General features: G+C 72.4%; 201 protein-coding genes, 2 tRNA genes and 1 pseudogene (1 of these 204 running past the window's edge). 117 read left to right on the top strand and 87 right to left on the bottom strand.

Annotated features, from left to right (window positions below; translation table 11 throughout):
- From ACF07S_RS23210 to ACF07S_RS23175, 8 genes are all read left to right on the top strand, one after another.
- Positions 1-49 carry the final stretch of a cupin domain-containing protein gene (locus tag ACF07S_RS23210; protein ID WP_391962855.1) on the top strand. Its footprint begins 326 nt before the window's first position, so the window shows 49 of its 375 coding nt (coding positions 327-375); its start codon lies beyond the left edge, outside the window; its stop codon occupies positions 47-49.
- Positions 50-371: 322 nt separating this feature from the next.
- Positions 372-1232, top strand: a complete 861-nt coding sequence (locus ACF07S_RS23205) for a LysR family transcriptional regulator (RefSeq protein ID WP_391974994.1) — start codon at positions 372-374, stop codon at positions 1230-1232.
- A gap of 210 nt (positions 1233-1442) precedes the next feature.
- Positions 1443-2273 carry a tryptophan 2,3-dioxygenase family protein gene (locus ACF07S_RS23200; RefSeq protein WP_391962857.1) on the top strand — a complete coding sequence of 277 codons (831 nt, stop codon included), beginning with the start codon at positions 1443-1445 and terminating at the stop codon, positions 2271-2273.
- Entirely contained in the window at positions 2266-3462 is a 1197-nt protein-coding gene (gene kynU / locus ACF07S_RS23195) for a kynureninase (RefSeq protein ID WP_391962858.1), read from the top strand. The genes ACF07S_RS23200 and kynU overlap by 8 nt, the downstream gene beginning before the upstream one ends.
- Positions 3463-3641: 179 nt before the next feature.
- Positions 3642-4520, top strand: coding sequence for an alpha/beta hydrolase (locus tag ACF07S_RS23190; protein ID WP_391974993.1), 879 nt, complete (start codon positions 3642-3644; stop codon positions 4518-4520).
- A gap of 382 nt (positions 4521-4902) precedes the next feature.
- On the top strand, positions 4903-6264 hold the full coding sequence (locus tag ACF07S_RS23185) for a sensor histidine kinase (RefSeq protein WP_391962860.1): 1362 nt from the start codon (positions 4903-4905) through the stop codon (positions 6262-6264).
- On the top strand, positions 6261-6926 hold the full coding sequence (locus tag ACF07S_RS23180; protein WP_391962861.1) for a response regulator: 666 nt from the start codon (positions 6261-6263) through the stop codon (positions 6924-6926). Before ACF07S_RS23185 ends, ACF07S_RS23180 begins: the two co-directional genes overlap by 4 nt.
- Positions 6927-6965: 39 nt before the next feature.
- Positions 6966-8186 (top strand): cytochrome P450, encoded by a 1221-nt coding sequence (locus tag ACF07S_RS23175; protein ID WP_391974992.1) that lies wholly within the window; start codon positions 6966-6968, stop codon positions 8184-8186.
- A 78-nt stretch (positions 8187-8264) separates the two neighbouring features.
- Here the strand turns inward: ACF07S_RS23175 and ACF07S_RS23170 are convergent, their stop codons facing one another.
- Both ACF07S_RS23170 and ACF07S_RS23165 read right to left on the bottom strand, forming a co-directional pair.
- Positions 8265-9869 (bottom strand): ABC transporter permease, encoded by a 1605-nt coding sequence (locus ACF07S_RS23170; protein ID WP_391974991.1) that lies wholly within the window; start codon positions 9867-9869, stop codon positions 8265-8267.
- On the bottom strand, positions 9866-10828 hold the full coding sequence (locus ACF07S_RS23165) for an ATP-binding cassette domain-containing protein (protein ID WP_391974990.1): 963 nt from the start codon (positions 10826-10828) through the stop codon (positions 9866-9868). Before ACF07S_RS23165 ends, ACF07S_RS23170 begins: the two co-directional genes overlap by 4 nt.
- A gap of 115 nt (positions 10829-10943) precedes the next feature.
- Between ACF07S_RS23165 and ACF07S_RS23160 the strand changes: the two genes are divergently transcribed.
- Positions 10944-11447, top strand: coding sequence for a GbsR/MarR family transcriptional regulator (locus tag ACF07S_RS23160; protein WP_391974989.1), 504 nt, complete (start codon positions 10944-10946; stop codon positions 11445-11447).
- A gap of 26 nt (positions 11448-11473) precedes the next feature.
- Here ACF07S_RS23160 and ACF07S_RS23155 read toward each other — a convergent pair whose 3' ends face one another.
- Positions 11474-12340 carry a diacylglycerol kinase gene (locus ACF07S_RS23155; protein WP_391974988.1) on the bottom strand — a complete coding sequence of 289 codons (867 nt, stop codon included), beginning with the start codon at positions 12338-12340 and terminating at the stop codon, positions 11474-11476.
- A 194-nt stretch (positions 12341-12534) separates the two neighbouring features.
- Between ACF07S_RS23155 and ACF07S_RS23150 the strand changes: the two genes are divergently transcribed.
- On the top strand, positions 12535-13818 hold the full coding sequence (locus ACF07S_RS23150; protein ID WP_391974987.1) for an adenylosuccinate synthase: 1284 nt from the start codon (positions 12535-12537) through the stop codon (positions 13816-13818).
- A gap of 1185 nt (positions 13819-15003) precedes the next feature.
- On the top strand, positions 15004-15294 hold the full coding sequence (locus ACF07S_RS23145) for a hypothetical protein (protein WP_391974986.1): 291 nt from the start codon (positions 15004-15006) through the stop codon (positions 15292-15294).
- 9 nt (positions 15295-15303) lie between these two features.
- Here ACF07S_RS23145 and ACF07S_RS23140 read toward each other — a convergent pair whose 3' ends face one another.
- The 3 genes from ACF07S_RS23140 to ACF07S_RS23130 all read right to left on the bottom strand — a co-directional run bounded on the left by ACF07S_RS23140 (position 15304) and on the right by ACF07S_RS23130 (position 18271).
- Entirely contained in the window at positions 15304-15954 is a 651-nt protein-coding gene (locus tag ACF07S_RS23140; protein WP_391962871.1) for a hypothetical protein, read from the bottom strand.
- A gap of 44 nt (positions 15955-15998) precedes the next feature.
- Entirely contained in the window at positions 15999-16754 is a 756-nt protein-coding gene (locus tag ACF07S_RS23135; protein WP_391962872.1) for a GntR family transcriptional regulator, read from the bottom strand.
- A 161-nt stretch (positions 16755-16915) separates the two neighbouring features.
- On the bottom strand, positions 16916-18271 hold the full coding sequence (locus ACF07S_RS23130) for an aspartate aminotransferase family protein (RefSeq protein ID WP_391962873.1): 1356 nt from the start codon (positions 18269-18271) through the stop codon (positions 16916-16918).
- Positions 18272-18694: 423 nt separating this feature from the next.
- Here ACF07S_RS23130 and ACF07S_RS23125 point away from each other — a divergent pair, with 423 nt between their 5' ends.
- Positions 18695-20629, top strand: a complete 1935-nt coding sequence (locus tag ACF07S_RS23125; protein ID WP_391962874.1) for a serine/threonine-protein kinase — start codon at positions 18695-18697, stop codon at positions 20627-20629.
- Positions 20630-21098: 469 nt separating this feature from the next.
- On the opposite strand, the gene ACF07S_RS23120 is transcribed toward ACF07S_RS23125, so the two are convergent.
- Positions 21099-21845 carry an SLATT domain-containing protein gene (locus tag ACF07S_RS23120; protein ID WP_391962875.1) on the bottom strand — a complete coding sequence of 249 codons (747 nt, stop codon included), beginning with the start codon at positions 21843-21845 and terminating at the stop codon, positions 21099-21101.
- Positions 21846-22108: 263 nt separating this feature from the next.
- On the opposite strand from ACF07S_RS23120, the gene ACF07S_RS23115 reads away from it, so the two are divergent.
- Genes ACF07S_RS23115 through ACF07S_RS23105 form a run of 3 tightly spaced genes read left to right on the top strand, consistent with a single transcriptional unit; the run spans position 22109 to position 23761 of the window.
- On the top strand, positions 22109-22450 hold the full coding sequence (locus ACF07S_RS23115) for a YbaB/EbfC family nucleoid-associated protein (protein WP_391962876.1): 342 nt from the start codon (positions 22109-22111) through the stop codon (positions 22448-22450).
- 59 nt (positions 22451-22509) lie between these two features.
- Entirely contained in the window at positions 22510-23109 is a 600-nt protein-coding gene (recR, locus tag ACF07S_RS23110) for a recombination mediator RecR (RefSeq protein ID WP_391962877.1), read from the top strand.
- Positions 23102-23761, top strand: a complete 660-nt coding sequence (locus ACF07S_RS23105) for a DUF5063 domain-containing protein (RefSeq protein ID WP_391962878.1) — start codon at positions 23102-23104, stop codon at positions 23759-23761. Before recR ends, ACF07S_RS23105 begins: the two co-directional genes overlap by 8 nt.
- A gap of 78 nt (positions 23762-23839) precedes the next feature.
- On the opposite strand, the gene ACF07S_RS23100 is transcribed toward ACF07S_RS23105, so the two are convergent.
- Entirely contained in the window at positions 23840-24394 is a 555-nt protein-coding gene (locus ACF07S_RS23100; RefSeq protein ID WP_391974985.1) for a M23 family metallopeptidase, read from the bottom strand.
- A gap of 319 nt (positions 24395-24713) precedes the next feature.
- On the opposite strand from ACF07S_RS23100, the gene ACF07S_RS23095 reads away from it, so the two are divergent.
- The 4 genes from ACF07S_RS23095 (at position 24714) to ACF07S_RS23080 (ending at position 29378) form a co-directional block, all read left to right on the top strand.
- Positions 24714-25991, top strand: a complete 1278-nt coding sequence (locus tag ACF07S_RS23095; protein WP_391962879.1) for an aspartate kinase — start codon at positions 24714-24716, stop codon at positions 25989-25991.
- Positions 25991-27115 carry an aspartate-semialdehyde dehydrogenase gene (locus tag ACF07S_RS23090; RefSeq protein ID WP_391974984.1) on the top strand — a complete coding sequence of 375 codons (1125 nt, stop codon included), beginning with the start codon at positions 25991-25993 and terminating at the stop codon, positions 27113-27115. Before ACF07S_RS23095 ends, ACF07S_RS23090 begins: the two co-directional genes overlap by 1 nt.
- Before the next feature lie 452 nt (positions 27116-27567).
- Positions 27568-28143, top strand: a complete 576-nt coding sequence (locus ACF07S_RS23085; protein ID WP_391962881.1) for a SigE family RNA polymerase sigma factor — start codon at positions 27568-27570, stop codon at positions 28141-28143.
- Positions 28140-29378 carry a hypothetical protein gene (locus tag ACF07S_RS23080; RefSeq protein ID WP_391974983.1) on the top strand — a complete coding sequence of 413 codons (1239 nt, stop codon included), beginning with the start codon at positions 28140-28142 and terminating at the stop codon, positions 29376-29378. Before ACF07S_RS23085 ends, ACF07S_RS23080 begins: the two co-directional genes overlap by 4 nt.
- Positions 29379-29397: 19 nt before the next feature.
- On the opposite strand, the gene ACF07S_RS23075 is transcribed toward ACF07S_RS23080, so the two are convergent.
- A complete protein-coding gene (locus ACF07S_RS23075) occupies positions 29398-30255 on the bottom strand; it encodes an SURF1 family protein (RefSeq protein WP_391974982.1) in 858 nt (285 codons plus the stop codon).
- A 157-nt stretch (positions 30256-30412) separates the two neighbouring features.
- On the opposite strand from ACF07S_RS23075, the gene ACF07S_RS23070 reads away from it, so the two are divergent.
- Positions 30413-32239 carry a prolyl oligopeptidase family serine peptidase gene (locus ACF07S_RS23070; protein WP_391962884.1) on the top strand — a complete coding sequence of 609 codons (1827 nt, stop codon included), beginning with the start codon at positions 30413-30415 and terminating at the stop codon, positions 32237-32239.
- Positions 32240-32357: 118 nt separating this feature from the next.
- Here the strand turns inward: ACF07S_RS23070 and ACF07S_RS23065 are convergent, their stop codons facing one another.
- Positions 32358-34238: an NAD-binding protein gene (locus ACF07S_RS23065; protein WP_391963061.1), complete on the bottom strand. Its 1881-nt coding sequence runs from the start codon at positions 34236-34238 to the stop codon at positions 32358-32360.
- A 290-nt stretch (positions 34239-34528) separates the two neighbouring features.
- On the opposite strand from ACF07S_RS23065, the gene ACF07S_RS23060 reads away from it, so the two are divergent.
- Positions 34529-35548 carry a permease gene (locus ACF07S_RS23060; protein ID WP_391975013.1) on the top strand — a complete coding sequence of 340 codons (1020 nt, stop codon included), beginning with the start codon at positions 34529-34531 and terminating at the stop codon, positions 35546-35548.
- On the top strand, positions 35545-36315 hold the full coding sequence (locus ACF07S_RS23055; protein WP_391974981.1) for a TIGR03943 family putative permease subunit: 771 nt from the start codon (positions 35545-35547) through the stop codon (positions 36313-36315). Before ACF07S_RS23060 ends, ACF07S_RS23055 begins: the two co-directional genes overlap by 4 nt.
- Positions 36316-36348: 33 nt before the next feature.
- On the opposite strand, the gene ACF07S_RS23050 is transcribed toward ACF07S_RS23055, so the two are convergent.
- Positions 36349-36639: a zinc-ribbon domain-containing protein gene (locus tag ACF07S_RS23050; RefSeq protein ID WP_391974980.1), complete on the bottom strand. Its 291-nt coding sequence runs from the start codon at positions 36637-36639 to the stop codon at positions 36349-36351.
- Positions 36640-37061: 422 nt separating this feature from the next.
- Between ACF07S_RS23050 and ACF07S_RS23045 the strand changes: the two genes are divergently transcribed.
- Genes ACF07S_RS23045 through ACF07S_RS23030 form a run of 4 tightly spaced genes read left to right on the top strand, consistent with a single transcriptional unit; the run spans position 37062 to position 41000 of the window.
- Positions 37062-37634 (top strand): hypothetical protein, encoded by a 573-nt coding sequence (locus tag ACF07S_RS23045; RefSeq protein ID WP_391974979.1) that lies wholly within the window; start codon positions 37062-37064, stop codon positions 37632-37634.
- A 2-nt stretch (positions 37635-37636) separates the two neighbouring features.
- Positions 37637-38974: a peptidoglycan-binding protein gene (locus tag ACF07S_RS23040; RefSeq protein WP_391974978.1), complete on the top strand. Its 1338-nt coding sequence runs from the start codon at positions 37637-37639 to the stop codon at positions 38972-38974.
- Complete coding sequence (locus ACF07S_RS23035) at positions 38971-39705, top strand: ABC transporter ATP-binding protein (protein WP_391962890.1); 735 nt, start codon at positions 38971-38973, stop codon at positions 39703-39705. The genes ACF07S_RS23040 and ACF07S_RS23035 overlap by 4 nt, the downstream gene beginning before the upstream one ends.
- Positions 39702-41000 carry an ABC transporter permease gene (locus ACF07S_RS23030; protein ID WP_391962891.1) on the top strand — a complete coding sequence of 433 codons (1299 nt, stop codon included), beginning with the start codon at positions 39702-39704 and terminating at the stop codon, positions 40998-41000. Before ACF07S_RS23035 ends, ACF07S_RS23030 begins: the two co-directional genes overlap by 4 nt.
- 113 nt (positions 41001-41113) lie before the next feature.
- Here ACF07S_RS23030 and ACF07S_RS23025 read toward each other — a convergent pair whose 3' ends face one another.
- Positions 41114-41467 carry an SH3 domain-containing protein gene (locus ACF07S_RS23025; protein ID WP_391962892.1) on the bottom strand — a complete coding sequence of 118 codons (354 nt, stop codon included), beginning with the start codon at positions 41465-41467 and terminating at the stop codon, positions 41114-41116.
- A gap of 269 nt (positions 41468-41736) precedes the next feature.
- On the opposite strand from ACF07S_RS23025, the gene ACF07S_RS23020 reads away from it, so the two are divergent.
- Positions 41737-43419 (top strand): ATP-binding protein, encoded by a 1683-nt coding sequence (locus ACF07S_RS23020; RefSeq protein WP_391974977.1) that lies wholly within the window; start codon positions 41737-41739, stop codon positions 43417-43419.
- Positions 43420-43428: 9 nt separating this feature from the next.
- Here the strand turns inward: ACF07S_RS23020 and ACF07S_RS23015 are convergent, their stop codons facing one another.
- Positions 43429-44136: a response regulator transcription factor gene (locus ACF07S_RS23015; protein WP_391962894.1), complete on the bottom strand. Its 708-nt coding sequence runs from the start codon at positions 44134-44136 to the stop codon at positions 43429-43431.
- A gap of 115 nt (positions 44137-44251) precedes the next feature.
- Positions 44252-44482: a hypothetical protein gene (locus ACF07S_RS23010; RefSeq protein WP_391974976.1), complete on the bottom strand. Its 231-nt coding sequence runs from the start codon at positions 44480-44482 to the stop codon at positions 44252-44254.
- A 762-nt stretch (positions 44483-45244) separates the two neighbouring features.
- Here ACF07S_RS23010 and ACF07S_RS23005 point away from each other — a divergent pair.
- The 4 genes from ACF07S_RS23005 (at position 45245) to ACF07S_RS22990 (ending at position 50564) form a co-directional block, all read left to right on the top strand.
- Positions 45245-47329, top strand: coding sequence for a hypothetical protein (locus tag ACF07S_RS23005; RefSeq protein ID WP_391974975.1), 2085 nt, complete (start codon positions 45245-45247; stop codon positions 47327-47329).
- A 271-nt stretch (positions 47330-47600) separates the two neighbouring features.
- Positions 47601-48059, top strand: coding sequence for a helix-turn-helix domain-containing protein (locus ACF07S_RS23000; RefSeq protein ID WP_391974974.1), 459 nt, complete (start codon positions 47601-47603; stop codon positions 48057-48059).
- A gap of 545 nt (positions 48060-48604) precedes the next feature.
- On the top strand, positions 48605-49408 hold the full coding sequence (locus ACF07S_RS22995; protein WP_391974973.1) for a hypothetical protein: 804 nt from the start codon (positions 48605-48607) through the stop codon (positions 49406-49408).
- On the top strand, positions 49404-50564 hold the full coding sequence (locus ACF07S_RS22990; RefSeq protein ID WP_391975012.1) for a helix-turn-helix domain-containing protein: 1161 nt from the start codon (positions 49404-49406) through the stop codon (positions 50562-50564). The genes ACF07S_RS22995 and ACF07S_RS22990 overlap by 5 nt, the downstream gene beginning before the upstream one ends.
- Before the next feature lie 133 nt (positions 50565-50697).
- On the opposite strand, the gene ACF07S_RS22985 is transcribed toward ACF07S_RS22990, so the two are convergent.
- From ACF07S_RS22985 to ACF07S_RS22945, 9 genes are all read right to left on the bottom strand, one after another.
- A complete protein-coding gene (locus ACF07S_RS22985) occupies positions 50698-51195 on the bottom strand; it encodes a hypothetical protein (protein WP_391974972.1) in 498 nt (165 codons plus the stop codon).
- 164 nt (positions 51196-51359) lie between these two features.
- The gene (locus ACF07S_RS22980) at positions 51360-51977 is read right to left on the bottom strand and encodes a hypothetical protein (protein ID WP_391974971.1); all 618 of its coding nucleotides are present in this window, start codon (positions 51975-51977) and stop codon (positions 51360-51362) included.
- Between the two features lie 291 nt (positions 51978-52268).
- Entirely contained in the window at positions 52269-53300 is a 1032-nt protein-coding gene (locus ACF07S_RS22975; RefSeq protein WP_391974970.1) for a serine hydrolase domain-containing protein, read from the bottom strand.
- Positions 53301-53354: 54 nt separating this feature from the next.
- Positions 53355-54458 carry a glycosyltransferase family 4 protein gene (locus ACF07S_RS22970; RefSeq protein WP_391974969.1) on the bottom strand — a complete coding sequence of 368 codons (1104 nt, stop codon included), beginning with the start codon at positions 54456-54458 and terminating at the stop codon, positions 53355-53357.
- On the bottom strand, positions 54455-54991 hold the full coding sequence (locus tag ACF07S_RS22965; protein WP_391974968.1) for a deoxycytidine triphosphate deaminase: 537 nt from the start codon (positions 54989-54991) through the stop codon (positions 54455-54457). The genes ACF07S_RS22970 and ACF07S_RS22965 overlap by 4 nt, the downstream gene beginning before the upstream one ends.
- Positions 54988-55527, bottom strand: coding sequence for a dCTP deaminase (dcd, locus tag ACF07S_RS22960; protein ID WP_391974967.1), 540 nt, complete (start codon positions 55525-55527; stop codon positions 54988-54990). The genes ACF07S_RS22965 and dcd overlap by 4 nt, the downstream gene beginning before the upstream one ends.
- The gene (locus tag ACF07S_RS22955) at positions 55524-56738 is read right to left on the bottom strand and encodes a metallophosphoesterase (RefSeq protein ID WP_391974966.1); all 1215 of its coding nucleotides are present in this window, start codon (positions 56736-56738) and stop codon (positions 55524-55526) included. Before ACF07S_RS22955 ends, dcd begins: the two co-directional genes overlap by 4 nt.
- Positions 56735-58057: a UDP-N-acetylglucosamine 1-carboxyvinyltransferase gene (locus ACF07S_RS22950; protein WP_391974965.1), complete on the bottom strand. Its 1323-nt coding sequence runs from the start codon at positions 58055-58057 to the stop codon at positions 56735-56737. Before ACF07S_RS22950 ends, ACF07S_RS22955 begins: the two co-directional genes overlap by 4 nt.
- Positions 58054-58503 carry an ATP-binding protein gene (locus tag ACF07S_RS22945; protein WP_391974964.1) on the bottom strand — a complete coding sequence of 150 codons (450 nt, stop codon included), beginning with the start codon at positions 58501-58503 and terminating at the stop codon, positions 58054-58056. Before ACF07S_RS22945 ends, ACF07S_RS22950 begins: the two co-directional genes overlap by 4 nt.
- A 170-nt stretch (positions 58504-58673) precedes the next feature.
- Between ACF07S_RS22945 and ACF07S_RS22940 the strand changes: the two genes are divergently transcribed.
- Positions 58674-59972 carry a helix-turn-helix domain-containing protein gene (locus ACF07S_RS22940; RefSeq protein ID WP_391974963.1) on the top strand — a complete coding sequence of 433 codons (1299 nt, stop codon included), beginning with the start codon at positions 58674-58676 and terminating at the stop codon, positions 59970-59972.
- A complete protein-coding gene (locus tag ACF07S_RS22935; protein WP_391974962.1) occupies positions 59969-60514 on the top strand; it encodes a flavoprotein in 546 nt (181 codons plus the stop codon). The genes ACF07S_RS22940 and ACF07S_RS22935 overlap by 4 nt, the downstream gene beginning before the upstream one ends.
- A 93-nt stretch (positions 60515-60607) precedes the next feature.
- Here the strand turns inward: ACF07S_RS22935 and ACF07S_RS22930 are convergent, their stop codons facing one another.
- From ACF07S_RS22930 to ACF07S_RS22915, 4 genes are all read right to left on the bottom strand, one after another.
- A complete protein-coding gene (locus ACF07S_RS22930; RefSeq protein ID WP_391974961.1) occupies positions 60608-62257 on the bottom strand; it encodes a relaxase/mobilization nuclease domain-containing protein in 1650 nt (549 codons plus the stop codon).
- Entirely contained in the window at positions 62258-62716 is a 459-nt protein-coding gene (locus ACF07S_RS22925; protein WP_391974960.1) for a MobC family plasmid mobilization relaxosome protein, read from the bottom strand. It lies immediately after the preceding gene.
- 649 nt (positions 62717-63365) lie between these two features.
- Complete coding sequence (locus tag ACF07S_RS22920; protein ID WP_391975011.1) at positions 63366-64061, bottom strand: ATP-binding protein; 696 nt, start codon at positions 64059-64061, stop codon at positions 63366-63368.
- Entirely contained in the window at positions 64058-64987 is a 930-nt protein-coding gene (locus tag ACF07S_RS22915; protein WP_391974959.1) for a hypothetical protein, read from the bottom strand. The genes ACF07S_RS22920 and ACF07S_RS22915 overlap by 4 nt, the downstream gene beginning before the upstream one ends.
- An 809-nt stretch (positions 64988-65796) precedes the next feature.
- Here ACF07S_RS22915 and ACF07S_RS22910 point away from each other — a divergent pair.
- Entirely contained in the window at positions 65797-66177 is a 381-nt protein-coding gene (locus ACF07S_RS22910; RefSeq protein ID WP_391974958.1) for a helix-turn-helix domain-containing protein, read from the top strand.
- A 50-nt stretch (positions 66178-66227) separates the two neighbouring features.
- Entirely contained in the window at positions 66228-67733 is a 1506-nt protein-coding gene (locus ACF07S_RS22905; RefSeq protein WP_391974957.1) for a LacI family DNA-binding transcriptional regulator, read from the top strand.
- A gap of 51 nt (positions 67734-67784) precedes the next feature.
- Here ACF07S_RS22905 and ACF07S_RS22900 read toward each other — a convergent pair whose 3' ends face one another.
- Positions 67785-68660 carry a hypothetical protein gene (locus ACF07S_RS22900; RefSeq protein WP_391974956.1) on the bottom strand — a complete coding sequence of 292 codons (876 nt, stop codon included), beginning with the start codon at positions 68658-68660 and terminating at the stop codon, positions 67785-67787.
- 382 nt (positions 68661-69042) lie between these two features.
- Between ACF07S_RS22900 and ACF07S_RS22895 the strand changes: the two genes are divergently transcribed.
- A complete protein-coding gene (locus ACF07S_RS22895) occupies positions 69043-69276 on the top strand; it encodes a hypothetical protein (RefSeq protein WP_391974955.1) in 234 nt (77 codons plus the stop codon).
- 39 nt (positions 69277-69315) lie between these two features.
- On the opposite strand, the gene ACF07S_RS22890 is transcribed toward ACF07S_RS22895, so the two are convergent.
- From ACF07S_RS22890 to ACF07S_RS22870, 5 genes are all read right to left on the bottom strand, one after another.
- A complete protein-coding gene (locus ACF07S_RS22890) occupies positions 69316-70155 on the bottom strand; it encodes a hypothetical protein (RefSeq protein WP_391974954.1) in 840 nt (279 codons plus the stop codon).
- On the bottom strand, positions 70152-74801 hold the full coding sequence (locus tag ACF07S_RS22885) for an AAA domain-containing protein (protein ID WP_391974953.1): 4650 nt from the start codon (positions 74799-74801) through the stop codon (positions 70152-70154). Before ACF07S_RS22885 ends, ACF07S_RS22890 begins: the two co-directional genes overlap by 4 nt.
- A 772-nt stretch (positions 74802-75573) precedes the next feature.
- Positions 75574-75647, bottom strand: a tRNA-Pro gene (locus tag ACF07S_RS22880).
- Between the two features lie 33 nt (positions 75648-75680).
- On the bottom strand, positions 75681-76466 hold the full coding sequence (locus tag ACF07S_RS22875; protein WP_391962896.1) for a Pr6Pr family membrane protein: 786 nt from the start codon (positions 76464-76466) through the stop codon (positions 75681-75683).
- 94 nt (positions 76467-76560) lie between these two features.
- Positions 76561-77487 carry a metallophosphoesterase gene (locus tag ACF07S_RS22870; protein ID WP_391962897.1) on the bottom strand — a complete coding sequence of 309 codons (927 nt, stop codon included), beginning with the start codon at positions 77485-77487 and terminating at the stop codon, positions 76561-76563.
- 131 nt (positions 77488-77618) lie between these two features.
- Between ACF07S_RS22870 and ACF07S_RS22865 the strand changes: the two genes are divergently transcribed.
- A complete protein-coding gene (locus ACF07S_RS22865; protein ID WP_391962898.1) occupies positions 77619-78083 on the top strand; it encodes a GatB/YqeY domain-containing protein in 465 nt (154 codons plus the stop codon).
- 340 nt (positions 78084-78423) lie between these two features.
- On the opposite strand, the gene ACF07S_RS22860 is transcribed toward ACF07S_RS22865, so the two are convergent.
- A complete protein-coding gene (locus ACF07S_RS22860) occupies positions 78424-80739 on the bottom strand; it encodes a transglycosylase domain-containing protein (RefSeq protein WP_391974952.1) in 2316 nt (771 codons plus the stop codon).
- A gap of 440 nt (positions 80740-81179) precedes the next feature.
- Here ACF07S_RS22860 and wblA point away from each other — a divergent pair, with 440 nt between their 5' ends.
- Complete coding sequence (wblA, locus tag ACF07S_RS22855; protein WP_181007751.1) at positions 81180-81518, top strand: transcriptional regulator WblA; 339 nt, start codon at positions 81180-81182, stop codon at positions 81516-81518.
- A 99-nt stretch (positions 81519-81617) separates the two neighbouring features.
- Here the strand turns inward: wblA and ACF07S_RS22850 are convergent, their stop codons facing one another.
- Both ACF07S_RS22850 and ACF07S_RS22845 read right to left on the bottom strand, forming a co-directional pair.
- Positions 81618-83066: an ArsA family ATPase gene (locus ACF07S_RS22850; RefSeq protein ID WP_391974951.1), complete on the bottom strand. Its 1449-nt coding sequence runs from the start codon at positions 83064-83066 to the stop codon at positions 81618-81620.
- Positions 83067-83151: 85 nt separating this feature from the next.
- Complete coding sequence (locus ACF07S_RS22845) at positions 83152-84129, bottom strand: ArsA family ATPase (protein WP_391962909.1); 978 nt, start codon at positions 84127-84129, stop codon at positions 83152-83154.
- Positions 84130-84269: 140 nt separating this feature from the next.
- Here ACF07S_RS22845 and ACF07S_RS22840 point away from each other — a divergent pair, with 140 nt between their 5' ends.
- The 4 genes from ACF07S_RS22840 to ACF07S_RS22825 all read left to right on the top strand — a co-directional run bounded on the left by ACF07S_RS22840 (position 84270) and on the right by ACF07S_RS22825 (position 87068).
- Positions 84270-84431 (top strand): DUF4177 domain-containing protein, encoded by a 162-nt coding sequence (locus ACF07S_RS22840; protein ID WP_106979478.1) that lies wholly within the window; start codon positions 84270-84272, stop codon positions 84429-84431.
- Positions 84428-84895, top strand: coding sequence for a RidA family protein (locus tag ACF07S_RS22835; RefSeq protein ID WP_391962910.1), 468 nt, complete (start codon positions 84428-84430; stop codon positions 84893-84895). The genes ACF07S_RS22840 and ACF07S_RS22835 overlap by 4 nt, the downstream gene beginning before the upstream one ends.
- A gap of 464 nt (positions 84896-85359) precedes the next feature.
- On the top strand, positions 85360-86241 hold the full coding sequence (locus ACF07S_RS22830; RefSeq protein WP_391962911.1) for an NUDIX hydrolase: 882 nt from the start codon (positions 85360-85362) through the stop codon (positions 86239-86241).
- Complete coding sequence (locus tag ACF07S_RS22825; RefSeq protein WP_391974950.1) at positions 86238-87068, top strand: MBL fold metallo-hydrolase; 831 nt, start codon at positions 86238-86240, stop codon at positions 87066-87068. The genes ACF07S_RS22830 and ACF07S_RS22825 overlap by 4 nt, the downstream gene beginning before the upstream one ends.
- A 55-nt stretch (positions 87069-87123) precedes the next feature.
- On the opposite strand, the gene ACF07S_RS22820 is transcribed toward ACF07S_RS22825, so the two are convergent.
- Positions 87124-87798, bottom strand: a complete 675-nt coding sequence (locus ACF07S_RS22820) for a Crp/Fnr family transcriptional regulator (protein ID WP_030235771.1) — start codon at positions 87796-87798, stop codon at positions 87124-87126.
- Between the two features lie 335 nt (positions 87799-88133).
- Here ACF07S_RS22820 and nth point away from each other — a divergent pair, with 335 nt between their 5' ends.
- The 3 genes from nth (at position 88134) to ACF07S_RS22805 (ending at position 91032) form a co-directional block, all read left to right on the top strand.
- Positions 88134-89006 (top strand): endonuclease III, encoded by an 873-nt coding sequence (nth, locus tag ACF07S_RS22815; protein WP_391962913.1) that lies wholly within the window; start codon positions 88134-88136, stop codon positions 89004-89006.
- A gap of 85 nt (positions 89007-89091) precedes the next feature.
- Entirely contained in the window at positions 89092-89787 is a 696-nt protein-coding gene (locus ACF07S_RS22810; protein ID WP_391962914.1) for an NUDIX hydrolase, read from the top strand.
- 45 nt (positions 89788-89832) lie between these two features.
- Positions 89833-91032, top strand: a complete 1200-nt coding sequence (locus ACF07S_RS22805; RefSeq protein WP_391974949.1) for a MarP family serine protease — start codon at positions 89833-89835, stop codon at positions 91030-91032.
- 51 nt (positions 91033-91083) lie between these two features.
- On the opposite strand, the gene ACF07S_RS22800 is transcribed toward ACF07S_RS22805, so the two are convergent.
- From ACF07S_RS22800 to acs, 5 genes are all read right to left on the bottom strand, one after another.
- Positions 91084-91266, bottom strand: coding sequence for a hypothetical protein (locus ACF07S_RS22800; protein WP_391962916.1), 183 nt, complete (start codon positions 91264-91266; stop codon positions 91084-91086).
- 138 nt (positions 91267-91404) lie between these two features.
- Positions 91405-92400 carry an alpha/beta fold hydrolase gene (locus tag ACF07S_RS22795; protein ID WP_391974948.1) on the bottom strand — a complete coding sequence of 332 codons (996 nt, stop codon included), beginning with the start codon at positions 92398-92400 and terminating at the stop codon, positions 91405-91407.
- Positions 92397-92885 carry a phage holin family protein gene (locus tag ACF07S_RS22790; protein ID WP_391962918.1) on the bottom strand — a complete coding sequence of 163 codons (489 nt, stop codon included), beginning with the start codon at positions 92883-92885 and terminating at the stop codon, positions 92397-92399. Before ACF07S_RS22790 ends, ACF07S_RS22795 begins: the two co-directional genes overlap by 4 nt.
- A 152-nt stretch (positions 92886-93037) precedes the next feature.
- On the bottom strand, positions 93038-94474 hold the full coding sequence (gene nhaA, locus ACF07S_RS22785) for a Na+/H+ antiporter NhaA (protein WP_391962919.1): 1437 nt from the start codon (positions 94472-94474) through the stop codon (positions 93038-93040).
- Between the two features lie 266 nt (positions 94475-94740).
- Positions 94741-96696 carry an acetate--CoA ligase gene (acs, locus tag ACF07S_RS22780; RefSeq protein ID WP_391974947.1) on the bottom strand — a complete coding sequence of 652 codons (1956 nt, stop codon included), beginning with the start codon at positions 96694-96696 and terminating at the stop codon, positions 94741-94743.
- Between the two features lie 405 nt (positions 96697-97101).
- Here acs and ACF07S_RS22775 point away from each other — a divergent pair, with 405 nt between their 5' ends.
- On the top strand, positions 97102-98373 hold the full coding sequence (locus tag ACF07S_RS22775; protein WP_391974946.1) for a hypothetical protein: 1272 nt from the start codon (positions 97102-97104) through the stop codon (positions 98371-98373).
- A 152-nt stretch (positions 98374-98525) separates the two neighbouring features.
- Positions 98526-99386 carry an oxidoreductase gene (locus ACF07S_RS22770; RefSeq protein ID WP_391974945.1) on the top strand — a complete coding sequence of 287 codons (861 nt, stop codon included), beginning with the start codon at positions 98526-98528 and terminating at the stop codon, positions 99384-99386.
- A gap of 591 nt (positions 99387-99977) precedes the next feature.
- Here the strand turns inward: ACF07S_RS22770 and ACF07S_RS22765 are convergent.
- Complete coding sequence (locus tag ACF07S_RS22765) at positions 99978-100811, bottom strand: HAD family hydrolase (protein WP_391962923.1); 834 nt, start codon at positions 100809-100811, stop codon at positions 99978-99980.
- Between the two features lie 574 nt (positions 100812-101385).
- Here ACF07S_RS22765 and ssd point away from each other — a divergent pair.
- The 7 genes and pseudogenes from ssd to ACF07S_RS22730 all read left to right on the top strand — a co-directional run.
- Positions 101386-102492, top strand: a complete 1107-nt coding sequence (ssd, locus tag ACF07S_RS22760) for a septum site-determining protein Ssd (RefSeq protein WP_391974944.1) — start codon at positions 101386-101388, stop codon at positions 102490-102492.
- Complete coding sequence (locus ACF07S_RS22755) at positions 102489-103721, top strand: TadA family conjugal transfer-associated ATPase (protein WP_391974943.1); 1233 nt, start codon at positions 102489-102491, stop codon at positions 103719-103721. Before ssd ends, ACF07S_RS22755 begins: the two co-directional genes overlap by 4 nt.
- Positions 103718-104593: a type II secretion system F family protein gene (locus ACF07S_RS22750; RefSeq protein WP_391974942.1), complete on the top strand. Its 876-nt coding sequence runs from the start codon at positions 103718-103720 to the stop codon at positions 104591-104593. The genes ACF07S_RS22755 and ACF07S_RS22750 overlap by 4 nt, the downstream gene beginning before the upstream one ends.
- Positions 104590-105381, top strand: a complete 792-nt coding sequence (locus ACF07S_RS22745; protein WP_391974941.1) for a type II secretion system F family protein — start codon at positions 104590-104592, stop codon at positions 105379-105381. Before ACF07S_RS22750 ends, ACF07S_RS22745 begins: the two co-directional genes overlap by 4 nt.
- A 122-nt stretch (positions 105382-105503) precedes the next feature.
- On the top strand, positions 105504-105713 hold the full coding sequence (locus ACF07S_RS22740) for a DUF4244 domain-containing protein (RefSeq protein WP_391962934.1): 210 nt from the start codon (positions 105504-105506) through the stop codon (positions 105711-105713).
- Positions 105700-106065 (top strand): TadE family type IV pilus minor pilin, encoded by a 366-nt coding sequence (locus ACF07S_RS22735; protein ID WP_391962935.1) that lies wholly within the window; start codon positions 105700-105702, stop codon positions 106063-106065. The genes ACF07S_RS22740 and ACF07S_RS22735 overlap by 14 nt, the downstream gene beginning before the upstream one ends.
- 26 nt (positions 106066-106091) lie before the next feature.
- Positions 106092-106505 (top strand): annotated as a pseudogene (locus ACF07S_RS22730) (Rv3654c family TadE-like protein); the annotation flags it as partial.
- Here ACF07S_RS22730 and ACF07S_RS22725 read toward each other — a convergent pair.
- Positions 106456-109041, bottom strand: a complete 2586-nt coding sequence (locus ACF07S_RS22725; RefSeq protein ID WP_391974940.1) for a DEAD/DEAH box helicase — start codon at positions 109039-109041, stop codon at positions 106456-106458. The pseudogene ACF07S_RS22730 and the gene ACF07S_RS22725 sit on opposite strands and share 50 nt — an antisense overlap.
- 79 nt (positions 109042-109120) lie before the next feature.
- Here ACF07S_RS22725 and bldG point away from each other — a divergent pair, with 79 nt between their 5' ends.
- The 11 genes from bldG to ACF07S_RS22670 all read left to right on the top strand — a co-directional run bounded on the left by bldG (position 109121) and on the right by ACF07S_RS22670 (position 125318).
- Complete coding sequence (gene bldG / locus ACF07S_RS22720; RefSeq protein WP_003991900.1) at positions 109121-109462, top strand: anti-sigma factor antagonist BldG; 342 nt, start codon at positions 109121-109123, stop codon at positions 109460-109462.
- Positions 109463-109574: 112 nt separating this feature from the next.
- A complete protein-coding gene (locus ACF07S_RS22715) occupies positions 109575-109997 on the top strand; it encodes an ATP-binding protein (RefSeq protein ID WP_391962937.1) in 423 nt (140 codons plus the stop codon).
- Between the two features lie 319 nt (positions 109998-110316).
- Positions 110317-112722: a sodium-translocating pyrophosphatase gene (locus tag ACF07S_RS22710; protein ID WP_391974939.1), complete on the top strand. Its 2406-nt coding sequence runs from the start codon at positions 110317-110319 to the stop codon at positions 112720-112722.
- Between the two features lie 193 nt (positions 112723-112915).
- Entirely contained in the window at positions 112916-113506 is a 591-nt protein-coding gene (locus tag ACF07S_RS22705; protein WP_391974938.1) for a small secreted protein, read from the top strand.
- 47 nt (positions 113507-113553) lie between these two features.
- A complete protein-coding gene (locus tag ACF07S_RS22700; protein WP_391974937.1) occupies positions 113554-115083 on the top strand; it encodes a methyltransferase in 1530 nt (509 codons plus the stop codon).
- A gap of 316 nt (positions 115084-115399) precedes the next feature.
- The gene (locus tag ACF07S_RS22695) at positions 115400-115597 is read left to right on the top strand and encodes a hypothetical protein (RefSeq protein WP_391962941.1); all 198 of its coding nucleotides are present in this window, start codon (positions 115400-115402) and stop codon (positions 115595-115597) included.
- A gap of 244 nt (positions 115598-115841) precedes the next feature.
- Complete coding sequence (gene topA / locus ACF07S_RS22690; protein WP_391974936.1) at positions 115842-118712, top strand: type I DNA topoisomerase; 2871 nt, start codon at positions 115842-115844, stop codon at positions 118710-118712.
- Positions 118713-118901: 189 nt separating this feature from the next.
- Complete coding sequence (tmk, locus tag ACF07S_RS22685; protein WP_391974935.1) at positions 118902-122096, top strand: dTMP kinase; 3195 nt, start codon at positions 118902-118904, stop codon at positions 122094-122096.
- 94 nt (positions 122097-122190) lie between these two features.
- Positions 122191-123396, top strand: coding sequence for a DNA polymerase III subunit delta' (locus ACF07S_RS22680; protein ID WP_391962944.1), 1206 nt, complete (start codon positions 122191-122193; stop codon positions 123394-123396).
- 105 nt (positions 123397-123501) lie between these two features.
- Entirely contained in the window at positions 123502-125127 is a 1626-nt protein-coding gene (locus ACF07S_RS22675) for an alpha/beta hydrolase (RefSeq protein ID WP_391974934.1), read from the top strand.
- Positions 125128-125244: 117 nt separating this feature from the next.
- Positions 125245-125318, top strand: a tRNA-Thr gene (locus tag ACF07S_RS22670).
- A gap of 42 nt (positions 125319-125360) precedes the next feature.
- Here the strand turns inward: ACF07S_RS22670 and ACF07S_RS22665 are convergent.
- The 11 genes from ACF07S_RS22665 to ACF07S_RS22615 all read right to left on the bottom strand — a co-directional run bounded on the left by ACF07S_RS22665 (position 125361) and on the right by ACF07S_RS22615 (position 138407).
- On the bottom strand, positions 125361-125513 hold the full coding sequence (locus ACF07S_RS22665; protein ID WP_391962946.1) for a hypothetical protein: 153 nt from the start codon (positions 125511-125513) through the stop codon (positions 125361-125363).
- A 788-nt stretch (positions 125514-126301) separates the two neighbouring features.
- Positions 126302-127573, bottom strand: a complete 1272-nt coding sequence (locus ACF07S_RS22660; RefSeq protein WP_391974933.1) for an ATP-grasp domain-containing protein — start codon at positions 127571-127573, stop codon at positions 126302-126304.
- Entirely contained in the window at positions 127573-128607 is a 1035-nt protein-coding gene (locus tag ACF07S_RS22655; protein WP_391974932.1) for a prephenate dehydrogenase dimerization domain-containing protein, read from the bottom strand. Before ACF07S_RS22655 ends, ACF07S_RS22660 begins: the two co-directional genes overlap by 1 nt.
- The gene (pabB, locus tag ACF07S_RS22650) at positions 128604-130754 is read right to left on the bottom strand and encodes an aminodeoxychorismate synthase component I (protein ID WP_391974931.1); all 2151 of its coding nucleotides are present in this window, start codon (positions 130752-130754) and stop codon (positions 128604-128606) included. The genes ACF07S_RS22655 and pabB overlap by 4 nt, the downstream gene beginning before the upstream one ends.
- Positions 130751-131086: a chorismate mutase gene (locus tag ACF07S_RS22645; protein ID WP_391962950.1), complete on the bottom strand. Its 336-nt coding sequence runs from the start codon at positions 131084-131086 to the stop codon at positions 130751-130753. The genes pabB and ACF07S_RS22645 overlap by 4 nt, the downstream gene beginning before the upstream one ends.
- Positions 131073-132344 carry a phenylacetate--CoA ligase family protein gene (locus tag ACF07S_RS22640; RefSeq protein ID WP_391974930.1) on the bottom strand — a complete coding sequence of 424 codons (1272 nt, stop codon included), beginning with the start codon at positions 132342-132344 and terminating at the stop codon, positions 131073-131075. Before ACF07S_RS22640 ends, ACF07S_RS22645 begins: the two co-directional genes overlap by 14 nt.
- A complete protein-coding gene (locus tag ACF07S_RS22635; protein ID WP_391962952.1) occupies positions 132341-133585 on the bottom strand; it encodes an ATP-grasp domain-containing protein in 1245 nt (414 codons plus the stop codon). Before ACF07S_RS22635 ends, ACF07S_RS22640 begins: the two co-directional genes overlap by 4 nt.
- Positions 133582-134871, bottom strand: coding sequence for an MFS transporter (locus ACF07S_RS22630; RefSeq protein WP_391962953.1), 1290 nt, complete (start codon positions 134869-134871; stop codon positions 133582-133584). Before ACF07S_RS22630 ends, ACF07S_RS22635 begins: the two co-directional genes overlap by 4 nt.
- Positions 134864-136129: an aminotransferase class I/II-fold pyridoxal phosphate-dependent enzyme gene (locus ACF07S_RS22625; protein WP_391962954.1), complete on the bottom strand. Its 1266-nt coding sequence runs from the start codon at positions 136127-136129 to the stop codon at positions 134864-134866. The genes ACF07S_RS22630 and ACF07S_RS22625 overlap by 8 nt, the downstream gene beginning before the upstream one ends.
- Positions 136126-136980 carry a N5-glutamine methyltransferase family protein gene (locus ACF07S_RS22620; protein ID WP_391962955.1) on the bottom strand — a complete coding sequence of 285 codons (855 nt, stop codon included), beginning with the start codon at positions 136978-136980 and terminating at the stop codon, positions 136126-136128. Before ACF07S_RS22620 ends, ACF07S_RS22625 begins: the two co-directional genes overlap by 4 nt.
- A complete protein-coding gene (locus ACF07S_RS22615; protein ID WP_391962956.1) occupies positions 136968-138407 on the bottom strand; it encodes an NAD(P)/FAD-dependent oxidoreductase in 1440 nt (479 codons plus the stop codon). Before ACF07S_RS22615 ends, ACF07S_RS22620 begins: the two co-directional genes overlap by 13 nt.
- A gap of 578 nt (positions 138408-138985) precedes the next feature.
- Between ACF07S_RS22615 and ACF07S_RS22610 the strand changes: the two genes are divergently transcribed.
- The 5 genes from ACF07S_RS22610 to ACF07S_RS22590 all read left to right on the top strand — a co-directional run bounded on the left by ACF07S_RS22610 (position 138986) and on the right by ACF07S_RS22590 (position 142673).
- A complete protein-coding gene (locus ACF07S_RS22610; protein WP_391962957.1) occupies positions 138986-139558 on the top strand; it encodes a GNAT family N-acetyltransferase in 573 nt (190 codons plus the stop codon).
- Positions 139559-139995: 437 nt separating this feature from the next.
- Positions 139996-140958 (top strand): DUF5937 family protein, encoded by a 963-nt coding sequence (locus ACF07S_RS22605; RefSeq protein ID WP_391974929.1) that lies wholly within the window; start codon positions 139996-139998, stop codon positions 140956-140958.
- Between the two features lie 532 nt (positions 140959-141490).
- Positions 141491-141838, top strand: coding sequence for a chorismate mutase family protein (locus ACF07S_RS22600; RefSeq protein WP_391962959.1), 348 nt, complete (start codon positions 141491-141493; stop codon positions 141836-141838).
- Complete coding sequence (locus ACF07S_RS22595; RefSeq protein WP_391974928.1) at positions 141835-142341, top strand: hypothetical protein; 507 nt, start codon at positions 141835-141837, stop codon at positions 142339-142341. Before ACF07S_RS22600 ends, ACF07S_RS22595 begins: the two co-directional genes overlap by 4 nt.
- Positions 142338-142673: a hypothetical protein gene (locus ACF07S_RS22590; RefSeq protein WP_391974927.1), complete on the top strand. Its 336-nt coding sequence runs from the start codon at positions 142338-142340 to the stop codon at positions 142671-142673. The genes ACF07S_RS22595 and ACF07S_RS22590 overlap by 4 nt, the downstream gene beginning before the upstream one ends.
- A 221-nt stretch (positions 142674-142894) precedes the next feature.
- On the opposite strand, the gene ACF07S_RS22585 is transcribed toward ACF07S_RS22590, so the two are convergent.
- A complete protein-coding gene (locus tag ACF07S_RS22585; protein WP_391974926.1) occupies positions 142895-146107 on the bottom strand; it encodes an amidohydrolase family protein in 3213 nt (1070 codons plus the stop codon).
- A gap of 588 nt (positions 146108-146695) precedes the next feature.
- Here ACF07S_RS22585 and ACF07S_RS22580 point away from each other — a divergent pair.
- Positions 146696-148609 (top strand): BTAD domain-containing putative transcriptional regulator, encoded by a 1914-nt coding sequence (locus tag ACF07S_RS22580; protein WP_391974925.1) that lies wholly within the window; start codon positions 146696-146698, stop codon positions 148607-148609.
- A gap of 9 nt (positions 148610-148618) precedes the next feature.
- On the opposite strand, the gene ACF07S_RS22575 is transcribed toward ACF07S_RS22580, so the two are convergent.
- Both ACF07S_RS22575 and ACF07S_RS22570 read right to left on the bottom strand, forming a co-directional pair.
- Positions 148619-150310, bottom strand: coding sequence for a bifunctional 3'-5' exonuclease/DNA polymerase (locus tag ACF07S_RS22575; RefSeq protein ID WP_391974924.1), 1692 nt, complete (start codon positions 150308-150310; stop codon positions 148619-148621).
- Positions 150311-150364: 54 nt separating this feature from the next.
- Entirely contained in the window at positions 150365-151144 is a 780-nt protein-coding gene (locus tag ACF07S_RS22570; protein ID WP_391974923.1) for a Clp protease N-terminal domain-containing protein, read from the bottom strand.
- Positions 151145-151230: 86 nt separating this feature from the next.
- Between ACF07S_RS22570 and ACF07S_RS22565 the strand changes: the two genes are divergently transcribed.
- The gene (locus tag ACF07S_RS22565; protein WP_391974922.1) at positions 151231-152367 is read left to right on the top strand and encodes a DUF2786 domain-containing protein; all 1137 of its coding nucleotides are present in this window, start codon (positions 151231-151233) and stop codon (positions 152365-152367) included.
- Here the strand turns inward: ACF07S_RS22565 and ACF07S_RS22560 are convergent.
- From ACF07S_RS22560 to rpmB, 4 genes are all read right to left on the bottom strand, one after another.
- Positions 152364-152885: a DUF4232 domain-containing protein gene (locus tag ACF07S_RS22560; protein WP_391974921.1), complete on the bottom strand. Its 522-nt coding sequence runs from the start codon at positions 152883-152885 to the stop codon at positions 152364-152366. The two genes, ACF07S_RS22565 and ACF07S_RS22560, sit on opposite strands and share 4 nt — an antisense overlap.
- 82 nt (positions 152886-152967) lie before the next feature.
- Positions 152968-153534 carry a hypothetical protein gene (locus tag ACF07S_RS22555; RefSeq protein ID WP_391974920.1) on the bottom strand — a complete coding sequence of 189 codons (567 nt, stop codon included), beginning with the start codon at positions 153532-153534 and terminating at the stop codon, positions 152968-152970.
- Between the two features lie 133 nt (positions 153535-153667).
- Positions 153668-153973 carry a 30S ribosomal protein S14 gene (gene rpsN / locus ACF07S_RS22550; protein WP_391962969.1) on the bottom strand — a complete coding sequence of 102 codons (306 nt, stop codon included), beginning with the start codon at positions 153971-153973 and terminating at the stop codon, positions 153668-153670.
- A gap of 22 nt (positions 153974-153995) precedes the next feature.
- Positions 153996-154232, bottom strand: coding sequence for a 50S ribosomal protein L28 (rpmB, locus tag ACF07S_RS22545; protein WP_280850127.1), 237 nt, complete (start codon positions 154230-154232; stop codon positions 153996-153998).
- A gap of 74 nt (positions 154233-154306) precedes the next feature.
- On the opposite strand from rpmB, the gene rpmG reads away from it, so the two are divergent.
- The 5 genes from rpmG to ACF07S_RS22520 all read left to right on the top strand — a co-directional run bounded on the left by rpmG (position 154307) and on the right by ACF07S_RS22520 (position 156695).
- On the top strand, positions 154307-154471 hold the full coding sequence (rpmG, locus tag ACF07S_RS22540; protein WP_391962970.1) for a 50S ribosomal protein L33: 165 nt from the start codon (positions 154307-154309) through the stop codon (positions 154469-154471).
- Positions 154472-154479: 8 nt separating this feature from the next.
- Positions 154480-154734 (top strand): type B 50S ribosomal protein L31, encoded by a 255-nt coding sequence (locus ACF07S_RS22535; RefSeq protein WP_184765080.1) that lies wholly within the window; start codon positions 154480-154482, stop codon positions 154732-154734.
- Complete coding sequence (locus ACF07S_RS22530) at positions 154731-155879, top strand: CobW family GTP-binding protein (RefSeq protein ID WP_391962971.1); 1149 nt, start codon at positions 154731-154733, stop codon at positions 155877-155879. The genes ACF07S_RS22535 and ACF07S_RS22530 overlap by 4 nt, the downstream gene beginning before the upstream one ends.
- 5 nt (positions 155880-155884) lie before the next feature.
- On the top strand, positions 155885-156118 hold the full coding sequence (rpsR, locus tag ACF07S_RS22525; protein WP_391962972.1) for a 30S ribosomal protein S18: 234 nt from the start codon (positions 155885-155887) through the stop codon (positions 156116-156118).
- Positions 156119-156410: 292 nt separating this feature from the next.
- Entirely contained in the window at positions 156411-156695 is a 285-nt protein-coding gene (locus ACF07S_RS22520) for a DUF397 domain-containing protein (protein ID WP_391962973.1), read from the top strand.
- Positions 156696-156835: 140 nt separating this feature from the next.
- Here the strand turns inward: ACF07S_RS22520 and ACF07S_RS22515 are convergent, their stop codons facing one another.
- Positions 156836-157336 carry an ATP-binding protein gene (locus tag ACF07S_RS22515; protein ID WP_391962974.1) on the bottom strand — a complete coding sequence of 167 codons (501 nt, stop codon included), beginning with the start codon at positions 157334-157336 and terminating at the stop codon, positions 156836-156838.
- Positions 157337-157691: 355 nt separating this feature from the next.
- Here ACF07S_RS22515 and ACF07S_RS22510 point away from each other — a divergent pair, with 355 nt between their 5' ends.
- The 6 genes from ACF07S_RS22510 (at position 157692) to ACF07S_RS22485 (ending at position 163942) form a co-directional block, all read left to right on the top strand.
- Positions 157692-158516 carry a helix-turn-helix domain-containing protein gene (locus ACF07S_RS22510; RefSeq protein ID WP_391963063.1) on the top strand — a complete coding sequence of 275 codons (825 nt, stop codon included), beginning with the start codon at positions 157692-157694 and terminating at the stop codon, positions 158514-158516.
- A 127-nt stretch (positions 158517-158643) separates the two neighbouring features.
- Entirely contained in the window at positions 158644-160104 is a 1461-nt protein-coding gene (locus ACF07S_RS22505; RefSeq protein WP_391962975.1) for an aldehyde dehydrogenase family protein, read from the top strand.
- Positions 160105-160338: 234 nt separating this feature from the next.
- Complete coding sequence (locus tag ACF07S_RS22500) at positions 160339-161415, top strand: serine hydrolase domain-containing protein (protein ID WP_391962976.1); 1077 nt, start codon at positions 160339-160341, stop codon at positions 161413-161415.
- Between the two features lie 351 nt (positions 161416-161766).
- Positions 161767-161955, top strand: a complete 189-nt coding sequence (locus ACF07S_RS22495; protein ID WP_391974919.1) for a DUF397 domain-containing protein — start codon at positions 161767-161769, stop codon at positions 161953-161955.
- A gap of 116 nt (positions 161956-162071) precedes the next feature.
- A complete protein-coding gene (locus ACF07S_RS22490; protein WP_391974918.1) occupies positions 162072-162833 on the top strand; it encodes a MerR family transcriptional regulator in 762 nt (253 codons plus the stop codon).
- A 161-nt stretch (positions 162834-162994) separates the two neighbouring features.
- Positions 162995-163942 (top strand): DedA family protein, encoded by a 948-nt coding sequence (locus ACF07S_RS22485; RefSeq protein WP_391974917.1) that lies wholly within the window; start codon positions 162995-162997, stop codon positions 163940-163942.
- Between the two features lie 44 nt (positions 163943-163986).
- On the opposite strand, the gene ACF07S_RS22480 is transcribed toward ACF07S_RS22485, so the two are convergent.
- Both ACF07S_RS22480 and ACF07S_RS22475 read right to left on the bottom strand, forming a co-directional pair.
- A complete protein-coding gene (locus tag ACF07S_RS22480) occupies positions 163987-165681 on the bottom strand; it encodes a threonine/serine exporter ThrE family protein (RefSeq protein ID WP_391962981.1) in 1695 nt (564 codons plus the stop codon).
- Between the two features lie 121 nt (positions 165682-165802).
- Positions 165803-166294, bottom strand: a complete 492-nt coding sequence (locus ACF07S_RS22475; RefSeq protein ID WP_145871991.1) for an inorganic diphosphatase — start codon at positions 166292-166294, stop codon at positions 165803-165805.
- A gap of 79 nt (positions 166295-166373) precedes the next feature.
- Here ACF07S_RS22475 and dacB point away from each other — a divergent pair, with 79 nt between their 5' ends.
- The 6 genes from dacB (at position 166374) to folE (ending at position 174009) form a co-directional block, all read left to right on the top strand.
- Positions 166374-167999, top strand: coding sequence for a D-alanyl-D-alanine carboxypeptidase/D-alanyl-D-alanine-endopeptidase (gene dacB / locus ACF07S_RS22470; protein WP_391974916.1), 1626 nt, complete (start codon positions 166374-166376; stop codon positions 167997-167999).
- A 61-nt stretch (positions 168000-168060) separates the two neighbouring features.
- Positions 168061-169188: a zinc-dependent metalloprotease gene (locus ACF07S_RS22465; RefSeq protein ID WP_391962983.1), complete on the top strand. Its 1128-nt coding sequence runs from the start codon at positions 168061-168063 to the stop codon at positions 169186-169188.
- Between the two features lie 191 nt (positions 169189-169379).
- A complete protein-coding gene (tilS, locus tag ACF07S_RS22460) occupies positions 169380-170405 on the top strand; it encodes a tRNA lysidine(34) synthetase TilS (protein ID WP_391962984.1) in 1026 nt (341 codons plus the stop codon).
- A gap of 67 nt (positions 170406-170472) precedes the next feature.
- Entirely contained in the window at positions 170473-171033 is a 561-nt protein-coding gene (gene hpt / locus ACF07S_RS22455; RefSeq protein WP_391963064.1) for a hypoxanthine phosphoribosyltransferase, read from the top strand.
- 187 nt (positions 171034-171220) lie between these two features.
- Positions 171221-173260, top strand: a complete 2040-nt coding sequence (gene ftsH / locus ACF07S_RS22450) for an ATP-dependent zinc metalloprotease FtsH (RefSeq protein ID WP_391962985.1) — start codon at positions 171221-171223, stop codon at positions 173258-173260.
- A 140-nt stretch (positions 173261-173400) separates the two neighbouring features.
- Positions 173401-174009, top strand: a complete 609-nt coding sequence (folE, locus tag ACF07S_RS22445; RefSeq protein ID WP_391962986.1) for a GTP cyclohydrolase I FolE — start codon at positions 173401-173403, stop codon at positions 174007-174009.
- Positions 174010-174019: 10 nt separating this feature from the next.
- On the opposite strand, the gene ACF07S_RS22440 is transcribed toward folE, so the two are convergent.
- The 5 genes from ACF07S_RS22440 to folP all read right to left on the bottom strand — a co-directional run bounded on the left by ACF07S_RS22440 (position 174020) and on the right by folP (position 177194).
- The gene (locus ACF07S_RS22440; RefSeq protein ID WP_391962987.1) at positions 174020-174508 is read right to left on the bottom strand and encodes a DUF3180 domain-containing protein; all 489 of its coding nucleotides are present in this window, start codon (positions 174506-174508) and stop codon (positions 174020-174022) included.
- Positions 174509-174569: 61 nt separating this feature from the next.
- Positions 174570-175181, bottom strand: a complete 612-nt coding sequence (gene folK, locus ACF07S_RS22435; RefSeq protein WP_391962988.1) for a 2-amino-4-hydroxy-6-hydroxymethyldihydropteridine diphosphokinase — start codon at positions 175179-175181, stop codon at positions 174570-174572.
- Positions 175178-175537: a dihydroneopterin aldolase gene (gene folB / locus ACF07S_RS22430; protein WP_391962989.1), complete on the bottom strand. Its 360-nt coding sequence runs from the start codon at positions 175535-175537 to the stop codon at positions 175178-175180. Before folB ends, folK begins: the two co-directional genes overlap by 4 nt.
- Positions 175538-175767: 230 nt before the next feature.
- The gene (locus ACF07S_RS22425; protein ID WP_391962990.1) at positions 175768-176283 is read right to left on the bottom strand and encodes a nuclear transport factor 2 family protein; all 516 of its coding nucleotides are present in this window, start codon (positions 176281-176283) and stop codon (positions 175768-175770) included.
- The gene (gene folP, locus ACF07S_RS22420) at positions 176280-177194 is read right to left on the bottom strand and encodes a dihydropteroate synthase (RefSeq protein ID WP_391962991.1); all 915 of its coding nucleotides are present in this window, start codon (positions 177192-177194) and stop codon (positions 176280-176282) included. Before folP ends, ACF07S_RS22425 begins: the two co-directional genes overlap by 4 nt.
- A gap of 340 nt (positions 177195-177534) precedes the next feature.
- On the opposite strand from folP, the gene ACF07S_RS22415 reads away from it, so the two are divergent.
- On the top strand, positions 177535-178875 hold the full coding sequence (locus tag ACF07S_RS22415) for a hypothetical protein (protein ID WP_391974915.1): 1341 nt from the start codon (positions 177535-177537) through the stop codon (positions 178873-178875).
- Between the two features lie 132 nt (positions 178876-179007).
- Here ACF07S_RS22415 and ACF07S_RS22410 read toward each other — a convergent pair whose 3' ends face one another.
- Together ACF07S_RS22410 and ACF07S_RS22405 are read right to left on the bottom strand one after the other, a co-directional pair.
- Positions 179008-180378: a PH domain-containing protein gene (locus ACF07S_RS22410; protein WP_391962993.1), complete on the bottom strand. Its 1371-nt coding sequence runs from the start codon at positions 180376-180378 to the stop codon at positions 179008-179010.
- The gene (locus ACF07S_RS22405; protein ID WP_391974914.1) at positions 180375-180938 is read right to left on the bottom strand and encodes a PH domain-containing protein; all 564 of its coding nucleotides are present in this window, start codon (positions 180936-180938) and stop codon (positions 180375-180377) included. The genes ACF07S_RS22410 and ACF07S_RS22405 overlap by 4 nt, the downstream gene beginning before the upstream one ends.
- A gap of 31 nt (positions 180939-180969) precedes the next feature.
- Here ACF07S_RS22405 and ACF07S_RS22400 point away from each other — a divergent pair, with 31 nt between their 5' ends.
- Positions 180970-182121 (top strand): NADH-quinone oxidoreductase subunit D, encoded by a 1152-nt coding sequence (locus tag ACF07S_RS22400; RefSeq protein WP_391962995.1) that lies wholly within the window; start codon positions 180970-180972, stop codon positions 182119-182121.
- Between the two features lie 12 nt (positions 182122-182133).
- Here ACF07S_RS22400 and ACF07S_RS22395 read toward each other — a convergent pair whose 3' ends face one another.
- Positions 182134-183141, bottom strand: a complete 1008-nt coding sequence (locus tag ACF07S_RS22395; protein WP_391975010.1) for an SAM-dependent methyltransferase — start codon at positions 183139-183141, stop codon at positions 182134-182136.
- 150 nt (positions 183142-183291) lie between these two features.
- Here ACF07S_RS22395 and ACF07S_RS22390 point away from each other — a divergent pair, with 150 nt between their 5' ends.
- Complete coding sequence (locus tag ACF07S_RS22390) at positions 183292-184494, top strand: sensor histidine kinase (RefSeq protein ID WP_391962996.1); 1203 nt, start codon at positions 183292-183294, stop codon at positions 184492-184494.
- A gap of 79 nt (positions 184495-184573) precedes the next feature.
- A complete protein-coding gene (locus tag ACF07S_RS22385; protein ID WP_391962997.1) occupies positions 184574-185245 on the top strand; it encodes a response regulator in 672 nt (223 codons plus the stop codon).
- A gap of 108 nt (positions 185246-185353) precedes the next feature.
- Here the strand turns inward: ACF07S_RS22385 and ACF07S_RS22380 are convergent, their stop codons facing one another.
- The gene (locus ACF07S_RS22380) at positions 185354-186574 is read right to left on the bottom strand and encodes a threonine aldolase family protein (RefSeq protein WP_391974913.1); all 1221 of its coding nucleotides are present in this window, start codon (positions 186572-186574) and stop codon (positions 185354-185356) included.
- Positions 186575-186744: 170 nt separating this feature from the next.
- On the opposite strand from ACF07S_RS22380, the gene ACF07S_RS22375 reads away from it, so the two are divergent.
- The 10 genes from ACF07S_RS22375 (at position 186745) to ACF07S_RS22330 (ending at position 195106) form a co-directional block, all read left to right on the top strand.
- A complete protein-coding gene (locus ACF07S_RS22375) occupies positions 186745-187671 on the top strand; it encodes a Rossmann-like and DUF2520 domain-containing protein (RefSeq protein ID WP_391962999.1) in 927 nt (308 codons plus the stop codon).
- Between the two features lie 67 nt (positions 187672-187738).
- The gene (panC, locus tag ACF07S_RS22370; RefSeq protein ID WP_391963000.1) at positions 187739-188737 is read left to right on the top strand and encodes a pantoate--beta-alanine ligase; all 999 of its coding nucleotides are present in this window, start codon (positions 187739-187741) and stop codon (positions 188735-188737) included.
- Positions 188734-190443 (top strand): L-aspartate oxidase, encoded by a 1710-nt coding sequence (locus ACF07S_RS22365; protein WP_391974912.1) that lies wholly within the window; start codon positions 188734-188736, stop codon positions 190441-190443. The genes panC and ACF07S_RS22365 overlap by 4 nt, the downstream gene beginning before the upstream one ends.
- Positions 190444-190448: 5 nt before the next feature.
- Positions 190449-191426 (top strand): carboxylating nicotinate-nucleotide diphosphorylase, encoded by a 978-nt coding sequence (nadC, locus tag ACF07S_RS22360; protein WP_391963002.1) that lies wholly within the window; start codon positions 190449-190451, stop codon positions 191424-191426.
- Positions 191427-191434: 8 nt separating this feature from the next.
- Positions 191435-192232: a type III pantothenate kinase gene (locus ACF07S_RS22355; protein ID WP_391963003.1), complete on the top strand. Its 798-nt coding sequence runs from the start codon at positions 191435-191437 to the stop codon at positions 192230-192232.
- A 399-nt stretch (positions 192233-192631) separates the two neighbouring features.
- Positions 192632-193318, top strand: a complete 687-nt coding sequence (locus ACF07S_RS22350; RefSeq protein ID WP_391974911.1) for a hypothetical protein — start codon at positions 192632-192634, stop codon at positions 193316-193318.
- Positions 193258-193434, top strand: coding sequence for a hypothetical protein (locus ACF07S_RS22345; RefSeq protein ID WP_391974910.1), 177 nt, complete (start codon positions 193258-193260; stop codon positions 193432-193434). The genes ACF07S_RS22350 and ACF07S_RS22345 overlap by 61 nt, the downstream gene beginning before the upstream one ends.
- A gap of 161 nt (positions 193435-193595) precedes the next feature.
- Positions 193596-193970, top strand: a complete 375-nt coding sequence (locus tag ACF07S_RS22340) for a BlaI/MecI/CopY family transcriptional regulator (protein WP_391963066.1) — start codon at positions 193596-193598, stop codon at positions 193968-193970.
- Between the two features lie 9 nt (positions 193971-193979).
- A complete protein-coding gene (locus ACF07S_RS22335) occupies positions 193980-194513 on the top strand; it encodes an amino-acid N-acetyltransferase (protein WP_391963005.1) in 534 nt (177 codons plus the stop codon).
- Positions 194514-194770: 257 nt separating this feature from the next.
- A complete protein-coding gene (locus ACF07S_RS22330; protein ID WP_391963006.1) occupies positions 194771-195106 on the top strand; it encodes an Lsr2 family protein in 336 nt (111 codons plus the stop codon).
- On the opposite strand, the gene ACF07S_RS22325 is transcribed toward ACF07S_RS22330, so the two are convergent.
- On the bottom strand, positions 195085-195894 hold the full coding sequence (locus tag ACF07S_RS22325) for an SCO3374 family protein (RefSeq protein ID WP_391963007.1): 810 nt from the start codon (positions 195892-195894) through the stop codon (positions 195085-195087). The genes ACF07S_RS22330 and ACF07S_RS22325 overlap by 22 nt on opposite strands.
- Before the next feature lie 432 nt (positions 195895-196326).
- Here ACF07S_RS22325 and ACF07S_RS22320 point away from each other — a divergent pair, with 432 nt between their 5' ends.
- Entirely contained in the window at positions 196327-198852 is a 2526-nt protein-coding gene (locus tag ACF07S_RS22320; RefSeq protein WP_391963008.1) for an ATP-dependent Clp protease ATP-binding subunit, read from the top strand.
- A gap of 86 nt (positions 198853-198938) precedes the next feature.
- On the opposite strand, the gene ACF07S_RS22315 is transcribed toward ACF07S_RS22320, so the two are convergent.
- Positions 198939-199592, bottom strand: a complete 654-nt coding sequence (locus ACF07S_RS22315; protein WP_391974909.1) for an HAD family acid phosphatase — start codon at positions 199590-199592, stop codon at positions 198939-198941.
- 441 nt (positions 199593-200033) lie between these two features.
- Between ACF07S_RS22315 and ACF07S_RS22310 the strand changes: the two genes are divergently transcribed.
- The gene (locus tag ACF07S_RS22310) at positions 200034-200786 is read left to right on the top strand and encodes a M23 family metallopeptidase (RefSeq protein ID WP_391963010.1); all 753 of its coding nucleotides are present in this window, start codon (positions 200034-200036) and stop codon (positions 200784-200786) included.
- Positions 200787-200793: 7 nt separating this feature from the next.
- Here ACF07S_RS22310 and ACF07S_RS22305 read toward each other — a convergent pair whose 3' ends face one another.
- Positions 200794-201381 (bottom strand): TetR/AcrR family transcriptional regulator, encoded by a 588-nt coding sequence (locus tag ACF07S_RS22305; RefSeq protein ID WP_391963011.1) that lies wholly within the window; start codon positions 201379-201381, stop codon positions 200794-200796.
- 151 nt (positions 201382-201532) lie between these two features.
- On the opposite strand from ACF07S_RS22305, the gene ACF07S_RS22300 reads away from it, so the two are divergent.
- The gene (locus ACF07S_RS22300; RefSeq protein ID WP_391974908.1) at positions 201533-203119 is read left to right on the top strand and encodes an MDR family MFS transporter; all 1587 of its coding nucleotides are present in this window, start codon (positions 201533-201535) and stop codon (positions 203117-203119) included.
- A gap of 524 nt (positions 203120-203643) precedes the next feature.
- Here the strand turns inward: ACF07S_RS22300 and cseC are convergent.
- The 5 genes from cseC to ACF07S_RS22275 form a co-directional block, all read right to left on the bottom strand.
- Positions 203644-205107 carry a two-component system sensor histidine kinase CseC gene (cseC, locus tag ACF07S_RS22295; protein ID WP_391963067.1) on the bottom strand — a complete coding sequence of 488 codons (1464 nt, stop codon included), beginning with the start codon at positions 205105-205107 and terminating at the stop codon, positions 203644-203646.
- Entirely contained in the window at positions 204996-205694 is a 699-nt protein-coding gene (cseB, locus tag ACF07S_RS22290; protein WP_391963013.1) for a two-component system response regulator CseB, read from the bottom strand. The genes cseC and cseB overlap by 112 nt, the downstream gene beginning before the upstream one ends.
- A 189-nt stretch (positions 205695-205883) precedes the next feature.
- Positions 205884-206534, bottom strand: coding sequence for a hypothetical protein (locus ACF07S_RS22285; protein WP_391974907.1), 651 nt, complete (start codon positions 206532-206534; stop codon positions 205884-205886).
- On the bottom strand, positions 206522-207061 hold the full coding sequence (locus ACF07S_RS22280; protein ID WP_391963015.1) for a SigE family RNA polymerase sigma factor: 540 nt from the start codon (positions 207059-207061) through the stop codon (positions 206522-206524). The genes ACF07S_RS22285 and ACF07S_RS22280 overlap by 13 nt, the downstream gene beginning before the upstream one ends.
- Before the next feature lie 280 nt (positions 207062-207341).
- On the bottom strand, positions 207342-208277 hold the full coding sequence (locus tag ACF07S_RS22275) for an A/G-specific adenine glycosylase (RefSeq protein ID WP_391963016.1): 936 nt from the start codon (positions 208275-208277) through the stop codon (positions 207342-207344).
- A 599-nt stretch (positions 208278-208876) separates the two neighbouring features.
- Here ACF07S_RS22275 and ACF07S_RS22270 point away from each other — a divergent pair.
- Entirely contained in the window at positions 208877-209722 is an 846-nt protein-coding gene (locus ACF07S_RS22270) for a hypothetical protein (RefSeq protein WP_391963017.1), read from the top strand.
- Positions 209723-209764: 42 nt separating this feature from the next.
- Here the strand turns inward: ACF07S_RS22270 and disA are convergent, their stop codons facing one another.
- Together disA and radA are read right to left on the bottom strand one after the other, a co-directional pair.
- On the bottom strand, positions 209765-210889 hold the full coding sequence (gene disA, locus ACF07S_RS22265) for a DNA integrity scanning diadenylate cyclase DisA (RefSeq protein WP_391963018.1): 1125 nt from the start codon (positions 210887-210889) through the stop codon (positions 209765-209767).
- Between the two features lie 68 nt (positions 210890-210957).
- On the bottom strand, positions 210958-212367 hold the full coding sequence (gene radA, locus ACF07S_RS22260) for a DNA repair protein RadA (RefSeq protein ID WP_391963019.1): 1410 nt from the start codon (positions 212365-212367) through the stop codon (positions 210958-210960).
- A 228-nt stretch (positions 212368-212595) separates the two neighbouring features.
- Here radA and ACF07S_RS22255 point away from each other — a divergent pair, with 228 nt between their 5' ends.
- Positions 212596-214356: a hypothetical protein gene (locus ACF07S_RS22255; protein ID WP_391974906.1), complete on the top strand. Its 1761-nt coding sequence runs from the start codon at positions 212596-212598 to the stop codon at positions 214354-214356.
- A 16-nt stretch (positions 214357-214372) separates the two neighbouring features.
- Here ACF07S_RS22255 and ACF07S_RS22250 read toward each other — a convergent pair whose 3' ends face one another.
- Positions 214373-215245, bottom strand: a complete 873-nt coding sequence (locus tag ACF07S_RS22250; RefSeq protein ID WP_391963021.1) for a hypothetical protein — start codon at positions 215243-215245, stop codon at positions 214373-214375.
- Between the two features lie 109 nt (positions 215246-215354).
- Between ACF07S_RS22250 and ACF07S_RS22245 the strand changes: the two genes are divergently transcribed.
- From ACF07S_RS22245 to ilvD, 4 genes are all read left to right on the top strand, one after another.
- Entirely contained in the window at positions 215355-216287 is a 933-nt protein-coding gene (locus ACF07S_RS22245) for a Ppx/GppA family phosphatase (protein ID WP_391974905.1), read from the top strand.
- 182 nt (positions 216288-216469) lie between these two features.
- Positions 216470-217309, top strand: a complete 840-nt coding sequence (locus tag ACF07S_RS22240) for a sugar phosphate isomerase/epimerase family protein (RefSeq protein WP_391963023.1) — start codon at positions 216470-216472, stop codon at positions 217307-217309.
- Positions 217306-217953, top strand: coding sequence for a TetR family transcriptional regulator (locus tag ACF07S_RS22235; protein WP_391974904.1), 648 nt, complete (start codon positions 217306-217308; stop codon positions 217951-217953). Before ACF07S_RS22240 ends, ACF07S_RS22235 begins: the two co-directional genes overlap by 4 nt.
- Positions 217954-218146: 193 nt before the next feature.
- Positions 218147-220000 (top strand): dihydroxy-acid dehydratase, encoded by a 1854-nt coding sequence (gene ilvD / locus ACF07S_RS22230; protein ID WP_391963025.1) that lies wholly within the window; start codon positions 218147-218149, stop codon positions 219998-220000.
- 79 nt (positions 220001-220079) lie between these two features.
- Here the strand turns inward: ilvD and ACF07S_RS22225 are convergent, their stop codons facing one another.
- A complete protein-coding gene (locus ACF07S_RS22225) occupies positions 220080-222281 on the bottom strand; it encodes a serine/threonine-protein kinase (protein ID WP_391974903.1) in 2202 nt (733 codons plus the stop codon).
- Positions 222282-222462: 181 nt separating this feature from the next.
- On the opposite strand from ACF07S_RS22225, the gene ACF07S_RS22220 reads away from it, so the two are divergent.
- The 5 genes from ACF07S_RS22220 to proC all read left to right on the top strand — a co-directional run bounded on the left by ACF07S_RS22220 (position 222463) and on the right by proC (position 226259).
- A complete protein-coding gene (locus ACF07S_RS22220; RefSeq protein WP_391963027.1) occupies positions 222463-222780 on the top strand; it encodes an SH3 domain-containing protein in 318 nt (105 codons plus the stop codon).
- Positions 222781-222892: 112 nt separating this feature from the next.
- Positions 222893-223411: an EamA/RhaT family transporter gene (locus ACF07S_RS22215; RefSeq protein WP_391974902.1), complete on the top strand. Its 519-nt coding sequence runs from the start codon at positions 222893-222895 to the stop codon at positions 223409-223411.
- Positions 223412-223767: 356 nt separating this feature from the next.
- The gene (locus ACF07S_RS22210) at positions 223768-224559 is read left to right on the top strand and encodes an ABC transporter ATP-binding protein (protein WP_391974901.1); all 792 of its coding nucleotides are present in this window, start codon (positions 223768-223770) and stop codon (positions 224557-224559) included.
- Positions 224556-225341: an ABC transporter permease gene (locus ACF07S_RS22205; protein WP_391963030.1), complete on the top strand. Its 786-nt coding sequence runs from the start codon at positions 224556-224558 to the stop codon at positions 225339-225341. Before ACF07S_RS22210 ends, ACF07S_RS22205 begins: the two co-directional genes overlap by 4 nt.
- A 105-nt stretch (positions 225342-225446) precedes the next feature.
- Entirely contained in the window at positions 225447-226259 is an 813-nt protein-coding gene (gene proC / locus ACF07S_RS22200) for a pyrroline-5-carboxylate reductase (protein WP_391963031.1), read from the top strand.
- Positions 226260-226282: 23 nt separating this feature from the next.
- On the opposite strand, the gene trpS is transcribed toward proC, so the two are convergent.
- On the bottom strand, positions 226283-227317 hold the full coding sequence (gene trpS, locus ACF07S_RS22195; RefSeq protein ID WP_391963032.1) for a tryptophan--tRNA ligase: 1035 nt from the start codon (positions 227315-227317) through the stop codon (positions 226283-226285).
- Between the last annotated feature and the right edge of the window lie 535 nt (positions 227318-227852).

The raw sequence follows: 227852 nt of genomic DNA, 5'->3' as shown, positions 1-227852 counted from the left end.
CCCGACCGAATGGAAGGAACGGGTGACGGACGAGGAGTACGACGGCTGAGACCCCCGACACGGGCCGGTTGTCCGTCCGTCCTCGTGGGCGGCGTCTCGAGCAGTGTCCCGGCCGGGCGCCCCGGGACACTGCGTCCGGACACCGAAGAGGGATGACTGAAAAACGACCCACGTCGTTTCATAAATGTGTGTGAACTTCATTCATCTTGCAGTGGCGGGCGCGGATACCGCCGGGACACGGACTCAAGGGCAATAGGACACTCTGCCCAGGATTCTAGGGAGGTAGTCACTGGATGCACCCAAAATTGCAGGATGCGGAGCCCCCCGGCGATAGAGACAGTGCTTTCGGGGCGCTGTATATTCTGCTGTCCATGAGCATCGAACTGCACCACCTGCGAGGGTTCTTGGCCTTGGCGGACGAGAAGCACTTCACTCGGGCAGCGAAGCGCATGAACGTGTCACAGCCGACATTAAGTCGCAATATTCGCAGGCTGGAAGAACTTTTAGGCCGGCGCCTGCTGGAACGGACCACCCGTCAAGTGGCTCTCACGCCGGCCGGCGACCGCCTCTACGACCAACTCCGCATTCTTTTACCGCGGCTCGAGTCGGCATTGCACCCCGACCCCGAGGGCGACACCTTCCGGGTGGGATTCGCCTGGGGCTTCCCCATGGGCTGGCCGCAGGAGGTCATCGCGGGCTTCGAGGAGGAGACCGGCGTGCCGGTGCGTGTGCACCGGCACGATGCCACGCTCGCGGGAGTGGACCGCGGCGACGCCGACCTGGCGATCCTCCGGGGCCGGGTGGAGGCTCCCGACATGGAGGTCGTCACGCTGCTCCACGATCGGAGGGTCGCGGCCGTATCCACGCGGTCCGAACTCGCCGGAAGGGAAGAGATCCGCTGGCACGAAATCGCCGGCCAGGATCTCGTCGTCAACGAGGTGAGCGGAACCACGAACCTGGCCGAATGGCCCGCGGACCGTCGGCCAGGAGTCTCCGTCGTGTGCCGCAATTTCGACGAGTGGCTGGAGGCCGTCGCCTCGAACAAGGGAATGGGCGTGGTGCCCGAGTTCGTCGGACGGCAGCACATCCACTCCTTCGTGTCTTTCCTCGCGATTCCGGACGCGCCGCGCGTGCCGCTCAATCTGGTCTATCCACGATTCGGGGGACACCCCCTGATACCGCGTTTCGTCGCCATGGCGCAGGCCGCCGTCGGCGGACCGGCGGCTTCCTGAGGGACTCCTCGCCGACGGCGGCCCCGGCCCTCGGCCGGCAGCCGGTCGGGCCCGGCCGAGAGTCGGTCGCGTGTTCGAGGCCCGCCCGTGACCGGGCGGGCCTTGCGGCTGTGGGGCACGATTGCGGAGGATGCACCGTGGGGACCGGGGCCCCCGTGCCGGTAACGGCAGGGGCGGACCGCTACCCGGAGTACACAGCAGGAGACAGCGATGTCCCACGAGGCTCACGAGCCGGAGACCCCGCATCTCGACTTCCAGGGCACGACCCCCTACGAGGACTACGTCAGGGCCGATGTCCTCACCCACCTCCAGCACACCCTCTCCGACGATCCCGGGGAGATGGTCTTCCTGGTCACCACCCAGGTGATGGAGCTGTGGTTCACCGTCGTCGTCCACGAGTGGGAGACCGCGGCGAAGGCGCTGCGCGAGGACGACGTGGCGACCGCCGTCGACGCGCTGAAGCGCTCCGTGCGGGAGCTGGAGGCGCTGAACGCCTCCTGGAAGCCGCTGGGCGGGCTCACCCCGGCGCAGTTCAACTCCTACCGGGGTGCCCTCGGCGAGGGGTCCGGCTTCCAGTCGGCGATGTACCGGCGGATGGAGTTCCTGCTCGGCGACAAGTCGGCGTCCATGCTGGTCCCGCACCGGGGTGCGCCACGGGTGCACGCCGAGCTGGAGAAGGCGCTGCACGAGCCGAGCCTGTACGACGAGGTGCTGCGGCTGCTCGCCCGGCGCGGGCACGCGATCCCGCAGGACGTGCTGCGGCGCGACGTGTCGCGGCGGTACGAGCCGTCGCCGGAGGTGGAGGCGGTCTGGACGGCCGTCTACTCGGGTGACGAGCGCGGTGAGGTCGCCCGTCTGGGCGAGGCGCTGACGGATGTCGCCGAGCTGGTGTGGCGCTGGCGCAACGACCATCTGGTCGCCACCCGCCGGGCGATGGGCGCCAAGACCGGTACGGGAGGCTCCGCCGGGGTGGCCTGGCTGGAGAAGCGGGCGCAGAAGAGCGTCTTCCCCGAGCTGTGGACGGCGCGGTCCTATGTCTGAGCTGGCCACGCGGGCGCGGAAGCTGGACGACGCCGACGCACTGGCCGCGAAGCGCGGCGAGTTCGTGCTGGACGACGTGGTCTATCTCGACGGCAACTCGCTGGGCGCGCTGCCCGCCGCGGTCCCCGGCCGGGTCGGGGACGTGGTGCGCAGGCAGTGGGGCGAGCTGCGCATCCGGTCCTGGACGGAGGGCGGCTGGTGGACGGCGCCGGAGCGGATCGGCGACCGGATCGCACCGCTGGTCGGCGCGGCGGCCGGACAGATCGTGGTCGGCGACTCGACGAGCGTCAACGTGTTCAAGGCGCTGGTGGGCGCGGTACGGCTGGCGCGGGACACCGGTCCGGACCGGGACGAGATCGTGGTCGACGCGACCACGTTCCCCACCGACGGCTACATCGCGGAGTCGGCGGCCCGGATGACGGGCTGCACGCTGCGTCCCGTCACCCCGTCCGAGGTCCCGGGCGTGCTCGGTGACCGTACGGCCGCGGTGCTGCTCAACCACGTCGACTACCGCACGGGCCGGCTGCACGATCTGCCGTCGCTCACGGCCGCGGTGCGCGAGGCGGGGGCGTCGGCCGTCTGGGACCTGTGCCACAGCGCGGGCGCGCTGCCGGTCGGACTGGACGAGCACGGCGTGGACCTGGCGGTCGGCTGCACCTACAAGTACCTGAACGGCGGCCCGGGTTCACCGGCGTTCCTCTACGTCCGCGCGCGGTGGCAGGACCGTTTCGACTCCCCGCTGCCGGGCTGGAACTCCCACGCGGAGCCCTTCGGCATGCGCCCGGAGTACGAACCGGCGGCGGGCGCGGTGCGCGGGCGGGTCGGCACCCCGGACATCCTCTCCATGCTCGCCCTGGAGGCGGCGCTGGAGGTGTGGGACGGCGTCACCGTGGAGGCGGTGCGGGCCAAGTCGCTCGCGCTGACGGACTTCTTCCTGGAGTGCGTCGGGGCGTACGTCGCCGAGGGACGGGTCACGTGCCTGACCCCGCGTGCGCACGCGGAGCGGGGCAGCCAGGTCGCGCTGCGCTGCCCGGACGCCGGTGCCGTCATGGGGCGGCTGATCGAGCGCGGGGTGGTCGGCGACTTCCGCCACCCGGACGTGCTCCGCTTCGGCTTCACCCCGCTGTACGTCGGGTTCGGTGACGTGGAGCGGGCGGCGCGGGTGCTGGCGGACGTGCTGGCGGAGTGACGGGCTTCGTTCCCGGCCCCGTCGGGGGGCGGCGGCGTTCGTCCCGCCGCCTTCCCCCGGGGGGTTCACCGTGCGTGACATCCCCCGGTCCGGGGACGTCACCGTGCTGATACCGTCCCGGCCAACGGCCGCATCCTTCCCTGGTCCGCCACCCACGTTCCACCGCTGAGAGGTTGAGCATGACGGACGACGTCGCAGCCGCCCGGGCCGCCGCCGAGGAGGAGTCGGCCCTGACCCGTGCGCCCGTCGACCCCGACGTCACGGCGGCCTACGGCGACGGCCCGGACCAACTGGTCGACTTCTACGCACCGCGCGGGCAGGGCGGGCCCGGCGGTCCCGCGCCCGTGGTCGTCGTCCTGCACGGCGGCGCCTGGCGCGCCCCCTACGACCGGCGCCACATCAGCCCGTTCGCCGGCTTCCTGGCCGGCCGGGGCTTCGCGGTGGCCAATGTGGAGTACCGGCGCGGTGCGGGGGAGTCCGGCGGGCTCGCCGCGGTCTCCGGGCGGTGGCCGGACACCTTCGACGACGTCGCCGCCGCGCTGGACGCCCTGCCCGGACTGGTCCGCAAGCACCTGCCGCAGGCCGATCCGCGCCGCACGGTCGTCACCGGCCACTCGGCCGGCGGCCACCTCGCGCTGTGGGGTGCCGCCCGCCATCTCCTTCCGGCCGACGCCCCCTGGCGCACGGACGGCCCCGCGCCCCTGCGCGGTGTGGTCGCGCTCGCCCCGGTCGCCGACCTCGCGGTGGCCGACGGACTCGGCACGTGCGGCGGTGCCGTCCGCGAACTCCTGGGCGGGGACGAGTACTTCGCCGAGCGCCGGCCCTACGCCGACCCCGCGCTGCTGCTGCCCACCGGTATCGCGACCACCCTGGTGCAGGGCCGCACGGACGTCGACGTCCCGCAGGCGGTCGCCGAGTCGTACGCGGAGGCGGCGGCGAAGGCGGGCGAGGTGGTGGGGCTGACCCTGCTGGAGGACGTCGGCCACTTCCCGCTGATCGACCCGGCGGCGGACGCGTGCGCGGTCGTGGCGGAGGAGATCGCCCAGCTCGCCTGGTGAACACCCGCCGGGCGGTGGCCCGGTGACACCCCTCATGCCTGAGAGCCAGTCCGCGGGCGAGTCCCCCGGCGGGACGCGGGCCACGCGCGCCGCTCCGTGACTTCGCTCTCCGACGGCCCGGGAACCGGGCGAACGGGGAGGTGAGGCGATCGTGCGGTGACGGTGACGGTGGCGGTGGCGGTGGCAGCAGCGGTGGCGGCGCGGGGCACTGGCGGCCTGCGCGGCCGCGCCCGGGCCGCGGTGTCCGCGTACGAGTCGGGGCCGGTCCGTCCACAGGGGTACGGACGCCGTGGGGACGGCCTCCGTAGTACCTGAGACGGACGCCCCGGAACCCGCCTCAGCGGGGACGACCGCGGCCACCCGGTCGGCCTACCGTGTGAGCGTGACCGAGACGACCCACCCGCAGCAGCCGGCCCCGCCGTCCGGCGCCGGGGCCAAGACCTCCCGCAGCCCGGAGTACCGGCTGGCCCAGGACGCCCTGCGCGGACTGCGCCAGGACCTGTTCCACGATCCCTTCGCCTACCGGCCGCTGCCGACCCGGCACACGGACGGCCCGGTCGTCCGCCGGCTGCCCGCCCGGCTGCGGTCGGCCGCGGCACACCTCCCGCACGCGGTGGTGGGAGCCGTCGCGCTGATCGCCCTGTCGGCCGGCGCGCTGGGCGGTGGCGGCGCCGGCGGGGACGTACCGGCCCTGCTGAGCGGCCTGCTGTGCGCGCTCCCGGTGCTCGCCACGCTGGTCCGGCCGGTCGGCGCGTTCTGGCTGTCGCTGGCGGTGACCCCGGTGGTGGCGGTCCTCAACGGCAGCGGGACGGACTGGCCGTGGATGCCCGGCGCGTTCGTCTGCCACCTGGCGGTGCTGGTCGTCGTGGCGCTGCGCACCCGGCCCCGCACCGCCGCCTGGATGTGGGCCCTGACCGCCGCGTACGCCTTCCTCTCGGACGTCGTCTTCGGCGGGCCCTACTACTACACCAACAGCGCGCCCATGATGGTGGCGTCCGCCTTTGCCCTGCTCGTGGTCTCCCTGTGGGACATCCGCCGCGCCGCCGAACGGGAGGTGACCGCCCAGCAGACCGTCACCGCGCACGAACGCTCCCGGCGCACGCGGCTGGAGGAGCGCACCACCATCGCCCGCGAACTGCACGACGTGGTCGCCCACCACATGTCGGTGGTCGCCATCCAGGCCGAGGCCGCGCCGTACCGGGTGGAGAACACGCCGCCGGAACTGGAGCGCGCCTTCGTCACCATCCGGGAGAACGCGGTGGCCGCCCTCACCGAACTGCGCCGCATCCTCGGCGTGGTCCGCGCCGAGGACTACGAGGCCCCGGACGCCCCGCAGCCCACCCTCGCCGACCTGGACGCCCTGCTCGTCAACGTGCGCGGCGCCGGTCTCGAGGTGGAGAAGGTGGTGACCGGCGCGGTGCGCGAGCTGCCGCAGGGGGTGGAGCTGTCGGCGTACCGGATCGTGCAGGAGGCGCTGAGCAACAGCCTCAGGCACGCGCCGGGCGCGGAGGCACGCGTCGAGATCGGGTACGTCCTGGGCGGGCTCGGCGTGCGCGTGGTCAACGGGCCGGCGCCCCGGCCGGACCTGGTCAAGCCCTCGCCGGGGGCGGGCCACGGCATCACCGGCATGCGCGAGCGGGTCACCATGCTGAACGGGGAGATGACGGCCGGCCCGACCGGGGACGGCGGCTACGAGATCGCGGTGTTCCTGCCGGTCGCCGCGGTGAACGAGGGTGACGCATGACCATTCGGGTCCTGATCGCGGACGACCAGATGATGGTGCGCGAGGGCTTCTCGGTCCTGCTGAACGCGATGCCGGACATCGAGGTCGTCGGCGAGGCCGTCAACGGCCGGGAGGCGGTGGACCGGGTCCGCGAACTCGCCCCCGACGTCGTCCTGATGGACATCCGCATGCCCGAGCTGAACGGCATCGAGGCGACGCGGGAGATCGTCGCCGCCGACGGCGCGACGAAGGTGCTGGTGCTGACCACCTTCGACCTCGACGAGTACGTGTACCAGGCGCTGCGCGCGGGCGCCTCGGGCTTCCTGCTCAAGGACGCCTCGGCCCGCCGGCTCGCCGACGGGGTGCGGATCGTCGCGTCCGGGGAGGCGCTGCTGGCCCCGACGGTGACCCGGCGGCTGATCACCGAGTTCTCCAAGCTGGCCGAGGCACCGCGCCCGATGCCGTCCGCGCAGGCGGCGTACGGCGATCTCACCGAGCGGGAGACGGAGGTCCTGGTGCTGATCGCGCGGGGCCTGTCGAACGCGGAGATCGCCGGACGGCTGGTGGTCGCCGAGTCGACGATCAAGACGCACGTGAGCCGGATCCTGGTCAAGCTGGGCCTGCGGGACCGCACGCAGGCGGCGGTCTTCGCGTACGAGGCGCGGCTGGTGACGCCCGGCTGACCCTGGTCGGCGGGCCGGGTGCCGGGCTACCGTCCGTCCATGGCAGCCCTTTCCGCCCCCGCGTTCGACCCCTGGGACCCGGCGTTCCTCGCCGACCCCTGCCCCGCCTACGCCGAGCTGCGTGAGCGGGGCCGGGCGCTGTGGTTCGAGCCGACGAACCAGTGGCTGGTCCCGCACCACGCCGACGTCTCGGCGCTGCTGCGCGACCGCCGTCTGGGCCGGACGTACCGGCACCGTTTCACCCACGAGGAGTTCGGGCGCACCGCCCCGCCCCCGGAGCACGGGCCGTTCCACGTCCTCAACGACCACGGCATGCTCGACCTGGAGCCGCCGGACCACACCCGCATCCGCCGCCTGGTGTCGAAGGCGTTCACCCCACGCACGGTGGAACGGCTGAAGCCGTACGTCCGCGCTCTCGCGGACGACCTGGTCGGCGCGCTGGTGGAGGCGGGCGGCGGTGACCTGCTGACGGACGTCGCCGAGCCGCTGCCGGTCGCGGTGATCGCCGAGATGCTGGGCATCCCGGAGGCCGACCGGGCCCCGCTGCGCCCCTGGTCGGCGGACATCTGCGGGATGTACGAACTGAACCCGTCGGAGGCGACGGCGGCCAGGGCCGTCAGGGCGTCGGTGGAGTTCTCGGACTACCTGCGCGACCTGATCGCCGAGCGCCGCAAGAACCCGGGCGACGACCTGGTCTCGGGCCTGATCGCCGCCCACGACGAGGACGACCGGCTGACCGAGCAGGAGATGATCTCCACCTGCGTGCTGCTGCTGAACGCGGGCCACGAGGCGACGGTGAACGCCACGGTCAACGGCTGGTGGGCACTGTTCCGCAACCCCGGCCAGCTGGCCGCCCTGCGCGCCGACCACTCCCTGATCCCCACGGCGATCGAGGAGCTGATGCGCTACGACACCCCGCTCCAGCTCTTCGAGCGCTGGGTGCTGGACGAGATCGAGATCGACGGCACGGTGATCCCGAGGGGCGCGGAGATCGCGATGCTGTTCGGCTCCGCCAACCACGATCCGGCGGTCTTCGCCGACCCGGCCCGCCTGGACCTGGCCCGCGCCGACAACCCGCACATCTCCTTCAGCGCCGGCATCCACTACTGCATCGGCGCGCCGCTGGCCCGTATCGAGCTGGCGGCCTCGATGGCGGCGCTGCTGGAGAAGGCGCCGACGCTGCGGCTCGCGGCGGAGCCGAAGAGGAAGCCGAACTTCGTCATCCGGGGGCTGGAGGGGCTGGCCGTGGACGTGGGGTGATCACCGTTCGGCCGATCGTGACCCTCGGCATGGGGCTCGGCACGGGGGAACTCGAGCAGTGCGCCGACCGGCGGGCCGTCAGGTCGTCATGTCCCTGCGCCGCAGCCCGGCCAGCCCCGCCGCGACCAGAGCCGCCGCGAGAGCCGTGAGGAGCAACACCGGGGGCCACTCCATGCCCCCGCCCGGCAGCTTCGGCAGATGCCCGAAGGGCGACAGGTCCAGCACCGCCCGCGGTACGTCCAGCGCCGGACCGACCCAGCCGATCAGCAGCACCGCGCCGGCCACCCCCCACGCCGCCGTCGCCGCCCGGGGCACCAGCCCGTACAGCAGGACCGCCACCCCGCCGGTCACCCACACCGCCGGGACCTGTGCCAGGCACGCCCCCAGGATCGGGCCCGCCTGCTCACCGTGGCCGAGGGCGAGACCCGCCCCCGCGAGCAGCATCAGCAGCACCGCCCCGCCGAACGCCACCGCCAGATGCCCGGCGGCCCACCGCAGCCGTCCGACCGCCCCCGCGAGGACCGGTTCGGCCCGCCCCGAGGTCTCCTCGCCGTGCAGCCGCAGCACCGACGCCACGACGTACAGGGCGGCCACCAGCCCGAGCATGCCGGTCGTCGCCGCGAGGAACGCGTCCGTCAGCCCGGACCGCCCGCCCGTCCGCTGGAGGATCTCCCGGGCGCTCTCGTTGGCCCCGACCAGATCGGCCGCCCCCTCGGCCATCCCGCCGTACACCAGTCCCGCGAGCAGGAATCCGATGCTCCACCCGAGCACACCGCCCCGCTGCAACCGCCAGGCCAGCGCCCCCGCGCCGCCCAGTCGGCCGGCGGCCGGTCCCGGACGGCCCGGCAGGAAGCTCATGCCGAGGTCCCGGCGCCCGGCGAGCGCGTACGCCACCGCCCCCTGCGCCAGCACCGCCCCCGCGAACAGCCCCAGCACCCACCACCGTTCACCGGCGAACGCCCGCAGGTTCTCCAGCCAGCCGATCGGCGACGCCCAGGTCAGCGGAGACGAGCCGTCGTCCGCAGCGGAGTCGCCCGCCGCCCGCAGCACGAACGCCGCCCCGAGCACCGCCGCCGTCAGCCCCCGCGCGAGCCGGGCGCTCTCCGTCAGCTGGGCCACGATCGCCGCCGTCGTCGCGAACACCATGCCCACGCCCGCGATCCCGAGCCCGAACGCGAGCGCGCCCGCCGCGCCCTGCCCGGCCAGTCCGGCCGTCACCAGCAGCGCCGGCACCCCGTTCGCGACGGCCGCCGCGAGCAGTGCCGCCGTCAGAGGGGCCCTGCGCCCGACCGCCCCGGACGCCACCAGTTCCTGACGGCCGCTCTCCTCCTCGTCCCTGGTGTGCCGTACGACGACCAGCAGAGCGGCCACCGCGGCCAGCGCCCCCGCGTACACCCCGACCCGCCAGGCGGTCAGCGCGCCGAGGGAGTCGCCGAAGACCGGGCCGACCATCGCGCGCAGGGAGGAGTTGGTGGCGATCCGGCCGACCAGGTCGGCGCGTTCGGCGGGAGTGCCGTACAGCCCCCTGAGCGTGTTCGGCATGGACAGCACCATCAGCGCGTTCACCGCGGCCCAGACCGGGATCATCACCCGGTCCCGGCGCAGTGCGAAGCGCAACAGGGTGCCGGTGCCCGCGAGCCGGCGTGAGCTCGCGGGCCGTACGGCGAAGGCGGCGGCGCTCATCGGACGGTCACCTCGCTCCCGGCGGCCTCGTCCCGGTAGTGCCGCAGGAAGAGTTCCTCCAGCGTCGGCGGGGTGGACGTCAGTGACCGCACGCCCGTCTCGCTCAGCGAGCGCAGCACGGCGTCCAGCTTGTCGGTGTCGACCTGGAGCCGGACCCTGCGCCCCTGCACGTCGAGGTCGTGCACGCCGGGCAGCCCGGCGAGCCCGTTCGGCGGACCGGCGAGTTCGGCGGTGACGCTGGTCCGGGTCAGGTGCCGCAGCTCGGCGAGCGAACCGCTCTCCACGGTCCGCCCCCTGCGGATGATGCTGACCCTGTCGCACAGCTCCTCCACCTCGCTGAGGATGTGCGAGGACAGCAGCACCGTCCGGCCGCGCTCCCGCTCCTCGGCGACACAGCGCCGGAAGACCTCCTCCATCAGCGGGTCGAGACCGGACGTCGGCTCGTCCAGGATCAGCAGGTCGACGTCGGAGGCGAACGCGGCCACCAGGGCCACCTTCTGCCGGTTGCCCTTGGAGTAGGTGCGGCCCTTCTTCGTCGGGTCCAGCTCGAACCGCTCGATCAGCTCGGCGCGGCGGGCGGGGTCCAGGCCTCCCGTCCGCCTCCCACCACCACCCCGCCCGACGCGCTTCGCGCGGCCCCCCTCCCGGAGCCTCCCGTACAGGTCGATGACCTCGCCGCCGGAGAGGTTGCGCCACAGCGTCACGTCACCGGGGACGTAGGCGATCCGGCGGTGGATCTCCACGGCGTCGGTCCAGGGGTCGCTGCCGAGCACCTGCGCGGCGCCGGAGTCGGCGCGCAGCAGGCCGAGCAGGACGCGGAGGGTGGTGGACTTGCCGGAGCCGTTGGGCCCGAGGAATCCGTGGACCTCGCCGGACCCGACGCTCAGGTCGAGCCCGTCCAGTGCGTGGGTCCGGCCGAACGACTTGTGCAGTCCGGACACGGTGATGGCCTGGGTCATGCTTCGGAACGTACGCTTCTTTCAGAAATTTGTGAAGTTAAGGAAGCGTATAAATCGCGGGCTAGACTTGATCGACGTGCCGCAGCAGTGCCTGAGCAGGGGAGATGAGCGGATCGTGACGGAGCCGAGCGGGAGGGCCCGGGACCCGGAGGCGGTCTCCCGGTTCGTGGAGCACTTCGCGGCCCAGCTGGTGGAGGCCGGGCTGCAGCGGATGCCCGCCCGGGTCTTCGCGGCCCTGCTCGCCTCCGACAAGGGGGTGCTGACCTCCGCCGAGCTGGGTGAACAGCTCAAGATCTCACCGGCCGCGGTCTCCGGCGCGGTGCGCTATCTGGCCCAGGTCCGCATGGTGTCGCGGGAGCGGGAGCCCGGATCGCGCCGGGAGCGGTACCGGGTGCACGGCGACCAGTGGTACGAGGCGCTCACCAATCGCGAGGCCGTCATCAAGCGCTGGGAGGACGCCCTGCGGGAGGGCGTGACCAGTCTGGGCGCCGACACCCCGGCGGGCCGCCGGCTGACGGAGACCCTGGCCTTCTTCGAGTTCGTCGACCGGGAGATCGTGGCGATGATGGAACGCTGGCGGGCGCACCGGGAGGAGCGGTTCGGACGGGGTGAGGGGTGAGGGGTGAGGGGTGATCGACGGGTTCGCTACCCCGCCGGCAGTACGAGCCCCCAGGCCGCCTCCCGCACCACCCACGTCCGGGTCCGCACCGGCCCCGACACGAGGGCGTCCGCCCGGTAGCGGAAGTGCGCGCCCGACACGGTCACCGTGCGGCCCTCGGCCCACAGCGGGGTCGCCTCCGCGCCCACCGACGCCGGCCGTACCTCCACCCGGGCCGTCCCGGCGACACCCGGCACGACCGAGACGCCCTCCACCGGCTGCCCCAGGTCGACGAGCATCTCCCCGTCGACCTCCACCCGCAGCCGTGCCGGACCCGCCTCGGGTACGGAGACGACGCCGGACGGCCGCGCCGGCACCAGGGTCCGCACGAGCGACCGGTACGTCCGCAGCCACGGATGCCCCGCCCCGTCGGCCGTCACCGCCCGCAGCGGCGTCACGCCCCCGACCGGCGGGATCCGCAGGGTGCCGAGCACCACCCCGTCGCTGTCGTCCACCAGCAGGTCCATCCGCCGCTCGGTCCCGTCCACCGCGGCCCGCGCCGCGGCCACCGTCCCCGTCGGCACCCCCAGCGACCGGGCGAGCGACAGCGCCGCACCGACCGGGACCAGCGACAGCGCGCAGCCGGCCAGCTCCCGCCGCCGGTGCAGCAGCCCCACCGCCCGCACCAGGGCCCGGTCGTCACCGATCACCACCGGCCGCCGCGACCCGCGCCGCACCAGTGCCCGGAGGAACTCCTCGGGCCCCTCGGGAAGACACACCTTCGTGCCCGCCGCACCCGCGCTGAGCACGTCCTTCGCGATCCGGACGGACTCGCCGTCCGTCCGGCGGGCGACCGGATCGATGACCACCAGGAGCTGATCGGATGTCGCGGAAGAGGTCCTGGAAGTCGCCACCTCGGCCCTGCCTCGCTTCCTCGGGTAGCATCGGTGTGCAAGAGCCCCTTGCGCTATTGCGCCAGGGGCTTCGTCTATTCCGGGGCACCCGGTCCGACGGTTGGCGGCCAACGGCGGTCGCGGTGCACGCGGCGGAGATCCTCCGTGTGCGCCCTCGACCTTGGACATGCCCCGCCCGGAAGGGGTGTACGCGCGTGCCCGCACTTGTGCTGCTCGGTGCTCAGTGGGGTGACGAAGGCAAGGGAAAGGCGACGGACCTGCTCGGTGGATCCGTCGACTACGTGGTGCGCTACCAGGGCGGCAACAACGCCGGCCACACGGTAGTCGTGGGCGATCAGAAGTACGCCCTCCACCTGCTCCCTTCCGGAATCCTGTCCCCCGGCTGCACGCCGGTCATCGGCAACGGCGTCGTCGTCGACCCGTCGGTCCTGCTCTCCGAGCTGAGTGGGCTGAACGAGCGAGGCGTCGACACGTCCAAGCTCCTGATCAGCGGCAACGCTCACATCATCACGCCGTACAACGTGACGGTGGACAAGGTGACCGAGCGCTTCCTCGGCAAGCGCAAGATCGGGACCACCGGCCGGGGCATCGGCCCGACCTACGCCGACAAGATCAACCGTGTCGGCATCCGCGTCCAGGACCTGTACGACGAGTCGATCCTCACGCAGAAGGTCGAAGCCGCCCTCGACGTCAAGAACCAGATGCTGACCAAGCTCTACAACCGGCGCGCGATCGCCGTGGAGCAGGTGGTCGAGGAACTGCTGGGCTACGCGGACAAGTTGGCCCCGTACGTCGCCGACACGGTGCTCGTCCTGAACCAGGCGCTGGAGCAGGACAAGGTGGTCCTCTTCGAGGGCGGTCAGGGCACGCTGCTGGACATCGACCACGGCACGTACCCCTTCGTCACCTCGTCGAACCCGACCGCGGGCGGCGCCTGCACCGGCGCCGGCGTGGGCCCGACGAAGATCAGCCGGGTGATCGGCATCCTGAAGGCGTACACCACCCGCGTGGGCGCGGGCCCGTTCCCGACGGAGCTGTTCGACGAGGACGGCGAGGCGCTGCGCCGCATCGGCGGCGAGCGCGGCGTGACCACCGGCCGCGACCGTCGCTGCGGCTGGTTCGACGCGGTCATCGCCCGCTACGCCACCCGCGTGAACGGCCTGACCGACTTCTTCCTCACCAAGCTCGACGTCCTGACCGGCTGGGAGCAGATCCCGGTCTGCGTGGCGTACGAGATCGACGGCAGGCGCGTCGAGGAACTGCCGTACTCGCAGTCCGACTTCCACCACGCGAAGCCGGTCTACGAGACGCTGCCGGGCTGGTCCGAGGACATCACCGGGGCGAAGTCCTTCTCCGACCTGCCGAAGAACGCCCAGGACTACGTCAGGGCGCTGGAGGAGATGTCCGGCGCCCCGATCTCCGCGATCGGCGTGGGCCCGGGCCGCGACGAGACGATCGAGATCAACTCGTTCCTCTGAGTTCTCCCTCCCGGGGACCCGGAGATCTGATGGGACGGCCGGTGCGGTGACCCCGGCCGGCCGTCCCACCAGGGAGGCGACCACCGCGTCCGTCATGAGGAAGCGGAATGCGGCCGAGATCCCGGGTGGCCGACGTCCGGTCCCTGCGCGGCGAGAGGAGCCGCTTTCCGGAGCGGGCCTCCGCCGCCCTGCCGGCCGCCGGCGGCTCGGCGGGCCCGTCGTGCTCGAGCGGCGTCAGGCACAGGACCGGCGTCGAGTCGTCGAGCGCCCTGGACCCGTCCTGGGCCATGGCGACCTGTCCGGGGCCGACGTCGTCAACGGCTCATCGGTCGTCATCCTTACGCATGCCGCGAGATGCGCGATTTTGTCGGGAGCCGGCCCAGTAGAAGAGTGGCCACGGCGCGACGATGAAAATGACACAGAGAGCGAATGTGGGACCGTAACCCGTATGGAAGGAAACCCAAGCCACCCATGCGATGAGGGCCGACAGCGCGACTGCGACGAGCCATAATATGACTCTGGATATGAGATGGCCTAAGTGAATGCGGGATCCGGGCATTCTCTCCTCGCCCGGGGTCGCGGATTCCGTCATATCGTCTTCATGGTTTGACACACCGTCAAGCTACCGGCTCCCGTCAGGCCGGACGTCCACCACCTGGGTGATCTCCATCACCTCGATGTGATGCTCGGAAGGCTCGGACGGCGTTCCGAATAAACTCCCGGCCGGGTTTGTGGAATGCGACCTCCTCTACGTCACCGGGCTGAGGAAAAAGACCAAGGGGGCGATATCCTCAGGGGGCGGATGTCGGCGTAAACGCCACCGAAAAGGCTCCGTCACCGGCAGGGGGATCGACTGGCCGCGCTGAACGCGATCCCCCGGCGTGGCCAACTGCCGGATGTTTCCAGGAAGGACACGGTCCCGGCTGCTGGAGACCGCCCGGCCGGGCGCTGACCGGGTGCCGCCGGGTGGAGACGGAGCCGGACGAGCCGGGGAGGCGAGTCCGGACGGGCGATCTCCCCGCGGCTTCGGAACGGTGCAGACGGCCGAGGCGATGACCGATCGGTACACCTCGATGTGCCGGACCACTCGATCATTCCGCAGTGCTGCTTCTCCCTGAACGGCAGGGTGAAACAGGCATATCCTGACATTCGGTGCGTGCATCGACGCGGAAGAGGGTGAGTGCGATGCGCGTGATGCTCAAGGCGACGCTGGACACCGAGAAGGCGAACGAACTGCTCCGCAGCGGGAAGATGTCCGGGCAGGTCAAGGAGATCCTCGACCGGCTGCAGCCGGAAGCGGCCTACTTCGGTCCGCTGGGCGGGCGGCGGACGATGGTGCTGGTCCTCCACATGCAGGACAGCTCGGAGGTGCCCCCGGTGGGCGAACCGTTCTTCACCCACATGAACGCCGAGGTGGAGATGTGCTCCGTCATGAACGCGGAGGACCTCCGGAAGGGCCTCTCGCAGCTGGGCTGACCGCTGCCGTCAGCTGAACACGATCATCGATCCCTGTGCCAGGCTCCGCGTCGCCGCCGCGTGCAGGCCCAGCCACACATGACGCTCGCGGGCGAAGGGGCTCGGGTCGTACGGCGCGGGGACGGCCGGCTCCTCCAGCTCGGTGGGGCCGAGCGGGGGCTCGGGGGCCGCCGGGGGGTTCGCCGGGTCGATGCCGATGGACGGGGCGACGACCTGCAGTTCCCGCAGCAGGGCGTGGGAGGAGCCCAGCGGGCCGCCGCCCGCGAGGAGTGCGTCGCTGGAGAGCGGCCGCGGGAAGTCGACGGGGACGTAGGCGCCCGCGTGGTCGTAGTGCCAGACCAGGTGCGAATGCTGCGCCGTGGTCTCGAACATCTCCAGCAACTGCTCGTAGTCGCCGCCCAGTTCGTCCACCGGTGTGACCGGCAGCCCGCACACCTGGAGCAGGTACACCCGCCGCAGGAAGTGCAGCGCGTCGTAGTCGAAACCCGCGACCGGGGCCACCTCGCCGGACAGTCCCGGCATGTACTGGTACACCGGCACCGGTGGCAGGCCCGCCTCGGCGAGCACCGTGTTGTACTGCGCGAGTTCCTCGGCGAACGGATTGTCGGGTGTGTGGCACAGCACGTCGACGAGCGGCACCAGCCACAGGTCACAGGCCAAAGAGAGCTCCTCACACAGCACGGTCGTCGGGACGGTGGTCGTGGTCAGGGAAGGGTATCGGCGCCCGGCACGGGCGGCTCCCCCCGTGCAGGTCCCTTACCCATCCCGCCGCCCGTCAGCCCCTCGACGAGGGAGAGCGCGTGCGCGTTGTACGACTGGACGATCGCGCGGGCGGAATCGGTGTCACGGCTTGCCAGCGCGTCGACCAGATCGGTGTGTCCGGACCACAGGCGCCCCCGCAGATCGGGCAGCTGCCGCAGATACTGCACCACACACACCCATGTCCGGACGCGGAGCCGGTGCAGGAAATCGGTGAGGTACGGGTTGCCGAAGACGGAGCCGAGTTCGCGCCAGAAGCGCAGGTCGTAGCCGATCAGCACGGTGAGTTCGCCGGCCAGGGCGGCGCGCTGCGCCTCCTCGCCGCGCCGGCGCACCCCGGCGAGGACGGCGGCGACCCGGGGCTCGTCCGGCCGACGGTGGGCCATGGGGCCGTCGGTCACCGCGCGGAACATCCCGTCGGTCACCAGGCAGCGGGCCTCCATCATGCCGCGGAAGTCGTCGACGGAGTACTCGTGCACCCGGAAACCCCGGTGCTGGTCGGCGTCGAGCAGTCCCTGTGCCGACAGGTCGACCAGTGCCTCACGGACGGGGGTCGCGGACACGCCGTACTGGTCGGCGATCTCCTTGACGGTGAACTCCTGCCCCGTCTGGAGCCGCCCGGCCAGCACCTCGTCACGGAGCGCGTCGGCGATCTGCTGCCGGAGGGTGCTGCGGGTCACGGAGCCGCTGATGCCGGGCATGGTCCGGACGTCTCCCTCGTCGCGTTCGAGTGGCGTGCTCGCACATGTCTGCGAGCACGCCACTTTACGCGGTCGGGTGGGGCGCGGGGCGTTCGAATGCGGGCGGGGGAGAGCCCCTCCAGGCGCCCGTTCCGCCCTGGTGACACCGCCCTCCCGGGCGGTTACTCCGTGTAGTCGTCGGCCACCGAGAGGGCCGCGTCCAGCGCCGCGATGCCTTCCTTCAGCTCCGCCTCGCTCGCGTTGCACGGCGGCACCACATGCGTCCGGTTCATGTTCACGAAGGGCCAGATCCCGCCCTCCTTCGCGGCGGCGGCGAAGGCCGCCATCGGGGCGTTCTCCGCACCGGCCGCGTTGTACGGCACCAGCGGCTCCCGGGTCTCCCGGTTCCGCACCAGTTCCAGCGCCCAGAACATGCCGACGCCGCGGACCTCGCCCACGCAGGGGTGCCGCTCCGCCAGCTGCCGCAGCCCGGGGCCGACGACGGAGGCGCCGAGCGCCGCCGCGTTCTCGACGACGCCTTCCCGCGCCATCACGTCGATCGTCGCGACGGCGGCGGCGCAGGCCAGCGGGTGGCCCGAGTAGGTCAGCCCGCCCGGGTAGGGCCGCTTGGCGAACGTCTCGGCGATCGCCCCGGAGATGGCGACACCGCCCAGCGGGACGTACCCGGAGTTGACGCCCTTCGCGAAGGTCATCAGGTCCGGTACGACGTCGTACAGGTCCGCCGCGAACCACTCCCCGGTCCGCCCGAACCCGGCCATGACCTCGTCCAGGACGAAGACGATCCCGTACTCGTCGCACAGCTCCCGCACGCCCGCGAGATAGCCGGGCGGCGGCGGCATGATCCCGGCCGTGCCCGGGATCGTCTCCAGGACGATCGCGGCGACGGTCGAGGGCCCCTCGAAGGCGATCGTCGTCTCCAGGTGCTCCAGCGCCCGCGCGCACTCCTGCTCCTCGGTCTCGGCGTAGAAGCGGGAGCGGTACAGGAACGGCGCCCAGAAGTGCACGACCCCGGCCGTGCCGCTGTCGGAGGCCCAGCGGCGCGGGTCGCCGGTGATGTTCACGGCCTGCTGGGTGCCGCCGTGGTACGAGCGGTAGGCGGAGAGCACCTTGGGCCGCCCGGTGTGCAACCGCGCCATGCGGACGGCGTGCTCCACGGCGTCGGCGCCGCCGTTGGTGAAGAAGATCCTGTCCAGGTCGCCCGGCGTCCGCTCGGCGATCAGCCGCGCCGCCTCGGAGCGCGCCTCGACGGCGAACGCGGGTGCGAACGTCGTCATCCGCGCCGCCTGCTCCTGGATCGCGGCGACGACCCTCGGGTGCTGGTAGCCGATGTTGGTGAAGACGAGTCCGCTGGTGAAGTCGAGGTAGCGCCGGCCCTCGTAGTCCCAGAAGCAGGACCCCTCCGCCCGGGCGACGGCGAGCGGGTCGATGAGTTCCTGCGCGGACCAGGAGTGGAACACGTGAGCGCGGTCGGCGGCCTTGACCGCGGCGCCGGCCTCGGGGTCGGGGTGAGGGGTCATGCCGCCGAGCGTAGGCGCGGGCGGCGGGTCCGCGACACGGGCGGCCTGTCTGCGGACGCCTGCATTCCGCGACACGTTGTCGACCGCCGCCGTCCGGGGGACCGACCTCTCGTGACAGCATGCCGAACGCATGACAGCACACTGTCACGAGAGTCCGGCCCGCTCACCCGGGGGAGCGGTCATGACGCGCGAGCCCGTCCACCTCGCCTCCACCTCGCCTCCACCTCGCCGTGCAGCACACGCCGGCCGACGGGCGGACCGGCGACGCCCGGTGCCGGCTGTCAGGCGCTGGAACATCTGTCCGAGGTGTTTCGACGTGCTCGGCCCGCCTGTTACGGAACCGTAGACAACGCCCAGCTCGCCCGGTCCCCGCCCCGCACTATCCTCGATCCGTTGCTCACTGCGGGGGAAGGCGGCGCAACGATGGACAGGATCGGGGCCGGGGATCCACTGGGGGTTCCCCCGGGCGGTCGGCACGGGGGACGCATCGGGTCCTACCGGCTGCTGGCGAGTCTCGGAGCCGGCGGCATGGGGCAGGTCTACCTCGCCCGCTCCGACCGCGGACGCACCGTGGCCGTGAAACTGGTGCGCGAGGAGCTGGCCCGGCAGGAGGAGTTCCGGGCGCGCTTCCGCCAGGAGGTGCAGGCCGCGCGGCAGGTCGGCGGCGACTGGACGGCGCCGGTGCTGGACGCGGACACCGAGGCCCCCGTGCCCTGGGTGGCCACCGGCTACGTCGCCGGGCCCAGCCTCCAGCAGGTGGTCGGGCACGACCACGGGGCGCTGCCCGAGCGCTCGGTGCGCATCCTCGCCGCCGGTCTCGCGCACGCGCTGAAGGACATCCACGCCGCCGGGATCATCCACCGGGACCTCAAGCCGTCCAACGTGCTCGTCACCATCGACGGGCCGCGCGTCATCGACTTCGGGATCGCGCGGGCGCTGGAGACGGTGACCGACGGCGGGCTCACCCGCACCGGCGCGCTCGTCGGCTCGCCCGGTTTCATGGCGCCCGAGCAGGTGCGCGGCGACCGCATCACGCCCGCCTGCGACGTGTTCTGCCTCGGCTCGGTGCTGGCCTACGCCGCCACCGGCACCCTCCCCTTCGGCACCGCCGACAGCGGGGTGCACGCCCTGATGTTCCGCATCGCCCAGGAGGACCCCGACCTGGACGGTGTGCCCGAGGGCATCGCCGACCTCGTACGCGACTGTCTGCGCAAGGACCCGGCCGCGCGGCCCACGCTCGACCAGGTGCTCCAGCGCACCGGCGCGGAGGACACCGTCGCCGGCGGACGCTCCCGCGACCCCTGGCTGCCGGGCGCCCTGGTGGCCCAACTCGGCCGTCACGCGGTGCGGTTGCTCGACGCGGAGGATCCGGAGACACCGCAGCGGCCCACGCCCACCGCGGCGTCACCGGCCCCCGCGGCCCCGGCACCGGACGCGGCCGGCCGCGTACCCCCCGCCGCGCTGCCCGCCGCCCCTCCCGAACACGCCCGGGCCACCGACGACGCCGCCGTGCCGCCACCGCCCGCGGCACCCCCGGGCGCCGCACCCGTCCCGCCCCCGCCGGGCCGGCCCGGCGTGAACCACCTGCCCACCCTGGTCACCGGCCCGAACACCCCCGCCCCGCCCCCCGCTCCGGCCCCCGGCCCGTACGGACACCCCCAGCAGCCCGCGTACGGCTACCCGTACCACGGCTACCACGCGGGGCGGACGCCGCCGTACGGACCGCCGCCGTACGGGCCGAACCCGCCGTACGCGACGGCGCCCGAACCGCGCAGGGACGGCCGTTCCACCGCCCTGCTCGTGGTGATCGCGCTGGTCGTCGCGCTCGCCGCCGGCGGCACCGTGTACGCCCTGATGAGCGGCGGTGACCGCGGCGACCGCGCCGGGGACGACCCCACCACGTCCCCGTCCTCCAGCGGCGCGCCGCAGAGCACCGGCCCCGTCACGCCCGACGCCGGACAGCCGGACCGGACGGGGCAGCCGGACACCTCCGCGCCCGCGGACGGGACGATCCCGGCGGACTACCTGGGCAGCTGGTCCACCACCATCGACAACGCGAGCGGCGTGCACAGCCGCCGGCTGACCGTCCAGCAGGGCGAGGTCGGCGACACGGTCATGTCCCTCGTCGCCGACGGGCCCGCCGGGAACGGCACCTACCACTGCGTCTTCGAGGCCCGCCTCACCGCCGCCCCGGACGCCGCGGGGCGGCTGGAGATCGGCCCCTCCTCGGTGACGGTCGGACAGCCGCGCAGCGCCTGCACCCCGGGCTCCGCCAGCGAGATCACCCTGCTGCCCGACGGGTCCCTGCAGCGCGTCAACACCGGCAACGGCGAACAGCTCACCTACACGCGGGACTGACCGCCGCCTCGCCGCCAAGTGCCGCTGCGGACGCGGAGGTCGAACGTCCGGCGAACACCGGTGAACTTCCCCGGACGGATCTCGCCGCCGTCTTCGCGCGGCCGTACGGCGGCCACCCGGTCCGGACGTGCGGGCAGGTGCGGGGGCGGGCACACCCCGGACGAGAAGGCCCCGCTGTTCAGCCGGGCGGCACGGCCGATCACCATCGCGCTCACCCTGTGCGTGGTGGCGCTCGCGGTGATCGTCGTGGTCCAGGACGACAGCCCGCCCCCATCGGCTGCGGGGGCGGCAGCCTCACCCTCACCGGATCGACGGCGTTCGCCCCGGTGCTGCGGGAGGTCGCGGAGAAGTACGAGCGGGACTGCGAGGAGGAACGTGATCCGCACCCACGGCCACCTGCCGTGCTGGACCCCCAAAGGGCTGGAGCTGCGCGCGCGGGACAGCCCGTGACGCCCCGGCTCACCCCGGCTCACCTCGGCTCCGGGGGACGCTGCCGCGGCATGTTCGGGCGGGCCTGCCCCGGCGGGGAGGGGAAGCGGCCGTGCGGCACGGAACCCTCCGGACGCCCGCCGCCCGCCACCGCCGTCTGCACGCCCAGCGGCGTGCCCCCGCTGCGGAACTCCACCATCCAGTCGGCGGTCTCGACCCGCACCAGCTCCGCCACGTCCTCCGAGAACCGGCGCAGCACGGCCAGGCACCGCTCGGCCGCCTCGCTCGCCGTGCCCTCCGCCGGGCCCAGCACCTCGCGCACGCACTCCGACGCCCAGTCGAACTGGAACGCCTGGAGCCGCCGCTGCACGGCCTGCGCCGTCGCCATGTCCCGCATCCAGCCGGACGTCATCCCGAAGAACCGGTCGCCGGCCACACAGGCCAACCCGAGGAGCAGCGACAGGTACCCCCAGGGCGCGGCCCCGCCGGCCGCCCCGGTCAGATCGAGCAGCGGGAGCGCCGCCCCCGTCAGCGCGCCCCCGGCCGCCCCGGCGCGCAGCGCCCAGGCGCACCGCCGCTTCCACACCCGGTCCGCGAGGTACCAGGCGGCCGCGTCGAGCGCCCCGCGCTCGACCCACCGGTACAGCTCGTCCAGCCGGACCGCGGGCTCGCCCCAGTCCCCGGTCGGGAACTCCCGCCCGGCCGCATCGCCCGGCCGCAGCCCCGCCGCCCCCTCGCCCCGCCCGTCGTGTGGCCGCCCCTCGGGCTGCTTCTCCGGCTGACCCACCCGGTATCTCCCTACTGAACCGACCCCTGCCGACCCCGCGTACCGTCCGTGCATGCAGTGTGACGCCACGTACTCGTGCGCCCGACCCTTCCTACCGCCCAATGGGTGGCGGCGCCGGGGGTTCGGGTTCTTTTTCGCCCGGATGACGGCCGTGATCAGGTATAGGGACCCCACCGTGACTCACTCGAAAGAGTGCTGGGGCGACGGCCGCCCCGACCACGTAGGCTCGTGCCGAACGGGAAAACCGACCAAGGAGCTGAATCGTGATCCCCGGTGGTGGCCAGCCCAACATGCAGCAGCTGCTCCAGCAGGCCCAGAAGATGCAGCAGGACCTGGCCGAGGCGCAGGAGGAACTGGCGCGCACGGAGGTCGACGGCCAGGCGGGCGGGGGCCTGGTGCGGGCCACCGTCACCGGGGCCGGCGAGCTGCGGGCCCTGACGATCGACCCGAAGGCGGTGGACCCGGAGGACACCGAGACCCTCGCCGACCTGGTCGTCGCGGCGGTCCAGGCGGCCAACGAGAACGCCCGGAACCTCCAGCAGCAGAAGCTCGGCCCGCTCGCCCAGGGCCTGGGCGGCGGCGGCATCCCCGGTCTGCCCTTCTAAGACCGGCCGCGGACCTCTACGGTACGTACTGAAGGAACACCAGGAAGGACGGCAGTCCGTTGTACGAAGGCGTGGTCCAGGACCTCATCGACGAGTTGGGGCGGCTGCCCGGCGTCGGTCCCAAGAGCGCGCAGCGGATCGCCTTCCACATCCTCCAGGCGGAACCGACGGACGTACGCCGCCTCGCGCACGCGCTCATGGAGGTCAAGGCGAAGGTCCGTTTCTGCGCGACCTGCGGCAACGTCGCGCAGGAGGAGCGGTGCAACATCTGCCGCGACGCCCGCCGCGACCTCGCGGTCATCTGTGTCGTGGAGGAGCCCAAGGACGTGGTGGCCATCGAGCGCACCCGGGAGTTTCGGGGCCGTTACCACGTCCTCGGCGGCGCCATCAGCCCCATCGACGGGGTGGGCCCCGACGACCTGCGCATCAGGGAACTCCTGGCCCGGCTGGCCGACGGCACGGTCACGGAACTCATCCTGGCCACGGACCCCAATCTCGAAGGCGAGGCCACGGCGACGTACCTCGCCCGCATGATCAAGCCCATGGGCCTGAAGGTCACCCGCCTGGCCAGCGGCCTCCCAGTGGGTGGCGACCTGGAATACGCGGACGAGGTGACCCTCGGCCGCGCCTTCGAGGGGAGACGACTCCTAGATGTCTGACGCCACGCTGCACGCGACCGAACAGAACCCGGACGACTTCGCGGTCCAGATCGCGGACCAGATCGAGAGCTTCCTGGTCGCCGTGACCGAGGTCGCCAAGGGCGACGAGCCGGACTCGGCGGTCCCCTTCCTCCTCCTGGAGGTCTCCCAGCTGCTGCTGGCCGGCGGCCGGCTGGGCGCCCACGCGGACATCCTCCCCGACGAGCGCTACGAGCCCGACATGGGCCCGGAGGCCGACGTGGACGACCTGCGCGAGAACCTCGCCCGCCTGCTGGACCCGATCGACGTCTACTCCGAGGTCTTCGACCCCTACGAGCCCCGCAAGGCGCCCGTCCCGGCCCGCATCTCCGACGACCTCACCGACGTCATCGCCGACCTCCGGCACGGCATGGCCCACTACCGCGCGGGCCGCACCACGGAGGCTCTGTGGTGGTGGCAGTTCTCCTACTTCTCCAACTGGGGCTCCATCGCGTCCGCGGCCCTGCGGGCGTTGCAGTCGGTGGTCGCCCACGTCCGCCTGAACCAGCCCCTGGCCGAGCTGGACGGCCTCGACACCGACCAGGGCATGGGCGACGACACCCTGGAGTTCGAGGCGGGCCAGGTCATGGCGGTGGAGATCGGCGAACCGCTGGGGATGCGCCCGGTGCAGTAGTGCGCACCGCACCGGCGCGCCCCGGGCGGCGAGCGGTGGACCGGCGGCCGCCCTCGCCGAGGGGCGGCCGCCGGTCGTTCAGGCGTAGTTGTTGACGCTGACCGGCCGTGTCCCGGTGTACGGCGTCCAGCCCTGCAGGGTGGCGGGGATGCCCACCCGCGAGTTGCAGTCGATCACCTGGAAGTGCAGGTGCGGTCCGGTCGACGCGCCCGTGCTGCCCGACCAGCCGACGACCCGGCCCTGCGGGACCCACGTACCGGGGTTGTACAGCGCCCGGTTCAGGTGCGCGTAGTGGGTGCACGTGCCGTTGGAGTGGCGGATGATCACCTCGATGCCGTTCTGCCAGTAGGGGGACCAGCCGGAGACGATGATCGTGCCCCCCTGCGAGGCGGAGACCTCGTAGTCCGCGGGAAGCCCGAAGTCCCAGGCGTACTCGTTGTACGGGCCGGTGTGCGAGTACGTGCCCTCCGGGCCCTGGGTGACCAGGTAGGACTCGCCGGCCGGGTAGGGCAGCTCGTAGTAGTGGTCCGCGGCCGCGGCCGGGGAAGCACCGGACAGCGTGATCGCCGCGGACGCCAGCAAAGCGCCCGTCACCGCGGCGAGCCGACGGCGGGCCCTTCTCGTTCTCGTCACCACACACTCCTTCGGGAGGACGTCTGAGGGCTCCATGTTCATGCGCACGTCAGAAAGTGGAGGGAGTGCTGCCGCAAGAGGCGGGCGGGGATTGGCGGACCGGCCGGTGGGGCAGGTGCCGGCGCACGGCCTGTGACGCGGATCGCTTTTCCGAGTGGGCGGAGTCGGGCCTGGGCATGAGCCCCCTGCGCGAGCGGCCGGGCATCTCATCATGCGGTATTGCGGAGGGGATTTTCGGACGCTCGATAGACTGAGCCGACCGCGGCGCACACATGTGTGTGCGGACTGTGGAAAACGACGGACTGAGCGAGGAGCGCACGTGGGCCTTGTCGTGCAGAAGTACGGAGGCTCCTCCGTAGCCGATGCCGAGGGCATCAAGCGCGTCGCCAAGCGGATCGTGGAAGCCAAGAAGAACGGCCACCAGGTGGTCGCCGTGGTTTCCGCGATGGGCGACACGACGGACGAGCTGATCGATCTCGCCGAGCAGGTTTCCCCGATCCCTGCCGGGCGCGAGCTCGACATGCTGCTGACCGCCGGAGAGCGGATCTCCATGGCCCTGCTGGCCATGGCGATCAAAAACCTGGGGCACAACGCCCAGAGCTTCACCGGCAGCCAGGCGGGTGTCATCACCGACTCGGTCCACAACAAAGCCCGCATCATCGATGTCACGCCGGGCCGGATCAAGGCCTCGGTGGACGGGGGCAACATCGCCATCGTCGCCGGTTTCCAGGGCGTCAGCCAGGACACCAAGGACATCACCACGCTCGGCCGCGGCGGCTCCGACACCACCGCCGTCGCCCTCGCCGCCGCGCTCGACGCCGAGGTGTGCGAGATCTACACGGACGTGGACGGTGTCTTCACCGCCGACCCGCGCGTGGTGAAGAAGGCCCGGAAGATCGACCGGATCGGGTTCGAGGACATGCTCGAACTGGCGGCCTCCGGATCCAAGGTGCTGCTCCACCGCTGCGTGGAGTACGCCCGCCGGTACAACATCCCGATCCACGTCCGCTCGTCCTTCAGCGGACTGCAGGGCACGTGGGTCAGCAGCGAGCCGATCGAGCAAGGGGACAAGCAGGTGGAGCAGGCTCTCATCTCCGGTGTCGCACACGACACCTCCGAGGCCAAGGTCACGGTCGTCGGTGTACCGGACAAGCCCGGCGAGGCCGCCGCGATCTTCCGCACGATCGCCGACGCCGAGATCAACATCGACATGGTCGTGCAGAACGTGTCCGCCGCCTCCACCGGCCTGACGGACATCTCCTTCACCCTGCCGAAGACCGAGGGCCGCAAGGCCATCGACGCGCTGGAGAAGAACAAGGGCGCCATCGGCTTCGACTCCCTGCGCTACGACGACCAGATCGGCAAGATCTCGCTGGTCGGCGCCGGTATGAAGACCAACCCGGGCGTCACCGCCGACTTCTTCACGGCGCTCAGCGACGCCGGTGTGAACATCGAGCTGATCTCGACCTCCGAGATCCGCATCTCGGTCGTCACCCGCAAGGACGACGTGCCGGAGGCCGTGCGCGCCGTGCACTCCGCCTTCGGCCTGGACTCCGACAGCGACGAGGCCGTGGTCTACGGGGGCACCGGCCGCTGATGCCCGAAGCCGAGGGACCCGGGCGCTCCGGGCGGCCGACGCTCGCGGTCGTGGGAGCGACCGGGGCCGTCGGCACGGTCATGCTCCAGATCCTGTCCCAGCGGGCGGACGTCTGGGGCGAGATCCGGCTGATCGCCTCCCCGCGCTCGCACGGCCGCAAGCTGGCCGTGCGCGGCGAGGAGGTGGAGGTCGTCGCGCTCACCGAGGAGGCCTTCCACGGGGTCGACGTCGCGATGTTCGACGTGCCCGACGAGGTCGCCGCGCGGTGGGCGCCCGTCGCCGCCGCGTGCGGCGCGGTGGTGGTCGACAACTCCGGCGCGTTCCGCATGGACCCGGACGTGCCGCTGGTGGTCCCGGAGGTCAACCCGCACGCCGTACGCAGGCGTCCGCGCGGGATCGTCGCCAACCCGAACTGCACCACCTTGTCGATGATCGTCGCGCTGGGCGCGCTGCACGCCGAGTTCGGCCTGCGCGAACTGGTCGTCTCCTCGTACCAGGCGGTCAGCGGCGCCGGGCACGCGGGCGTGCGCACCCTGCGCGAGCAGCTGTCCCTGGTGGCCGGCACGGAGCTGGGGACCACCCCCGGTGACGTGCGGCGGGCCGTGGGGGACAACACCGGGCCGTTCCCGGAGCCGGTCGCGCTGAACGTCGTACCGTGGGCCGGATCGCTGCGGGAGGACGGCTGGTCCTCGGAGGAGATGAAGATCCGCGACGAGTCCCGCAAGATCCTCGGCCTGTCCGCGCTGCCGGTGGCGGTCACCTGCGTACGGGTCCCGGTGGTCACCACCCACTCCCTCACCGTGCACGCCCGCTTCGAGGGCGAGGTCACCGTCGACAAGGCGCGTGAGATCCTCGCCACCGCCCCCGGAGTGGTGCTGTTCGACAATCCGGCCGCCGGGGAGTTCCCCACGCCCGCCGACGTCGTCGGCACCGATCCGACGTGGGTGGGACGGGTACGGCGGGCGCTGGACGATCCGACGGCGCTGGAGCTCTTCGTGTGCGGGGACAACCTGCGCAAGGGGGCGGCGCTCAACACCACGCAGATCGCCGAGCTGGTGGCCGCCGAGTCCTCCCACTGGTCCCGACCAGGAGAAAGTCCTGGATCACAGAGGATTCGTTTGTAGGATCTCGGTAAGTCCGTGGGCCGGATGTCCGGTACGGATCACCGGACCGGCATGTCCGGCAGTCGAGTCGAGGATGTACTCCCCGTCCTCCGCAACCACGCGGAGGGCGGGGAGCGTCTTTGCGGTCACCCTTTCCGGGGCGCGTGGGGACGCGCTTTCCGGGCGTGGGGACGTCTGGAACCGGGCGTGGGGACGCCCGTTCACATGGGACACAGGGGAAGAGCGGGATGTATGAGGGCATTCGAAGTGCTGTCCGGGGCGCCGCCTGACGCGGACGGACGGCCGGCGGCGCGGGCCGCCGTAAAAGTGACACCCGGCACGTACAACCCTTACGGGGGGAAGCGTGTCCAACTGGCGTGGCAGAGGTTCTCGACTTCACAGCGCCCCGTGGCACGGCCCTACGGCCGCCCCGCCAGGCACTCCGACCCCGCAGGGCCGGTGCGTCCGGTGGCATGCCGGTGATCGCGCCCATGCCCGCTGCGCGCCCCGCCCGCATCCCCGGTCAGCGTGACGGCGCCGACGAGGCCGTGGCCGCCGGCACCACCGTCGACCACCTCACCGAGACCTACCGCGCGCACTACCGCTCGCTGCTGGGCCTCGCGGCGCTCCTCCTCGACGACACCGCCTCCTGCGAGGACGTCGTCCAGGAGGCGTTCATCCGCGTCCACTCCGCCCGCAAGCGCGTCCGGGACCCGGAGAAGACCCTGGCGTACCTGCGCCAGACGGTCGTCAACCTCTCCCGCTCCGCACTGCGCCGCCGCATCCTCGGCCTGAAGCTGCTCTCCAAGCCCATGCCGGACATGGCGAGCGCGGAGGAAGGCGCCTACGACCAGCTGGAACGCGACTCCCTGATCAAGGCGATGAAAGGGCTCCAGCGCCGGCAGCGCGAGGTGCTGGTGCTGCGCTACTTCGCGGACATGACCGAGGCCCAGGTCGCCGAGACGCTCGGCATCTCCCTGGGCTCGGTGAAGGCGTACGGCTCGCGCGGTATCGCCGCGCTGCGGCTGGCCATGGAGGCGCCGGCATGAGCGACGGCAAGGACGCGCGGCCCTCGGACGAGGAGCGCGAGCCGGAGGGTTCGCGTCCGTCCGACGCCGCGCGGGAGTCCCGGAACGTGCCCGAGCCGGACTCCGGGCCGGAGGGACCGGCACGGCTGCGCGCGCTCGTGATGCCGCACGAGCAGAAGCCGAAGCACACGCACACGGGGAACGGAACTGTGAACGACGGCCTGGACGAACGGAGCCACGAGGGGCTCGACCCGGACGAGCTGGAACTGCGCACCCTGCTGCACCGAGCGGTGCGGGAGGTGGAGCCGGGCGACGGCACACTGGACTATCTGCGCCGGGCCGTCCCCGCCCGCCGGGCGCGCAGGCGCCAGGCGCTCGTCGGCGCGGCCGCCGCGGCCCTGTTCCTCGGCACGGCGGTGCCCGCCGTGGTCCACGTCTCCCACACCACCGGCTCCGAGGCCAGCCCCTCCGCCGTCGGCCACGCCTCGCAGGCGCAGGGCGGCACCGGCGAGGGCAAGGACGGGGGCGGCGGGGAGAGCGCCACGGGCGGCTCCTCGGACAGGGTCGAGAGCAGCGACAAGGACGACAAGAAGGACGAGGACAAGGACGACGGCGCGAGCACCGGCTCGAGTACGGGTACGGCCGAGGGCGCCGCTCCCTCGGCCGGCACCTCCTCCGGACTGCCCGCCTGCACCGCCGCCCAGCTCGGCCCGGCGTCCGTGACCAGCTCCGCCCCCGACTCCACGGGCGCGGTCTACGGCTCCTTCCGGGTTACCAACGTCTCCACCGCCACCTGCACCGTCGACGGCCCCGGGTTCGTGAACGCGACGGCGCAGGGCGCGGCCGACGCCACCAGGGTGGGCTCGGCGCGGCACGTGGCGGGCGACGCGGCGGCCGGCCTGCCCGACCCCTCCCTGGAGATGGCGCAGCTGGGCCTCAAGCCGGGGACGTCGTACGAGGTGAGGTTCGCCTGGGTGCCCTCCGACACCTGTCCCGCCCCGGGCGGGGAGACGGACGGCGGCACCGGGGAGCCCTCACCCGACCCGACACCCACCGCCCCCCCGACGACGACGAACGGCGCGGACGCCGGCCCCGACAGCGGTACGACGGCCCAGCTGGTCCTGGAGGACGGCGCGGCCGACGGCAGCGTGGCGGTGACGTACACGGCGTCGACGGGGTCGGGCTCGGCCACCGCGACGGTGGGCAACGCCTGTGCGGGCACGGTCTACTGGACGGGCCTGCTGACGGCGATGTGACGCCGGGGCCGCCCCGGGGTCAGACCCCGGACGGACTCGGCCGCTCGCGCTCGCGCGCCCCGTCCCGGTCTCCGTGTTCTTCCCGGTCCTCCCGCTCCTCCCGCTCCTCCCGGTCCTCCCGGGGGAGCAGGCCCAGTTCCGCGTCGCGGGCGAACTCCAGCTCACGGCGGAGCAGGCGGAACCACATGAAGACCACGAAGCCCACGAAGGCGAACCACTCGGCGGTGTAGCCCAGGTTCTGGAACGCCTTCAGATCCAGGCCCGTGCCGCCCGGCGCGGACGCCGGGACCGCCTTCATCCCCGAGTCCCCGCGGTTGAGCGTGACCCAGGCGTCGTACACGTCGTACGGCACGAGGTTCACCAGCGACGCCCCGCTGATCGCGGCCGTCCGGCCGGCCGGCAGGCCGCCGCGGGCGCTGACGCCGTTGCTGCCCGGTGTCTCGGACGCCTGGAGCGCGCCGGTGACGGTGACCTCACCGGTGGGCGCCGCGGGCACCTCGGCCGGATCGGGGGAGCCGGGCAGCCAGCCCCGGACGACGGGCAGCGCGCGGCCGCTGCCGGTGCGCAGCAGGGTCAGCACGTACGAGCCGTCCCTGCCGTCCAGCTTCCGGCCGGGCACGAGCAGCTGGGTGTCGTACCGGCCGGTCGCGGTGGTCTGCTTGCCGGAGGTGGCCTTCGTCACGGGCAGCAGTTCGTCCAGTGGCCGGGCCGCCTCCCGCTTGTCCGAGGCGGCCCGCGCCTCGGCGTCGCGGTGGTCGTCCACCCGGTCCTCGAACCGGCCGAGCTGCCACGACCCCATGAAGACGCAGAAGGGGATGGCGAGCAGCACGAAGACGTTGATCCCCCACCAGCGGGGCGTCAGCAGGAACCGGTACACGCCCTCAACGGTACGGGTGCGCGCGCCGTTCCCGTCCCGCGGGGGTCGGCCCGCGGCGTGCCCCGGCGGGACGGGCCGGTGAAGGATCCGGTCGGAGTTGTCCACAGGCCGGGGACCTCGGCGGCGCGATGCCCTCCCGGGCGGGCAGTATGGGGTCATGACTGAGAGCAACGGGTCCGGCGCGCCGGACCGGCCGGACCACACCGAGGACATGCCCGACTGGGAGAAGCGCTTCCGTGCGCCCCGGGTGTCCCTGCCCGACTGGGCGCAGGACGCCCCCGACCGCTGCCTGTTCGTGTCGAACGCGACGGGGACGTACGAGCTGTACGCCTGGGACCGGGCGACGGGCGGGCAGCGCCAGGTGACGGACCGGCCCAACGGCACGACGGACGGCGTGCTCTCGCCGGACGGCGAGTGGATCTGGTGGTTCGACGACAAGGACGGCGACGAGTTCGGCGTCTGGCGCCGCCAGCGGTTCGCGGGCGGCGAGGACGAGCTCGCCGCACCGGGCCTGGACCCCTCCTACCCGGCGGGTCTCGCGCTGGGCCGGGACGGGCGTACGGCGGTCGTGGGCCGTTCCACGGACGAGGACGGCACGACGATCCACCTGGCCCGCACCGGCGAGGTGCCCGTGGAGCTGTACCGGCACCGCGAGTCGGCCGGTGTCGGCGACCTCTCCCACGACGGTTCGCTGATCGCCGTGGAGCACACCGAGCACGGCGACGCGATGCACTCCGCGCTCAGGGTGCTGCGCCCCGACGGCACGACGGTCGCCGAGCTCGACGACACCGAGGGCGGCACGCGGGAGCTGGGCCTGGAGGTGCTGGGCTTCGCCCCGGTCGAGGGCGACACCCGGCTGCTCGTCGGCCACCAGCGGCGCGGACGCTGGGAGCCGATGGTGTGGGACGTGGCGACGGGGGAGGAGACGGACCTCGCGCTGGAGCTGCCCGGCGACGTGAGCGCCGAGTGGTACCCGGACGGCTCCGGCCTGCTCGTCGCGCACGGCTTCGAGGCGCGCGGCGAGCTGTTCCGCTACGACCTGCGGACGCGGCGGCTGGTGGAGATCCCCACCCCGCGCGGAGCGGTCTCGGGCGCGACGGCCCGGCCCGACGGCAGCGTCGAGTACCTGTGGTCCTCGGCGGCCGAACCGCCGGCGGTGCGTTCCACGGCGGGCGGTGTCGTCCTCGACCCGCCCGGCATGAAGTCGCCAGGCTCGGTGCCGGTGGAGGACGTGTGGGTGGAGGGACCCGGCGGCCGCATCCACGCCCTGGTGCAGAAGCCGGCCGGCGCGAGCGGCCCGCTCCCGACGGTCTTCGACATCCACGGCGGCCCCACCTGGCACGACAGCGACTCCTTCGCGGCGGGCCCGGCGGCCTGGGTCGACCACGGCTACGCGGTGGTCCGCGTCAACTACCGCGGCTCCACGGGGTACGGCCGGGCCTGGACGGACGCCCTGAAGCACCGGGTGGGCCTGATCGAACTCGAGGACATCGCGGCGGTGCGCGACTGGGCGGTCGGCTCCGGCCTCGCCGACCCCGACCGCCTGATCCTCACCGGCGGCTCCTGGGGCGGCTACCTCACGCTGCTCGGCCTGGGCGTCCAGCCCGAGGCGTGGGCGCTGGGCATCGCGGCGGTGCCGGTCGCGGACTACGTCACGGCGTACCACGACGAGATGGAGGCGCTGAAGGCGATGGACCGCACGCTGCTCGGCGGCACCCCGGAGGAGGTCCCCGACCGCTTCGAGGCGTCCTCCCCGATCACCTACGTCGACGAGGTGAGGGCCCCGGTCCACATCTCGGCCGGCGTCAACGACCCGCGCTGCCCGATCCGCCAGATCGAGAACTACGTCAAGCGCCTGGAGTCGCGGGGCGCGGTCCACGAGGTCTACCGCTACGACGCCGGCCACGGCTCCCTGGTGGTCGACGAACGCATCAAGCAGGTCCGCCTGGAACTCGACTTCGCCGACCGCCACCTGCGCGGATAGCACGGCCACGCGCCGGGTGCCGGGAGGCGGAGCCCCGCGGGGGGCCGGGGGCGGTGCCCTGGGGGAGGGGCGCGGGTGAGGGCGGCGGGGACGGCGGCCCTCCGCCGCGGCCCCACCCCTACGCTCCCGCCCGGTCCCGTCCCCGCCGTCCCAGCAGCTCCGCCAGCCCCCGCCGCGTGGCGGCCAGCACCACCCTGTCCTCCCCGCGGAGCACATACGTATCGGGCAGGTCCCACACCAGCCCCGCCCCCGGCGCCCCGGGCCCCGGCTCCGCCGCCCCGTCCCCCCGCCCCGCCGTGTCCAGCGCCAGCACCCGCCACGCGCCCGCCCGGAACGCCTCGCCCACCGTCCGGCCCTCCAGCTGCGCGAGCCCGCGCACGGACACCGCCGCGAACAGCAGCACCCGCCGCTCGACCGGTATCGCACCCAGGATCTGCCGCCCCATCATCGCCCCGGCGAACGCGGGTGCCGCCAGGTGGGACACGCTGCGGCTCCGGGTCAGCGCACCGGGATGCGCGGTCCGCAGGGTCCGGTACACCGCCTGGGCGAAGTCGTCGTCGTACAGCCGCAGCACCGCGCGCAGATCGGGCCGCACGGACCGCGCGTACAGCACCGCCTCCAGGTTCGTCGTGTCCGCGCTGGTCAACGCGAGCAGCGCGTCCGCGCGATGGATCTTCGCGGCCTCCAGGACGCCCTCCTGCGTGACGTCACCGACCACCACCGGCACCCGCAACCGCCGCGCCGTGGCCATCCCCCGCGCCTCCGGGTCGGCCTCCACGCACACCACCGGGATGTGCAGCTCCCGCAGCCGCGTCAGCACCCGCGTCCCGATCTTGCCCAGTCCGAGCAGCACCACGTGCCCGCCCAGCCCGCGCGGCGGCTTCCGCAGCGCCGACGCCGTACGGAACGTCCCCAGCGCCTCCAGTACCGCCGCCAGCAGCACCGGCAGCAGCAACAGCCCCACCAGGCCGGACAGCAGTTGCAGCACCTGTCGTCCCGTGGAGTCGTGGTGCGCGGGATCGTTGATGCCGAACAGGTCGAGCAGCGTGACGTACGTGGCGTGCAGCGGGTGATCCCGTGTCATCAGGGTCAGCGCGATCGCGAGCGCGACCACCGCCGCCACCAGACCCGCCAGCGACCACCGCAGCCGCAGCGAGAACAGCGACCCGAACGGCGGCACGACGCCCCGCCCGGCCGGCAACGGCGGCCCGGAGTACGACACCTGCTCCAGCACGACCGCGCCGCGCCCGGTCGCCGCCGCCACCGTCGCCGCGTCGGGCAGCAGTCGTGGCCCCTGGTCGCCGCTGTCCTCCGAACCCTCGGCTCCCGCCGGGTCGTTGCTCGTCGCGGACAGCAGCGCCAGGGTGCACAGCCCCGGGTCGGCCACCTCGCCCGGCCGGGGCGGACGGCGCTCCACCGCCCGCAGCAGCAGCCCCTCCGCGTCGACGACCTTGCTCGTGCCGACGAGCGCGGTGGCGACCAGCGCGGGCGCGGTCGTGTCGGCGTCGGACAGCACGGTGGTGGCGATGTCGGCGTCCGCGCCCCCGCGTACGGCCTCGGCGCCGACCGCCAGCTCGGCCGCCTGATCGAGGAGTTCCTCGATGTGCTGCCCGAGCCGCCGGTTGTAGAGCCGGAGTACGAGCCGCAGCCGGGGGTTGAGCCGGCGCGCGGTCAGGGCGGCACGGATGTTGGTCTCGTCGTCGTCGTACACCAGCGCCAGCGCGGCGGCCCGCTCCACTCCCACCTCGGCGAGCACGGCTTCCGTCGGCTCGGCGGCCTCCACCACCCGCTCCCCGGCGGCGGCGGTTCCGTTGCCCCGGTTGACGGCGGTCACGACCCGGCCCAGCAGGGCCGCGGAGACCGCACGGGCCCGCCCGGCCATCGGCTGCCGCACGCGACGCCCGGCCGGCGGTACGACGAGGGTCACCTGCTCGCGGTACACGCCGCGCAGTTCGGCGGCGAGCCGGTGCGCCAGCCCGTCGTCACCGCACACCACCATGTGCGTGGACGGGTCGTCGGGAAGGGCCGGTTCGGGAAGAAGGCTCACCACGGGGGGAGAGACTGCCCGATGCCGGCGGGTGGTTCCAGAGGGGACCGGCCGGGCTTGAACGGCCGGCCCCCCTCCCGCGTATCCATGGGCAGGGAGCCCGAGCGGTGGCCCCGCCCGCCCGCGCGCATGTCCGGAGGTGCACCCGGCCCGTGGCCCTCACCGGATCGGCCCCGCGCGGAACCGGCCGCCCCGGACCCGCCGACGCCCCCGGACCCGACGGCCCCGGACCTGACGACCCCGTGGCCGACGTCCCGGGACCCGACGTCCCCGGGCCCGGCGCGTCCGGACCCGGCACGCCCTCCGAGGAGTCCCGCCACCTCGACTCCCCCCTCCTCCTCACCCTCGTCCTGCTCACGGCCGTGATGTTCCAGGAACCCGTCCGCCGGGCCCTGGCCGCCCCGGTGACGCAGAGCTGGATGACGGTGTTCGTGGCGGTGTTCGTCCAGGCCCTCCCCTTCCTGGTGCTCGGCGTCCTGCTGTCGGCGGCGATCGCCGTCTTCGTCCCGCCGTCGTTCTTCGCCCGCGCCCTGCCGGGGCGTCCCGCGCTGGCCGTACCGGTCGCGGGCGCGGCGGGCGCGGTGCTGCCGGGGTGCGAGTGCGCGTCCGTCCCGGTGGCGGGCGCGCTGGTACGCACGGGCGTGGCCCCGGCGGCGGCCCTGGCGTTCCTGCTGTCCGCCCCCGCGATCAACCCGATCGTGCTGACGGCGACGGCGGTGGCCTTCCCGAACGACCCCGGGATGGTCCTCGCCCGTTTCGTCGCGAGCCTGCTGGTGGCGTGCGCGATGGGCTGGCTCTGGCAGCGCCACGGCCGTACCGACTGGCTGCGCCCGCCCGCCCGTTCGTCCTCCGGGGGGCGGAGCAGGGGCGCGGCGTTCTGGGGCTCGGTGCGGCACGACGTGACGCACGCGGGCGGTTTCCTGGTGGCCGGCGCGATGGCGGCGGCGACGCTGAAGGCGGTGGTCCCGGCGGAGTGGCTGCGCGCGGCGGCCGGCCACCCGGTGCTGTCGGTGCTGGTGCTCGCGGTCCTGGCGGTCCTGCTGTCGATCTGCTCGGAGGCGGACGCGTTCGTGGCGGCGTCGCTGACCCAGTTCTCGCCGACGGCCCGGCTCGCCTTCCTGGTCGTGGGCCCCATGATCGACCTGAAGCTGTTCGCCATGCAGGCGGGCACGTTCGGCCGTGCCTTCGCCCTGCGCTTCGCCCCCGCGACGTTCGTCCTGGCGGTGGCGGTCTCGGCCCTGACGGGAGCGGTCCTGCTGTGAAGCCCGAGCCGCGGTCGCGGCCTCGGCCGAAGCGGCGGTCGGCGGCGACGCACCCGAACCGCCAGGCCCAGGCGGCCCTGCTGTTCCTGCTCGGCGTGACGGTGCTGCACACCGGCCTGACCGACCTGCACCTGCGCTACGTCAGGGCGGGCCTGCGCCCGCTGCTCCTGCTCTCGGGCGCGGTGCTGATCGCGACGGCCGTGGCGACGGTCCGGTACGAGTGGCGCCGCCGGCCCCGGGAGGACGGGCACGCCCCTCACCGGGAGCCCCGGATCAGCTGGCTCCTCGCCCTCCCCCTCTTCGCGCTGATCCTGGTGGCCCCGCCACCGCTCGGCTCCTACAGCGCCACCCGCACCGGTACGGCCCTGCGGGAACCCCCCGGCTTCCCCGACCTCCCCGCGCGGGGCCCCCTGCGCCTGGGGGTGGCGGAGTACGCGGCCCGCGCGGTCCACGACAACGGCCGTCACCTGCGCGGCCGCCCCCTGCGCATCACCGGCTTCGTGGCGCTGGACCGCGCCGGAGCCCCGTATCTGGTCCGCATGAGCCTCAACTGCTGCGCCGCGGACGCCCAGCCGGTCAAGATCGCCCTGACCGGCTCCATCCCCCCGGTCCTGCAACCGGACACCTGGCTGGAGATCACCGGAACCTACACCCCGCGCCGGACGAAGGACCCCGTCAACGACGGCCCGGTCCCGTACGTCGAGGTCGTCCGGGCCGAGCCGGTGCCGCCCCCGGCCGATCCGTACGACGGGACGTGGAACGGCTGAGCCGCCGGCGCCCACCGGCCCCCGGTCCCCGGGTCAGGACTGGTACGGCTGCTGCTGGGGCTGCCCGTGCCCCTGCCCGCCCGGCCCGCCGAGGGCCTGCGCCTGGAGCTGCTCGGCCTGCTCCTGGGTCACCTTCTGCTCCGCGCCGCAGAACGTGCACTGCGTCGTGTACTTCGTCGAGACCGGGAACAGCGGCACGAAGAACAGCGTGAACTTCGTGACCCGCTTCCTCAGCGTGTGCGCGGAGGGATTCCCACACTGCGCGCACACGAGCGTCAGTATCGCGAGCTGGTACAAGTACCCTTTGGTACCAAAAATGATCATGATGTGATCCTTCCCGGGCCGCGGCCCACCCAACCACCACACCAGACCGTGGCCGCTGTCGGCAATGTGAGCGGCCCCAAGACTGCCGTACCCGGCACGAGCGCGCATCCGTCCCCGTCGGCGGGCTCGTCGCACGACCGATGTCCGGGAAGCGGCCCGCCGTCCGCGGTGGACGAGTGCCCTGTGGTTCTTGTTCACGCCGCCGATCGCCCGCACACCGGCCCTTCCGGCGTGACGTGAGGGCCGCGTCCTCTTCGGGGGAGGGGTGTGGGCGCGGGCCGCCCCGGCGCCGGTCGTGACGGGGCGGCGTGCGGTCGAACGGGCGGCTGACGGGTTCTTCAAGGGTTCTTCATCGGCTCCGGCCTACGGTCGGTCCGCCCGCCGCGTCCGCGGACGGGCCCGACGGGAGAGCGGGAGAACCGGTGAGGACGAATCGGGTACTGCTGGCCGCGGCGGCCTCGGTCGTGGTGCTGGCGCTGACCGGCTGCGGGGGCGACGGGGGCGAGTCGGACATCCCGACGGCCGCGAGCGGCGGCGCGACCACGCCGTCCGCGGGGTCGGACGGGGCGGGCGGCGGGGACGACGTGGCCGCCTACGTGCGGGCGCAGCGCGAGTACGTGAAGTGCCTGCGGGAGAACGGGGTCGACGCCCCGGACCCGGACGAGAAGGGGAACATCGACTTCGGCGGCGACGCGACCCTGAAGAAGGACGCGAAGTTCCGGGCCGCCACGGAGAAGTGCGCCGACCTCCTGGCGGCCGTGCCCGAGAGTCTCGAGAAGGGCAACCAGAACAAGCTCACCCCCGAGCAGATCGAGGTGAAGCAGCGGTACGCGCGGTGCATGCAGGAGAACGGGGCCGCCGACTTCCCCGACCCGGGCCCCGACGGTCTCGGGCAGGGCGAGTGGGACCAGAGCTCGGCCGGTGCGAAGCGGGCCATCCGGATCTGCGGGCCGATCGTGGGCGTTCCGGAGAACCCGGGACCCGGCAAGGGCTGATCATGGCGGAGACGGTGGCGCAGACCGATGACGAGCCCGGTACGGCCTCCGAGCCGCCGCGCGGCGGGCGGGGACGGCGGGCGGCGCTGACCGCCCTCGCCGTGGCCGTCGTGGCGGCGGTCGCCGTGGTGGGTGCCCTGGGGCTCGGCGGCGGCGGGGACGAGGGGCCGGGCGCGCCGCCCCGGTCCGGTTCGCTGGTCCCGGTGACCCGGGCCACCCTGACCGAACGCACCCAGGTGGACGGCCAGTTGGGGTACGGAACGGAGATACCCCTGCCGGTCAAGGCGACCGGGACGGTGACCTGGCTGCCCGAGGCGGGCGCCCGGGTGGAGCGCGGCGACACGCTGCTGCGTGTCGACGACCGCCCGGTGGTCCTGCTCTACGGGTCGCTGCCCATGTACCGGGATCTGGGGCCGGCCGCCACGGCGGCCGGTGGCGGGAGCACGACCGGCGGCGGCACCGCCACGGGGGGCGACACCCCCGGTACCGGGACTTCCGGGACCGGCACCGCGGCGGGGACCGCGGCCCCCGGATCCGGCGCGGGGCAACCGGACGGCGGGACCGGCAAGGGCGCAGCGGACACTCCCCCCACGGCACCGGAGCCGACGGGCGCCGGGACCACCGCGACGACGGAGATCGAGGGCATGGACGTCCTGCAGTTCGAGACGAACCTGGCCGCGCTCGGCTACACCGGCTTCACGGTGGACGAGTCCTTCACGGCGAGAACGGCAGGCGCGGTGAAACGCTGGCAGAAGTCGCTCGGGGTGCCAGAGACCGGCACGGTCGGCATCGGGGACGTCGTCTACTCCGCCGGCGAGGTGAGGATCGGCCGGCCGGGTGTCCGGCTCGGCGAGGCCGCCGGCGAGAACACCCTCACGTACACCGGTACGGCACGCAAGGTCGTCGTCAACGCCTCGGCCGCGGACGCGTCCTGGGCCGTACGCGGCACGGCGGTACGGGTCCGGCTGCCCGACGGCAGGACCGTGGAGGGCGAGGTGGCGTCCGTGGGCAGGCAGGCCGTGGCGCCCGGGGGCGGTACCGGCGAGGAGGGTTCGGGGCAGGGCGCCGCGACCCTGCCGGTGACCGTCACCATCAGGGACCAGAAGTCCGTGGGGCGGCTGGAGGGCGGCCCCGTCACCGTCGAGTACGTCGGCCGCGAGGTGAAGGACGTGCTGACCGTCCCGGTCGCCGCGCTGGTCGCCCTCGCGGAGGGCGGCCACGGACTGGAGACGGCGGACGGACGCTTCGTCGCCGCCGAGACCGGACTGTTCGCGGACGGCAGGGTGGAAGTGAGCGGGCCCGCGGTGCGCGCGGGACTGAAAGTGAGGATTCCGGAGTGAGCGGCGGGTCCCAGGCCGTCGTCGAGTTCGACGCCGTCTCCAAGACGTATCCCGGTGGAGTGGCCGCGGTCCGTGACGTGAGTCTGCGGATCGGGCGCGGGGAACTGGTCGGGGTGGTCGGTCCGTCCGGCTCCGGCAAGTCCAGCATGCTCCACCTCATGGGCAGCCTCGACCGGCCTTCCGCGGGCCGCGTCCTGGTCGACGGCCACGACGTGGCGAAGCTGTCCGACCGCGAGGTCTCCGCGCTGCGGGCCACCCGGATCGGCTTCGTCTTCCAGCAGTTCCATCTCGCGGTCGGCGTCCCGGTCCTGGACTCGGTGGCGGACGGGCTGCTCTACGCGGGCGTCCCGCTGCGGCGCCGCCGGGCGAAGGCCGGGGCCGCGCTGGAGCGGGTCGGGCTCAGCCACCGCGTCCGGCACCTGCCCCACCAGCTCTCCGGCGGGGAACGGCAGCGGGTCGCGGTGGCCCGTGCCGTGGTCGGTGAGCCCTCGGTGCTGCTCGCGGACGAGCCGACCGGCAACCTCGACTCCGCGTCCGGAGCCGCCGTACTCGCCCTGCTGCGCGAACTGCACGCGGGCGGCACCACCGTCGTGGTCATCACCCACGACCGCGAGATCGCCGCGGGACTCCCGCGACGCGTCGAGATGCGCGACGGCCGCCTGGTCGCCGACACGGCGGCCGGGCCGGCGGCGGGGGAGAGCAGTGGCACGGCGGCCGGAGCGTCGCGATGACGGACGGCACCCCGAACCCGCCCGGCACGGAACCCGCGTCGCCCGGCCGGCGTGCGCCGGCCGCACCGGCCCGCGGCCGGCGGCGCCGGCGGGCGGAGGAGTCCGGCGGCCGGCTGCGGGCCGCGCGGCTCGGCCCCGCGGACGTCGTACGGCTCGGCGGAACGGGACTGCGGACCCGTCCGCTGAGGGTCTTCCTCTCCGCGCTCGGGATCGCCATCGGCGTCGCCGCGATGATCGCGGTGGTCGGCATCTCCGGCTCCGGGCAGGCGGAGGTGGACCGGCGGCTCGACGCCCTCGGCACCAATCTGCTGCGGGTGGCGCCGGGCGAGTCACTGACGGGCGAGCGCGCCCGACTGCCCTACGAGGCGGTCGCGATGGTCCGTCGCATCCCGCCGGTGCGGCAGGTGGCCGCCACCGGCGCGACCGACGCGCACGTCTACCGCAACGACCACATCGCCATCGGCCGGACCGGCTCCCTCACCGTCCTCGCGGCCGGCACCGAACTGCTGCCGGCCGTCGGCGGCCGGGTCCGCACGGGACGCTGGCTGGACTCCGCCACGGACGGGTACCCGGCGGTGGTGCTCGGTGCCACCGCCGCCCAGCGGCTCGACGTGTACACCCCGGGCACCCGGGTCTGGCTCGGCGGCCGCTGGTTCTCGCTGATCGGCGTCCTCGACCCGGTACCGCTGGCACCGGAACTGGACGGCGCCGCCCTGGTCGGATGGCCCGCGGCCCGGACCCATCTAGGCTTCGACGGCCATCCCTCGACGGTGTACGTCCGGGCGGAGGACAGCCGGGTCGGCGCGGTCCGGGCGGTGCTCCCGGCCACGGCACACCCCGAGAATCCGGGCGAGGTGCGCATCTCACGGCCCTCCGACGCGCTCGCCGCCCGCGAGGCCACCGAGTCGGCACTGACCGGGCTGCTGCTCGGCCTCGGCGGGGTCGCCCTGCTGGTCGGTGGTGTGGGCGTGGGCAACACCATGGTCATCTCGGTGCTGGAACGGCGTCCGGAGATCGGTCTGCGGCGCGCCCTCGGGGCGACCAAGGGCCAGATCCGCACGCAGTTCGTGACGGAGTCACTGCTGCTGTCGCTCATCGGGGGTCTGGCCGGAACGGTCCTCGGGACCCTGATCACGGCGGGATACGCCCTCAGCCGCGACTGGCCGACGGTGGTCCCGGCGTGGGCGAGCCTGGCGGGCGTCGCCTCGACCCTGGTCATCGGCATGGTCGCCGGCCTGTATCCCGCGGTCCGCGCGAGCAGGCTCTCCCCGACGGTGGCACTGTCCGGCACATGACCGCAGTCGTCCGGCGGCCGGTCCGGCGGTCCCGCACGGGACAGGGGCGGTCCCGTGCGGGACCGCCCCTGCCGGTGCGTCACTGCGAACTGCCCGATGTGACGGAGGAACCGTCAGAAACCGCAGCTGACGTAGCTGCCGCCGTCGCTCAGCAGGTCGTCACGCACCCAGCCGGTGACACCGGTGGCGTCGTTTCTCAGGTACGTCCAGGTGTAGTCGTCGTTGCCGACGGTGTAGCAGTGGTAGTCCAGCGAGTGGGTGTTGTAGGCAACGCCCTTGGCCACGCAGCCGGTGCTGGAGCCGCTGCGCTGGTTGGCCCCGTCGGCCGTCTTCCCCCACGAGCTGCCGTCCTTGTCCGAGACCGTCGTACCGCACGCGGCGTGCGCGGCGGCCGGCGTGGCCAGGGACAGCGGGACGGCCACGGCGACCGCCGTGAGCAGCGGTACGAGAGCTGCGACTCGCTTCATGATGAACCCCCTTGTGTTGTCCTTCCGTGCCGCGCTCGCGTGCCGGACGAGGCCGGAGCGAAGGCGGCGCCCCCCTGCACCAACCGGGATGCGAGCGGACTTCAGTACGATCGCCCCCGAAATAGGGTGAAGAAAGAATTCCGTCGGCTAGTGACCGTTTTTCATTCATCAGAGACCAGAAAGCGCTCAAGTGATGTAAATGGGCCATTTCTGGCGGCTGTTGACCGACGATGCCCTGTTGACAACCGGAAACGAATGGAGGGGGCGCGGTGAGCTTCCGGCTCCGTGTGCTCGGTCTGCTCATGCTGGTGGCGCTGACCGCCACCGCCGCCACGGCGTGGCTGACGCTGCGTCAGGTGACCCGTCAGGTCCAGGAGACCGTCACGGCCGGCCGCCAGGAGGTCTCCCGCATCACCGGTGAACTGCGCGCGTACGGATTCGCGCACGGCACCTGGGAGGGGCTCTCGCCCACGGTGGGCGAACTCGCCCGGGACACCGGCCAGCGCATCCGGATCGTCACGGAGTCGGACGTCCTGCTCGCCGACTCCGACGCGCTCGCCGGCCGCGACCCCCGCGCGCCCAGCAGCCAGCCGCCGGTCCTGGTCGACCCGCGCCCCGTCCTGCGGTTCCCGGCCGGCCGCACACCGCGGACCCCGGTGAAACTCGCCGCCACGGCGATCGCCGACTACCGCGCGGCGGTGGCGTACGGAGCCTGTCTGACCCGGGCCGGGGCGGAGGTGAGGGCCGCCGCGGACGACGTGGGGGTGCCCCGGATCGGCACCGACCGGCGGCCCGCGCGGTGCGAGGAGCCGAGGCCGGGAGCGAACCCGCCGACCGCGCGGGACCTCGACGCGGTCCGGCGGTGCGAGAGCGAGCGGCGCCTCACCGACTGCCTGCAGCGGGTGTTCGACGAACGGACCGCTTCCGTCGCCCCGCCGCGTCTGGAGATCCGGCTGGGCGTCCGGGACGAGTCCCCGCCCACCCTGGCCGCCGCGCCCACCGTGGCCGTCGCGGTGGGCGTCGCGCTCGCGGCCGTCCTCGGCGCCCTGCTCCTGAGCCGGGCCGTGCTGCGCCCCGTCCGGGCCATGACGCTGGCCGCGAAGGGACTCGGCGAGGGCGATCTGGACCGCAGGGTCCCCGTCTCGGGGCGGGACGAGATCGCCCAGCTCGGCGGCGCCTTCAACCGCATGGCCGATTCCCTCCGGGCCGGCGAGGAGCGCCAGCGCCGCCTCACCGGTGACATCGCGCACGAACTGCGCACCCCGCTGGCCAATCTGCGCGGCTACCTGGAGGCCCTGCGGGACGGTGTGGTCGAGCCGACCCCCGAACTGCTCGACTCCCTGCACGAGGAGGCGATGCTGCAGCAGCGGATCGTGGACGACCTGCAGGACCTCGCGCTGGCGGAGGCCGGCCGGCTCACCTACCACCCCGCCGAGGTCGACCTGAGGGAACTGCTGGAGGCCGGCCGCCGGGCCCACCACGCGCAGGCCGAGGCGGCGGGCGTCACGCTCGCGCTCCAGGCACCGCGGCCGGTCCTCGTGACCGCGGACCCGGACCGGCTGCGCCAGGCCGTCGGCAACCTGCTCGGCAACGCGCTGCGGGCGACCGGGACGGGCGGCAGCGTGACCCTGGCCCTCGTCCCCCGGGGCGAACTGGCCGTCGTGGAAGTGCGGGACACCGGCAGGGGCATAGCGGAGGAGGACCTGCCGCATCTCTTCGACCGCTTCTGGCGGGCGGACGCCTCCCGGGGCCGGGCGACCGGCGGCAGCGGTCTGGGGCTGTCCATCGCCCGCCAGATCGTCACCGACCACCGGGGGACGATCGAGGTGCGCAGCACGCTCGGGGCGGGCACGACGTTCACCATCACCCTGCCCTCGGTCCCGGGAGGGGAACCGGCGGGCGCGGACGGACCGGCGGGCGCGGGCCGGGGCGGACCGGCGGGCCGCGGGTGAGCCGGGGCGTCAGGAAGAGGCCGGGGCGGGTCCTCCGTTGAGGCGGTAGCCCCGGCCGTACACCGTCTCCAGGTGGCGCGGGCGTCCGGGATCCGTCTCCAGTTTCCGGCGCAGGTTCATCACGTGGGCGTCGACGGTCCGCTCCTGCACGTGGTGGTCGAAGCCGAAGACGCGCTCGATGATCTGCGCGCGGGTGAAGACCCGGCCCGGCTCCCGGGCCAGCGCCTCCAGGACGGCGAACTCCTTCGCGGTCAGGGCCACGGGCCGGCCCGCCACCCTGACCTCGAAGCGCGCGGTGTCCAGTTCCACCGCGCCCACCCGCAGCACCGCGGTCTCCGCCGCACCGGCGGTCTTCCGCGAGCGGCGCAGCAACGCCCTTACCCGCGCGGTCAGTTCGCGGGGGCTGTAGGGCTTGGTGAGGTAGTCGTCGGCACCCAGGTCGAGGCCGAGGAGCATGTCCTCCTCGGTGGTGCGGGCGGTGAGAAGCAGAATGGGAACGTCCGATTCGGTGCGCAGGATGCGGCACACGTCCAGCCCGTCGACCAGCGGCAGCATCACGTCGAGGACGATGAGATCGGGTTTCGACGAACGGGCCCGTTCCAGCGCCGCGCGGCCGTCGGCCACGACCTGCACGGCGTTCCCCTCCCGCTCCAGATAGATCCGGATCAGCCGGGACTGTTTCTCGTCGTCCTCGGCCACCAGAATGCGAGCGCTCACCGATCCTCCCCCCGCACAGTCCGCGCGTTCCTGAACGGTAGTACACCGCGACGCGCTCCCGGCCCGTGCCGGCCGGAACCCCCGCACGGGATCGCGCCACCGCCGAAGGACGCGCTCAGCCGCCCTGCGCGGTCCCCGGACAGACCTCCACCGCCATGACCGCCGTCGCGCCGGCGGGGGACACCCTCAGCTCGCCCGCGTCCGTCTTCAGCACGACCACGCCGCGCTCGGTGCGCCGGGGCTCACCGCACTCCGTGCCCGCCGGGGTCCGCACCAGGAGCCGGGGTTTCTCCTTCCCGGGCCCGTCCCGGGTGAAGGCGACGCCAAGGACCAGCTCTGCGGGCACATCAGGAGGACCAAGGACCGCTCCAAGCTCCTGGAGCTCCGCCGCTACGTGCGCTCGCCGCATCCGATGGACGTGCGCATCGCGATTGTCTGACACGCGGGAACCGGTAGTCACGCGGATGGACACGCAGACGAAACATGTGAGGCACCTACTCAATTGAGTAGGTGCCTCATATGGTGTTTCTCTGTCGGGGTGGCGGGATTTGAACCCACGACCTCTTCGTCCCGAACGAGGTCCGGTTGGCGAGCCTGCCAGCCCCGACCGCTATTCCGCAGGTCGGATGGGTGGGCTCAGTTGGTGTCGCGGGGTCTGGAAGTGGCTCGAAGAGCGGGTTGGCTCCCAGATGGCTCCCAGAGAGCCCCGTCACTCGGACGCGTGGTCGCTCTGCTGTCCTATGCGTTGTCCGCGGCCCGGCTCCGAAGGCTGTTGACGTAGCCCGTGCGGAGGATGGGCCGACATCGTGGACGCTTCCCTATGGACATGCGCCAGGAAGCCTGGCTGTTTAGCACAAGATCTCGCCCAAAAAGTGGTCGTTCGACAAAATCTGAGTGTGTGTCACCCCTGCTGCTAGCGTCTTTCAGGCAGTCACATCAGCGGACTCACGCTCCTCACCTTCGCCATGTTGGCGGTGGGCGGCAACGCCGGCAGACGAAGCCGGTACGTCTCGGAAGTGCGGTCGAGTGTGCTGATGCCGTCTCGGACACATCGGGTCTTGCCCGGGCGAGCCGAGGGGGAGAACGGGAAACAGTGTGACCGATCTCCTTGGACGACCACGGCGTCCAGGCGCGTACCTGGATGGACACAGGGACGAAGATCGGAGAACACCTGATGGAGACGTCACCCGGCGCGGGCGAGACCGTGCTGCCCCGCCCCGTCGAAGCGCTACCCCTTCCTGCGTTGGCGTCCGCAACACGGAAGCTCGCCGACAAACTCACCGAGCACTTCACCATGGGCGAGCCTGCCGCTTTGGCCCTTGCGCAGGCTGTCGTCGACCCGTCTGCCGCCCGTCGGGCAGCAGAGTCCCCGGAGCGGCTGCGGGTGCCCGGCGGAGTGATTCTGGCCATTCGGGCTGAGGTATGGGCGCGCCATATCATCCCGGACCCGCGAAATCCCCGAATCGGTCCGTCGCGCCGGCACCCGGCCTCGAACCTGATCGGCACTGGCGAGAGCACGCGCTTCCGCCCGTTGACTGAGCCGATCGCGGCATCAGGGGGTCGCCCGGAACTCGTGCAGAGGCTCGCGAATCAGGAACACCTTGCGTGGGCGGCGCAACTGTCCAAGGAGTACGTGCTCGACCACAACGACTGGCGCGAGTCCCTCCGCCACCAGGGAGTGATGACGGAGGTGTGGCTGGCCGCGACGGCCTTCCAGCACGAGGACAAGACACCCGGTGTAACGGTGCCGGTCACCGTCGAGGGGTCGAGCCGTGTGACGTGCGCCCATGACCTGCTCGCCCTCAGGTCCGCCGACGTTCCCTACATTCAGGACACGGCGAAATTGCGTTCCCATATCCGCAAGCTCAACGAAGCGATTGCGACCGCGGGTGACCCAGCACAGGTTGACCCCGAAGTGGCAGTCACTGTGCGCTGTGAACGGCTTCCTGCGCTGCTGCTCGTCGGTTTCGAGCCGCACGACGGCACCACCGCTGACTTCGGCGTTGCCGTGAAGTCGTTGGTTGCGCTCCGGCACGTTGACTCGCCCAAGCCCTGGGGTGAGGCTGCGGAGAACGAGGCCCTCGCCGACGCTGTGGTGGATGAGATCGAGCGGCGGACACTGATCACTCCCAGCAAGGCCGACTGGCTACGCGGTGCCCTCACCCCTGATCAGGCGAAGGCCGCCGGATTCAACGATGACCCGTCCGTCCGGGCGGCCGCCATCGTCCGGCTCTTCACCGAACGCGATCAGTCGATTCACGCCGCTGTGCGGGTTGCCATCACCGGACAGAGCACCCGCAAAAACATCACCACCAAACTGCTGCTCGACGTGGCTTCCTCTCTGGTCATGCGTTCGGTTTCGGAAGAGGACTCCCGTCGGCGCGAGCGGATGCGGAAGTACCTGAAGTCGGCGTTCCCGGGCGAGTTGGCCAAGGATTGGGAGGCCACGTTCCGCGGTACGGAGGAGCTTGCCCAAGCCGCACTTGCGGAGGTGACAAAGGGAGAACCAGGCGTGGCGACCCGGGAGCTTGCGGCCCGCAGTGCCTATCCCTTGGTGATCAACGGCCAGCTTACGGGTGACCGTGGCACGAAGAACAACGATCAACCCGACCGGCGGCATCCAGGCGAGGTCATCGACCGCATGCGCAGTACCCCGCACGGCGTGCACCAGCTGAAGCAGACGCTCCTCGACTCTGCGGCGGGCCGTAGGACCCGCAAGGTCGACGAGACGGGCCAGGTAACACAGAACGAAGACGGTCGCGACATCCTCGTCACCGACGCAGATCTCCGTCGCACCTTCCCAGCTGCTGGCGAAGGCCCATCGCTGACACCGGCACCCCAAAACGCGGCTGAGGTTCTCGGGAACGCTCTGCACGACCTGGCCACTTCGATTCAGGCTGTTGAGGGTGCGGTCAAGGCTGTAGAGGCGGTCAGGGCCGACGACGGGACCCGTGCTATCGATTCGCTGGGCGCCGACCGGGCCGACTGTGAGGCGTGGCGGAACATCCTGCAGGACGTGCTGTTCAAGTTGCCCGTCTGGCAACAGCGAAGCGTACAGCGGCACGGGATCATCGCCGAAGACCCGTACGACCTCGACGCAGACGGTGACGATGAGGAAGGCGAGGAACCGGCCGACGAGTTCGAGGGCCAGCCGACTGACGAAGACACCCCGTCTCAGGACGAGGTTGCTTGAATCTCTCGTGGCTCCCGGGTTCTTAGACAGGTATAGAACCCAGAAGCGCGTAGGGAAATGCGACGCGGACAGACGATGAGGCCCACCCGCCCGGCTAGGGCGAGGGCGGCAACGCCGGCTACCCGAGGTTGGTCCTCGGGAAGCCGGTACGCCTCGGGGCCGAACTGCGATCCGCTGCCGCTTGCCGTCACACCGGGCGTGACCCGGAAGACATCAAGTGGGTGCGCCGGACAATTCCCAGCTCACCCTGGCTATTCACTGTGGACCGGACATGGCCACGGGCTGGGAGCCCTCGATGGACAGCCTGCATTTCCTCGTCGGCCGCGAACAGGAGCTTCGCAATCTGATCCAATCGCCTCAGCACTGGGACCCAGTCCCTGTGGCATGCAGGGACGTGGACGTAAATCTTTACCATCCGGAAGACGGGGAGCGGCCCGCTGAGGACCTCTTGGCCGCATGCGTCGCCTGCGGGGACCGCTTGCAATGCCTTGCCCTCGCGTTGCGCGCGGAGGACGCGGAAACCCGTCATGGGTGGTACGGCGGGCTCGGCCCGGCAGACCGCGACCGCATCGCGGCTATGCTCCGGCTCTCCGTTGAGACCACTCCCTTGCCGGACCGGGCTCTCACAGCGATTCGTCTGGGCCGAGACGGATGGCGAGTCAACGACATCGCGCACGTGCTTGGCTGCTCGAGACGAACGGTGCAGCGTTACCTCCGTTCAGTGCGCTGACACCAAGCTCGCAACCGAGGTGCCCTGGGTTCGCTACGTCCGATGTCCAGGAGCTTGTCTGTTCCTCGGCGCATGGCCTGCCGGGTTTGGGTCCACCGGTGGACAACCGCCCCATGACGAGATGTCTCCTAGTCGAGAGCAAGACGAAAGCCCAGGTAGGACCTGGATGGGATGCAGTCGGCGGTCAGGGTGTCGAACGCTTCGGGACTGTTGCCGTCGCTGTGGGCCCCATCTCCAGGGCGGCATCGCGGCAGCAACCTTCCCCAGGAGCTCCACGCGGAGTTGTGCCCACACGACATGAGGCCGGGCGGTGGGTCTGCTACTGCGGGCCCCCTGCGCTATGAGTTCGGCGCGATTGGTGCGCCAGCTCACTTCCACGCTGTACGGCGAGGACGCACGACTTGCGTGGTCGCAGAGGCTGGAGTGGCAACTTGCCGCCGTGAGGGCGAGGAGGAGTAGCAGAGTTGCAAAGACATGGAGATCAACTAAAGCTCATGCGGTAGCATCTTCGGAGCAACGCAAGCTGTCGTGAATCGGAGTGATGCGTGGACGCGAACGTCGACGGGCCGATGCCGGCCTGGGCCAGTGCTCGCTTTGGGGAGGATGTCGCCGGACTTAGACTGGCGATCCAGATGGGGCTTCTCGACACTGAGTCGGCGATGCTCGAGTCACATGTGGCCGGTCGGTCCAAGCACAAGTTCGCCGCGGGAGCGGCTCGCATGACCAATCAGTACGACCGGATTGCCGAGCATGTGCTTGACCTCGGCATCCCGGGCACTGAGCTGATCAAGCCGGGCACCTTCTATGAACTCGTGCTGGTGCACAACACCCTCCTCTGTCCCTACCGCGTGGAGTCGGTCGACGGCTTCGAGCCGGGTGACAAGTGGCCGAAGAAGCTGTCGAGGGTGATGCGGGAACTGTTCGCAGTCACTGACGCCCCGACGCCACGCTGGGTCGCCGATCCGTTGCTGCAGGTGGAAGGCGAGGAGCTGGTCCTACGACGATCCCTGGCTGATCTGGCTGAGCGGGACCCGCGCCCCGGTCTGGTCCTCATCCCGTACGAGATGAACATGAGTGGCCTGCAACGAGCCTGGTGGGGACAGGCTAACCTCCTGGACGAGGCCGGAAACCTTCAGTGGGTGACCGAGAAGTCTCTCCTCACGACCGGAGCCGAGAGCCGCCTCTACGCCGTGCCGGATCAGCGTGCAGGGGATAACTTCGCTTCTGGTGATCTTCCCGAGGTCCCGCTATCCACGCGCAGTGAGGCGGCCCGTGCCACGGGGACTCCGCCGCAGAGTGAGACCGAGTACGAGGCGTTCGTAAACGCTGTTGAGGGCAATGAAGATTGAGCAACCACTACTCCCGGGAACGAGCCTGGGTGGTACGTCGCCGAGAGCTGTCTGGGACGGCTTCCACGCGCCCCGGCTGACACAGGCGCGACGTCTTGCCGGGCTCACGAAGCGTGAGGTCGCAGACGGCATTGGTGTGTCGGCAGCTGCTGTAGGTCAGTATGAGGCGGGTACCAGCCGCCCTCGTCCTGAACTGATCCCTCGCCTTGCTGAAGTGTTGGATGTGCCGATGCAGTTCTTCGTCGCAGGCCGGCCGATGGGCAAGGTCGATACCTCAATGGCGCATTTCCGGGCCTTGCGTTCCACCTCCGGGGCCCAGCGCGAGCGAGCTCTCGGCTTCATCGAACAGGTATGGGAACTGACTCATGCCCTCGAGAAGCGGGTACAGCTGCCACCTGTGGACCTTCCGGGCTTCACGGGTGGCGAGGTGTATCCCGGGACGGACCTACCTGGCGATCCCGTGGGCGCTGCGCGAGCGCTCCGGCGTCACTGGGGATTGGGCGACGGGCCGGTTCGCCACCTAGCACGCCGAATGGAGTCACACGGTCTTATCGTGGTGGCGCCTACGGAGGCCGACGAGGCAGCATCCAAGGTTGACGCTTTCTCCAGCTCAGGACTGCTGCGCCCTGTCGTCGTACTCACACCCAATCGCGCTGATGATGTCTACCGATATCGCTTCAGCGCGGCCCACGAGCTTGGGCACTTGGTCCTCCACGCGGGTGCCACCGGCGACAGTCGTTTGGAGCGGGAGGCGGATGCTTTCGCCGCCGAGTTCCTCACTCCCCAGAAGTCGATCCTTCCTCTGCTGCCGCGCCGGGTCGACCTGGCACAGTTGGCTGGCATGTCCCAGACCTGGGGCGTGTCGGTAAGTTCGCTCATCTACCGGTATAGGGAACTCGGACTGGTCTCGGACGCGACGATCAGCCGCGCTTACCAGCGACTTCGGGGCCTAAACGGCCAGCCGGGCTTTGCTCCGGAATCAGTTCGTGGATACCCCGGGGAACAGCCGGTGATGCTTCGCAAGGCGTTCGAGCTGGCGGAACAGGACACTGGACTAACGATCCCCGCACTTGCCGCGGAACTTGCTTGGAAGCCGGCGAGGGTGCGTGAGCTGCTGGGAATGCCGGACAGCCGTCCTGTGCTGCGACTTGTCTGACGCAGCGCTGGCGAAGGGACTGGCGCCGCTCACCCAGCGGCTGCCAGCTGGTTTGCCAGTTCCAATGTCGCCCTGCGCTTTCGCTCTTACGACCTGGGAAGTCAGGCCAGGACACCGTTTACCGTCCTGGCCTTCAGCGCAGCCCGTACGCGTGGTTATAGGGCGCTTGGGCGTCGGTGGCCCGGAGGAAGTGAGGCTCCTTCTTGGGCCTTCCGCCCCTCGTACGGCACGCGACCCCAACCGGGGCGCCGCAGTCGCGGCACTCCCAGTCGAGGGCCTCCGCTACCCCTCTTGCCTTGATCTCGTCGAGTACCGCCCTGCGCTGGTTCCACCAGGCTTCCCTTTCGGGCCCTGACGTCGGTGCCCCCGACTCTTGTAGCTGACGGAAGGCTCGCTGGCGCTCGGGATCGGCGAGTGGGCCGGACAGGGGCTTGGTGACGACGGCCGCCTCGGCTGCTTCCTCGCCTGCCTCCAGTTCCGCTTCCATGGCGTCCACTCGCTGACGCAAGTGGCGCTCGAAGTCGGCCAGTGTCGCCCCAGGATGTGTTCCGGAGAAGTTCAAGGTCTCCAGGTAGATGGCGTGCAGAACGCCGAGCCTCTGCTGTGCCTTGTAGTTGGTGAACTCGCGCATCGCGGTACCGGTGCGTCCTCTCGCGTGTTGATCGGGTGGGCTCAGAGGTAGCGGCCGAAGGCCGTCTCCAGGCGCTTGACGGCATCGTCGTGAGCACTCATATGGGGCTGCATCACCCACAGGTCCTCGCAGAAGGGTTCGAACCCCAAGGACTGCCAGGTGTGTTAGGCGACTGCCTTCTCCCGAGTCATCGTCGCCCTGTCGTCCCGTTCGATGACAGGGATGTCGATTGGGTAGGGATGTGTCGCCACGAGCGCCGCCTGGCTGGCCACCCACCGGAGCATGCGGCCTATCAATAGCCGGCCGACGCCGCCCAGGCCGCGCCACGCCGGCGCGATCAGTACCCGGTTGATGATGACGACGTGCGTGCCGCTTACCAGGCCCTCCTCCAAGTCGCTGTGGAGGCCGAGATCGCCGGACTCGTCGAAGAGCGGGGCGAAGTGCTCGTAGTTGCTGCTGCGTGAGTCCAGGGACGCGTAGATGTGGCCGATGCGCCACAGGTTCAGCGTGAGGCCGGACATGGAGAGGATTGTCAACTCTTGGCGCTGTCCCTGGAACGTCTGGGCCAGCGAGACGTCCGGACCCAGGAGGCGGGCGTTGTCGGCCATGGCATCCTCGTCGTCCGGCTCCCACAGAGGCAGGACAGCACGGCAGCCCCACTCCAGCGTCGCCGGATCGTCGTGGGCGTCCGATGCGACAAGAGACGCAGCGGAGTCGAAACGTAACTCCAGACGGTGCAGGGACGTCAGAAGCTCCACCCGCGCGGGTGCGGCAGCAGTCATAAGGTCAAACGCTAGCCACTGGTCCCGCGTCCTACGGGGCGTTTCCTGATACCGGGCGCTCCTTTGCGCAATGGCAGGAGTGTTGTCCTTTCCTGCGGTAAGGAGCACCTCGGGAAGTGGGCGAGCGTTCTAGATCAGTCCATGCGTTCCGCCGTCGCCCTGAGGGCCGAGCGAGGTGGTGCGCCGCGCGGATTCTGACGGATCTTGGTGAAGGTGATCGGGCCCGCCCGATGGGATACGGACTCGGTGTCTGTTTGGCCGCAAGCGGGTGCCGGCGTGGTTGTGTGCAGGTTAGGCAAAGGCCGCGGCTCGGAAGGTGTTCCGGACGCGGGTCAAGGGCTCCCGGTCGCGGGTGAAGTAGAGCTTGTTGGTCAGGAGGATCGCCCAGCGCCGTTCCGTGGGGCTGATCCACATGCCCGTGCCGGTGAAGCCGTAGTGGACCCAGACGTCCTCGTGCAGTTCGGTGCCGGGTGCCGGGTGCCAGAAGAGGCCGCGGGCGGGGGTGAGTTCCCCGGTGCGGACACGGAGGGAGTCGGCGATCCACGACGGACCGAAGGCGGTCTGTGCCGGGGCGAGCATGTGGCGGAGGAAGCGGCCAAGGTCGGTGAGGGTGGAGAACGCGCCGGCGATGCCGCAGGTGCCGCGGAGGAGGCGGGCGGAGAAATCGTGGGCGGTTCCCTTGAGGTGGGTGCCGGTTTCCTCATCGAGTTCGGTGGGGGCGCAGCGGGCGACCGCGTCCGGAGGGAGAGGGCCGAAGCCGGTCTCGGTCATGCCGAGAGGTTCCCAGATGCGGCTTGCGGCCAGGCTGTCGAAGGGCTTCCCACCGAGGTGCTCGGCCAGGTAGCCGAGGATCAGGGCGGCCCGATCCGTGTACTCGACGGCTTCGCTGGGCGCGCGGTGGAGGGCTTCGTGGAGGACGCCGTCGCGGATGTCCTGTGGGTCGGTGCCGTAGAGGTTCTTGAGGTTGGCGCGGAGAGGCAGACCGGCAGTGTGGGTCAGGAGCTCGTGGGTGGTGACCTGGGCGAGCGGGTGGCCGGTGACCTCGGGCCAGAAAGTGCCGAGCGGGGTGTGGAGCTGGAGCTTGCCCTCTTCGACGAAGGTGCCGATGACGGCCCATACGGCGACGATCTTGGTGAGACTGGCGATGTCGAAGACGGTGTCGAGCCGCATCGGCTCGTCGGGGGCGGTCGGGTCGAGGAGACCGACTGCCCCGCTCGCCGTCGTACCGGAGGCGTCGCCGACGGCCCAGACGGCTCCAGGATAGACCCGGTCGCGGACGCCGTCCTCAAGGAGCTGCTCAATGCGCGGGATGTCGAGCGTCATGGTGCTCCGATCGTAGTGAGACTGCTGCCCCTGGTGGGGGTGCGCCACGGGTGGTCAGGCGAGACGCCCGCCGAGCTCGGCGAGGGCCGTGGCGGTGGCGCTCAAGGGGAAGCGGGCCGCGTTGGTGACGCCGGCCGCGCGGAGCGCCGACAGGAGGTCGGGGCTGGCGCGGAGGCGGTTGATTGCGCGGGCGACGGCGTGCGGGTTGGCGAAGTCGGTGGCGAGGCCGGTGGCGCCCAGTGCTTCGGTGAGGCCGGGAACCGGCTGGTAGAGAACGGGGAGGCTGCATGCCTGGGCTTCGAGCGCGACGAGGCCCATGGCCTCCAGTGTCGTGGAGGGCATGACCAGCACGTCGTGGTCGGCGAAGGCCCTCCAGAGCTGTGGACGGCGGAGCCAGCCGAGGTAGTGGACGTGTACGCCGTACTGGTGGAGGCGGGGACGAAGGGCCTGGAACTCGGCTCTGGGGGCGGCGACGGACAGCTCGGCCGACTGGGTGAGGGGGAGGGCCGAGAGGAGGGTGTCGAAGCCCTTCTCGGGGGTGAGGCGGCCGGCGTACAGGATCCGCAGGTGACTGGAGGACTGGTGCCGGCGTCGTGGGGGAGGGCTGGCGATGAGGCGGTCCGGGATGCCCCAGGGGATTTTTTCCACCTTGCGACGATGGGTGTCAGGGGCGAGCAGAAGCAGGCGGTCGGCCATCGCGCCGGTCGGCACCACGATCACGTCTGCCGCCCAGGCCGCCTCGCGCAGGGTGGCGAGCTGTTCCGGGTGCGTTTCCGCGAACAGCAGGTCGGTGCCGTGGACGAGGGCGATCCGAGGGCGCTTCGGGAAGGCGCGGAGCAGGGCCGGTGTGGCGCCGAAGGCAAGGTGCTGCAGGTGGAGAACCCCGACCTCGCCTGGGTCGACCGCGTCCACGAGGGCCCGCTGAAGTGTGGTGACGTAACGGCGGAACGCGTATCCGGTCAGGCACTTCCCCGGGGCCTGTACGAGGTCCAGACCCGTTGGCGCGGCCGGCCGCAGGCCCTTGTTCTCCGGAGCGAGCATGAAGGCCCGTGCGGGCAGGAGCGGGCTGCGGCCGGTGTACAGGTCGAGGAAGAGTTCGACGCTTCCGCCGGGGCTCGGGAACGGCAGGTCGAGGGCCGTGACGACGGTGAGGTTCATGCGGGCCCTCCCGGATTCTCCTCGTAAAGGCGGGAGGTCTCGATGCCCTGGCTGGACCGGTACTTCAGGCCGTGGTGCTGGTAGCTGGCCATGGCGCCGAGGGCCTGGAGGAAGACCAGCTTGCCGAACGTCATGCGCGGGTAGACCCGGACCGGTCGGCTGACGCGGATCTCCAGCGTCCAGCGGATGGCGTGGCCTTGGTGACCGAGGGGAGCGGACACGTGGACCCAGATGCCGAGCGCACCGATGGTCCGGTCGCCGTTGAGGAACTGCGCGTACGTCTCCGAGCCGGTCCGCTCGTAGGTCGTCCCCAGGTAGAGGACCTCCGGCCGCAGTACGTAGCCCGCGTCGGGGATCGGCTCCTCCTGGAACTCGGTCGGCTTTGCCGCGTCGAGGGAGCCGTCGTGGAAGCGCAGAGTGTCGCCCAGACGCCAGTCGTAGGCGTTCGGGGAGATCCGCTTCGGCTCGTACGGCTCGATGGTGATCTCGCCGGCGGCCTTGGCGGCGGCGATGGCGGGGCCGGTGAGGATCACGAGGCCACCGCCCCGAGGGCGGCGAGGTCGCGCCAGTACGCGGAGGGCTGGGGGCCGGTGGAGGACTGGTACTTGCCCGTGTAGAGCGCCACCGGACCGACGGACACGAAGAACATGATCTGCCCGATCCGCATGCCCGGGTAGACGCGCAGCGGCCGGATCGGGGAGAGCATGAGCGTCCACTGGCCGTGGAAGCCGATGTCGCCGATGGGCGCGGTGATCTCGACGAATAGGCCGAGGCGGCCGACCGAGGAGCGTCCGAAGAGCAGCGGCACGAACGTGTCGGAGCCGACCTCCTCGATGGTGTGGCCGAGGTAGAGCTGGCCCGGCCGGAGTTCGAAACCGTTCGGCCCGATCTCGATCGGCACGGTGGCGTTCGGCAGGTGAGCGTCCAGCGTGTCGGCGACGTACGTGAGCAGGGTGCCGCCGAGCCGGACGTTGTAGCTGTTCGGGTTGACCTGCGTCGGCTCGAACGGGGAGATGCGGATGCGGCCGTCGGCCGCGGCCTGGGTGATCTCGGGACCGGTGAGGATCATCGGGAGTCTCCATCGGTGAGCGTGTGCTGCACGGCCTGACTGAGACGGACCCCGGCTTGCCGGGTACGGCATCCGAGGTAGGTGTCGGCGAGATAGCCGGTGGTCAGCACGGTCGGCAGACGGTCGGGCAGGGGATCGGGAGCCGACACGATCGGACCGGCTTGCTGGCCGAGGTGAGTGAGGAGGGCCGTCGGGTCTGCGGAGAAGTGCTCGGGTACGTGGGCGTGCACGAGCTGGTTGTCGAAGGGCTCGATGGAGAGGAGATCGCCCTGCGTGAGTACGGCCCCCAACCGGGGAGACCGAAGAGCGGTCTCGTTCAGCAGCACGGCTTCGGCCCCCAGACCACTGTGGAGGCGGTGGGCGACGTCGGAGAGCAGGGCGCGACGGTCGAGAGGACCGTTCCCGTATGGATCCCGGAGCGGGCCGAGCGGCGTGCGTAGCTCCTCGTGAATGGCGTCGATGGCCTTCCCTACGAGAGCGAGTTCACGGGGGAGAACGCCCTCAGGCGGGAAGGAGCCCACCTGGGCGGCCCAGTCCGCGCCCACGGGCTCGGCCAGCGCGTAACCGGCCGCGAGTTCACGCCCCTTCAGAACGAGCGTGTCCCCGACCGGCACCGGGTCCGGGCGTTCACTGTGGCAGTGGCCGGCGAAGACGACGTCCAGGAACGGGCAGGCTGTGGCCAGCTTAAGGTCCTCGTCGAACCCGGAGTGGCTCAGCACCACCCAGGAGTCGGCCTGGTGGTGATGGGCCAACATCAGCTCGCGCAGAGCCCGGGCCGGCTCCATGACACGGTGGCCGACGCGCTGGCCGGCCGGGATGGCGTTGAACGCCTGCGGGCCGATGACGCCCGTGACGGCGACACGGCGGGTGCCGACGTGCACCAGACGGACCGGGCGGAAGAGCAACTCGTCGGTCTCGTCGGCGACGGCGTTCGCGCACACCGTGATGTCGTACAGGCCGGGCTCGAAGTGGTGGCCCCAGCCGTGGTTGCCGGGGACGACGGCGTCGTAGAGACGGATGAGAACGTCTTGCTCGATCCGGCCCTGACCGACCCGGTAGTAGCCCGTGCCCTCGAAGAAGTCCCCGCAGTCGACGACGAAGCTGTCGCGCCTCATCGCGTGCAGGTGCGCGAGCATCGGCACGGCGTCGTCGAAGGACGAGTGGACGTCGGTGGTGGCGATGATCCGCTGGAAGCGTCTGACGGCGGTCATGGGGTGACCTCGCAGATGTCGGCTCCGAGGGCGAGGAGCTTTCCGGGCAGGTCGGCGTGGCCGCGGCGGATCTGGTCGACTCCGCCGAGGGTCGTGACGCCGCGGGCGGTGAGGCCGGCGACCATCAGTGCTGAACCCGTGCGGATGTCTGTCGCCTCCACTCCGGCACCCGTCAGCCGCTGCGGTCCGGTGAACCGGCACTCGGTGGTGGACAGCTCGGTGATGTCGCCGCCCATGCGGACGAGCTGCGGGATGAGGTTGCTGTGGCGGCCGGGGTTGATCGGGTCCGAGAACAGGTGAGTGCCGGGGAAGCCCAGGGCCAGGCCGAGGAGCGGCGGCTCGAAGTCGGCGTCAAGGCCGCCTGGCGCCAGCGTGGCCATGGCCCGCAGGGAGCGGCCGGTCGGCTGGGTCTCCCGTCCGTGGACGACCAGGGTCTTCGATTCGCCGGCCGTGGGAATGCCCATCCTGTGGAGGGCTGCGACGAGCGGCGCGACATCGGGGCCGTGGACGCCCTCGATCCGCGCGTTGCCGCCGGTTGCGGCCACGGCGCAGGCCAGAGTCCCCGCCTCGATCTTGTCTCCCGGCACCTTCCAGACGGGTACGTCCTCTTCCGAGACGGAAGACGGCGGCGCGAGAGTGAGGACGCGCTCGCCGGCACGGCACTCGTACCCCACTGCCATAAGCGCGTTCAGGACGCCGAGAACCTCGGGGGAGAGGTTCGGCTGTCCGAGCCGAAGCGGAGTACCCGCGACCATGGCGCGCAGGAGCGCGGCGATCGTCGCTCCGCGCGAGCGGAAGGGCAGGACCAGCGACACCGTGCCACGGACCGCCTTGCCGACTTCGACGACGTACCCGTGGTCGTCCACGCGGACGCGGTCGCCGAAGGCTTCGTACACCTTGAAGTGCTGCTCCATGCCGCGGTCCCCGATCCGGCATCCGCCCGGCCAGGGAAGCCGGGCCCGGCCGCAGAGGGCGATCAGAGCGGGGACGAGGTAGTACGAGGCGCGGATGCCGGACGCGGCCTCGCCCAGGCCGTCGGGCGTCGGGGCCGCCTCGCGGGGAAGGACGAGGACGGTCTGGTCGTCGCCGACCGGGTGGGCGGTGTTCCAGCCAGCCTGGCGCAGCAGGTCCAGCAGGGTCTGGACGTCGGAGCTGGCGGGGACGTTGTCCAGACGGACCGGGCGAAGGAGGGCTGCCGCAGCGGCTACGAGCGGTAGCGCGGCGTTCTTCGAACCATCGACCGTCACGGTGCCGGAGAGAGGCCGGCCGGGCCGGACAGCGATGACCTGGGACGTGACTGCGGGGACGCGGGTACTCACGTACAACTCCTCTGCGTAGGAAGGGACAAGGCGGCAGCACCAGCCGGGGGTCGGGCAGCCGTGTCGATCTCGGCCCAGCAGCACTTGCCGGAGGCCGTCGCCGCCGCGCCGAAGCGGTCTGCGAGTGCGCCGACGAGGAAGAGGCCGCGTCCGTTCTCGCTGTCCTCGTCCGGCAGCGCCGGTTCCGGCAGAGTGGGGCTCGCGTCGCTGACCTCCACCCGCAGGACCGCTGCGCAGAACTGGATGACGACGTTGATCGGCTGGTGATCGGCGTATCGGACCGCGTTCGTGACGAGCTCGCTGACGACCAGCTCAGCCGTCCGGACGGCTTCCGGCACCGCTGTCACCGCCGGCCAGGCGGCTATGGCCTCTCGCGCCTGGCGTCGTGCCGTGGGCACGGCGACCGGCGTCGGCGGGAGGGTGAAGGTGAGCTGGTGCGCTTCCACGAGCGGCCTCCAGAAGTCGGATCGACCACTCCAAGGAACCGCCCCGGACGCCCCGGTCGCGACACTTCGTGCCCGCACCGCATCGTCCATGCAGAAGCTGCATGACGCTCCCGCACCGCTCGCCTACGCTCGACCGCAGGGGCATGCTCGACGCGGACGGAAGGGCATGGATGGCAGACGTGAAGACCGAAGCCGGGAGGATCGGCGAGGCGATCAAGCACGCCCGCCGGCGCACCGGCCGCTCGCAGGCGGACGTCGCCACCGCGCTGGGCTACCACCAGTCGAAGCTCAGCCGCCTGGAGAGCGGACGAGGCACGGAAGACACCCGGGTCTTACGTGCCGTCGCCGCCGAACTCGGCATTCCCCTCCACATCCTCGGCCTGAGAGACCCGGCCCCGTCAGCAGCACCGACCGACGATCATGAGACGGAAGACATGCGCCGCCGCACCTTCCTCGCCGCGAGCATCGCCTCCCTCACGGCCCCCACCGCCCCTGCCACGGCTGCTCACGACAACCTTGTCCGTGCCCTCCTCCCCAGTCCGCGGACAGTTTCCGGTCAGGCAGGCGCCGCAGAGACTGGCTCCGCAGACACCGGCTCCCTGGAAACCCGCCTTGCTGCCGCCCGGCGCCTGTTCTGCACCTGCGACTACGCGGAGCTGGAGGCCGTCCTGCCCGGCCTTCTCGCCGACTTGCGGGAAGCCGCGGGCGACCACCGCAACGAGGCCGAGATGGCCGGACTCCTGGCCACCGCGTACCAGACCTCGACCAGCCTGCTGCTCAAACAGGGGGACCACGGCAACGCCTGGCTCGCGGTGGGCCGCGCCCTGGCCGAGGCTGAGCGCTCCGGCGACCCCGTCGTCCTCGCCTCCAGCGTCCGCGTGCATGCCCACGTCCTGGCCCGCGAGAAGCACACCACCCAGGCCGTCACCCTCGTCCGCCATACGGCGGGACAGCTCGCCGGTTCCTACGACCGACGCTCCCCTCGCTACCTCGCCGCCGTGGGCCTGCTTCTCCTGCGGGGCGTCACGGCCGCCAGCACCGCCGGCGACCGTGCCGCCACCCGCGAATTCCTCGCCGAGGCCCAGGACGTCGCCCGCTACGTCGCACTTGACCGGCCCGACGCCTGGGCGAACTTCAGCCCCACTAACGTCGCCCTCCACGCGGTGAGCGCGGCGGTTGCGTTCGGCGACGCCGGCATTGCCCTGAACACCGCCGCCCCCCTCATGCGCCGCCACATTCCTGTCCCCGAACGCCGAGCGGCCCTGTGGATCGAGGCCGCCCGCGCCTACAACCAGCAGGGCCGCCTGGCCGAGGGCTACCAGGCCCTGCGGATCGCCGAGACCTGCGCCGCCCAGGACGTACGCCGGCCCGCCGTACGAGACCTGGTTGCCGACATGGCCGCCCGCGACCGGCGACGTACCCTGCCCGAGCTCCACCGCTTCAGCCGCCGACTGGGAGTCCCCGCGTGACCGCAGAGCAGCCGTTCCTGTATGTCGTCGTCTGCGCCGCTGGCATCGCGGGCGACGCCCACAAGCTGATCAGCGCTGCGCAGAAGCGAGGATGGGGCGTCGGCGTCATAGCCACCCCCCAAGGGCTCGGCTTCCTCGACGCCGAGGCGATCGAGGCCCGGACCGGCCACCCGATCCGCTCCGCCTGGCACAGCCCCGGCGACCCACGCCCGCTCCCGCCCGCCGACGCGATCGCCGTCGCGCCGGCCACGTTCAACACGGTCAACAAATGGGCGGCCGGCCTCGCCGACACCCTCGCCCTGGGCATTCTGTGCGAGGCGTACGGGATGGGTGTACCGATCGCTGTCCTGCCGTACGTGAACGCCGCCATGGCCGCCCATCCGGCGTATGGCCGGAGTCTGGACCAGCTGCGGGAGATGGGAGTGCTGGTGGGGACGTACGAGCCGCACCGGCCGAAGACGGGCGGGGGAGCGGACCGCTTCCAATGGGAGGAGGCGCTGGAGCTGCTGGCTCCTGCGCTGGTGGGGAGAGCGGCCGACTGAGGGACTGGCGGTCGTGCCGACCGCCTGACCTCGGGAACACGTCGGCGGTGGGGTGGATCTTCTCGATGTGCTCCTTGTCCGGTGCCGTCAGATTCAGCGTGCGCGGCGCTGCTGGGTGGTGGGATGGACGACCCGGGCCGCGGCCTGCAGGGGCGCCGGGGTGTTTGCGGTGTGCTGGGGCAGGTCGGCGAGGCGGTGGAGGCGCCAGGTGAGGGCCCGGCTGAGGCTGGTGGCTGTGTCGAGTTCTCGCTGGGTGGCGGCTTCGGCGAGGAGGGTGCCGGGGTTGTGTCCCGCTGATCGGGCCTTGGCGAGGGTGGCTGCCAGGGCAGGCCACCCGGGCTCCGCGAGGATCTCGTCCGCCAGCGCCGGGAGCGCTTGGCGCAGGACGGTTGCCTGGTGGCGGCGAAGCGACTCGGCCATCCGGTTTCCACGCTGATGGAGCACGGCCAGCGGTTCCGCTGCTGCGGCCTGGTAGACGGGGCGCAGGCGCTCGGCCGCCTGTCGGGCTGCTTCGGCCTGCTGGTCGTGAGCACGGGTGCGGTGCCAGTGCTGGGCGGCGACGACCGCCAGGAGGACGGCATCGAGAAGGATCGCGAGGAGGGCTCCGTCCTTGGGCGGGGGGACTCGCAGGATGGCCTTCACTGCCCGCCGGGTGGCCTGGGCCTGCTGGTGGCGGGCGCGGACGCGGGAACGGCTGGCCCGTTCGAACGCGGCAGCCGCCTGCAAGAGCGCAGGCCGTAGGTCGGTCGGCGCGATCAGGGGCAGGGCGTCGAGGGTTTCGACGAGGACGGCGATGTGTGCCTGTCCGGCCCCGTCGTTGCTGTGGGCGAGGTGGTCGGGCATCCGGTCGACAGCCTGGGTGAGTCGTCGCCAGGCGTGGGACTCGGTCGGGGCCGCCGGGCCGGGGTCGCTGGCGGTGAGGCGGTCAGCGATCTTGGGGTAGGAGAGGTCGGGGGCGAGGGTGGAGCCGGAAAACCAGACGGGCTCGCCGTCCTTGTTGGTGTCGTCTTCGAGAGCGACCTTGTACCCGCGGACGTCACCGGAGGGGAAGTACTGGATGTCCACCAGCACACCGGTGCCGGTGAGGATCTCGAAGAACTGGTCCATGCCGGTGGCCGCGGTCAGGGCGGTGTGCACGGTGGTCCGCAGCCGCTCGCGAGCCGTGATGGAACGTCCGGTGCGGCGGGCCTTCTCCTGCTCAGCGCGGGTGGGCCGCTTGGCGGCGGTCCGGTCGCCGCGCGGGACTTGGCGCAGGCCGTACTCCTTCTCGATGGCGACGAGTTCGTTGTCCGCACGCAGGAAGTCGTGCCAGTTCCGAGGCGGGCGGAGGTCGCCTCGGACTTTGGTGGCGACGATGTGGATGTGGTCTTCGGCGTGGCGGACGGCGACCCATCGGCAGGCGTCTTGGTCGCCGGCAGGGGCGATGCCGGTGGCGTTGAGGACGCGCTGGGCGATGGCGGCCCACTGATCGTCCGAAAGGATCGGGTCCTCGGGGGCAGCGCGGATCGAGCAGTGCCAGATGTGGTTCTTCGGCGCCTTGTGGCCGGCTTGCTTGACGCGTAGGTCGAGAACGGTGGCGAGCTGGGCGAGGGTGGCCTCGGGGTCGCGGCCGGGGTCGGGCGCGAAGCCGTCCCATGAGGCAACGAGGTGGGGGTCGGTGTGCTCGTTGGCTCGGCCAGGCCCGTACAGGTAGTTGAGGACGCCCCTGGTCTTGTGGCCGGGCTTAACGATGTTCGCGATCAATCAGACCGCCCGGCGCTGTGCGGCGGCCGCATCGGCGGTGGTGTCGGCGGCGGCGTCGATCGCGGTGGCCGCCTGCCTGACCTTGGCCAGGACACGTCCGGCCTCGGCGAGTACAGCGGCGTCCACGGGGTGAGGGTCGCCACCGGAGTTGAGGCGGTGGGCGATCTGGTTCACGTTCGTGCCGATCTTGGAGACCTGTGTGCGGAGGGCGGCCAGTTCGTCGATCAGGTCGTCGGTCGCTGTGCGTCGGTCGGGCAAGATGAGGTCGCCGCTGAGGTGGGCCATGACGACGGCGCCGACGAGGTGTGCACCGGCCAGGCCGAGTCGTTGGGCCTCGGCGAGGATCTCGGCTTTCTCTTCGAGGCTGTAGCGGACGTCGACACGCTCCTTGCGCTGCACGTCCTGGCGGGCGCGGCGGCGGGCGACACGGTGTAGCGCGGCCTCGTCAGCGGCACGCACGACCCCTGTCCCCGGTGCGCCCCCGCGCCGGGGACCTGCCTCCGCCACCCCCGGGGCGGAGGCTTCCGCGTTGGACCGGCCCTTGGACGGTCCAACGCCATACCTTGCTCCGCCGGGGGCCGGGGAGGTGGTCTTCGAGCGGGTGTCGGCGAATTCGTGCTGTGCCTGGTGCATGGATGCTCTCTGGGTGGGTGGTTTGGTCCGTGCCTCGCACTGCGGGCGGTGGGGTTGGCACGGGAGGAAGGGGTGGGGACCGGGACGGTCGGGTCAGTCCTTGCGCCGGGTCAGGCTCAGGGCGGGGACCGGTCCCCGGTCCCCGTGGTTCATCACGCTCGGGGACCGTGTGCTGTCGATCCCGGTTCGGGGCCCTGGAAATGCGGGAGACAGCTGGTCCCGGTCCCCGTATCCGATAAGTCCGTTGGGGACCGGTCCCGGAATCGAAGGGGACCGGCCGCTGTCGGAGTGGGGACCGGTCCCCGCGTCGTTGCTGCGTCGGTCCCGGTTAGTCCCCATGCCGTTGCGGACCGGTCCCCGGTCCCCCCGGTCCCCGGTCCCCTGGTTCGGTCCCCGATGGTGACGAGGCCGGTCCCCCGTTTCCGGAAGGCTGCGCACTCCGGATTTGGGAGTGCGGGGACTGACCTCATGGAGGTCAGGCCGGGTGGTGGCGGCGTCGATCGGGGCCGGTGAGGATGACGCGGTCGGTCATTTCGGCGAGGCGAGAGGCGACGCGGTCACCAAGGGTGGCGCGGAGTTCGGCGGTGGGGAGGTTGGTGGTGATGAGGGTGGGGAGCATGTGCTCGTACCGGTGGTTGATGAGCCGGTAGGTCAGCTCCTCGGTCCATTCGCTGGTCTTGGCCGCGCCGAGGTCGTCCAGGAACAGGAGCGGGCTCCGGGCCAGGGTCCGCAGGTCGCGTTCGGTGTCGTGGCCGGCCCGGGGGCGCAGGCGGGCGTAGAGGTCGGCGGTGGTGGTGGCTTCCCAGCGCAGGCGGACGCCACGGGCGAGGAGGGTGCGGATGGCGCCGTACGCAAGGTGGGTCTTGCCGGTGCCCGTGGGGCCGGCGATCAGCAGCGACGGGCCTTCGGCGATGCCCGGCCCGCCGGGGCCAGGACGTCCGGCGCGGGCGATCTGGTCGGCCCAAGCGGTCGTCTCGGGGCGGTCGGCCAAGGCACGGCGGTAGCGGGCGGGGATGCGGGCGTCGGCCAGTTCCAGGGCGGTGATCCGCTCGGCCGGCGGTTCATCCGCGGTTGCGGTGGTGGGGGCGATGCCGCGGTCGGCAAGGATGCCGTTGAGCCGGTCGGCGAGCGGGCCGACGCGGCCGGGCTCGCGGTTGAGAGTGGCGGTCAGAGGTCACCTCCGTAGGCGGCTTCGGCATCGGCAGGATTCGTCCACGCCCTGTGGGCAATGGGCGCCGTGGGGGAGCCGTTCATGGCTTCGTGCACGAGGCTCGGCAGAGTGCTGGGGTGCAGGCCCTTGGCACGGTGCAGGTCGAGTCCGGCCCGGACGTGACCAGACGCGATGCCTTCCTCGAGCAACTTGCGTGCCTCCCGTCCGAGATGGCCCAGGACGTCCTTGGGCGGACGGTGTGTGCAAGCGGCGGCGTACTCGGCGATGAGCTCGTTGGCTGAGACGGGGCGGGGTGTGCGTGCGCTTGCGCCCCCCGAAGGGGTATCTCCTAGATCCATGATCCTAGGTCCTAGATCCGGACCGTGAGGTGTCACCGCTCCCTCGCCGAACCCTCCCCGCTGCCTCACGGAGGGCTCACTGAAATGGCTCTGACCTGCTATTTCTTCATCGGCGACCGAATTCATCGCAGTCTCGCGTTTTCGCCTGGGGTTGTCACGGAGGGCTCCGTGACACCCTGGTGCGGGCTCCGTGACGCCCACTCCAACAGGCGGCTCGACGCGGGGCACGGTGCGAGCCTGCGTGTCGTGATGCGGACAAGCAGGAAGACGGCTCGCGCTGGGGCGGTTGATCTTCTGATGCTGTCGCCAGGTGACGATGTGCAGGTAGCGCTTGTCGTCCGGACCCTTGTAGCGGCATATCAGCCCGGCGTCGGCGAGCTGGGCGAGGTCCTTCTCGACAGCGGCGGGCGTGTGTTCCGGGCGCAGGACCCACAGTTGCCCGGCGATGATCGCGGCGTGGTCGCGGTGGCGCCCTTGGTCATCGGCCTGGGTGAGCAGTCCGAAGAACGTCCGCTCGGCCGTCAGGGAGACAGAGGCCAGGGACTCGGAGACGAAGGCTTCCGGCTTGATGGTGCGGATTCGTGCCAAGAGGGGCGGTCCTCACTCGGTGGCCGGTGGGCTGGATGCCCACGGTTCACCGTCGGTCGGGGGCGGGGACGGGTGTGAAGGGTGGGGATGTCCGGCCGTTGGCGCGGGGCGTTGATGGCCGCTTGCGCTTTCCGGGCGTCGTCAACATAGCCACACCCGCGGCGCGCAAGTCCAGCCCTTACCGGCGCAATCTCTCACGGCAGAAACTCCGCCGGAAATCGAGACGGAGAGGGCGGTGCGAAAACGGTAGGGCACGATCGCCGGTCGACCAAATAGTTGCCCTGCATCCCGAGCCAGAAGCATCACATCGGCAAGCCGTTGACGTCTTGCGAGCGGCGAAGCTACAACACAACACCCCACGTCAGGGAGGGTCTCTGCTGTGGGGGCTCATTCGGGGATCCTGCCTTACGTAGCACCCCGACCGCCTCGCTCACCGATTGAGCGCGGGGCAACATAGCCGACAATCGCCGGTTAACCAAACCGGCGAATGCGCGCTACAAGTGGAGCCATGACAACACGATCTCTGGAAGTGAGGCCCGCAGGAATGCTGACGGCTCACACCACCGAAATCATTCGCACGGAGCGCGGCCTTGAGCCATGCCCACTCGCCGCGTGATGTACCGCTTTGAGCCGATCTATGTCCAGCACGATGCTGTCCCGCCTCGAATCCGCCAAGCGGCGATGAATGTCGACGGCCGCGTCGCCATCGTCGAATCCCTGCAGGTATCACCCCTTGCCCTCGTTCAGGGCCCGCGCGCCACCTGAGCCGCCCTCGCATCCCTCCCGCCCTCGCGACCAGGAGTTGCCCCTTGCACCGACCCACGCCCGCGTCCGTCCCCCACAGGCCGTCCGACACCCCCGCACCCCGCCTCTACCGCCCCGAGGAGATCGCCGACACCCTCGGCTGCTCGGCCTGGTGGGTCAAGGACCGAGCGCGACGGCGTTTGATCCCGCACACCCGGGTCGGCCGCGCCTACCGCTTCACCGCCGAGCACCTTGCCGAGATGATCCGCCTCCACGAGGAGCGGCCGGCACAGCCTGCGCAGACAGCCTTGGGGGCGACCGATCCGCTCTCTGAGCCCGGTACGCAGATCGGCTCCCCGCGACGTCGCCGCCCTGCCGTGGCACCGGCGACTCGCCTGCGGGCCCGCCCGCCGCGTCGACAGCAGCAGTACAGCGCTGTTGCTTGACTCGATCGCATCTGCCGTAGCCGAGGACGAGGAACAGGGGACAGCAGGACTTGGGTTTCGCGGAGAAGCGCGGAAGCTACTGGCGCGGCCGGTACAAGGTCGCGCCCGGCAAGCACAACACGGTCGTCGACGAGAACGGCAAGGCGATCAGGTTCGCCACCAAGGGCGAGGCCCAACGGGCAGCGGCCGAGGCCGAGAACAGGTACCGCCGCGGCGACTGGCGCGACCCGGCACTCGGCCAGGAGACCTTCGGGGAGTACGCGAACCGCTGGTACGAGGCCCAAGACCTGGCGGCTTCGACCATGCAGAACTACAAGCGCCACATCGAGGAGCACCTGCTCCCCGACTTCGAGGACAAGGCGCTCGCCGGCATCCTGCGCACGGACGTCGACCTGTGGGAGAAGAAGGAGAAGGCCCTCTATGCCACCTCTAGCGTCAAAACCTGGCGCTCAACGCTCCACCTGATCTTCGAGGACGCGATCGACGAGGGCCTCATCACGTCCAACCCAGCCGCCCGCAGGCGCGGACGGGGTAAGCGCGCCGGTCGCTCCCGAGACCGTGGTCCGGAGAAGGTGGTCACCGACGCGCTCGGCATCCTGCTGACCGCCGAGCGCGCCGCCCTGCTCTCCGGCCGCGACGACGAGTTCGTCGCGGTGGTCCTCAAGGCGTACACAGGGATGCGCTGGGGCGAGATCGTCGGCCTGGAGACCGCGTTCGTCCGCCCTGGAGCCGTCCGGGTCGAGTGGCAGCTGTACGAGCTCGACACGGGGGAGCTGGTGCGCTGCCCGCCGAAGGACGACAGCTACCGCACCATCGACTCGATGGACTGGCTGTCCGCGTTGGTCGCCAACCACGTCGCCCGCACGAAGCCCAAGCCTTGCCCCTGCCACGGCAAGACCTATGTCTTCCGAGGGCAGGGTGCAGCCCGTACTGGGGGCCACCAGGGCGCGAAGCTCGTCGACGTCGCCCGTCGTGCCGGCGTCTCGACGGGCACGGTGTCCAACGTCCTCAACCACCCCGAACGCGTCGCCGAAGCCACGCGCGCGAAGGTCGAGCAGGCCATCGCGGATCTCGGGTTCGTGCGAGGCGGTGTTGTGCCGGAGCATGCCGCCCACTGGCGCAGGAACGGTTTCGCGACCTGGTTGTTCACGCCTGCGGTCTCCGGCTGGTACCCGAAGAAGGCACCACAGGAGCCACGGCCGGTGCCCCTACTCGGCGAGCCGTGGCCCGGTGTCCCGGCACGGGGCCGGGGTGCCAGCGACCGGGCCGACGCCTGCTGGCTCCCGATAGCCAAGGGACTCACGCCCCACGGCCTTCGCCACACCCACCGGACGATGATGGAGGACCTCGGAACGGAGAAGGTTCTTATGGACGAACGGATGGGGCACATCGACGGCTCGGTCTCGGCGCGGTACGCCCACGTCACCCCAGGCATGCGCCGCCGCCTCATGGCTGGCCTGACCGAACAGTGGGAGGCGATGCTCGACGCGCGCCTGGCGATGTGTCCGGCATCGCCGGTGCGGGCGCTCAACGATCTTCTGCGCGCACGCCGGTAGACCAAGGGCTGCTCGGGTTCACCCCCGAGCAGCCCTCAGCGCACTATGTGCCTACAGCCAGGAGATCGTCTGTTCTTCCTCGCACGGCGTGCCCGACTCAGTCCATCGGTGCACGATCGTCCCCTGACGAGAGGTCCCCATATCGGAAGCGAGGAGGAAATCAACGAAAGACTTGGACGGGATGCGGTCGGCGGTCAGTTCGTCGAATACGTGCGGGTTGCGGCCCTCGCCGACGGGCTTCATCTCCAGGACGACGTTCTCGGCAGCGACGTCACCCAGATTCTCCACGCGCAGTCGCTCCCTCACACGCCGCATCCTGACCCGACCTTTGCTGTCCTGCTTAGGTTCGGTGTCCCACTGGAAGCTTGAGCGGAGGAGCGCACCCGTCCGTGGGCTTTCTGACGTGTCACTCTTTGGGGCGCCAGCCGCATACGCATCGTGCTCCAGGCATGTCCGCACCTTTGCCTTGAGATCATCCGCCGATGCGTAGGTGCCAGTGAGGCCGTGCTCTTGGAGCTCCTTGCGGAACAAATTGAGAGCAGCGAGCTGCTCCGGATCGTGATCACGCTGGATTGGCGCGTCGGAGAAGAAGACGTGGACGGCCGCACCGCGATCACGGGCTCTGAGGATCTCTTCGGCCGTACCGGAGACCGCACGCTTCGTTGCCTGGCCGAGCCGGCTGTTGAACACCGCGATGACGATGTCCGCCTCGTCGGCGAACTGTGCGTTGATCACCTCCTGCGCGTCGCCCTGCCCGACCAGCGGCACTGCCCCCAGTTCCCATCGAAGAGGAAGGAGGTGGACCTTGCGCCGCATCGTGTGGTCGCTGTTCCAACTGCGGATGGAGTCCTCCACCACATCGCGATCAGGAGCGGTGTCGCCTGGGGAAGCGATGAGGACGCTCAGCGTCAGGGTCTGGATGGCCATGGCAGCAGGCTAACCACAGCTACCGACAGTCCATCCCGGACTGCGAGTCTCCATGGTTTGGGAGCCGGATCACCGAGTCGGCTCCCAAACGGCTGGGAACCAACCCGCTCCCCGAGTCCCTTCAAGACCGCCCGAAACCACGACAGTCCGACGCTCTGACCATCTTGCCGCCCACAGGGTGCTTACAGATGGGGTGGCATCGCAGTCAGCCAGCGGCTCTAGGGGCGTCCGGGGCTCGGTGTCGAAGACTGTCGATGTAGTAGTCCGGACTGAGGACGCGGCGGTCTCGCGGGCGCCTCCCTGGGTTGATCTCCTCCACCGGTTTGGCGAGGCGCTCGGGGGTTCTTTCCTGACCATCCACTTGTGAGCACCCACTCGCTGTATGGCCTCACTGTCCAACCGGGCGTCGACCACGCGGCCCCGCGTATACAGCTTCCGCCTCAGCGGCCAACCAGGCTTCGCGCCCGAGTCCGTGCGCGGGTTTCCGGGTGAGCAGCGCGTGATGCTGCGCAAGGCGTTCGAGCGCGAGCTGGCTGCGGAACTGGCATGGAAGCCAGCCCGCGTGCGGGAACTGCTGGGGATGCCGGACAGCCGCCCCGTGCTGAGTCTCGTCTGACGAGCCCAGCCCGGGGCGGGGATGGTGTGGTTGGCGTTGTCAGGCCGCCTTGGGCTGTGAGTCGGCCAGGTCGTTCAGGACCGCGTTGACCACAGGCCAACACATGTCTAGCGTGTCGCGGTCCGGGGTGTGCGCCTCTCGGATCTCGGCGCGCGGGTGGACGAAGTTGCGGTACTTGCGCAGCTCGTGGCAGAAGCGCTCCACATCGGCGCCGATCCAGCCCGCGTCATGACAGATCTTGATCAGCGTGTCCAGATTCACGTGGTCCGGGGACTTGTTGCCGAGCAGTGACGCGTCCCGTTCCTGGACCACATGGACGAGGACGCCTTCCAAGAGGCTGCCGAGCATGATGATGGCAGCGACGTGGGCGCCGTTGGCGTAGCAGGTGCGTGCTTCGTCTAGGCGGTGCTGGAGGAGCCCGGCCATAGTCTGGTCGCTGATCAGGTCGGTCATGGCTGCTCTGAGCTCGACCGGGCCCTGGCTGCCCGGATGAGCGAGAGAGGGGTCGCAGGCGACCAGGCGGGGCCGGCCCCCGGGGTTCTCCAGGCGGGCGCCCTCGTGGATGAGGAAGGCGTTGACGGCGGAGATGACGGCAGGGAGCTGGTCCGGTTCATCGAGGTACTCGCGTGGGTCGGCGAGCCGAAGCAGGACCTTTTCCAGCTCCGTGGGGTCCTCTCGGCGCTCGGTGAGTCGGGCAAGGGTCCACTCCCTGCGGTACTCGCCGTCGTACTCAGGCACCCGCTGCCAGCCGGCGTGCTCCAGGAAGCGGGCGATCTCGTAACCCTTGCGGTAGTAGAGGTGCTCGTCGCCGCAGATGACGCGGGCCAGTTCCTCCAGGGTGTTGGCGTCCAGGATGCCGAGTGGGGACTGCGGAGTCATGCCGGGCCTTCCGTGCTGGTGCCGTCGGTTTCGTCGTCTTCGGTCATGTCGAGGGCAGCGACCGGATCAGTCGTGTCCGGGGTGTCGGGTGCGTCGGCTGAATCCTCGGCCAGCCCCTCGTCGGAGGAAAGGTCGAGCGGGGTCCACCGAGGAGTGCCAGATGCGGAGGGCGAGCGGGACTGGTCGTCGGCGCCGCCGAACGTGGCCGGATGGATCCCCAGCCGGTTCAGTTCTTCCCAAAGGCCGGACAGCGCTTCGTCGGGGTCGAATCGGAAGTCGCTCTCGCGGATGCGCCAGAACGTCCAGCCCACTCTTTGTAGTTCACGATCGCGCTGCTGGTCGCGCCGGATCTGCTCGGGTGTCGAGTGGTACCGCTCGCCGTCGCACTCCACGGCCAGGCACCCGCGTGCCCCTACGACGACAAGGTCGATGCGTTTGTTGCCCGCGGGGTACTGCGGGATGACGTGATAGCCGCGCTTCTTCAGACGTAGATAGACGTGCTGCTCGAAGAGTGATTCGAATGGTTTCTGCGGGATCTCACTCGACACCTCTCCGATGTCGGCGGAGCTGGCCAGTGCGGCGGGCGGGTTCTCCATATAAGCGAGCAGGTTGAACCGGAGGTCCTCCTTCTTCAAGCGGTCCGGGGGAACCGAGTAGAAGAGCCACATCTGGTCCTGGGCGCGGGATGCGGCGACGTTGTACGCCTGCCGTTCGCTGCGCGCGCCGCCCGCGATGCGCGGCGGGTCGGTCGCGACCATCGACAGCAGGATGACGTGGCGTTCGTCGCCCTGGAACGACGCGGGGTTGCCCACACGGATCTGGTGACGCTCGCGCACCGGCGCCGGGATGCGCTCATTGATCAGCTGTTCCAGGAGATTGACCTGGCCGACCGGACCCTGCAGAGCGATGATGCCCATGGTCTTGTCCCGGTAGGCGGGATCCTGCACGAGTCGGGCCAGGCAGTCGGCGATGGCCTCGGCTTCCTTGGGGTTGCGGAGCCGGCTGTCGCGGCCCTGGGTGACAGCCTCTTCGACGAACTGCGTCACGAGCGGATCAAGGCGCTCACCGCCGAATTGCCGCAGGGGTTGCAGTTTGTTGTTGTAGAAGGTCTGGGAGGACCAGCCGATGATCTCGGGCATGCACCGGAAGTGCTCCTCCAGCCGGATCACCTTCGGGAAGAATGTGGAGAGCAACTGGTAGAGGTTGGTGGCGGGGGTGTAGAGCTGGCGCAGCATGGGTGGCATGTCCGGCAGATGAGAGATGAGCCGGTCCTGGATCGCCTGAAGACGACCCATGCCGCTGACCGGGGGCGCGCACTGCTTGTCGTCCCCGACGACGATCACGCGGGGAGCGAGCCACAGTAGGAACAGCGCGTCCATGCCGGCCTGACTGGCCTCGTCGACGATGACGACGTCGAACGCGTCGCGCTTGGGCAGCGCCATCTCGGCCACCTGAGAGATCGGCATGACCCACGCGGGTACGGCTCCTTGCGCCGTCCTCATGGCGTCGTGCGCCGCGGCACGGTACTTGCCCGCGTTGCGACCCTTGCCCTTGCCGTATGAGGCCATGTGGTTGCGGTACGCCTGGAGCGCTGACCGCTGCTCCTGTGTCATGCGCTGCAAGCAGTGCAGCCGACCCCAGGTGGCAGCGAGTTCACCGGTCAGGTCCTCCAGGTTCCTTTCGCACTGGGCCAGTTCCGCTTCAACCCGACGCTCGCGGCCCGGGGTGCGCTGGCGGCGTACGAACGCGGAAGCCACAGCCCATGCCCACGCCTCGGCCAGCGAGTCCAGCCGCGCCTCCCAGGCAGGATCGTCGGGTGTCTGCGTCAGCTGGTCGGCGAGCAGGGGGTGTGCCCTGCGGACGCTGTCCAGGAGCACGGCGCACCGGCGGCGACGATGCTCCCGCCTATGTGCTTCCCGCAGCGCCTCCAGTTCCTTGGCGTAGCGGTCGATGTCCTGTTCTCGGATGGCCTGGGCGGCGGCCAGTGCTTCGGCGGAGGAGTGAGAACCCTCCACCGGCGTACGAAGCTGCTCCTCCCATGCGGCCAGCTGAGCCATGGCTTCATCGGCCGCCCGCCGACCGGAGAGGGCAGCCAGCGCGCTGGTGAACTCCTGCCAGGCCGCGCGGGAAGTGAGGGCGATGTGCAGGCCGTGGCCTACGAGCAGTTCGTCGATGCGCTCGCGTGCAGCGCCGAAGGCGTCGATGTGCTCCAGGCGTGCGAAAGCCTCTGCCAGAGAGGCCGGACGTAGCTCCACCGGCCCTTCCGGTATGGAGACCCCGGCCTGCGCCCACCGCTCCGCGAGTGTGGCGACAGCGGAGTGAGCGCGCACGCGGACGAGGACGGAGTCGAGATCCTCCAGTGTCTCGGGCGGGCGACCGTTTACGGTGCACGTATCGAGCAGCTCCTGAGCGGCCTTCTGCGCCTTCGACGCACGGAAGCTGCCGCGAGCGCGCAGCTTGCCACCCGAGGCGAGATGCTCGCGCAGCGCAGAGCCGGTCGCGACCATCGCATCGGCTCGCTCGACGGAGAGCTGCTCGGGCATGATGATGCGCTTCATTCCCTGCTCGTCCAACTGCCGGGACATGACGGCGAGGTGTTCTGCCAATCCGGACACTCGACGCCACAGGAGGAGGTTCTCGCGAGAGAGCCGGTCCGAGAGGGCCTTGGTGGTCCACTTGGCTGTATCCCACTGGTCGGCCGATGTCGGCAGACCGAGACGGTGCAGCGCCGTACGGCAGCCACCGGCGAGCGAGGTCAGTTCACCGGTGACGGACATGTCGAGCTGGGCGAGATCGTCGCGAATGCCAGTCGCTTCCGAGGACAGGCCGTCATCGGTGATACGGCCGGCCGCGAGGGCCTGGGCCAGATCTTCGGGTGACGGCAGGCTGTCCGGATCCGGCAGAGTGCCACCCGCGCGTGGCTCAGCCGCTCTGTCACGCAGGAGGCTCAGCAGTTCCGCTGCCTGCGCGGGAGAGAGCGGGGGAATGGAGGGTGTCGGTCCTTCATCCGGAACCAGGCCGATCCAGGAGTGACGCGCGGCGTTGTCCTGGACGCGCTGCACTATTGCGGCAAGGGTGCCGGTGTATCCGGGCGCGATCTCCCGGTGACGGTAGACCTCGTTCTCCCGTAGCGCGATCACCTGCTCGGTGAGCGTGCTGATCCTTCCCCGCACCTCTTCACGGCGCGCGGTCAGTCGACGGATCTCGTCCTGAAGCTGCTCGGGATCACTGGCAGCGACCTGGTCAGTCAGGGCATTGATCGTGCGCTCCAGTTCATCCGCCCCGTCCTGCCGCGCGGAGCTGAGCAGGAGAACGCACAAGTCCCTCACCGCAGGCGGAAGTTTGTCTCGTAGAACCGTCAGAGCCTGATCGCGGGCACTGGTCACGAGAACCCGCTGTCCCTGTGCGAGCAGGGCGGAGACCAGGTTGGCGATCGTGTGTGTCTTGCCGGTCCCCGGCGGACCCTGCACCACTACACCTGTGTCGTGCTCCAGGCGCCTGAGCACACTTCGCTGCCGCTCGTTGGTCTTCCCAGGGAAGAGCGGGTCGTCCCCGAAGAGGGGTGGGATCTCGCGGTCACCCCAGTTCGCGCGCTCCTCCGGATCCAGTGTCATCACCAGCTGAGCGAGCCCCAGGGGAGCGTGCGCCTCGAGGGCCACACTGTCCGCGATTCGGTCGTAGAAGCTCAGCAAGGCGTTTCGGTCCCGCGGACGCAACACCAGGGCTGGAGCGTAGGTCAGTCGCGCGCCTGCCTCCGGCTCGCGTGGAGGCTGCCACTCGGCGCTGAACGCGACCGGACGCTGCAGCACTTGCTCCTGCCATTGGACCAACTGCTCCAGTGCCTCCGTGCCGAGCAGGTGCAGCGACCGGGAAGCTATCTCCTCCGCGAGCGCGGCCGAGCGCTCGGGAGCCCAGCCGTCATCGGTGTCGAGAAACGCCTGATCCTCGAGTCGCACCGCGCCTTCGGCCATGAGCCGCACTGTCAGCCGGGCGGTCTTGCGCTCAACCGACGTCTCAACCCGGTGAGTGAGCAGATGACGATGGACGGCGTCGCCGCGCGGATCACTCCAAGTCAACAGGCCGGTTGCCAGGACGAGTTCGAGTTGGTCGTCCTGCTGGGTCAGCTTCTGGTGCCAGTGGTAGATCTGCTCGTACAACTCCCGAAGGGATCGCTCCGCACGCTCGCGCTCTGCCCACCGGCGCCAGCGGTCGAGCCACGGACCATAGGCCCGCAGCACTTCGGCTGCATCCTCTCGGCGGACGCTGTGGTCCTCCGCCTCCTCCCACCACTGACGGCCGTCCGCGGCTCGCACCAGCTCACGCCCCGGCCCTTCGAGTGCTAGCGGCGGATCACCGCCATCAGCGTCCTGGCACTGTTCCGCGGAAATCCATCCATCCAGCACCTCTGGCAGGGGCGGTGGTGCCGTCTGCGGCACGTGCTCGAGTGTGAGCAGCAAGCCGTCTACTCGAGCTGACGGGCGTCGTACGGATGCGGGCAGGTTAGCCAGCCACATGCGCTCCCGTGAGCGGCGGTCGTCGCGTAGACGGTTATGGCTGCTCTGCACAACTTCTTTGAGGAAGCCCAGCAGACCGGTGGTCTGTCCAATGACGTCAGGGTCGTTCGCGACACGTCGCGGCACGTTCACCTTGCTCCCCTCGGCTGATGGCGAACATTTCAGGATGAGGGTGCCAGGCAGGCAGGACAACGCGTCCCGGGAGAATGGCGTGATATGTGCGCCGCATAGGCCGGATCGGCAACACGCCAAGACGGTTGTGCTGGCAAGGATATGAACACCCGTTCTGCAAAGGCTGGTTCCGAATCCACGGTGGTCGTTCCACCGAAGGGATCACATCGGCCACTGGCCCACAGAGCTGCCGAGACTGCTGCTCAGGAAATGGGGAGGTTTGGGTGGCAGCACGGAAGCGGCGTCGATCCGCAGCGCGGAAGCACCGGGCGCAGCGCCTCAGGGCGGGCTTGATCGGTGCGGCGGACTGCCTCGTCCTGCTGGGCGTGTTCTGGCAGGCGATCTGGCGGTTCCTCGTCGGCGGGCTCGTTTCTCGCTTCGTTGGGGGTGCCCTAGGAGGGTGGGGGCTATGGCGTACGACCCGATTGTTCAAAGGACGTGATCACCAGTGACGGCAGGTGGAGCCCTCAGGTCCGGTCACCGGTTCCTCGTCGAGGTGGACACGATGTCGGGAGGCGAGTCCGAGGACTTCGTCGCGGATCTGTGCCGACGGGACGGATGTGCTCGCCCCTTCCCCGTGATGAGCCGGACGCTGCCTCCGTGTGGACGAAACGGGAGCCGCCGGGAGCTGGATCCCGACCTCGGCTCCCAAGCGGCTCCCAAAACGACCCCAGGAACCACTCAGGGGCCTGACCCGCGATGCGGATCAGGCCCCTGACCTGGTACTTCACTGTCGGGGTGGCGGGATTTGAACCCACGACCTCTTCGTCCCGAACGAAGCGCGCTGCCAAGCTGCGCTACACCCCGATCGTCGCTGCTGTCGCGGCGACGACGTTTACTTTAGCCCACTGGTGGCCGGAGACGAAATCCGGTTCTGGAGCGGCGGCGGACCGGGTTCGGGCGGGCGTGGTCCAGGGCCACGAGGAGGACGGCGAGGGCGTAGAGGGCGAGGCCCAGGAGGAGGGCGTTGGCGAGGACGCTCTTGTAGCCGTGCCGGGCGACGTCGAGGAAGGGGTAGAGGTAGCGGTCCGGAGAGGCGGGGAGGAGTTCGCCCCGGGCCAGGGTGAAGGCCAGGTAGGCCAGGGGGTACAGCAGCCAGGTGGCGGCCTGGCGGAGGTGGGTGCGGGCCGGCGGGGAGAGGAGGAGCCAGTCCAGCACCGCGGCGAGCGGCAGCACCGTGTGCATGGCGTGACCGGCGAGGGTCGCCGGCCACGGGGTGCCGGCGGTCTCGCCCGTCAGGGAGAAGCGCGGGGCGGCGTCGGCCAGGAGGACGTGGTGGACCAGGCCCGCCATGACGACGTACAGCAGGGCCGGTCCCGTGACGGCGCCCGGCAGCGGGTGGCGGGCGTTCCAGGCGCGGCGGGCCGACGCGAGCGTGACCAGTGCCAGCAGGATCGTGCTCTGCACCGCGAAGTTGCCCAGGACCCGGGCCGGGCCGCCGGTCAGGATCGCGATGGCCACCGCGCCCGCCGCCACCAGGGCCAGGGCCAGGCGGTACGCCGCTGTCAGCGGGCGGCGCACCGGCGGGACGACGGCTCTGGCGGGGGCGGAGCAGGGGAACAGCGCGGGCCGCGTCCCCGGAAGGGCGGGGAGGTCCGGGATGTCCCTGGGTATCGGGGCGGTCATGCACCCCAGCGTGGGCGGAGGTGCCGTCCGGGGCGATGCGGGTGGGCCGAACGGGTCACGCGGGCGAGTGGCCCCGTGGCCCCGGAGGGCGTGGTCAGTCCCGGCCCACCAGGGTCATCAGCGTCGCCTCCGGGGGGCAGGCGAAGCGGACCGGGGTGTAGCGGTTCGTGCCGCAGCCGGCCGAGACGTGGAGGTAGGCGGTACGGCCCTGCGACGTGTGCGTGGACAGGCCCTTCACGCGGTCCGTGTCCAGGTCGCAGTTGGTGACCAGGGCGCCGTAGAAGGGGATGCAGAGCTGGCCGCCGTGGGTGTGGCCGGCCAGGATCAGGGGGTAGCCGTCGGCCGTGAAGGAGTCCAGGACGCGCAGGTAGGGGGCGTGGACGACGCCCATGGAGAAGTCCGCGGTGTCCGACGGGCCGCCCGACACCTCGGCGTAGCGGTCCCGCTTGATGTGCGGGTCGTCCAGGCCGGTCAGCTCGATGGACGCGCCCTCGATCTTCAGCGTGCCCCTGGTGTTGGTCAGGTTCAGCCAGCCCGCCGCGTCGAAGCCGTCCCGCAGTTCCTCCCACGGGTTGTGGATCACGCCGACCGCCGGGGCGTTGCCGTTGAGGCCGTGACGGCCCTGCGTCTTCTCGATCAGGTAGCGGGCGGGGTTGCGCAGCTTGGGGCCGTAGTAGTCGTTGGAGCCGAAGACGTAGGCGCCCGGGAACTCCATCAGGGGGCCGAGGGCGTCCAGGGCCTCCGGTACGCCTTCGGGGTCGGACAGGTTGTCACCGGTGTTGATCACGAAGTCGGGGCGCAGCCCCGCCAGGGAGCGCAGCCAGCGCTGCTTCTTGCGCTGGCCGCTCACCAGGTGGATGTCGGAGACCTGCAGCACGCGCAGCGGGCGCATCCCGGAGGGCAGGACGGGGATCGTCACCCGCCGCAGGCGGAAGGAGCGGGCCTCGAAGCCCGCCGCGTACAGCAGTCCGGCGGCGCCGGCCGCCGTGATTCCCAGGGGGATTCCGTATCGCGCGCGCATGCGTCCATCGTGTCAGACCCGGCGGGACCGCAGCGCCTCGAGGGCGGTCGGTGGATCACTCCCGGCGCCCGTTGACGCACCGGGCTTTAATCAGCAGGCGTCCGTGCTCCGGCACCTGCGACAATCACGCCATGACCACGCTCAAGTCGAAGCTGCAGGACGACCTCAACACCGCGATCAAGGAGCGCGACGAGCTCCGCTCCTCGACGCTCCGGCTGACGCTCGCCGCGATCACCAAGGAGGAGGTCGCGGGGAAGGAGAAGCGTGAGCTCTCCGACGACGAGGTGCAGAAGGTGATCACCCGCGAGGCGAAGAAGCGCCGTGAGGCGGCGGATGCCTTCGCGCAGGGCGGTCGCCCCGAGCAGGCCGAGCGGGAGAAGGCGGAGGGCGAGGTGCTGGCGCAGTACCTGCCCCAGCAGCTGTCCGACGAGGAGCTGGACGGGATCGTCGCCCAGGCCGTTCAGGAGGCGAAGGCGGCGGGTGCGGAAGGGCCGCGGGCCATGGGCGCCGTGATGAAGATCGTGAACCCGAAGGTGGCCGGGCGGGCGGAGGGCGGCCGGGTGGCCGCGGCGGTGAAGAAGCTGCTCGCCGGCTGAGTACGACCGGCGGCCGGGGTCGTTCCCGGCCGTCGCCTCCGCGGTCCGGGGTGCCGGCGGGCGCGTTCCGCTCCGGCACGGACCGGGTCCGTGGAACCACGCCGGGGTGTGAACCTGAGTGAGAAGGGAGCTTACGCCAGGACACAGAGGGGGACCGCGGAACGGAGGAGGGGCCCGCCAACAAGGCGGGCCCCTCCTCCGTTCCGCGGTCCCCGGCGTCGCGACGGGCTTGCTGCTCAGCCGGACCCGTCGCCGCCGAACACCCGGGTGGGCCGACGCGGGTGTTCGGCGGGCAGCCCGGAGAAGAGGAGGCGAACGGGTGCCGAGCCCGACGGAGCCGTCACCAGCGTCCTCCGCCGTTCCCATTGCCGCGGATGAAGCCCTCGGGGAAGGTCGGCTCCGTGCCGCCGCCGCCGTTCCCGCCGCCGGTCAGACCGCCGGTCAGACCGCCGAGGAAGCCGTCGCCCCCGCCCCCGCCGCCGTCGCCTCCGCCGCTGGTGCCTCCGCTGCCGTCGCCGTCGCCGTTGCCGTTGTCGTCACGGCCGGGGCCGGGCTCGTCGCGGTCGTCCCCGTTCCCCTCCGCCACCGGGTCGGGGATGTCGACGGGGACGAAGGACTCGGCCTCCTTGCCCTCGAGGGCGCCGGTCATGGCGTCCTTCCAGATCGGGCCCGGGGTGTCGCCGCCGTAGACGAGGTCGTGGTAGACGCCGCCGATGGTGATGTTCTGCATCTTGACCTGCTGGCTGGCGCTGCCGACCCAGACGGCGCCCGAGAGGTTCGGGGTGTAGCCGACGAACCAGGCGTTGCGGCGCTCGTCGGTGGTACCGGTCTTGCCCGCGTTGTCCCGGTCGGCGAGGCCGGCCTGCTGGCCGGTACCGGAGTCGACCACACCCTCGAGCAGGGCGTTGATGGTGTCGGCGGTCTTCTCCGACATCGCCCGCGAGCAGGTGGACTTCGGCACCCCGAGGCTCCTGCTGGTGTCGCCCACCCGCTGCGTGACCGCCTCGATGGCGATGGGCGTGCAGTACATGCCGCGGTTGGCGAAGGCGGCGTACGCGGACGCCATGGTCAGCGGGGAGACGGACTCGGTGCCGAGGGCGATCGACGGGACCTGGGGCATCTTCTTGCCACTGCCCTGTCGGACGTGCAGTTTCTCGGCCATCTTGGTGACCGGGCAGAGGCCGATGTCCGCGACCATCTCGATGAAGTAGGTGTTGACCGAGAGGGCCATCGCCTCCTGCAGCGGGTAGGGGCCCTTCTCCGATTCGTTCTCGTTCGGGATCTTGGCGCCGTCCTCGTTGGTGTAGGGCCTGCCGCACGTCTGGATGGGGCTCGGGACCGTCAGTTCGTACGGCGAGGGGTACTGCTGGGTCGGCGGGCGGCCCTCCTCGAGGGCGGCGGCCGCCACGAACGGCTTGAACGTGGAGCCCGTGGGGAAGCCGTTGCTCGTCCCCATCCTGTGATCCACCGAGTAGTTGATCTCGGTCTCGTGCTGCGTGGCGTCGGAGCCGTACGGCTTCGACTGCCCCATCGCCACGATCTTGCCGGTGCCGGGTTCGACGAGGGTGGCCGCGGCGGCGACCTCGTCGCTCCTGTCGACGTGGTCCTTCAGCGACTGCTGGACGGAGTTCTGGGCCTGCGGCTCGAGGGTGGTGCGGATGGTGAGGCCGCCCTGGTTCCACAGTTTCGCCCGGGTCTTCTGGTCCTTGCCGAAGACCGGGTCGTTGAGGAAGACGTTCTTCACGTAGTTGCAGAAGAACCCGGCGTCCTTGACCGCCGCGGTGCAGCCGTTGTCCGGCCTGCTGACCTTCAGTCCCAGCGGCTGCTGCGCCGCCTCGGCGGCCTGCTCCCGGGAGATGTCGCCGACCTCGGCCATCCGCTGGAGCACCGTGTTGCGCCGCTCCCTCGCCTCCGCCTCGTCGTTGACCGGGTCGTAGCGGCTCGGTGACTGGACGATGCCGGCGAGGAGGGCCGACTCCTGGAGGTCGAGGTCCTTGGCGGCCTTGGAGAAGTAGCGCCGGGAGGCGGCCTCGACGCCGTACGCCTGCTGACCGAAGAAGGTGATGTTCAGGTAGTTCTCGAGGATCTTCTTCTTGCCGAGCTCCTCCTCCACCTGGATCGCGTACTTCAGCTCCTGGATCTTGCGGCCGATGGTCTGCTGGGTGGCCTGCGCGACCTTCGTCGGGTCGTCGCCCGCCTCCTCGACGAAGACGTTCTTCACGTACTGCTGCGTGAGGGTGGAGGCGCCCTCGGAGACCTCGCCGCTGCGCGCGTTCGCGTTGAGCGCGCGCAGGACGCCCTTCAGGTCGATCGCGCCGTGCTCGTAGAACCGGGAGTCCTCGATGGCGACGATCGCCTTCTGCATGTACGGCGAGATGTCCTTGAGCTCGACCACCGTGCGGTCACGCGAGTAGACGGTGGCGAGCCGGCCGCCCTGGGCGTCGAGGATGGTGGTGCGCTGGCTCAGCGGCGGCGTCTTGAGGTTGGCCGGGAGCTCGTCGAAGCTTTCGACGGACCCCTTGGCCGCCAGCCCCAGCGCGCCCACGGCGGGCAACGCGATGCCGGCCATGACGGCTCCTGCGAGGACACTGACACCGAGGAACTTGGCGGCCTGCTGTGTTGACGACAGACCACCGCCCGAGCGCTTCTTTGGCATGGGAGCAGCCTACGTTCTCATTTGCCGGACAAGCGTATATGCCTTGGCCTAAGCTGCTCTCGACTGTCACAGCAGTGAGGCCACGTATCAATACGTCCGGCGACCCCGAATCGTTCCGGATCCCCTCGACCTTCTTCGCGCGAGCTGCGTACGCGTGGGGTCGAGGAGTGTTGAGCCCGTGTCCGGATCCGCCTCGTGTGTCATGCGGTGCCCGTTGTGGCGTGACGGAACTGACCTGGAATGCCGGGATCGTCGCGTATGTCGCCCCCTCACTCCCCCGGGTGATCTGCCGCTTACCCATAGTCCGTTCGGGCCATTCAAGATTGGGCCCGCTGGGGGTGTTGCGCTGTGCCCACCTTCCGTAACGTCCTCAACTGGCGGCGGTGAATATGCCGCTGCCGCCGTGGGGGAGCCTCGATTCGGGAGAGGACGGCGCCGGTATGGGCTGGGTTACCGACTGGAGTGCGCAGGCTGCCTGCCGCACTACCGATCCGGATGAACTGTTCGTTCAAGGAGCAGCGCAGAACAGGGCCAAGGCGGTGTGCACCGGTTGCCCGGTACGCACCGAATGTCTGGCCGACGCGCTCGACAACCGTGTCGAGTTCGGCGTGTGGGGAGGCATGACGGAGCGTGAGCGCCGCGCACTGCTGCGCCGGCGGCCGACCGTGACCTCCTGGCGCCGGCTGCTGGAGACCGCGCGCTCGGAGTACGAGCGCGGTACGGGTGTCGTACCCCTCGACGACGACGAGGTGTACGAGAACTACGCCGCGGTGGGCTGAGGAGCCCAGGGGAGGGCTTCGCCCCCGCCCGCTTCTCCGCCCGGCCACGCGAGCGTGGCCGGCGCGTACTGGACCGTCACCGGACCGCACTGACGCGGGTCAGGGCGTATCGGGCAGCTCCGGCCGATTGGCCGCGAGCCGGTCGCCGATGTCCCGCAGCCCCACGAGGTCGTGCACATCGCCCGGCAGCGCGGCCACCTCGGTCACCGCCACCTCGGGATGGAGCGCGGTGAAGCGGTCACGCGTGCGCTGCTCGCGCGAGAGCACCTGCATCCGCTCGGCGTGGAGCCTCAGCAGACTCGCGGTGAGCAGGTCGACGGACCGCTCCGAATCCGGGTCCGAGTCCGGGGCCGAGTCGTCCGTGTCCGCTGCCGTGCCGTCGGTACCCGCGCCGGCGCCCGTGCCGGGGCCGGTGCCGTTCGCGGTGGCGGGGGAGCCTCCGTCGGGAACGTCCTCAACCGGTTTACCGGAAGCGGGGGATGCAGCGGGTGATTCTGAACTGCCGTACGTGTCGGGAGAGTTACGAAGTCCAGCTTTCCCGTCCTCCTGATCCACAATGCGGGAGTCCTCAAGATTTTCCGCGGCGGCGAGCGCCCGCTCGGCCGACAGCCCGTCCGCGCCGCTGCCGTGGACCCGGTTGAGCACCAGACCGGCCAGGGGCATGTCCTCCGCGGCCAGCCGCTCCACGAAGTACGCCGCCTCGCGCAGCGCGTCCCGCTCCGGGGCCGCCACCACCAGGAACGCCGTCCCGGGCGCCTGGAGCAGCCGGTACGTGGCGTCCGCGCGCGTACGGAACCCGCCGAACATCGAGTCCATCGCGGCCACGAACGTCTGCACGTCCCTCAGCAGCTGCCCGCCGAGCACCTTGCCCAGCACGCCGGTCATCATCGACATCCCGACGTTCAGGAACTTCATCCCCGCGCGGCCGCCGACCTTCGCCGGCGTCAGCAGCACCCGGATGAGCTTGCCGTCGAGGAACGACCCCAGCCGCTTGGGCGCGTCCAGGAAGTCCAGCGCGGAACGGGAGGGCGGGGTGTCGACCACGATGAGGTCCCACTCGTTCCGGGACCGCAGCTGGCCCAGCTTCTCCATCGCCATGTACTCCTGCGTGCCCGCGAAGCCCGCCGAGAGCGACTGGTAGAAGGGGTTGCCCAGGATCGCGGAGGCCCGCCCGGGGTCCGCGTGCGCCTCGACGATCTCGTCGAAGGTGCGCTTCATGTCGAGCATCATCGCGTGCAGTTCGCCGCCCGCGGAGTCGTCGATGCCCTTGACCCGGCGCGGTGTGTTGTCGAGCGAGTCGATCCCCATGGACTGGGCGAGCCTGCGGGCCGGGTCGATGGTGAGGACCACCACCTTGCGTCCCCGCTCGGCCGCGCGCAGGCCGAGCGCCGCGGCGGTGGTCGTCTTGCCGACCCCGCCCGAGCCGCAGCACACCACGATCCGGGTGGCCGGGTCCCCGATCAGCGGGTCGATGTCGAGCGTGCGGGTGGGGGAGAGATGGTGACGGGCCGGTTCGCGGGTCCGCGCCGGCTCCGGACGACGACTCATGACATCCCCTGCTTCCGGTGCTTCCGACTCGTGACGGGGGCGGTGGGGCGGTGTCGGTCCAGGACGGCGGACCGGCCGGGGCCGGTCATGACACGCCCTGTTCGCGCAGCTGCCTGGCCATTCGATACAGCCCGGCCAGGTCCATGCCCTCCGTCAGCAGCGGCAGCTCGTGCAACGGCGCGCCGAGGTCCGCCAGCACGGCCCGCTGCCCGGTCTCCAGCGTGTACCGCTCGGCGTACTCCTCCGCCTGTGCGAGCAGCGGGTCCACCAGCCGCTCGGCGTGTCCACCGCGCCGCGCGCCGCCGAGGCCGGCGGACGACAGTGCCCGCGCGACAGAGGAACGAGGGACCGCCGCCACGAGTTCCAGGGCGTCCGCGTCCAGCACCCGCGGCCGGACCATGTTCACGATGACCCGTCCCGTCGGCAGCCGTGCCGCGCGCAGCTCCGCGATGCCGTCCGCGGTCTCCTGAACCGGCATCTCCTCCAGCAGCGTCACCAGGTGCACGGCCGTCTCCGGCGACTTCAGCACCCGCATCACCGCCTGCGCCTGATTGTGTATCGGGCCGATCCTGGCGAGTCCGGCGACCTCGTCGTTCACGTTGAGGAAGCGGGTGATGCGGCCGGTCGGCGGGGCGTCCATCACGACGTAGTCGTAGACGAACCGTCCGTTCCTGTCCTTGCGCCGTACCGCCTCGCACGCCTTGCCGGTCAGCAGGACGTCCCGCACACCGGGTGCGATGGTGGTGGCGAAGTCGATCGCGCCGAGCTTCTTCAGGGCCCGGCCGGCGCCGCCGAGTTTGTAGAACATCTGGAGGTAGTCCAGAAGCGCCAGTTCGGGGTCGATGGCGAGCGCGTACACCTCGCCGCCCCCCGGTGCGACGGCGATCTTCCGTTCCTCGTACGGCAGCGCCTCCGTCTCGAAGAGCTGCGCGATGCCCTGCCGGCCCTCGACCTCGACGAGAAGCGTCCGCTTCCCCTCCGTGGCCAGGGCCAGCGCGAGGGCCGCGGCCACCGTGGTCTTGCCGGTTCCGCCCTTGCCACTGACGACCTGGAGCCTGCTCACGTCCTCGAGCCTAAATCCTCGCTGCGCGGTCCGGCGGCTCCGGGTGGCGGTTCCCGGCAATCGCGCCCCGCGCGCCGGGCGGACAACGCGGTCGTGGCCGGCCGCCGGGACCGGCGACGGCAGCGGCTAGAGTCGGCCGCATGACCAAATGGGAATACGCCACTGTGCCGCTGCTCGTCCACGCAACGAAGCAGATCCTGGACACCTGGGGCGAGGACGGCTGGGAGCTCGTCCAGGTCGTGCCCGGGCCGAACAACCCCGAACAACTGGTGGCCTACCTGAAGCGGGAGAGGCAGGGATGAGCGCCGTCGAGGCGAAGCTGGCCGAGCTGGGCCTGAGCCTGCCGGAGGTCGTCCCGCCGCTGGCCGCGTACCAGCCGGCCGTGCGGTCGGGCCGGTACGTCTTCACCGCCGGCCAGCTGCCCATGGTCGACGGCAGGCTCCCGCTGACCGGCAAGGTCGGCGCGGAGGTCACTCCGGAGGAGGCGAAGGAGCTGGCGCGCACCTGCGCGCTGAACGCCCTCGCCGCGGTCAAGTCCGTCGCCGGGGACCTGGACCGGGTGGCGCGCGTGGTGAAGGTCGTCGGCTTCGTGGCCTCCGCCGCGGACTTCACCGGCCAGCCGGCCGTCCTCAACGGCGCGAGCGAACTGCTGGGCGAGGTCCTCGGCGACAAGGGCGTCCACGCGCGCAGCGCGGTGGGCGTCGCGGTACTGCCGCTGGACGCGCCGGTGGAGGTCGAGATCCAGGTGGAACTCGTCGAGGCGTAGGCCTCGGGCGGAGGCGGGCCCGCGGAGGCGGGCGTGGCGCACGGCTGCCGGGCCGGGCCGGGCCCGCTGTGTCCGGAGGGCGCCGGCGCAGCGGACGGGCCCGCGCCGGCCGGGCTCCGTTCGCCGGTGCTCCGGACCGGCCGCCGGTGGCTCCCGCGCGTGCGACGCGCGGACACCTCGGCCGGACGGCCTGGACGACCGGGCGGCCGGGCCGCGGTGCCGGTGCGCGCCGCACGCGCGGCTGCGGACGCTCACGGCCGGGGCACCCGTCCGGACGACCGGTGGACGGCGGGACCATCCGGGTGACCCTAGCCGTCCCGTGCCGTCCCGTGCCGTCCCGTGCCGTCCCGTGCCGTCCCGTGCGGTCCCGGTCGCCCCGCCCACGCCCGTCCTCCCGCCGAGTGGTCCGTGGCCGTCACGGGAGGGCACTCGAACATCCGGCCGTCACGGGATAGCCTCCGGCCATGGCGAATGCGCGGGCTGGTGGACAGTGGTACCCGCCGGAGTGGCCGGAGCGGATCCGGGCGCTCGCGGGTGGCAGCCTCACACCGGTCACGCCGAAGCGCGCGGCCACCGTCATGCTGCTCAAGGACACCGGTGACGGGCCCGCCGTGCACATGCTGCGCAGGCGTACGTCCATGGCGTTCGCCGGGGGCGCGTACGCCTACCCCGGCGGCGGTGTCGACCCGCGTGACGACGACCGGCACGTGCGCTGGGCGGGCCCCCCGCGCGCGTGGTGGGCGGACAGGCTCGGCGTGGACGAGACGGGAGCCCAGGCGATCGTCTGCGCGGCCGTCCGGGAGACGTACGAGGAGGCCGGCGTCCTGCTGGCCGGACCGGCCCCGGACTCCGTGGTCGGCGACACCACGGGCGAGGACTGGGAGGCCGACCGTGCCGCACTCGTCGCGCGGGAGACGTCCTTCGCCGAGTTCCTCGACCGCCGCGGGCTGGTGCTGCGCTCGGACCTGCTCGGCGCCTGGACGCGCTGGATCACCCCCCGGTTCGAGCCCCGCCGCTACGACACCTGGTTCTTCGTCGCGGCGCTCCCCGAGGGGCAGCGCACGCGCAACGCCTCCACGGAGGCCGACCGCACGGTGTGGATCGCCCCGCGCGAGGCCGCCGCGGCGTACGACCGGGGCGAGCTGCTGATGATGCCCCCGACGATCGCGACCCTGCGCCAGCTCGCGGCGCACGCCACGGTCGCGGAGGCGCTCGACGCGGCGCCCGCGCGGGACCTCGCGCCGGTGCTGGCCACCGCGCGCCTGGTGGAGGGCGAGATCGTGCTCTCCTGGCCGGGGCACGACGAATTCACCCAGCACATCCCGACCGGTGGAGCCCCCGCATGACGGACGCAAGCACCCTTCCCGGCCGGCCGCGCGCCGGATCCCTCTCCGGCCCGGCCACCGCCCGTGCCGTCAACGTGCTGGCCCCCAACCCGTCCGCGATGACCCTGGACGGCACCAACACCTGGATCCTGTCGGAGCCGGACTCCGGCCTCGCGGTCGTGGTCGACCCGGGCCCGCTGGACGAGGGACACCTGCGGCACGTGATCGGCACGGCCGAGCGGGCCGGAAAGCGCGTCGCCCTCACCCTGCTGACGCACGGTCACCCCGACCACGCCGAGGGCGCCGCCCGCTTCGCCGAGCTGACCGGCACGAACGTACGGGCACTGGACCCGGCGCTGCGGCTCGGCGAGGAGGGGCTGGCCGCCGGGAACGTGATCACCGTCGGCGGCCTGGAGCTGAGGGTCGTCCCGACCCCGGGCCATACCGCGGACTCCCTGTGCTTCCACCTCCCGGCCGACCGGGCGGTCCTCACCGGGGACACCGTCCTGGGCCGCGGTACGACCGTCGTGGCCCACCCCGACGGGCGCCTCGGCGACTACCTGGACACGCTGCGCCGCCTGCGGTCCCTCACGGTCGACGACGGCGTGCACACCGTCCTGCCGGGCCACGGTCCCGTCCTGGAGGACGCGCAGGGCGCCGTCGAGTACTACCTCGCCCACCGCGCCCACCGCCTCGCCCAGGTCGAGACGGCCGTCGAGGACGGCCACCGCACCCCGTCCGAGGTCGTCGCCCACGTCTACGCCGACGTCGACCGCTCCCTGTGGCCCGCCGCCGAACTGTCGGTGCGGGCCCAACTGGATTACCTGCGCGAGCACGGCCTCATCTAGGACCGGATCCCGTCGGACGGGGCGGCCCGGGGCGGGCGGGAGCCGGAGCCGGGGGTCAGCGGGAGCGCTTCGCGAGGCGTTCGACGTCCAGGAGGATCACCGCGCGCGCCTCCAGGCGGAGCCAGCCGCGCTGGGCGAAGTCCGCCAGGGCCTTGTTGACCGTCTCGCGGGACGCGCCGACCAGCTGGGCCAACTCCTCCTGCGTGAGGTCGTGCACGACGTGGATGCCCTCCTCGGACTGCACGCCGAAGCGGCGCGAGAGGTCCAGCAGGGCGCGGGCGACACGGCCCGGGACGTCCGAGAAGACCAGGTCCGACATCGCGTCGTTGGTCTTGCGCAGCCGCCGCGCCACGGCCCGCAGCAGGGCGGTGGCCACCTCGGGGCGGGCGCTCAGCCAGGGCTGCAGGTCGCCGTGGCCCAGGCCGAGCAGCTTGACCTCGGTGAGCGCCGTGGCGGTCGCGGTGCGCGGGCCCGGGTCGAAGAGCGACAGCTCGCCGATCAGCTCGCTCGGACCGACCACGGCGAGCATGTTCTCGCGGCCGTCGGGGGACGTGCGGTGGAGCTTGACCTTGCCCTCGGTGACCACGTAGAGGCGGTCGCCGGGGTCGCCCTCGTGGAACAGGGAGTCCCCTCGTGCCAGGGTCACCTCGCTCATGGAGGCGCGAAGCTCCGCGGCCTGCTCGTCATCGAGCGCCGCGAAAAGCGGGTTCCGCCGCAGAACGTCGTCCACGAGTTCTCTCCTTGTCGACCTGCTCAGGGGATCTTGTTCCCCCGTGTACCAGGGGACCTAGGTGCCCATGCTGCCGGACGGTCCAAACAGTGTGATCTGTCACAAGGATGCCGCACGGCCCGGGCGGGGTAAGCGGCAGGGGTCCAATTGGAGGCCGATCCCCAGGGTCCGGGGCGGATGCCGGTGGCGGGTCGTAGGCTGGCCGGGTGTCCGAATCGCCGGTGGGAGCACAGGCCGAGGGGGGCTGAGCGGTGGCGGTACGCCGCGATTCCGCTGAGGGCGAACAGGTCTCCGATGGCGGTAGGGAAACGGCGAAAACGACGAAGAGGGCAGCGGTGGAGAAGAAACCGACGGCCCGCGCGAGCGGGAAGAGCACCGCCGAGAAGGCGGCCGTCAGGACGACGAGGGCTGCGTCCGCGGTGAAGAAGGCCGAGGGCGAGTCGCGTACCGCGCTGGTCCGGCGGGCGCGCCGGATCAACCGTGAGCTCGCCGAGGTCTTCCCGTACGCCCACCCCGAACTGGACTTCGAGAACCCCTTCCAGCTCCTCGTCGCCACGGTGCTCTCGGCCCAGACCACCGACCTGCGCGTCAACCAGACCACCCCCGCCCTCTTCGCGAGATACCCCACCCCCGAGGACCTGGCCGCCGCCAACCCCGAGGAGGTGGAGGAGATCCTCCGCCCGTGCGGGTTCTTCCGCGCCAAGACCCGCTCGGTGATGGGGCTTTCCAAGGCGCTGACGGAGGACTTCGGCGGTGAGGTGCCGGGGCGGCTCGAGGACCTCGTCAAGCTGCCCGGCGTCGGCCGCAAGACCGCCTTCGTCGTGCTGGGCAACGCCTTCGGGCGCCCCGGCATCACCGTGGACACGCACTTCCAGCGCCTGGTGCGCCGCTGGCGCTGGACCGGGGAGACCGACCCCGGCAAGATCGAGGCGGCCGTCGGCGCGCTCTTCCCCAGGAGCGACTGGACCGACCTCTCGCACCACGTCATCTGGCACGGCCGCCGCATCTGCCACGCCCGCAAGCCCGCCTGCGGCGCCTGCCCCGTGGCACCGCTCTGCCCGGCCTACGGCGAGGGCGAGACGGACCCGGAGAAGGCGAAGAAGCTGCTGAAGTACGAGAAGGGCGGCCTCCCCGGCCAGCGGCTGAACCCGCCGCAGGCCTACCTGGACGCGGGCGGGCGGCCGGCCCCGCCGCTGGGGGCCCGGTGACGGGGCGGCGTACGCGGCCCGCGGAACGATCTCGGGGCCGCCGGGCGTTGTCCGCGCGAGAGGTCGCCGGACGACGGGGGTGGCGATGACACGGACGAGCGGTGCCCGGGGCGGCCCGGTGACGCTCAGCAGCGAGGGACTGCCCGACTGGCTGGACCCGGTGGTCCACGCGGCGCGGACGGTCGCGCCGCGACAGCTGAGCCGCTTCCTGCCCCCGGAGAACGGCACGGGGCGGCAGTCCGCCGTCCTCATCCTCTTCGGCGAGGGCGAGCGCGGGCCGGAGCTGCTGCTCATGGAGCGGGCGAGCTCGCTGCGGTCGCACGCCGGGCAGCCGTCCTTCCCCGGTGGCGCCCTCGACCCCGAGGACGGCGACCCGCACGGCGACGGACCGCTGCGGGCCGCTCTCCGCGAAGCCGAGGAGGAGACCGGGCTCGACCCGTGCGGCGTCCAGCTCTTCGGCGTCCTGCCGAAGCTCTACATCCCGGTCAGCGGCTTCGTCGTCACGCCCGTGCTGGGCTGGTGGCGCGTCCCCAGCCCGGTCGGCGTCGTGGACCCGAACGAGACCGCGCGGGTCTTCACCGTCCCCGTGGCGGATCTCACCCATCCGGACAACCGTGTCACCGCGGTGCACCCCAGGGGTCACCAGGGTCCCGCGTTCCTGGTCGAGTCGGCCCTCGTGTGGGGCTTCACCGCGGGGGTCATCGACCGCTTGCTGCACTTCGCGGGGTGGGAGCGCCCCTGGGATCCGGACAAGCGGGTCCCGTTGGACTGGAGGTCATGACAGGGTGGGCGCCGTGCTGGGTAGGACGAGGCGAGGCGTGAAGCGGTGAACGTGCTGGACATCCTGTTGCTGGTCGCCGCCGTGTGGTTCGCGATCGTCGGCTACCGCCAGGGCTTCGTCGTCGGCATCCTGTCGGTGATCGGTTTCCTGGGCGGTGGACTCGCCGCCGTCTACGCGCTGCCGGTCCTCTGGGACGTCCTGACGGACGGCTCCGAGGTCAGTACGACCGCCGCCGTCGTCGCGGTGGCCGTCGTCATCGTCTGCGCCTCCGTCGGCCAGGCCCTGACCACCCACCTCGGCAGCAGACTGCGCCGCTACATCACCTGGTCCCCGGCCCGGGCGCTGGACGCCACCGGCGGGGCCCTGGTCAACGTCGTCGCGATGCTCCTGGTCGCCTGGCTGATCGGCTCCGCCCTCGCCGGTACGACGCTGCCGACGCTCGGCAAGGAGGTCCGCAGCTCCAAGGTGCTGCTCGGGGTGTCGCGGGCCCTGCCCGGCCAGGCCGACACCTGGTTCGCCGACTTCTCCTCCGTCCTCGCGCAGAACGGATTCCCCCAGGTCTTCAGCCCGTTCTCCAACGAGCCGATCACCGACGTCCGGCCCCCGGACCCGGCCCTGGCGGGCAGCCCCGTCGCCGTCCGCGCGCAGCGCTCCATCGTCAAGGTGATGGGCACCGCGCCGAGTTGCGGCAAGGTCCTGGAGGGCACCGGCTTCGTCTTCGACGACCGCCGCGTCATGACCAACGCCCATGTCGTGGGCGGCGTCGACGAGCCGACCGTGCAGATAGGCGGCGAGGGACGGAAGTACGACGCGACGGTCGTCCTGTACGACTGGCGGCGCGACATCGCCGTCCTCGACGTCCCCGACCTGCGGGCGCCCGCGCTGCGGTTCGCCGGAGAGGACGCGAGCAGCGGTGACGGCGCGATCGTCGCCGGCTTCCCGCAGAACGGGGCGTACGACGTGCGCGCCGCCCGCCTGCGCGGACGCATCACGGCCAACGGCCCCGACATCTACCACCGCGGCACGGTCCGCCGCGACGTGTACTCCCTGTTCGCGACGGTCCGTCAGGGCAATTCCGGTGGCCCGCTGCTCACACCCGACGGCGAGGTCTACGGCGTGATCTTCGCGAAGTCGCTCGACGACGCCGAGACGGGTTACGCGCTCACCGTGGACGAGATCCAGGAGGACATCGCCAAGGGCCGCACCGCGAACCAGCAGGTGGACAGCGACAGCTGCGCGCTGTAGGCCCTCACGGGCAAGCGGCCGGGGTGCGGGAGGAGCGGGCCGTACGGACCGTCAGCCGCGGGGGTGACGCAGCCGTACCGAGACCCAGCGGGCCCGGCGGCGGAGGATGCGCGGAATTCCCACCCGGGGGTCCCTGCCTGCCATCTGTGATGCACCGCCTCGCTGGTGGGTACCCACGCCGCCCGCCGAGCGGCGATTGCGGCTTGCGTCACTGTAGTCGTGCGTCCAGCCCATACCCCGACGTGTGCCCCCGCCTCATGGTCGATAACCGCCTCGGGCGCGTCCAATTGGCCTATGCGCCGGGCAATTGGCGTTCGTCGGACAAGCGTTCAGTCGCGGGGGCCGGAAGCGGGACCCGGAGCGTTCGGTCGGTTACCGATCCGGCTCCGGATCCTTCAGCCAGTTGATCAGTTCTGTGGAGAAAGCGACCGGATCCTCCTCGTGCGGGAAGTGTCCGAGCCCGTCGAACAGCCGCCACCGGTAGGGCGCTTCGACGTACTCCCCGGACCCGGCGGCGCTGCGCGTGCGCACCACGGGGTCCAGTGATCCGTGCAGATGCAGCGTCGGCACCCGCACGGGCCGCTTCATCCTGCGGTTGAACTGGATACCGTCCGGGCGGGCCAGGGAGCGCACCATCCAGCGGTACGGCTCGATCGAGCAGTGCGCCGTGGACGGGACGCACATGGCCCGCCGGTACGTCTCCAGCACCTGTTCCTCCGGCGGACGGGGACCGGACCAGTCCCGGATGAGCTTGCCCACCAGCGCCCCGTCGTCCGCGGTGAGCCGGCGTTCCGGGATCCAGGGCCGCTGGAAGCCCCAGATGTGGGACATGGCGGCGGACTGCCTGGCGTCGGAGAGCATCGCCGACCGCCAGCGCCGCGGATGCGGCATGGAGGCGACCGCCAGCCGCCGTACGAGCTTGGGGCGCATCGCCGCCGCCGTCCACGCCAGGTACCCGCCCAGGTCGTGGCCGACCAGCGCGGCGTCCGGCTCGCCGAGGGAGCGGACCACGCCGGTGATGTCCAGCGCGAGGTTGGCCGGGTCGTAACCGCGCGGTGTGCGGTCGCTTCCGCCGACGCCCCGCAGGTCCATGGCGACGGCCCGGAACCCGGCGTCGGCGAGCGCGGTCAGCTGGTGGCGCCAGGTCCACCAGAACTGCGGGAAACCGTGCAGCAGCAGCACCAGCGGTCCGTCGCCCAGTTCCGCGATGTGGAAGCGGGCACCGTTGGCGGCGACGTCCCGGTGGGTCACCGCGACGTCGCCGGGGATCCCGGGGCGTACGGCCGAAGCGGCTTGCCCGGAAGCGGCTTGCGCCGGTGGGAGTTGCCCCGGTGGGAGTTGCCCCGGAGGGAGGGAGGAGCCCGTCATGAGGATGAGCGTGCCACAGGCTCGACGGACTGGGGGACCCGGTTCTCCGGCAGTTCGGGGCGCGGATGCGGCTTGGCCTTCTGCAGCACGCCCGCCGTCTCCTTCACCGAGGCGGCGACCTTCTGCGGGCCCCGGCCCTTCCTCGCCTTCTTCGCGAAGACGACGCCGATCAGCGCGAGAGCCAGCGCGATCAGCACGTTCGCCGCGAAGGAGAGCAGGAAGCAGATCGCGAGGTTCCACCCGCTCCAGGTGCGGATGCCGTACGCGAGGGCGAAGTTCAGCATCGGCAGGGAGAACAGCAGCAGCAGCCCCGCCGCCATGAACGCGCCCCCGCTGGTGGCGCCCCGCTTGACGTCCTGCTTGAGCTGCGCCTTCGCCAGCGCGATCTCGTCGTGCACCAGCGCCGACAAGTCAGCCGTCGCCGAGGCGAACAACTGGCCGATGCTGCGTTCGGCGCCGACCGGGCTGCCGTCGGGTGCGCTCATCGCGGTCTCCCTCTTTCGCGTACGTCCTGCGTACCGTCTTCGTACCTGCGCGTACGGTTCAGTCTGCCGTCTGACGGTCCGCATCCGACCGCTCGTGTCCGACGGGTCGTGTCCGACCGCCGGTGCCCTGTCCCTCGTACCGTCCCGTCAGATCATGCCGGACCGTCGTGATCCTCGCCTGCCCCGCCCGCCATGTCGGCAAGCGCGTCCCGTTCGGCGGCCTTCTCCCGGGCGAGCCGCCGGTGCTCGGCGGCCTTGCGCTCGTGGATCTCCGCCATGCGCAGGTGGTAGGCCGGGTCGTCCTGCTCGTACACGTCCGGGATCCGGTTGGCGTCCTCGTCGCGCTCCTCCTCCTCCGTCAGCCTGCGGTACTTGGCGTTGCGTATCTTCAGCAGCACCGCCGCGAGGGCCGTGGCGATCAGCGAGCCGGCCAGGACGGCCGCCTTGACGCTGTCCGTCATCGCCGCGTCCCCCTCGAAGGCGAGCTCCCCGATGAGCAGCGAGACGGTGAAGCCGATCCCGGCGAGCGTGGCCACGGCGAACACGTCCGCCCACTCGAGGTCGTCGCTGAGCGAGGCCCGGGTGAAGCGGGCCGTCAGCCAGGTGCCCCCGAAGATGCCGAGGGTCTTGCCGACGACGAGCCCGAGCACCACGCCGAGCGTCTCGGGCTGGGTGAACACGTCCACGAGCGCGCTGCCGGAGACCGTCACGCCGGCGCTGAACAGGGCGAACAGCGGGACGGCGAGGCCCGCCGAGAACGGCCGGACCAGGTGTTCGATGTGCTCGCCGGGAGAGTGCTCCTCGCCCTCGTGGCGGTGGCAGCGCAGCATCAGGCCCATGGCGACACCGGCGATGGTGGCGTGGATGCCGCTGTTGTACATCAGGGCCCACACAACCAGCGCCAGCGGGACGTACACGTACCAGCCGCGCACGCCCGTGCGCAGCAGCAGCCAGAAGACGGCGAGGCCCGCCGCCGCGCCGCCGAGCGCCGCGAAGTCCAGGTCCTCGGTGAAGAAGACCGCGATGATCAGGATTGCGAACAGGTCGTCGACGACGGCGAGGGTGAGCAGGAAGGCGCGCAGCGCGCTCGGCAGGGACGTTCCGATGACGGCGAGCACCGCGAGCGCGAAGGCGATGTCGGTCGCGGTGGGCACGGCCCAGCCGGCCAGGGAACCGCCTCCCGTGCCGCTGGTGAGCGTGTAGACCAGCGCCGGTACGGCCATGCCGCACAGGGCGGCGACGACGGGAAGCGCGGCGGCCCTGGGGTCGCGCAGATCACCGGCGACGAGTTCGCGCTTGAGCTCGACGCCGGCGACGAAGAAGAAGACCGCGAGCAGTCCGTCGGCGGCCCAGTGCGCCACGGACAGGTCCAGTCCGAGGGCCCCGGGGCCGAAGCGGAAGTGGCTGACGCTCTCGTAGCTGTCGTGCAGGGCGGGTACGTTCGCCCAGACCAGGGCGGTGACGGCGGCGAGGAGCAGCAGGACGCCACCGACGGTCTCGGTGCGCAGCGCGTCCGCGACGAAGGTCCGCTCGGGCAGGGACAGGCGGGAGAAGACCTTGCGGGGGCCGGGGGTGCGGGGCGCGGTCACGGGGGGATCCTCTGGTCGACGGGCAGCACGAATCGCGTGCCGACCAGACTTCCCGGCGCTCCATGAGACAACTGTTCTTCAGTTTATCCAACGTGCTCCAGGACACACCAGGAGCCCCGGCACACCGGCCCACGGCACCGTGGGCACATGGGTGCGTGGGTGCGTGGGTGCGTGGGTGCGTGGGTGCGTGGACGTGCGGGCGCGCGAGTGCGCGCACCCGGTGCCCCGGCCGACCGTGATCGGCCGGGGTCCGCCCGATCCGCGGCTCAGTCCTCGCCGGGGGCCTGCGGCAGCTTGGCCTGGATCAGGTCCATCACCGTGGAGTCGGTGAGCGTGGTGACGTCACCGAGCTGGCGGTTCTCCGCGACGTCGCGCAGCAGCCGGCGCATGATCTTGCCGGAGCGGGTCTTCGGCAGCTCGGCCACCGGCAGGATCCGCTGGGGCTTGGCGATGGGGCCGAGCGTGGTGCCGACGTGGCCTCGCAGCTCCGCCACCAGGTCCTCGGTCTCGGCGGCCGTACCGCGCAGGATGACGAAGGCGACGATCGCCTGGCCGGTCGTCTCGTCCGCCGCGCCGACCACGGCGGCCTCGGCGACCGACGGGTGGGAGACCAGCGCGGACTCGACCTCCGTGGTGGAGATGTTGTGCCCGGAGACGAGCATGACGTCGTCGACCCGGCCGAGCAGCCAGATGTCGCCGTCGTCGTCCTTCTTGGCGCCGTCACCGGCGAAGTACATGCCCTCGAACCGCGACCAGTAGGTGTCGATGAACCGCTGGTCGTCGCCCCAGATGGTGCGCAGCATCGACGGCCACGGCTCGGTGAGCACCAGGTAGCCGCCGCCGCCGTCGGGCACCTCGTTGGCCTCGTCGTCGACGACGGTGGCGGAGATACCGGGCAGCGGGGTCTGGGCGGAACCGGGCTTGGCGGCGGTCACGCCCGGCAGCGGGGAGATCATCATCGCGCCGGTCTCGGTCTGCCACCAGGTGTCCACCACCGGGGTGCGGTCCGCGCCGATGTTCTTGCGGTACCAGATCCACGCCTCGGGGTTGATCGGCTCGCCGACGGAGCCCAGCACCCGCAGCGAGGACAGGTCGAACTTCGCGGGGATGTCGTCGCCCCACTTCATGAACGTCCGGATCGCGGTGGGCGCCGTGTAGAGGATCGACACGCCGTACTTCTGCACGATCTCCCAGAAGCGGCCCTGGTGCGGGGTGTCCGGGGTGCCCTCGTACATGACCTGGGTGGCGCCGTTGGCGAGCGGGCCGTAGACGATGTACGAGTGCCCGGTGACCCAGCCGACGTCGGCCGTGCACCAGTACACGTCGGTCTCGGGCTTGAGGTCGAAGACGGCGTGGTGGGTGTACGCCGTCTGGGTCAGGTAGCCGCCGGAGGTGTGCAGGATGCCCTTGGGCTTACCGGTCGTGCCCGAGGTGTAGAGGATGAACAGCGGGTGCTCGGCCTCGAACGCCTCGGGCGTGTGCTCGGCGGACTGCCGGTCGACGACCTCGTGCCACCACACGTCCCGGGAGTCGTCCCAGGCGACGTCCTGGCCGGTACGGCGGACGACGAGGACGTGCTCGACGCCCTCCACGCGGCCGACGGCGTCGTCCACGGCCGGCTTGAGGGCGGACGGCTTGCCGCGCCGGTAACCGCCGTCGGCGGTGATGACGACACGCGCGTCGGCGTCCTGGATACGGGTCGCGAGTGCGTCCGCGGAGAAGCCGCCGAACACGACGGAGTGCGCCGCTCCGATGCGGGCGCAGGCCAGCATCGCCACCGCGGTCTCGGGGATCATCGGCATGTAGACGGCGACCCGGTCGCCCTTGCGGACGCCGAGTTCCAGGAGGGCGTTGGCGGCCCTGGAGACCTCGTCCTTGAGCTGGGCGTAGGTGATGGCGCGGCCGTCACCCGGCTCGCCCTCGAAGTGGATGGCGACCCGGTCGCCGTGTCCGGCCTCCACATGCCGGTCCACGCAGTTGTAGGCGACGTTCAGCTCGCCGTCCTCGAACCACTTGGCGAACGGCGGGTTCGACCAGTCCAGGGTCTCGGTGGGCTCCTTGGCCCAGGTCAGCCGGCGGGCCTGCTCGGCCCAGAAGCCGAGCCTGTCAGCCTTGGCCTGTTCATACGCCTCCGCCGTGACGTTGGCGTTCGCGGCCAGGTCGGCGGGGGGCGTGAAGCGACGCTCCTCCTTCAGGAGGTTGGCCAGGCTTTCATTGCTCACGGCATCTGCCTTTCCGGGGTGTCCGTTGTGTCCCAGGCCACAGCTCATCAGACCCGGGGGTGCGCTGACAAGGGTCGACGGGAAATTGGTTTAGACCTGTCGGGCCCGGGTGGTGCGACGTCGGGGCGGGCCGTGATCCGCGGCCCCGGACCCCTCGGTCACCCCTTCCCACGGGCACCGGAGCGAGCCGGTTCAAGCCGTGTAACGCCTCTCACACCCGGATGCCTCCACTCTTCGGAGTGATCGATCACTCCGAAGAGTGAAGTGGTCATTTCAGCGGCTTGTCGTACTAATTCCTTCCCTGTTCCGTGCGAGCTTGGCGGCGCTGTCGGCGGGGGCGCCTCCGGCACTGCGTCGGCGGCGCCCTCGTCGAGCTCGGCCCGAGAGAAGGAAGAAGGTGGGCGGATGGCCGCCACACACAGTTTCGCCACGGGCAGCGTGATCGTCGCGGTCTGCGTCGCCTCGCTCGCCGGCTGCGGGACCGGTACCGACGGCGCCGGCGAGCGGGCGCGGGACCAGGAGAGGGCCGAGCCGGCCCCCGCCCCGAAGAACGTCGTCCGGCTGATCGGCGACGGCTCCACCGCGTACACCGGGGCGCAGCCGCGCCTGCCCCGTCCGGAGCGGCTGAAGCCGGGCGAGAAGCCCCCGCAGTTCGTGGTCTTCTCCTGGGACGGCGCGGGCGAGGACGGCCAGAAGCTGTTCTCCCACTTCCGCGAGGTCGCCAGGGAGAACAACGCGACCATGACGTACTTCCTGAGCGGCGTGTACCTCCTCCCGGAGGAGAAGCGCGGCCTCTACCACCCGCCGCGGCACCCCCCGGGCCGCTCCGCCATCGGCTTCAACGACCGGCAGGGCATCGCCGACACCGTGAGGCAACTGCGCCTGGCCTGGCTGGAGGGCAACGAGGTCGGCACCCACTTCAACGGGCACTTCTGCGGCAGCGGCGGCGGGGTCGGCGAATGGTCGGTGGCGGACTGGAAGGACGAGATCGCGCAGGCCAAGCGCTTCGTGAAGACCTGGAGGACCAACTCCGGCATCGGGAACGCGGCTCCGCTGCCCTTCGACTACGACAAGGAGCTCATCGGCGCCCGCACCCCCTGCCTGGAGGGGCGGAAGAACTTCACGAAGGCCGCCCGCGACCTGGGCTTCCGCTACGACACCAGCGGGGTCGGCGACCAGGTGTGGCCCAGGCGGGAGAAGGGGCTGTGGGACCTGCCGATGCAGCTCGTGCCCTTCCCCGGGCACTCCTACGAACAGCTGGCCATGGACTACAACTTCATGGTCAGCCAGTCGGGCACCACCACCCAGGGCGACCCCGCCAAGCACGACCTGTGGGGCGACCAGATGCGGGACGGCCTCCTCCAGGGCTTCGAACGCGCCTACGAGGGCAACCGCGCGCCCCTGATCATCGGCAACCACTTCGAGTCCTGGAACGGCGGCACCTACATGCGGGCCGTCGAGGAGGTCGTCGAGACGGTGTGCAACAAGCCCGACGTGCGCTGTGTCTCCTTCCGGCAGCTCGTGGACTGGCTGGACGCCCAGGACCCGGCGACCCTGGCGAAACTGCGCACACTGGGCGTCGGCGAGGCGCCGGGGCAGGGCTGGAAGTCCTTCCTGTCCGGCAGCCCGGCCCCCGCCCCCAAGGGGGTGCCCGGCGCCCCGGCGGGGAAGGGGTGAGCGCCGGACGGACGCGGTGACGGCCGGGCGTGTGTGAGGGGCATGGGCGGGGGAGGGGCGGCCGGGCGTGGGCGTGGGTGGGGAGGGCGGCCGGGCGTGAAGAAGACCACTCCACCGCGGGCGGGGCACGCGGGGTGCGTAGGGTCGTACTCATGAGTACGACAGGCGCGACCGCCGATCCGCCCCCCAACTCCCGGAAGGGCCCGGGTCCGGGGGACCCCCTCGCGGCCCTGGGTTCGCTGCCCGGCGTGGCCGAATCCGTGGAATCCGTGCGCAAGGCCGTGGACCGGGTCTACGGCCACCGGGTCATGCGGCGGCGCAGCAACGAGATCACCTCCGAGGCGGCGTTGCGCGGCGCCCGTGGCTCGGCGGCGCTGTCGGGCGCGGACTGGGCCCTGGAAGAGGTGCGCCGGCGCAGCGACTTCAGCGGCGACGGGGCGCGCACGATGGGCGCGGCCCTGCGGCTGACCGCCGAGGCGGGCCAGCTGCTCTCCATCTGGCGGCAGTCCCCGCTGCGGGTGCTGGCCCGGCTGCACCTGGTCGCCGCGGCCGTCGGCGCCGAGTGGGTCGGGCGTCCCCGGCGGGAGGGCGAGCCGGTCGACGAGCCTTTGATCGGGCTTCCGCTGCCGAGCGCGGCGGAGGCGCACGGCCGGCTGGAGGGGCTGTCCGAGCTGATCATCGCGGGCGGGTCCGCCCCGGCGCTGGTGACGGCCGCCATCGTGCACGGCGAGCTCCTCGCGCTGCGCCCCTTCGCCTCCCACAACGGCCTGGTCGCGCGCACGGCCGAGCGCATCGTCCTGATCGGCAGCGGACTCGACCCGAAGTCGGTCTGTCCCGCCGAGGTCGGACACGCCGAGCTGGGACAGGAGGCCTATCTGAAGGCTCTGGAAGGTTATGTCTCCGGAGCCCCCGAAGGGGTGGCCGCCTGGATCGCCCACTGCGGGCGCGCGGTCGAGCTGGGCGCGCGCGAGTCGACGGCGGTGTGCGAGGCGCTTCAGCGCGGGGCTGCGTGAAAAAGCGCGGAAAGGCCTTGCGCAAAGATGCGGCGGTACGATTACTCGTACCGCCGCTGGCATGTCCACCGCGTTACCAAGCGTCCTCGATATACGCCCATCAGGCCGGGGACTTTGCCCGTCACCTGGTGCGGCTGGCCCGTAATCGACGGGTCGACGTCGCGTGGGTTCACGGTGTTCATGCTCGGTCCGTGGGGCCAAATGCGTGGTTAAGGTGATCCTCTCGGATGCCCTTGGTCTCGCGGGCCGTCAAGTCCTTTGTACTCCGGGTCCGAGACGAGCGGTAGTCCTGGCCGCTCTTCTTTACTTCTCGCTTCAATACTTCCGGCTTCAATGACGGTGAAGAAGTCCTGAACGGGTGCCGGCCGATGGGGCGCGCGGCCGACGGTGTCCCGCACGGCGGCTTTGCGCGGGGCTGGTGGACCGCCGTCGTCCCGCGCGGATCCGGTCGGCCGTCGTCCTCCTGCGCGGGGTCCGGCCGGGCCGCCCCTGCGCGGATCTTCGCCCGCGTGTACGCCCCCGCACGTCCTCCCCGCACGTCCCCCCCCGCCGCGCCTTCGCCCGGTGCCGGCGGACGGTACCAGGGGCCGGTCAGACCGCCGTCGGACGGCGCCGGCTGGCGTACCAGACGAGGCCGGCGGTGGCCGCCGCGGCTCCTACGGCGGCCGCCGCGACCAGGGCGGGACGCGGCGGCACGGAGAACGCGGGGAAACGCTGCTTGAGCCGCACCGGCCGGTGGAAGTCGAGGATCGTCCATCCCCGCGCGAGGGCCTCCCGGCGCAGTGCGCGGTCCGGGTTCACGGCGTGCGGCCGGCCCACGGACTCCAGCATCGGCACGTCGGTCACCGAGTCGCTGTAGGCGTAGCAACGTGCCAGGTCGTACCCCTCGGACTCGGCCAGCTCCCTGATCGCCTCGGCCTTGGTCGGGCCGTACGCGTAGTACTCCACCTCGCCGGTGAAACACCCGTCCCCGCCCACCACCATGCGGGTGGCCACGACCCGGTCCGCGCCGAGCAGTTCGCCGATCGGCTCGACGACCTCGGCGCCCGAGGTGGAGACGATCACGACGTCGCGCCCCGCGGTGTGGTGCTGCTCGATGAGGGTGGCGGCCTCGTCGTAGATGATCGGGTCGATCAGGTCGTGCAGCGTCTCGGCGACGATCTCCTTGACCTGCCGGACGTTCCAGCCGCGGCACAGTGCGGAGAGGTACTTGCGCATCCGCTCCATCTGGTCGTGATCCGCGCCACCGGCCAGGAACACGAACTGGGCGTACGCGGTGCGCAGGACCGCCCTGCGGTTGATCAGGCCGCCTTGGTAGAACGACTTGCTGAACGTGAGTGTGCTCGACTTCGCAATGACCGTCTTGTCCAGGTCGAAGAAGGCGGCGGCGCGGGGCAGCGAGTGGTTTTCCACATCCCAGAGCATAGGGGAGCCCATTCGGCGTAAGGTGGGGCGTGTGGGTTTGCCTGAGATGGCTCTCGGGTACACCATGGAAGTCACGGATCGTTCGCGACCGTGCTAACCCGGTCCGACTCCTCCCCCCCCGAGTCGGCCGTGGGGACGACCCCCGCTCTCCCCCCCGGCGGGGGTCGTCGCATGTCCGGGTGGGTTTTCTCTCCTCTCTCCACGGCTGGGACGGCGTCGCGGCGCCGTCGGGCCGCCGGCCTGTCATGTGCACGTTCAGTTACTCAGGGTAACCGTCGGGCTGCTCCGTGAGGCGCGTACAGGCGATGCGCGCGGCTCACCGGTATGGGTGACCGCGATATTCACAACTGTCGACGTGTCCACGGTTTTCCACCAAGATCCACAAGTTTTTCCGGATCACTGCACCGTGATTCCAGCGCGTCCCGCTCACCGCGAGTTCACGTCCGGTGCGTTTGCCGGGTCGCCTGCGGCCGGTTTCCGCCGGCCGTTTACAGGAAGGCCGCTCGCCGGTTCTTCCGCGTCTGGGAATCGCGGGGCCGCAAGGGCTGCGCGAGAGATACGGCAGGGGACGAACATGGCCGGAACCATCACGCACGATCCGCCGCCCACTTCCCGAGGAGGCCGGCCGGGGTCACCGCTGATCGTCACGGAGGACCCCGCACTCCTCGACGACCTGCTGCGCCTATGCGCGGCGGCGGGCGCCACCCCCGAGGTCCGGCACGGCGTGCCGGAACCGAGGGGCGGCTGGGAGACCGCACCACTCGTCCTGGTCGGCGACGACGCCGCGCGGCGGGTGCGCGGGGCGGCACGCCGGTCCGGGGTGGTGCTCGTGGGGCGCGATCAGGACGATCCGGGGATCTGGCGGCGGGCCGTCGAGATCGGCGCCGACCACGTGCTGATGCTGCCCGACGGCGAGCAGTGGCTGGTCGACCGCATCGCCGACGTGGCCGAGGGCGTCGGACGGCCCGCCCTGACCGTCGGCGTCATCGGCGGCCGGGGCGGCGCCGGAGCGTCCACCCTCGCGTGCGCGCTCGCCGTCACCTCCGCGCGTGAGGGACTGCGCACCCTCCTGGTCGACGCCGATCCGCTGGGCGGCGGACTGGACGTGGCGCTCGGCGGCGAGACGGTCAAGGGACTGCGCTGGCCCGCGTTCGCCGCCTCACGCGGCCGGGTCGGCGGCGGGGCCCTGGAGGAGTCACTGCCGGAGCTGCACTCGCTGCGGGTGCTGAGCTGGGACCGCGGCGACTGCCTCGCGGTACCGCCCCGGGCCGTACGCGCGGTGCTCGCCGCGGCGCGGCGCGGCGGCGGCACCGTCGTGGTCGACCTGCCGCGCCGCGTCGACGACGGAGTCGCGGAGGTCCTGGCCCAGCTCGACCTCGGGCTCCTGGTGGTTCCCGCGGAGCTGCGCGCCGTCGCGGCCGCGGGGCGCGTCGCCTCCGCCGTGAGCATGGTGCTGCGCGATCTGCGAGTGGCGGTGCGCGGCCCGTACGCACCCGGCCTGGACGACCGTGAGGTCGCCCGGCTGCTCGGACTGCCCCTCGTCGGCGACGTGCCCGCCGAGCCCGCTCTGCACCGCCCGTGCGAGACGGGACGGCCACCCGGGGCGTCGGGCCGGGGCCCGCTGGCCCGCTTCTGCCGGGAGTTCTGGGAGCGGGCGCTGGCGGAGACGAGGACCGCATGAGGGCGCCGGCGGTGACCGGGGCGGGAACGCCTCCCGGTCTGCTCGACGGAGTGCGGCGATGGCTGGCCGAGAGCGGGGCCGAACCCACGCCCGCGCGGGTGGCGCAGGCGCTGCGGGACCAGGGGCGGGTGCTCGGGGACGCCGAAGTGCTCGGGGCGGCCGAGCAGTTGCGGTCGGAGCTGGTCGGCAGCGGGCCGTTGGAGAGGCTGCTGGCCGACCCGTCGGTGACCGACGTACTGGTGTCGGCGCCCGACCGGGTCTGGGTGGACCGGGGCGGAGGGCTGGAGCTCACCGAGGTCCACTTCCCGGACGCGACGTCCGTCCGGCGTCTGGCACAGCGCCTCGCCGCCGTGGCCGGCCGGCGCCTGGACGACGCCCGGCCCTGGGTCGACGCGCGGCTGCCCGACGGAACCCGGCTGCACGCGGTGCTGCCCCCGGTGGCCGTGGGCTGCACCTGCCTGTCCCTGCGGGTCGTACGGCCCCGCGCCTTCACCCTCGGCGAACTGGTGGCGGCCGGGACGGTGCCGCCCGGTGGGGACCGGGTGCTGCGGGCACTGCTGGACGCGCGGTTGTCGTTCCTGGTCAGCGGGGGAACGGGCAGCGGCAAGACGACCCTGCTGAGCGCGCTGCTGGGACTCGTCGGGCCGGACGAGCGCATCGTCCTGGCCGAGGACTCGGCGGAACTGCGGCCCGATCACCCGCACGTCGTGCGGCTGGAGACCAGACCAGCCAACCAGGAGGGCGCGGGCCTCGTCACCCTCGAGGACCTGGTGCGGCAGGCGCTGCGGATGCGGCCCGACCGGCTGGTCGTGGGCGAGGTGCGCGGCCCGGAGGTGGTCCACCTCCTGGCCGCCCTCAACACGGGCCACGAAGGCGGCTCGGGCACGGTCCACGCCAACGCCGCGTCCGATGTGCCGGCCCGGCTGGAGGCGCTCGGTACGGCGGCCGGCCTCGACCGCTTCGCACTGCACAGCCAGCTGGCCGCCGCCCTCTCGGTCGTGCTGCACCTCGTACGGGACCGCAACGGCCGGCGGCGGATCGCGGAGGTGCATGTGCTGGAACGGGACCCCTCGGGGCTGGTGCGCACCGTACCGGCGCTGCGGTGGGGGCAGGGGGCCTTCACCGCCGAGCGGGGCTGGCAACGGCTGCGGGAACTGCTCCGGAAGGCGAACGGCGAGGCGAACGGCGAGGCGAACGGTGAAGGGCCGCGGGAGAGGACCGGGGGATGAACGGGACGACCGAGGTCTCGACGGGCGCGGCCGTGGCGTGTCTGGGGACCGCCGCCTGGCTGCTCGGCGGCGGGCGGGGCGGGGCCGGGCGGGCGCGGCTGCTGTGGGCGGGCGGTGCTTCGGCGGGGAGCGGGCCGCCGCGGTGGCCCCGGACGGTGGGCGCGTGGGGGCGTGTCCGCGGGCGGCTGCGGGCCGAGTGGTGGTCGCTGGCCGTCGGCGCGGTACTGGCGGTGCTGGGCGCGTCGGTGCTTCCGGTGGCCGTGGGGGCGGCCGGGGTGCCCCTGTTGCGCAGGGTGCGGTGGGCCGCCGGGGAGCGCCGGGCGCGGGAGGGCCGGGGGGACGCGGTGATCGCGTTGTGCGGGGCGCTCGCCGGGGAGGTGCGTGCCGGGCGGCAGCCGGGTGCGGCGCTGCCGCCGGCCGCGCGGGACTCCGGCGGACTCGGCGCCATGCAGCCGGCGGTGCTGGCGGCGGCGCGGTTCGGCGGGGACGTCCCGGACGCGCTCGTGGCGGCGGCCCGGCAACCGGGGGCCGAAGGCTTGCGGGGACTGGCCGCGTGCTGGCGGGTGGCGGTGGACCAGGGCGCCGGGCTCGCGGCCGGGCTCGACCGGCTGGAAGCGGCGCTGCGTGCCGAGCGGGACCAGCGGGCCGATCTGCGCGCCCAGTTGGCCGGTGCCCGTGCCACGGCGGTGATGCTCGCCGGGCTTCCGGTCGTGGGGCTGGCGCTCGGCGCGGCGCTCGGTGCGGACCCGCTGCACATCCTGCTCCACACGTCGTCGGGACTGGTGTGTCTGGCGGCCGGCGGGGTGCTGGAGGGCCTGGGGCTGTGGTGGGCGCTGCGGATCATGCGGGGCGCCGAGGAGGTGACGGCATGAGCGGGGACGTTGTCCACAGGCTGGGGACGGTCGTGGGGACGGTGGCGGTGCTCCTCTGGCTGACGGGGTGGTGGGACCGGACGCGGAGCGAGCGGAGGGTACGGCGGCGACTGGCCGAGGTGCTGGCCCTGGAACGGACGGCGACCGCCTCACGCCTCACGCGGCTGAGCGCCGTGCGGGGCGGGCTGCCCCACGCGGGCGTGGTGTGCGCCGGGTGGGTGCTGGTGGGCGGCATCGCCGGAGTGGTGGTGGGACTGGTCGCCGCGGCCGGTCTGTGGCGGTGGCGACAGCGTCGGAAGGCCACCGCTCCCGAAGCGCGGGAGCGCGATACCGCCGCGGCGGTACGCCAACTTCCCCTGGCCGCCGATCTGCTGTCCGCCTGCATCGCGGCGGGCGCCGGCCCGGCGCCGGCCGCACAGGCCGTGGGAGAGGCCCTGGGCGGTCCGGTCGGGGACGCGCTGGCGCGCGGGGCGGCGGAGGTACGGCTCGGCGGAGAACCGGCCGCCGCCTGGCGCCGGCTGGCTTCGCTGCCGGGCGCCGCACCCCTGGCCCGGCTGCTGGAGCGGGCCGATGTGTCCGGACTGCCCCTGGCCGCCCCGGTGGCCCGGATCGCCGCCGAGGCCCGCGCGGAGTGGACCCGCGCGGCGACGGCACGGGCCAGGCGGGCGGCCGTCATGGTCAGCGCGCCGGTGGGGCTGTGCTTCCTGCCCGCGTTCGTCGCGGTGGGCGTGCTGCCCGTGGTGATCGGGCTCGCCGGCGGAGTGCTGGGAGGGGGTGGTGGTCCGTGACGGGCCGACGAAGGCGACAGGACTGACAGCACTGACCGGACTGACCGGACTGACCGGACTGACCGGACTGACCGGAACAGGACGGCCGGAGAACAGCGGAACCTTTCCTCACGGGGGTTGAGATGTATCAGGCGGTACGGGCACGCGTGTGTGCCCTGGTGTGCAAGGTGCGTGCGGTACGGCGGGACGCCGGAATGGTGACGTCGGAGTACGCGATGGGCATCGTGGCGGCGGTGGCGTTCGCGGTGGTGCTCTACAAGGTGGTCACCAGCGGGCCGGTCGGCACGGCGCTGCGGAACATCGTGCAGCAGGCACTCGATGGCCGGATGTGAGTGGCGCGCGGACCGCGGGTTCGTGACGGCGGAGTCGGCCGTGGTGCTGCCCGTGCTGGTGATGTTCGCGACGGCACTGGTCTGGGGCCTGCTGGTGGTGGCGGCGCAGATCCAGTGCGTGGACGCGGCCCGCGCGGGTGCCCGCGCGGCGGCCCGGCAGGATCCGCCGGACGCGGTCGCCGAGGTGACCCGCGAGGCGGCCCCGCCCGGCGCGAGGGTCACGGTGACCCGGGAGGCCGAGCGGGTCCGGGTGGTCGTCGTGGCCAGGCCCCCGGTCCTGCACGGGCTGCCCTTCGAGGTGCGGGAGGAGGCCGTCGCGGCGGCGGAGGAGACCGTGGGGGAGGGGGCGTGAGGGGTGATGCGCGCAGCCGGCGGCCGATGTCGGTACTCGTGCCGTCGGGCGGGCGCGGGCCTGGTGGGGGGCCGGACCGTGCGCCCGGGCGATGTGCGGACCGTGGGTCGGCCACCGTCTGGAGCGTGGGGGCGATCGCCGTGTTGTGTGTCGTCTTCGGCGTGGTCGCGGCCCTCGGGCACGCCGTGGTGGTCCGGCACCGGGCGGCCGGGGGCGCGGACCTGGCGGCGCTCGCCGCGGCGGACCACTGGACGCGGGGCGGTACGGCGGCCTGTGCGCGGGCGGACCGGGTGGCCCGCGCCCAGGGCACGCGGCTCGTGCGGTGCGTGATCGTCGGCGAGGTGTCGGACGTGTCGGTGGCGTCGGGCCGGGGGCCGTTCGCCGTGGAGGTCAGGTCACGGGCGGGGCCGGCCGGCCCGGCGGAACCTCCGCTCCCGGGCCGGGAGCGGCCCCGGGACCCGCCTCGGGACCCCGGCCGGGAGCCGCCCCGTCCGCTCCCGCCGACGGTTCCGCCCCCTCCGGCTCCTCCACCGGCGCCCCCTCCAGCAGCACCGTGAGCAGCCGTACCGCGCCCCGCTTGTGCAGAGGCTCGTTGCCGTTGCCGCACTTGGGGGACTGGACGCAGGACGGGCACCCGGCGTCGCACTCGCAGGAGGCGATGGCCCGGCGGGTGGCCGTGAGCCAGGACCGGGCGGTGTGGAAGGCGCGTTCCGCGAAGCCCGCGCCGCCCGGGTGGCCGTCGTAGACGAAGACCGTGGGCAGCAGGGTGTCGGGGTGGAGCGGGACCGAGACGCCGCCGATGTCCCAGCGGTCGCAGGTCGCGAAGAGCGGCAGCATCCCGATCGACGCGTGCTCGGCGGCGTGCAGGGCACCGCCGAGGATCTCCGGATTGATCCGGGCCCGGTCCAGCTGGTCCTCGGTGACCGTCCACCACACGGCGCGGGTGCGCAGCGTACGGGGAGGGAGGTCGAGCTTCGTCTCGCCGAGCACCTCGCCGGTGATGACCCGCCGGCGCAGGAAGGAGACCACTTGGTTGGTGACCTCGACGGAGCCGTAGCACAGGCGGCCGTCGCCCCACGGGATCTCGGTGTCCGTCTCCAGCACGGAGATCGCCGTCGTGTCCCGGGCGACCGTCGTGTACGCCGGGGACGCCTGCTCGACCAGGGCGACGGAGTCCTCCAGGTCGAGGGAGCGGACGAGATAGGTCAGGCCCTGGTGCAGATGGACCGCGCCCTCGTGGACGCCGGTGTGCGCGGCCCCCGCGTCGACGGTGCCGAGCAGCCTGCCGGTACCGGCCTCGACGACCTGCACCGGCCGGCCGCCTTCACCCCGGATGTCGGTCAGGTCCGCGGCCCGTTCCCTGCGGGTCCAGTGCCAGGCCCTGGTCCGCCGGCGCAGCAGTTTCGCGGCCTCCAGCTGTGGGAGCAGTTCCGCGGTCGCCGGGCCGAAGAGGGCCAGGTCCTCCTCCGTCAGGGGCAGTTCCTCGGCAGCCGCGCACAGGTGCGGGGCCAGCACGTAGGGGTTGTCGGGGTCCAGGACGGTGGACTCCACGGGCCGGTCGAAGAGGGCCTCGGGATGGTGGACGAGGAAGGTGTCCAGCGGGTCGTCGCGGGCGACCAGGACGGCGAGGGCGCCCTGCCCGGACCGTCCCGCACGGCCGGCCTGCTGCCACAGGGAGGCCCGGGTGCCCGGATAACCGGCGATCACCACGGCGTCCAGGCCGGAGATGTCGACGCCGAGTTCGAGGGCGTTGGTCGCGGCGAGGCCGAGGAGCTCGCCGGAGTGCAGGGCGCGTTCGAGGGCGCGGCGCTCCTCGGGGAGATAACCGCCCCGGTACGCCGCGACACGCCGGGCCAGCGAACGGTCCACCTCGGCGAGGCGTTCCCGGGCGATCACGGAGATCAGCTCGGCGCCGCGCCGGGAGCGCACGAAGGTGATCGATCGCAGGCCCTGCACGGTGAGGTCGGCCAGCAGATCGGCGGCCTCGGCGGTGGCCGTGCGGCGGACGGGTGCGCCCTTCTCGCCGTGCAGCTCGGTCAGCGGCGGCTCCCAGAGGGCGAACACCAGTTCACCGCGGGGTGAGGCGTCGTCGGTCACCTCCACCACCGGCAGGCCGGTGAGGCGGCGGGCCGCGACCGCGGGCTCGGCGGCGGTCGCGGAGGCCAGCAGGAACACGGGCGAGGCGCCGTAGCGGGCGCACAGCCGGCGCAGCCGGCGCAGCACCTGGGCGACGTGCGAGCCGAACACGCCCCGGTAGGTGTGGCACTCGTCGACGACGACGTACTTCAGCGACTTCAGGAAGGAGGACCAGCGGGGATGGGAGGGCAGGATGCCCCGGTGCAGCATGTCCGGGTTGGTCAGGACGTAGTTGGCGTACTGCCGGATCCACTCGCGCTCCTCGAACGGAGTGTCGCCGTCGTGGACCGCCGCGCGCACCGAATGGCCCAGTGGTTGTGAAAGTTCCTTCACGGACCGGCACTGGTCCGCCGCGAGCGCCTTGGTGGGAGCGAGGTAGAGCGCGGTCGCCCCGCGGCCGTTGGGGGCCTCGGCGCCGTCCAGGAGCGTGGACAGGACCGGTGCGAGGTACGCCAGGGACTTGCCGGACGCGGTGCCGGTGGCGACCACGACCGATTCGCCGTCCAGGGCGTGCCCGGCCGCGCGTGCCTGATGGGCCCAGGGATGCCCGATGCCCGCGGCCCGTACGGCGGCGACGACCTCCGGCCGGATCCGGTCCGGCCAGACGGCATGGCGACCCGCGCGCGGGGGCAAGTGCTCCGTATGAGTGATGCGCGAAGCCCGGCTCGGTCCGGACGCGAGCCGGTCCAGGACCGTGCGCGGCACGGGCCTGGACGGGGTGTCCGCCGGGGGGTGATCGGGTCGGTGGTTCTCGGCCATCGGCACCGAGTGTGTCACTGGCGTGACGGACAATGGGGCCAAGGCGTCGTGCACGCCTGCCGGTAAGTGATTGAATGCCATCGCGGCTGGCGAACCGTCCCGGGGGCTTGGCCGAGATGCCCCAAGGGCGACCGCTCGATAGCTAGGTGCTGGAGGATCCGTGGACCTGTCCCTGTCGACCGAGACCATGGGCGATCGCACGATCGTCAGGGTCGGTGGCGAAATCGACGTATATACCGCGCCCAAGCTGCGCGAGCAGCTGGTCGAGTTGGTGAACGACGGCAGTTTCCACCTTGTCGTCGACATGGAAGGTGTGGACTTCCTCGACTCCACCGGACTCGGCGTGCTGGTCGGCGGCCTGAAGCGGGTTCGAGCCCATGAGGGCTCGCTGCGCCTGGTCTGCAACCAGGAGCGCATTCTCAAGATTTTCCGTATCACCGGCCTCACCAAGGTGTTCCCGATCCACACCTCGGTCGAGGAAGCGGTGGCGGCGACCGACTGACCATCCCGCTCCCGGACCGTTGCGTCCGGGCGGCAGAAGCGAGACAGGAGGAGGGCCGGGCGTTCGGCGGCCCGGCCTCTCCACAGCACGCCCGTAGTTGCGAGGGGGATGCATGGCCACCGTTGAACTCCGTTTCAGCGCGCTGCCCGAGCATGTCAGGACCGCTCGGCTCGTGGCCGCGGCGGTGGCGCGCAGGGCCGGGGTGGACGAGGCCGTCCTCGACGAGGTCAGGCTCGCCGTCGGTGAGGCGTGCACCCGGGCCGTGGGGCTGCACCGGAACGGCGGCATCTCGGCACCCGTGAAGGTGCTGCTGATCGAGGAGGAGAAGCAGTTCTCCATCGAGGTCGGCGACGAGGCGCCCCATGCGGCCCCCGGCGACGGGCCCGGCGACGCCGACGGGGAGACCGAGGAGGACGAGATGGGCCTCGCGGTCATCAGCGGCCTCGTGGACGACGTGGAGGTCAGCGCCGGGGAACACGGCGGATCCATCCTCATGAGGTGGCCCACCATGCCGCCGGCCACTCTCCTCGCCTGACCCGGTTCACCCGGACGGCGACTGTTTTTCCGAAGGGCCCCCTCGTGGGGCCCTTCGTCATGTGCGGGTGCCGGCGACCGCGCTTACAGTGGTCTCGTGCGGTTGATCGCGTGAATTGATTCACGATCGATCGTGCTGCGGAAATGTGATCACGTGAATGCTTCCATGGCATTACCGATATCCGTGGCGCCGATTTTCGGCGATCACCGAGAAGAGTGCGTGCGGGCCATTTACATTTCGTGCGCTCTCTTTAGATTTGGTTCCGGTACCTACGATCCCGTCCGCATCTTGAGCTCAGCCCAAGCGTCAAGGAGGACGAATGGCGGGACTTTTCCTCTCCTCTGAGCCGGTCCGGCCCACATCCCTCGCAGCCGCCGTGCTGACCGACGACAACCGCCTGCTCGTGGTGGTCATCGGCGTCGTCGCGCTGGCGGCGCTGGTGGTCGCGGGCGTCCTGGTGCGCCAGGTGCTCGCGGCCGGCGAGGGCACCGACGGTATGAAGAAGATCGCGGCAGCGGTCCAGGAGGGCGCGAACGCCTATCTGGCCCGGCAGCTGCGCACGCTCGGCGTATTCGCCGTGATCGTGTTCTTCCTGCTCATGCTGCTGCCCGCGGACGACTGGAACCAGCGGGCCGGGCGGTCGGTGTTCTTCTTGATCGGAGCGGCGTTCTCGGCGGCCACCGGCTATACCGGTATGTGGCTCGCCGTGCGCAGCAACGTGCGGGTCGCGGCGGCGGCACGCGAAGCCACTCCGGCCCCGGGAGAGCCGGAGAAGGATCTCACCGCGGTGTCGCACAAAGCGATGAAGATCGCTTTCCGCACGGGCGGTGTCGTCGGCATGTTCACCGTGGGTCTCGGCCTGCTGGGCGCCTCCTGCGTGGTGCTGGTCTACGCGGCGGACGCGCCGAAGGTGCTCGAGGGGTTCGGTCTGGGCGCCGCGCTGATCGCGATGTTCATGCGGGTCGGCGGCGGCATCTTCACCAAGGCCGCCGATGTCGGCGCCGACCTGGTCGGCAAGGTGGAGCAGGGCATCCCGGAAGACGATCCGCGCAATGCCGCGACCATCGCCGACAACGTGGGCGACAACGTCGGCGACTGCGCGGGCATGGCGGCCGACCTCTTCGAGTCGTACGCGGTGACGCTGGTGGCGGCGCTGATCCTCGGCTCGGCGGCGTTCGGCGACGTGGGGCTGGCGTTCCCGCTGCTGGTCCCCGCGATCGGGGTCCTCACCGCGATGATCGGCATCTTCGCGGTGGCCCCCAGGCGGGCCGACCGCAGCGGCATGAGCGCGATCAACCGGGGGTTCTTCGTCTCCGCGGCCATCTCGCTCCTCCTGGTCGCGATCGCCGTGTTCGTCTACCTGCCGTCGTCCTACGCGGGCCTCGACGGCGTCACCGACGCGGCGGTCCGGGGCAAGGACGGCGACCCGCGGATCCTGGCGCTCGTCGCGGTGGCCATCGGCATCGTGCTCGCCGCCCTGATCCAGCAGCTCACCGGCTACTTCACCGAGACCACCCGCCGTCCCGTGCGGGACATCGGCAAGACCTCGCTCACCGGCCCGGCCACCGTCGTCCTCGCCGGCATCTCCCTCGGTCTCGAATCCGCCGTCTACACCGCCCTGTTGATCGGCCTCGGCGTCTACGGGGCGTTCCTGCTCGGCGGTGCGTCGATCATGCTGGCGCTGTTCGCGGTGGCGCTGGCCGGCACCGGACTGCTCACCACGGTCGGTGTGATCGTCGCCATGGACACCTTCGGTCCGGTCTCCGACAACGCGCAGGGCATCGCCGAGATGTCCGGCGACGTCCAGGGGGCGGGCGCGCAGGTGCTCACCGACCTGGACGCGGTCGGCAACACCACCAAGGCCATCACCAAGGGCATCGCGATCGCCACGGCCGTCCTGGCGGCGGCGGCGCTGTTCGGCTCCTACCGGGACGCCATCACCACGGGGGCGCGGGACGTGGGCGAACAGCTCAGCGGCGAGGGCGCGCCGATGAGCCTGATGATGGACATCTCCCAGCCCAACAACCTCGTCGGCCTGATCGCGGGCGCGGCGGTCGTCTTCCTCTTCTCGGGGCTGGCGATCAACGCGGTGTCGCGGTCGGCGGGTTCGGTGGTCTTCGAGGTACGGCGGCAGTTCCGCGAGAAGCCCGGGATCATGGACTACAGCGAGAAACCGGAGTACGGCAAGGTCGTCGACATCTGCACCAGGGACGCCCTGCGGGAGCTCGCCACCCCCGGTCTGCTCGCCGTGCTGGCGCCCGTCCTCATCGGGTTCACCCTCGGAGTCGGCCCCCTGGGCGCCTTCCTCGCGGGTGCCATCGGCGCGGGCACCCTGATGGCGGTCTTCCTCGCCAACTCCGGTGGTGCCTGGGACAACGCGAAGAAACTCGTCGAGGACGGCCACCACGGCGGCAAGGGCAGCGAGGCCCATGCGGCCACCGTCATCGGCGACACCGTCGGCGACCCCTTCAAGGACACCGCGGGACCCGCGATCAACCCCCTGCTGAAGGTGATGAACCTGGTGGCGCTGCTCATCGCGCCCGCGGTCGTCAAGTTCTCCTACGGCGCGGACAGGAACGTGGGGATGCGGGTGCTCATCGCGGTCCTGGCGCTGGTCGTGATCGTCGGCGCGGTGTACGTGTCCAAGCGGCGCGGTATCGCCATGGGGGACGAGGGCAATCCCGAGCCGGAGCCCAAGTCGGCGGATCCGGCGGTGGTTTCCTAGGGCGGGACAGCGGACGGCGCATCACGGTGCGGGCGGGCGGGGCGTTCTGACGCGCCGCCCGCCCGCACCGTGGGCACGTGTCCACGGCCGTGAGTCTTCTCTCTCTTGGTGCAAATGGCTTCAAAAGTTCCTTAACGGACGTCCGGCGGATGGGTGTAGCCCATCCGGCGTGTATGTTCCGGGGCCGAGAGCCATGGAAGGGACCAAACCGGTGAACAAGAAGCTCGCGGCCGCACTGTCCGGCGGTGCGGTACTGGTACTGGCGCTGACGGGATGCGGCGGCGACGACACCAACGAAAAGCTGGACGCCTGGGCGAAGCAGGTCTGCGACGCGGTGCAACCGCAGGCGGCGAAGATCAGATCGGCCAACGCCGCGATCCAGAAGGAGACCTCGGACAACAGCACGCCGGAGGAGGTCCAGCAGGCCGACTCCAAGGCCTTCCAGGACATGTCCGACGCCTACAAGGCGATCGGCGCCGCCGTGACCAAGGCCGGGGCACCGGAAGTCGAGGATGGCCAGAAGAAGCAGACGGACGCGGTCAAGGAGCTCAACGGCATCTCCGCGTCGTACTCCTCGCTGAGGAAGCAGGTGGACGGCCTCGACACCGACGACCAGGGGAAGTTCGCCGACGGCCTCAAGGACATCGCCTCCGAGCTGGACAAGCTGAGCAAGAGCGGCAGCGACGCCCTCGGCGCGCTGGAGGAGGGCGAGGTCGGCGAGGCGATGTCCCGGCAGTCCAGCTGCCGGACGGCCACCGCGCCGGGCCAGGCCACCCGGGGCTGACGCCGGGACGGCGGAGCGGGACGCGCCGGGCGGGGACGGCGGCCACAATGGAGGGCGTGAGTGACGCCAGCCTGCCACCCCTGCCCTCGTCCGACCGTCCCGAAGCCGTCGCCCGGCTGCGGGCCGCCCTGCTCGACGCCTCCTTCACCGCCGACGGACTGCTCGAACTGCTCGGCGCCCCCGCGTACGCGGCACTGGCCCGCAGCGAGACCGTGCCCGCCCTCCGGGCGACCCGCGGCACCACACCGCTGGAGGTGCTCGTACGGCTGTTCCTGTTGCAGCAGCCGGTGCCGCACGCGCGTGTGGCGGAGGTCCTGCCCGTCGACGTCTGCCTGGAGGGCGGGTGGCTGACGCGCGCCGGCGCGGACGAACTCGCCGCGACCGTGGACGTACGGCCGTACGGCGGGCCGGCCGGCGAGGACTGGTTCATCGTGTCCGACCTGGGGTGCGCGGTGGGCGGCGCCGGGGGCATCGGCAGCCGTGACGAAGGCGTCGTGCTCGGCGTCGGCGGCGCGTCCACCACCCTGGCCGGCATCACCGTCCGCACGCCCGTGGCCCGTGCGCTCGACCTCGGCACCGGCTCCGGCATCCAGGCGCTGCACGCCGCCCGGCACGCCACGCGCGTGACGGCCACCGACGTCAACCCGCGCGCGCTGCACATCACCGCGCTCACCCTGGCCCTCTCCGGGGTCCCGGCCGCCGACCTGCGCGAAGGGTCGCTGTTCACGCCCGTCCGGGCCGACGAGACGTACGACCTGATCGTGTCCAACCCGCCGTTCGTGATCTCGCCGGGGGCGCGGCTCACCTACCGCGACGGCGGGATGGGCGGGGACGATCTGTGCCGGGTGCTCGTTCAGGAGGCGGGGGAACGGCTGAACGAGGGCGGGTTCGCGCAGTTCCTCGCCAACTGGCAGCACGTCGAAGGGGAGGACTGGCGGGACAGGCTCAGGTCGTGGGTGCCCCGCGGGTGCGACGCGTGGATCGTGCAGCGCGAGGTGCAGGACATCACCCAGTACGCGGAGCTGTGGCTGCGGGACGCGGGCGACCACCGCGGGGACCCGGCCGCGTACCGGGCGCGCTACGACGCGTGGCTGGACGAGTTCGAGGCGCGCGGAGTGCGGGCGGTCGGCTTCGGCTGGATCACCCTGCGCAAGTCGGGCTCCGCCGCGGAGTCGGTCACGGTGGAGGAGTGGCCGCACCCGGTCGAGCAGCCGCTCGGCGCCACGGTCCGGGCGCACTTCGAGCGGCTGGACTACCTGCGGGCGCACGACGACGCGGCGCTGCTGGAGGCGCACTTCAGGCTGGCCGCCGAGGTGGTGCAGGAACAGGTGGGGCTGCCCGGTGCCGAGGACCCCGAGCACGTCGTGCTGCGCCAGAACCGCGGGATGCGCCGGGCCACCAGGGTGGACACGATCGGCGCGGGCTTCGCGGGCGTGTGCGACGGCACCATGAGCGCGGGCCGGATCCTGGACGCCATCGCCCAGCTCCTGGGCGAGGACCCGGTGCTGCTGCGCGACCGCACGCCGGCCCAGATCCGGCTGCTGGTGGAGCAGGGGTTCCTGGAGCCGGCCGGCTGAGGCGGACCGGCCGGCCGGGGCGGACGGGCGGCTGACGCAGGCCGGGCGCCGGGGCGCACCGGGCGGCTCGGGCCGCGGTGTTCCCCTGCGGCCCGTCACTGTCGTGAGCCACACCTTCCCCACCGGTATCAGCCGCCGTCCGGCCTTTCCGCATCGATCCGGAATTTCCGCCGAAGAGTTTTCGGGCCGGTTTCCGGCCGCGCGCCGCGACCCGCGGTCCGCGCGTTCACCTCCGGTTCGCCCGTGCGCCGCCCGGGGGTGGCAGCGTCATCCCCGGACCGGTACCGGCGAACGGGAAAGAGGGGACCGCGGGACCATGGAAAGCGGACCGGCGATCTTCGCGGGGATGGTGTTCTGCCTGTTCGGAGCCGGGTTGCTGATGTGGACCGCGACCCGCGCGTGGCAGCGCCGGCCCGTCGCCCAGGGTGTGAGCCCCATCGCATCGGTCACCGCCGCCGGCCTCGCCGCGATGATCTCCCTGGCCCTCGGCGCATGGTGCTTCACCCGCCTGTGAGGAGCGCGGGAGCACAGCCGCCGCCGGTCGGCGACGGACCGCGCTCCGCGTCGGGACGGGCGGAGTACGGACACTCCGGGCGGCAGGAACGGCGGTAGTCGGGTTACCGTTCGAGTGGCCGTTGCGGGCTTTTCCCGTTTGACACGGGGGCGGGATGTACCGTCACACTCCGCAGCGTCACCATGACCCGACCCCGGCGAGAGCGCCTGGGGAACCCCAGCGTCGACCGGAGAGAAGAGCGAAGTTGTCCCCGACCAGCGAGACCGCGAAGGGCGGCCGCCGACTCGTCATCGTCGAGTCGCCCGCCAAGGCGAAGACGATCAAGGGTTATCTCGGCCCTGGCTACATCGTCGAGGCGAGCGTCGGGCACATTCGCGACCTTCCCAACGGCGCCGCCGAGGTGCCCGAGCAGTACACCGGCGAAGTCCGTCGCCTCGGTGTGGACGTCGACCACGACTTCCAGCCGATCTATGTGGTCAACGCGGACAAGCGGGCCCAGGTCAAGAAGCTCAAGGACCTGCTGAAGGAGTCCGACGAACTCTTCCTCGCCACCGATGAGGACCGCGAGGGCGAGGCCATCGCCTGGCACCTGCAGGAAGTGCTCAAGCCGAAGATCCCGGTCAAGCGGATGGTCTTCCACGAGATCACCAAGGACGCGATCCGCGCGGCCGTGGCCAACCCGCGCCAGCTCAACCAGAAGCTGGTCGACGCCCAGGAGACCCGCCGCATCCTCGACCGCCTCTACGGCTACGAGGTCTCGCCGGTCCTGTGGAAGAAGGTCATGCCCCGGCTGTCCGCCGGCCGTGTCCAGTCCGTCGCCACACGGCTCGTGGTGGAGCGGGAACGCGAGCGCATGGCGTTCCGTTCCGCCGAGTACTGGGACCTGACGGGCACCTTCTCCACTGCCCCCGGCCCCGCTCGCACGGGGGGAGCGGGGGACGCCTCCGACCCGGCGTCGCTCGTCGCCCGCCTGCAGAGCGTCGACGGCAGGCGCGTCGCGCAGGGCCGCGACTTCGACTCCCTGGGACAGCTCAGGAGCGCGAACACCCTCCACCTCGACGAGGCCGGCGCCCGCGCCCTCGCCGCCGCCCTGGAGAACACGCGGTTCTCCGTGCGGTCCGTCGAGTCCAAGCCGTACCGCCGCTCGCCGTACGCCCCGTTCCGTACGACGACGCTGCAGCAGGAGGCGAGCCGCAAGCTCGGCTACGGCGCGAAGGCCACCATGCAGATCGCGCAGAAGCTGTACGAGAACGGCTACATCACCTACATGCGCACGGACTCGACGACGCTGAGCGAGACGGCGATCACCGCCGCCCGCGCCCAGGTCACGCAGTTGTACGGCGCCGACTACCTCCCGCCGCAGCCGCGCACCTACGCGGGCAAGGTCAAGAACGCCCAGGAGGCGCACGAGGCGATCCGCCCCTCGGGCGACCGCTTCCGCACGCCCGCCGAGACCGGCCTGACCGGCGACCAGTTCAAGCTGTACGAGCTGATCTGGAAGCGGACCGTCGCCTCGCAGATGAAGGACGCCACCGGCAACTCCGTCACCGTGAGGATCGGCGGCGCGGCGTCCGACGGGCGGGACGCCGAGTTCACCGCGTCCGGCAAGACGATCACCTTCCACGGCTTCCTGAAGGCCTACGTCGAGGGCGCCGACGACCCGGACGCCGAGCTCGACGACCGCGAGCGCCGGCTGCCGCAGGTCGGCGAGGGCGACGCCCTCACCGCCGAGGAGATCACGGTCGACGGGCACGCCACCAAGCCCCCGGCCCGCTACACCGAGGCGTCGCTGGTCAAGGAGCTGGAGGAGCGGGAGATCGGCCGCCCGTCGACGTACGCGTCGATCATCGGCACGATCCTCGACCGCGGCTACGTGTTCAAGAAGGGCACGGCCCTGGTGCCGTCCTTCCTCTCCTTCGCCGTGGTGAACCTGCTGGAGAAGCACTTCGGCCGGCTCGTCGACTACGACTTCACGGCCCGGATGGAGGACGACCTCGACCGCATCGCGCGCGGCGAGGCGCGGGCCGTGCCGTGGCTGAAGCGCTTCTACTTCGGCCAGGGCGCCAGCAACGGTGACGCGGCCGACGCCGGCAACGGCGACGGGGACCACCTCGGCGGCCTCAAGGAGCTGGTGACCGACCTGGGCGCGATCGACGCGCGCGAGGTGTCGTCGTTCCCGGTGGGCAACGACATCGTGCTGCGGGTCGGGCGCTACGGCCCGTACATCGAGCGCGGCGAGAAGGACACCGAGCAGCACCAGCGCGCCGACATCCAGGACGACCTGGCGCCCGACGAGCTGACCGTCGAGCTCGCCGAGGAACTGCTCGCCAAGCCGAGCGGCGACTTCGAGCTGGGCACCGACCCGGCGACCGGCCACGCGATCGTCGCCAAGGACGGCCGCTACGGCCCGTACGTCACGGAGATCCTGCCCGAGGGCACCCCGAAGACCGGCAAGAACGCGGTCAAGCCGCGCACCGCCTCGCTCTTCAAGTCGATGTCCCTGGACACGGTCACCCTCGACGAGGCGCTGAAGCTGATGTCGCTGCCGCGGGTGGTCGGCACCGACGCCGAGGGCCAGGAGATCACCGCGCAGAACGGCCGCTACGGGCCGTATCTGAAGAAGGGCACGGACTCGCGGTCGCTGCAGTCCGAGGAGCAGCTCTTCACGATCACGCTGGAGGAGGCGCTGGCGATCTACGCCCAGCCCAAGCAGCGCGGTCGTGCCGCGGCCAAGCCGCCGCTGAAGGAGCTGGGCACCGACCCGGTCAGCGAGAAGCCGGTCGTGGTGAAGGACGGCCGCTTCGGCCCGTACGTCACCGACGGCGAGACCAACGCGACCCTGCGCTCCGGCGACAGCGTCGAGACGATCACGCCGGAGCGCGGGTTCGAGCTGCTCGCGGAGAAGCGGGCGAAGAGCCCCGCCAAGAAGACGGCGAAGAAGACCGCCAAGAAGACGGCGACGGCCAAGAAGGCGCCGGCGAAGAAGACGACGGCCGCCAAGAAGACCGCGGCCAAGAAGACCACGACCGCGAAGAAGGCGACGGCGGCGAAGAAGACCACCGCGACGAAGACCACCGCGACGAAGGTGACCGCTTCGAACGCGGCGGACGACTGAGCAGTCCCCTCGGAACGCCCCGGATGTCCGGGATGCCCTATGCGTCCCGGACATCCGGGGCGTTCCGTGCCTTCTGAACCTTTGCCGGGGGTTCGCCATGCGAACGCTCCGGCAACACTTCGGTGTCGAGGCGTGTGCATGCCAGGCGCGTCGTGCCGGGCCGTGCGCGCGGGCCGATAGGCTGAACGCATGACGCGAGCCGAGCAGCCAACGGCCCCTCGACCGGCCCCCGACGACGCCCTTGTCGCGGACTCACGAGAGCGTGCCGTCCGCGCCCTGCTGCGCCGACCTCAGCTGAGACGGCTGTGGAGCGCGCAGCTCGTGGGCGGGGTCGGTGACGTCCTCGCCCTCCTGGTGCTGGTCCTCCTCGCCCTGCAGGCGACGGTCGCCGAAGGGGCCTTCGGCGGGGGCTACCGGGGAGCGGCGTTCGCAGTGGCGACCGTCTTCGGGGTGCGCATCCTGGCGACGCTGCTGTTCGGCGCCGTACTCCTCGGCCCGCTCACCTCGCTCACCTCCCAGGACGGACCGCTGGACCGTCGCTGGACCATGGTCGGCGCGGACGGGCTGCGCACCGCGCTGCTCATCGTGGCGCCGCTGTGGATCGACTGGACGCCCGCGGACGCTCTGGCCGTTCTCCTGGTCACCGTCTTCGTGACCGGTGTCGCCGAGCGGTTCTGGACGGTGTGCCGCGAGAGCGCCGCGCCCGCGCTGCTGCCCGCCCCGCCCCCGGAGGGCGCGACCGTACGGCCGCTGCCCGACCACATGGACGCGCTGCGCCGGCTGTCGCTGCGCACGGGCTTCGTGGCGATACCGCTCGCGGCCGTCGTCCTCGTCGTCGCGTCCCTGTTCAACAACCTGCTGGGCACGGGCGTCGACTGGTTCGCCGAGCACCAGGCGGCCCTCGCGTCGTACGTCGCGGCCGGACTGTTCGCCGCGTCGCTGTCCGTCCTGACCTTCCTGGAACTGCCCGGTACCCGCACCCCCCGCGCGCGGTCGCCGCTGGAGGGGCTGCGCCGCCCGAAGAGCGCCGGCGGCTCCGACAGGGGCCGCACCGGCGCGATGCCGCTGCTGGTGATCGCCTCCGCGTCCGTCGCCGGCGCGGTGTCCGCCGCGGTCGCCGTCGCGGTGCTGCACGCCAGGGACCTGGGCGGCGGCCCTGTGCTCCACGGCCTGCTGGTGGCCACCCTGACCGGCGGCGTGGTCGTCGGCATCCGGACGGCCCCCGCCCTGCTGCCCGCCCTGTCGCGCCGCCGGCTGCTCGCGCTCGCCCTCGCCTTCACCGGTGTCGCGCTGCTGGCCGCGGGCCTCGTCCCGGACGTCACCAGCGTGCTGCTGATCACGGCGCTGGCCGGCGTCGGCGCGGGCGTGGCCGCCAACACCGGACACACCCTGCTCGACCAGGAGACCGAGGAGCAGCGCCGGGCCCGCACGACCGGGCACCTGCACGCGGTGGTCCGGGTCTTCGTGGCGCTCGGCGCGGTGATCGCCCCGGTCGTGGCCGCGGGCATCGGACCGCACCGGCTGGAGAACGGCCGGTTCGTCTTCGCGCACGGCGGCGCCGCCTTCACGCTGATGCTGGTCGGCGCGCTGCTGCTGCCGGTGGCCGCGCTGGTGCTGGCCAAGGTCGACGACCGCTCCGGGGTGCCGCTGCGGCAGGACCTGCGCGACGCGCTGCTCGGCGGCGACGACCCCGACCAGACACCCGCCGCCTCCGGCTTCTTCATCGCCCTGGAGGGCGGCGACGGCGCCGGGAAGTCCACCCAGGCCGAAGCCCTCGCCGAGTGGATCAGGGCCAAGGGCCACGAGGTCGTCCTCACCCGCGAGCCCGGGGCGACGCCGGTCGGCAAGCGGCTGCGGTCCATCCTGCTGGACGTCTCCAGCGCCGGTCTCTCGCACCGCGCGGAGGCGCTGCTGTACGCGGCGGACCGCGCGGAGCACATCGACACCGTCGTACGGCCCGCCCTCGAGCGCGGCGCGGTCGTCATCACCGACCGGTACATCGACTCCTCGGTGGCGTACCAGGGCGCGGGGCGCGATCTGTCGCCGACCGAGATCGCCCGCATCAACCGCTGGGCGACCAACGGCCTCGTCCCGCAGCTGACGGTGCTCCTCGACGTGGCGCCGGAGACCGCGCGGGAGCGCTTCACCGAGGCGCCGGACCGGCTGGAGTCGGAGCCCGCCGAGTTCCACGCGCGCGTGCGGGCCGGTTTCCTCACCCTGGCCGCGGCCGACCCCGGCCGCTACCTGGTGGTCGACGCCGGCCAGGAGCCGGAGGCGGTCACCGCGGTGATCCGGCACCGGCTCGACCACGTGCTGCCGCTGTCCGAGGCCGAGATCGAGGCCCGCGAGGAAGCGCGCCGCAAGGCCGAGGAGGAGGCCCGCCGCAAGGCGGAGGAGGAGGCGGCCCGCAAGGCCGAGGAGGAGCGCCTGGAGCGCGAGCGCCAGGAGCAGCTGGCGCGGCTGCGCGCCGAGGAGGAGGAGCGCAAGCAGCGCGAGCTGGAGGAGGCGCAGCGGCGCGAGGCCGAACGGCAGGCGGAGGAGGCCCGGCAGCGGGCCGAGGAAGCGCGCCGGCGCGCCGAGGCGGAGCGTCAGCGGCTGCTCGCCGAGGAGAAGGCGCGCGCCGAGGAGGAGGCCCGCCGCAGGGCCGAGGAGGAACGCCGCCGCAAGCAGGCCGAGGAGGAGGAGCGGCTGCGCGCCGAGGCCGAGGCACTGCGCCGGGAGAAGCAGCGCAAGGCCGAGGAGGCGCTGCTGCGCGCGGAGGAGGCCCGGCGGCTGGCCGAACGGGCGGCGGCCGCGGCGGCCGCGGCGGAGGCGGGACCGAAGGCCGACCGTTCCCCCGCGGACCCCCGGTCCTCCGGACCCGGGGCCGTCGACGACGCGTTGACCGTGCCGACGCCGGTGGTGACGCCGACCAACGCGTCCGGCGGACCGGTGGACGAGACGGCGGTGCTGCCCCGGGTGGCGCAGGAGGAGCCCGGGCGGCGGGCCGGTGCCTTCGGGACGGCCGATGCCGAGGTGACGACCGAGCTTCCGAAGCCGCAGGTCGCGCCGGGCGCCGCGGACGAGACGGCGGTGCTGCCTCCGGTGCGCGGGGACGAGCAGGGGCCCGCGGACCGGGTTCCGCCGGGCTACTTCCGGGACGAACGCCCGGCGGGCGGCCACGACGGTCACGAGGGCCACGACGGGCCGGAAGAGGCCCGGGACCGCACGCGCGAGCTGCCGCAGGTCGACGCCGAGGACACGTCCCGCCGGCGCCGGCAGCGCCCCGACTGGGCCGAGGAGACCCCGCTGGACGACCTGCCCACGCTGGCGGACGAGCTGCTGGGCCCGCGCGACGACGAGTACGGCGACGGTGACGACGGTGGCCGGGGCCGTCGGCGCTGAGCGGACCGGGGATCCGGCCGTTGTCGGTGCCCACCCGCACAATGGACGCCGTAGGACGGACGTGGCCGGACGTGACGGAAGGGCGGGCTGACCCATGACCGTGTGGGACGACCTCGTCGGGCAGGAGCGGGTGAGCGAGCAGCTCGCCGCCGCCGCCCGGGACGCCGACGCGCTGGTCACCGCGGCGGCGGCCGACGCGCCCCCGCCCGAGACGTCGAGGATGACGCACGCCTGGCTGTTCACCGGCCCGCCCGGCGCGGGGCGCAACCAGGCGGCGCGTGCCTTCGCCGCCGCGCTGCAGTGCGTCAGTCCCGACCGCGCCCTGGGCGGATCCCCCGGCTGCGGGTTCTGCGACGGCTGCCACACCGCGCTGGTCGGCACCCACGCCGACGTGAGCCCGGTCGCCGCGGTCGGCGCGGAGATCCTCGTCAGGGACATGCGCGACACCGTCCGCAAGTCGTTCACCGCCCCGGCGACCGGCCGCTGGCAGGTGATCCTCGTCGAGGACGCGGAGCGGCTGAACGAGAAGTCCGCCAACGCCGTCCTCAAGGCGGTGGAGGAGCCCGCCCCCCGCACCGTCTGGCTGCTGTGCGCCCCCTCTCTGGAGGACGTCCTGCCGACGATCCGCTCGCGCTGCCGGCACCTCAGCCTGAGCACGCCCTCGGTGGACGCCGTCGCCGACATGCTCGTACGGCGCGAGGGCATCGAGCCGGACGTCGCCGCCGCCGTCGCCCGCGCCACCCAGGGCCACGTGGACCGGGCCCGCCGTCTGGCCACCGACCCCGCCGCCCGCGCCCGCCGCGCCGCGGTGCTCAGACTGCCGCTGCGGGTCGAGGAGATCGGCGGCGCGCTCAAGGCCGCCCAGGAACTCGTCGACGCCGCCGCCGAGGACGCCAGGCAGCTCGCCGAGGAGATGGACGGCAAGGAGACCGAGGAACTGAAGACCGCACTCGGCGCGGCCCAGGGCGGCCGCCTGCCACGCGGCACGGCAGGCGTGGTCAAGGACCTGGAGGAGATGCAGAAGCGCCGCAGGACACGCACCCAGCGCGACAGTCTCGACGTCGCCCTGACCGACCTGACCAGCTTCTACCGCGACGTCCTCGCCCTCCAGCTCGGCACCCGCATCGCCCTCGCCAACACGGACGCCGAGGACGCGCTGGAGCGCCTGGCCCGCGGCAGCTCCCCGGAATCCACCCTCCGCCGCATCGAGGCGGTCGCCGCCTGCGGCAAGGCCCTCGACCGCAATGTGGCCCCGCTCCTCGCGGTGGAGGCGATGGCCATGGCCCTCAGAGCGGGCTGAGGCGCCCACCCGGCGACCGCCATGCCCGCTCGGCGGCATCACTCGTACGAGGCACACCGTGTGCGCAGAGCATCCAGGCTGTCGCTGAGAGTTACGCTCGCGGGCATGTACACAAGGCGTACCCTCCGCAGAACCCGAACCCGAACCGGAACCCGAACCCGCACCGCAGCCCGCGCCGGAGCCTGTCTGCTCGCCGCCGCGCTGCTGGTCTCCGGCTGCTCCTCCGGGAGCACGGCGAGTTCCGCCGGCTCGGCGGCGGCCGCGGAGGAGGCGGTGGCCGCCCTCGCCCCGCTGCCCCGCTCCACACCCGCGGCCCTCGCGCCGTACTACGGGCAGCGCCCTGCCTGGCGCGACTGCGGCGCCCCCGGTTTCCAGTGCACCACGCTGAAGGCACCGCTCGACTACGCCGAACCGTCCGCCGGCGACGTCCGTCTCGCCGTCACCCGCAAGAAGGCCACGGGTCCCGGGAAGCGGCTGGGTTCGCTGCTGGTCAACCCCGGCGGACCGGGCGGCTCCGCGATCGGCTACGTCCAGGCGTACGCCGGTGTCGGCTACCCGGCCGAGGTGCGCGCCCGCTACGACATGGTGGCCGTGGACCCCAGGGGCGTGGCCCGCAGCGAGCCCGTCGAGTGTCTGGACGGGCCCGCGATGGACGCGTACACGCGCACGGACGTCACACCGGACGACGCGGGGGAGACGGACGCGCTGGTCGCGGCGTACAGGAAGTTCGCCGAGGGCTGCGGGGCGGACGCGCCGAAGCTGCTGCGTCATGTGTCCACCGTCGAGGCGGCCCGCGACATGGACATCGTGCGGGCCGTGCTGGGCGACGAGAAGCTGAACTACGTCGGCGCCTCGTACGGCACCTTCCTCGGCGCGACGTACGCCGGTCTGTTCCCGGACCGGGCGGGCCGGCTGGTGCTGGACGGCGCGATGGACCCCTCGCTGCCCGCGCGGCGGCTCAGCCTGGAGCAGACGGCGGGTTTCGGCACGGCGTTCACCGCCTTCGCCGAGGACTGCGTGCGGCGGAGCGGCTGCCCCCTCGGCGGCCGGAAGACCACTCCCGCGCGGGCCGGCAAGAACCTGAAGGCCTTCTTCGGCGACCTCGACACCCGGCCGATCCCCGCCGGCGACGCCGGCGGCCGCCGGCTCACCGAGTCGCTGGCGACGATCGGCGTGATCGCCGCCATGTACGACGAGGGCGCCTGGGAACAACTGCGCGAGGCGCTGAACGGCGCGATGCGGGAGAACGACGGCGCCGCACTGCTCGCCCTCGCCGACAGCTATTACGAACGTGACGCGGACGGCGGCTACAGCAACCTGATGTTCGCCAACGCGGCCGTGAACTGCCTGGACCTCCCCGCCGCCTTCGACTCCCCGGACGAGGTGCGGAAGGCGCTCGGCGATTTCGGGAAGGCGTCCCCGGTCTTCGGCGAGGGCCTCGCGTGGGCCTCGCTGAACTGCGCGTACTGGCCGGTGCGGGCCACGGGCGAGGCCCGGCGCATCGAGGCGAGGGGCGCGGCCCCGATCGTCGTCGTCGGCACCACCCGCGACCCGGCGACCCCGTACCGCTGGGCCGAGGCCCTGGCCGGCCAGCTGTCCTCGGCCCGCCTCCTCACCTACGAGGGCGACGGCCACACCGCCTACGGCCGCGGCAGCTCCTGCATCGACTCCGCGATCAACACCTACCTGCTCCGCGGCACCCCGCCCACGGACGGCAAGCGCTGCTCATAGCCGGTGCGACCACCCGGAGGCGGCCGCTCGGGCCCGCCTCCGGGGCCGGTACGAAGCACCCTCGGAAACTGTGTAGACTTACCGGCGTTGCTGATCGCACCATGGTGCGCACGGCGCGCCGCCTTAGCTCAGATGGCCAGAGCAACGCACTCGTAATGCGTAGGTCTCGGGTTCGAATCCCGAAGGCGGCTCGGAATTACCCCAGGACTCACTCGCCGTGGCCTGGGGTTTTTTCATGCCTGGGGCATGGCGGGCCGTACGGTGGGGATGCCGTGGAAGTGCTTGCGTGAGCGGAGCGGCTCGACGACCTGCTTCTTGGGCTTCACCCGCTTGGCCTTCACGGCGGCCTGGCGCCCGCTCGCTCCGGGCGCAGGCCATTTCCGCATGGGCGCCGCGTGAGCGGGCCGGACGCCAGGCGTACCGGCACCTGCGGCGGTGGCCGTCGCATCTCACCCACTGCTTGCCGTGGTGATCTCTCGTGGCGCGGGGCAGCCGTCGGCCCGAAGCGATTCTCGGCAGGCTGATCGTCGCGTATCGGACGGAAGTCCCGCCCGGACATCCCTCCCCGGACCATCGAGATCCGTCGTCAGGGGGGTCCACTCCGAAGGACATCCTCGACTCCAAGGACGGACCCAGGGCGACAGACGACGCTTGCGGAACTCCACCGCCCGTGCACGGGTTGTGGAGTCCTGCGCGTCGGTGCTGCCGGGGTGCGGTGCGGGACTGCGCATTCGCTTGCCTTCGGCGCCGTGGGCCACAGGTACGGGTCCCGGATGAACGCGCCCGGGATGCCTGGCCGGAAGACCGGTGCGTCCCTGGGCAGTGCCATCAGCATGCGCATCCGCACCGGCGAGCGGAACGTCACCCTCCGGACTGAGCCGACCCACCCAGGCGTGCCCGCCGAGCGGGAGTGCACCTCCACTCGCTGCCCATGGCGTCGCCGGCCCGGCCGGCCCCGTACGCAGCAGGGCTCGCGCCGTCGTGCGTGCGCGGCCGACGGTGATCTTCGTTCCGTTCCTTGGCGCCGTTGTGCCGGCCGGCAAGAACCGATCGGCCGGGTCCGGATCCCGGAGGCGGCTCCGTCGGACCCCGGGTCGGTTGGTCGCCGACCTGGGGTTCCTGCTGTTCGGGGGCGGGCGGCCCCGGTGGCGGGGTGCCGGTCGGGGCCGGGGCGTCAGACGGTGTTCGCGAGGTCGGTCAGGGACAGGTCCAGGGAGAGGGCCGCGCAGGCGGCGGCCGCTGTTTCGCGGGCGAGGGTCAGTGCCTCCTCCGCCGTGGTTCCGGTGGCCCGCACCTTCAGCACGCGGTCGTTCGTCGAGGCGAGCGGCCGGACCGGATCGCCCTCCGAGCGCAGGGCGGTGACGTGCACGTGCTCCCCGCCGGGGAGGTCCCCGGCCGGGAACGTGCCCGCCTCCCGTGCCGCCCCGAACCACACCGCCTGATGGCGTCGCCGGGGCGCGTGGGCCGCGAGGGTGGCGCGCGCCTCGTCCAGCACGCCGCGGCCGAGGGCCTGGTCGGGCTGGAGCACGTCCAGGTCGACGCCGGTCGCGGCGTGCACCATGAGCCAGATGTCGTCGCCGCCGACCCGGGCGTGCGTCTCGATCGGTACCGGCCCGTCCGGGCCGAGGATCACCTCGGTGTGGCTCGGCCCGTACGTCAGGCCCACGGCGTCCAGGACGTCCTCGGCGCACCGGGCCACGGCGGCCCTCTCGTCCTCGGAGAGCGGCGCCGGCATCACATGGCCCAGCTCGACCAGGGTGGCGGGGTCGGAGTACTTGCGGGTGACGGCCAGCACGAGATGGCGGCCGTCCTCCGAGAGCGCCTCCACGCTGAACTGCGGTCCCGTCACGAACCGTTCGACGAGGACGTCCTGGCCGTGCCCGGACGCCTCGCGGTAGGCGGCGTCCAGTTCACGCTCGTCGCGGACCATGACCGCGCCCGCGCTGCCGGTGCCGGTCACCGGCTTGAAGACACAGGGGAGCCCGATCCCGGCGACGGCGGCGCGCGCCTCGTCGAGTCCGGCGGCGCACCGGAACGGCACCGGGTACAGGCCCCGTTCGTCGAGCGTCCGGCGCATCAGGGCCTTGTCGCGCACCCGCTCCATGGTCGCCGGCGTGTGGAAGGGCACGCCGACGGCCGCCATCGCCACGGCCGCCTCGTACGCCAAGTGGTCGACGAGGGCCAGCGCATGGGTCAGCGGCACCGCGGTGTGGACCGCGCGCACCGCGGCGGTCCACGCCGCCGCGTCGGCGTCGTCGGCCAGGGCGACCACCGCGTGGGCGTGCTCGGCGCCGTCGCAGGCGGCCAGCCGCGACCGCGGGACGAACAGGGTGATCCGGACACCGTCCCCGAGCGTCTTGAGGGCCCGGTCGGGGATGTCGAAGAGGTCGCCGAAGACGGCGAGGTGGTGCGAGGTCTTCGCGGGGGGCGGAGTGGGTGCGGACATCATCGGTCTCCCGGCTGGTCGTTGTGGTCGGGGCGGGTGCCGGCCGCCGGGGGGACGGCGCCCGGCGGCGGCCCGGCGCCGTCCTGCCGCGTCCTGCGCCGCTGGATCAGTTCGAACAGTTCACGGCACTCCTGGGCGCCCTCGGCGGCGTACGGGCCCAGGCCCTCCGCCGCCGAGGCGAGGACGGCGCGGAAGTCGGCGGACCGGTCCGCGTCGACGAGCGCGTCGAGCCGCCGCAGGGAGGCCGTCAGGTCCTTGCGGCGGGCGCCGCCCTCCGCGTTGGCCCGCTGGATGTCCCAGTAGATCTCGGGCGGAGCCGCGAGGATGCGACAGGCCAGCGCCACCAGGGTGCGGGCCGGGGGCGGGGCGATCCGCATCAGGGTGGGCACGTCCACCGGCGCGGCCAGCAGGGCGTCGACGAACGACAGGACCGCGGCGTGCGGCAGCGCCTGCAGCACGGACATCGCCGCGTCGTGGCCGGCGGGGTCCATGACCGAGACCGTCATGGACCCGGCCCGCAGCCGTTCCGACATCCGGCGGACCTGGGGGTCCGTGTCATCCGTGCCGGTGGGGCGGTCCCCGGGCGCCGGCTCCCCGGGTACGGCCCCCGGGGCGATCAGCACGACGGACTGTCCCGCCGGGGGCAGGGTGGGCGAGAACATCGGGTTGACGCCGCGCAGCGGGGACCGGAGGCCGTGCTCCGAAGCGGCTTCGAACAGCGGCAGCTGGACCGAGCAGGTGGACACGAGTACCGCTTCCGGGCGGGCGGACCCGGCCAGCCACGGCAGGCACGCCGCGGCGATGTCCTCCGGCAGGGCGAGGACCACTTCGTCGGCCGCCGCGACGGCCGCGCGCAGGTCCGCGGAGGGTGTGCGCACGTCGCCGTCGTGGTCCGTGCCGGGGGACAGGTCGGCGGTGGTCACCGTGTCCCCGGCGTCCGTCAGCCAGGTCCGGTACCAGCGGCCGACCGTGCCGGCGGCGCCCAGCAGCACGATCCTCCGGTGCGCCGCCGCGCCCGCGGCCGGGCCGCTCACGCCTCGTCCCCGTGCTGCCAGCCGCGCAGCCCGAAGTAGGGCACGCTCGCCTTGACCAGGGTCTCCTCGTACTCCTCGTCGGGGTCGGACTTCGCGGTGATCGCGCCGCCGACGCCGAAGCGGGCGGTGCCGTCGCGCACCACCGCGGTACGGATGACGATGTTCAGGTCGAGCGCGCCCGAGAACGACAGCCAGCCCAGGGCGCCGGAGTAGATGCCGCGGGCCGAGCCCTCCAGCTCGTCGATGATCTCCATGGTCCGCTTCTTGGGCGCGCCGGTCATCGAGCCGCCCGGGAAGCAGGCGCGTACCGCCGACAGCGCCGACTCGGTCCGCCGCAGCCGTCCCCGGATGGTGGACACCAGCTGGTGGACGGAGGAGTAGCTCTCGATCGCGAAGGCGCGCGGGACGTGGACACTGCCCGGTACGCACACCGAGTTGAGGTCGTGCCGGACCAGGTCGACGATCATCAGGTTCTCGGCGCGGTCCTTCTGCGAGGACAGCAGGTCCTCCCGCAGCGCCGCGTCCTCCTCGGGGGTGGCGCCGCGCGGGCGGGTGCCCTTGATGGGCCGTGACTCCACGATGCGGCTCTCGTCCACCCGCAGGAAGGTCTCGGGCGAGGAGCACAGCACCTCGACGTCCCCGGCGCGCAGATAGGCGGCGTGGGGCATCGCGCTGACCGTGCGCATCCGCTCGTACGCGGGCAGCCCCGCTCCCACGCCGGTCAGTTCGGCGTGGTTGGTGAGGCAGATCTCGTAGCTCTCGCCGTCGGTGATGAGGCGCTGGCTCTCCTTGATCTTCGCGAGGTACGTCTCACGGTCGTCGCGCAGGTTCAGCAGCCGCTCGGGGACCGGCCCCGGTGCGTACGGGGAGGTGGTCGCGTCCGGGCCGGACGCGCCGTCCGCGGTCGGAGCCGGGGGGACGTCCCGCGCGGTGGGTGAGGCCACCCCGGCCCCGCCGTCGTCCCCGTGCCCGTGTCCGTCCCCGTCCCCGTCGACGGGGACGAGGCGGCAGGCCAGGGCGGTGCCGCCGCGGTGGTCGAAGACGGTGAAGGCGCGGGTGTGCAGGAACCACGACTCGGGTTCCGGTGCGGGATGCCGCTCGTCGCCGGTGGTGAGCGCCTTGAGCTCGTACCCGAACCAGCCCACCAGGCCGCCGCGGAACGGCAGGGGCCAGTCCGCGGGCGCCGTGACCTCCACGGCGTCGACGATGTCCTCGAGGAGGGTGAAGACGTCGCCCGTGACCTCTTCGGTGCGGCCGGGGCCGTGCAGCGCGAGGCGGCGCCCGGCCAGGTCGTAGGCGAGGGCGACGTCCCCCCGCTCGCCCCAGGCGCCCATCAGCGAATAACGGGAACCGGGGTGCTCGCTGCCCTCGGAGTCGAGCCAGAACGCGTACGGGCGCCCGGCGTAGTGCTCCCGGAAGAAGTCCGCGGGCGGGCCGGGGGCGGGTACGGTCTCGGCTTCCAGGCGCATCCGCAGCGAGCCGCCCGCCCTCCGGAACGCCGCGACGGCCGGCACCTCACCCGGCGCGCCGCCCGCCGCCCGCGGGATGAGGGGCGCCGCGCCGTCCCCGGCGTGGTGGCGGGCGGCGAGCGCGACGAAGTTGGCGAGGACGCCGTGGCCGCCGGCCGACTCGATGGACTCCGGGTGGAACTGCACCCCCCACACCGGCCGGCTGCGGTGCGCGACGGCCATCACCAGGCCGTCCCGCGTCCAGGCCGTGCGCTCCAGGGTGTCCGGCAGATCGGTGCTGACCAGCGAGTGGTAGCGCACCACCGGCAGGTCCTGCGGCAGTCCCGCGAACAGGCCGGTGCCCAGGTGGGCGACCGTGTCGACGAGGCCGTGCGCGGGGGCGGGCGCGTAGGCCGTGCGTCCGCCGAAGAACTCGGCTATCCCCTGGTGTCCCAGGCAGACGCCGAGCATCGGCAGCGCGCAGCGCGCGATGACCTCGCGGCAGACACCGAAATCGGCCTCCCGCGAGGGCCGTCCGGGCCCGGGCGAGAGGACGACGGCGCGGCACTCGTCGAGCGGCAGGGCGTCGTAGGCGGTCGTGTTCGGCAGCACGAGCGGCTGCTCGCCGGTCACCTCGTACAGGTACTGCGCGATGTTGAGCGTGAAGGAGTCGAAGTTGTCGATGATGAGGACCTTCACCGGTCGCCGCCTCCCTTCAGTTCCGCCATCAGTACGTCCTCCTGGGTGCACGTCTCGGCCACGATCCGCTCGAAGAGGTCGCCCAGGTACCGCTCGGGCAGGCCGTGGGCGGCGGCGTGGGCGCGGGCCCTGCCGACGACGAGGCCGACGCGCGAGGGCTGCATCATGGGGATGCCGTGTTCGGACTTGAGCCGGGCGATGTCGAGGCAGAGGTCCATCCGCTGGACGATGAGTTCGAGCAGCCGGCGGTCCATGTCGTCGAGCCGGTCACGCAGGGGACCCAGCACCGTCGCCGCCTCGGCCTCGTCGGGTGCCGCACTAGGCCTGGTCATCTCTGTCCTCTTCACTCCAGAAGAACGGGGCCTTGGCCCGGGGGGTGAGGTACGGTGCCGTCCCGGCGTCGACCGTGAGGCCGGCGAACCGCGCCGAGCCGACGACCTTGCGCAGGGTCTGGTGCCGGCCGAGGGCGCTCCGCGCCGCCTCGTCCGTGAGGCCGCGCAGGGCGGCGCCGCGCAGGGTCAGCCGCAGCAGTCCCCGCCGTGAATTGAACGCGACCTGGTACCGGGCGTCCGCCGGAAGGTCCAGCGCGGTGTCGAACATGGAACGGGTGACCAGGGTGCCGTCCAGGTTGGCCGACACGTCGTCGCGGGCCCCGATGCGCAGCACCCGGGCCGTGGAGCCGCAGGGGCAGTCGGAGGGGCGCAGGGTGGCGTGGTCGCCGACGAGGTAGCGCACCAGCGCGGTGCCGGTGTCGGCCAGTACGGTGACCGCGAGCGCGCCCGGGACACCGTCCGGCAGCCGCCGGCCGTCGTCGTCGACGACCTCGGCGATCACCAGGTCCTCGTGGACGTGGTGATCGCTGCCGGTGAGGTGGGCGCACTGGTACCCGATGGGTCCGGTCTCGGTGGTGCTGTACGCGAAGGAGCGGACGGCGCAGCCGGCCGCGGCGAGCGCGTCGGCGGCCGGTCCCGTCATGCGCTCGCCCAGGTAGTACAGCGTGCGCAGGCGCCGCATGGCCGCCGGGATCTCGGCCAGCAGGCGCTCGACGTAGCCCGGCAGGCCGACCATCGCGCCGACCCCGAGGTCGGTGATCAGTTCGGCGAGATGGGGCGCGGGCATGGAGGTGCCGGCCGGGAGCACGGCCGCGCCGCGGCGGGAGAGCACCGCGTCGGCGAAGCCGAAGCCGCCGAACAGGTCGCCCGGGGCGAGCGAGTTGAGGACGAACGGGTTGGTGCCGAGCCCGTCGGTGCACAGGCCGCGCGCGCCGAGGGCCTCGACCCGCTCGTTGAAGGGCCGGTCGTGCAGCAGGGTCCGCACCCGCCCGGAGGAGCCGCTGGAGCGCAGCACCAGGCGGATGTCGCCCTCGGTGACGCGGTTCGGCGTGCGGGGGTCCGCGGACCACTCGGCGAGCCGGTCGCGGGTGGTGAGCGGAACCTTCTCCAGCCCCTCGGGGGTCAGCGAGTCCGCGTACGGGTGCAGCGCCGTACAGGTCCGTGACCGGTGCACGGCCTCGCGCATCAGCGTCAGGTTGTCCGCCTGGACGCTCAGCAGTTCCGGGCGCGGCGGGGTGAGATCGGCGAGGAGCCTCACTGTTCCTCCATCCGTAGGGTGATGGTCCGGCAGGCCCGCTCGGCCGCCGCGGCGGCCGTCCGGGTGTCCGGTCCCACGGCGACGACCTCGCCGAGCCGCTCCCAGCTCGCCGTCGCCGGGCGCACGGTGTCGCCGGGGTTCGTCCAGATCCGTACGCTGTGCACGCCCGGCAGTCCGGCGGCCTCCGCCACGCCGTCGAGCGCGGCGACCCGGCCGGCCCGGTCCGCCAGAAGGTACCGCTTGACGGCCGCCGCGCCGAGCGGCGGCACGGCGGGGGGCAGCGGCAGGCCGCAGGCGTGGGCGAGCATGTCCGTCTCCATGTCCCGCCCGGTGACCAGGGTGAGGAGGGCGGGGATCTCGTCGCCGCCGGTACGGGCGTGCGACTCGACGAGGTGGATGCCCGCCCGGCCGGCGATGACCTCGGTGTGGGCGGGCCCCTCGCGCAGTCCGACATGGTCGAGGAAGGCGGTGACCCGGTCGGTGACGGCCCGGTGCCGTTCGGCGTCCAGACCGGCCGGGACGACGTGTCCGGTCTCGACGAACGCGCCGCCGACGAGCTTGCGGACCACCGCCCGCACCTCGTGGCGCCCGCCGCGGCTGAACGTCTCGACGCTGAACTCCTCACCGTCGGCGAAGGGTTCGACGAGGTAGCCGGTCACGGGCAGCACCTCGTGGTAGCGGTGGCCGTTGCGCAGGGTGTCCCGCACCCGCCGCCAGGCGTCGTCGAGGCCGTCGGGGCCGTCGACCTTGAGCACGCCCAGGCTGGCGGAACCGTCGACGGGCTTGAGGATCAGCGGCCAGCCGGCCTCCCCGGCGACCCGCAGCGCGTCCTCGGGTCCGGTCAGCCGGGCCCAGGGGGTGCGCAGCGAGGGGTGCTCGTCCTGCACCTCGTGGGTCCTGGCCTTGTCGCGCAGCAGCGCGGCGACCCCGGTGCCGGGTGCGGTCAGCCCCAGGTCGAGGGCGGCGGCCTCGGCGGCGGCGCAGGCGGGTTCGTGATTGCTGCACACCCCGGCGAAGCCGAACTCCTCGTGCAGCGAACGGGCGAGGGCCACGACGCCGGGCACATCGAGCAGGTCGACGCGCTCCGAGCGCAGGCACAGCGGGTCCAGCGAGGCGTCGGCCATGGTGGGTGCCTGGAGGTGCACCACGTCGAGGCCGAGACCGAGGGCCTTGTCGAGGACTCTGCGGCTGCCGCTGAGCAGCAGGAGCACGGGGCGGCGGGGGTCCGCGTGGGACGTCACAGGGCGTTCTCCCTCACCAGCGGGGAGCGTCGGGCCAGGGCGACGCAGTACTGCATCGCGAAGGCCGCGACCAGGAAGACGGCGCCGAGCACCAGCCAGCCCCAGGAGCCGTGGGACAACAGCAGCCAGGTGAGGGCGAGCGGGCCGATCGCCTCGGCGATGGTGGAACCCATGCCGAAGAAGCCCTGGTACTCGCCGTACCTGCCGTCCGGTACGAGCCGGAAGCTGATCTCGTTCATGCTGGAGGTCTGCCGCATCTCCCCGAAGGTGAGGACGGAGACCGCCAGCAGGAGCAGCCCGGCCGCCCCCCAGGGCGAGGAGGGCAGCCCGGACAGGGAGTACAGCGCCATCCCCGCGAACAGCAGCAGTCCGCCGATACGCAGGCTGCGCAGGCCGGCGTCGATGCTGGTCACGTTCTGGGAGACCCGGTACTGCAGGGCCACCACCAGGGCGGTGTTGACGACGAAGACGGCGGCGATGCTCCACTCGGGAGCCTGTGTCTCCTGGACGATCCACAGCGGCAGGGCCACGTCGATCAACGGCACGTGGAGCGTCAGGAGCAGATTGACGGCGCTGACGGCGACGTAGCCGCGGTCGCGGAACACCCGCAGCGGTGACCCCTTGACCGCCGGGGCCGGCGCCTCCCCGGCCGGGGAGGCGGTTCTGGCGCGCAGCGTCGGCGGGACCCTGAGCAGCAGCGCGGCGGCGACGAAGAACGTCAGCGCGTCCAGCCCGAACGCCAGCCGGTAGGCGGTGTCGGTGTCCACGGTGATGACGAGGGCGCCGAGCGCCGCGCCCACCGCCAGCCCGGCGTTGGCCGTGGAGATCAGCACCGCCCGCACCCGGGTGACCTGATCGGCGGGGAAGGAGCGGGACACCAGGGCGGAGCGTGCGGACTGGGTGCCCTGGGTGGAGACCGCCAGCAGACAGGCGCCGACGAAGAACAGCGGCACGCTCGAGGTCACCAGGTACAGGCAGACCGACAGGCCGGCCACCCCGAGCAGGGTGGTGGCGACGGTGCGGGACTCGAACCGGTCGGCGAGATGCCCCACGGGCACGCTGAGCACCATGGCCAGCAGCCAGGAGGCGGTGAGCGCCGCCCCGTAGGTGACCGCGTCCAGTCCGACCACCCGGGTGAAGTACAGCGCCGCGCAGACGTAGAACAGGCCGTCGCCGAGGTAGGTGATGAAGTGGGACACGGCGATGGGACGCACCAGCGGCCCGAGCGCCGGGCGCGGCGGACCCGGTTGTTCCGCCGCGGCCGGCGGAGTGGATTGCTCAGTCACGGCCGTGGAGCTCCTGACCGCTGCCGTAGTGCCCGCTCTCCTCGAGCGTGTCCGCGAGGAGGGCCAGGTCCTCCTCGCTGTGCAGGGCGGAGAGCGCGAACCGCAGCAGGGACCGGCCCTGCGCCACCGTGGGGTAGAACGCCGGGAGCATGATCACTCCGCGCTCCTTGAGGCGCCGTACGGTGCGCAGCCCCTCCGCCTCGGAGCCGAACACGGCGCCGCGCACCGGGGTCCGGAGCCCGGCGTTGGACAGCTTGCCGCCGGTCAGTTCGTCGAGCCGGGCGGCGTTCGCCCACAGGTCCGCCTGGAGTCCGGCGATCTCGGGGGAGAGGTGGATGCGGGCCGCCGCGACGTTGGCGGCCATCATCGGCACCATCACCGAGTGCCCGAAGACCAGCGGATTGGCGAGCTTCCTGACGACGGCGACGTCCTCGCCGGACGAGACGAGGAGGAAGCCGCCCGAGCCGCCGAAGCCCTTGGACAGGGACCCGGCCAGGACGACGTTGTGGGGGAGTTTGCCGCCCAGCGCGTCGAAGGCGTAGCCGCAGCCCCAGGCGCCGTCGATGGAGATGCCGTGGGCGTCGTCGACGTAGAGGTACCCGCCGGCGGCCGCCGTCCGCTCCGCCAGGTCCCGCACGTCGATCAGGCCGTTCATCGAGCCGACCCCGTCCACCAGCAGTACGGGGGTGCGTCCCGCCGCGGTCGCGCGGTTCAGCGACTCCGCCACCGAGGCGGGGTCGTCGGAGCGGAACCTCTCGACCGGGCCGAACTGCTCGAAGATCCCGCGCAGTACCTGCATCGAGGCATGGGCGGTGCGGTCCACGAACAGGTGGGGTCCGCCCCGCACCGGGTAGCTGGGCAGCGAGTTCGAAGCCAGCAGCGGCAGTACGCCGAGGTGGACGTTGCTGGTGGAGGTGAACACGCAGGGGGTGGCGCCCGGGTAGATGCGCGCCAGGAGTTCCTCCAGCTCGGGGAGGTAGGAGGGCCGCATCCGGTTGCGTGAGGACGACAGGTGGACGCCGAACCGGCCGACGGCCTCGACGACGGCCTGCGCCAGCGCGGGGTGCGACTCGAGGCCGAGGTAGGAGCAGGAGACGAACTCCGTGACCGTGGTGCCGTCCTGGAGGGTGACGCGCTTGCGGTCGCGGGAGACGACGGTGTGCCCGGTCAGCCCCTCGGCGAAGCACTGGTCCAGGGCGGAGGAGGTGCGGTCCCTGCGGCTGGTCAGCCAGTTCCGTGAAGTCCGGGGCGTGCTCACGTGGTTCCTTCCTGGTCGGTGCGGCGTGCGACGGTGATCCGTGGTTCGCCGGCAGTATCGACGCACGTGGTGATCTCCTCGAAGGCGTGACCGTGCAGGAGTTCGCGCACCTGCTCGGGCTGCGCCCGGTCGTGTTCGAGCGCCAGCCTCCCGCCGGGGCGCAGTGCCGCGGCGGCGAGGACGGCGATCCGGCGTATCAGATCGAGGCCGTCGGCGCCGCTGTAGACGGCGGCCCGGGGCTGGTGCTCGGACCATTCCGGCAGCAGCCGCACATCGGGGGCGACGTACGGCGGGTTCGCCATGACCAGGTCGGTCCGGCCACGGTACGCGTCGAGGCAGCCCGGCGCGGTGAGGTCGGCGGCGAGCACGGTGACCTCGCCCAGCACGGCCTCGTTCCGCGCCACGTTGCGCCGCAGGTACTGCAGGCAGGTGTCGTCCCGCTCCACGCACGTCACCGCCGCGTCGGGACGGCGCCGCGACAGGGCGAGACCGAGCGCGCCGACGCCGGAGCACAGGTCGAGCACGGTGCCCCGGTACGGCAGCGTCGTGTCCTCGGCCACCCGGGCCACCAGCGTGGTGCTCTCCCGCCGGGGCACGAACACCCCGCTGCCGACGACGAGTTCGAGCCCGTCGAACTCGGTGGAACCGGTGATGTGCCCGAGCGGGATGCGCCGGCAGCGCTCGGCCACGGCGGTCTCGAAGCGGGCCAGCGCCGCCGGTGTCTCCACCGCCAGGAAACGCTCCCGCAGCGCGGCGAGGTCGCCCTCGACGTCCCACACGCCCGCCTCGGTCAGGCGGGCCCGGGCGGCGTCGTGGACGGACCGCGTGCGCTGCGCCGTCACCGCGACCACGCCGCGTAGTAGCGCGTGAGGGAGGCGCGGATGCCGTCGGTCATGGCGGCGACCAGCTCGGCCGGGGGAGTGAACGCCGGGTGCAGCTCCTCCACCAGGGAGCCGTAGAACCGGCGCAGGTGGCGCTCGATGCGCGGCGGCCACTCGGGCGTGACGTTCCACTTGTACTCGTAGCCGGTGGCCATCATGTGCTCCACCGCCGTGGTCACGACCTGCTCGCGGGTCCCGCCGGCCAGCGGGGCGCGCACGGGGGAGAAGGACGACAGGAAGTCGTACTCGCTCGTGCCGTTCTCGATGAGCGCGGCGATGTGCTGGGCGAGCAGCGGCGACTGGTGCAGTCCGTCGCGGTAGGTGCCGGTGGCCAGCCACAGCCCCTCCGCGCCGGCGCCGCCGATCAGGGGGAAGCCGTCGGCGGGCACCGGCCGGTTGCCGACCTGCACGGAGAGCAGCGAGGACTCGGCGAGGTTGGTGTGCAGCTGGTCCACGGCGCAGCCGAGCAGGAACTGCAGGTCGCCGACGGCGGCGAAGCGGCGCGGCTGTTCGGAGATGATGTTGGTGGCGCCGAGGTAGAGCACCCCGTCGGCGCGCGGAACGGCGTGCAGACCGCAGGCGAAGGCCCGGTTGGGGGTGCGCACCACGGACGAGGGCAGCGCGCGGTCCTCGGTCTCCACCAGGGCCGAGACGCCGTACCCGCTCACCATGGGCGGCATCCGGTCGCGTGCCTCGGCCACCTCGTCCAGCAGCGTGAGGGACCTGGCGCCGGCGGCCACGACGACGTGGTCGGCGGGCAGGAACTCACCGTTCGCCAGCTCGACACCGGTCGCGCGGGAGCCCGCCACCCGGACGCGCAGCGCCTCGGCGTCGACGATCCTGCCGCCCGCCTTCACCAGCGCCTGGTCCAGCTTGACCAGCAACCGGTGGGAGTCCACCGCGTGTTCCCCGGGGATGAACAGGCCGCGCAGCGAACGCGAGAGGTCGTTCGGCTCCAGCCAGTCGAGGTCCTCGGGGTCGGCGGTCTCGTACGGCTCCTCGTACTCCCGCAGCGTCGCCTCGATGGCGCGGAAGTTGCCGGAGTCGACGGCGGCCGAACCCATCGTGTTGAGCAGGACGAACGTGCCGTCGGCGCTGAAGAGCGTGCGGGAGTCGCCCGAGTCCTGGCTGAGGCGCTCGTCCCACTCGGTCCAGTAGCGGCGGGCCCGGTGGTCCATGTCGAGCTTGGCCCGGCCGTGCTCGCTGGCCAGCAGCGAGGTGGTGACCTCGCCGAAGCAGCCGAGCATCGCGCCGGCGGCGAGCGAGGCGGCGTACGGCCGGTTCTCCCGGCCCACGCGGGTGACCTGGAAGCCGCGGCTGCTCAGCTCGTAGGCGATCGAGGCGCCGACCGCCCCGTTGCCGACGACGACGGCGCTCTGCTGTGGCCCAGCGTGCATGATTCTCCTTATGTCCTCGGGCAGGGCGGCGCCGCTCAGGGCGTGCTCCGGCCGTGAGATAGGGATGTGGTGCGGGATGTCGTGGAGGCTGGGACCGTCACTCGGGTCGTGACGTCCCGGGCGAAGCCGTCGACGGGGTCGAGGGCCTGCGCCGTGTCGGTGTGGGGTTCGCGGGGCGGACGGGGCCCGTCCGGCAGCGGGTCGGCGAGCCGCTCACGCCGGCCGCGGACGTCCGCCGGGGCGGTCGCGTCCGGACCCGGGTCGCCGCGGCTGTCCGCCACCGCGCGCACGCCTGCCACAAGGGCGTGGAACGCGGTACGAAGGGCGGGCCGCTCGCGGCCGGACGACGGTGGGGGTACTGCCCCGCCGCTTATTCGTCCGCTGTGAGCCGGCTGTGGGATGTGGTCGGATTCCGGCTGTGTACGAGTCCTGTGAGTCCTGACGTGTGCCCAGGACCGTGCACGTCACCGCATCGCGTCATGTTTCCCCCGTTGCAAGTGCCACTGGCCAGGCGGCGCCGTGGAGTCTAAGTTGCTGGTGACTTAGTGTCAATCCCCTGACTACGGAGCTGAACGCATATGGACGCGACCGTGATGGCCCGGCCGGTGACGACGGAGCGGCTGGTCCTCCGGCTGTTCACGGCGGACGACCTCGACGACATGCACGCCTACCAGGGGCTCCCCGAAGTGGCCAGGTTCCTCTACCGGCCGCCGCGGGACCGCGGGCGCTGCGCCGAGGTCATCGAACGCATCGGGAAGGGCACGTCCTGGAAGGAGGACGGCGACAACCTCACGCTGGCGGTGTGCCGCCGTGACGTCCCCGGGGTGATCGGCGAGGTGCAGGTCACCCTCTCCAGCGCGTATGCGCGCCAGGCCGAGATCGGGTGGGTCTTCCACCCGGACCACGGGGGCCGGGGCTATGCCACGGAGGCCGCGCTCGCCCTGCGTGACCTGGCCTTCCAGCAGTTGGGCGTGCACCGTCTGTTCGCCCGTATCGACGCGGACAACACGGCCTCCGAGCGGCTCTGCGAGCGGCTGTCGATGCGCCGTGAGGCCCATCTGATCGAGAACGACCGCGACGACCGGGGCTGGGGCAGCGAGTACGTCTACGCGGTCCTCGCCCGGGAGGTCGACTCCGCCGGGACCGAGTAGGACGGTGCCCGTCCCTCGGCGGCGGGGGGCCGGGGAAGGTACCATTTCCAGCCGTGTTCATGGCCGGTTCCGTCTGGGGCGTCCCTGGTTCCGCGACCGGGGAGACGGCCCTCGCGCCCGTTCCCGTCCGGCCCCCCGGCGAGGTAGGCCCGGGCCCCGCCGAGGCCGTGCGCCCGTGCCGGGAACGGCGGGGGCGCACGGTCTTTTCGTCACGGGCGGGACGTGTCCCGTTGCGGCTACGTTGGTGTGGGTGTCCGGATCGCGTTGCGCATGCGTACCTTCTCCGGCCTACCGTGCACGGGCACCTCTCCACCGGGGGCGGAACGAGGCGCGGGGCGGCCGCGAAGCGGTGGGGACGGACCGGTACGCAGAGAAACGGGGGAACGTTGATCAGCTACAGTGCGACCGCCGACGACGTCGCGAGGGTTCGGTTCTCGATGTCTCCGCTGGGGGAGACCGTCTACAGCTTCCGCATGCTGGCCTCGCCGGAGCGCAGAAGGCAGCACCAGCCGTGGGTCGACGACGTCCTGCACCGGCTGAAGGACCTCCGCCTGCACCCGCTGCGGGCCGTGATCCCGCCGACCGGATACGTACCCGACTTCCTGACGCCGGCGCCCACGGGCACGCCCTCGAGCATCGAGGACGAGCTGGAGGCGGTGCGCGCCACCCGTCCCGCGCACTTCGTCGACGAGGTGGCCTGGCTGGTGGGGGACACCGGGACGCCGGCCGCCTGGCGCCGGGAGGCGGCGCCGCTGCACCAGCGGATGCTGGACCAGCCCGAGAAGGCTCTCAGGCAGATCACCCAACTGCTGCGCACCTACTGGAAGGTGGCCCTCGAACCGTACTGGCAGAGGCTGCACGGCGGGCTCGCGTCCGACATACGCTCCCGGATGCGGGTGATGCAGAGCTCAGGGGCGGCCTCCGTCTTCTCCACCCTCAACGAGCGCATCGGGTGGCACGACGACCGCCTCACCGTCCGCAGCAGCTACGCGTTCGAGGAGACCCTCGGCGGCCAGGGCATCGTCCTCGTGCCGAGTGTCTTCTGCGGTCCGGAAGTGCTGACCATGCTGCCGCCGCTGCAGCCGATGGTGGTGTACCCGCGGCCCGGGGTCGTGGACCTCTGGCGCCACCACGGCGAGGAGCGCCCCAGCCCGCTCAAGGCGCTCCTCGGCGGTGTCCGGGCCGAGGTGCTCGAGGCCCTCGTCACCCCCGCGTCCACGGGCGACCTGGCCGTCCGGATCGCCGTCACCCCGGGGGCCATCAGCCAGCACATCTCGGTGCTGCGCAGCTGTGACCTGATCACGAGCCACCGGTCGGGGCAGCGGGTCATCCACTCGCTCACGGAGACGGGCGAGGCGCTCGTCCGCGGTGCCGGGCGCTCCGTCGGCCGCGTCGTCTGACCGTCGTCCGAGGTCCGTGGCTCATTGTCCGAGGTCCGCCGTCCTCGGTCCGGGCCGCCCGTCGGTACCGCCTGTCCGGAGGCGCTTTTAGCCACAGCTAAAACCTTTGGGAGCTCTCCTCGCGGTGTGTTTGGCTCACAGCGCCACGTCGGCAGGGCGCGGGCAAAGGCGCCGCGCGACCTGCCGCACCGAGTCCCCGCACCCGCCCGCCCACCCGCTCGGAGGTACATCCCGCTGCCCGCGATCGCCGGGCGTACGGCCGTACTGGGCCGCGCGCACCGCTCGCGGACGGCACCGTCGTCCCACGCGCCGCCACCCCCCTGCATGCCCCGGACCGACATCCGCACGGAAGGAGCCGCCCGCGCCCGACCGGCACGCCGCAGCACCGCGTCCCCCTCATGGCCAAGACCTTGCGCGACACCCATGGGGCCGGCCACGCCCGGACGACGCCGCCGAGCCGCCCAGCGGCCCGGAGGCCGCCACACCCGGAGGAACCGGCCCGTTCCACCACGACATTCGGAAAGGCACAGGCATGACGACGACCCCGAGTGCTGACGTCGGTCTGGCGGGTCTGCGCGCCGAACTCGACGGTGTCGACGCCGCACTGCTCGACACCCTGAAGGCCCGGATCGACATCTGCGTGCGCATCGCGGAGTACAAGCGGGAGCACGGTGTCCCGATGATGCAGCCGCACCGGATCGGCATCGTGCAGGAGCGCGCCGCCCGCTACGGAGCCGAGCACGGCGTCGACGGAACGTTTCTGCGGCGGCTGTACGACCTGATCATCGAGGAGACCTGCCGCGTGGAGGACCTCGTGATCGACGCGATCGACGGACCGGACACGGGTGACCGGCGGCCGGTCGGGGACATCGCGTCATGAACCGTCCCGTCCGCACGCTGCTCGTGGACAACTACGACTCGTTCACCTACGACCTCCATCAACTCCTCGGCGAGGTGCTCGACAGCGCCTCCCGGGCCGACGGCGACTCCCGCTTCTCCTTCCTCGGCGACGGCAGCGGACCGCTCGCCGAGTACCTCACCTACCGTGTCGCGACCCGCACCGTGCGGATCGAGCGTGCCGGCCGCCCCGACGAGCTCGTGGCCGGCGGTTTCCTCGACTACCTCGACGCCGAGTCACGGCGGCGCGCGCTGCCGGCCGACCCCGGGCTGCCGTTCGGCTTCAACCTGGGCTACGTCGGCTACCTCGGCTGCGAACTCAAGGCCGAGGCCGGGGCGTCCGCCGCGCACACCGCGCCCACCCCGGACGCGGCGCTGCTCTTCGCCGACCGTGCCGTCGTCGTCGACCACGGGACGATGGCCGCGGCCGTCGTCGCCGGTTCGGCCGAGGGGGCGTCCGTGCCGGCCGGGGCGGTGGACGTGTGAGCCCGGCCCTGGAGGTGGCGCTCCCGGTGCCGGGGCCGGAGGCGGTCCCCGGGGCCGCAGGGGAACGGGAGGTCCGCGCGGTCCTCGCCGACCTCGACGGCCAGATCATCTCGTTGGTGCTGCGCCGGGCCGAACTCGCCCGGCACGATCAGGCGCTGCGGCGGCTGTCGGGCCTTCCGGTGTCGGAACTCGCCTGGGAGAACGGGGTACTGGCCCGGTACGCCGGCGAACTCGGCCGCCAGGGGGCCGACATCGGGCGGGCGCTGCTGATGCTGTCGCGGCTCCCGTCGGCGCACCCGCCGGCCGGGGAGGGATCACCGGAAACGGAGTGACCCGGGAACGCGGGGCGGGGTGAGAAACGCGAAGGCACCCGCGGAGGATTCCACCGCCGGGTACGGGGCGGGTCCTTCGGGGTGCTCTCGCATTCCCCGGAATTCCGGTGGGGAATTCCGGTGGAACGTACGGCACCGGCGTGCGCGCCGTCCCCCCGGAATTCCCCCCCGCGCCTGTGCGGGGGGAATTCCGAGGGATTTCCGGTGCGGCGCTCCCGAATTCAGCGGGAGCGGCAGCAGCCCGCGTGCCGCCATTCCGCCCCGTGCCAGTAGTGCGCGGCGTTCCCGCGGGCGCTGGGCGCCGCGGCCCGGACCCTGTTGCCGGGTGCGCCGTCGCCGTCGCCGGCGACCGCGGCCGCCGCGGACGGACGGAACGGTTCGAGGAGTTCCGGCACGTCGTACGCGTGGCCGCCGACCATGACCCGGCGCACCGCCGCCGCGGCGCCGATGTCGGTGAGCGGGTCACCCTCGACGCACACCAGGTCGGCCAGGTGGTCCGGGGCCACCCGGCCCAGTCTGCCGCCGAGGCCGAGCGCCCGGGCGGCGTTCCCGGTCGCCGTGAGCAGTGCCTCGCGCGGGGTGAAGCCGTACTTCACCAGGACCCGCAGGTTCTGGTGCAGGCTGATGCCGATGTCGTCCAGGGCCGCGTCCGTGCCCGCCACGACCAGCCCCCCGGCCCGGTGCACACGCAGCAGCATGTCGCAGTCCCCGACGGTCCAGGCGTGGTTGAGCCGGGCCTCCGCGCTGTCCGACGCCGCGTCCGCCGCCTTCCGGAGCAGCCGGGCGTACTCCCACTCGGGGTAGAGCACCCGGGTCCGCTCGTCCTCGACGAGCGAGCGGTCCTCGACGAACAGCTCGGAGGCGAACAGGGTCGTCGTGGAGATCCACATCCCGCTCGCCACCAGCAGGTCCACCGAGTCCTGGAACGTCCGCCCGGCGGCGAAGCTCAGCGTCCGCGAGTAGCCGAGGCGGTTGCCGCCCCCGGTGTGCTCCATGCCGTCCAGGCCGGTACGGGCGGCCGGGTAGAGGTAGTGCGAGGTCACCGGGACACCGGCGGCGTGCCCGCGCGCCACGAGCTCCCGCTCGTACTCCACCGGCAGCCGGATGTACGACTTCAGCAGGTCGTAGCGGAGGGCCAGCGCGCGCCGCAGGTCCCGGTCCAGCTGGTCGCGCGAGAACACCGGCCGCATGGAGCGGTGGCGCCCGCGGGTTCCCTCGAACCCCTCGCCGGAACCGAAGTAGCGCGGCCCGACCTTGGCCCCGGACGCCAGCGCCTCCCGCGTCTCGACCATCTGGTAGGCGGGGTCGGCGGGGGTACGGCTGGTGGTCACGCCGTACGCGAGCCAGGCGCGGCCCTGCCGGTCGCCCCACTGGGGGCCGCGCCAGTGCCAGTGGTTGTGGGTGTCGATCAGGCCGGGCACGACCGTGAGGTCCGCGGCGTCGACGACCCGGTCGCCCCGCACGCTCCCGCGGCGTACGACCTCCTCGATCCCCTCGCCGCGCAGCACGACGTCCACGTCGTGCCGCAGCGAGCCGGACGTCCCGTCCCACACCGCGCCCGCGCGCACGACGGTGCGCCCGGCGGGGGCCGGACGGCGGGTCCAGGTGAGCCGGGTCGGTACGGTGCGCGGCGTACCGCCGTCGAGGCCGACCGTGCGCAGCCGGCCCAGGGAGAGGTAGAGCAGGGTGCCGGCGCGCGTGGCGACGGAGAGCGAGTCGGCGGTCTCCTCGGTGATCCGCACCGGTTCGCCGGTGATCCGGCCGGCCGTGTCCACCGGCACCTTCCACGCCTGGCTCTCGATCCCGACGACGAGGTACCGGCCGTCGGGCGTCCACAGCGGGCCGTCGCCGCTGCGGGTGGAGACCGAACGCCCGGGGGCCACGGCTTGGTAGCGCACTTCGTGCGTGGTCAGGTCGACGGTGAGGATCTGGTTCACGCCGTTGCCGCTGCGCCTGGAGTACGGGGCGGCCGCGGCGAGGGCGAGCATCCGGCCGTCCGGCGACCAGGCGGGCGGGCCGGGCTGGTACAGCGCCGGGACGACCTGGGTGACCGAGCCGTCCGCGAGGGTCAGCACCCAGGTCGCACCGCTCTCGTCCTGGTACGCGATGCGCGAGCCGTCGGGTGACCAGCGGGGCGAGAGCTGGGCGTTCGGCAGGGCGGTGAGCCGCTCGGAGGCGCCCCGCGCGATGTCGTACCGCCACAGGTTCGCCGTGCCGGCCCGGTCGCTGACGTACACGAGGGAGCGGCCGTCGGGCGCCCAGTCGGGGGAGGAGTTGAAGTAGCCGTCGGCGGCGATCCTCACGGGCCGCCCCGCACCGGTGAGCAGCCACAGCGCGTTCAGCGCCCGGAAGGCGATCTTCCGGCCGTCGGGGGAGAGCGCCGGGTCGGCCAGGCCCAGGACGTCCCGGGGGCCGTCGCCGGTGAGGTCCGGGCCCTTCCGCCCGTCGTGGTCCACCCGCCGCACCTCGACCGTGGCGGTGAACGGGATCTCGGTACGGCCGCCGCCGAGACGGCGGCGGCGGATCCGGCCGTCGGCCGTGTAGAGCAGTTCGCCGGCCGACAGCCAGACCGGGGCGAGCGGGAAGACGTCCTCGTCCTCCGTCAGGGCCCGGTCGTCCACCATGAGTTCGGCGCGCGCGCCGGTGACCCGGACGTAGGCGAGCCGGCGGTCGTCCGGACCGAACGACGGCGCGTACAGGGCGGCGTCCGAGGGGCCGGTCAGGAGCGTGCGCGTCGCGCCCGTGGCGATGTCGACGGACTCGATCGAGCCGTACTCCGCCACGTACGCCACCCGCCGTCCGTCGGCGGACCACGTCGGCATCGACACGTTCCGGTCCCCCCGGGTGATCACCCGCCGGGCACCGGTCGCCGTGTCCAGGACCTCGATCCGGCCGGTGTTGTCCCGGTCCGAGGCGAAGGCGACCAGGCGGCCGTCCGGGGAGAACCTGGGCTCCTGGTCGTATCCGTCGCCGGTGGTCAGCCGGCGCGCCCCGGACCCGTCGACGCCGATGCGCCACAGGTCGTAGGTCCCCTCACGGAAGGACTGGAACACCAGGCTCTTCCCGTCCGGCGCCCAGTGCGGCTGCGTCGCGTCCAGCGCGTCGCCGGTGAGCCGGCGTGCCGTGCCGCCCGCCGCCGGCAGCAGCCAGATCGCGTTGAGCGCGTCGATGGCGAGCGTCCCGCCGTCCGGCGACAGCGCGGCGCACAGGTTGGCGCTCTCCTGGGTGTCGACCCGGACGAGGCCGGTGGCGGCCGCCTCACCGGCCGCGCCCTCGCCGGCGTGCGCGACGCCGCCGAGCGGGCCCTGCTCGCCCGCGAGCCAGAGCGTCCCCAGCCCGACGGCACCCGAACGGTGCAGCAGAGCCCGGCGGGACAGCAGGCCCGGGCCTTCCCCGGTAATTTCCTCGGGTGCTCCGGAACTCTGTGATCCCACAGCGATCCTCCCTCGTGCGGAGGCAGACAACGCACCGTCATTCCCCCGGGTGAACCGGCCCTGTTGTCAGGGCATGCGTTCGTGCAGTGCGTCGAATATAGGGTATCGGTCATTGCGGTGGAGGGGGTCGAGGAGAATTGCCGAATGTCCCTGGGACGGGAATTCCCGTGCCCGGTCCCGGGGGCCGGGAATTCCGCCGCCGGGGATCCGGTCCATTCCGGTACGCGGCGGGCCCCGCGTTCGCCCGGGTGCGGTATCCGCCCCCGGGCGGACGCCCGGAACCGGATGCGGCCGGCCCGTGGGCGCGGGCCTGGTCCGGCGGGTTCCTGGAAGGCCTGCGGGAGCCCGCCGGGCGCCGGTCGTCCGACCCCGCAGGCAAAAAGGCGAGGGGCCCGGTCGATCGCACTGCCGACCGGGGACCCTCGTGGCCGGACCGGGCCGCGGCGGCGTCACTCCCCCGAGCTGCGCGTTTACGCGCGCGCCCCCGGGGCCGGATCCGATGTAGTGATCACATCAGATCTTGCCAACGGATGGCTAACATGTGGCCGTTGGCACTCGGTTCAGGCACCCGGAAGGCAGTGGTGCGGCGTGACACGGCGCGGGCTGCGGTTCGGACTGCTGGGGCCGCCGGTCCTGTACGACGGTGGCTCCGGGAACGGCCCCGGTCTCCCCGCCGAGCCCGCCGAGGGCGGACGCGCGGCGTCCGTACGGGCCGTCGGCAGCCCCAAACTGCGCATCCTGCTCGCCGCGCTGCTGCTCGACGCCGGACGCGTCGTCTCCGCCGAGGCGCTGAAGGACGCGATGTGGGGCGGGGCACCGCCCGCCTCCGCGCAGCCCTCGCTGCACAACCACGTGGCCCGGCTGCGGCGGTTGCTCGACGGCCCGGATCGGCTGGTCACCGTGCCCACCGGGTATCTGCTGCGGGTCGGTGAGGGCGAGGTGGACCTCCACGTCTTCGACGCGCACACCGCCGCGGCGCGTGCCGCGCACGCCGGCCGGGACTGGGAGCGCGTGGTGGGCGAGTGCGGGGCCGCGCTGGCGCTGTGGCGGGGGACCCCACTGGCCGGACTGCCGCCGGAGGTGGGCGGTTACGCCCTGGTGCGGCGGCTGCGGGAGGCGCGGCTGCTGCTCCTGGAGTGGCGGTACGACGCCGAACTCGCCCTCGGCGGCGAGCGTCTGGCGGGGCTCGTGCCCGAGCTGGCGGCGCTGGCCGCCGAGCATCCGCGGCGGGAGGCGTACCACCGTCAGCTGATGCTCGCGTTGCACCGCACCGGCCGTCCGGCGGAGGCGCTGGTGGTCCACCGCGATCTGCGGACCCGTCTGGTGGAGGAACTCGGCGTCGAACCGGGGCCGGGCGTGCGCGAGGCCCATGTGGAGGTGCTGCGGGGGAGCGGCGAGGGGGCCGGCCCCGACGCGGCGGCGGAAGCGGAGGCGCCGTGCCCCGCTCCGGGGCCCGCCGTGCCCCGTCCCGCGCAACTGCCGCCCCCACCCGCCCACTTCACCGGCCGCACGGACGTACGGGAGGAACTGCTCCGCGTGCTCGGCCGGCATCCGGGACCTGCCCTTCCCGCCCCCGTCGTCGTCATCAGCGGTACGGCCGGCATCGGCAAGAGCGCGCTCGCGCTGCAGGTCGCGCATACGCTGAAGGACCGTTTCGGTGACGGTCAGCTGCACCTCGACCTGCACGGCGCGAGCCCCGGCACGGCCCCCCTCACCTCCGCCCGGGCCCTCACCGCACTCCTCCGCGACCTCGGCACCGCACCCCGCGACATTCCCGAACACCCGGATGCCGCTTCGGCGTTGCTGCGCACCCTGCTCGCGCCGACCCGCACCCTCCTGGTGCTGGACGAGGCCGCGAGCGCCGCGCAGATACGGCCGTTGCTGCCCGCGGGTCCCGGCTGCGCGGTGATCGTCACCAGCCGCTCGCCCCTCACCGCCCTCGACGGGGCCGCCCGCTTCCCGCTCGCCCCGCTCTCCGACGAGGACAGCGCCGCCCTGCTGCGCGCGGCCTCCGGGCGGGACGGGCTCGGCGCCGGACACCCCCTCGTCGCGCTCACCGGCCGCCTCCCCCTGGCCCTGCGCGTCGTCGCGGCCCGCCTCGCCGCTCGCCGGGCCCTCACCCCGGACGCACTCGCCGGGCAACTGTCCGCCGCCGGCAGCCGGTTGCCGCACCTGGAGTACGACGACCTCAGCGTGCGCCGTTCGCTGGCCGTCGCACACGACGCGCTCACCGCCTCCGAACGCGAGGCCGACCGCGACGCGGCCCTCGTCCTGCGCCACATCGGCGCCCTGGACCTGCCCGCCTACGGCGCGCCCCTGCTGGCCCGTCTCACCGGCACCGACGAACACCGCGCCGAGGCCGCGCTGAACCGGCTCGTCGACGTGGCCCTCATGGAGGAGACGGCGCACGGCCGCTACGTCCCGCACGACCTGGTCCGCGACTTCGCCCGCGAGCGCGCGGCCGGGGACGCCGGCGACCGCGGGGACGCCCGCCCCCTGTGACGAGGCGGATCACTTGGCGTCCGCGTAGCACTCCACCACCGCCGTCGTGAACGGGAAGCGCACCGGTGTCTCCCCGAACGTGAGGCGGCCCGCCAGGTCCGCGGCCCGCCGGATCGCCTCCGTCACCGTCTCCGCCTCCTCGGCGGGACAGTGCACGATCACCTCGTCGTGCTGGAAGAAGACCAGTTCGGCCGCCATGCCGCTCAGGGCCTGCCGCAGTGCCGCGAGCAGCAGCAGCGCCCAGTCGGCGGCGCTGCCCTGGACCACGAAGTTGCGGGCGAAGCGGCCGCGGGCGCGGGAGCCGGACGAGGCGTGGCCCGGTGTCCACGGACGGGAGCCGGCCGCCTGCTCCTCCTCCGCGGCCGGGATGCCCGCCTCCTCCGCCGGGTCGTCCGCCGTACCGGCGGCCGGCGGGCAGGTGCGGCCCAGCCAGGTGCGTACGAGCCGGCCCTCCTCGCCCGCGCGGGCGGCCTCGTCGACGTACGCCACCGCCTTGGGGAAGCGGCGCCGGAGCGCGGCGAGGTTCTTCAGGCCGTCGCCGGAGGTCTGGCCGTAGACCGCGCCGAGGACGGCGAGTTTGGCCTGGGCGCGGTCGCCGGAAAAGGCGCGGTCGGAGACCGCCTGGTAGAGGTCGGTCTCCCGGCCGGCCACCTCCATCAGCCCGGGGTCGCGGGAGATCGCCGCCAGCACCCGCGGCTCCATCTGGTCGGCGTCGGCGACGACGAGCCGCCAGCCCGGGTCGGCGACGGCCGCACGGCGGATCACCTTGGGGATCTGCAGGGCGCCCCCGCCGTTGGTCACCCAGCGGCCGGTCACGGTCCCGCCCGCGAGGAACTCCGGCCGGAAGCGGCCCTCGCGCACCCAGTCCTGCAGCCAGGACCAGCCGTGGGCGACCCAGATCCGGTACAGCTTCTTGTACTCGAGCAGCGGTTCCACGGCCGGGTGGTCGACGGACCGGATCTCCCAGCGGCGGGTCGAGGAGACCTTGACGCCGGCCTGGGCGAAGGCCTTGACGACGTCGGCGGGAAGATCGGGCCGCACCCGGCGGCCGAAAGCGGCGGACACCTCGTCGGCGAGCTCGGCCAGCCGGCGTGGCTCGCCGCCGCCCGCGTACCGCTCGCCGAGCAGCTCGTGCAGCAGCGCGCGGTGCACGTCCGCCCGCCAGGGCAGCCCCGCGCGGTTCATCTCGGCGGCCACCAGCATGCCCGCCGACTCGGCGGCCACCAGCAGCCGCATCCGGTCGGGGTGCGCGGTCGCGTCGGTCCGCCGCTGCTGCCCGGCGTAGACCGCGAGGAGGTCCGGCAGGGGCACCCGCGCGGCCCGCGGTTCGAAGAGGGGTGACTGCGCACCCGGGGCGGCGGGGCGCTGCGGCGGATCGGGCGGTACGGGACCGCCGCGCAGCCGGGCCAGGGCGGCCGCGGCCGAACGGGGCTGCCCGTAGCGCCCCTCGTGACCGAGGAGGAGCGTCTCGGCGGCCTCGATGTCGTATCCCCGCTCCACCCGCACCCCCGTGGCGAGCAGGCGGGGGTAGACCTCGGCGGTGGACCGCCACACCCACCGGGTGACACCTGGACGGCCGCGCACGGCCTCGGCGAGGTCCGCCTCCCGCAGCACCGGGCCCGCGGGCAGCCCGTCCGGACCGAGGGGGGCGACGTCCACGCCACCGTCCTCGGCCGGAGCGAGCGCCCACCGGCCGGTCATACCGCGAGTGTGGCAGGGGGGTCCGACAACGGCCGCCGACCGGTGTCCCGGTGCTCAGCCCTCCTGCGCGCTCTCGCCCGCGCCCGCGCTCTCGTCCGCGCTCTCGCCCTCCGTCCGGGTCTCGACGTACTGCGCCAGCAGGTCGGCGACGTACCGCTCGGTGGCGGTCTTGTCGACGCCCAGGCCGCTGAGGAGGCCCTCGCCGTTCTCGTGCTCCAGCAGGGCGAGCAGGATGTGCTCGGTGCCGATGTAGTTGTGGCCGAGGCGGAGGGCCTCGCGGAAGGTGAGTTCCAGGACCTTCTTGGCCGCCGGGTCGAACGGCACCAGCTCCGGGGCGTCCTCGACGGCCGGCGCGAGCGCCGCGCGGGCGGCCTCACGGACCGCCTCCACGGTGACGCCCTGCTCGGTGAGCGCCTTCACGGCCAGCCCCTGGGGCTCGGCCAGCAGACCCAGGACCAGGTGCGCGGGCAGGAGCTCAGCGTTGCGCGCGGCCTGCGCCTCGTTGTGCGCGGCCATGACCGTGTTGCGGGCGCGGGGCGTGTAGCGGCCGAAGCCCTGGCTCGGGTCGAGGTCGTTGCCCTCCTTGGGCACGAACCGCTTCTGGGCGGCCTGCCGGGTGACGCCCATGCTCTTGCCGATGTCCGTCCAGGAGGCACCCGAACGCCGGGCCTGGTCCACGAAGTGGCCGATCAGGTGGTCGGCCACGTCGCCGAGGTGCTCACCCGCGAGCACCGCGTCCTGAAGCTGTTCGAGGGGCTCCTCGTGGACGTTCTTGATGGCCGCGATGAGGTCGTCGAGACGCACGGATGACTTGATGGCTGGGTTCGTCGTCATCTGTCAACCGTAGGTTGACAGCGGGAGAGTGTCAACCCGAAGTTGACACCTTCGGGTGAACCCGCGCGGCATGGCACGATCGGCTCGTGAGTACGTCCAGCACCGTCGACCGCGCCCTGCGGGCAGCCCTCTACGACGCCACCGACACCGCCCTCGACACCGGCGCCTCCCTGCTCGCCGCCGATCCGGCGGCCGACGCCGAACTGATCCGGCGCGGTGAGGAGTTCGTGGCGAACGCCTGGCGGCGCGGCTGGCAGCCGGCCGACGTCGTACGGATCGTCCGGCGCGAGCTGGACGACGCGCACGCGGGGATCGTCTCGGCGCTCATCCGCGCCCAGGCACCGCACGACGACCGGCCCCGGGGGCCCCGCTGGAGCGCCCAGCTCGCCGCGCTGGGCGAGGAGCCCGCCCCGCGCGCCGACCGCTTCTCGTACGCCACGGCCGTGCTGGAGCTGTACCGACTGCTGCTGCGCCTGCCCGCCCTCGAACCCCTCGACGAGGCGGCGGCCCCGGGCCCGCGGGACCGGCGGCCTGAGTCGCGCGTGCTGGGCCGCATCCGCGCGCTGCTCGCCAAGGCGGAGGCGACCGGGTTCCCCGAGGAGGCGGAGGCGCTCAGCGCCAAGGCGCAGGAGCTGATGGCGCGGCACAGCGTCGACGAGGCGCTGCTCGCCGCCCGGGCGCCCTCGGCCGAGACGCCGGGCGCGTGCCGGATCGGGGTGGAGCCGCCGTACGAGCAGGCCAAGGCGGTGCTGCTGGACTCGGTCGCCACCGCGAACCACTGCCGGGCGGTGTGGAACGAACCGCTCGGCTTCTCCACCGTGGTCGGCTTCGCCCCGGACCTGGAGGCGGTGGAACTCCTCTACACCTCCCTGCTGGTACAGGCCACGACGGCGATGACCGAGGCGGAGGCCGCGCAGAGGGCGGGCGGGCGGAAACGGACCAAGACCTTCCGGCAGTCCTTCCTCGCCGCGTACGCCCACCGCGTGGGGACGCGTCTCGCGGCCGCCGCCGAGTCGGCCACCTCGCGGGTGAGCGACGACCTGCTGCCGGTCCTCGCCTCCCGGGCGGTCGCGGTCACCGACCGGACGGACCGCCTGTTCCCGGAGACGACGACCACGCGGCTGCGCGGGGTGAGCGACGCGGCGGGCTGGGAGGAGGGGGCGCGGGCGGCGGACGGCGCCCGGGTCGGGGCACGCCCGCGGCTTCCCGGAAGCGGCGGCTAGTCGCCCATCCGCTGGTAGGCGCTCACGGAGACCTTGTACCCGGCCCGCCCGTCGGCGGCGACCGGACCGTAGGACCAGGGGAAGATCCGGGTGCCGCCACCGCCGGTGCCGCAGTCCACGCCGACGTGCAGGTTCTCGGCGTCGAAGCCGCCCTGGCGGCGCGTGCCGCGTTCGTAGGTGAGGGTGAAGGACGCGGACTCGCCCTCGGCCAGGGTCAGCTTCTGGGCCGTGGCGCCCTCGGCCGGCGGCACCTCGGCCGTGGCCGGGTCGCCGGCACCGGCCAGCCGCACCTCGGGGAAGCCGTTCAGAGTGCAGGTGGCGCCCTGGACGGTGAAGCTGACGGGCACCTCACCGATGTCCCCGGCGGCCGGCGCGACGCTCGCCGGGCCGACCTCCATGCTCACCCCGTCGGGCGAGGGGGTCGCGCCGGTCCGCTTCCCGTCGCTCTCCGCGTCGTCGCAGGCGGTCAGCAGGAGGAGGCCGGCGACGGCGGTGGCGGCGATCGGCGTGGCGCGCATGGGTGGTCCTCCGGGTTCGTGGACGGGCTTGTGGATCATCATCACGTACGCACCGCCGGTTCCCCGCCGGCCGGGGCCGAGGTCACGACGCCGGTCCCGCCGTCGGGAGTCCCGTCGGGAGCCTGCCGCCCTCGGCCTTGGTGTAGGTCTCGGTGCCGAGGGCGCTCTCCCAGGTGACCTCGAGGGAGGCCTTCCCGGTGGAGTCGACCGTGCCGTTCGCCCGGTCCTCGGCGCCGTCGGTGCACCTCAGGCGGATGGTGTGGGTTCCGGCGCCCTTCCGCGCGGTGCCGCCGCACACGGTGCCGCCCGTGGCGAAGAGGGCGGCCTCCTCGCCGTCGACCATGAGGGCCACGGCCTTGCCCCCGGCCGTGGTGAGCCGGCTGCCGTCCAGCTCGCCCGCCGGAGCCCCGCCCGCGCCGGAACCGCCCGCGCCGCCACCGCCCGTGCCGCCACCGGAGTCCGCGGTCGCCGCGGCCGACGGGGTGGGGGCGGCCGCGGACCCGCCCGGGTCCTCGGAGCCGCCCCCGCCGCACGCCGTCAGCGCGAGCGCGCCGGCCAGGCCCACGGCCACGGCCCGTGCGCGCCGGGGGCGCGACGCGTACGGCACCGGCGGTGCGGGCGAGTACGTCACCGAAGCCTGCGAGATCACTGCGAGCCCCCTGGCCGTTGGCCGGCCCCGTCGGCCGGACGACGGCAGTCAGCCAACAGGAACCACCCGCCGGTCCACCAGCCCCAGTGACACGCCCCGCGCCCCGCCCCCGCCGGAGCCCCTGCGGAAGCCGCTACCAGGACGCCTTGCGGACCCCCGGCAGATACCCCGCGTGCGCCTGTCCCCGCAGGTTCACGCGGGAGAGGCCGAATGTCCGGAGGTACCCGCGCGGACGGCCGTCCACCTGGTCGCGGTTGCGCACGCGCGTGGCACTCGCGTCGCGCGGCTGCCGGCGCAGCTCACGCTGCGCCGCCGCCCGTTCCTCCGCGGTGGCGGACGGCCGCCGGATGATCTCCTTCAGCTCCGCCCGTCGCGCGGCGTACCGCGCGACGGTCTCCTGCCGCTGCTCGTTCTTCGCGATCTTGCTCTTCTTCGCCATGCCGGTTCCTCCGCCCGCTCCGTCAGACCTTCACGCCGCGCGCGCGGATGCGCGCCACGGCCGCCTCGACCCCGATGGTGTCGACCGTCTTGATCCCCTTGGCGCTCAGCCGCAGCCGTACGTGACGGCCCTCGCTCGGCAGCCAGTAGCGCTTGGACTGGATGTTCGGGTCGAAGCGGCGGGACGTGCGCCGGTGGGAGTGCGAGATCCGGTTGCCGAAGCCCGGCCGGGCCCCGGTGAGCATGCAGTGCGCGGACACGAGTGATGCACCTCTCTCGAAAGCCGTTCCCACATCATTATGTAAATGGGAATCGTTTTCAGTAAGGTATCAGCATGGCACGCAACGAACTCCGTCCGGTCATCAAACTCCGGTCCACCGCCGGCACCGGCTTCACCTACGTGACCCGCAAGAACCGCCGCAACGACCCGGACCGCCTGACGCTGCGCAAGTACGACCCCCGCGTCGGGCGCCACGTCGACTTCCGAGAGGAGCGCTGAACACCGCCATGCGCAAGGGAATCCACCCCGCCTACGGCCCCGTCGTCTTCCGTGACCGCGCCGCCGGCCACGCCTTCCTCACCCGCTCCACCATGACGAGCGAGAAGACGGTCGAGTGGGAGGACGGCCACACCTACCCGGTCGTCGACGTCGAGATCTCCAACGTCAGCCACCCCTTCTACACCGGCACCGCGCGCGTCATGGACACCGCCGGCCGCGTGGAGCGCTTCGAGCGCCGGTACGGCAAGCGGGGTGCGGAGTGACGCTGTCCGTGGCCATCGTCGGCGGGCTGCACGCCGACGCCCGCAGGGCGGCCGTCGCGCGGCTGCTCGCCGGCGTCCCCGGCAGCGTCGTACTCCACCACGACCTGGAGACGGCCACCGCGGGCACGGTCGTACGGACCGTGCGGGACGCCGGCGGGCTGCTGTCCGCCGGCGAGGCGCCCCTGGTCAACGACTGCGCCTGCTGCGCCCTGCGCGAGGACCTGGTGCCCGAGCTCGAACGGCTCGCGGACGCGGGGGACACCCCGCTCGCGATCGTCGAACTGTGGGACTCCGTCGAGCCGAAGGCCATGGCGGAGGTGGTCGCCGCCGGCGGTCTCACCGTCACCGGGGTGATCACCGCAGTCGACCCGGCACTGCTGCTGCCGTACCTGGGCAACGGCGACGACCTCGCCGAGGGCGGGCTCGCCGCCGCGCCGTCCGACCGGCGCACGGTCGCCGACACCTTCGCGCGCCAGCTGGAGTACGCGCCCGTGCTGGCCCTCGCCGACTCCCCGGAGGCCGACGACGAGGACCGCGAGCTGCTCGCCCAGCTGCATCCGACGGCCCACCGGGTCCCGATCGGCGAGGAGGCGCCGGCGGGCGGCCGCTCGCTCCTCGTGGCGGCCGCGCTCGCCGGTTTCGACGTGGAGGCGGCCGCCGCCGCCCAGCACCCGGCGTGCGCGCTGCTGCCCGCCGAGGCCGACGCGCACGGCGTCTCCACCCTCGTCTGGCGCAGGCGCCGGCCCTTCCACCCCGAGCGGCTGTACGCCGCGCTGGAGGACCTGACCTGCGCGGCGGCGCGCAGCCGGGGCCGGTTCTGGCTCGCCGACAAGCCCGACACGCTCTTCCACTGGGACGCGGCGGGCGGCGCCCTGTGCGTGGAGAGCGCCGGCCCCTGGCTGGGCGCGCTGCCGGACGCGGCCTGGGAGATGGTCCCGCCGGTCCGCCGGGCCGCCGCCGCGCTGGACTGGCACCCCGAGCACGCCGACCGCTGCCAGCACCTCGTCTTCACCTCACCCGGCCTCGACCGCGACGGGCTCGAACGGCTCCTGGAGCACTGCCTGCTGACCGACGCCGAGTACGCCGCCGGGCCCGCCGCCTGGCAGCACCTGCCGCACTCCTTCGACACCCTCCTGGAGGTCTGACCACCATGCCCCGCAAGCCCGAGCGCAGGCCCGTCACGTCCCGCCCCAACCCCCTCGACCAGGCCGGCATCACCTACATCGACTACAAGGACACCGATCTGCTGCGCAGGTTCGTCTCCGACCGGGGCAAGATCCGCAGCCGCCGCGTCACCCGGGTGACCTCCCAGCAGCAGCGGCAGCTCGCCAAGGCCGTCAAGAACGCCCGGGAGATGGGGCTGCTGCCGTACTCGACCCGCTGAACCGAAAAGCGCTCCGCGCGCCGGCACGAGGAGAAGAGGAGAAGAGGAGAAGAGGAGAACACGGGAGAACACGAGGGAACACAAAAGGCCCCGCGTGCGTCTCCAAGGACAGCGGGGCCCGGTGAGCGCCGGCCGGACGGACCACCGCGGGACACCGGCGCCGTAACCACGGGACCACCCCGCGTGCACGTGCATCTGCTCATGCATCAGCACATGAACAAAGCTATGATCCGGATCAGTTGACCATTGCATCAATGGCCACGCCAGCCAGTGCACCAGCGGGGAGCGACCTGTGGACCACGACGTGTACGACGGTGACGTGTACGACGGTGCCGACGCGTCCGGCGCGTACAACGGCATGGCCGCCGCCGGGCTGGGCGGGGTCGCCTGGCAGAAGAGCCGGCACAGCAACTCGCAGGGGTCCTGCGTGGAGTTCGCCCGGCTGCCCGGCGGGGAGGTGGCCGTGCGCAACTCCCGCTTCCCCGAGGGCCCCGCGCTCGTCTACACCCGCGCGGAGATCGAGGCCATGCTGCTGGGCGTGAAGGACGGGGAGTTCGACCACCTGGTCGCCGGCTGACGCGGCCGAGCGCGGGACGAACGCGATCCGGGGCACTCCGGGGGCGCCGGCCCGGCCCCGCGGACGACTCGGGAGGGGCGGGGGAGGCCGGGGAGCGGCCACGCGCGGACGATCGCGGCGCCCGGACGCGCCGCGGTTCCTCACACGCCGGGGCGGGGGAGCCGGAACAGCGCCCAGACCACCTTGCCGCCGAGCGTCCCCGCCCTGGGGTGCCAGCCCCAGCCGTCGCTGAGGGAGCCGACCAGGAACAGCCCGCGGCCCGACTCGTCGGAGAAGTCGTCCGCGTCACGGGTGACGGGACCGGCGTCGCTGGGGTCGCGCACCGCGCACACCAGCCGCTCGCTCCACCGCATCAGGTACAGCCGCACCGGCGGTTCCTGCGCCGTCAGCCGCGCGGTGCCGGCCGGCACCGCGTGCCGCAGGGCGTTGGTGACGAGTTCGGAGACCACCAGGCACACGTCGTCGAAGCGGTCGTCCAGGTCCCACTGGCCGAGGGTCCCGCGGGTGAACCGCCGGGCTTCGCGCACCGCTTCGTAGCGGGCGTGGAGGGCGCAGGAGGCGGCGTCGGACGCGGCCGCGAGGTCCAGCGGCGGAAGGCCCTGCCGTAACGGCGCGAGCATGGTCGATCCGTTCGTTCCCATGCGAGGCACTCCCGGTGGTTCGCGGTCGTAGCGCGGCGGCGGTGGTGCGGGGACCATGGTTTCGGATGCCCACAGCAGATGCAAGGGCAGATGCACGTGCAGCTGACCGAAATGAGACCGTCCGTACGGGTTCGTTGGCCAATTTTTCCGTCATCTTCACGTCTCCGCCCCGCTGTCCCCTGCCTCCTCCTTGCTCCGCCCGTGCTCCTTCCTGCGCGGATTCACCGGCTGGATTCCGTTTCCGTAACCGGACGAGTACTGCTCGAAGTGTTTTAGTGGCAGACTGCGGGCCCTGAGGACGTTGGGGAGGCTGGCGAACGTGAGCGCGGGAGAGCCGGGATCGGTGGTGCGGCGCATGCTGCTCGGATCACAACTCAGGCGACTGCGTGAGGCGCGGGGCATCACGCGCGAGGCGGCGGGCTACTCGATCCGCGCCTCCGAATCGAAGATCAGCCGGATGGAGCTGGGCCGGGTGAGCTTCAAGACCAGGGACGTCGAGGACCTGCTGACGCTGTACGGCATCACGGACGAGCAGGAGCGCACCTCGCTGCTCTCCCTCGCCAGGGAGGCCAACGTCGCGGGCTGGTGGCACAGTTACTCGGACGTGCTGCCCAGCTGGTTCCCCACCTATGTGGGCCTGGAGGGCGCGGCCTCGCTGTTGCGCGCCTACGAGGTGCAGTTCGTGCACGGCCTGCTGCAGACCGAGGAGTACGCCCGCGCGGTGGTGCGGCGCGGCATGAAGGGCGCCGACGAGGAGGACGTCGAGCGGCGGGTGGCGCTGCGTCTGGAGCGGCAGAAGTACCTGGTCTCCGAGAACGCCCCCGAGTTCCACGTCGTCCTCGACGAGGCCGCCCTGCGCCGGCCGTACGGCGACCGCGCGGTGATGCGCGGCCAGCTCCAGCACCTGATAGAGGTCTCCGAGCGGCCCAACGTCAGGCTGCAGGTGGTGCCTTTCAGCCTCGGCGGTCACTCCGGGGAGTCGGGCGCGTTCACCATTCTCGGTTTCCCCGAGCCCGATCTGTCGGACGTCGTCTACCTGGAGCAGCTCACCAGCGCGCTGTACCTGGACAAGGCCGAGGACGTGGCCCAGTACGAGAAGGCGCTCAAGGAACTGCAGCACGACAGCCCGGGTCCGGCGGAGAGCCGGGACCTCCTCCGGGGCCTGCTGCAACTTTCCTGAGGAGCCCGGGGATCCCGGGATCCCCGGGGATTCCGTCAACTTCCCACAGACATAAGTACGATGACGTGCCATCAGACCGTGCGGTCGATCAGTGCTCTGCTGACGCGGCAAGGGATCGAGGGATCACATGTCTCCGTACTTCACCGACCTGGCTCAGCAGTACATCGACGGTGAGTGGCGTCCGGGCAGCGGCTCCTGGGACGTCATCGACTTCAACCCCTACGACGGCGAGAAGCTCGCGTCGATCACCACAGCCACCGTCGACGAGGTCGATCAGGCCTACCGGGCGGCCGCCCGCGCGCAGAAGGAGTGGGCGGCGGCCACCCCGTACGCCCGCCGCGCGGTGCTCGAGAAGGCGCTCCGGCTGGTCGAGGAGCGCGAGGCGGAGATCTCCGAGGCGATCGTCGCCGAACTCGGCGGCACGCGCCTGAAGGCGGCCTTCGAGCTGCACCTCGCCAAGGAGTTCCTGCGCGAGTCGGCCCGTCTGGCGCTGCGCCTCGAGGGCCGGATCATCCCCTCGCCGGTGGACGGCAAGGAGAACCGCGTCTACCGGGTGCCCGTCGGCGTCGTCGGCGTGATCAGCCCCTTCAACTTCCCTTTCCTGCTGTCGCTGAAGTCGGTCGCCCCCGCGCTCGCACTCGGCAACGCGGTGGTGCTCAAGCCGCACCAGGACACGCCGGTGGTCGGTGGCTCCCTGATCGCGAAGATCTTCGAGGACGCGGGACTGCCCGGCGGTCTGCTGAACGTCCTCATCACCGACATCGCGGAGATCGGCGACGCCTTCCTGGAGCACCCCGTCCCGAGGGTCGTCTCCTTCACCGGCTCGGACGAGGTGGGCCGCCACGTGGCCACCGTCTGCGCCGCCCACTTCAAGCGCTCGGTCCTCGAACTCGGCGGCAACAGCGCGCTGGTGGTCCTCGACGACGCCGACCTGGACTACGCCGTGGACGCGGCCGTGTTCAGCCGGTACGTCCATCAGGGGCAGGTCTGCATGGCCGCCAACCGTGTGCTGGTGGACCGCTCGGTGGCCGAGGAGTTCACCGGGAAGTTCGTCGCCAGGGTCAGGTCCCTCAAGGCCGGCGACCCGCGCGACCCGGAGACAGTCATCGGACCGGTGATCAACTCCCGGCAGGCGGACGCCCTGTCCGGCGTCGTCGCGCAGGCGCTCGCCGAGGGTGCCACCGCCCTGGTGCACGGCAGCCGCACCGGCAACCTGGTCGAGCCGTCCGTCCTGACCGGCCTGCCCGCCGACTCCGCCCTGCTGCGGCAGGAGGTCTTCGGGCCCGTCGCCTTCCTCGTGCCGTTCGACGGCGAGGAGGAGGCCGTACGCATCGTCAACGACACCCCCTACGGGCTGAGCGGCGCCGTGCACACCGGGGACGTCGAGCGGGGCGTGCACTTCGCCCGGCGGATCGACACCGGCATGTTCCACGTGAACGACGGCACCGTGCACGACGAGCCGATCGTCCCCTTCGGCGGCGAGAAGCACTCGGGCATCGGCCGGCTGAACGGCGACACCATGCTGGACGTCTTCACCACGGTGAAGTGGATCTCGGTGCAGCACGGCAGGAGCGACTTCCCGTTCTAGTGGCGCAACGGTGCTCGTTCCGAGTGATGGGCGGTGCTCAGGGGCTGTGTCCGCGTCGTTCGTAATGGCTGAGGCGGGCCTGGTCGCGGTGGTGTCGTGGGCGGCGCGCTGCGTGGTGGACTCCGGTCCACCGCGTGTGGTCGTGCGTCCGAAGTGACTGTTGATGTGGGTGGCCGAAGCCGGTGCGCGTCCGTACGCGATACGGGGCGGCGCCGGCCGACGAAGGGGTGGACCGTGGATCGACGAAGACTGCTGGGCACCGCGGCGGCCGCGGCCGGTGCGGCGCTGATACCGGGCAGGGCCATGGCGGCCGGGGACGGACTGGCCGCGCGGGTGCGGCCCTACCTCGACCGCGCGCTGGCCACCGGCGCCCCGAGCGCGGTGTTCGGTGTCATCCGCGGTGGCCGGCGGTACGTGGCCGGTGCCGGCCAGGACGGCCCCGCCCCCGACGGCGGAACCGTGTTCCAGCTCGGCTCGATCGGCAAGACGCTCACCGCCACCGCGCTGGCGCGCGCGGTGGGCGCGGGTACGGTGCGCCTGGACACGCCGCTCAGCCTGCCGTCCGGATTCACCGTCCCGCGCGGGGAAACCCGGCGGATCACCCTGCGCGACCTGGCGACCCACTCCTCCGGCCTGCCCAGCCTCCCCGCCAACCTCCTGGCCGGGGCGGACCCGTACAACCCGTACGCGCACTACACACTGGAGGACCTGGCCACAGGTCTGCCCCAGACCCCTCTGGACAACGAGCCGGGCAGCACGTACGCATACTCCAACCTGGGCTTCGGGCTGCTCGGCCAGGCGCTGGCCTTCGACCGCGTGGACGCGATGCTGCGGCGCCGTGTGACCGCACCGCTGGGCCTGCCGGACACGACCACGACCCTGCGACCGGACATGGCCTCCCGCAGGGCCGTCGGCCACATGGCCGGGGAGGCCGTCCCCGACTGGCGCGACCGCGTCCTCAGCGGTGCGGGCACCTCGATCTACAGCACCGCCGACGACATGCTCCGGTACCTGGATGCCCAGCTGCACCCGGAGCGCTCGCCGCTGCGGGACGCGATCGAGCTGACGCAGCGGCACCACTTCACCGATCCCGCCACGGGCCTGCGGCTGGGCCTCGGCTGGCACTTCGGCACGCTGTCCGACGGCCGGACGATGAGGTGGCACAACGGCGGCACCTACGGCTTCAGCACCTGTGCGGCGTTCGACCGGGAGAGCGGAACGGCGGTGGTGATGACGGTGAACACCTACAGCGATACCACGCGTCCGTTCGACATGTTGGTCTTCGCCCTGCTCGACGAGCTCGGCTCCTGAGCCCGCCGTGGCGGGGCGCCGGGGCGCCGGGGCACGTGTGGGCCGCCGTCGCCTGGCCGCCGGCCCCGCTCGCGGTGTTCTTCCGGCCGGCGGTGCGGCGGTGCGGCGGTGCGCGCGGCTGAGCCGGTGAGGTGACCTCAACTGCCCGGACCCGTACCGGCGTCGAAGTCCGTGTACACGCTCAGGCGGGCGCCCCTGCTCTCCGCGATGCGGCACACGTCGGTCAGGGCCTCGCCCATGCGGGCAAGGAGGTGACGGAGCTGGACGGCGCTCAGGTGCTCGTCGTCGTGGAGCATGCCCGCGAGGTGGGCGAGCAGACCGGCGGCCATGTCGAGCTGGACGCCCTCGGCGATGTCGGCATGGCGTAAGTCCTCCTACAGCAACGACCAGGGCGGCAGTTGTCTCGAGGTCCTCGACAGCCCCCGCTGGGGCGTTCCTGTGCGCGACTCCAAGAACCCCCACGGCCCGGCTGTGATCGTTCCGGCGTCCGCGTGGTCGACGTTCGTCACGGCGGTCAGGAGTGGCGGCTTCCCCTCCTGACCGCCTGCTGACCCACGTCCACTCGTTCCCTCGGCCTCCGTCCGCTCCCGTCACCGGCTTGCACCTCACGTCGCGTGAGGACCCAGGGTGGAGTGCGTACCCGGAAGGGAGCGGAAGTGAGCTACTCCGTAGGACAGGTGGCCGGCTTCGCCGGCGTGACGGTGCGCACCCTGCACCACTACGACGACATCGGCCTGCTCGTACCCAGCGAGCGCAGCCACGCGGGGCACCGGCGCTACAGCGACGCCGACCTCGACCGGCTGCAGCAGATCCTGTTCTACCGGGAGCTCGGCTTCCCGCTCGACGAGGTCGCCGCCCTGCTCGACGATCCGGACGCGGACCCGCGCGCGCACCTGCGCCGGCAGCACGAACTGCTGACCGCCCGGATCGGGAGACTGCAGAAGATGGCGGCGGCCGTGGAGCACGCCATGGAGGCACGCAACATGGGCATCAACCTCACGCCCGAGGAGAAGTTCGAGGTCTTCGGGGACTTCGACCCCGACCAGTACGAGGAGGAGGTGCGGGAACGCTGGGGCGGCACCGACGCCTACCGGCAGTCACGGGAGCGGACCGCCTCGTACACGAAGGAGGACTGGCAGCGCGTCCGGCACGAGGCCGACGAGCTCACCCGGCGCTTCGTCGCCCTGATGGAGGCCGGTGAGCCCGCGGACTCCGGGGCGGCCATGGACGCCGCCGAGGAGCACCGGCAGGGGATCTCCCGCAACCACTACGATTGCGGGTACGAGATGCACACCTGCCTGGGGGAGATGTACGTCTCGGACGAGCGTTTCACGCGAAACCTCGACCAGGCACGGCCGGGCTTCGCCGCCTACCTGCGCGACGCGATCCTCGCGAACGCCGCCCGGCACACCTCCTGAGCGGTGCTCGCGGCCCGGGTCCCGCTCCCGGGCCGCGAGCACCGCCGCCCGGTGCATGCACCCCCGGAGGGCCGGTGGAACCTGGAACCCCACGGCTGCGTTGATACGTTTGGGTAGCCAGTCCCTACCCGTCTCCCCCCAGCAGCAGGAGCCACAATCCCGTGACCACCCTTGCGCTCGGCCCCGAGTGGCTGAGCCCGGACTACCTGATCGAGACCTTCAGCCTGCCCGGCATCCTGCTGATCGTCTTCGCCGAATCCGGACTCTTCGCGTTCCTGCCCGGTGACTCCCTGCTGTTCACGGCGGGTCTCTTCGTGGCCGAGGGCAATTACATCAGCCAGCCGCTGTGGCTGGTGTGCACGCTGATCGTGCTGGCCGCCGTCATCGGCGACCAAGTCGGTTACATGATCGGCAAGTTCTTCGGCCCGAAGCTGTTCAACCGGCCCAACTCCAAGCTCTTCAAGCAGGAGAACCTGGAGAAGGCCCACGAGTTCATGGAGAAGTACGGCCCCAAGGCGATCGTCCTGGCCCGCTTCGTCCCGATCGTGCGCACCTTCGCCCCCATCGTGGCCGGCGCGGGCCGCATGAAGTACCGCACCTTCTTCACGTACAACCTGATCGGCGGTGTCGCCTGGGGATGCGGCGTCACCCTCGCCGGTTACTGGCTCGGCCAGATCGAACTCATCAAGACCAACATCGAGCCGATCCTCATCCTGATCGTCTTCATCTCCGTGGTGCCGATCATCGTCGAGTACCTGCGCGAGCGCGGGAAGAAGAAGCGCGCCGCCGCCGAGGCCCCGGCCGCTGTGCCCCAGCACGCCCAGCACGCCCAGCACGCCCAGCACCCGGGGGCGCCCGCCATGGACGACGCCACGACCCAGCTGCGCCGCATCACCCCGAGCGCCCCGCAGCCGCCCCAGCAGCACTACGGCCACCGGGGCCACCCGCAGCAGCAGCCCCGGCAGCCCCAGCAGCCGTACGGGAACGACCAGTACGGCGGCCAGGGATACCCGCAGCAGCAGCCGCCCCAGCAGCCGTACGGGAACGGCCCGTACTACGACCAGAACCAGAACCAGAACCACCAGCAGCCGTACGACCGCGGCTACTGACCGGACCGGGGAGCGCGGGGCTTCCGGGGCCTGCCGGGCAGGCCCTAGAAGCCCCGCGTCCGCTTCGCCGCCCGGCGCTTCTCGGCGGAGCCGATCCGCAGGAACAGCCGGGAGATCTCCGACCCGAGGTTCACCCCGATCGCGATGGCCATGGCGAGCGCCACGGCCTGCGTGAGGTACACCAGCCCCGAGTCGACCTCGTTCTGGGCGATGCCCAGCAGACCGAAGTACGTGGCGGAACCGGGCAGCAGCGGCCCGATCGCCGCCGTGGTGTACGGCAGCGCCGAGGCGAACCGGTACCGGGACAGCAACTGCCCGAACAGGCCCACCACACCCGCCGCCACGGCCGTGGACGCCACCGGCGAGATGCCGCCCGCGTAGTGCATCGCCCCGTACACCACCCACGCGACGCCGCCGTTGAGGGTCACCATCGCCACGGTGGACCGTTCCTGCTGGAGCAGCACCGCGAAGGTCAGCGACAGCAGCATCGACGCGCCGATCTGCCACACCGGCCGCTCGGAGACGCCGAGCGCCGCGTCCGGGTTCAGCTCGGCCCCCAGCTGCACGCCGAAGTACAGCACCGTCAGCACCCCGGTCACGATGCCCACGAAGAAGTACAGGACCTCCAGCAGACGCGCGGACGCCGTGATGTAGAAGCCGGTCAGGCCGTCCTGCACGCCCGCCACCAGCGCCCGCCCGGGCAGCAGCGCGAACAGCCCACCGGTGATCACCGCGGAGGCCTTCACGTCCGCGTGCGCCAGCGTCAGCGCCACCCCGATCGCGGCCGGCGGCATCGCGGCCACCGTGAACTGGTAGAACTCCGGCAGCCCCCGCCCCGCGCACAGCCAGGCCAGCCGGTCGCCGAGCATCGCGCCGACCGCGGCGGCGAGGAACACCAGGAAGCCGCCGCCGACGAGCATCGACGCCGCCCCCGCGAGCAGTCCGCTCGCCCCGGTCAGCACCCAGCCGGGATAGGGGTGCCGGTTGCGGCGGATCTCCGCCAGCCGCCGGTAGGCCTCCTCCAGGGAGAGGTGCGTCTCCACGTCGCTGAGGTCGTCCACCAGCCGGTACACGGCCGCCAGCCGCGTGTAGTCCGGGCTCCGGCGGCGCACCGTGCGCGAGGCGGTCACCGGGTCGTCGACCAGCGAGGGCTGGTGGGAGATCGACAGCAGGGTGAAGGTGACGTTGGGCTCGCAGCGGTCCAGGCCGTAGGAGCGGCACACGGCGAACATCGCCGCCTCCACGTCCTCGGCGCCCTCACCGCCCGCCAGCAGCAGCTCGCCGATGCGCAGGGTCAGGTCGAGCACGCGCGGAACGGCCGGCCCCGACTCGTCGTGCCGGTGCACCTGCTCCGGCGCCGGCCGCTCGGTCACGGGCATGCGCAGCATCGTGCGCATCCGGTCCTGCCAGGGAACGTCCCTGGTCAGGCTGACGAGCGGGATCCCGTTCGGCGGAGTGAACGCCGTCGGCGGCTGCTTCGCGCTGTAGGTGCTCGGCGGGGTGAACGCCGAACCCTCCGCCTCGGCCGGATGCGGCGGGGCCACGCCCAGGCCGTTCGGCACGGCGAACTCGGACGTCGTCTCGGACTCCGTACCGGTCCTCGGCAGGGCCAGCCCCTCGGGGACGGCGAACTCGGACGTCGTCGACGACTCGGTGTCTGCCGCCACGACGCCGGCGGGAGGCAGATACGCGCTCCTCGCCTCGTCCGACTGCGGCTTGCGGTCCTCCGCGTCCCTCACCTGCTCCGCTCTCCCTGTACGACACCGTCCCTGCGCGTGCCCCGTAGGGCCTCAGTATGCGCAGGCGCAGCACGACGGGCCGCACGCGTGCGCGTGCGGCCCGTCGTGTCCGGCGCGGGACTCAGTGGCCGCCCTGCTCCTCGAAGCGCTTGTAGGACCGCTCGATCTCCGCCTCGGCGTCCACCCGGCCCACCCAGTTGGCGCCCTCGACCGACTTGCCCGGCTCCAGGTCCTTGTAGACCTCGAAGAAGTGCTGGATCTCCAGGCGGTCGAACTCGGACACGTGGTGGATGTCCCGCAGGTGCTCCACGCGCGGGTCCGTCGACGGGACGCACAGCAGCTTGTCGTCACCGCCCGCCTCGTCCGTCATACGGAACATGCCGATCGCGCGGCAGCGGATCAGGCAGCCCGGGAAGGTCGGCTCGTCGAGGATGACCAGCGCGTCCAGCGGGTCGCCGTCCTCGCCGAGGGTGTTCTCGACGAAGCCGTAGTCGGTCGGGTAGGCGGTCGAGGTGAAGAGGCGACGGTCCAGGCGGATCCGACCCGTCTCGTGGTCCACCTCGTACTTGTTCCGCGAACCCTTCGGGATCTCGATCGTGACGTCGAACTCCACCGGACGCTCCTCCATGATCAGCACATAGTTCTGGTGGTTAAGTGTCCCTCACGCAGGTGGGTGATCGCGAAAGGGGCTGGTGGTCGTGCCGGAGCTGGGGCCTTGGCGGGCCGCGGGACCGCGTGTGGCGCGGATCGCGGACGCCGTACGGCCGCGTCTCACCCGGGCCGCGGAGAGCGCACGACCACGTCTGGCGCGCCTGGCCGCGGCCGTCGGGCCGTGGCCGGCGCGGCCGGGCCGGCCGGGATCACCGCGGGTCCCGCGGGCTACGCGACCGAAGACCTGGCGGTTCACCGCGACCGCGGCCACCGCCGGTCTGGCGCTGGCCGCGGGAGTGGCGACCGCCGCCGGCCCCTGGGACTCCACGGGTCAGCGTACGGCCGAGCGGCAGCGGGCCGTGGCCCTGCAGGCCATGCGTGGCACAGATCACGGCGGCGCCCGCGCCCACGCCGGTACGCCGCCCCGCGGACCGTGGGGCGCCGCGCCCGCCGCCTCCGTGCTCACCGGCCTCGGCGGCACCGCCACCACCGTACGGTCGGCGCCCGGCACCAAGGCCCTCACCGGCATCCTCGGCCCGCTGCTGAACACCCCGGCGCTCGGCCGCCGCTCCGCCGCCGTGGTCGACGTGGCCACCGGCGCACGGCTGTACGGCACCGGCTCCGGGAACGCGCTCACACCCGCCTCGACCACCAAGATCGCCACCGCGGTCGCCGCGCTCTCCGCGATGGGCCCCGAACACCGCCTCACCACCCGCGCGGTCTACGAACCCGACACCGAGGAGGTCGTCCTGGTCGGCGGAGGCGACCCCACGCTCACCGCCCGCGAGAAGGCCGGGGGACCGGCCGGCCTGCCCGGCCTCGCCGAGCGGACCGCCGCCGCCCTGGCCAGGCGCGGCGTGCGCGAGGTGACCCTCTCCTACGACACGACCCTCTACCGGGGCACCACGGCGCACCCGATCGGGGTCAACCCGAACCTCGCCGCCGTCACTCCCCTGATGGTCGACGAGGCCCGCGCCGACGACTCCACCAGCGGTCCGGCCCCGCGGGTCGCGGACCCGGCGGCCGACGCCGCGCGGAAGTTCGGCGACCTCCTCGAGAAGCACGGCGTCAAGGCCACGCCCCCCGGCCCGTCGAAGGCCACCACCCGCGCCTCCACCCTCGCCACGGTCTCCTCGCCCCCGCTCGCCGCCCTCGTCGAACGGATGCTGACCGACAGCGACAACGACATCGCCGAGGCCCTCGCCCGGCACACCGCCCTCGCCACCGGCAGGCCCGCCGACTTCGCCGGCGCCGGCGCCGCGATCACCGCCCGGCTCCAGCGGCTCGGCCTGCCGCTCAAGGGCGCCGACGTCAAGGACGGCAGCGGCCTCGACCGGCGCGGCAGGCTCAGCGCCGACCTGCTCACCGCCCTGCTCGTCACGGCCGGCGACCCCGCCCACCCCGAGCTGCGCCCCGCCCTCACCGGGATGCCCGTGGCCGGCTTCACCGGCACCCTGGCCGGCCGTTACGCCGACGGCGCGGCCGGCGTCGTACGCGCCAAGACCGGGACGCTCAGCGGCGTGAACGCCCTGGCGGGCACCGTCGTCGACCGGGACGGCCGGCTGCTGGCCTTCGCCTTCCTGGCGAACGGCACCGGCGACCCGGCGGCGGCCCAGTCCGCCCTGGACGAAGCGGCCACCGCGCTGGCGGCGTGCGGCTGCCGGTGACCGCCCGCCCGGCTGTCCCGCCGCCCTGCCCCGAGCCGGTGCACTCACGTACGGTTGACGCATGACGAGCATCGGTGCCTCTTCCGGGATGGTCGACTGGAATCTCGCGGTCGCGACCGCGACCCGGCTCATGCGGCCGGGCCCCGACGTGAGCCGCGACGAGGCCCGGGCCGTCGTCGCGGAACTGCGCCGGCACGCCAAGGCCTCGGAGGAACACGTCCGGGGCTTCACCCGTCTGGGCACCGAGGAGACCCACGACACCCCCCTGCTCGTCGTCGACCGGCCCGGCTGGGTCCGGGCCAACGTCGCGGGCTTCCGCGAACTGCTCAAGCCGCTCCTGGACAAGATGCAGGAACGGCGCGGCGGCGGCGCCGGCAACGCGGTGCTCGGCGCCGTCGGCGGCAAGGTCACCGGCGTGGAGCTGGGCTTGCTGCTGTCCTTCCTCGCCTCCCGCGTCCTCGGCCAGTACGAGACCTTCGCCCCCGCCGCCCGCGACCTGCCCGGTGGTGCGAACGGCGGCGGCCGGCTGCTGCTCGTCGCCCCCAACATCGTCCACGTCGAACGCGAACTGGACGTCGCGCCGCACGACTTCCGTCTCTGGGTGACCCTGCACGAGGAGACCCACCGCACCCAGTTCACCGCCGTGCCCTGGCTGCGCGACCACCTGGAGGGCGAGATCCAGTCGTTCCTGGGGGAGACCGACGTCGACCCCATGACCGTCCTGGAGCGCGTCCGCGAGGCCGCCCAGTCCCTCGCCGGCGGCCGTCCCGAGGGCGAGGAGGGCGACGAGGGGCGCTCCCTCGTCGAGATCGTGCAGACGCCCGCCCAGCGCGAGATCCTCGGCCGGCTCACCGCCGTGATGTCGCTGCTGGAGGGCCACGCCGACTTCGTGATGGACGGCGTCGGCCCCCAGGTCGTGCCGAGCGTCGCCGAGATCCGCGAGAAGTTCCAGCAGCGCCGCGCCAAGGGCGCCTCACGCCTGGACCTCGCCCTGCGCAAGCTGCTCGGCCTGGACGCCAAGCTGCGTCAGTACCGCGACGGCGAACGCTTCGTGCGCGCCGTCGTCGAGGAGGTCGGCATGGACGGCTTCAACCGCGTGTGGACCTCCCCCAACACGCTCCCCACTAAGGCGGAGATCGCCAAACCGGCGGACTGGATCACCCGGGTGCACCGCAAACCGGAAGCGTGAGCCCCGCGCCCCGTCACGCGACGCGTCCCGCCGACGGCAGACGGACGCCCCTTCAATCACCCGTCCGAGGGACCGTGAGTCATGAGTAGGCGTGCGATGCTCGGGGAACCACCCGTTTCTGTCACCATCTACGTACTCTGAGTGACCGATCTCGGGTCCACCCCCCGACAACTTCATGAAGGGAACCGGACATGGGTCCCCATCCTGCGGTCGCGGCGATACGCCTGGCGGTCCGCCGCGTCCTGAACGACATCCTCGACCATCCCGGCCCGGCCCCGGGCCGCCCCGCACCCGAGCAGCCCCCCTCCCCGCTCGTGCTCGTGGCCTGCTCCGGCGGCGCCGACTCCGTCGCGCTCGCCTCCGCCCTCGCCTTCGAAGCCCCCCGGCTGGGCATCCGCGCAGGCGGTGTCACCGTCGACCACGGCCTCCAGGCCGGCTCCGACCGGCGCGCCGCCGAAGTCGTCCTGCGCCTGCGCGAACTGGGCCTGGACCCCGTCGAGTCCCTCGCCGTCACCGTCGGCCGCGGCGGCGGGCCCGAGGCCGCCGCCCGCGACGCCCGCTACGCCGCCCTGGACGCCGCCGCCGAACGGCACGGCGCCGCCGCCGTCCTGCTCGGCCACACCCGCGACGACCAGGCCGAGACCGTCCTGCTCGGCCTCGCGCGCGGCTCCGGCATCCGCTCCCTGTCCGGAATGGCCGCGGTCTCGGGGGCCGACGGCCGCTACCGGCGCCCCTTCCTCCAGCTCGACCGGCAGACCGCCCGCAAGGCCTGCATGGTCCAGTCACTGCCCGTCTGGGACGACCCGCACAACACCGACCCCGCCTACACCCGCTCCCGGCTCCGCCACGAGGGCCTGCCCGCCTTGGAGAAGGCCCTCGGCAAGGGCGTCGTCGAGGCCCTCGCCCGTACGGCCCAGCTCTCCCGTGACGACGCCGACGCCCTCGACGCCTGGGCCGGCCGGGCCGAGGCCGGCGTCCGCGACGCCGACGGCCGGCTGGAGTGCGCCGGGCTGCACGCCCTGCCGCCCGCCGTGCGCCGCCGCGTACTGCGCCGGGCCGCCATCGACGCCGGTGCCCCGGCCGGTTCGCTGTTCGCCCGCCACATCGAGGAGATCGACCGGCTGATCACCGGCTGGCGCGGCCAGGGGGCCATCAACCTCCCCGGCCGGGTCGTGGCCCGTCGGCAGGGTGGCAGACTGGTGATTCGGCAGGGCTGAATCCGGACCCACCGGCCCGTACGAGTCGCGGGACGGACCGGACCGGCCGGTGGGACGACCGAAAGTGATGCGGGTGGACGCGAAAGACATGGGTGCCGACCTCGAGAAGGTGCTCATCACCAAGGAAGAGATCGACGCCAAGCTGGTGGAGCTGGCCGCGAAGATCGACGCGGAGTACGCGGGCAAGGACCTGCTGATCGTCGGTGTCCTCAAGGGCGCGGTGATGGTGATGGCCGACCTCGCCCGGGCGCTGTCCACCCCCGTCACCATGGACTGGATGGCCGTGTCCTCGTACGGGGCGGGCACCCAGTCCTCCGGTGTGGTGCGGATCCTCAAGGACCTCGACACCGACATCAAGGGCCGGCACGTCCTGATCGTCGAGGACATCATCGACTCCGGGCTGACCCTGTCCTGGCTGATCTCCAACCTCGGCTCGCGCGAGCCCGCCTCCCTCAAGGTGTGCACGCTGCTGCGCAAGCCCGAGGCCGCCAAGGTCGCCATCGACGTGGAATGGGCCGGCTTCGACATCCCCAACGAGTTCGTCGTCGGCTACGGCCTCGACTACGCCGAGAAGTACCGCAACCTCCCGTTCGTCGGTACTCTCGCGCCCCACGTCTACGGCGGCTGAGCCCTCGGCCCGCGCCGCCGTACGGTGATCGGGAACCCCGGCGGGGTCCGCCGCGTTGGAGCATGCGTGGACACCATCCCCGGCCGTCCCCCGCAGCTTCGGGGGGCAATGCTGGGGTACCGTCCGAAGAACAGCCTTTATCAGACTCACTATGGCAGGAGGGACGGGGCGGCACCGCTCCGTATGGATGGACGTGAAGCGATACTTCCGTGGGCCGGTCATGTGGATCGTGCTGGCCGTCCTTGCCGTGGTCGTGTTGATGCAGGTCGTCGGCTCGTCCGGCGGCTACAAGACGGTGGACACGGGCCAGGTGGTCCAGGCGATCAATGAGAACAAGGTCGAGTCGGCCAAGCTGACCACCGGCGACGAGCAGACCGTCAAGGTCTCGCTCAAGGACGGCCAGAAGGTCGAGGGCAGCTCGAAGATCCAGGCGAGCTACATCGGTGACCAGGGCGTCACCATCGCCAGTACGCTGCAGGACAAGTTCCAGAACGAGCAGATCCCGGACGGCTACACGGTCTCGCCGTCCAAGCAGAACCCGTTCGTGAGCATCCTGCTCTCGCTGCTGCCGTTCGTCCTCATCGTGGTCGTCTTCCTGTTCCTGATGAACCAGATGCAGGGCGGCGGCTCCCGCGTCATGAACTTCGGCAAGTCCAAGGCGAAGCTCATCACCAAGGACACCCCGAAGACGACGTTCGCCGACGTCGCGGGATCGGACGAGGCGGTCGAGGAACTCCACGAAATCAAGGAGTTCCTGCAGGAGCCGGCGAAGTTCCAGGCCGTCGGGGCGAAGATTCCCAAGGGTGTGCTGCTCTACGGCCCGCCCGGCACCGGCAAGACCCTGCTCGCGCGGGCCGTCGCGGGCGAGGCGGGCGTGCCGTTCTACTCGATCTCCGGTTCCGACTTCGTCGAGATGTTCGTCGGTGTCGGTGCCTCCCGGGTCCGTGACCTGTTCGAGCAGGCCAAGGCCAATGCTCCCGCGATCGTCTTCGTCGACGAGATCGACGCGGTCGGCCGCCACCGCGGCGCCGGCCTCGGCGGTGGTCACGACGAGCGCGAGCAGACCCTGAACCAGCTCCTCGTCGAGATGGACGGCTTCGACGTCAAGGGCGGCGTGATCCTCATCGCCGCGACGAACCGGCCCGACATCCTCGACCCCGCCCTGCTGCGGCCCGGCCGCTTCGACCGGCAGATCGCGGTCGACCGCCCGGACATGCAGGGCCGGCTGGAGATCCTCAAGGTGCACCAGAAGGGCAAGCCGGTCGCGCCGGACGTCGACCTCTCGGCCGTCGCCCGCCGCACCCCCGGCATGACCGGTGCCGACCTGGCCAACGTGCTCAACGAGGCCGCACTGCTGACCGCTCGCAGCGATCAGAAGCTGATCGACAACCACATGCTGGACGAGGCGATCGACCGTGTGGTCGCGGGCCCGCAGAAGCGGACCCGGATCATGTCGGACAAGGAGAAGAAGATCACCGCGTACCACGAGGGCGGACACGCCCTGGTCGCGGCGGCCTCCCCGAACTCCGACCCCGTCCACAAGATCACCATCCTGTCGAGGGGCCGTGCCCTCGGCTACACGATGGTGCTGCCGGACGAGGACAGGTACTCGACCACGCGCAACGAGATGCTGGACCAGCTCGCCTACATGCTGGGCGGCCGCGCGGCCGAGGAGCTCGTCTTCCACGACCCGACCACCGGTGCCGCCAACGACATCGAGAAGGCCACCGGACTGGCCCGCGCGATGGTCACCCAGTACGGCATGACCGAGCGGCTCGGCGCCATCAAGTTCGGCGGCGACAACACCGAGCCGTTCCTCGGCCGTGAGATGGCTCACCAGCGGGACTACTCGGAAGAGGTCGCCGCGCTGGTCGACGAAGAGGTCAAGAAGCTCATCGAGACCGCGCACAACGAGGCGTGGGAGATTCTGGTCGAGAACCGCGACGTCCTCGACAACCTCGTCCTGGCCCTCCTGGAGCGGGAGACGCTGGGCAAGGAGGAGATCGCCGAGATCTTCGCGTCGATCGTCAAGCGCCCGCCCAGGCCCGCCTGGACCGGCTCCTCGCGCCGTACGCCGTCCACCCGCCCGCCGGTCCTCTCCCCCAAGGAGCTGGCCCTGACGAACGGGTCGAACGGCGCGACACCGGCCATCACCACCGCGAAGAGCACCGTGGCGGAGTCCGCCCCGGCGCCCGAGCGGACCCCGGAGGACCGCCCCGAGAGCTGATCCCGGGGCTCCCGGCGCTCCGCCGGGCCCGGAATGGATGCCGCGCCCCCCGAGGTTCTAGCCTGGGGGGCGCGGCATCGTGTGTGTCCGCGGTTGAGGCGCGTGCCCCTCACGCGCGAAGGCACAGGAACGAGGCACCCATGACCGACCCCGTGACGCTGGACGACGGCATAACGCCCGTCGGTGAGTTCGACGAGAAGCGGGCCGAGAAGGCCGTACGCGAACTCCTGATCGCGGTCGGGGAGGACCCGGACCGGGAGGGTCTGCAGCAGACCCCGGCGCGGGTGGCGCGGGCGTACCGGGAGATCTTCTCGGGGCTGTGGCAGAAGCCCGAGGACGTGCTGACGACGACGTTCGACATCGGTCATGACGAGATGGTGCTGGTCAAGGACATCGAGGTGTACTCGACCTGTGAACACCACCTGGTGCCCTTCCGGGGTGTGGCGCACGTCGGGTACATCCCGGCGACCAGCGGGAAGATCACCGGGCTGTCGAAGCTGGCCCGGCTGGTGGACGTCTACGCCCGCCGCCCGCAGGTGCAGGAACGACTCACCACGCAGATCGCGGACTCCCTGATGGAGATCCTGGAGCCACGTGGAGTGATCGTGGTCGTGGAGTGCGAGCACATGTGCATGTCGATGCGCGGCATCCGCAAGCCCGGCGCGAAGACGCTCACCTCGGCCGTACGCGGTCAGCTGCGGGACGCGGCGACGCGCAACGAGGCGATGAGTCTGATCATGGCCCGCTGACGCCGCCGTCTCACGCGGCCGGGGCCGTGCCCGTGGTGTTGTGGTCGTCGTCCTCGGGGAGCTTGCAGACGCGCTCCAGGAAGAGGGCCGCCGCTATGACGGCGATGCCCGTGAGGACCGAGAAGCCGGCGTAGACGGCCTGGTCGCGGCGGGCGGGGATGTCGAGGGATTCCAGCAGGAAGACGCCCACGCCGCCGTACATGCCGGCGACGAGGGCGGCGACCAGGGCGCTGGCCTGGCCGAAGACCACCGCGCGTGCCGCCATCAGCGGGTCGACGCCCTTGGCGTCGTGCTGCCGCTCGCGCTGGGCCTTGAGGCGGGAGCGGATGGACAGCGCGGTGGCCGCGAGGACCACCGCGATCAGGGCGAGGACGATGGGCGCGGCCACGGGCACGCTCGGGAGGGTCCCCAAGGAGTTCCACAGGCGGGCGCCGGCCCAGGACAGGATTCCGGCGACGACGAAGACGCCGGCCAGCACCCTGATGCGCAGCTCTCTCACGGTGTCCCTTCGCGTTCCCCGGACCGGTTTCCCCGGAAAGTGGTCGTGTCGACCTTAACGGCTACTCGGGCGGCCGGAGTTCCAGGTCCTCGCGGACGGTGACGCCCTCGCGGGTGACCTGTTCGAGGAGTCCGGCGACCGGGCCGCGGCCCGGGAGCTCCGCCCCGGGCTCCACGTCGTGCCACGGGGCGAGCACGAACGCGCGCTCGTGGGCACGGGGATGCGGGAGCGTGAGCCGGGGGTCGTCGCTGCGGAGGTCCGCGTAGGCGACGATGTCCACGTCCAGGGTGCGCGGCCCCCAGCGCTCGTCCCGGATCCGGTGGAAGGCCTCCTCGACCGCGTGCGCCCGCTCCAGCAGGGAGGAGGGGGGCAGGGTGGTCCTCAGGACCACGACCGCGTTGAAGTACGAGGGCTGGCTGCCGGGCTCGACGCCCCACGGCTCGGTCTCGTACACCGGGGAGACGGCCCTGACGCGGATGCCCGGGGTGTCCTCCAGGGCGTCGACGGCCCCCTGGAGGGTTTCCAGACGGTTGCCGAGGTTGGCGCCGAGGGAGACCACGGCCCGCTTCGGGTCGTGCAGGGTGGTGTCGGCGGCGTCGACCCGCTCGACCACGGAGGCGGGGACGGGCTGAACGGTCGGGTCGGTGTGACCCGGGGTGGACGGCCTGGTCATACGCGGCTCCGGGTGAGGGTGACGGTCACGTCGTCGAAGGGCACGGTGATCGGTGCGTCCGGTTTGTGGACGCACACCTCGACCTCCCGCACCACGTCGTGCTTCAGACAGACCTGGGCGATGTGCTCGGCGAGCGTCTCGATGAGGTTGACGGGCTCGCCCCCGACGACCGCCACGACCTCCTCGGCCACGATGCCGTAGTGCACGGTCTTGGTCAGGTCGTCGTCGGCCGCGGCGGGCCGGGTGTCCAGGCCGAGCACGAGGTCCACGATGAAGGTCTGGCCCTCCTCGCGTTCCTTGGGGAACACACCGTGGTGCCCACGGGCCTTCAGGCCGCGCAGCGCGACACGATCCACGCGAATCACTCCTGCAGTCGTCGGTCCGGCCGGTGGGTGCCGGGTACGGGCGGGCACACCGGCCCGGTGTCGAATCTACCCGCGGGCACCACCGGGGCCGGGACGCCGGGGCGGGGCCGGCGCCCGGGTCCTCACCGTGCGCCTTCCCCGCGGAGACCGGGGGCTCACCGGTTGGTGGCGACCCCTACCCGCGCTGTCGTGATTCCAACCGCTCCCGGTCGCCGTGGTCCTCAGGCGGGCGTGTCGTTGTCGTCCTCCTCCTCGTCCTCGTCCTCGGTCTCGGCGAGGACGGGGGAGGCGTGGTGGGACCAGAGCTTCCAGCCGTCCGGGGTGCGGCGGAAGACGTTGGTGGCGACGACGAGCTGGCCGACCAGGGGGCCCAGCTCCTCGCCCGCCTCCGGGGCGGGGCCGCCGCTGAGGATGTTCTCGGTGCACGTCACCAGGGCGGTGTCGCCGGTGACGGAGACGTGCACGTCGGTGAGGAAGAACTGGATGTAGTCGGTGTTCGCCATGATCAGGGCGTACGACCTCAGGACCTCGCCGCGGCCGGTGAGCACCGGCCAGCCGGGGTGTACGCAGGACACCACGCCGGAGTCCGCCGGGTCGTGGTACGTCTCGTCGACGCCGAGGTCGGCCGGGGTGAGCCAGAGCGACGCGACCTCTTCGAAGTCGCTCCGTTCGAGTGCCTCGTAGAAGGCCGTGTTGGCGGCTTCGACCTGCTCGACATCGGTGTGGGGCGCGCTCACCGGGCTCCTTCTGCGCCGTGCGCGCCGGGTTCGGGGGACGTGGTGGCCGCCGTGCGCGCCCGCTCGATGGCGTGCGCGACCCGTACGGCGTCGGCGGTCGCGCGCACCTCGTGCACGCGGACCGCCCAGGCGCCGGCCCGTGCGGCGAGGGCGGAGACGGCGGCGGTGGCCGCGTCGCGCTCCCGCGCGGGGGGCGGCGCGCCGTCCGGGCCGGCCAGGACGCGGCCGAGGAACCGCTTGCGGGAGGCGGCCACGAGCAGCGGGTGGCCGAGGGCCAGGAGGCGGTCGAGCCGGGCGAGGAGGGCCAGGTCGTGGTCGGCGCCCTTGGAGAAGCCGAGGCCGGGGTCGACGATCACGCGGTCGGCGGCGACGCCGCCCTCCACGACGGCCCGCACGCGCGCGTGCAGTTCGTCGACGACCTCGGTGACCACGTCGGCGTACACCCCCTTGACGTTGCCGCCTTCCAGGAGGCCGCGCCAGTGCATGACGACGAAGGGGGCGCCGGCGTCGGCGACGACCCGGATCATGGCCGGGTCGGCGAGGCCGCCGCTGACGTCGTTGACCAGGGCGGCGCCGGCCGCGAGGGCCTGCTCGGCGACGGAGGCGCGCATGGTGTCGACGGAGACGGTGACGCCCTCCGCGGCGAGACCGCGGACGACGGGGACGACGCGTTCGAGTTCCTCGGCCTCGTCGACCCGGGTGGCGCCGGGCCGGGTGGACTCGCCGCCGACGTCGATCAGGTCGGCGCCCTGGGCGGCCAGATCGAGGCCGTGCTTGACGGCGGTCGTCGTGTCGAACCAGCGGCCGCCGTCGGAGAAGGAGTCGGGGGTGACGTTCACGACTCCCATGACCGCGCAGCGGTCCCAGTGAGGAAGGCCCGCGACCCGCCGGCGTCCGCTGTGGTTGCTCATATGTTCAGCGTAGGCCCAGCGAGCGGCCGGGGTGCGCCCCGGCCCTTACCGGGCGGACCTGGGGCTACGGGGCTCCGTCGGGGCCCACGGGAGGGGAACGCGCCGGATGGGACGTCGCCATCTTGGGAACAGTCCGCCGGCCTGTCCGCCTGTCCGCCGAACTGCCTTCCGGACTCCCTGCCGAACTGCCGTCCCGCGAAGAAATGATCTTGATGAAATTGGGCAATGCGTCTATTCATGTGCGGGGCCAGTTCGCTGATGCCCTGTGAAACCCTCGGTGTGGCTTTGTTTTTACGGGGCGGGGCACCATCATTCGCCTACGCGCGGTAAGTTTCTGGCCATGCCACGTGGACGTCACCGTCATTCCCCGCCCCTGCACAGGATGCTGCCCCCGTCGGCGATCGCGGGCGTCTCCCTCGTCTGCGCCCTGGGGCCCTGGGTGTTCACGCAGCCGATGGTGCTTCGCGTCCTGGCCGCGGCCGCCGCGGTCACGGCGATTGCCGGCGCCGTCGTCATGCGGCACTGGGACACCCAAGCAGGTAAACGCGTCGCCGATCTCACGCGCGCGCGTGCGAGCGACGAGTGGCGTTTCGAGGAACGCGTCGCCGAACTGGAGTCGGACCTCGAGGAGTCGCGCGAACTGCGGATGAAGCTGGAGCAGCGGCTGCGTGCCAAGCGCGCGGAACTCGCCGGGCTGCGCAACGAACACGCCGCACTGCTGCGGCGCTACGCCGCGGCGGAGGCCGACCGGGCGAATGTCCTGGAGGAACGCCGGGTGCTCGGGGCAGGGGCCGCGGTGCCGGCCCGTGCGCTGACGGCCGGGCCGTCGGCGGCATCCGGGGAGACGGCGCGCGGGACGTCGCCCGGGGCGGTGGCGGAGGACGGGACGCGCGCGGAGGAGGCGGACGGGAACGGGGCCGCCGAGGCGGCGCCGGCCGCCACCGCGGTCTTCTCACCGGAGGGGAAGAGGCTGTTCCGGCAGGCCGGTGCGGCACTGGCGCGACTGGCCACTCACGGGAACGCGGCCTTTGACGGGAACGCGGCCTTTGACGGGAGCGCGGCCTCCGCCGACCACGCCGGGGACGGCGTCGACGCCGCCGGCTCGGCCGGGAAGGAAGCCGCCCCCACCCGCACGGCCGCGCAGCCCGTCGGCGCCGCTCCCGGCCGCGAGGGCTCCCCGCAGCGCAACGAGCCGCCGAAGGGCGACGGGACCCCCGAGGACGACGGCCCCGGGCCCGCGAAGAGGACCGGGCCGGCGCGGGAGGACGAGGCCGAGGGGCAGCCCCGGGCGGCCGGCGACCACGAACGCACGGCCGCCTCCCCCGCACCGGCCGCCCCGGCGGCCCCGCCCGCGCGGCAGCTCGCCGGTCACTTCACCGTGCCGACCGCGGTGGCGGTCGTACCGCCGACGGCGCCCGTCCGGCGGCCGGTGACCGCCGACGGATTCGACTTCTTCGGGACGAAGACGGACACGGGGCGGTCCGGGACGGACGCCGTCCACAACGAGGACCTCGCCGATGTCGTCGGCCAGGAGGCGCTCGCGCTGCACAAGGCCGAGGCCGAGGCGCGGTTCAAGCCCGCGGGCGAGGACGCGCGCGGCATCGGTCAGGTCATCGACCTGACGGCCCACGACGAGACCGAGCACATCGACGTCGAGGGCCTGCGCAGAGCGGTGTCCTGAAGACACCGGCGACAGACACCGGCGACAGACACGGCGACAGACACCGGCGGGCGGGCCCGGGCACGGACCCCGGCGACGGACACCCGCCGTACCGACGGGCTCCGCGCACACCGCGGGGCCCGTCGGCGTGTCTCACGCCATCCAGCGGTCGGGGACGGCGTCCCGGCGGCCCGTGCGGGAACGCTCCGCCTGGGCCCGCAGCAGCTCCGCCGCCTCGTCCGCGTCCCGCAGCCGGGCCGTGACCGACTTGTTCGCGCCGGTGTCCACATGGACGTCCGCGACGCCCCGGGCCCGCTTCCAGGGTCCCTGGACCAGCCGCACGCTCTGCACCTTGGCGTGCGGCACCAGGGACAGGCTGCGCCGCAGCAGGCCGTGGCGGACGGCGAACACGGTGTCGGTGACGGCCAGTCCGTAGCCGCGCCACCACACCGGCACACACCACCGCGCGCGGCGCGGCGGCCGGCCGAACGCCTCGCGCGGCGGCACGCTCACCCCGGGCAGCACCCGCGCGACCACCGACTCGGCCATCTCGCGCGGAGCGACCGGCAGCAGCAGCGAATTGGACGACCCCGCCACGTCGAGTTCCACGCGCACCCAGCCTCCCCCGCTCCCGGCTCCGCCCGGGCGGGGGGACCTCCACCACCGCCACAGCAGCGGCTCGACGAGCCGCACCGTCTGCACGCGCCCCGGCGGCACCGTCTCGTGCGCCCGGTCCAGCAGCCCGTGGTCGATGCGCAGCCCGTCCGGCGACTCGCCCAGTGTCCAGTCGTACTCGGCGACGAACCGGCCCACACTGCTCGCGCCCGCCGCGCCGAGCAGCGGCACGGCCACGGCGACCACCGTCCACAGGCTGTGGGTGGCCGTCCACAGCAGCGGCAGCACGACCGCGGCGACGAGGAGCCAGCCCCAGGTCGCGCCGGTCAGCACCAGGGAGACGGCGAGGACGCCCGGCGGCACCCGCAGCATCTCCCGGGACGGCGCCTCACCGACCTCGTGCGCGGTCTCCGGCGCGAAGCCCGCCGCCCGCGCGAGGAGTTCCGCGCGCAGCGCACGCGCCTCGCCGGCGCCGAGGAAGGCGAGTTCGTCCTTCTTGTCGGTCCCGACGACATCGAGTCTGAGTTTCGCCACGCCCGCGACCCGCGCGAGCAGCGGCTGGGTGACGTCGATGGCCTGGATCCGCTCCAGCCGGATGTGCGCGGTGCGCCGGAACAGCAGTCCGGTACGGATGCGCAGCTCGCTCCCGGTCACCGCGAAATGAGTGAACCACCAGGTCAGGAAGCCGTAGAGGGCGGCGGCGGGCAGGAGCACGGCGAGTCCGAGCAGCAGGGTCGTCGTGGTCAGCCGGGTCAGCTGGCGCTGTGCCTGGTCGGGGTCGTGCAGCGCCCACCCGAGCAGCACCGCGACGGGCGCCCACGCCCTCCTGAGCGGTGTGACGGGATGCAGCCGCCGCTCGGTCACGGGCGGGCGGTCCCGTACGTCCTCGTGGACGCCGGGGGCCGTCACAGCCCCGCCGATCGGGCCTCGCCGAGCTCCGTGAGCCGGTCGCGCAGCCGTTCCGCCTCGGCCGGGTCGAGGCCGGGGATGGTGGCGTCGGTCGCCGCGGCCGCCGTGTGCAGCTGCACGCTGGCCAGCTCGAAGTGCCGTTCGACGGGCCCGGAGGTGACCTCGACCAGCTGCATCCGCCCGTACGGCACGACCGTCTCCCGGCGCCACAGCACGCCCCGGCTGATCAGCAGGTCGTCGGCGCGCTCCGCGTACCGCCAGGACCGCCAGTTCCGCTCCAGCAGCATCCAGCCCCAGGCCAGCAGGGCGAGCGGCAGCGCCGCGAAGGCGGCCCAGCCGGGCCCGGCCAGCAGCCCCGGCAGCAGCCCGGCGGCCAGGGTCAGCAGCCCCAGCCACACCACCAGCATCAGCCGTCGCACCTTCAGCAGTCCCGGCGGCAGCGCGATCCACACCGGCTCGTCCCCGGCGGTCGCCGGGCGTCGCGCCTGCGCGGGGCCCGCCGCCCGCCCGGCCCCGCCCTCCGCCGCTGTCCCCGTGTCGTGCGGGCTCCCCGTTTCCATGAGGCCAGCGTACGTAGGGGAGACTGTGTCCATGACTCCTACGACGGAGACCGTGGTCGGTATCGGCGGCGCGGCGGAGAGCACCGACATGGTGCTCAACATCGGGCCGCAGCACCCCTCCACGCACGGTGTGCTGCGGCTGAGGCTCGTCCTGGACGGCGAGCGCATCGTCCACGCGGAGCCCGTGATCGGCTATATGCACCGGGGCGCGGAGAAGCTGTTCGAGGCCCGCGACTACCGTCAGATCATCATGCTGGCCAACCGCCACGACTGGCTGTCGGCCTTCTCCAACGAGCTGGGCGTGGTCCTCGCCGTGGAGCGGATGCTCGGCATGGAGGTCCCCGAGCGCGCGGTGTGGCTGCGCACCCTGCTCGCGGAGCTGAACCGGGTGCTCAACCACCTGATGTTCCTCGGCTCCTATCCGCTGGAACTCGGCGGCATCACCCCGATCTTCTACGCCTTCCGGGAGCGCGAGGAGCTCCAGCACGTCATGGAGGAGGTCTCCGGCGGGCGCATGCACTACATGTTCAACCGCGTGGGCGGCCTCAAGGAGGACCTCCCGGCGGGATGGACCACGCGCGCGCGGGCCGTCGTCGCCGACGTGCGCTCCCGCATGGACCGCTTCGACGACCTGGTGCTCGGCAACGAGATCTTCCGGGGCCGCACGCGCGGCGTCGGCGTGCTGTCCCCCGAGGCCGTGCACGCGTACGGGGTGAGCGGACCGATCGGGCGCGCCTCGGGCGTCGACTTCGACCTGCGCCGCGACGAGCCGTACCTCGCCTACGGCGAACTCGGCGACGTCCTGAAGGTGGTGACGCGCGAGGAGGGCGACTGCCTCGCCCGCTTCGAGTGCCTCCTGGAGCAGACCCACAACGCCCTCGACCTCGCCGGCGCCTGCCTCGACCGGCTCGCCGAGCTGCCCCCGGGCCCGGTCAACCAGCGGCTCCCCAAGGTCCTCAAGGCACCCGAGGGGCACACCTACGCGTGGACCGAGAACCCGCTCGGCATCAACGGCTACTACCTGGTCAGCAAGGGCGAGAAGACCCCGTACCGGCTGAAGCTGCGCTCGGCCTCGTACAACAACATCCAGGCGCTCACCGAACTGCTGCCGGGGACGCTGGTCGCGGACATGGTGGCGATCCTGGGGTCGCTGTTCTTCGTCGTGGGGGACATCGACAAGTGACCCTGGCCGGGGTCAGCCGGTGAGTACGTCCGCGATCCCCACCGGCTGCACCAGCCAGCCGAAGCCGCCGAGTCCGCCCGGCTCGGTGAGTTCGGCGGCCTCTCCGGCGCCGGCGAGGGCGCGTACGTACCCGGCGGGGTCGGTGGACGCCAGCGCGAGCGGGGGGCGTGCGCCACTGAGCCCCAGGGCGCGCAGGGCCTCCCGTTGCGACAGCAGGCGTGCGCCGGGGAGCGCGCAGGCCGCGGCGCACGCGTCCAGGGCGACGTGCGCGGTGATGTCGCACGACCCGTCCGGCACCGGCGTCGTCTCCCGCCCCTCCCGGAAGGCCGTGAGCGTGCCGAACGGCGGCCGCGCCCCGGCCGTGTGCGCGTAGTCCACGGCGACGGCGAGCCCCCGCGCGAGCGTTCCGGCCGCCGCCGCCCAGGCGCGGTCCCGGGGCAGTCCGATCTCCGCGCGCAGCCCCTCCTCGGGCCTCAGCGGCCACCACCGCGCCAGCCACTCGGCCTCCGCGCCCGAGACGGGTGCCCCGAGCCGTTCCGTCCCGTCCTCCCGCACCAGCACCAGCCGGGGGACGCCCGCGGAGTCCACCTCGGCGACCTCGACGGGCACGTTGTCCAGCCACTCGTTGGCGAAGAGCAGCCCCGTGATCCGCTCCGGGGGTTCGGCACACCACTCGATCCGGCGGCCGAGTCCGGCGGGACGGGCGGCGAGTTCGACGGCGCGGGCCCGTGTGCGGGCCGCCACCCCGGCCGGCAGCGCGGCGAGCACACCGGTCACCAGTTCGCCCCGGCCGGCCGCCATGTCCACGAAGTCGAGCACCGCGGGCCGTCCCAGCGCCTCGTCGACCCGGCACAGCAGCCGTGCCACGGCCCCGGCGAACAGCGGGGAGGCGTGCACCGACGTACGGAAGTGCCCGGCCGGGCCCCGGGGTCCGCGGTAGAAGCCGGCCGGCCCGTACAGGGCGGCCTCGGCCGCCGCACGCCAGCCGTGCCGGCCGTCCCCCGCGGCCCCTGCCGTCACCGTTCCCACGCGCCCGCCGCCTCCCTCGTCACCGGCCCAGGTTAAGCGCGCGCGGCGGCCGGGCCTCCACCTTGCGGAGTACACGCACCCGCCGGGGATCGGCCCTCCGGTTGACCCCTGCACTCATGTCACCTCCCTACGCTGGGTTACGTGCAACGCCTCTATGACTTCCTCCGCAGGCACCCGGCGTGGGTCGACGGCTTCTGGGCCGTGGTCCTGTTCGGGATTTCGGTGATGGGCGGAGCGAATCTCGAGGAAGCCCGCGGGACGGAGCTGCCGGCCCTCGTCGTGCCGGTCATGCTGCTGCTGTCGCTGGTCGTCGCGCTGCGCCGCCGGATGCCGGAGCGGATGCTGGTCCTCGCCGTCGTGGTCGGCGCGGCCCAGCTGATCGCGGACGTGGCGACGCTGCCCGCCGACTTCGCCCTGCTGGTGATCGTCTACACGGTCGCCGCGACCGGGGCCCGCTGGGCCTCCCGGCTCGCGCTGACGGCGGGCCTGTGCGCGGCTCCCCTGGCACAACTGCGCTGGCCCAGTCAGGAGACGGGCGTGGCGGGCAACATCGCGCTCATGATCCTGCAGAGCGTTCCGTTCGCCCTCGCCTGGGTGCTCGGCGACTCCATCCGCACCCGCCGCGCGTACTTCGCGCAGTTGGAGGAGCGCGCCGCCCGGCTGGAGAAGGAGCGCGAGGCGCAGGCCAAGGTCGCGGTCGCCGCCGAACGCGCCCGGATAGCCCGCGAGCTGCACGACGTCGTCGCGCACAACGTGTCGGTGATGGTGGTGCAGGCCGACGGCGCCGCCTACGTCCTCGACGCGGCCCCCGACCAGGCGAAGAAGGCACTGGAGACCATCTCCTCCACCGGCCGCCAGGCCCTCGCCGAGATGCGCCGCCTGCTCGGCGTGCTGCGCACCGGCGAGCACCAGGAGGGCGGGGAGTACGTGCCGCAGCCGGACGTGCGGCAGATCGAGGACCTCGTCGAGCAGTGCAGGTCATCCGGACTGCCCGTGGACTTCCGTGTCGAGGGCACCCCCCGTCCGCTGCCCAGCGGCCTCGAGCTCACCGCGTACCGCATCGTGCAGGAGGCGCTCACCAACACCCGCAAGCACGGCGGCCCCGACGTGGGTGCCAGTGTGCGGCTGGTGTACTTCGACGACGGGCTGGGCCTGCTCGTGGAGGACGACGGCAAGGGCGCCCCGCACGAGCTGTACGAGGAGGGCGGCTTCGACGGCCAGGGCCACGGCCTGATCGGCATGCGGGAGCGGGTCGGCATGGTGGGCGGCACCCTGGACGCGGGCCCGCGCCCCGGCGGAGGATTCCGCATCAGTGTCCTGCTGCCGCTCAAACCCGCGCACTGACGCCCTGCGCGCCCTGTGCCGACACCTGTAACGGCACGTGACACCACCTGCCGACCGGACGACCCACGGAAGAGGCCCCATGACGATCCGCGTGATGCTCGTCGACGACCAGGTGCTGCTGCGCACCGGATTCCGGATGGTGCTCGACGCCCAGCCGGACATGGAGGTCGTGGCGGAGGCGGGCGACGGCGTCGAGGCGCTCCAGGTGCTGCGGTCCGCCGCCGTCGACGTCGTGCTGATGGACGTCCGCATGCCCAAGCTCGACGGCGTGGAGACGACCCGCCGGATCTGCGCCGACACCGACCCGCCGAAGGTGCTCATCCTGACCACCTTCGACCTCGACGAGTACGCCTTCTCCGGGCTGAAGGCGGGCGCCTCCGGCTTCATGCTCAAGGACGTGCCGCCGGGCGAGCTGCTCACCGCGATCCGCTCGGTGCACAGCGGCGACGCCGTGGTCGCCCCGTCCACCACCCGCAGGCTCCTGGACCGCTTCGCGCCGATGCTGCCCAGCGCGGGCAAGCAGCCCGAGCACAAGGAGCTGGGACGGCTCACCGAGCGCGAGCGCGAGGTCATGGTGCTGGTCGCGCAGGGCCTGTCCAACGGCGAGATCGCGGCCCGGCTGGTGCTCTCCGAGGCGACCGTGAAGACGCACGTGGGCCGCATCCTGACCAAGCTGGGCCTGCGGGACCGGGTGCAGGTGGTCGTCCTCGCCTACGAGACGGGTCTGGTACGGGCCGGCGGACACGGCTGACCCGGCCGCCGCGCGTCGGCGGGGTCCGCGCGTGCTCCCGTGGGTCAACGGCCCCCTCGGCGGCGGGCGGAGGCCCGGCCGTCCGGGGACGCCTCCCGCCCGGCCGGGCTACCGCGCGTTCCCGCCGGTCAGCCGGCGGGCGAACTCCACCGCCGCCGCCCGCACGTCGCCGGCCGTCCACTCCAGGCCCGCGGCCCGTACGTACACCTCCGTGCAGGACAGACCCGGGCCCTTCGGACCCCAGTGGTTGGCGAACAGCGCGTTCCCCGTCTCCTCGGCCGCCCGGATCGCCGCCTCCTCGGCGACCTCGGCGTCGTACGGCAGCCAGACCTGGAAGTCGTGGGTGTGCGGCACCTCGGGGTGGACGCGGAACCAGGGCAGCCCACCTGCCGCCAGGCCCTCGCGCAGGGCGGCGGCCACCACCCGCGCGTGGGTGACGTACTCCGGCAGCCGGGGCAGCTCCCGCTCCAGGCCGACGAGGGCCGACAGCACGGTGGGGAACTGCTGGAAGACGTTGCCGCCGTACCGGTGCCGCCAGGCCCGTGCCTCCTCCACCAGCGTCGCGGGACCGGCGAGCGCCGCGCCGCCGTAGGCGTCGAGGGACTTGTAGAACGACACGTAGACGCTGTCGGCGAGGCCCGCGATCTCCTCCAGCGGCCGGCCGAAGTGCTCCGTGCACTCCCACAGCCGGGCGCCGTCGAAGTGCACGACCGCCTCGCGCTCCCGCGCGGCGTCCACCACCTCGGTCAGCTCCTCCCACGTGGGCAGCACGAAACCGGCGTCCCTGAGGGGCAGCTCCAGCATCAGCGCCCCGAAGGGTTCCTCGAAGTCGCGCACCTCGGCGGCGGTGGGCGGCCGGGGCTCGTCCGTCACGCGCACCGGACGCAACCCGCCGACCTCGCTGAACGCGTTCCGTTCATGCACCTCGGGGTGGCTCAGCGCGTGCAGGGCGACCCTCGGGTCGCCGGTGCGGCCCGCCCAGCAGCGCAGGGCGACCTGCTGGGCCATCGTGCCGGTCGGGAAGAACGCGGCGGCCTCGGTGCCGAGCACGTCGGCGACCCTCTTCTCCAGGGCCTCGACGACACCGCCGCCGTAGACGTCGGACATCTCGTCGAGGTCGTACACGCTCCCCGCCGCCTCCAGCAGGGCCAGCCGCTCCTTGAGCGGGGCGACGAAACCGAGGCGCGCGAGCACGCGCGGGGCGCCGCGCCAGGCCGCGATCCGCCGCTCGCGCAGCGTCGGGACCGGCTCGTCGTCCGCCCCCGGCCGTCCGTCCCGCACCGCCGTGTCCGTCACGTCCTCCGCCGTATCACTCATGCCCGCGATCATCCCGCGCGCCGGTCCGCGCGGGCACCCCCATTACCGCACGCGTGCGGGCCCGCCGGCGCACGGAAACCCACAGCCTGTGGACAACCGGACGCCCCCGCAACCGATCGCGTTAGCATGACGAGAAATCGTCCGGTACCCCGAGCGGACTGGAACGGGAAGGCCGCCGTCGCGTGAACACAACCCCACAGCCCGATCCCCGGGACCGCCCCGCGCGGCTCACCGTCGGCGTCGTCGGCGCCGGCCGCGTGGGCCCCGCCCTGGCCGCGGCCCTTCGGCTGGCCGGGCACCGCCCGGTGGCCGTGGCCGCCGTCTCGGACGCCGCCCGCCGACGCGCCGAGCAGCTGCTCCCCGGTGTGCCGGTGGTGCCGCCCGCCGACGTCCTGCAGCGGTCCGACCTGGTGCTGCTGACCGTCCCGGACGACGCCCTGCCCGGCCTGGTCGCCGGTCTCGCCGACACCGGCGCCGTACGGCCGGGCCAGCTGCTCGTGCACACCTCCGGACGGTACGGCGCGAAGGTCCTCGACCCCGCCCTGCGGGCCGGAGCCCTGCCCCTCGCCCTGCACCCGGCGATGACCTTCACCGGTACCCCCCTCGACGTGCAGCGCCTCGCCGGGTGCTCCTTCGGCGTCACCGCGCCCGACGAGCTGCGGCTGGCCGCGGAGGCCCTCGTCATCGAGATGGGCGGCGAGCCCGAGTGGATCGCCGAGGAGAACCGCCCGCTGTACCACGCGGCCCTCGCCCTGGGCGCCAACCACCTCGTCACCCTGGTCGCCCAGTCCCTGGAACTGCTGCGCACCGCGGGGGTCGAGGCCCCCGACCGGATGCTCGGACCGCTGCTCGGCGCCGCCCTCGACAACGCCCTGCGCTCCGGCGACGCCGCCCTCACCGGCCCGGTCGCGCGCGGCGACGCCGGCACGGTCGCCGCGCACGTCACCGAGCTGCGCCGGCACGCCCCGGGGACCGTCGCCGGCTACCTCGCGATGGCCCGCGCGACCGCCGACCGCGCCCTCGCCCACGGCCTGCTGAAGCCGGAACTCGCCGAGGACCTCCTCGGGGTGCTCGCCGACGGAGCCGACGGCCCGGGGGAGACCCGATGACCGCCACCGGCCGCCCCGCCCCCCACGACAGCCGTACGACGACGCGCGTCCGGAACGGAGCCGCCCGATGACCGTCACCCTGCTGCGCACCGCCGCCGAACTGCACGCACGCGCGCGCGGCGGCCGTCGCGCCGTCGTGATGACCATGGGCGCGCTGCACGAGGGCCACGCCACGCTGATCCGCACCGCGCGCGAGATCGCGGGCCCCGGCGGCGAGGTCGTGGTCACCGTCTTCGTCAACCCGCTCCAGTTCGGCGCGGGCGAGGACCTGGACCGCTACCCGCGCACCCTGGACGCCGACCTCGGACTCGCCGGGCTGTCGGGCGCCGACGCCGTCTTCGCCCCCTCCGTGGACGAGGTCTACCCGGGCGGCGAACCCCAGGTCCGCGTCGGCGCCGGCCCCATGGGCGAACGCCTGGAGGGCGCCGCGCGCCCGGGCCACTTCGACGGCATGCTCACGGTCGTCGCCAAGCTGCTGCACCTCACCCGGCCCGACGTCGCCCTCTACGGCCAGAAGGACGCCCAGCAGCTCGCCCTGATCCGCCGCATGGTGCGGGACCTGAACTTCGGCGTCGAGATCGTCGGCGTGCCCACCGTCCGCGAGGAGGACGGGCTCGCCCTGTCCAGCCGCAACCGCTACCTCTCGGCCGCGGAGCGGCGCACGGCGCTCGCCCTGTCCCAGGCCCTGTTCGCGGGCCGCGACCGGCACGCGGCCCAGCAGGCGCTGCACGCGCGGGCCCGGGAGGTCCCCGCCACGCGCGCGCGTGCCGAGGCGCTCAGCGCCATGGGGGAGTCCCGCGCGGCGGCCGACGCGCACGCCGTCGCCACCACCACCGGCGGCCCGGCCGCCGTCCGCGCCGCCGCCCGCCTGGTCCTCGACGAGGCCGCACGCCTCGACCCGCCCCTCACCCTGGACTACCTGGCCCTGGTCGACCCGTCCGACTTCACCGAGATCGGCGACGGCTTCACCGGCGAGGCCGTCCTCGCCGTGGCCGCCCGCGTGGGCACCACCCGCCTGATCGACAACATCCCGCTGACCTTCGGAACCTTCGGAGCCGCCTCGTGACCAGCACAGGCATACGACTGCACGCGCCCGCGCCCGGGTGGGCCATCGACGCGGACGTCGTGGTCGTCGGCTCCGGCGTCGCCGGCCTCACCGCGGCACTGCGCTGCGAGGCCGCCGGCCTGACGACGGTGGTCGTCACCAAGGCCCGCCTCGACGACGGCTCCACCCGCTGGGCCCAGGGCGGCATCGCCGCGGCCCTCGGCGAGGGCGACACCCCCGAACAGCACCTGGACGACACCCTGGTCGCCGGCGCGGGCCTGTGCGACGAGGAGGCGGTCCGCATCCTCGTCACCGAGGGCCCCGACGCCGTACGCCGCCTCATCGCGACCGGCGCGCACTTCGACGAGTCGGCCGACGGCGCCCTGGCGCTCACCCGCGAGGGCGGCCACCACCGCCGCCGCATCGCCCACGCGGGCGGCGACGCCACCGGCGCGGAGATCTCCCGCGCCCTGGTCGAGGCGGTCCGCGCGCGGGGACTGCGCACCGTCGAGAACGCCCTCGTCCTGGACCTCCTCACCGACGCCGACGGCCGCACCGCCGGCGTCACCCTGCACGTCATGGGGGAGGGCCAGCACGACGGCGTGGGCGCGGTCCACGCGCCCGCCGTCGTCCTGGCGACGGGCGGCATGGGCCAGGTCTTCTCGGCGACCACGAACCCCGCCGTCTCCACGGGCGACGGCGTGGCCCTCGCGCTGCGCGCGGGCGCCGAGGTGAGCGACCTGGAGTTCGTCCAGTTCCACCCCACGGTCCTCTTCCTCGGACCCGAAGCGGAGGGCCAGCAGCCCCTGGTCTCCGAGGCGGTGCGCGGCGAGGGCGCCCACCTGGTGGACGCCGACGGGGTGCGCTTCATGCGGGGACAGCACGAACTCGCCGAGCTCGCGCCCCGGGACATCGTCGCCAAGGGCATCATGCGCCGGATGCGGGAGCAGGACGCCGAGCACATGTACCTCGACGCCCGCCACTTCGGCGCCGAGATGTGGGAGCACCGCTTCCCCACGATCCTCGCCGCCTGCCGCGCCCACGGCATCGACCCGGTCACCGAGCCCGTACCGGTCGCCCCGGCCGCCCACTACGCCTCCGGCGGCGTCCGCACCGACTCCCGCGGCCGCACCACCGTGCCCGGCCTGTACGCGTGCGGCGAGGTCGCCTGCACCGGCGTGCACGGCGCCAACCGCCTGGCCTCCAACTCCCTGCTCGAGGGCCTGGTCTACGCCGAGCGCATCGCCGCCGACATCGCCCGCGCCGGAAGCGCCCTCCCCGCGCGCGTGCCCCAGCCGCTCCCCACCGGGGAGCGTCCCGCCCACCCCCTCCTCCCCCCGGAGGCCCGCTTCACCATCCAGCGGGCCATGACCCGGGGCGCCGGCGTGCTCCGCTCCGAGGCCTCCCTCTCCGAGGCGGCCGACCGCCTCCACCGCCTCCACGCCGACGCGCGCGACACCCTCGACGAGAACGGCAAGACCGCCGAGCCGGGCGTCGACACCTGGGAGGCCACCAACCTCCTGTGTGTGGCCCGCGTCCTGGTCGCCGCCGCCCGGCGGCGCGAGGAGACCCGCGGCTGCCACTGGCGCGAGGACCGCCCCGAGCGCGACGACACGGCCTGGCGCCGCCACATCGTCGTACGGCTCGACGCGGACCGCACGCTGGCGGTGCGCACCACCGGCACCACGGACTTCCCCCCCACCCTCCCCCCGGCCCAGGAGCAGTGACAGCAGTGACCACCCCCGACCTTCCCCTCGTCCCCTCCGGTGGCTGCGGCGACGGCTGTGCCTGCGGCGCGGACACCGACGAGGCGTACCTGGAGTGCGGCCTCGACCCCGCACTCGCCCAGCTGCTGGCCGACGCGGGCCTCGACCCCGTGGAGGTCGAGGACATCGCCAACGTGGCCCTCCAGGAGGACCTGGCCGACGGCGTGGACGTGACGACGGTCGCGACCATCCCGGAGGACGCCGTGGCCACCGCCGACTTCACCGCGCGGGAGGCGGGCACCGTGGCGGGCCTCAGGGTCGCCGAGGCGGTCATGTCGATCGTCTGCGCGGAGGAGCTCGAGGTCGAACGCCACGCGGAGGACGGCGACCGCGTGGAGGCGGGCCAGGTCCTGCTCTCCGTCACGACCCGCACCCGCGACCTCCTCACCGCGGAACGCAGCGCCCTGAACCTCCTGTGCCGCCTGTCGGGCATCGCGACGGCCACCCGCGCGTGGGCCGACGTCCTCGAGGGCACCGGGGCCCGGGTCCGCGACACCCGCAAGACCACCCCCGGCCTGCGCAGCCTGGAGAAGTACGCGGTGCGCTGCGGCGGCGGCGTCAACCACCGCATGTCCCTGTCCGACGCGGCCCTGGTCAAGGACAACCACGTGGTGGCCGCCGGCGGCGTCGCCCAGGCCTTCGAGGCGGTCCGCGAACGCTTCCCCGACGTCCCCGTCGAGGTCGAGGTCGACACCCTGCACCAGCTCCGCGAGGTCCTGGACGCCGGCGCGGACCTGATCCTGCTGGACAACTTCACCCCCGGCGAGTGCGAGGAGGCGGTGGCCGTCGTCAACGGCCGCGCCGCCCTGGAGGCCTCCGGCCGCCTCACCCTCGCCAACGCCAGGGCGTACGCCGGCACGGGCGTCGACTACCTGGCCGTGGGGGCCCTCACCCACTCCTCGCCGATCCTCGACATCGGCCTCGACCTGCGAGCGGCGGAGTAGGACCGGCCATGCTGCTGACGATCGACGTAGGCAACACACACACCGTCCTGGGCCTCTTCGACGGCGACGACATCGTCGAACACTGGCGCATCTCCACGGACGCGCGCCGCACGGCCGACGAGCTCGCGGTCCTCCTGCAGGGCCTCATGGGCATGCACCCGCTCCTCGGCGACGAGCTGGGCGACGGCATCGACGGCATCGCCATCTGCGCGACCGTCCCCTCGGTCCTGCACGAACTGCGCGAGGTCACCCGCCGCTACTACGGAGACGTCCCCGCCGTCCTCGTCGAACCGGGCGTCAAGACCGGCGTCCCCATCCTCACCGACAACCCCAAGGAGGTCGGTGCCGACCGCATCATCAACGCGGTCGCCGCGGCCGACCTCTACGGCGGCCCGGCCATCGTCGTCGACTTCGGCACGGCGACGACGTTCGACGCGGTCAGCGCGCGCGGGGAGTACGTCGGCGGCGTCATCGCGCCCGGCATCGAGATCTCCGTCGAGGCCCTCGGCGTCCGCGGCGCCCAGCTCCGCAAGATCGAGGTGGCGCGTCCGCGCAGCGTGATCGGCAAGAACACGGTCGAGGCGATGCAGTCCGGCATCGTCTACGGCTTCGCCGGCCAGGTCGACGGGGTGGTCAACCGCATGGCCCGCGAGCTCGCGGACGACCCCGACGACGTGACGGTCATCGCCACGGGAGGGCTGGCGCCGATGGTCCTGGGCGAGAGTTCGGTCATCGACGAGCACGAGCCGTGGCTGACGCTGGTCGGCCTGCGCCTGGTGTACGAGCGGAACGCGTCGCGCCTGTAGCGGTGCCGGTGCTCCCGGCTTCGCCCCCGGGGGTGCCTCCCGGGCCGTTCAAGGCACCGGGGAAGGCACGACTGCCCGGCACGGGCGGCAGTGGCCGCGGACGGCGGGAGGGGGACGGGGCGGGGTGTCCGCCCGCGGTGGCCGGTGCGTCCGCGCCCCGCGCCTCTCCGGGCGACCGGTTCCGCGCCGGTCCGGGGACGGACACCTCCGGCCCGGCCCCGGCCCGCCCACTCCCCGTGGGCGCACGGGCGCCCCACCGGCCCGAACCCCGCGCCGCGGGCATCCCCACCACCGGACCCACCACTCGGGCCACCACCCGGGCCCACCACCCGGGTGGCACCCCCACGCCACACCTGCCCCATAGGCACTCTTTGTCCGATTGGCGCGTATCGTCACACCATGCCCACGCCCTACGGACCCCGCGGCGGCATGGCGTTCGGCGCCGAGGAGCGGCGCGCGCTCCGCCGATCCCGCGCCCTCGCCCCGCACCCCGCCCCCGCCTCGGCCGGCGACCTCCGGAACTGCCTCCACCTCGCCGGCTCCCCGGACGGGGCCGCGCGGGAGAGTACCCGGCCGCGCGCTTTCCTCCTGGCCGACCTCGGCCGCCACCGCGCCGCCCTCCCCGGGACCGCCGCCGGCTACCTCACGCTCCTGGAGGAGGCGCTGGGCGCCGGACACCGCCCCCACCCCGACGATCTGGCCGCCCTCGGCGCCCTGCGCGGCAATCCCACCGCCGCCGCCCTCCTGCGCCGCTGCCGGCGCACCCGCCTCCTGGCCCTCCCCGGGGGCCGCGGAGCCAGCGCCGGGGACCAGGACGAGAAGAAGCCCGCCCGGAAGCCTCCCGCCACCCCCCAGCCCCGCCCCGCCCCGAACCCCACCCCGGCTCCCGCCCCCGGTACCCCCGAGCCCACCCGTCGCCCCGTCCCCACCCCGGGCGAGGTCTTCCCCCGCCGCAAGCCCGCCCCGCCCCCGCCGAACCAGCACCTGGCCGCGGTCCGGCGGCGCGCTCTGGCTACCCTGGATCCATGGACTACGTCTCCGCGCTCCTCCCCCCGGCCGTCATGGCCGCCCTTTTCGCCGGCGTGATCCGGGTGATCGTGAAGACCCAGGGCGGCGCCAACAAGACCAAGGAGGACGCCGCCGTCGACGCGGCCCTCGCGCGGGCGGAGGGTGCCCGGCCCTCTTCCGGGGCCGGCGCCTGACCCTCCGGCGGACGGCCTCCGCCCCGGCGTACGACCAGCGGTCGTACGCCCTTTTCGTGTGGGTTCGCTCCGATGCCGCCCGTCCCGGGCGCCGTTACCGGGATCTCCCACTATTGTTCTGAGGTGTGCCTCGCCCATTGGGAGAACTCGAAGACGCGGTCATGACGCGGGTGTGGAAGTGGAACCGCCCGGTGACCGTTCGGGAAGTCCTGGAAGATCTTCAGAAGGAACGGTCCATCGCGTACACCACGGTGATGACCGTTTTGGACAATCTCCATCAGAAGGGCTGGGTGCGCCGAGAGGCCGAAGGCCGGGCCTATCGATATGAGGCGGTCTCCACTCGCGCCGCCTACGCCGCCGCCCTGATGAACGAAGCGTGGTCGCAGAGCGACAACGCCGCCGCCGCTCTCGTCGCCTTCTTCGGCATGATGAGCGAGGAACAGCGGCAGTCCCTCACCGACGCCGTCCGCATCGCCCAGCTCCCGGAAACCCGTGACGAGAACCCCGGCTCCACGGGGGACCGGAGCGGACGATAGCGTCCGCTCATGTCAGCAGACAGCCCCGAAGTCACCGCAAAAGCCATCACGGTCCGACGGGCCCGCACCAGCGATGTCCCGGCCGTTCGCCGCCTCCTTGACGCCTACGTCCGCGGGGGCATCCTGCTCGACAAAGCGACGGTGACGCTTTACGAGGACATCCAGGAGTTCTGGATCGCGGAACGGGACGACAACGCGGAGGTGGTCGGCTGCGGCGCCCTGCACGTGATGTGGGAAGACCTGGCGGAAGTCCGCACTCTCGCCGTGAAGCCCGGCCTGAAGGGCGCCGGCGTCGGACACCTGCTGCTGGGGAAGTTGCTGGAGACGGCCCGCTGGCTCGGTGTTCGGCGCGTTTTCTGTCTGACCTTCGAAGTGGACTTCTTCGGCAAGCACGGCTTCGTGGAGATCGGTGAGACCCCCGTCGACACCGATGTGTACGCGGAGCTGCTGCGTTCCTATGACGAGGGCGTCGCGGAGTTCCTCGGTCTCGAACGAGTGAAACCGAACACCTTGGGCAACAGCCGGATGCTTCTGCATCTGTGATCGTCGCGCGATTCCGGCCCTGCCCCCCGGGGGGGCCGCTGTTGACCGTTGCCTTGCCGCTTGCCCCGGGTGGGCTATGTCCGAAACGCGTATGTTTCCCTGCCGGGTGCGGTGACCGGTGTCTCCCAGGGGTTTGTGTTTTTACGGCAAAAGCGGTTTGCTTTCCGATGTGCTGCAGTACTGCATATAACGAGGGACGGCGATACGGCAGACGCCGGCACACCCCGGCCCGCAAGTTTTCGATGAAAGGAAATCCGGTGGCACAGAAGGTTCAGGTCCTTCTTGTCGATGACCTCGACGGCGGCGAGGCGGACGAGACCGTGACGTTCGCGTTGGACGGCAAGACGTACGAGATCGATCTCACCACCACCAACGCGGACAAGCTCCGCGACCTCCTCGAGCCTTACGTGAAGGGCGGTCGTCGTACCGGAGGCCGCGCTTCGGGTGGGCGCGGAAAGGTGCGTGCTTCTTCCGGTGGCAGCCAGGACACCGCGGCGATCCGCGCCTGGGCGAAGGAGAACGGTTACGAGGTGAACGACCGCGGCCGCGTTCCCGCGTCCATCCGCGAGGCCTACGAGAAGGCCAACGGCTGACCGTCGGCCCGGGTGGCGGCGCACGCGCGTCGCAGCCGGACCCGGTGGACCTGCGTCGCCACCGTGTTCACCAGCCGCACGAGATCCGGGGGGCTCTCACCGCCTCCCGGCGCACTTCTCGTCCCCATCGCCGACAGCGTCGGCAGTGAGGCCTCGACCTCGCGTCCCGGCTCGGGGGGCCGCAGCCACACGGCGGCCCCCTGCGAACCGCCGTCACGGCCCGGGGGGACCGGCCGCACGCCGGAACGGGCGGAACGGCAGTCACCCCCACCGGGGTCACAGGCCCCGCGCGGGCAGGTCCCGCCCCGGCGTACCCCGTCCGGACAGGTCCCGCCCCCGGACCGGCCCACCGCGCAGGCGACCGCACAGGGAGCCTCCATGGAGCCCCCCGCGCCGATCGCCGTCAGGTCCAGTCCCAGCCCGCCCCACTCCAGCCAGTCCAGCAGCCCCGGCAGCTCCTCCGCGCTGCCCGCGGCCACCAGCAGCCGCATCCTGCCGTCCCCGACGGCCACCGGGAACCGGCGCCCGGGAGACCCCGGCCCCTCCAGTCGCTCCAGCGCCGCGCGTCCCGCCTCCTGGGGCACGTCCAGGACGTCGAAGCGCACTCCCGTCCTCAGGCGCACCGGAAGCCCGGGCACCGTGGGCCAGCCCAGCGCGTCCTCGTACCAGTGCCGCACTCCGGCGCCGACCGGCACGAGCGGCCGCCGGTCGAGCGGAACCCCGCCCGCGACGGCGGAAACGGCGGGGACTCCAGGTACGCCGGGGACGCCGGCGACGCTGCCATCCATGCCCCGGGCAACCGCCCGAGGATCCCCGGGGTTACGCTGGGTGCCTCCGTGTGTGCGCATGGTGGCGGGCGAGGGGGCGCTCGCAGGTGCGGGGAGGCGCAAGGTTGTTCGCCCGTAGCGGAGGGAAACCGTGCACTCGGCATGGACCGTGCGTAGCAGCGGGTAAGACATCCCTAGTGGGAGGGGGCGACACGCAGGGTGGGACGTCTCCCGTTCGCCATCGGCGTACTGGCGAAGGGGGTAACCACCTGGCCTGCGGGAACATCGTCTCGCACCATCGGGTTGGAGCAGATGTCGGCGTGAGCGGGGTCAGGAGGCCATCGACGGTGTCGGCAGTTGGAATGAGCGGTCCCCGCTCGCGGGACTAAGCTGCGGAAGGACAGGGAGGGGAAGTTCCCCCCACTGCCTGACCGCTCTGAGGAGCGATTAACGATGTTCGAGAGGTTCACCGACCGCGCGCGGCGGGTTGTCGTCCTGGCTCAGGAAGAAGCCCGGATGCTCAACCACAACTACATCGGCACCGAGCACATCCTCCTGGGCCTGATCCACGAGGGTGAGGGTGTCGCCGCCAAGGCCCTTGAGAGCCTCGGGATTTCGCTCGAGGCGGTCCGCCAGCAGGTGGAGGAGATCATCGGGCAGGGCCAGCAGGCCCCGTCGGGTCACATCCCCTTCACCCCCCGTGCCAAGAAGGTCCTGGAGCTGTCGCTCCGCGAGGCCCTTCAGCTGGGCCACAACTACATCGGCACGGAGCACATCCTGCTCGGCCTGATCCGCGAGGGCGAGGGCGTCGCCGCCCAGGTCCTGGTCAAGCTGGGCGCCGACCTCAACCGGGTGCGGCAGCAGGTCATCCAGCTGCTCTCCGGTTACCAGGGCAAGGAGACCGCCACCGCCGGCGGTCCTGCCGAGGGCACGCCCTCCACGTCCCTGGTGCTCGACCAGTTCGGCCGGAACCTCACCCAGGCCGCTCGTGAGTCCAAGCTCGACCCGGTCATCGGGCGCGAGAAGGAGATCGAGCGGGTCATGCAGGTGCTGTCCCGCCGTACCAAGAACAACCCGGTGCTGATCGGTGAGCCCGGCGTCGGCAAGACCGCCGTCGTCGAGGGTCTCGCCCAGGCCATCGTCAAGGGCGAGGTGCCCGAGACCCTCAAGGACAAGCACCTCTACACCCTGGACCTCGGCGCGCTGGTCGCCGGCTCCCGCTACCGCGGTGACTTCGAGGAGCGCCTGAAGAAGGTGCTCAAGGAGATCCGCACCCGCGGCGACATCATCCTGTTCATCGACGAGCTGCACACGCTGGTCGGTGCGGGTGCCGCCGAGGGCGCCATCGACGCCGCCTCGATCCTGAAGCCGATGCTGGCCCGTGGTGAGCTGCAGACCATCGGTGCCACCACGCTGGACGAGTACCGCAAGCACCTGGAGAAGGACGCGGCCCTGGAGCGCCGCTTCCAGCCCATCCAGGTCGCCGAGCCGTCGCTCCCGCACACCATCGAGATCCTCAAGGGCCTGCGCGACCGCTACGAGGCCCACCACCGCGTGTCCATCACGGACGAGGCGCTGGTCCAGGCCGCCACCCTGGCCGACCGCTACATCTCGGACCGCTTCCTGCCGGACAAGGCGATCGACCTGATCGACGAGGCCGGTTCCCGGATGCGCATCCGCCGGATGACCGCGCCGCCGGACCTGCGCGAGTTCGACGAGAAGATCGCCGGTGTCCGCCGGGACAAGGAGTCCGCGATCGACTCGCAGGACTTCGAGAAGGCCGCCTCCCTGCGCGACAAGGAGAAGCAGCTCCTGGCCGCCAAGGCCAAGCGGGAGAAGGAGTGGAAGGCCGGCGACATGGACGTCGTCGCCGAGGTCGACGGCGAGCTGATCGCCGAGGTCCTCGCCACGGCGACGGGCATCCCGGTCTTCAAGCTCACCGAGGAGGAGTCCTCCCGCCTGCTGCGCATGGAGGACGAGCTGCACAAGCGGGTCATCGGCCAGGAGGACGCCGTCAAGGCGCTTTCCAAGGCGATCCGCCGTACCCGTGCGGGTCTGAAGGACCCGAAGCGCCCGGGTGGCTCGTTCATCTTCGCCGGCCCGTCCGGTGTCGGTAAGACCGAGCTGTCCAAGGCGCTCGCGGAGTTCCTCTTCGGTGACGAGGACGCGCTGATCTCCCTCGACATGTCGGAGTTCAGCGAGAAGCACACGGTCTCGCGTCTCTTCGGTTCGCCCCCCGGCTACGTGGGCTACGAGGAGGGCGGCCAGCTGACGGAGAAGGTCCGCCGCAAGCCGTTCTCGGTCGTCCTCTTCGACGAGGTCGAGAAGGCCCACCCGGACATCTTCAACTCGCTGCTGCAGATCCTGGAGGACGGTCGTCTGACCGACTCCCAGGGCCGGGTCGTGGACTTCAAGAACACGGTCATCATCATGACGACCAACCTCGGCACCCGGGACATCTCCAAGGGCTTCAACCTGGGCTTCGCGGCCGCGGGCGACACGAAGACCAACTACGAGCGCATGAAGAACAAGGTCTCGGACGAGCTGAAGCAGCACTTCCGGCCCGAGTTCCTCAACCGCGTCGACGACGTGGTGGTCTTCCCGCAGCTCTCGCAGAGCGACATCCTGCGGATCGTCGACCTGATGATCGACAAGGTGGACGAGCGCCTGAAGGACCGGGACATGGGCCTCGAGCTTTCCTCGTCCGCCAAGGAGCTGCTGTCCAAGAAGGGCTACGACCCCGTCCTGGGCGCCCGGCCGCTGCGCCGGACCATCCAGCGGGAGATCGAGGACACCCTCTCCGAGAAGATCCTCTTCGGCGAGCTGCGCCCCGGTCACATCGTGGTCGTGGACACCGAGGGCGAGGGCGAGACCCAGACCTTCACCTTCCGCGGCGAGGAGAAGTCGGCCCTGCCCGACGTCCCGCCGATCGAGCAGGCGGCCGGCGGAGCCGGCCCGAACCTGAGCAAGGACGCGTAGCCGCCCCGCTCGGCCGAACGGAGAAAGGGGTCTGCCCCGGGACGCACGTCCCGGGGCAGACCCCTTTCTCCGTGGCTCCGGCCGGTTCAGGACAGCTGACCGTCGTAGTCCGGCAGCTTGAAGGTCTTCTCGGCGTGGCCGCCCGACAGGTCCGTCGGGCTGTTGCCGATGTTGGCGATGATCGTGTAGCCCTTGGACTCGATGTCGGCCCGCTGGGCCGTCTTGTACTCGGCCACGTTGCGGAACAGGTCGAAGAAGCCGCGCACGTAGAGGCCGGCGGACTCGTAGCCCGCCTCGTCCAGGTTGTAGGCGGTGGGCGCGTGGATGATGCCCGGGCGGGCGGTCACGAAGAAGACGGCGACCCCGCGCTCCTGCGCGTAGGCGGCGGCCTCCAGGACCGGCTTGTTCGCGGGCTGCGGGTAGCTGAAGCCGAAGTCGGTCTCCAGCGCGGTGTTGTCGATGTCGAGGACGATCGCCTGCTTCTCGCCCGGCCCGGGGTCCGCGATCCGCTGCTTCAGATAGGGCAGGGCCTGGGCCATGACCGCCTGGCAGTCCCTCTGCCAGGTGTCGTAGTCGACGGCCGCCGCGGCGCCCGTCACCGCCCCGGAGACGGGGGCGGCGGCGGGCGCCGCGGCGGCGGAGGCGGGCACGGCTTCGGCCGGGGCGGCCAGGGCCACCAGGGCGGCCGCGGAGACGGCGGTGACCGATGCACGGCGCAGCCAGGGGCGTCTGTTCGTCATGGGGTGGGGGGTCCTCTCACGTCCGTAACGCTGCCAACGTGTCGTGTGCATGTTCGTCTGCGAGGGTGACGCGAGGTGAACCGTAGGGTTACCGGGCGGTAGGCGCCTAGAGGCCTGCGCCACATTCTTGGAATGTCCGAACCGGCACCCCGGTGACATGCCGCACAGGCGATTCGTCCGGTACTAGCCGGAATAGTGGCAAAGCCGTTGAAGCGAAAACGGACATATGTCGCGAAGCGCTGATCGATCGGCCTCAAATGGGGCTTTCGTTCCGTTCGAGCGCTCTGTCAAGAGACGTGCATCTCACCCCAGAAGTACGAACTTGCGTCGTAGATCGCCCTTTTGGGGCTTTTTGTGTGGAGGGGTTACCAAGGAGTGGCACCGAGGCGAAGACCTGTTTCGCCGGTGGTTCTTCTCCGTCCCCTTCCTGATGAGGTTGAGATGTCCCAGCGCGTCACGTCCCGTTTCTCCCGTACCTCCCTGATCCGCACCCGTGCGACCGTGCTGGCCGCCGGCCTGGGGGCCTCGGTCGTGATGGGTGCCGGGGTCGCGGTCGCCGTCGACACCACGGCCGCATCCGGCATCGCCGGCGCCGTCGAGGCGCAGGCCGCCGCCCAGGCCGAGGCCGCGAAGGCCCAGGCCGCTCAGGTGGAGAAGGCCGCCGACGCGAAGAAGGCCGCCGACGTGAAGAAGGCCGCGCAGGCGAAGAAGGCCGCGCAGGCCGCGAAGGCGGTCAAGGCCAAGAAGACGGTCCAGGCCGCCGCCAAGAAGAAGGCCTCCTGGGTCGACCCGGTGAAGAGCTACAAGATCTCCGCGAGCTTCGCCCAGAACGGCGGCATGTGGGCGAGCAAGCACAGCGGCCAGGACTACGCCGTCCCGACCGGCACCCCGGTCCTGGCCACGCACGGCGGCACCGTCGTCAAGGCCGGCGGCAACGGCGCCGGTGACGGTCCCGCGTACGGCAACGCCGTCGTGATCAAGCACGGCAACAAGACGTACTCCCAGTACGCCCACCTGTCGTCGGTCGATGTGCAGGTCGGCCAGATCGTCAAGACCGGCCAGAAGATCGCCCTGTCCGGCAACACCGGCAACTCCAGCGGTCCGCACCTGCACTTCGAGATCCGTACGACCCCGAACTACGGCTCGGCCGTGGACCCGGTCAAGTTCCTGCGCGCCCAGGGCGTGCGGGTCTGACCGAGCGCTACCGGGCGCCCCGGGTGCCCCGGTGGGCCTGGGTGATCAGATCGACGGCGACCTCGAGGACGGCCCTGCGCCTCTCCTCGGGGTCGCTTTCGACGTCCTGCAGGACGAGCATCCCGGCGTGCATGGTGAACAGGGCGCTGGCGCAGCGCACCTGGTCGACCAGTTCGGCGTCCGGGTCGATGAGGATGTCCCGCAGTCCGAGCATGCGGGTCTTGAACATCTCGCCGATGCGCAGCTCGCGCACCGTGGCCTGGTTCTCCTGCATGAAACGGAAGAGGGGGGCGGCGCCCATCAGCGCCTCGCTGTAACGGCGGACGATCTCCCGCTTGGTCTCCAGGCTGTGCGGCTGCTGCCGCCCCCAGGCGATCAGGTCCTCCAGCGGCCGGGAGAGATCCTCGAAGATGCCGACGAGGATCTCCTCCTTCGTCTTGAAGTGGTAGTACAGCGCCGCCTTGGTGACCTCCAGGCGCTCGGCTATCTCGCGCAGCGAGGTCTTCTCGTAACCCTGCTCGGCGAAGAGTTCGAGCGCCACGTCCTGGATGCGCTGGCGGGTGTCCCCGCGGCGCCGCTGTCTGGTGCCGTCCATGGTGCCGCCCATCCTCCTACTCGACCCGCCCTTGTCAAAAACTTACTTGACGACCGGCTGGTTACGCGACTAACTTCCCCAGTGCGGTGAACTAGCCGGGCGGCAAGTAAGTAGCGGTGGCCACGCGGGCGTGGCCGGGGGAGTGGGAGACATGACGGACACACCGGCGGCGGGGGCCGCGCAGACGGACGGCGGCAAACAGCCGAGAAGCGTGCGGGTCGTCCTGCTCGCGCTCATGATCGCGATGATGCTCGCGATGCTCGACAACATGATCATCGGGACCGCGATGCCGACGATCGTGGGCGAGCTGGGCGGACTGGAGCACCTGTCCTGGGTGGTCACCGCCTACACCCTCGCGACCGCGGCCTCCACCCCGGTCTGGGGCAAGCTCGGCGACATGTACGGGCGCAAGAGCACGTTCATGACGTCCATCGTGATCTTCCTGATCGGCTCCGCGCTCAGCGGCATGGCCCAGAACATGGGCGAGCTGATCGGTTTCCGCGCGGTGCAGGGCCTGGGCGCCGGCGGTCTGATGGTCGGTGTCATGGCGATCATCGGCGACCTCGTCCCGCCCCGCGAACGCGGCAGGTACCAGGGCATGATGGCCGCCGTGATGGCGCTGGCGATGATCGGCGGACCGCTGGTCGGCGGCACCATCACCGACACCTGGGGCTGGCGCTGGGCCTTCTACATCAACCTGCCGCTCGGTGTGATCGCGCTCGCCGCCGTGGGCGTCGTGCTGCAGCTGCCGAAGAAGCGCTCCAAGGCCGGCATCGACTACCTCGGCGTCGTGCTGCTGACCGTCGGCATCACCGCCGTCGTGCTGGTCACCACCTGGGGCGGCACGGAGTACGCCTGGACCTCCGCGCGGATCATGGAGCTGACCGGCCTCGGGGTCGCGTCCCTCGTCGGCTTCGTGTTCTGGCAGACCAGGGCCGCCGAGCCGGTGCTGCCGCTGCACATCTTCCGCAGCCGCAACTTCACGCTGATGTCCGTCATCGGCTTCGTCACCGGCTTCGTGATGTTCGGCGCGACGCTCTTCCTGCCGCTGTACCAGCAGTCCGTGCAGGGCGCCTCCGCGACCAACTCCGGTCTGCTGCTGCTGCCGTTGCTCGGCGCGATGCTGGTCACCTCGATGGTCGCGGGCCGGGTGACCACCGACACCGGCCGGTACAAGATCTTCCCGGTGCTCGGCAGCGCGCTGATGGCCGTCGGCCTGTATCTGCTGTCCACGATGGACACGGAAACCTCCCGGTTCACCTCCGGTGTCTTCATGGCCGTGGTCGGTCTCGGCATGGGCTGCCTGATGCAGATCACCATGCTGGTCGCGCAGAACAGCGTGGAGATGAAGGACATGGGCGTGGCGTCCTCGTCCACCACCCTCTTCCGCACCCTCGGTTCGTCCTTCGGCGTCGCCGTCATGGGCGCGCTGTTCAACAGCCGGGTCCAGGACGTCATGGCCGAGCGGACCGGTGCGCCGGGTTCCGAGGTGACCGGGCAGTCCGCCCAGCTGGACGCGGCGAGCCTGGCGAAGCTGCCGGAGGCGGCGCGTGAGGCCTACCAGCACGCGGTGTCCTCGGGCACGCACTCGGCGTTCCTCCTGGGCGCCGTGATCGCGGTGCTCTCGCTGGCGGCGGCCGTGTTCGTGAAGGAGGTCCCGCTGAAGGGCGCGGGCCCCCGGAAGGACGGCACCGACGGGGCCGCGCCGGCACCGGCGGCGGTGGCCGAGCCCGTCTGACGGCCCGGCCCCCGCGGCACGAAGGCCTCCGGGGACGCGCGGCGTCCCCGGATGCCTTCCGCGTCCGCCGGTGCGTTCCCGCCGGTACGCGTCGCCCGGCACACGTCGGCTGATACGCACCCGCCGGTACGCACCCGGTACAAGGGACCCGGGGCCGAGGCCGGTCCCGGCCCCCGGCCCCGATGTCGGACCCCCGTGCCACCAGCGGTCGCACGGACAAGGCGCGTCAGCCGCGGCCGGCCGAGGACGCGGTGGACCGGGACCGGGCCGACCCGGATCCCGGTCCGGCCGCGGTCGCCGCGCACGCCCCGGCTGCCCGCGCCACCACTTCCCGCGCGCCTAGAGGAGACCCACGGCGAGACTCCGGGCCAGTACCTCACCCACCGCCGTACCGAGCGCGCCGGGGACCTGCCGCGTACCGCCGATCCGCCGGTCACGGAGATCCGCCACCTGGTTCTCCTTCACCCGGCGCCGTGCGGGCGGCCCCGGCATGGACGAGGACCGGTCCTGCCGAAGCGCACCGGCTACTGCGGCAGCATCGGGTAGCTGCCGGTACTGGTCGGCGCGTGCTCCGGCAGCCACAGCACGGCGACCGCGCCCTCGGCCGGCACATGGTCCGGTGCCCCGGCGGGCCGTGCGTTGCGGAAGGTCAGCCGCGCGCCCAGGACCCGGGCCTGCCCGGCCGCGATGGTCAGGCCCAGCCCGTGCCCGCGGCCGGCCCGGTCCGCGCTGCCGGTGCGGAAGCGGCTCGGCCCGTCGGCGAGCAGGTTCTCGGGGAAACCGGGCCCGTGGTCGCGGACCCGGACGACCCGGCCCTCGACGGTGACCTCGATGGGCGGCCTGCCGTGCCGGGCGGCGTTGGCGAGCAGGTTGAACAGCACCCGCTCCAGGCGCCGCGGGTCGGTGGTGACCTCCGACTCGTGCACCACGTGCACGGTGACGTCCGGGCCCCTCGTCGCGACCCGCCGGGCGACGAACTCGCCCAGCAGGATGTCCTGCAGTTCGGCCCGCTCCGAGGCGCTGTCCAGCCGGGCCACCTCCAGGACGTCCTCGACCAGGGTGCGCATCGCCTTGGCCCGGTCCAGCACCAGCTCCGTCGGCCGGCCCGGCGGCAGCAGTTCGGCGGCGGTCAGCAGACCGGTCACCGGGGTGCGCAGCTCGTGCGCGATGTCGGCGGTGACCCGGCGCTCGGCCTCCAGCCGCTGCCGCAACGCGTCCGCCATGGCGTCCACCGCGCTGGCCAGGTCGTCGGTCTCGTCCCGCACCACCCCGCCGATGGCCTCGCGCACCCGGACGTCGGTCTCGCCCTTGGCGACCCGGTTGGCGGCGCTGGCCGCCTTGCGCAGCCGGCGCGACAGATGCCCGCCGATGAGCACCCCGAGCGCGCTGCCGCCCAGGACGACCGCGATGGAGCCGATCACCAGGGCCTGGTCGAGATCCTTGAGGATGTCCGAGCTGCGGTCGGTGAAACCGGAGTGCAGGGACATCACCTGCCCGTTCTTCAGCGGCACGGCCGCCCAGATGTCCGGCGCCCCGCCGCGGTCGGTCACATAGGTCGCCCGCCGGCCCGCCTCGGCCTTCTCCCGCAGGTCCTCCGGCAGCTCCGGATCGTCGATCTTCGCGTTGGGGAAGTTCAGCCGCCCGGACAGCTCGTAGTTGCGCTGGGCGATCATGATGCGCTCGTCGGCGAGGTCGCGCGCGTTGTCCAGCATCGACACCCGGGCCGCGTTGTGCACCACCAGGCTCAGCGCGATCGCCACCAGCGCACCGACCAGCGCGATGGCCGCGCTGAGCTTCCACCGCAGACCCGCTCCGATGCCCACCCGGTCGACGCACACCGCCGCCAGGCGCCGGAAATACCCCCGCATCGGCTTTCTCAGGCCTTCAACTTGTAGCCGAAGCCACGGACCGTCTCGATACGGTCCTGGCCGATCTTCGTACGCAGCCGCTGCACATGGACGTCGACGACCCGGGTGTCGCCGCCCCAGCCGTAGTCCCACACCCGTTCCAGCAGTTTGTCGCGGGAGAGCACGGTGCCCGGCGCCGCGGAGAACTCCAGCAGCAGCCGCATCTCGGTCGGCGTCAGCGCCACCGGCTCCCCGGCCCGGCGCACCTCCATGCCGTCGGTGTCGATCTCCAGCTCGCCGAAGGCCAGCACGGCCCCGTTGTCCGGACCGGTCTCCTCCCCGCGGCCGACGCCCGCGCGCCCGAAGCGGCGCAGCACCGCGCGGATACGGGCCACCAGGACGGCACTGTCGAACGGCTTGGTCACGTAGTCGTCGGCGCCGGCCTCCAGCCCCAGCACCACGTCGATGGAGTCGGCGCGCGCCGAGAGCATGATCACCGGCACCGTCGACTCGTCCCGGATGCGCCGGCACAGGCTGACCCCGTCGAGACCGGGCACCATGACGTCGAGGAGCGCGATGTCCGGCCGGTCGGAGCGGAACGCCTCCAGGCCCGACAGTCCGTCGGGCATCGCCGTGACCACGAAGCCGTCCCGCTCCAGGGTGAGCTGGGTGGCCTCGCGGATGACGTCGTCGTCCTCGACGAACAGGACGTGGGTCTGGTCTGCCATCCCGGTGCTCTCAGTCCTCGTGTGATGTCGGTCGGTACGGATGGGTCCGTCACGGCCCACCAAGAAGGTCGTTCCCGCCCGCCCGGGGGCTTTCGGCCGGCCCATGGAACGGACGCAGGTGCTGCGCGGTGGGTTCACAGCCCTTCACCGGTCCGGGCGGACCCGCCGGTTCACGCCGTGACCCGTGTCTCAGCCGTCCGCCATCGGCGTCGGTTCCGAGCCGGCCACCCGCCCGTAGTCGTTGTGCGTGCGGTACTCCTCGGAGAAGCGGCCCGCGGCCCAGCGGTACGTGATCACGTTCTCGCCGGACGGACTCGACACCGGGTCGCCCCGGTCGTACACCTGCTTGGTCACCACCAGGTCCCCGCGGTCGATCTCCGCGTACACCGGGGGCTCCTCGGCCGCGAACACGTTCACGTACGCGCCGCCGCGGTCGCGGTACACGTACGAGCCGACGCCCACCGCGTCCCCGCACGTCAGCACGTTGACGACGACGTCGTCGACGGATCCTCCGGTGAGGTTGCCGTAGCTCACGTCGACGGGGTACTCGTCGGCGACGCACGGTTCGAGCTCCCGCTTGACCTCCGGGGAGACCTCCGGGTCCGCCTTGATCAGCCGGACCGCGTCCACCCGGTCGGGGGACCGCGAGGGCGGGGCCGTGGGCGCGGCCGGGCTCGCCACCGAGTCCGCGCGCGCCGGGCCCTCGTCCCGCGCCCCGGTGCCGCCGGTGCCGCAGCCGGCCGAGAACAGGGCGGCGGCGGCGAGCACGGCCGTCGCCGCCGCCGCCGCCCGTGCGGTGCTCCGGGCCCGGGCGGGCCCCGCGCCGGTCAGGCCGCGCAACGCTCCCGCTCCTCACGCTCCAGCGCGCGTGCGTCCAGATCCCGCGCCTGGAGCTCCTCGCGGAGCCGCGCCAGCGCCCGGTGCAGCGTGCTCTTGACCGTTCCGGCCGACATGCCGAGGGCGGCGGCCGTCTCGTCCGTGGACATCTGCTCCCAGTGTCGCAGCACCACGACACTGCGCTGCTTCGGGGCGAGCACCTTGAGGACGTCCATCAGCAGGGCGCGGTCCGCGTGCTGCTCGGTGGCGTCGTCCACACAGGCCTCCGGGAGCTGCTCGGTGGGCACCTCCTCCAGCTTGCGGGCGCGCCACCACTCCGTGCGCGTATTGATCATGACCCGGCGCAGATAGGCGTCGGCCAGCCGCTTGTCCTCGATGGTCTCCCAGCGGCCGTAGGTCCGGGCCAGCGCGGTCTGCAGCAGGTCCTGCGCCTCCACGGGGTCCGGCACCAGACGGCGGGCGCTGCGCAGCAGCGCGTCCTGCCGGGTGCGGACGTACTCCTCGAATTCGAGCACCTCGCCCTGCGCCATGGTGAACCGCCTCCCGTTCCCCGTTCCGGCGCGCCCGTGCGGGCCGGACCGACCTGCCTGTCCGTGGTCGTCATGCCCTTGCCGGGCATGCGAACGAAAGTACGGAGGCGTTGTCACGGCACTGTCCGAGGCAGCCTGCGGACAGCCCTCGGCTGTCCGTCGGTTGTGTAACGGAAGGGAGTGCGGGGTACGGCGCCGGTCCGGTTGGGGCGGTTACGGTGCGGTACGGCCGGGTGCGGCCGGGGCGACGGGGCCCGGGAGTGTGCGGACCGGCTGTGCGTCAGCTCAGCGGCAGCCGGTACAGGCCGCCCGGCAGCGGTTCCACCAGGCCGTCGGCCACCAGACCGTCCAGGGCGCGGGCGCGCTGCACCGGCTCGTGCCACACCCGGTCCAGCGCGGTCTGGGGCACCGGGCCGTGCGCCTCCCGCAGCACGGCCAGCAGCCGGCCGCGGACCTGCCGGTCCGTGCCCGCGTACGTCTGGCCCCGGCGCGGCGGACCGTCGTGGGCCGGCTTGCCCGCCAGCCGCCAGGCACAGTGCGCGGCGATCGGGCAGCGGTGGCACGACTCGTTCTTCGCCGTGCACACCAGCGCCCCCAGCTCCATGGAGGCGGCGGCCCACCGCGCGGCGGTCGGCGTGTCCTGCGGAAGCAGCGCGCGGGCCAGCCGCCGCTCGGCGGCGGTGGTGGCGTTCGGCGGGTACTGCACCCCGGTGACCGCGCGGGCGAACACCCGGCGGACGTTGGTGTCCAGCACCGCGTGCCGCTGCCCGTACGCGAACGACGCCACGGCGGCGGCCGTGTACTCGCCGATGCCGGGCAGCGCCAGCAGCTGGGCGTGGTCGGCCGGTACGTCGCCGCCGTGCCGTTCCGTTATGGCGACGGCGGCGCCGTGCAGGCGCAGCGCGCGGCGCGGGTAGCCGAGCCGGCCCCAGGCGCGGACGGCCTCGCCGGGCGCCTCCGCCGCGAGGTCGGCGGGGCGCGGCCAGCGGGCCAGCCACTGCTCGTAGACGGGCAGCACCCGGTTCACCGGGGTCTGCTGCAGCATGAACTCACTGACCATCACCCCCCACGCGCCGGCCTCCGGGCGCCGCCACGGCAGGTCCCGGGCGTGCTCGTCGAACCAGTCGATGACGGGGGAGTGCAGCGCCTCACCGGGAGCGCGCTCGGACACGGAATCGGCGGCGTGGCCGTACGGGGGTTTCGTGGGAGCAGTCATGACCCGTCGATCCTGCCACGCCGGGCCGCACCCGCGGGGGGACCGCCACGGTGTGCGGAGGGAGAACGGGGGATTCCGAAGGGCGGCGGGCCCCTGACGATCGGCGGCGGTGGCGCCCCGGCGGCCCCGGCCGCCGCGCGGCACGGCGGTACGGCGGTGCGGCGCGGTACGGACGTTCCTCCGTCACACGGACGTGAGCGCCTCACCGCACACGTACGCCACAGCCGTGGCCAGAGGTGCAAGGGACGCGATCGCGAACGTGCGGGCGCCGGCGTGCCGGGTCCGCCACCGGCCGGCCGCGAACGGCGCGACGGGACGAGGGGCCCGGCCTCCGCCCCGGTCCCGGCCGTGTGCCGTGGCCGCGCCGGGGTGCCGCCGCGTAGTCGGTGATGTCGCGGTGGAGCCCGCTGCCCACGAAGCCCGTGATCACGGACCGTGAGCGAGGGGCCGGAACGGTCACACCCCGCGATCATCGGGTGCCGTACCCGACGAAGGACGGGGGTGGCGGGGCGGTTTCCGGGATGATGATCCGGAAAAGTTGTGGCTCGGAGCGGCGGGTGGGACAAGCGAACGCACCGATCTCTCGTACAGTTTGCGCCGTGGGATCTCTGCGCAATCCGGTCGGGCCGCTTCCCTCCTCCATCTACTGGCGACGGAGGGCCGTACTGCTGTCCGTGCTGGCCTTGTTGGCGTTGTTGGCCACCTGGGTCCTCGTCTCGGGCGGCGGAGGAGGCGACGACGGTGAGAACGGGGCCAACGGCAAGAATCCCGCGCCGTCCATCACTCCGGGACCGTCGAGTTCCGGCCCGGCGATCAGCCAGGCGCCGGGCGGCCGGGACGAGTCGGAGGACGAGGGGTCGGGCGGCTCCGGCGGATCGTCGTCCGGGACGGGTGACGGCGGGGCCAACGGCGATCCCGCGGACTCCGGCGGCGCCGGGGGACCGGGCGGCGCCGGGGACGGCGCGGGCGGCGGCTCCGGGGGCGGTACGTCGGCCGGGGTCGGCGCGGGCGACGCGCTTCCGGCCGGATCCGGGTCGTCACTGCCCAAGTGCACGGCGGACGCGGTCAAGTTCAGCCTGCGCAGTGCCCGCAACGCCTACGACCCCGGGCAGACGCCCACCTTCCTGCTCACCGCGCGGAACATCTCCGGCGGTGACTGCAAGGTCGATCTGGGCCCCGGCCGCACGGTCCTGACGATCACTCAGGCGGACGGCGACGACGCGTTCTGGTCGTCGGACGACTGCCCGGAGGGGGCGCGGAGCCTGGTGTTCCGAGTGCCTGCCGACGACAGCGTCACCTACACCGTGGAGTGGGACCGCAAGCCGAGCGCACCGCGGTGCGCGACGCCGAAGGCGGGTTCGGCCGGTGCGGGGACCTACCTGGTGGAGGCGAAGGCGCCGGGGTTCTCCAAGGTGCAGACGTCGTTCGTGCTGGAGCGTGACTGAGCCGGACCCGAGGGCCCCGCGCCTCCGCCGGTCCGGCGGGGCTCAGACGTACCGCTCGAGGATCGAGCTCTCCGCCAGGCGCGACAGGCCCTCGCGGACACTGCGGGCCCGCGCCTCGCCGACGCCGTCCACCGTCTGCAGGTCGTCCACGCTGGCGGCGAGCAGCTTCTGCAGCCCGCCGAAGTGCTCCACCAGCCGGTCGATGATCGCGCCCGGCAGCCGCGGCACCTTGGCCAGCAGCCGGAAGCCGCGCGGGGACACCGCCGAGTCCAGGGTCTCCGGGGAGCCCGTGTAGCCGAGGGCGCGGGCCACCGTCGGCAGCTCCAGCAGCTCCGCGTGGGTGAGCACGTTCAGTTCGTGCAGGGCCTCGTCGACCGTGCGGGAGCGCTTGGCGGTCGGCTCGGGGACGTAGTCCCGGACGACCAGCTCGCGCTCCGGCTCCACGCCCGCGATCAACTCGTCCAGCTGCAGGGCGAGGAGACGGCCGTCGGTGCCCAGTTCGACCACGTATTCGGCGATTTCGGTGGCGATGCGGCGCACCATCTCCAGCCGCTGCGCGACCGCCGAGACGTCCCGGACGGTCACCAGGTCCTCGATCTCCAGCGCCGAGAGGGTGCCCGCCACCTCGTCGAGGCGGAGCTTGTAGCGCTCCAGCGTGGCGAGTGCCTGGTTGGCGCGGGACAGGATCGCCGCCGAGTCCTCCAGGACCCGGCGCTGGCCGTCGACGTACAGCGCGATCAGGCGCATCGACTGGGAGACCGAGACGACCGGGAAGCCGACCTGCTTGGAGACCCGGTCGGCGGTGCGGTGCCGGGTGCCGGTCTCCTCGGTGGGGATGGCCGGGTCCGGCACCAGCTGGACGCCCGCGCGCAGGATCTTGGACAGGTCGGACGACAGGACGATGCCGCCGTCCAGCTTGCACAGCTCGCGCAGCCGGGTCGCGGTGAACTCGACGTCCAGCACGAAGCCGCCGCTGCACAGCGCCTCCACCGTCTTGTCGCTGCCGAGCACGATGAGACCGCCGGTGTTGCCGCGGAGCACGCGCTCCAGGCCGTCACGCAGGGCGGTGCCGGGTGCCACGGCGCTCAGCGAGGCGCGCATCAGGCCCTCGGAACCGGCACTCCCACCGGACTTTCCGGGGGCTCCCGCCCGGTCGTTGGCTGCCACTGCACTCCTCCGGTCGCAGGTTCTGGGGCCCCCGCGGTTCGTACGGACGGGCGAGACCTGGGCAAAGTCTACCGGCGGTCCTCCTCGTCCCGTGGGGCGTCCCGGCGACGGGAGCGCGGGAGGACCCGCAGCGCGTCGCCTATGTCCGCCACTTCCAGAACCTTCATGCCCGCCGGAACCTTGCCCGGATCGCCCGGTACCAGGGCGTGCGTGAAGCCCAGGCGGTGTGCCTCGGCGAGCCTGCGCTGCACGCCCGTGACCCGCCTCACCTCGCCGGCCAGGCCGACCTCGCCGATCGCGACCAGGTTCTTCGGCAGCGGGGTGTCGCTCGCCGCCGACGCCAGCGCGAGCGCGACGGCCAGGTCCGCGGCCGGTTCCGAGAGCTTCACGCCGCCGACCGTCGCGGAGTAGATGTCCCGTTTGCCCAAGGCGCTGATGCGGCCGCGCTGTTCCAGCACCGCCAGCATCATCGACACGCGCGAGGTCTCCAGGCCGGAGGTGGTGCGCCGGGGGGAGGGGATCTGCGAGTCGACCGTGAGCGCCTGCACCTCGGCGACCAGGGGGCGGCGGCCCTCCAGGGTGACGGTCAGGCAGGTGCCCGGGACCGGTTCGGCACGACGGGTCAGGAAGAGACCGCTCGGATCCGCGAGGCCCGTGATGCCCTCGTCGTGCAGCTCGAAGCAGCCGACCTCGTCCGTCGTGCCGTAGCGGTTCTTGACACCGCGCACCAGACGCAGGCGCGCGTGCCGGTCGCCCTCGAAGTGCAGGACGACGTCCACCAGGTGCTCCAGCAGGCGCGGCCCGGCGATCGCGCCGTCCTTGGTGACATGGCCCACGAGGAGGGTCGACATCCCGCGGTCCTTGGAGGCGCGGATCAGCGCGCCGGCCACCTCGCGGACCTGGGCCATGCCGCCCGGGGCGCCGTCGATCTCCGGGGACGCCACCGTCTGCACCGAGTCCATGACCAGCAGGGACGGCTTCACCGCGTCCAAGTGGCCGAGCACGGCGGACAGATCCGTCTCGGCCGCCAGGTACAGGTGGTCGTCGATGGCGTGGATGCGGTCGGCGCGCAGCCGGACCTGGCTCGCCGACTCCTCCCCGGTGACGTAGAGCGTGGGGTGCTCCTCGCTCGCCGACTTGGCCGCCACGTCCAGCAGCAGCGTGGACTTGCCCACGCCCGGCTCGCCCGCGACCAGCACCACCGCGCCGGGCACCAGCCCGCCGCCGAGCACCCGGTCCAGCTCGGGCACGCCGGTGGGGCGGGCGGTGGCCTGGCGGCCGTCGACCTGGCCGATGGGCAGGGCGGAGGTGGTGACCCGCCCGGGCGTCGTCGTGCGGACCGCGGGCGCGCCGTACTCCTCGACCGTCCCCCAGGCCTGGCACTCGGGGCAGCGGCCGAGCCACTTGGCCGTCTGCCAGCCGCACTCGGTGCAGCGGTAGGACGGGCGGTCCTTGGTGGTCTTGGTACGGGCAGCCATGTGGAAAAGGTAGCGGCACGCACTGACACCCGGCCGTCTGCCCGGCCCCCCCCGGGCCCCGCCCCGGCCCGGACGGCCCCCCTCCCCCGGCGCCGGACGGTCCGGGAAGCGCGCCCGAACCACGCAGCGAAAGGTTCCTCTCCTCGATTGAGGGATCGTTTCACCCGTACGGATTAAAAGTGCGCATGGCTCCGGAAGAGGCCGTCCCGGGCCGCCTACGGTCGCCGAATGACGAGCAGTGGCCCGGAGACCTCGACCCGTATGACCGGAGCACGGCGGGCGCACCGGGAAGCGCGCGACCGCGGGGCCGCGCGCACGCTGGCGGAGCGGCCGGCCACCCGCTACGAGCCCCATCTGGACGGACTGTTCACCTACTGCCTGTCCGTGCTGTGCGACCACGACGCGGCGACCGCCGCCCTGGCCGACGTCCTCGCGCTCGCGGAGCGCCGCGGCCGGCACGCCCCGGCCGAGGACCGCCGGGCCTGGCTGTACGCACTGGCCCGCTGGGCGTGTCTGCGCAAGCTGGCGGAGGCCGGGCGGAAACGCCGGGCCACCCGTGCCGGGGACCGCGCCGACCGGCAGTGCAAGGCCAGGACCGCCACCGTCCCGGCCGTCTCCGAGGAGGTGCGGGAGCAGCGCCGGCGCGAACTGGCACTGCTGGCCTGGCCGGAGGCCGCCGGAACCTCCCCGGAGCAGCGCGAGGCGCTCGAACTCGCCGTGCGCCACCAGCTCGCCGCCCGCGAGGTGGCCGCCGTGCTCGGCATGGAACCGGCCACCGCGCGCGAGCTGCTCGCCGCCGCGGCCTGCGAGGTCGAGCGCACCCGCGCGGCGCTCGCCGTGGTCGAGACCGGTGCCTGCCCGCGCGTGGCGCACCTCACGGGCGACCACCGGCTGGTGCTCAGCACGACCCTGCGCCGTGAACTCGTCCGGCACGTCGACGACTGCCCGCGCTGCCGCCGCACCGCCGAGCGGGCCATCCCCGGCCGCTGGCCCGGCACCAGCGTCACACCGGACGCGTTGCCCCTCCTCCCGGTGCCCGGCGCGGCCCTGCACACGGCCATGGCGCACCACCGGCGCGCGCGTGCCGCCGCGCCCCGCTTCGACCGGCGCGGTTTCCCGATGGACCCCAAGGACCGCGTCGCGCGGCGGGACCGCCTGCGCGCGCGTGCCGTCACCACGACGGTCGTCGCCACCGTCGTCGCCGCGCCGGTGTTCGCGCTGTGGGCCGCCCACCGGGGCACGCCCGTGGGGGAGGCCCCGGACGGCCGCTCGGCCTTCGCGCGGGAGGAGGACGGCGCCGTCGGCCTCGCCGGGGAGGGGACGGGCGGCTACGAGAACACCGGCAACGCCGGCACCCGGCCCGGCTCCCGTTTCGACGAGGACGGGCACGCGGACGTGTCCGTGGAGGTCGTCGGCGTCCCCGGAGCCGGCCGCGGGGACGCCGCCGTGATGGGCGTCACGGCCGACCACCGCGGTGACACCACACTGATCACGCTGACCGCGACGGGCCCCGGCACGGTCCGCTGGTCCGTGTCGACGGCGGCGCCCTGGCTGTACCCGAGCCGGTCGTCGGGCACGCTCGCCCCCGGCGAGTCCGTGACGGTCCGGGTGCACGTCGACCAGCTGCGCGAGCCGTCCGGCCCCTGGAGCGCGACCGTGGCGGTCTCGCCCGCCGGTGCCGTGGTGACCATCGGCGGTTACGGCGCCGCTCCCTCGGCCCCGTCCTCCGGCCGCCCCGGCGGCCCGGGCACCGCGCACCCGGCCACCCCGAGCGGGCCCCCTCCGGCGACCTCCGGCCCGGAGCCGACGCCCACGGCACCGGAACCCCCCGAGCCCCCCGAGCCCACGCCGAGCGATCCGCCGTCCTCGCCCGCCCCGGAGCCCACCACCGGCGGCCCGACGCCCACCGGCCCGACGCCTTCCGGACCGGTGGAGACCGGCCCGCGGGACGCCTCGCCGCCGGCCGGTGGCGCCCCGGCCACGCCGTAGCGCGCGGCGGGGCGGGTCAGGCGGGGTCCGCCGGATGCGGCGCCAGCAGCGGCAGCTGCGAGGCCAGCCGCTCCTCGCACAGCTCGACCAGACGGTCGTAGCCGGCCTTGCCCATGAGCTCGGTCAGCTCCGCGCGGTAGGAGACGTACACCGGCTCCCCGGCACCGTGCGCCGAGGTGGCCGAGGTGCACCACCAGTGCAGGTCGTGGCCGCCCGGACCCCAGCCGCGGCGGTCGTACTCACCGATCGACACCTGCAGCACGCGGGTGTCGTCGGGCCGGTCGATCCAGTCGTAGGTCCGCCGGACCGGCAGCTGCCAGCACACGTCGGGCTTGGTCTCCAGCGGCTCGCGGCCCTCCCGGAGGGCGAGGATGTGCAGCGAGCAGCCCATGCCGCCCGCGAAGCCCGGCCGGTTCTGGAAGATGCACGAGCCCTGGAACGGGCGGGTCTGGCGGTCGCCGTCCTCGTCCTCGGAGATCCAGCCGTTCTCCGTGCCCTCGGCGTGGTGCTGCCAGATGTCCGGCGTGAGCCGCGCCACGTGCCCGGCCACCCGCTTCTCGTCGTCCGCGTCCGAGAAATGGGCGCCGAGGGTGCAGCAGCCGTCGTCCGCGCGGCCCGCCTGGATGCCCTGGCAGCCGCTGCCGAAGACGCAGTTCCAGCGTGAGGTCAGCCAGGTCAGGTCGCAGCGGAAGACCTGCTCGTCGTCCGCCGGGTCCGGGAACTCCACCCACGCGCGGGCGAAGTCGAGGCCCTTCTCGTCGTCCGCCGGCGCCTGCTCCGGCTGCCGGGGCGCTGTCATCCGCGAAGAACCCCCGGCCAGTCCGGCCCTCTTGTCCTTCCCGGCCTTCTTGTCCGTCTTCTCATCCTTCGCCTTTTTCGTCTTTGGCACGCGTCCAGGGTAAGTCGCCCCCGTCCCCGTACGGGACCGGGCCGGCTTCCGCGGGCCGGCTTCCGCGGAGCGGGCATCGCACCGCGCGGCGGGCAGTAGCGTTCCGCACATGAGACTCGGTGTCCTCGACGTGGGTTCCAACACGGTGCATCTGCTGGTGGTGGACGCGCACCCCGGCGCGTGCCCGCGGCCCGCGCACTCGCACAAGGCCGAACTGCGCCTCGCCCAGCTCCTCGACGACAGCGGAGCCATCGGCTCCGACGGGGTGGAGCGGCTGGTCTCGGTCATTCACGAGGCGCTCCGGGCCGCCGAGGACAAGGGGGTCGAGGAACTGCTGCCGTTCGCGACCTCCGCGGTGCGCGAGGCGGGCAACGCCGACGACGTGCTCACCCGTGTGCGCACGGAGACCGGGGTGGAGCTCCAGGTCCTCAGCGGCGCGGAGGAGGCCCGGCTCACCTTCCTGGCCGCCCGCCGCTGGTACGGCTGGTCGGCCGGGAAACTGCTCGTCGTCGACATCGGCGGCGGTTCCCTGGAGATCGCCTACGGCATGGACGAGGAACCCGACGCCGCGGTGTCGCTGCCGCTGGGCGCCGGCCGCCTCACCGCAGGCTGGCTGCCCGGCGACCCGCCCGAGGGGGAGGACGTCCGCGCGCTGCGGCGTCACGTGCGCACCGAGATAGCCCGCACGGTCGGGGAGTTCAGCCGCCTCGGCGGGCCCGACCACGTGGTGGCCACCTCCAAGACCTTCAAGCAGCTCGCCCGTATCGCGGGCGCCGCCCGCTCCGTCGAGGGCCTCTACGTCCAGCGCGAGCTGAAACGGGAGTCCCTTCAGGCCTGGGTGCCCAGGCTCGCCGCCATGACCGCCGCCGAGCGCGCCGAACTGCCGGGCGTCTCCGAGGCCCGCGCGGGCCAGCTGCTCGCCGGGGCCCTGGTCGCGGAGGGCGCGATGGACCTGTTCGGCGTCGAGCGCCTGGAGATCTGCCCCTGGGCCCTGCGGGAGGGCGTGATCCTGCGCCGCCTGGACCACATGGGCCCGGGGTAGGGGCGTGGACGGGGGGAGGGCCGGAACACGGGCGGAGCCGGAACGGAGGCGGAGCCCCGAACGGGGGGCGGCGTCGTGGGCGGGGCAGCGCCGTGAGGGGCCCGGGGCCCGCCTATGGCAAACGCCACAATGGCGAACAGGCACCCCGCACCCACCCGACCGCACCCCGTAACCTGAGGCTCGTGGCAGAACCAAGGGACGTAGTGCGCATCCCGGATGCGAAGGTCGCCCTGTCGACGGCCTCCGTCTACCCGGAGTCGACGGCGACGGCCTTCGAGATCGCAGCGCGCCTCGGGTACGACGGCGTCGAGGTCATGGTGTGGACCGACCCGGTCAGCCAGGACATCGATGCGCTGCGCAGACTCAGCGACTACCACCGCATCCCCGTCCTGGCCGTGCACGCCCCCTGCCTGCTCATCACGCAGCGCGTGTGGTCCACCGACCCCTGGACCAAGCTCCGGCGGGCGCAGGCCGCCGCGGAGAAGCTCGGCGCCGGCACGGTCGTCGTCCATCCGCCCTTCCGCTGGCAGCGGCAGTACGCCCGTGACTTCGTCGACGGCATCTGGCGGATGGCGAACGAGACGGATGTGCGCTTCGCCGTGGAGAACATGTACCCCTGGCGCTACCGCGACCGCGAGATGCTGGCGTACGCCCCCGACTGGGACGTCACCAAGGAGGACTACCGCCACTTCACGATCGACCTCAGCCACGCCTCGACCGCCCGCACCGACGCCCTGCGGATGATCGACCGCATGGGCGACCGCCTCGGCCACGTCCACCTCGCCGACGGCCGGGGCTCGGCCAAGGACGAGCACCTCGTGCCGGGCCGCGGCGACCAGCCCTGCGCCGAGGTGCTGGAGCGCCTCGCGCTGAGCGGCTTCGACGGCCATGTCGTCATCGAGGTCAACACCCGCCGCGCCATGTCCGGCGCGGAGCGCGAGGCCGATCTGGCCGAGGCCCTGGCGTTCACCCGCCTGCATCTGGCCTCCGCCACCTCCTCGGCGCGGGCGCGGCGGCGATGACCGGCGTCACCGCGAGCGACGGCCCGGGCGCCTCCGCACCGGGCGACGGCGCCGCCCGGCGCCGCGGCCGCCCCCCGCGTACGGAATCGGCCGGCACCCGGGACCGTATCCTCGGCGCGGCCCGCGAGGAGTTCTCCGCACGCGGGTACGAGAAGACCTCCGTGCGGGGGATCGCCAAGTCGGCCGGGGTGGACTCCGCGCTGGTGCACCACTACTTCGGCACCAAGGAGCAGGTGTTCGAGGCCGCCGTCGAGGGCGCCCTCGCGCCGGCGTTCGCCGCGCGGGACGCGGTGCTCGACGCTCCGCTCGAGGAGGTGGGGGAGCGGATGACGCGCATGATCATCGGTCTCTGGGAGAACCCGGTCACCCGGGTCCCGCTGCTCGCGATCGTCCGCTCCGCCGTGAACAACGAGACCGCGGCCGGTGTCTTCCGCCGGCTGATCGCCGGCCAGCTGCTGCGCCGGATCGCCGGACGGCTCGGCCCGCCGGACGCGGAGCTGCGCGCCGAGCTCGCCGCCGCCCAGCTGGTCGGGATCGCGATGATCCGGTACGTGATCAGGGTGGAGCCGCTGGCCTCGGCGGACGCCGAGCAGATCATCGCGCGGGTGGCACCGGTGGTGCAGGGGCACCTCACGGGGCCCTGACGCTTCCGCGGGGCGCGGGGGTCCGGTGCCGGTCGTTCCCCGGGGCGGACACCGGCGCCGGACCCTCCCCGCACTGAGACATCCGTCCCGAATTCCGGACACCTTGTCCCGCCCTCTGGATGACCGGCGTACGCTCGGTCCAGTCAGAAGTCTCTGACCGACACTCCCCGACTGTCTGAAGGAGCGAGCGGCGATGCCCGAGCTGAGGTCCCGCACAGTCACCCACGGCCGCAACATGGCGGGCGCTCGCGCCCTGATGCGCGCCTCCGGTGTACCCGGCGCGGACATCGGCCGCAAGCCGATCATCGCGGTCGCCAACAGCTTCACGGAGTTCGTCCCCGGCCACACCCACCTCGCCCCGGTCGGCCGGATCGTCAGCGAGGCGGTGACCGCGGCCGGCGGCATCCCGCGCGAGTTCAACACCATCGCCGTCGACGACGGCATCGCGATGGGCCACGGCGGCATGCTGTACTCCCTGCCCTCCCGCGACCTGATCGCGGACAGCGTGGAGTACATGGTCGAGGCGCACTGCGCGGACGCCCTGATCTGCATCTCCAACTGCGACAAGATCACCCCGGGCATGCTGAACGCGGCCCTGCGCCTGAACATTCCCACGGTCTTCGTCTCCGGCGGCCCCATGGAGGCCGGCCGGGCCACCCTGGTCGACGGCACGGTCCGCACCCTCGACCTGATCGACGCCATGGTGGAGGCCGCCAACGACAAGGTCTCCGACGCGGACGTCCTCCTCATCGAGGAGAACGCCTGTCCGACCTGCGGCTCCTGCTCCGGCATGTTCACCGCCAACTCGATGAACTGCCTCACCGAGGCCATGGGCCTCTCCCTCCCGGGCAACGGCTCGGTGCTGGCCACCCACACCGCCCGCAAGGCGCTCTACGTGAACGCCGCGCGTACGGTCATGGACATCACCCGCCGCTACTACGAGCAGGACGACGACACCGTCCTGCCCCGCTCCGTCGCCAGCTTCCAGGCCTTCGAGAACGCGATGGCCCTGGACATCGCCATGGGCGGCTCCACCAACACGATCCTGCACCTGCTGGCCGCCGCCCAGGAGGCCGAGGTCCCCTTCGGCCTCACCGAGATCGACGCCCTCTCGCGCCGCGTGCCCTGCCTCGCCAAGGTCGCGCCGAACGTCGCCGCGTCGCGCACGTACTACATGGAGGACGTGCACCGCGCGGGCGGCATCCCCGCCCTGCTCGGCGAACTGCACCGCGCGGGCCTGCTCAACGAGGACGTGCACGCGGTCCACAGCCCGTCCCTCGCCGACTGGATGAAGACCTGGGACATCCGCGGCGGCTCCCCCTCCCCGGAGGCGGTGGAGCTCTGGCACGCGGCCCCCGGCTGCGTCCGCTCCGCGGAGGCCTTCTCGCAGTCCGAGCGCTGGGACTCGCTGGACGAGGACGCCGAGGGCGGCTGCATCCGCTCCGCCGCACACGCCTACTCCAAGGACGGCGGCCTGGCGGTGCTGCGCGGCAACCTCGCCGTCGACGGCTGCGTCGTCAAGACGGCCGGCGTCGACGAGTCCATCTGGACCTTCGAGGGCCCGGCGGTCGTCTGCGAGTCGCAGGAGGAGGCCGTCGAGAAGATCCTCACCAAGCAGGTCAAGGAGGGCGACGTCGTCGTCATCCGCTACGAGGGCCCCAAGGGCGGCCCCGGCATGCAGGAGATGCTCTACCCGACGTCGTACCTGAAGAGCCGCGGCCTCGGAAAGGCCTGTGCCCTGATCACCGACGGCCGCTTCTCCGGCGGCACGTCCGGCCTGTCCATCGGCCACGCCTCCCCGGAGGCGGCCTCGGGCGGCACCATCGCCCTGGTCGAGGACGGCGACCGCGTCCGCATCGACATCCCCGGCCGCTCCATCGAACTGCTCGTGGACGACGCCGAACTGACCCGCCGCGAGCAGGCCCTGAACGGCAGGTACGCCCCGAGGAACCGCGACCGCAAGGTGACGGCCGCCCTGAAGGCGTACGCCGCGATGGCCACCAGCGCGGACAAGGGCGCGGTGCGCGACGTGTCGAAGCTGGGCTGAGCCCCCGCGCACCGCCGCGCCCCTCGCACCGCCGGGCCGCCCCGCGGCACGCGGGGGCGGCCCTCGCGCGTGTACGACGTCACCAGGCGGCGGGGGCCCGGGTGCCGACGGTGAAGACGGTGCCGTCGGGGGCGGCGGCGTGGACGCGGTCACCGGCGAGCACCGGCTCGGGCAGGTCGGCCGCGACCCGGTCCGGGGCCGCGCCGAGCCGGGGCCGGGTCTGCCCGAGGAGCGTGCCCTCACCGGCGTCCACGGCGAGCAGCCGCCCGTCGGGGGCCGTGACGTACACGTTCCGGCCGTCGGTGACCGGCGCCGAGCCGCGCGCCAGGCCCGTCTCCAGGCTCCACAGCTCCCCGCGCGCCTCCAGGTCGACGGCGACCAGGGTGCCGCCCGCGGCCATGAGGTGGACCACGTTCCCGTGGACGGTGCCGTGGACCTGCCCGAGGGGGACGGTGAGCGGCACGCGGCGCGACGCGCCCGAGTCCGGGGTGTAGCGGACCACGGCCGTCGTGTCGCCGTAGCCGCCCTCGGCGGCCGTGAGGAAGAGCGACCCTCCGGACGACGTGCCGACGGGAGTCAGCGTCCCGCGCAGCCGGGCGTCCCACCGCACGTCACCGGTCTCCGGGTCGACCGCCGTGACCCGGGTGCCCGACCCGTCGCCGGACGGGCTCGCCGCGTAGGCCAGCGGGTCGCCGGCGAAGGAGACGAAGTACGGCACCTGGTGGCCGGGGATCCGGTGGCTCCACGCCGTCGCCCCCGACGCCCCGTCCACGCCGGTGACCGTGCCGTCGGCGCCGGTGAACAGCAGCGTGCCCCCGGCGGAGGCGACGCCGCCGGCGGCGGGCGCGTCCCGCTGCCAGCGCGTCGCCCCCGATGCGGGGTCGAGCGCCCGCAGCCGTCCGCCCCGCGTGAGCGACGGCTGGACGAGGCCGCCCGTCAGGGACGGCGCGCCGCTGTCGTCGGCTCCGGACGGGGCGACGGTCCGCCGCCACAGCGGCCGGCCGTCGGCCGGGTCGAGGGCGACGAGCTGTCCGGCCCGCGCGCAGACCAGGGCCCCGGCCCCGAGGGAACAGCGCGGCGTACCGCTCCCGGCCCAGGGCGTCGCCGTCCACCCGCCCGACCCGGCCGGCGCGGTCCGTGACGCGCTGTTCCGCGCCGCCGTGCCGTCATGCCCGAACAGGTGAACGGCGCCCAGTGCGACGACCGCGGCCAGACCGAGCGCACCGGCCCCGACGAGCGCCCGTCGCCGTTCCGTACGCCTCCCCGACCGCCGTACGCGCCCCGCGAGCCCTTCCTCCTCCGGCCCCCGCGACGTCTCCGACGTCTCCGGCCCCGCCGACTCCTCCTGCTTCTCCGGGTCCTCCGGGGCATCCGGCTTCTCCGCGAACGGCTCCCGTCCGGCCCCGCCCGCACCGGCGCGCTGCGCCGGTATGAACACCTGGGTGTCGTACGAGGCCGCCACCGAGCGCAGCTCCCGCATCAACACGTCGGGCGTGGGCCGGTCCTCGGGCTCCTTGGCGAGGCAGCGCAGGACCAGCGGCGCCAGTTCCGCCGGTACGCCGGTCAGGTCGGGCTCGTCGTGCACCACTTGGTACGCGACCACGTACGGGCTGTCGGAGTCGAACGGCCCGCGCCCGGTCGCCGCGTGCACCAGCACCGACCCGAGCGCGAAGACGTCCGCGGCGGGCCCGACCTCCCGCGGCCGGCGGAACTGCTCGGGCGCCATGAACGGCGGGGTGCCGATCAGTTTCCCCGTCTCGGTGCGCAACTCGCTGTCCGACGGCCGGGAGATACCGAAGTCGATGACCTTCGGACCGTCCTCGGCGAGCAGCACGTTGCTGGGCTTCAGATCCCGGTGCACGACGCCGACCCGGTGGATGTCGCGCAGTGCCTCGGCCAGCCCCGCCATCAGGCGCCGCAGCCCGGCAGGAGCCATCGGGCCGTTCCGCTTCACCTCGCCGGCGAGGGTGGGACCGGGGATGTACAGGGTGGCCATCCAGGGCCGGTCCGCCTCGGGGTCGGCATCGACCACGGACGCGGTGAAGGCACCGCTCACCTTCCGGGCCGCGCCCACCTCCTGCCGGAACCGCCCCCGGAACTCGGGGTCCCGGGCGAACTCGGCGTGCACGACCTTCACCGCGAGCCGCATGCCCGAGGTGCTCCGGGCCAGATGGACGACCCCCATACCGCCGGAACCCAGACAGGACTCCAGACGGTAGTGACCGGCGTATTCCGGAAGTTCCGCTTCCGCACCTGCTCCGACGTTCCGCTGTGGCGCCATGGACCCACCCCCGTGCTGTTCGTCCGCGCGCGCGACGCACGGAGCCTAATCGATGACTCGTACGGGACGGAGGCGGCTTGCTAGCCTCCGTGTTCCGCGGTCGCACCGGTGTGCGTACCGCGCACGAGGGGAATCAACGGGGTCCCATGGCAGCCATGGGGCACCAACGGGGGAGGTACACATGTCTGTCGACCATGCCGAGGAGCCGACGGCCGGCGACGCGCCGGAAGCGGTCACCACCACGGCCCTGCGCTACTACTCGGTCGCCCCGGGCGTCCGTCTCAACGTCCGCAGGGGGCCCGGCACCGACTACGCCATCGTGCGGATGCTGCCCGAGGGGGCGAGGGTCCCGATCTTCTGCCAGGCACCCGGCACCACCGTGACGGGTCCGTACGGCACGACGAACATCTGGGACAACATCGACGACGGCGAGTTCATCTCCGACGCGTACGTGCAGACCGGCAGCGACGGCTACATTCGCCCGCGCTGCTCCTTCTGAACGTCCGCCCGGCACCCGACCCGCCCGGCGCCCGGTCCGACCCGGCGCCCGGTGCGGTCCGGCACCCGGTCCCACCCGGAGCCCGCGGTACGTCCGGAGCCATAATCGACGCGTGAGCGCAGAGAACGGCACCCCGGACAGCACCGCGGGCTCTCCCGGAACCCCGGTGGGCCCCCGGCCCGAGCCCATCCGCTTCTTCGGCACCACCTGGGTCGACCACACGGGCGGCTACACCGCGCGCCGCGTCGGCGTCGCCGCCGGCTCCCTCGCCGCCACGGCCGCCTCCTGCTTCGTCCTGCGCATCGCCTACCAAGGGCTTCGCATCGCCGAGATCGGCAGCTTCGTCACCCTCCTCATGGTCGTGATGTTCGCGGTCTGCAGCGCCCTCGCCTTCCGGCACACCTGGTCCGCCTTCAGCACCCGTCCCGACCCCGCCCGCCAGGCCTCCCTCCGCGGCCTCCTGGCCATCGGCTTCGTCGGCTCCCTCGTCGCCTACTTCTTCCGCTCCCTCACCGAGGCCCCGGGCGAGCGGCTCCACCGCGCGGAATACGACACGGCACGCGAGCAGTACGCGAAGCGCACCACCCGCCGCTCCGGCAACCCGTCGAGGAAGCGTCCCCGCCGTTCCTGACCGCGGTCGCCCGACCGCCGCCCCTCACCGCGCGACCCCCTGGGCCGCACCGCCGCCCGGCCGCCACGGCCGCCTGGCGACACCGGGGGACACCCCGCCGGCCGCTGCGCCGATCTCCTCACCTCCGCCCGGGCCCGGCCCCGGAGCGCCCCGGCGAAGACCGTCCCGGACGGCATCGTCCAGGAGACCTACGACGTCATCGTCCTCCTCCCCTTCCTCCCCCTCCTCCCCTCTCCTCCTCGCGACGACGCCTCGCGACGACGCCCGCGTGACGACGCCCGCGACGACGCCCGCTTGACGACGCCCGCGACGCCGACCGCTTGACGGCGCCCGAGACCGGGAGCAGTATTCATCACATGATGAATTACGACTCCCGGCCACCGGAGGAACCGGCCGTCCACGCCCAGGACCTGACCGTCGTCCGAGGCTCCCGCACCGTCCTGCGCGGCCTCGACTTCACCGTCCCGCGCGGCCTGATCACCGGCCTCCTCGGCCCCTCCGGCTGCGGAAAGTCGACCCTGATGCGGGCAGTCGTCGGCACCCAGGCCAAGGTCACCGGCACCCTCGACGTCCTCGGCCGGCCCGCCGGGCACCCCGCCCTGCGCACCCGCATCGGCTACGTCACCCAGGCTCCTTCGGTCTACGACGACCTGACCGTCCGCCAGAACCTCGACCACTTCGCCGCGATCCTCGACCCAGGCCGCGCGTCGGCCGACCGCCGCCACGAGAAGGTCACCCGGGCCATCGACGACGTCGACCTCACCACCCACGCCGACGCCCTCGCCGGCAACCTCTCCGGCGGCCAGCGCAGCCGCGTCTCCCTCGCCGTGGCCCTCCTCGGAACCCCCGAACTCCTCGTCCTCGACGAACCCACGGTCGGCCTCGACCCTGTCCTGCGCCGCGACCTGTGGAACCTCTTCCACACCATCGCCGCCGAACGCGGCGCGACGCTGCTGATCTCCTCCCACGTCATGGACGAGGCCGAGCGCTGCGACCGCCTCCTGCTCATGCGCGCGGGCGGGATCCTTGCCGACGACACCCCCGACGCGCTCCGCGGCCGCACCGGCGCCGAGACCGTCGAGGCCGCCTTCCTGCACCTGGTCGACGAGGCCGTCGCGGCAGGCCGTACGAAGGAGACCACTCGATGAGCACCACCCGCACGGCGCCGAGCACCCCCGCCCCCGCCGGCGCCCTGAGCCCCTCCCGCACCACCGCCACCGCGGCCCGGGTCCTGCGCCAGCTCCGCCACGACCCGCGCACCATCGCGCTGATGATCCTCATCCCCTGCGTGATGCTGTTCCTGCTGCGCTACGTCTTCGACGGCAGCCCGCGCACCTTCGACACCATCGGCGCCTCCCTCCTCGGGATCTTCCCGCTGATCACGATGTTCCTGGTCACCTCGATCGCCACCCTGCGCGAACGCACCTCCGGCACCCTCGAACGCCTCCTCGCCATGCCCCTCGGCAAAGGCGACCTCATCGCGGGCTACGCCCTCGCCTTCGGCACCCTCGCGATCGTCCAGTCGGCCCTCGCCACCGGCCTCGCCGTCTGGTTCCTGGACCTCGACGTCACCGGCAGCCCCTGGCTGCTCCTCCTGGTCGCCCTGCTCGACGCACTCCTCGGCACGGCCCTCGGCCTCTTCGTCTCGGCCTTCGCGGCCTCCGAATTCCAGGCGGTCCAGTTCATGCCGGCGGTGATCTTCCCCCAGCTCCTCCTCTGCGGCCTCTTCACCCCGCGCGACGCCATGCACCCCGTCCTGGAGGCCATCTCCGACGTGCTCCCCATGTCCTACGCCGTCGACGGCATGAACGAGGTCCTCCAGCACACCGACATGACCGCCGCCTTCGTACGCGACATCCTGATCGTCGCCGGCTGCGCCCTGCTGGTGCTGGGTCTCGGCGCGGCGACCCTCCGACGCCGGACGGCATGACGTCGGCCGATCCGCCATCCCGCCCACCGGACACCACCCGCCCCCGGCGCCCACGGGTGCGAGGATGAATCAGGACGACGCACACCCCGGAGGGCACCCCCAGCCATGACCCAGAAAGTCGCAGTCCTCGGCACCGGCAAGATCGGCGAAGCCCTGCTCAGCGGAATGATCCGCGCCGGCTGGGCCCCCGACGACCTCCTGGTCACCGCCCGCCGCCAGGAACGAGCCGAGGAACTCCGCACCCGCTACGGCGTCACCCCGGTCTCCAACGCGGAGGCCGCCAAGACCGCCGACACCCTGATCCTCACGGTGAAGCCCCAGGACATGGGCGCCCTCCTCGACGAGCTGGCCCCGCACGTCCCCGCCGACCGCCTGGTCATCAGCGGTGCCGCCGGCATCCCGACCTCCTTCTTCGAGGACCGTCTCGCCGAGGGCACCCCCGTCGTCCGCGTCATGACCAACACCCCCGCCCTCGTCGACGAGGCCATGTCGGTCATCTCCGCCGGCAGCCACGCCACCGCCGACCACCTCGCCCACGCCGAGGAGATCTTCGGCGGCGTCGGCAAGACGCTCCGCGTCCCCGAGTCCCAGCAGGACGCCTGCACCGCCCTGTCCGGCTCCGGCCCGGCCTACTTCTTCTACCTGGTCGAGGCCATGACCGATGCCGGCATCCTCCTGGGACTGCCCCGCGACAAGGCCCACGACCTGATCGTCCAGTCCGCGATCGGCGCCGCCACGATGCTCCGTGACAGCGGCGAACACCCGGTCAAGCTCCGTGAGAACGTCACCTCACCCGCCGGCACCACCATCAACGCCATCCGCGAACTGGAGAACCACGGCGTACGGGCCGCCCTCATCGCCGCCCTCGAAGCCGCCCGCGACCGCAGCCGCGAACTCGCCTCCGGCACCAAGGACTGACGGCACCGCCCCGCCCCGGGCGGTCACCCGACGGCGTTCACCACCTCCTCGGTGGTCCGGGACACGGCCGGCAGCAGCCCGATCGCGCGATAGGCGTCGTCCACCGTCGGCCGCGCCGTGGCCCGAGCCCGCTCCGCACCGTCCCGCAACACCCCCTCCACATGGCCGGGATCCGCGCACAGCTCCTTGTGCCTGTCCCGCACGGGCCTCAGGACCTCGACCACGGCCTCCGCGGTGTCCTTCTTCAAAGCGCCGTACGACTCGTACGCACCGGCCAACGCCTCCGGGTCCCCGCCCGTGCACGCCGCGAGGATCTCCAGCAGATTCGCCACCCCCGGCCGGGACTCCCTGTCGTACACGACCTCCCGCCCGTTGTCGGTCACCGCCCGCATCACCTTCTTGCGCACCACGTCCGGCTCGTCCAGCAGATAGACGATCCCCGGCCCCGTGTCATCGCTCTTGCCCATCTTCGACGTGGGGTCCTGCAGATTCATCACCCGCGCCGCCACCGCCGGAAGCGTGGCCCGCGGCACCACGAAGGTGTGGCCGTACCGCTGGTTGAACCGCACCGCCAGATCCCGTGACAGTTCCACGTGCTGCGCCTGGTCGTCCCCGACCGGCACCTCATCGGTCCCGTAGGCCAGGATGTCCGCCGCCATCAGCACCGGATACGTCAGCAGCGACAGCCGCACACTCCCGCCGCGCCGCTGCTCCCGCGCGGCCTTCTCCTTGTACTGGATCATCCGGCGCATCTCGCCGTCCGTGGCCACGCACTCCAGCAGGTACGACAGCCGCGCGTGCTCGTCCACGTGGCTCTGCACGAAGACCGTGCACAGCGTCGGATCCAGCCCGGCCGCCAGCAGCAGCGTCGCCGCCTGCCGGCTCAGCCTGCGCACCCGCGCCGGATCGTGGTCCACGGTCAGCGCGTGCAGATCGACGATGCAGAACAGCGCCTCCGCCCGGTGCTGGTCGACCGCGACCCACTGCCGCATGGCCCCCAGGTAGTTCCCCAGTGTCAGATGTCCGGTCGGCTTGACCCCACTGAAGACCCGTGTCATCTCTCCTCCGTCTGCCTGTCGGGGCCGCCGTCCCCGGCCGGCCGCCCCCGGAGTCCGGAAGGGAAACGAAAACGGCCGCCGAGGCGGCGGCCGTTGGGTGCGTACGCAGTGACGGCCGCCGTCAGGCGGCCCACCAGAACTGGCTGTGCGTACGCGTCGTCATGCACGTCAGACTACGCCCCAAGGCCGGCGGCGGGCAGCGAGTTGACACGCCCCGACGGCATCCGTACTGTTCTCCGAGTTGTCCGACGTGAGCGCCGACTCCGGTCGGTCCCCGGACAGCCATTCCGCAAGTACCACCACTGTTCCGACGCCAGCAGTCCGCATGTCTGTCTGCCGGCGCTTCATTGGCGTGCGTATTCGCGAAATGAGGAATCCGCTCCCGAAAGGGAACGAGCCCCCGATTAGCTCGGGAGCCGGGAATCCGCTAAAGTCTCACTCGTCGGAACGGCCGAAGGGCCGGGAAGGCAAACCCCGCCGACCGGGGGTCAGACCGAGAAAAGGATCTGATAGAGTCGGAGACACCGAAGGGAAG

Origin of the sequence: Streptomyces sp. NPDC016640 (assembly GCF_043076215.1) — a bacterium.
Taxonomy (GTDB): Bacteria; Actinomycetota; Actinomycetes; order Streptomycetales; family Streptomycetaceae; genus Streptomyces.
Note: the sequence above shows the minus strand (reverse complement) of the source record. Positions and strands in the feature narration are given on the sequence as shown.

Excerpts from the sequence above, each read along its gene's own strand:
- ACF07S_RS23125 (WP_391962874.1), top strand. The coding sequence starts at position 18,695 with ATGGACAGGATCGGGGCCGGGGATCCACTGGGGGTTCCCCCGGGCGGT.
- ACF07S_RS22610 (WP_391962957.1), top strand. The coding sequence starts at position 138,986 with ATGGACGCGACCGTGATGGCCCGGCCGGTGACGACGGAGCGGCTGGTC.
- ACF07S_RS22865 (WP_391962898.1), top strand. The coding sequence starts at position 77,619 with ATGACCACGCTCAAGTCGAAGCTGCAGGACGACCTCAACACCGCGATC.
- trpS (WP_391963032.1), bottom strand. The coding sequence starts at position 227,317 with ATGACACGGGTCTTCAGTGGGGTCAAGCCGACCGGACATCTGACACTG.
- ACF07S_RS22770 (WP_391974945.1), top strand. The coding sequence starts at position 98,526 with ATGAGTACGACAGGCGCGACCGCCGATCCGCCCCCCAACTCCCGGAAG.
- ACF07S_RS23205 (WP_391974994.1), top strand. The coding sequence starts at position 372 with ATGAGCATCGAACTGCACCACCTGCGAGGGTTCTTGGCCTTGGCGGAC.
- ACF07S_RS22615 (WP_391962956.1), bottom strand. The coding sequence starts at position 138,407 with ATGCACGCTGGGCCACAGCAGAGCGCCGTCGTCGTCGGCAACGGGGCG.
- wblA (WP_181007751.1), top strand. The coding sequence starts at position 81,180 with ATGGGCTGGGTTACCGACTGGAGTGCGCAGGCTGCCTGCCGCACTACC.
- dcd (WP_391974967.1), bottom strand. The coding sequence starts at position 55,527 with ATGATCCTCACCGGTCCCGAGATCACCCAGGCCGCGGCCGACGGCCGC.
- ACF07S_RS22750 (WP_391974942.1), top strand. The coding sequence starts at position 103,718 with ATGAACGGGACGACCGAGGTCTCGACGGGCGCGGCCGTGGCGTGTCTG.
- ACF07S_RS22535 (WP_184765080.1), top strand. The coding sequence starts at position 154,480 with ATGCGCAAGGGAATCCACCCCGCCTACGGCCCCGTCGTCTTCCGTGAC.
- ftsH (WP_391962985.1), top strand. The coding sequence starts at position 171,221 with ATGGACGTGAAGCGATACTTCCGTGGGCCGGTCATGTGGATCGTGCTG.
- ACF07S_RS22510 (WP_391963063.1), top strand. The coding sequence starts at position 157,692 with ATGCTGCTCGGATCACAACTCAGGCGACTGCGTGAGGCGCGGGGCATC.
- ACF07S_RS22835 (WP_391962910.1), top strand. The coding sequence starts at position 84,428 with ATGAGCGCCGTCGAGGCGAAGCTGGCCGAGCTGGGCCTGAGCCTGCCG.
- ACF07S_RS22575 (WP_391974924.1), bottom strand. The coding sequence starts at position 150,310 with ATGACCGGCCGGTGGGCGCTCGCTCCGGCCGAGGACGGTGGCGTGGAC.
- ACF07S_RS22645 (WP_391962950.1), bottom strand. The coding sequence starts at position 131,086 with ATGACCAGGCCTAGTGCGGCACCCGACGAGGCCGAGGCGGCGACGGTG.
- ACF07S_RS22985 (WP_391974972.1), bottom strand. The coding sequence starts at position 51,195 with ATGCGCGAGTTCACCAACTACAAGGCACAGCAGAGGCTCGGCGTTCTG.
- ACF07S_RS22795 (WP_391974948.1), bottom strand. The coding sequence starts at position 92,400 with ATGACGGGCTCCTCCCTCCCTCCGGGGCAACTCCCACCGGGGCAACTC.
- ACF07S_RS22710 (WP_391974939.1), top strand. The coding sequence starts at position 110,317 with ATGGCGGGACTTTTCCTCTCCTCTGAGCCGGTCCGGCCCACATCCCTC.
- ACF07S_RS22735 (WP_391962935.1), top strand. The coding sequence starts at position 105,700 with ATGGCCGGATGTGAGTGGCGCGCGGACCGCGGGTTCGTGACGGCGGAG.
- ACF07S_RS22220 (WP_391963027.1), top strand. The coding sequence starts at position 222,463 with ATGTCTGTCGACCATGCCGAGGAGCCGACGGCCGGCGACGCGCCGGAA.
- ACF07S_RS22810 (WP_391962914.1), top strand. The coding sequence starts at position 89,092 with ATGACACGGACGAGCGGTGCCCGGGGCGGCCCGGTGACGCTCAGCAGC.
- ACF07S_RS22560 (WP_391974921.1), bottom strand. The coding sequence starts at position 152,885 with ATGCGCGCCACGCCGATCGCCGCCACCGCCGTCGCCGGCCTCCTCCTG.
- ACF07S_RS22495 (WP_391974919.1), top strand. The coding sequence starts at position 161,767 with ATGTCGGCATGGCGTAAGTCCTCCTACAGCAACGACCAGGGCGGCAGT.
- ACF07S_RS22700 (WP_391974937.1), top strand. The coding sequence starts at position 113,554 with ATGGAGGGCGTGAGTGACGCCAGCCTGCCACCCCTGCCCTCGTCCGAC.
- ACF07S_RS22745 (WP_391974941.1), top strand. The coding sequence starts at position 104,590 with ATGAGCGGGGACGTTGTCCACAGGCTGGGGACGGTCGTGGGGACGGTG.
- ACF07S_RS22355 (WP_391963003.1), top strand. The coding sequence starts at position 191,435 with ATGCTGCTGACGATCGACGTAGGCAACACACACACCGTCCTGGGCCTC.
- ACF07S_RS22755 (WP_391974943.1), top strand. The coding sequence starts at position 102,489 with ATGAGGGCGCCGGCGGTGACCGGGGCGGGAACGCCTCCCGGTCTGCTC.
- ssd (WP_391974944.1), top strand. The coding sequence starts at position 101,386 with ATGGCCGGAACCATCACGCACGATCCGCCGCCCACTTCCCGAGGAGGC.
- ACF07S_RS23175 (WP_391974992.1), top strand. The coding sequence starts at position 6,966 with ATGGCAGCCCTTTCCGCCCCCGCGTTCGACCCCTGGGACCCGGCGTTC.
- ACF07S_RS22605 (WP_391974929.1), top strand. The coding sequence starts at position 139,996 with ATGTCTCCGCTGGGGGAGACCGTCTACAGCTTCCGCATGCTGGCCTCG.
- ACF07S_RS22400 (WP_391962995.1), top strand. The coding sequence starts at position 180,970 with ATGACTCCTACGACGGAGACCGTGGTCGGTATCGGCGGCGCGGCGGAG.
- ACF07S_RS23170 (WP_391974991.1), bottom strand. The coding sequence starts at position 9,869 with ATGAGCGCCGCCGCCTTCGCCGTACGGCCCGCGAGCTCACGCCGGCTC.
- ACF07S_RS22380 (WP_391974913.1), bottom strand. The coding sequence starts at position 186,574 with ATGATCGCGGGCATGAGTGATACGGCGGAGGACGTGACGGACACGGCG.
- ACF07S_RS22975 (WP_391974970.1), bottom strand. The coding sequence starts at position 53,300 with ATGACGCTCGACATCCCGCGCATTGAGCAGCTCCTTGAGGACGGCGTC.
- ACF07S_RS23200 (WP_391962857.1), top strand. The coding sequence starts at position 1,443 with ATGTCCCACGAGGCTCACGAGCCGGAGACCCCGCATCTCGACTTCCAG.
- ACF07S_RS22320 (WP_391963008.1), top strand. The coding sequence starts at position 196,327 with ATGTTCGAGAGGTTCACCGACCGCGCGCGGCGGGTTGTCGTCCTGGCT.
- ACF07S_RS22385 (WP_391962997.1), top strand. The coding sequence starts at position 184,574 with ATGACGATCCGCGTGATGCTCGTCGACGACCAGGTGCTGCTGCGCACC.
- ACF07S_RS22245 (WP_391974905.1), top strand. The coding sequence starts at position 215,355 with ATGAGACTCGGTGTCCTCGACGTGGGTTCCAACACGGTGCATCTGCTG.
- ACF07S_RS22325 (WP_391963007.1), bottom strand. The coding sequence starts at position 195,894 with ATGGATGGCAGCGTCGCCGGCGTCCCCGGCGTACCTGGAGTCCCCGCC.
- ACF07S_RS22315 (WP_391974909.1), bottom strand. The coding sequence starts at position 199,592 with ATGACGAACAGACGCCCCTGGCTGCGCCGTGCATCGGTCACCGCCGTC.
- ACF07S_RS22680 (WP_391962944.1), top strand. The coding sequence starts at position 122,191 with ATGACCGTGTGGGACGACCTCGTCGGGCAGGAGCGGGTGAGCGAGCAG.
- ACF07S_RS22280 (WP_391963015.1), bottom strand. The coding sequence starts at position 207,061 with ATGGCGCAGGGCGAGGTGCTCGAATTCGAGGAGTACGTCCGCACCCGG.
- ACF07S_RS23190 (WP_391974993.1), top strand. The coding sequence starts at position 3,642 with ATGACGGACGACGTCGCAGCCGCCCGGGCCGCCGCCGAGGAGGAGTCG.
- ACF07S_RS23030 (WP_391962891.1), top strand. The coding sequence starts at position 39,702 with ATGACGGACGGCACCCCGAACCCGCCCGGCACGGAACCCGCGTCGCCC.
- rpmG (WP_391962970.1), top strand. The coding sequence starts at position 154,307 with ATGGCACGCAACGAACTCCGTCCGGTCATCAAACTCCGGTCCACCGCC.
- ACF07S_RS22595 (WP_391974928.1), top strand. The coding sequence starts at position 141,835 with ATGAACCGTCCCGTCCGCACGCTGCTCGTGGACAACTACGACTCGTTC.
- proC (WP_391963031.1), top strand. The coding sequence starts at position 225,447 with ATGACCCAGAAAGTCGCAGTCCTCGGCACCGGCAAGATCGGCGAAGCC.
- ACF07S_RS22900 (WP_391974956.1), bottom strand. The coding sequence starts at position 68,660 with ATGGCCATCCAGACCCTGACGCTGAGCGTCCTCATCGCTTCCCCAGGC.
- ACF07S_RS22970 (WP_391974969.1), bottom strand. The coding sequence starts at position 54,458 with ATGAACCTCACCGTCGTCACGGCCCTCGACCTGCCGTTCCCGAGCCCC.
- ACF07S_RS22660 (WP_391974933.1), bottom strand. The coding sequence starts at position 127,573 with ATGTCCGCACCCACTCCGCCCCCCGCGAAGACCTCGCACCACCTCGCC.
- ACF07S_RS22235 (WP_391974904.1), top strand. The coding sequence starts at position 217,306 with ATGACCGGCGTCACCGCGAGCGACGGCCCGGGCGCCTCCGCACCGGGC.
- ACF07S_RS22715 (WP_391962937.1), top strand. The coding sequence starts at position 109,575 with ATGGCCACCGTTGAACTCCGTTTCAGCGCGCTGCCCGAGCATGTCAGG.
- ACF07S_RS22800 (WP_391962916.1), bottom strand. The coding sequence starts at position 91,266 with ATGGGCTGGACGCACGACTACAGTGACGCAAGCCGCAATCGCCGCTCG.
- ACF07S_RS22310 (WP_391963010.1), top strand. The coding sequence starts at position 200,034 with ATGTCCCAGCGCGTCACGTCCCGTTTCTCCCGTACCTCCCTGATCCGC.
- ACF07S_RS22300 (WP_391974908.1), top strand. The coding sequence starts at position 201,533 with ATGACGGACACACCGGCGGCGGGGGCCGCGCAGACGGACGGCGGCAAA.
- ACF07S_RS22695 (WP_391962941.1), top strand. The coding sequence starts at position 115,400 with ATGGAAAGCGGACCGGCGATCTTCGCGGGGATGGTGTTCTGCCTGTTC.
- ACF07S_RS22890 (WP_391974954.1), bottom strand. The coding sequence starts at position 70,155 with ATGACTCCGCAGTCCCCACTCGGCATCCTGGACGCCAACACCCTGGAG.
- kynU (WP_391962858.1), top strand. The coding sequence starts at position 2,266 with ATGTCTGAGCTGGCCACGCGGGCGCGGAAGCTGGACGACGCCGACGCA.
- folP (WP_391962991.1), bottom strand. The coding sequence starts at position 177,194 with ATGAGCAACCACAGCGGACGCCGGCGGGTCGCGGGCCTTCCTCACTGG.
- ACF07S_RS23135 (WP_391962872.1), bottom strand. The coding sequence starts at position 16,754 with ATGCCCGGCATCAGCGGCTCCGTGACCCGCAGCACCCTCCGGCAGCAG.
- folE (WP_391962986.1), top strand. The coding sequence starts at position 173,401 with ATGACCGACCCCGTGACGCTGGACGACGGCATAACGCCCGTCGGTGAG.
- ACF07S_RS23090 (WP_391974984.1), top strand. The coding sequence starts at position 25,991 with ATGCCCGAAGCCGAGGGACCCGGGCGCTCCGGGCGGCCGACGCTCGCG.
- ACF07S_RS22955 (WP_391974966.1), bottom strand. The coding sequence starts at position 56,738 with ATGACCGCCGTCAGACGCTTCCAGCGGATCATCGCCACCACCGACGTC.
- ACF07S_RS22335 (WP_391963005.1), top strand. The coding sequence starts at position 193,980 with ATGTCAGCAGACAGCCCCGAAGTCACCGCAAAAGCCATCACGGTCCGA.
- ACF07S_RS23105 (WP_391962878.1), top strand. The coding sequence starts at position 23,102 with ATGTCTGACGCCACGCTGCACGCGACCGAACAGAACCCGGACGACTTC.
- ACF07S_RS22340 (WP_391963066.1), top strand. The coding sequence starts at position 193,596 with ATGACGCGGGTGTGGAAGTGGAACCGCCCGGTGACCGTTCGGGAAGTC.
- tilS (WP_391962984.1), top strand. The coding sequence starts at position 169,380 with ATGGGTCCCCATCCTGCGGTCGCGGCGATACGCCTGGCGGTCCGCCGC.
- ACF07S_RS22275 (WP_391963016.1), bottom strand. The coding sequence starts at position 208,277 with ATGACTGCTCCCACGAAACCCCCGTACGGCCACGCCGCCGATTCCGTG.
- ACF07S_RS22600 (WP_391962959.1), top strand. The coding sequence starts at position 141,491 with ATGACGACGACCCCGAGTGCTGACGTCGGTCTGGCGGGTCTGCGCGCC.
- ACF07S_RS22980 (WP_391974971.1), bottom strand. The coding sequence starts at position 51,977 with ATGACTGCTGCCGCACCCGCGCGGGTGGAGCTTCTGACGTCCCTGCAC.
- tmk (WP_391974935.1), top strand. The coding sequence starts at position 118,902 with ATGACGCGAGCCGAGCAGCCAACGGCCCCTCGACCGGCCCCCGACGAC.
- ACF07S_RS22665 (WP_391962946.1), bottom strand. The coding sequence starts at position 125,513 with ATGCGGAAATGGCCTGCGCCCGGAGCGAGCGGGCGCCAGGCCGCCGTG.
- ACF07S_RS22225 (WP_391974903.1), bottom strand. The coding sequence starts at position 222,281 with ATGGCGCCACAGCGGAACGTCGGAGCAGGTGCGGAAGCGGAACTTCCG.
- ACF07S_RS22765 (WP_391962923.1), bottom strand. The coding sequence starts at position 100,811 with ATGCTCTGGGATGTGGAAAACCACTCGCTGCCCCGCGCCGCCGCCTTC.
- ACF07S_RS22515 (WP_391962974.1), bottom strand. The coding sequence starts at position 157,336 with ATGGGAACGAACGGATCGACCATGCTCGCGCCGTTACGGCAGGGCCTT.
- ACF07S_RS22790 (WP_391962918.1), bottom strand. The coding sequence starts at position 92,885 with ATGAGCGCACCCGACGGCAGCCCGGTCGGCGCCGAACGCAGCATCGGC.
- ACF07S_RS22345 (WP_391974910.1), top strand. The coding sequence starts at position 193,258 with ATGGACTACGTCTCCGCGCTCCTCCCCCCGGCCGTCATGGCCGCCCTT.
- ACF07S_RS22940 (WP_391974963.1), top strand. The coding sequence starts at position 58,674 with ATGGCAGACGTGAAGACCGAAGCCGGGAGGATCGGCGAGGCGATCAAG.
- ACF07S_RS23130 (WP_391962873.1), bottom strand. The coding sequence starts at position 18,271 with ATGACCCCTCACCCCGACCCCGAGGCCGGCGCCGCGGTCAAGGCCGCC.
- ACF07S_RS22675 (WP_391974934.1), top strand. The coding sequence starts at position 123,502 with ATGTACACAAGGCGTACCCTCCGCAGAACCCGAACCCGAACCGGAACC.
- ACF07S_RS23025 (WP_391962892.1), bottom strand. The coding sequence starts at position 41,467 with ATGAAGCGAGTCGCAGCTCTCGTACCGCTGCTCACGGCGGTCGCCGTG.
- panC (WP_391963000.1), top strand. The coding sequence starts at position 187,739 with ATGACCGTCACCCTGCTGCGCACCGCCGCCGAACTGCACGCACGCGCG.
- ACF07S_RS22850 (WP_391974951.1), bottom strand. The coding sequence starts at position 83,066 with ATGAGTCGTCGTCCGGAGCCGGCGCGGACCCGCGAACCGGCCCGTCAC.
- ACF07S_RS22505 (WP_391962975.1), top strand. The coding sequence starts at position 158,644 with ATGTCTCCGTACTTCACCGACCTGGCTCAGCAGTACATCGACGGTGAG.
- ACF07S_RS22305 (WP_391963011.1), bottom strand. The coding sequence starts at position 201,381 with ATGGACGGCACCAGACAGCGGCGCCGCGGGGACACCCGCCAGCGCATC.
- ACF07S_RS22210 (WP_391974901.1), top strand. The coding sequence starts at position 223,768 with ATGATGAATTACGACTCCCGGCCACCGGAGGAACCGGCCGTCCACGCC.
- ACF07S_RS23000 (WP_391974974.1), top strand. The coding sequence starts at position 47,601 with ATGGCCACGGGCTGGGAGCCCTCGATGGACAGCCTGCATTTCCTCGTC.
- ACF07S_RS23080 (WP_391974983.1), top strand. The coding sequence starts at position 28,140 with ATGAGCGACGGCAAGGACGCGCGGCCCTCGGACGAGGAGCGCGAGCCG.
- ACF07S_RS23050 (WP_391974980.1), bottom strand. The coding sequence starts at position 36,639 with ATGATCATTTTTGGTACCAAAGGGTACTTGTACCAGCTCGCGATACTG.
- ACF07S_RS22570 (WP_391974923.1), bottom strand. The coding sequence starts at position 151,144 with ATGACGACGAACCCAGCCATCAAGTCATCCGTGCGTCTCGACGACCTC.
- radA (WP_391963019.1), bottom strand. The coding sequence starts at position 212,367 with ATGGCTGCCCGTACCAAGACCACCAAGGACCGCCCGTCCTACCGCTGC.
- cseB (WP_391963013.1), bottom strand. The coding sequence starts at position 205,694 with ATGGCAGACCAGACCCACGTCCTGTTCGTCGAGGACGACGACGTCATC.
- folK (WP_391962988.1), bottom strand. The coding sequence starts at position 175,181 with ATGACCAGGCCGTCCACCCCGGGTCACACCGACCCGACCGTTCAGCCC.
- ACF07S_RS22775 (WP_391974946.1), top strand. The coding sequence starts at position 97,102 with ATGGCCGCCACACACAGTTTCGCCACGGGCAGCGTGATCGTCGCGGTC.
- ACF07S_RS22725 (WP_391974940.1), bottom strand. The coding sequence starts at position 109,041 with ATGGCATTCAATCACTTACCGGCAGGCGTGCACGACGCCTTGGCCCCA.
- ACF07S_RS23085 (WP_391962881.1), top strand. The coding sequence starts at position 27,568 with ATGCCGGTGATCGCGCCCATGCCCGCTGCGCGCCCCGCCCGCATCCCC.
- ACF07S_RS23180 (WP_391962861.1), top strand. The coding sequence starts at position 6,261 with ATGACCATTCGGGTCCTGATCGCGGACGACCAGATGATGGTGCGCGAG.
- rpsN (WP_391962969.1), bottom strand. The coding sequence starts at position 153,973 with ATGGCGAAGAAGAGCAAGATCGCGAAGAACGAGCAGCGGCAGGAGACC.
- hpt (WP_391963064.1), top strand. The coding sequence starts at position 170,473 with ATGCGGGTGGACGCGAAAGACATGGGTGCCGACCTCGAGAAGGTGCTC.
- ACF07S_RS22840 (WP_106979478.1), top strand. The coding sequence starts at position 84,270 with ATGACCAAATGGGAATACGCCACTGTGCCGCTGCTCGTCCACGCAACG.
- ACF07S_RS23165 (WP_391974990.1), bottom strand. The coding sequence starts at position 10,828 with ATGACCCAGGCCATCACCGTGTCCGGACTGCACAAGTCGTTCGGCCGG.
- ACF07S_RS23070 (WP_391962884.1), top strand. The coding sequence starts at position 30,413 with ATGACTGAGAGCAACGGGTCCGGCGCGCCGGACCGGCCGGACCACACC.
- ACF07S_RS22875 (WP_391962896.1), bottom strand. The coding sequence starts at position 76,466 with ATGACCGCCCCGATACCCAGGGACATCCCGGACCTCCCCGCCCTTCCG.
- ACF07S_RS23065 (WP_391963061.1), bottom strand. The coding sequence starts at position 34,238 with ATGGTGGTGTGCGGTGACGACGGGCTGGCGCACCGGCTCGCCGCCGAA.
- ACF07S_RS23145 (WP_391974986.1), top strand. The coding sequence starts at position 15,004 with ATGCGCGTGATGCTCAAGGCGACGCTGGACACCGAGAAGGCGAACGAA.
- ilvD (WP_391963025.1), top strand. The coding sequence starts at position 218,147 with ATGCCCGAGCTGAGGTCCCGCACAGTCACCCACGGCCGCAACATGGCG.
- ACF07S_RS23040 (WP_391974978.1), top strand. The coding sequence starts at position 37,637 with ATGGCGGAGACGGTGGCGCAGACCGATGACGAGCCCGGTACGGCCTCC.
- ACF07S_RS22350 (WP_391974911.1), top strand. The coding sequence starts at position 192,632 with ATGCCCACGCCCTACGGACCCCGCGGCGGCATGGCGTTCGGCGCCGAG.
- ACF07S_RS22205 (WP_391963030.1), top strand. The coding sequence starts at position 224,556 with ATGAGCACCACCCGCACGGCGCCGAGCACCCCCGCCCCCGCCGGCGCC.
- ACF07S_RS22465 (WP_391962983.1), top strand. The coding sequence starts at position 168,061 with ATGACGAGCATCGGTGCCTCTTCCGGGATGGTCGACTGGAATCTCGCG.
- ACF07S_RS22895 (WP_391974955.1), top strand. The coding sequence starts at position 69,043 with ATGGCCTCACTGTCCAACCGGGCGTCGACCACGCGGCCCCGCGTATAC.
- ACF07S_RS22705 (WP_391974938.1), top strand. The coding sequence starts at position 112,916 with ATGGAAGGGACCAAACCGGTGAACAAGAAGCTCGCGGCCGCACTGTCC.
- ACF07S_RS22405 (WP_391974914.1), bottom strand. The coding sequence starts at position 180,938 with ATGGAAACGGGGAGCCCGCACGACACGGGGACAGCGGCGGAGGGCGGG.
- ACF07S_RS22825 (WP_391974950.1), top strand. The coding sequence starts at position 86,238 with ATGACGGACGCAAGCACCCTTCCCGGCCGGCCGCGCGCCGGATCCCTC.
- ACF07S_RS22870 (WP_391962897.1), bottom strand. The coding sequence starts at position 77,487 with ATGCGCGCGCGATACGGAATCCCCCTGGGAATCACGGCGGCCGGCGCC.
- ACF07S_RS22860 (WP_391974952.1), bottom strand. The coding sequence starts at position 80,739 with ATGCCAAAGAAGCGCTCGGGCGGTGGTCTGTCGTCAACACAGCAGGCC.
- ACF07S_RS22740 (WP_391962934.1), top strand. The coding sequence starts at position 105,504 with ATGTATCAGGCGGTACGGGCACGCGTGTGTGCCCTGGTGTGCAAGGTG.
- ACF07S_RS22255 (WP_391974906.1), top strand. The coding sequence starts at position 212,596 with ATGACGAGCAGTGGCCCGGAGACCTCGACCCGTATGACCGGAGCACGG.
- rpsR (WP_391962972.1), top strand. The coding sequence starts at position 155,885 with ATGCCCCGCAAGCCCGAGCGCAGGCCCGTCACGTCCCGCCCCAACCCC.
- ACF07S_RS22415 (WP_391974915.1), top strand. The coding sequence starts at position 177,535 with ATGCCACGTGGACGTCACCGTCATTCCCCGCCCCTGCACAGGATGCTG.
- ACF07S_RS22830 (WP_391962911.1), top strand. The coding sequence starts at position 85,360 with ATGGCGAATGCGCGGGCTGGTGGACAGTGGTACCCGCCGGAGTGGCCG.